Raw genomic sequence first — 186,134 nt, 5'->3', positions numbered from 1 at the left:
TACGTGAAGGACATATAGGAACGACTTAATGCAAACCGGTACCTGAGGCCTTGAACTCCTCAGAACCGGGCGCCGTCGCCCACATGTCCCTTCATCTTAAATCACAATGTCAAAGAGCCGCAACCGAAGTCACCACCGACAAAAGTAGCGGACAACCAGTGTGCCCCGATCTTCGAACCGGGGGACTTGGTGTCCGTCTATGTTGGCGACCGGCGAAAGTGCGATGCGTTGGCGCCGCGTCCCGTCCGGTGAAGGGGCATATATGGAGCACTCCGATTCGGGTCAAACCCTTTTTTTCAGATTCTGCCGATTTGTCATTTTTTGATCGGGTTACCGCGGCAAACCGGGCGTTGCCGCCATTCAGTGCGGGCGTTCAGTGCGTGCCGCGTTCGTCTGCACGCTCGCGCTGGACAATCGCGACATCGAACAGCTTCTGCGCCACCAGCACGGCAGCCGGCGCGTTCGACGCCGTTTCGTCTGCCCCCACCTCCAGCGCCACCGCCGGATTCGCCGTGAACAAAGGTCCGCCCACCATGATACCGATCCGCGGGTTGGCAGAGGTCTGCCGGATCAGCCTGATCGTTGCGGCCAGCGGCTCCATCATTTCGGTAGAACCCGCGGTCAGCCCCGCCACCGCAAACCAGCGCCCCTGGGCCGCATTGGCAATCTCCTGCATGGTCGCTGACGTTTCCGTCTGAACCTTCCAGCCCGATGCGAGCAGGAACCGTTCGACCATGGTCACACCGAAAAAGTGCTGGTCTCCTGGCGTCATCGCCATCAGCACGGCCCGCCGGCTGTCCAGCGCGGGCTCGGTATGCGAATTGTTGAACGCGGCGAGCAGCTTCTGCAGCCGGGCCACGCCGAGGGTCACATCGACGAAATCACATTCGTCATGATCCCACATCTCCCCCAGATGGCGTGCGGTGGGTTCGAGCAGTTCGATGAACAGGCTGTCCATCGACAGTCCGCGTTCGCGCAATACGGTCACATAGCTGACGGCGGCCTCAAGATCGCTTCCCAGGATGATGTCGGCGAGACCGGTGATATCGGCGCTGTCGGGTGCGAGTGCCTCTACCAGCACTTCCACCGATGGCGCATCCGGCAGCACGTCGCCATGCAGGCGCAGCAGCTGGGGAATGACTCGGCTGGAGATCAGCTGGGCAAGCCTGCCCTGCCGCACCGCAAGATCGTCGCGCCGGTAGATCTCGGGCGCAATGAAATGGGTTTCCAGCTGCTGGAGGCTCTGACGATCAATCGCAGGGATCGCGGCTGCTGCGGCTCTTCCCATAGGATTCTCCCGTGTCTTCGATGCGCCGCAATCAGTGCGGGGAAAACATCATAAAGCGCCAGCTGTGTCGAGCCTTTAATGGCCACGCCACGGCTTTTGCGATCAACCGTCACGCATCCCGGCAGTTGTCGCTGCCGATGCCTGTCCCCGCCGAAAAACGCGACTCGTTCGGGTACGCCGGTCGCTGTTTTTCGGCCCCCGAAATAAAGCGCAGACAAACCCATCGAGCGGACGCTACCAAGGGTCCTGAAGACAATGGCCATTCTCGACTTTCGGAACCACCCGTGACCGCTTTCACTCTCTACAAATTCGCGCACATCCTGGGCATCATCCTGTTGCTGGGCAACATCACCGCGACCGCGGTGTGGAAGGTGTTTGCCGACCGCACCCGCAATGCCTCGATCGTGTCGTTCGGCCAACGCATGGTCACCGGCACCGATTTCGGGCTGACCGTGCCCGGGATCGTCCTGACGATCGTCGGCGGCTATGGCGCGATGTACGAGGCGCGCTATGACTTCCCCGGTCCTGCCTGGCTGTTGTGGAGCCAGCTGTCGTTCATTGCCGCCGGGATCATCTGGCTGGGGCTGCTGATCCCGATCCAGGTCAAGCAGGCGCGTATGGCGCATGCCTTTGCCGGCGCGGCGGAAGTCCCCGAAGAGTATCGCCGCCTGGCGCGGCTGTGGCTGATCTGGGGCCTCATCGCGACGGTGCCGCTCATTTCGGCACTGTATTTCATGATCGAGAAGCCGGGCTGACCCCCGCATCGGCTTGATGCCTGCCCCCGGCCCCATCGGGACCGGAGGCCGGACGAAGCGCTTAGGGCCAGTATTTTTCGCTCGCCAGGCGGGCACCTTCCGACAGCGCCGCCAGCTTGGCCCAGACGATCTCGGGGTCGAGGCTGTTGCTGCCCGCATGCACGGAGAAGCCGCAGTCGACGCCCGCCATCACGCGTTCGCGCCCCAGCAGATCGGCATAACGGCCGATGCGCTGCGCGATCAGTTCGGGATGCTCGATATAGGGGCTCTGTGGTTCGATCATGCCGGGGCACAGGATCTTGCCTTCGGGCAGCGGGTTCTTCTCGAAGAACGCGAACTCATGCGCATGGCGCGGGTTGGCGCCTTCAAGCAGCACGGTCTGCGGCTTGGCAGTCCAGATGATGTCGGCGATCTCGTCGAGCGCGACATCGCAGTGGTGCGGGCCGGGATAGTTGCCCCAGCACAGGTGCATGCGCAGCTGTTCGGAAGGGATATTCTGCAGCGCATGGTTGAGCGCGGCGACGTTCATCCCGATGCGCTTGCGGAAATCCTCGAGGCTGAGATCGGTAAACTGCACGTGGCGGCCCATGGCGAGATCCGGGCAATCGACCTGCAGGGTGATTCCGGCAGCCGCGATCGTCTCGTATTCGTGGCGCAGCCCCTCGGCGAGCGCGAAGACATAGTCCTCGTCGCTGGCATAAAACTGGTTGGGGAAGAACAGCGCGGTGACGCCCGGCGATGCCGCCGACATGAAGGTGGCATGGCCATTGGCGAGCCGCTGCAAGCGTTCGGCATCGATCCGCGGCGCTTCCATGTCGACCACGGTGATCGGCGCGGTGCAGGCAGGCGCCGTGCGTCGGGCGCGGCCCTTGTTGCCGAACACCTGCGCCTTGGCGCCGGGGAAGGCCTCGAGATCGGCAAATTCATACTGGCCCGCCTCGCCGCCGAAGCCGGAGAGGCGATGCTTGATGTAGGTGGCATAGCTGGGCTTGGACTGCTCGCCATCGTTGACGACGCTGACTCCCGCCTCGATCTGCCGCCGGATGACATAGGCGGTCGCGGCCTCGACAGCGGCATCAAACGCCTCTTCGGAAACCTGCTCGCCGCCTTCGCGCGCGAAGACGAGGTCCAGCAGGGCTTCAGGGCGCGGCAGGCTGCCGACATGGGTGGTCAGAAAACGGTCAGGCGCGGCCATCGGTGGGATACTCCATTGCAAGGTCAATCATTCACGGCATCGGGGACCGGCAGCAACGGCCGGCTGAGAAATGCCGAGAGAACGGCGTTGAATTCGATCGGATGCGACAGGTTGCACAGGTGCCCACCTTCGCGCACGAACCGCGCCTGGCCGAGCGGCGCGCTGCGCGCCACGGCCTGGGTGACGCTGCGGCGCCAGGAGGTATCGGCATCGCCAGTGATCGCGAGCACCGGCATCATCAAGGCGGCGACATGATCGAGCCTCGCCGAGGGGCCGGCAGGTCCATCCAGCAGATCGCTGCCATCATAGTCGGCCAGCATGGCAGCGCCTATCGTGGCCCCCTCGCCCGACAGGCCCGCCATCAGCGCGTGCCCTGCCCAGTGGCGCTTCATCTCGTCAAGCCGACCACCCCGCACCATCGCCGCATAATCATCCAGAGGTATGCGATCGGATGCGTTCGAATGATCGGCGATCCCAGCGATGGAGATGCCCTGCAGCACCAGCGTCGCCACACGGTCGCGGTGCTGCTGCGCAAAGGCGATCGCGGTCGCTCCGGCCTGCGACATGCTGACCAGATGGAAGCTCGCAAGCTCCAGGCGATCCGCAAGGCTGGCAAGGTCGTCAACCTCGCGCGCGCGATCGGCTGGCGCAGTGGACTGGCCAAAGCCGCGCCGGTCGAGCGCGATGAAGGTAAACCGGTCGGCCAGAGCGCGCGTTTGCAGCGCCCACATCCGCCGGTCCAGCGTCCAGCCGTGCAGCAGCACGACCGCAGGCCCCCGCCCGAGCTTTTCGACCGCGATCAGGCCATCGCCGACATCAAGCCAGAATGCCTCGCCGCCCAGTACGGCAGCGGGCGGCGTCCTTTCCTGTGCGTCGCCCAGCCTGCCAACCGGGCCCGCCATGAATCAAGCCGCTTCCGCGCTGCGGAAGGTGTTGTTGTTGCTGTGATCGCCGGCCAACCAGCGCGCGAGTTCGGTGCGGGCCTTGGCGCGCACTTCGCCCTCGATCGCCAGCGCTTCGGGGGCATCGCAGGTGAACTCGATGATCATGCCATTGGGGTCCTTCACATAGACCGACCGGCAATAGCCATGCTCGAGAATATAGGTCTGCGGCTCGGTGATCCCGGCAGCCGCGATCCGGCGCTCGAGCTCTTCCTGCGCCGACTGGTCGACATGCAGCGCGATGTGGTGGAACGGTGATTCCGGGATCGGCGGGCTGAATTCGGCCTGGTCGTCTTCGTTGGCGAACTGGAAGAAGGCCAGCGCGCTGCCGTCCTTCATCGCGAAGAAGCAGTGGCAATAGGTGCGCTCCTTGCCGAACAGCTCGTCCTTCTCGCAATAGGTCGCGACCAGCGGGAAGCCGAGCACGTCTTCGTAAAAGGCGCGGGTCGCCTCCAGGTCGCGGGTGGTATAGGCAGTGTGGTGCAAACGGTTGACAAGTGCGGTCATCGCATCCTCCTCGATATCTCTCACGCAGCCGATAAAACCTGCCGTCAGGCGGCGAGCTTCAGCGTGATGCGTGCCACATGCTCGCCCTGGAAACGGGCGCCTGCAAGCTCATTTTCCGACGGCATACGCGATCCGTCGCCACCTGCGATCGTGCTCGCGCCATAAGGCGTGCCGCCGCTGATTTCGGACATGATGGTGTTGCCGGCAAAGCTGTACGGCAGGCCGATGACGATCATGCCATGGTGCAGCAAGCTAGTGTGGAACGAGGTGATCGTCGTTTCCTGCCCGCCATGCTGGCTGGCGGTGGAAACGAACACGCTGCCCGGCTTGCCGATCAGCGCGCCCCTGGCCCACAGACCGCCGGTCTGATCGAGAAAGTTGCGCATCTGCGCGGCCATGTTGCCGAACCGGGTGGGCGTGCCGAAGATGATGCCATCATAATCGGCGAGTTCCTCGGGGCTGGCAAAGGGCGCGTCCTGATCGAGCTTCATGTGCGCGGCGGCAGCAACCTCATCCGATACTAGTTCGGGCACGCGCTTGACCACCGCTTCGCAGCCATCGACCGCGTTGACGCCATCGGCCACGGCCTTGGACATCACCTCGGTGTGACCATAGCCCGAATAATAGAGGATGAGGATGCGTGCCACTGTGGGTTTCCCGTTATGCGAGGATCAAAACTTGTAGAGCACCTCGAGACCGAAGACGCGCGGGCGGCCCTTGAACACGAAGCCGCCGGGCGAAAACTCGGCATTGTAGCGCTTGTTGAACAGGTTGTCGGCAAAGCCGGTCAGCGACCATGCGCCGCCATCGAGCGTCAGACGCGCGTTGACGAGGTCCACCGGACGCCGGACAGTCGAGTTGGGGACATCGAACCAGGTCTTGCCGGTACGGTTATAGTCAACGCGGATGCGGCCCTTGAGGTCGCTGTTGCCCAGGTTGCTTTCGTACTGGGTGCCCAGGTTGATCGTGTAGCGCGAGATGAACGGCGCTTCATTGCCGATCACGGTGGGGTCGGGGAACTCCTTGATCTCGCTATAGGTCACGCCGAGGCCGAAGTTGATGTCCCAGCCCTGGGTCGGACGCAGCGTGCCGTCGATCTCGAAGCCCTGCAGCCGAACCTCGGGCACATTGCCCAGGTTCTGCGTCGAGTTTGCGGCGAGGAAGACGAAGAAATAGCCGTTTTCCGACTTGGTGGTGTAGGCGCTGGCATTCAGCGTCAGCATCCGGTCGAACAAGGTGGTCTTGACGCCCAGTTCGAACGTGTCGGCGACCTCGGCCTCATAGATATCCGCAACGCCGACCACGCCGGTGCCGGCAGCGACTGTGCCGACGCCCGTCTGGTTGAACCCGCCCGAACGGAAGCCACGGCTGTAACCGCCGTAGATCGTGACATTGTCGACCGGCTTGTAGGTCAAGGTGACCTTGGGCTGCCATTCGTCAAACGTCTCGCGGCGCACTTCGCCAGTGCGGCCGGTGGGGAAGCCCGGGACAACGGGGATGAAGGCGGTCGGGGTCAGCGTGCGGTTGCGGCGGCGATCCTTGTCGTAGCGCAGCGAGGCATCGACGCGGAACGCTTCGGAGAACTCGTAACCCAGGTTGATATAGCCGGCCCAGGCGAAGTTGCTTTGCGAATCCGCGAGGAACGTCGCCTGCGGGTTGAGCGCATTGGTGCTGGGGGTGCGGAACACCGGGAACACGCCGTTGCCGGTATCGACCATGTTGCCGGTCGAGATATAGCGGTTGGTGTCGATGAAATAGCCGCCGACCGACCAGTTGAACTTTTCGCCATCGGCCGACTGGATGCGCAGATCCTGGCTGATCGCCTCGACGTCGAGGAACTGGCTCTGATTGAGGTCAAAGCCGAGGATCGCGAAGAACAAGGATTCCCGGATCGGCAGGAAGTTGAACGCGTCACCGGTCAGGATTTCCGACAGCGTATCGTACGAGGTGACAGAGGTGATCGAGCCCCAGTCCGCCTTGTAATCGATCTTGGCAGAGACGTTGTAGATGTCGCGGTCGTTCTGACCGGCATTGTTGACGCGCACCGGCAGGCTGGTGTCGTTCACATCGGCGACGATGTTGTAATAGAGCGCCTGAGTGCGCAGCAGCGACATCGACGCGCGCAGATCGACGGTCAGTTCGTCGGTCGGGGTCCACAGCAGCTTGCCGCGCAGCGAGATATCCTCGAGCGGATCGGCGTCCTCGCCCAGGAAGGTGTTGGGGATATAGCCTTCGGTGTCGCGGTACGAACCCGAAATGCGGAACTTGAGCGTGTCGCTGATCGGCCCGGAAATGCCGGCACGCAGCGTGTAGCCGAAGCCGTTGTCGATCCCGGCGAACACCCTGCCCTCGAGCGTGTCCGACGGCTGCTTGGTATTGATGATGATAGCGCCGCCGATGGCATTGCGTCCGTACAGACCGCCCTGCGGGCCCTTGAGGATTTCGATCTGCTCGATATCGAACAGTTCCTGGCTGAACTGGGCCGCGTTGACCTGCTGCACGCCATCCACCACCACGGCGACCGAAGGCTCGGAATTGCGGTTCTGGGTGATGCCGCGGATGATGACGAAGGCGTTGCCCGCGTTCTGCGTCTCGATGAGCTGCACGTTCGAGGTCAGACCGATGAAATCGGCCGCCTTGTCGATCCCGGCATTCTCGATCGATTCCGCGTTGAACGCGGTGATCGCGGCGGGCGTATCCTGCAAATTGGTATCGCGGCGGAGCGCCGTCACGACGATTTCGCCGGGCGCTGCACCGTCTGCTGCCTGATCCTGCGCAAATGCCGGCGCAGTGCTGATCAGCGCGAGCGCCGATGCCGAACCTGCCAGAAGCACCTTGTTCCAAATAGCGGCCATATGAACCTGCTCCCCCTCATCCTGTGACGTCCCGCCGCATATGAACCAAGCCGGGTCAGGCTTCGCGGGCAGGTTATGAAGGAGAGGTAAATTTTTCGAATTACGAAGTCAAGTTCGATATGCGAAGTTTTGATACACTTTGCGAAGGCGCACACCCGGCGCAGGCGCGCGGCCTGGCAGGCTAGCCTCTGCACAGAGGACACGCCCTGCGGCGCGCGGGGTCAGTTCTGCTGGAGCGAATGCAGCAGCGTGGGCCAACGCTGCAGCGAATTGCCGATTTCGGCTGCGGCTTCGCGCAGCATCGGCAGACGGGTGCGGACGAGTTCGTCCTGCGAAATACGGGTGGTCGAGGTCGAGCAGTTGATCGACGCGATCGCATTGCGATTGGCATCGAACACCGGAACAGCGACCGACACGATGCCGTAATCGAGCTCGTCGAGCGCCGAATCATAGCCTGTCTCGCGCGCACTCTGAAGCCGCTGCTCCAACGCATCGGCGCTGGTCAGCGTGCGTTCGGTAAAGCGTTGCAACGTGACGCTCGCCATATACTGCGCGATCACCGGTGCAGGCTGGAACGCCAGCAGCACCTTGCCCAGCGAAGTTGCATGCACCGGAAAGCGCGTGCCGACATTCGCGCCCAGCCGGATCCGCCGATTGGTCGAGACATGCGCGACATAGAGGATATCGGTTCCCGAAAGCACCGCCATCGAAGAGCTGTCGCCGGTATCGTCGCGCAATTTCTGCAGCGGCGGCAGGATCACCTGCTCGACATTCATCGACGACAGATAGGCGGTGCCGAACGACAGCACCTCGGGGCGCAGCAGGAACTTGCGGCCGAACTGCGCGACATAGCCCAGCTGCACCAGGGTATTGAGACAGCGCCGCGCCACCGCCGGGCTCAGTCCCGTCACCTGCGCAACCTCGCTCAGCTGCATCTCGGGATGCGTCGCGTCGAACGCGCGCAATACCTTGAGGCCGCGTTCGAGGGTCGACAGGTACTCGCTGTCCTTGCCGGGCTTGGGCGCTTCTTCCATGGGTTCTGCGCTAGCCCCTTGGACCGGCGCAGGCAAGGTGATGGTCACAGGTACCGACAGCGTGCTCACTCCGCCGCCGCAGATGCGTCGGGCACGCCCAGGATCTCGTCATTGTGTTGCCCCAGCACCGGAGGCGCGGTCACGGTGGTGGCGCGTTGGCCGTCGAAGCTGACCGGCGAACGAATGGTGCGGAACAGCCCATGCGGCCCGGCGGGGTCTTCGACCGTCAGGCCGAGATGTTGCGCCTGAGGCGTCGCGACCACCTCGGGCGCGCTGTAGACAGGCGAGTGCGGCACTTCCAGTTGCTCCAGCGTTGCGCACCAATCAGCACGCGAGCGGGTCGCGAAGATCGGTCCGAGAAAGCTTGCCACCTTTTCGTAATTTGCAATGCGCGCGTCACGGCTGGCGAACTCAGGGCGCTCCAGCATATCCGGCTGGCCGACCGCAGTCGCCAGGTTTTCCCAGAACTTGGGCGGCGAGGACATATGCAGCGCTAGCCAATCTCCGCCCTGGCACTGGAAGACGTAGGATTGCGAGACATTGGGCCGACTATAGGGACCCATCACCTGATTATCGGAGAAATAGTGCGTGAAATCGTCGAGGTTGAAATGCGCCATTGCCTCGAACATCGAGACTTCGACCAGCCGCCCCTTGCCGGTGCTGGCACGCTCGTGCAGCGCAGCCAGGATGCCATAGGCACCATAGAAACCGGTCACCGCATCGGCCAGCGCGGGGCCGACCACGCGCGGATTGGCCGGGTTGACTAGCAGACGCAGAAAACCACTGGCGGCCTGCGCCACGGTGTCGAACGCGGGGCGATCGCGATCGGGGCCCGTCGCTCCGAAGCCCGAAATCGACAGATAGATCAGCCGCGGATTGATCGCGCGCAGCCGCTCGGGATCGACATTGAGCTTGTCCGCCACGCCGGGCCGGAAATTCTGGATGAACACATCGGCCTTGGCGACCATCGCGTCGAACGCGTCAAGATTGGGCCCGCCGCGCGTATCGAGCGTGATCGAGCGCTTGTTGCGGTTGTAGGTCTGGAAATGCGGGCTGTAGAGGCCGCCACGAAACGCCCGGAACGGATCGCCGCCATCGGGCCGTTCGACCTTGATGACATCGGCGCCCAGATCGGCAAGCATCATTCCTGCGGCAGGCCCGGTGATGAACGTGCCCATCTCGAGCACGGTGACGTTTGCGAGCGGCTTGGCCATATTGACATCTCCCTGATGTCCACCCATAGAAAATTCGATATACGAAATCAACTTCGTAAATCGAAATATTGGCGCGGGGCGGGTGACCGTCACCCTGCGCGAGCGAGAGGAGCCAATTCATGCGCATCGGCAAACAGGACGCCCCCTTCACCTCGATCTGCACGTCCGATGCGGACAGCATCACGGTGCGCGGCAAGGACCTGTGCGGTGACATCATCGGCAAGATGGACTTCACCAGCTATTTCTGGCTGCTCGTCACCGGGAGCGAGCCCACCGACGTGCAGAAGTTCTTCGCCAATGCCGTGCTCGCCGCGATTGCCGAACATGGCCTGGTGCCCAGCGTTGTCGCTGCGCGGATGACCTATGCTGCAGCGCCCGAAGCGTTCCATGGCGCGGTGGCCGCAGGGCTGCTGGGTTGCGGATCAGTGGTGCTGGGAAGCGCCGAAGTGGCAGGCCGCTTCTATGCCGATCTGGTCGATCAGGTCGAGAACAGCGGCAGGTCGGCCGCCGACATTGCTGCCGAAGGCGTCCGGACGCTGCGCGCAACCAAGCAGGCCATCCCCGGCTTTGGCCATCCGCAGCATTCGGCGGGCGATCCGCGCGCGCTGCTGCTGCTCGACATGGCGCAGCAGCACGGCATCGTCGGCAAGCATATCGGCATGCTTTATGCCCTGCGCGATTGCCTGCCCGAGACGATCGGCCGCCCGCTGCCGATCAACGTCAATGGCGCGATCCCGGCGGTGATGCTGGACGTCGGCTTCCCGGTCGGCGCGCTCAAGGGTATTTCGCTGCTGGCCCGCACCGCCAGCCTGATCGGCCATTTGCAGGAAGAGCGCGATCGGCCGATCGGCTTCATCCTCTCGGGCGCGGCCGCTGCAGCCATCGAATATGATGGAGAGACCGCGGCCTGATGCTGCAGGCCTGTATCAGCGTCGCGCCGGTTGCCGTTCAGTAATTCCACTGCGCCTGTACGCGCAGCAACTCACCCTCGGCCTGGCCGAAGCGCCGCTCGTCGGCCTCGCGGCGCGACGCCCAGCCATAGGTGACGGTGAGCTCCAACGCGGGCGTAGGCAGGAACTCGAACCCCAGTTCGAGTTCTTCGGTCTCCAGCCGCGGCGCGTTGATCGCGCCCTTGAAGCCACCGCGATAATATTGCCAGCGGGCAAAGGGATAGAACGGCCCGATTGGGGACTGACGCACGCGGGCCATCGCCTCGACATAGCCGCCGCGGAGCGGTCGCTCAACGATCTGGCGGGACACGGGATCGAATTCGGGGCCCCTGCCCCAGTTCCACTCGGCCTGCAGACCGAACGGCTGGGGATAGAGAATGGCGTGGACGCCGATGCGATTGTCCTTGAACCCGACCGGGCTGATCCCGCCGGTGCGCAGTTCCGGGCTGATCCGGTTGCGCATGAACGAGCCGCCCAGTTCCAGCACCTGACCATCCAGACCCAGCGCGTCGAGTTCGAACGGCCAGGTGGCAAGTCCCACGGTCATGACGCTGCCATTCGCCTCGGTGCGATTCAGCCCCTGCCCGTTGAACACGCCCAGACCAAAGGCGCCATAATTGCCGAACAGCTTCTGGCCGTCGGCCGCCAGCCGGTCCCAGACCTTCTGCACCTGCGTCGGCGTGTAATAGGCGACGATGCCCAAGTCGCGTTCCCCCGGGGCCGCGCTGTTGATGCCGTCGGTACGGTCCAGCGCAAGCCGATTGGACGAGGACTGCATGTTCTCCCAGCCATAAGGCACCTTGGACTGGCCCAGCCGGATGCGAAAGCTCTTGTCGCCGGTGGGAAACACATCGGCATAGGCATCGCGCAGCTGGGCAAAGCCCTCGCGCCGCTCACCGGCAGACTGGTTGGACACCGCAACCGCGAAATCCGGCTGGAAGTAAAGCGACAGATAGTCGCTGACATCACCCTGCAGCACCAGACGCACCCGGCGGAAGCTGAACGTTCCGTCATCGCGAACGTCGCCATCGCCAATCGTGCGCAGCCGGGACACACCGGCAGGAGCAGTCGCATCGCCCGACACGATCTGGTTCATCCGCATCTGCGTGTAGCCGCGTAGGCTGAGCTTCTCATACCACGGCATGCCCTTGCGCGCGGCGGTCGTCGGCGGCGCTGCGCCGCTTTGGGAAGCCAGCTGCGGCGCGGCCGGCGTCGGCTGGACCGGGGACACCCGGGGCGGCGATGAAGCCGCGGCGGTTTCCGATGTGACCGCCACCTGCGCGGGGGCCGACGGTGCGACCGGAGGCGCCGTCGCCAACTGCGCAGCCTGGAGATCCTTGACCATCGCCTTCAGCTCATCGATCTGCCGCTGAAGGTCGGCAATGGTGCGCGCCTGCTCGTCCGCGCTCGGTGCTACGGCTGCGGTCGGGTTGCCCATTGCAGGACCGGCTGCACCTGCAATCAGCACCAGTGCAGCGAGAGGGGCCGGGACGATCCCCAGGGCAATCGACATGAAAACAGACGCCTATGGTGGTAGCCCAGCCAATACGGGCGAGCCGAGCCAGGCCTTTATGTCAGTTTCATGTCAGTTATGTGACATCGCGACCGGCATTATCTGACTCTCGCGTGACACCGTTTAAACGCTTCCTGACAGGGCGGCAGAATCTATCCGACCATCGCAAGTCTGCGGCAGGGACGGCGCGACATGCACCTTGCGCATCGGCAAAATGCATTTTCCTCATGGCCGTTAACCACTTGAAGTCACCAAGCAACACTTTGTTAACGGATTGCATGCGGGCCAGAACCCGTACGCTACAGCCCCCAAGATGCCAGAAATCGGCAGAAATCTAAGACTTTGACCTCGTGTTTTCAGGGAGAAAGGCAAGGGGCAACTCTCACCCGCATATCGCTTGGCGCAGCCCTGATGCGGCTGCCCCCCATCCCCCAAATAGGGGGGATCGTTCAGGGGTTGGGTGAATGAATCGACCCTATGGAATTAACGTTCGCTTATTCAATCGCTGTTACGAGCAGTGTCCGGGACAGCACTATCTCGTGCGGGGAGAAGACAATGATCTCACACTTTGCCTTACATGCTCCGATCAGACAGAAGTTCGACATCATCATCGGGGTCCTGGTGGCCGTGGCGCTTGCCCCCCTGGCAATCAGCCTGTTGGGATGGGGTGGTGGCATCGCTGCCATCGTGATCGAAGTGGCTGTTCCCGTCGCCGTGGCCGGTCTTCTGATGGCTGCGAAGAAGCTGATCTGCGATCCCTATGTCAACACCGTGGTCAGGATGGAAGGCCTTGCCACCGGCGACATGACCAGCCCCCTGCCCTACATCGACAACCGCGATTGCGTCGGCCGGATGAGCAAGGCGATGCTGATCTTCAAGGACAATGCAGTGGCTCGCGCCAAGGCGGATATGGCGTTGGAAGACATCATCGCAGGTGTCACGACTGCTCTGAACCGGCTGAAGGATGGCGACCTGACACATGCGATCGTTATCGATGCCGATGTCGACACCAAGGCCAACGCGATCAGCCATGCCTATAACGACGCAACGTCGGAGCTGTCCGGCTTGCTCGGCAAGGTCGCCTCGGCCGCCAACAACGTGCTCACCGGCGCGTCCGAAATCCGCTCTGCCTCGAGCGACCTCGCCCAGCGCACCGAACAGCAGGCCGCCAGCCTGGAAGAAAGCGCCGCTGCGATGCAGGAAGTCACTGCCATGGTGCAGGAAACCGCCAAGAATGCCAGCGAAGTCGGCAAGCAGATGAGCGAAGCGCATGCCGCTGCCACGACCGGTGGTGAGGTCGTCCAGCGCGCGGTGGGTGCCATGGGCGCGATCCAGAAGTCTTCGAGCCAGATCAACAGCATCATCGACGTCATCGACGGCATTGCCTTCCAGACCAACCTGCTCGCGCTCAACGCCGGGGTCGAGGCCGCGCGCGCTGGTGATGCCGGCAAGGGTTTTGCGGTGGTCGCCAACGAAGTGCGCGCGCTCGCGCAGCGTTCGGCCGATGCCGCCAAGAATATCAAGGAACTGATCACCGCATCGACCGCGGGCGTTTCCGATGGCGTGGCGCTGGTCGACGAGACCGGATCGGTGCTGCTGCAGATCAGCGAGCGGGTCGCAGCGATCAACGCGCGGATCACGGAAATCTCTGCCTCCACCCAATCCCAGGCGCTGCGGCTGCAGCAGGTCAATCTGGCCGTGGGCGACATGGACAAGATGACGCAGCAGAACGCCGCGATGGTCGAGGAATCGAACGCCGCCGCGCGCAGCCTGGCGGAAGAGGCGACCGATCTTTCGCAGGTCGTCCAGCGCTTCAGCACCGGCCAGACGGCGCGGCCTGCCCCCTCGCCCACCCGCGCGGTACGCCAGGCTCCAGCAGCGCGCGCGCCGATGGTGTCGGGCAACCTCGCCTTGCGCATGGACGAGCCGCAGGACGATTGGGCCGAATTCTGAACCGCCAACGGCGCACCGGTCCTTGGGCTGCGGTCTCAAAAAAAACTGCAGCCCGTAAACCTTTGCCCCGTTGCCGATCGCCTGGGCCCGGCTTGCAATCCCAAGGCGCTGACGGACCTGCAGAGGCCAGTCGCGTGAGGTTCGCGGCACCTTGCGGGTGCCAAAGCAATCGTTTGAAAATACCAGATTATTTGCGTGCTGCCGCGGCACACGGCGCCGGGACGGATGGTCCTTGGCCCCCAGAAAATGCCTGTCGGAAACAGCCAGATCTTAACCTTGAATGCGCACGGAAAATTAGCGGCCCCGTATGTTTGCGGAGGGCCGACGTTAACCTTCGATTATCGATTCTAATTTAGGCCAATCCATGCCGGTTGGAGCTTTCCAACCTCTAGGGGGCACCATGATCAAAGACTTCTCGACCAACTTTCCCATTCGCAAGAAATTCGATGCCATTCTGCTTGTCGTGCTGACGATCACGGCCATTCCCGTGATTGCGGGTGTCACCGGTCTGACGGGCGGCAATGGCATTCACTGGGGACAGCTGGTCGCAGAACTGGTTGCCATGGCTGGCGTCGGAGCGGTCGTGCTCTTTGCCAAGAGCGCCATCACCAAGCCCTATGTGTCCACGGTCGAACGCATGGAAGGGCTCGCCGCCGGCGACCTGACCAGCCCGATCGCCTACACCGATCACCGCGACTGCGTGGGTCGGATGACCAAGGCGATGCTGGCGTTCAAGGACAACTCTGCGGAACGCACCACCACCGATGCGGCGCTGGTCCAGGTGGTGTCCGAAGTGACCACCGGGCTGCAGCACATGAAGGCCGGCAATCTCACCTATGCGATCGAAAAGTCGTTTGGGGCCGAGTACGATTCGCTGCGCCACAATTTCAACGACACGATGGGGCAGCTGCACCAGCTGCTCACCCAGACCTCGACCGCAGCCAACAACGTGCTGACCGGCGCGTCTGAGATCCGCTCTGCCTCGGGTGACTTGGCACAGCGTACCGAACAGCAGGCCGCCAGCCTGGAGGAAAGCGCTGCAGCGATGCGCGAGGTTACCGGCATGGTGCAGCAGACCGCGCAGAACGCATCCGAAGTCGGCAAGCAGGTCGCCGAGGCGCACACCGCCGCCACCGACGGTGGAGAGGTCGTTCGCCGCGCGGTCGACGCGATGGGTGCGATCCAGAAATCCTCGGGCCAGATCACCAACATCATCGATGTCATCGACGGCATCGCCTTCCAGACCAACTTGCTGGCGCTCAACGCCGGGGTCGAGGCTGCACGCGCTGGCGATGCTGGCAAGGGCTTTGCCGTGGTCGCCAACGAGGTGCGTGCACTCGCCCAGCGTTCGGCCGATGCGGCCAAGGATATCAAGGAACTGATCACCGCATCGACCGCGGGCGTTTCTGATGGCGTTGCGCTGGTCGACGAGACCGGATCGGTGCTGCTGCAGATCAGCGACCGCGTCGCCGCGATCAATGTCCGGATCACCGAGATTTCCTCGTCCACCCAGACCCAGGCGCTGCGCCTGCAGCAGGTCAATCTGGCGGTGAACGAGATGGACAAGATGACCCAGCAGAACGCGGCGATGGTCGAGGAATCGAACGCCGCTGCGCGCAGCCTGGCTGAGGAAGCGACCGATCTTTCGCAGGTCGTCCAGCGCTTCAGCGCTGGTCAGACGAGCAAGGCTGCCCCGGCGCCTGCCCGTGCCGCACGCCGTGCGCCCCCGGCCCGTATGCCGATGGTGTCCGGCAACCTCGCCCTGAAGGCCGAAGAGCCGCAGGACGATTGGTCCGAATTCTGAGCTTAGGAGACAGGTTGATGCGTCACATGTCACTGCCCACCCGCTGCGATCGCGCTGCCGCGATCGCATTCCACCCCGAATTGCGCACCCATTTGCTCAAGGGGCCGGTGGAAATCGACGGACGAGACGTGGCCCAGATTGGCCAGGCGATGCTGCAGCTGCTGCTGAGCGCGCGCCAGACCGCGACCAAGACCGGACATTCGCTCAACATCATCATGTCAGAAAAAATGTGCGCAACGCTCTCCAATGCCGGGGCTGACCCGGACATGGTCGGCGGAAATGGGATGCCGTCATGACGAACGAGGAAATTCGCACCATCTTCTTCGCGGAATGCGAGGAGGCCCTGGCCTCTGCCGAACGGGCACTGACCGTTTGCCAGACATCGCCGGACAACATGGACGCGGTGAACGACGTGTTCCGATCGGTCCACTCGATCAAGGGTGGGGCCGGCGCGTTCGGTTACACCGCACTGCAGGTCTATACCCACGGCTTCGAGACGCTGCTTTCGGACGTTCGCGATGGCATCCTGCCGATGACCGAGGACCTGCTGTCGCTGCTGCTGCGCGCGCTCGACCTGCTGGGCGATCACGTCGGCCGGGCGCTGAATGGCGAACCTGCCCCCGATGACGCGGCGATGATCGCGCAACTGGCCGCCGCGCAGGCGGGCAACGCCGCGCCCGCCGAAGCGGCCGGTGCCCCTGCCCCCATCGAGGCAGCGCCGGTCGAGGTCGCGCCTGTTGAAGCCAGCGCCCCCGAGGTTGACGCTGCGCCTGACGCACAAAGCGACAGCTTCGACGACCTGGCCTTCGACCTGGATGCGATGCTGAACGATATCGCGACCGATATCGCCCCGGCCAAGCCGGCCTGGCGGATCGGTGTCACGCCCCAGCCGGCAGCGATGCTGAACGGCGGCGAACCCTTGCTGCTGCTGCGCGAACTGCGCGCGCTGGGCGAGAGCACCGTGCGTCTGGACACCAGCGCCCTGCCCGATCTCGACAGCTTCGATCCGCAGGCCGCCTATCTGAGCTGGGAAGTTACGCTGCCCGGTGAGGTCGATCGCGATGCTATCGAGGACGTGTTCGGCTTTTCGGGTGACGATCTGTTCGTCAACATCGATAGCGGCGCTGCCGTGCCCGCAGCCGCTCCCAGCGAGCCCGAAGCGCAGCCCGTGGCAGAGCAGGCGCCTGTCGCCGCTCCGGAACCTGTTGCGGCACCCGCGCCTGTTGCAGACCCCGCTCCGGTGGCTGCAGCGGCACCGGTTGCAGCGCCTGCACCTGTGCCTGCCCCGGCCGCAGTTGCTCCGCCTGCCGCACCTGCTGGCGATGCAGAAGGCGCAAAGCCCGTGCTGGTCTCCAACCAGGCCGCACCCGCCGCGCCCGCAGCCCCTGCTGCGCCCGTGTCGCAGTCGGTCCGCATCGATCTGCGCAAGCTCGATCAGCTGATCGACACCGTGGGCGAAATGATGATCGCGCAGGCGATGCTGGGCCAGCACCTTGCGATGCACCATCTGCGCAACAGCAGCGAACTGGCGATGCTCGAATCGCTGACCCGCGATGTGCAGGAACGCGCGATGGCGATCCGCGCCCAGCCGATCAGCACCGTGTTCAGCCGCATTCCGCGCCTGCTGCGGGATCTGCAGTCGAGCACCGGCAAGAACATCCGCCTTGAGGTTTCGGGCGAATCGACCGAAATCGACAAGACGATCATCGAACGCCTGGGCGATCCGCTCACCCACCTGATCCGCAACGCCGCCGACCACGGCATCGAGGACGCCGAGACGCGCATCGCCGCGGGCAAGGACCCCGAAGGCACGCTGCGGATTTCCGCCGAACAGCGTTCGGGCCGCATCCTCATCCGCATCGATGACGATGGCCGCGGCATCGATCAGGCCAAGGTCCTCAAGAAGGCTGTCGAAAAGGGTCTGGTCGCGCCGGACGCCAACCTGTCGCCCGACGAGATCAACAATCTGATCTTTGCCCCGGGCTTCTCGACTGCCGAGACGGTGTCGAGCATTTCGGGCCGCGGGGTCGGCATGGACGTGGTCCGCCAGAACGTGAAGGATCTGGGCGGCCGCATCACCGTCAAGACCGAGCCGGGCGCCGGCACCAGCTTCATCCTGACGCTGCCGCTGACGCTGGCCATTGCCGACGGCATGACCGTGACCGTGGGCTCGCAGACCCTGGTGCTGCCGCTGTCGCACATTGTCGAGAACCTGCGTCCCGGTGCATCCGACATCCAGCGGCTGGGCAACGGCCGCCTGATGCTCAAGGCCCGCGACCGGTTCATCCCGGTGGTCGATATCGGCCGCGCGCTGGGCCTCGACGGACAGGTCAGCGATCCTACCCAGGCGGTGCTGATCATCGTCGATACCGAGCTGGCAGGGCAAGCCGCGCTGCTGGTGGATTCGATTGTCGACCAGCGCCAGATCGTCATCAAGAGCCTCAACGCCAACTACCGCTCGGTCGAGTGCGTGGCAGGCGCTACGATCCTGGGCGACGGCCGTGTGGCCCTGATCGTTGACATTGATGGACTGGTTGCTGCCGAGGCAGGAACCCAGAGCTACCGGGAAGTTGCGTGAACGCCCAGTCGCTCTCCTTTGAAACGCTGCCCGGCATCAGCCGCGCGGTCTACTCGCCCGAGGATTTTGCCGCGGTGCAGCGGATCGCGCACGAGACCGCCGGCATCGTGCTGGTTCCGGCCAAGTCGATGCTCGTCTATTCGCGCCTGGCCCCGCTGGTGCGCGAATCGCGCTTCACGACCTTTGCTGATTACCTCGCAGGGCTGAAAGGCAACGAGGAAGAGCTGCGCCGGGTGATCTGCGCGCTGACGACCAACCACACCTATTTCTTCCGCGAAGAACATCATTTCGACCATCTGGGTGAGACCGTCGCACCGGCTCTCATCAACAAGGCGCGCCACGGCCACCCGGTGCGCATCTGGTCGGCGGGCTGTTCGAGCGGCGAGGAAACCTGGTCGATCGTCACCACCCTGCTGGGCGAGGATTCGCGCATGGCCGCGATGCTGGCAGAGACCGACCTGCGGATCCTGGCCACCGATCTTGACGACAACGTACTGAACGCCGCACGGGCAGCCACCTACCCCACCGACGGCATCTCCGCGATGCCCCAGGAACTGCGGCGGCTGTGGACCCAGACCCAGGGCGCGACCACCACGATCAGTCCTCAGGTCCGCCAACTGGTCAGTTTCAACCGGCTCAACCTGTTGCATGCCTGGCCGATGAAGCGGCAGTTCGATGTCATCTTCTGCCGTAACGTCATGATTTACTTCGACCAGCCCACAAAGGAACGGCTGGTGTCGCGCTTTGCCGAGCATCTGTTGCCCGGCGGGCATCTTTACATTGGTCACAGCGAGCGCGTTGTTGGTCCTGCGGCGGCCAGCCTTACGCAAATCGGTAAGACTATCTACGTTAAGGAGGGCGCATGACTATTCGTGTCCTGATCGTCGACGATTCGCCCACCATGCGTGCGCTGCTTGCCGAGGCCCTGCGCCCGGAAGCGGACATTCAGGTCGTGGGCACGGCGGTCGATGCGCGCGAGGCGCGCACCAAGATCAAGGAACTCAACCCCGACGTTGTCACGCTCGACATCGAGATGCCGGGGATGAGCGGCCTCGAGTTTCTCGAAAAGCTGATGACCCTGCGCCCGACGCCGGTGGTGATCGTCTCTGGCCTCGCCGAAAGCGGTTCCGCGATGACGGTCCGCGCGCTCGAGATCGGTGCGGTCGAATGCTATGCCAAGCCCAGCGGCGCAGCCGGCAATCTGCTGGCATCCGACCAGGGCCGCCTGGCAGAGATGATCCGCAACGCAGCGCAGGCCAAGGTGCAGGCGCACGAACGCACGCGCTCTGCGCCTGCCCCGCGCCAGACAATGGGTTCGGCCCGCACCCGGCTGATCGCCATCGGCGCATCGACCGGGGGAGTGGAGGCGCTCCACGTCCTGCTCAGCCAGTTCCCCGCCGATTGTCCGCCGACGATGATCGTGCAGCATATCAACGGCGCCTTTGCCGAAGCGGTCGCCCGGCGGCTCGACACGGTCTGCGCGCCCAAGGTGATGATCGCCGAGCCGGACCTGCCGGTCAAAGCCGGCCATGTCTATATCGCGCCGGGCACCGAACGGCACCTGGAAGTGCGCGGCAATGCCAGCAACGGCATCTATGTCCGCGCCCGGCCGGGCCCGAAGGTCAGCGGCCATCGGCCCAGCGTCGACATGCTGTTCCACTCGGTCGCAGAGAACCTGGGGCGCGATGCCATCGGCATCCAGCTGACCGGCATGGGCAGCGATGGCGCACAGGGTCTGCTGGCGATGGCCGAGGCTGGTGCCATGACCATCGCGCAGGATGAATCGACCTCGGTGGTGTTCGGCATGCCCGGCGCCGCGATCGCTTTGGGTGCCGCCAGCATGGTCGCGCCGATCCACCGCATCGCTCAGCATGCCTTTGCAGGAAACGCGCTATGCTGATGGAAACCATCGACTTTTCGAAGCACAAGCGCGTCCGGCTGATGGTCATGCAGGGCCAGGCCCGTGTGAGCGGCGATCCGCGGCTCGAGCTGACCACGGTGCTGGGAAGCTGCATCGCCTGCTGCCTGTTCGACTCATCGAACAATGTCGGCGGCATGAACCACTTTCTGCTCGCCAGCCCCGGCAACGATTCCGGCCTGGACGAGCATTATGGCGTTTACCTGATGGAAGTGCTGATCAACGAGATGCTGGCTTATGGCGCAGACCGCCGGATGTTGCGCGCGCATCTCTATGGCGGTGCCAACATGTCGACGGGGATGAGCTGGATCGGGACGGCCAATGCCGAATTCGCCCACTCCTTCCTCAAGGCAGAAGGCATTCCGCTGGTCAGCCAGTCTTTAGGCGGTTCGTCGGCTCGGCGCGTCGACTTCCGCCCGTACCAAGGCATGGCACGATGCAAGATCGTCGACAACGCCATGGCGCCAAAAGACCTGCCCACACCTAAAGTCCGTGAAGATCACGGCGATATTGAGCTGTTCTGAGAAGAGGACCGATAAGATGACCTGCGCTCCGGAAAAGACCCGCATTCTGACGGTGGATGACAGCCCCAGCATGCGCGCACTGCTGATGCACGCCCTGACTGCCGAAGGTTTCCACGTCGACCAGGCCGATGACGGCGTTTCGGCGCTGGACTGGCTGAAGGAAAACGAATGCGACGTGGTGATCACCGACATCAACATGCCCCGCATGGATGGTTTCGGCCTGATCGAGAACCTGCGTCGCGATGCGATCCACGATGGCCGCCCGATCCTGGTGCTGACCACCGAGGCATCGGAAGAGAAAAAGGCCCAGGCCCGCATGGCCGGCGCCACCGGATGGATCGTCAAGCCGTTCGACGCTGCCAAGCTGGCCGCGGCGGTCCGCCGGGTCACACACTGAATCCACGCTACCGTATTCTTGGGGAAGACACATGAACCGTCAGCTTATTACGTTTGAAGTCGAAGGCCAGACCTTCGGTATCGACATCATGGGCATCCGTGAAATCCGTGCCTGGTCGCCGACGACCCGCCTGCCACGCGTGCCGGATTTCGTGGCGGGTGTTGTCAACCTGCGCGGCATCGTGCTGCCGGTGATCGACCTGGCTGCGCGCCTGGGCTGGAACAAGTCCAAGCCCGGCGAGCGTCATGTGATCATCGTCACCGAGGTGAACGGCCAGCTCAAGGGCATGATCGTCGATGCGGTGCGCGATATCGTGACCTTCGACCAGGCATCGCTGCAGCCGCCGCCGACCACCGGCGACGAAGTCCTGCCGTTCCTTGAAGGGCTGGCCTCGCTCGATGACCGCATGGTCATGGTGCTGGATCTGGCCGCCCTGACGCATGAACTCGAATATCGCGACGCCGCCTGACGCCTTTAACCAATCATAATTTCAATTGAAGGGTTGTTACCATGACTACTGCCCGTGTCCTGATCGTCGATGATTCGATCACCATGCGCGCGCTTTTCTCCAGCGCACTGGAAAAAGACAAGAATATCCAGGTGCTGGGGGCAGCGCGGGATGTCATCGAGGCACGTGAGATGATGGCCGAGCTGCGGCCCAATGTGCTGACCCTGGACGTCGAAATGCCTGGCATGAACGGCATCGACTTCCTGGCCGAGCTGATGGCCGAACGGCCGATCCCCGTGGTCATGCTGTCCACGCTGACCCAGAAGGGTGCCGACGTCTCGCTGCGCGCGATCGAACTCGGCGCGGTCGACTGCTTCCCCAAGCCGCAGAAGGCAACGGCCGAGGAATTCGCCAAGATTTCGGGCAAGCTGTGCAAGACGGTGCTCACCGCTGCGCGCACCAACCTGGACGCGCGCCGCAAGTCCAAGGACGCGGTCGATATCAGCGCGTCGTACAACTATCGCTGGAACGGCCAGGTGCTGGCCATCGCCGGCGGCATGGGCTCGATCGACCCTGCCACCATGGCGGTCACCAGCCTGCCGACCAACTGCCCGCCGACGATCCTGTCGCTCGCCATCGACGAGGCCATTTCGACCTCGCTGGTCGGCAACCTGAACCGCGATTGCCGCGCCAAGATCAAGATCGCAGAAGACGGCGCGCTGCTGGAACCGGGCGTTGTCCATGTCGCCATCGACCCGTTCTACCATGTCGTGGTGGACAGCTGGCCCAACGGCCGCATCCGCCTGGTGGGCCGCGACCCGGTGAACGGCGCGCGTCCGTCCGCCGACCTGCTGCTGGCATCGCTTGCCAAGACCGTGGGTTCCAAGGGCATCGGCCTGCTGCTCTCGGGCGGCGGCGAAGATGGCGCAGCCGGCATGGCAGCGCTGCGCGGTGCCGAGGGCAAGTGCCTGCTGCAGTCACCCGAAACCGCCATCATCCCCGAAATGATCGGTGCGGCCATCGCCAAGGGCATCATGAATTTCGTGCAGCCCAATGCTTTCGGCAATGCCCTTTGCCCCGTGGATGAGGCGACACAGAATGCTGCATGACCGCATGGCCCTTCGCGTCATTGCGGACCTGCTGCGGTCGACCGGGGGGCTGACCGAGCGCGTGGGGTCCGCCCTGTGCGCCGATGCCGAGGTGATGTCCCGCAACATTACGCTGTTGCAGGACATCGACCTGCTGTCGCAACGGCAGATCGCGCTGGCCGACATCCTCGATTCGGACGATCTGGCGCACTCGCTGGCCACCTGCCGGCTGGAGTGGATCGCGAGCGCCTATCGCCCGGCCAATGATGCGTTCGGCGTGCCGGACGATGACGAGGATGACGTGCTCTTCAGCAACGCCTGACAGACCACGGACACCCATCGCGGGTGCGTTCGCCGCGCCGACCGGCGACCTATCGGGTCGGATAACCCCGCCATCGCTTGATCGTGCGGATGGCAAAGCTCGATCGCATCGAACTCACCCCCGGCAGGCGGGAGAGGCAATCGCGATGGATGCGGTCAAACTGCTCGAGGTCGTGCGCCGCGATCCTCAGGATATAGTCGGCGCTGCCCGCCATCAGATGGCATTCCAGAATATCGTCGAAATCCTCGACCGCCTGCTCGAACCGGTCCATCGCCTCTCGGCTCTGGCTGTTGAGCGTGATCTCGACAAATGCCTGCAGCTTGAGCCCCAGCCGCTGCGGATCGAGCCTCGCCGAAAATCCCATGATCAGTCCAGCCGCCTCGAGCGACTTGATGCGGCGCTGACAGCCGGATGTCGACGTGCCGACCTCCTCGGCCAGATCGGCCAGAGACCGCGATGAGTCGATTTGCAGAGCACTCAACAGGTGCCGGTCGATGCGATCCACAATACATCCCAAACTGAGCGCGATTCCTGGGAAAATTTATCACTTTTGCCGCACAAGTCCATCATCTTTGGTAAGATTGCTCTGGCTTCTTGAGATATTATCGAGCTCTATAAAAGTTTAGGAGGCTTCGATGCGTGTTGGCACTGTCAAGGAAATCAAGAACCACGAATACCGGGTCGGACTGACGCCCGAAAGCGCGCGCGAACTGGTCGCGCACGGGCACGAGGTCTGGGTCGAAGCAGGCGCCGGCAACGGCATCGGCGCTTCGGACGAGGACTATCAGGGCGCTGGCGCGATCATCAAGCCGACCGCGGCCGAGATCTTTGCCGAATGCGAAATGGTGGTGAAGGTCAAGGAGCCGCAGGCGGTAGAGCGCGCACAGCTGCGCAAGGGCCAGATCCTCTATACCTATCTGCATCTGGCTCCGGACCCGGAACAGACCGCCGATCTGGTGCAGTCGGGCGTCACCGCGATCGCCTATGAGACCGTGACCGGCGCGGACAATTCGCTGCCGCTGCTCAAGCCGATGAGCCAGGTCGCCGGGCGCATGTCGATCCAGGCAGGGGCCACCGCGCTCGAAAAGGCCAATGGCGGCCGCGGCGTGCTGCTGGGCGGCGTGCCGGGCGTGCTTCCGGCCAAGGTCGTCGTCATCGGCGGCGGCGTGGTCGGCTTCAATGCCGCGCAGATGGCAGTGGGCCTGGGCGCAAACGTCACCATCCTCGATCGGGACAATCTGGTGCTCGAACGTCTCGACAGCCATTTCGAGGGCCGCAGCCGCACGCTCTATTCGGGCAGCGCGGCGCTGGCCGCCGAGATTGCCGAGGCCGATCTGGTCATCGGTGCAGTGCTCGTTCCCGGTGCAGCCGCCCCCAAGCTGGTGACGCGCGAGATGCTCAAGACCATGAAGCCCGGCGCGGTGCTGGTCGATGTCGCGATCGACCAGGGCGGCTGCTTCGAGACCAGCAAGGCGACCACACATGCCGACCCGACCTATGTCGTTGATGGCGTCGTGCATTATTGCGTCGCCAACATGCCGGGGGCCGTGGCCCGCACCAGCACCTATGCGCTCAACAACGTCACCCTGCCGCACGCGCTGCGGATCGCCGACCTCGGCTGGAAGGGCGCGATGAAGGCCAACCCGCATCTTGCAGCAGGTCTCAACGTGCACGAAGGCCAGATCACCTATGAGGCGGTCGCCCGCGACCTGGGCTATGACTATGTCCCGGTCGCCTCGCTGCTGGATTGACGGAAACGGCCCCCGGGCACCGATCCTGTGCCGGGGACTCAGCGCATTTTTTCAGCGCGATATTGGAAAAGTTTGGGAGCGCGGGGGGTGTACCGCGCTCCCGGCTGATCGCACTGGTACGGGTCGCAAAGACCAGTGCAATCAACATCCTGTTGCTGTTTAGCGAGGCAGTGGGCCGGCGTCGCTGCGTGTGTGTAAGGCTCGCCCTGCGGGGTCAGCCGATCAGGGCTTCTTGGTCGAGCACCACAGGCGATAGACTTCGTGATAGCCGTCCGCGCAGGTTTCCTTTTCCTTCTTCGCGTAGATCTTGGGCGCAAGCGTGCCCATCGGCTCGCACAGCGAGGTATCGCCATCGGGCGTACGCCAGCCCGAGGGGCAGGCAACGGCGCGGTTGGGCTTGACGATGGTCTCGCGGTTCTGGCCCTGCGCAGCGGCGGGCACGTTCATGCTGGCGATCGCCATGCCCCCGATCAGCGCCAGATTGGCGAGCGACAGGCCGGCGCCGATCAACAGCTTGCGGGCATTCTGCGGGTTGGTCATCTTCGTCTCCTGTGTCGTGCAATTCACTGACACCAGGATTAGCCGCGGGATGCTCCTGCCCCCATCCCATGGTTTATGGCTCCCATGTCATGGGATATGCGCCAGATCACAGCCTGGCCGGGGATCACTGGCCGCCTTCGGATGGCAGCAGCGCGACGAACAGCAGATCGAGATCGCGGTCCGGCTCGTAATCGGTCTTGACCACCTCGAACCGGGTCGGGCTCACCTTGGTGAGGCCATCCATGCACAGGCTGACCAGCCGGTCGGGATAGCCCTTGTCCACGCTCAGGCGGAACCGGCCGATCCTGCCCTTCCAGTTGGCGCCGGGAGAGAGCTTGTAGCCGATCCAGTTTTCGAGCGGGATAACGCGGTCGTCGATCCTGCCCGAGGGCAGGTAGCGCTTGCGGTCGTAGCCGCGCAAAAAGGCCTGATCGACGCAATAGCGCGTCGCATATTCGCCAGAGGGGTCCAGCGTGTCGCCGCGGAATTCGCGGTCGAGCCCGCTGGCCACCGACCCGCCCTGGAACGGTCTGTAGCTGTGCTCGACGGTGATCGGCGCGCCCGGCTGAAAGGTCTGGGTGCGAACGAAACTGGTCGAGATCGTCCAGCCCGGACGGACATCGCCATCGCTCACACCATCGGTGGTGAGCAGACCTTCGGCGACGAGGGCGGACTTTTCATCGGCAGACAGCGCCTTCAATCGGTCGGCAAAGCCAGGATCCTTCCAGAACACGCTAGGCCAGCCCAGTTGCTTCAGGCGCGTGCCGACATCCACGCCCCTCACTTTGGCGATGTCGATCCGCATCAGGCCCGCAGCCTTGCCATCGACCAGAGTCTTCATCTCGATCGCATCCCAATCGGGATAGGCGGCCTCGATCCACTCGGGGTCGCGGTCCTCCAGCGGCACATCGGGCAGCGGAAAGGCGACCAGCAGCGTGATCGGGCGGTCGCTGTGATTGGTATAGCTGTAGCGCACGCGGACCGTGTCGAGCGACAGATACAGGTCCTCGCTGTCCATGCTGATCTGGTCGTTCTGCTCGAAGATCAATCCGCCCATCGCGATATGGGCTTCGGTATCGTTGGCCGAGACCGACAGCGGAGCGAGCGCCACCAGCGCCAGCGGCCAGAACAGCATGCGTGTCATCGAAATCCCCCTCATCGCTTATCCCGGCATCGCAATGGTCGAGCCTGGATGTCAACGCCATGCTCTCGTGCTGCGGGCATGAATGCTGCCCTGCAGAAGCTTAGCGCCGCGCGCCGTGCTGCTGAAGGCGCCATGGTGTGGCTCCCATGAAATCGGGACAGCGCCCAGAGTTTTGCCCTCTTTTCAAGCGCGTGCATTTCTTGCATCACACCCCCAATTCGGGGGGATGACGTGAACTGGGCTTGGGCGAGGGTAAACTGGCGCCAGCTGGGAAAGCTGGTGCTGATGATGGCGGTGGTACAGGCGGTCTACTGGCTGGCGATCGACAGGCCCCTGTTTCGCGCCGACCCCGGCGAGGCGCCGCCGATGGCGGATATCGGCGATGTCGAGGTGGCGCGCCTGGCCACACCCACGTTTGCCGCGGCGCGGACCGCACACTATGATCCGGTAGACCTGCCCTGGACCCATTGCTGCGACACTGCCGTTTTCGCGGTGCGCATGACCTTCACGATCGCGGACGTACCGCCGAACGGGCTCGGTATCGTCTCCTATCTGGAGGCGGACAACTACATGCTGGCAGTCAACGGCACGCCCATCGTGGCGCGCGGCGGAATGACGCCGGGCCGCGGCAGCTTCCACGGCCAGGTCCGGACGCTGACCAGAATTCCGTCCGGGCTGCTCAAGTCCGGTGCCAACAGACTGACCTATGTCACGCTGCGCGACGGATTTCCCTATACCGACCTGCTCGCCCCCAAGATTGCCGATTATGCCGCGCTTGAACGCTACACGGCGCGCAGCCTGTTCCTGGCGTCCAACTACCAGCTGCTATCGGGCGCTCTGCTCGGGCTGCTGGGGGTGATCGCGACGATCATGGTGTTCCGATCCGACGACTGGCGCTTTGCCGCCTGGCTCAGCCTGCTGTGCGGATCGTTCGTGGCCTTTTCGATGTATTTCCTCTGGCTCGATCCGCCGTTCGATGGCTGGACCAGGATGTTCGCGTTCTTCGCCATCTCGCAGATGATATCGGCCGCGATGCTGTGCTTCATCGACAGCTGGACCGGCCGCCCCATCCCCTGGCTGCAGCCGGTCACGATGCTGGTGTATCTCGCTGCCGTGGGTGTGATCGGCTGGTATATCTACCGCGTGCCGATGCCCGAAGGGTTCGATGTGCCGACGATGATCTGGATCTGGCACCTGATGGCCTCGGCGGTCGCGGTCATCGCACGGCTGCTGTGGCATTTCGCCACAACGGCCGAGGACCGGTTGCTGGAGAGCGCGCTGATCACGGTCATGGCAGCGTCGCTGATGATCGATGCCAGCGCCGCCTGGTTCCCCGAACAGCATCTGCCTGCGGGCAATGTGCGCAACTCGTCGGTCTTTCTGCTGCTGGCGATGACCACCGCGTTCCTGGCGCGCAACTTCCGGCTGTTCCAGTCGCAGGGGGCCTTGAACGCCATGCTGCAGGCCAAGGTCGAGCAGCGCGAGGCGGAGCTCGCCGAAGCGGCGCAGCGCGAACAGGCGCTGATCCGCCAACAGGCCTTCGACGAGGAACGCCGCCGGATCATGCGCGACCTGCACGATGGCCTGGGCAGCCAGCTGATGTCGATCATGCTGTCCGCACGGGTGGGCGTTGCAGAACCTGCGGTGGTGGCCGAAGGGCTGCAATCGGTGATCGACGAGATGCGGCTGATGGTGGATTCGATGGACTCGGTTGGCGAATCGCTCGGTTCTGCGCTCGCGACATTCCGTGCGCGCGTGCAGCCGCGCGTCCAGGCGGTGGGCATCGCATTCGATTGGAGCGAGGACGACAGCATCGGCGCGATCAGCGCTTATGGTCCGCGCGATGTGCTGCAGATCTTCCGGGTGCTGCAGGAGGCGGTGACCAACGCGCTCAAGCATGCCGGATGCAGCCGCATCGCGGTGTCGGCCGCACGCACCGGTGACGTTTTGGTGCTGGAGGTGGCAGACGATGGCAAGGGCATGGCCTCGCCGTCCGCAGCCGGGCGCGGCCTCGGCAACATGCAGGCGCGGGCGCAATCGGTGAACGGCACGGTGGGCATCCTTCCCGGCGCCGAGGGCCGCGGTACGCGGATCGTGCTGACGCTGCCGCTGGATCAGGCGGCAGCGGTGGCGGCGTGACATCCCATATCATGGTATCTTCGCGCCGCGCGCAATCCGTCCGATACTGAGCCGATGAGCGAGTCGCACCCTCCCGTCCCCCCTGCCCCTGTCCCTGCCAGTGCCCCTGCCAGTGCCAGTGCCAGCGTCCCTGTCCGCATTGCCGTTGTCGAAGACGACCCGATGGTGCGCCAGTATTTCCAGAGCATCATCGCGATGCAGCCCGGGTACGAGATCATCGGCATGGCACCCGATCTGGCCAGCGCCGACGCGCTACTGGACCAGTCGCCCGACCTGTTCCTGCTCGATATCGGCCTGCCCGATGGCGTCGGCTACACGCTCGTCCCGAAGATCAAGGCCCGCTGTGGCGCTCGGGCGCTGATCATCAGCACCTTCGGCGATCGTGACACCGTGGTGAAGGCGATCCAGGCGGGTGCGGATGGCTATCTGCTCAAGGACAGCAGCCCGGCGGTGATCCTCGACGGCATTGCCGCGACGCTCGATGGCGGGGCGCCGGTCAGCCCCTCGGCGGCGATCTACTTGCTGGGCTTCCTGCGCGGCGGCCCAGAGCCAGCGAGCCCAGGCCCGGCCTCGCCCGAACACCGGCTCTCCGCGCGCGAGACCGAACTGCTGCAGGCCTTCGCCAAGGGACAAAGCTACAAGGAGGCCGCGCGCACGCTGGCCATCTCGCCACACACGGTCGGCACGCACGTCAAGTCGATCTACCGCAAGCTGGAGGTCAATTCGCGCAGCGACGCCATTCGCGAAGCGCAGCGCACCGGGCAGGCGTGAGCGAGCGATGGCGATCCATCCCCAGCTGCCGTTCGATGATGCCCCCACGCCGCAGGACCCGCTGACCGCGCTCGTCGAACGCTACCGGCATCTCACCCAAGCCGTCATGCCCCTGCTGGCGCGGGGCGAGCGCAGCGATTGGCCGGTGCGCAACGACCATTGCTTTCAGCGGATCGTGCTGGACACCGTGTGCGGCGGGGTGTGGTACGACCATCTCGCTCGCCCGGCGCACAGCCACCTCAACGCCGATGAGGCGCAGCGTGCGGTCGAGCTGTGCGAAGCCATCATCGCCGGCGATGTCGATCTGGCGCAGTTGAACCGGCAGTCGCTGGTGTGGCGCGGCAAGGTGCGCAATCCTGGGGCGAGGTGACGCAGAAGAAGCGTCCGCCCGGCGCGGATTACTTGTACACCTCGCGGCGGTCCGAAAACGCGCGCACGCGCTTGCGCCAGGCGCGATAGCTGCCCGGTTTCAGCGTCCGGCGCATCAGGGCCTTGACCTCGTCCGGCCCCAGCCCGTGCAGCGCCTTGATGCTGTCGAAGCTGGTGAAATCGCTGAGCGCCATCTCCACGATCTCGCCAATCATCGGGGGGGTCAGATCGGGTTTGGGCATGGTGTCTCCGAATGGAACCGGTCCGGCTGCACCCCAAGCAGGGCAGAAGACCAGTGCCAGACTCCGCCGCCCGGGCAAAGCCCCGCTGAGCGGCGCCGACCTCTCGCCCTGCAACGAGCGATCGGCATGATTGGCTCATCTAGGGTTCACCAGCCGCGCCGCGGCGCGCCCGGCAAGCTTGCCCAGCGTGGTTGCGGCCAACAGGCCATTGCCGGCGAGATAGCCATCGGCTCCGTCGCCGGAAATCCCGCGGGCCGCTCCGCCGCCGGCAAACAGATTGGGAAACGGCGCGCCGGTCTTCGCAACGACGCGTGCATCGCGATCGACCACCAGGCCACCCTGGCTATGAAACAACGCCCCCGTCACCTTGGCGCCATAAAACGGTCCGGTCAGCACGGGCTTTCCAGTAAAGTCGCGGCCGAACGGGTCGGTCGCCCGGCCCTCGACCATGGCCGCCACCTGATTGACCGTCCGGCCGAGAGCATCGGCGGGTAGCTTCAACCGCGTAGCGAGTTCGGCCACGCTGGCTGCACTGACAACCGCACCGGCCGCCAGGGCATCGCGATAATCGTCGAAATCACACATCAGACGGTGCAGCCGTTCATCGAAGATCGACCAGGCGACATGGCCCGGTTGCGCGTTGACCTTCGCCGCCTGCTCGGAATAGCCCAGGGCCTCGTTCGAAAAACGCAGGCCATCGCCGTTGACCTGAAATCCGCCTTCCATGATCAGTGGCCACAGGATCGGCACGCCATGGCCTGCCGCCAGCCCACCATGCCCCTGATACGCGCCAAGATCCGCCGTCTGCGCGCCGATCTGATCGGCCCAGCGCAACGCATCGCCCTTGTTGCCCGGGTGACCGTGAAAGACCGCGTTGGCCATTTCGGGGATCAGCCGGGCCACCAGATCGGCCGCGCCGGCATAACCCGAACAGGCGAGGATCAGGGCCTCGCACCCCACCCATTCCACACTCCCATCGGGACGTTCGAACGAGACGGCGGTGGCCCTGTCGCCATCGAACCGCAGATCGCGCACCGTCGAATCGGTCAGGATGGTGACCCCCGCATCGGCGCAGGCCGATTCGAGTGCCGCCATCAGTTCACCTCCGGTCCGGTTCGGGGTCCCATACATCCGCCGGGCGCTGTGGCCGGGATAGGTAAAGCCATCGACCAGCGCGAGCGGCACGGCATGGCGATCGCGCAACCAGGCGATGGTATCGTGCGATTCAGTCGCAAGATGCAGCGCCAGATCCAGATCCGTACGGCTTTTGGTCTTTTTTGCAATGTCGGCGGTGAACTGTTCTGGCGAATCGACGATGCCGCGGGCCGCCTGTTCGGGCGTGCCCGATGCAGGGATCAGTCCGGTCGACATCGCGGTCGATCCGAGGGGGGTCGAATCGCGTTCAAGCACGAGCACGTCCACCCCCGCGTCGGCGGCCGCCAGCGCCGCGCACAGACCGGTCCCGCCAGCACCGATCACGACGATGGGAAAAGTTTCTTCAGACATCCGTTTAAACCCTCATTGCGGCCTGCAGTCAGTCGGATCTCCGCCCGACATAGGCCCAGCCTCGTGTCGCGCGGTCTCGTTGTTCGAAGGCATCGATAGCATCGGCTTCGAGCAGCGTCAGCGCGATCGGATCGAGCCCCTCGATGAGCATCCGGCGCGCCTCGGCATCAATTTCGAAAGGCCAGACCTGGCCGCCGCCCGATACGGTGCAGGTCTGGATATCGACGGTGATCGGAGCGTCGATCCGCGCGATCGGCCGCGCATCCAGCGCCACCGGCACGATGCCGTTGCGCAGGCAATTGCCCCGGAAAATGGGATTGAACTTGGCAGCGATCACCGCCCGAAAGCCATAGTCTTCCAGCGCCCATGCGGCGTGCTCGCGGCTCGACCCACAGCCGAAATTGTCGCCGCCCAGCAAGATGCATGCGTCGGCATAGAGCGGATCGTTCAGCACGAAATCGGCGTTGGGTGTTCGCGAATCGACGTCATCATAGCGCCAATTGGCAAACAGCCCCGCCGCAAGCCCCTGCTTGGACACGCTGCGCATCTCGCGCGAAGGAATGATCGCATCGGTATCGATATTGTCGCGGATCAGCGGAACCGCGCGCGAGGTCACCGAGGTGAAGGCTCTCATGCCAGGGCCTCCGCACGCAGGGGGGGCAGGTCGCGCGGCAGCGCGATCCGCCCCAGCACCGCAGACGCCGCCACGGTCGCGGGCGATGCGATGTGCGTACGTGTACGCTGCCCCTGGCGGTTTTCGAAATTGCGGTTGGTCGAACTGATAACCCTCTGCCCGGCGCCGAAGCTTTCGCCGCCGGCAAAAAAGCACATCGAGCATCCCGGCTCGCGCCATTCGAAGCCGGCACCGATCAGGATCGTGTCGATCCCCTCGGCCTCGGCGGCCCGCTTGACCTCGCCCGATCCCGGCACGCAGATCGCACGCACCCCCGGCGCCACCTGGCGCCCACTGAGCACGGCTGCTGCTATGCGCAGATCGGACAGGCGAGCATTGGTACAGGACCCGATAAAGGCCGCATCAATCGGCAAGCCGGCAATCTCTGCCCCCGATCCGATGTCCATATAGTCGCGTGCTCGCGCATCGCTGTCATCCCCGGTCACAGGTACCGCGCGCCCCACCGCAAGCGATTGGCTCGGGCTGGTGCCCCAGCTCACCATCGGGGCGACCGCGGACGCATCCAGTCGCAACTCCCTGGCAAAATGTGCATCGGGGTCCGAATGCAGGTGCTGCCAGCTTTCCATCGCGTCGACCCATCTAGCCCCTTCGGGCGCATAGCTGCGCCCCTGCAGATAGGCATAGACCTTGTCATCGGGTGCGATGATCGCCGAGAATGCGCCCAGTTCGGTCGCCATGTTGCACAAGGTCATGCGCGCCTCGACATCGAGATCGCGAACCGCTTCTCCGGCATATTCAAGCATGTACCCGCGAGCACCTGCCGATCCGATCGTCGCCACGATATGCAGCGCCAGATCCTTGGCGCTGACGCCGTCGCCGAGGGCGCCGTCGATGACGATGCGCATGTTGGCCGGGCGTGATACGCGCAGCGTGTTGGTTGCCAGCGCATGTTCCGCTTCGCTGGACCCGATCCCCCAGGCGAGCGCACCCAGCGCCCCTTGCGTGCAGGTGTGGCTGTCGGGACAGACCAGCGTCAGCCCCGGCAGCACGATGGCCTGTTCGGGCGAGATCACGTGGACAATCCCCTGTCGCGGGTCGCCCAGGTCGAACAGGGTCACGCCCGCTGCGTGCGCGGCCGCCCGTGTTTCCACGATGAATTGCTTTCCTGTCGGCATGATCGTGTCATCGCCGCGCCCCGGCAGGGTATCGACGACATGATCCATGGTCACGAACACCCGCGAAGGATCGCGAACCGCGTGGCCGGCCTCGGCCAGACTCTTGAGCGCAATCCCACCGGTGCGTTCGTGCAGCAGGATGCGGTCGATGGCGATCAGCCCGGTCGTCTCGTCGAGATCGCGGACAAGATGGCTTGCCCACAGCTTGTCGAACAGCGTCAATCCGGCCACGGCCTTACCGCCGCGTCTGGAGAAGCTGGGCATTATGCTCACCCGGCCTGGGCAAGTCATAGGCAATGCCGGCGCGCTGACCGTCGATTTCCAGCGGCAGCGCTGGCAGGCGCGTGATCGTGCCGTCCGCGAGCGTCAGGCTGACAAGACTGCCGTGCGCGTTGAGATGCACATCGTCCACCAGCTCGTCAGGACGCACGATCGGCGCGAAAGGCAGGCCGATGCGCTCCAGCCGCTCGACCAATGTCGCCCGGTCCATCCCGGCAAACAATGCCCGCACCACGGGCAGCAAGGCATCGCGCGCCTCGACCCTCTGGTTGTTGGTCGCATAGCCCGGATCGGAAGCAAGGTCCGCCAGATCGAACGCCTGGCAGAACTTGATCCATTGTCCATCGCTGACAACCCCGACGAACAGCTGCTCGTCAGGGTGCCGAGTATCGAACACATCATAGATGGCCCAGGCGGAAATCCGCACCGGCATCGGCTGGGCTGCCTGACCTGTCACGTCCTTCTGCGCCATGTGCTGGCCCACCAGAAAGGCGGTCGTCTCGAACAGGCCGCAGCTGATCTGCGCGCCCTTGCCGGTGCGATGACGCTGCTCAAGCGCTGCAAGAATGCCGATCACGCCAAACATCCCGCCGGTGATATCCACCACCGACGAGCCCGCGCGCAGCGGCCGTCCTGGTGGTCCGGTCATATAGGCGAGCCCGCCCATCATCTGGGTAACTTCGTCGAGCGCCGTGCGATCCTCATAAGGCCCCGAAAGAAAGCCCTTGGCCGAACAGTAGATCAGCCGCGGATTGAGCGCCGACAGCGCCGCATAGCCCAGCCCCAGTCGGTCGAGCGTGCCGGGTCGGAAGTTCTCGACCACGATGTCGGCATCGCGGCACAAATCGAGCGCAGCAGCGAGATCCAGATCATTCTTGAGGTCCAGGCACACGCTGCGCTTGTTGCGATTGAACATCGGGAAATAGCCCGCGCCCGACCCGAGCAAGCTGCGGGTGCGATCGCCGCCAGGGGGTTCGATCTTCACCACGTCAGCACCCAGATCGGCGAGAATCACGCCGACCGAAGGCCCCATGACCATGTGTGTGAATTCGACGACGCGTAGACCGTTGAGCTGGCCCAGGGTGCTGCCCTGCGCGTGGTCCGGTCCATTTTGCCCATCCATATCTGCCGTCTGTCCCCAGTTTTATTTGATATAATCATATTACAATTTGACGCGGCTTGGCAACCCCCATCGCACGACACACAACAGCCGGGCCCGTTCTGATGCTCGCTGCTGGTGCCTCGGCGTCTTATTGGCTAACGTTCCAGGCAGATCGGAGGGGCAATCTCTTGAGAAGACCGCAATCATTGAAAAAGCCGCGCGCGCCGGTGACGGGCGGGTCGGTGAACCGCGAAACTGCCATTCCGCTTTATCATCAGATCTATCTCACTCTGAGAGACGAGATTACCCGTGGCGAACGCGCGTTCCATTCCGCGATGCCCACCGAAATGCAGCTCAGTGCGCGCTATAACGTGTCGCGGATCACCGCGCGCCGCGCGCTCGATGAGCTGGCGAGCGGCGGCTATGTCGAGCGCAGGCGGCGCACCGGTACACGGGTGGTCTATCGCCGCCCCGACCAGCAGATCGAAGGCAATATCGATCAGGCGGTCGAATCGCTGATCGCCTTCGGCCAGAATACCGAGGTCAACGTGGTGGAGATTGCCGAGGAACAGGCATCGCCCGCCATCGCCGAAAAGCTCAGGCTCAATCCGGGTGATCACGTCATCCGCGCGGTCAGGCTGCGTTCGCTCAAGGGACAGCCGCTGGGGCTGATCATCAGCCACCTGCCCGCCGACATGGGCATCGAGGCAACGCCTGAACGGCTGACTGGCTCGCCAATGCTGTCCCTCCTGCGCGAGGCGGCAATCACCATTGGCGGCGCCGTGCAGACCATCGAAGCAATCGTCGCCGACCCCGACCTGGCCTCGGCGCTCTCGATCGAACCCCGGTCGGCGGTGCTGCATGTCGAACGCCAGGTGGAGGATTCGAGCGGCCGCATCGTGCTGATCACCAGCGCCTATTACCGCGCCGATCGCTACCGGATCACGCTCGACATGCACGAGAAGGGACTGTTCTCTCCAACATACAGTTGATCCGCCATCCAGCGCGACGGGCCATGCAATGCCCCGCGTATCTCTTCGCAAGACTTGCAACCGGCTATAATTGATATATAGCTAGGACAATTAAACCGCGGACCGAGATGAGGCATATGGCAACCGAAGGGATCGATATCCTGGTAAGCGAGGTGGGTCCGCGCGATGGCCTGCAGAACGTCCACCAGGTGATGCCGACCGCAGCCAAGACGCGCTGGATCGACGCGCTGGTCGCGGCCGGCGTGCGTGAGATCGAGGTCGGCAGTTTCGTGCCTGCCCGGCTGCTGCCCCAGCTTGCCGATACGGCCGCGGTCGTTGCCCATGCGCTCACGCACCCCGGGCTCGCCGTCGCGGTCTTGGTGCCCAATGTGCGCGGCGCAGCCGATGCGATCGCGGCCGGCGCGCACAAGCTGACGCTGCCATTGTCGGTGTCCGAAACACACAGCCTCGCCAACCTGCGGCAAACTCACGAGCAAGTGCTGGCAGCGGCACGCACCATTGCGGCAATGTGTGCCGATGCACCCGGGCCATTGCGCCCGCATTTCGAAGTAAGCCTGTCGACCGTGTTCGGCTGCACACTCGAAGGACCGATCGCAGACGACACCATCCGGCGACTGTCGGCGGCGCTGATGGATGCAGGCTGCGACGAAATCGGACTTTCGGACACCACCGGCTATGCCACGCCCGACGCCGTGGTTCGCATCGTCGAACTCGTGCGTGCGGTTGCGGGGCGCGATGCCGTCCACGGCCTGCACCTCCACAATACCCGCGGCCTGGGCCTGGCCAATGTGATGGCCGGCCTCTCGGTGGGAATCACCACGTTCGATGCATCGTCCGGCGGGCTGGGCGGGTGCCCGTTTGCGCCGGGCGCCAGCGGTAACATCGTCACCGAGGACCTTGTTTTCATGCTGGAAGCGATGGGCAAACGCACCGGGATCAACCTGGCAGCGTTGCTCGCCAGCCGAGAACATCTCACCGCCGCCCTGCCCGGCGAACCCGTTTACGGCTTTATCGCCGATGCAGGCGTGCCCAAGGGGTTCGTGCCCGCGACCACAGATCAGATCAGGAGCGTCGGATGACAATTCCCGGAACCCGCATGGTCAGCGATGGCCGCACCGCCCGGCAGATTTTCGAGGAGGTGATGGCCAATCCCGCACGCGCGCGGTTCGGCTTCGGGGCCAAGCTGGCCATCGTCAACGTGGATTTCCAGAACGCCTATACCCGGATCGACGAGTTCAAGACCGCCTATGAAACCGACCCGCGCCAGATCGAGCATACCAACACGATCTCGCGGCTCGCCAGGGCCGCCGGAATGCCCGTGGTCTGGACCCATGTGGGTTATATGGACAGCGCGGCGGACGCGGGTGTGTGGGGGACGCGTACCGACACGCCCGACAGCTTGCAGAACATCAAATACGACAGCCGTCGGCACGCCTTCGACGATCGCTGCGAGATCGATCACGCCGTCGATGCGATCTACACCAAGCGGATGCCCAGCGCGTTCTTCGAGACCCCACTGCAAAGCCTGCTGGTATGGCACAAGGTCGATACCGTCGTCGTCACCGGCGGCTCGACATCGGGCTGCGTCCGCGCAACGGCAGTCGATTCGCTCAGCCGGGGCTATCGCACGATCGTCCCGATCGAAACCTGCGCTGACAAGCACGAAAGCTTTCACTTCGCCAACCTGACCGACCTGCAGCTGAAATACGCTGATGTCGTTCCCGTGCAGGACGTCGTCGATTGGCTGGAGGCGCGCTGATGCAAGACCAGCAAAAGGACCCCGGGCTTTACGATTTCCGCCCCTATCGCGGCAGGCCCCCGATCGCATGGCCCGACGCCAAAAAGGTCGCCGTCTGGGTGTCGCCCAATCTGGAGTTCTATGAGCTCGACCCGCCAGCCAACCCTCACCGCAAGAGCTGGGCGCGGCCGCATCCCGATGTCGTGGGCTATGGCCACCGTGACTATGGCAACCGGGTCGCCCATTGGCGCATGGCGGACATGATGACCAAGCACGGGTTTCCCGGATCGGTCTCGCTGTCGGTCGCGCTTTGCCAGCATATCCCGGAGATCGTGGCCGATGCCGATGCGCGCGGCTGGGAGTTCTTCAGCCACGGCATCTACAACACCCGCTACAGCTACGGCATGGACGAAGCGCAAGAGCGCGCGATGATCGAGGATGCGATCGCCACGGTGCGCGAGGCGACCGGCCAGACCATCAAGGGATGGCTGGCTCCGGCGCTTACGCATACGCCGCGCACGCTCGACCTCATTGCAGAATACGGGCTGAGCTATACCTGCGACCTGTATCACGATGACCAGCCAGCGCCCGTCCATGTGAAGACCGGCACGCTGATCTCGATGCCCTACAGCCTCGAGGTCAACGATCATTACGGCTTCTTCGTCTACAATATGAGCCCGCGCGACTATGCTGATACGCTGATCCGCCAGTATGACCGGCTCGCCGACGAGGGCGGTACGGTGATGTGCATTCCGCTGCATGCCTATCTGATCGGCCAGCCGCACCGCATTGGCCCGTTCGAGGACGTGCTGCGCCATATCGCGGCCGATGGCCGTGCATGGATCACCCGCTCCGGCGACATTGCCGAGCATTTCATCGGCCAGAACTATCCGCAGGCGGTGACCCGTGACGCCGCACGCTATGCCACCGGAGAACCCCGCCGATGACGCTCGATCCCGCCTGCATGGCCTATCCCATGCGCCGCAGGGGCATGGACCATGACCTCTATGCCTGGTCGAACATTCACACCCGACCTGCTCTGGCATGGCCAGGCGGTTGCCGGATCGCGGTTGCCATCATGATCAGCCTGGAATGGTTTCCGATCCTTCCGGCTGCCGATGCCGCGTTCAAGGCCCCCGGCCACATGCAGACCGCGTACCCCGATTTTCGTCATTATACTTCGCGCGAATACGGCACCCGGATCGGGCTCTATCGGATGCTCGATGCCTGCGCACAGGTGGGCGCTCGGGTCTCGGTCGCCACCAATGCCGCGATCGCGCAGCGCTATCCCTCGATCATCACCGATATCGTCAGCGCCGGGCACGAGATCGTCGCGCATTCGACCGAGATGGACGGGACGATCGACAGTTCGCTCCCCGAGGCGCGGGAATGCGCCCTTATCACGCAGTCGCTCGACATTCTGGAGGTCGCAACCGGACAGCGGCCCCGCGGATGGATGTCGATCGCGCGGTCGCAATCGTTCAACACCCCGCGCCTGCTAAAGCAAGCGGGGCTCGCCTATATGTGTGATTGGCCCAATGACGACCTGCCCTATCGCTTCGAGACGCCCGCCGGGCCGATCACCAATGTGCCGCTGAACCATGAACTGTCCGACCGCCAGATCATTACGGTCCAGCAGCATTCCGCCGACAGCTATGTGCAGCAGATCCAGGATGCGCATGCCTGGCTGGCCAGCGAGGCTGCGCCGCGGATGCTGCCGCTGCATGTCACCCCTTATATCCTCGGCCTGCCCTATCGCATCGGTGCGTTCGAACGGCTGCTGCGCTGGCTCGCTCAATCCGAGGCCACAGACTTTCTGACCACCGGCGAGATCGCCAGCGCCCTGTCCCCCAGCCTTGTTCCGGAGCACAGACCATGATGACCAGATTCTCTTCGCTTGCGCTCGCCATCGTCAGCCTCACCGTTTCCGGGATGGCGTCCATCGGCGACGCCCGCGCGCAATCGGTGCCAGCAGGTGAGACCGAGAGGTTCGAGGCCGTGCAGAAAGAGCTCTGGGCCAAGGAGCTGGCCATCTACGAGGGGCGAAGTCGCGGTGACCTTTCGCTGTACCTCGCATCGATTGCCGACAACTACATCGCCTGGCCGCCGTTCAACGACGTCCCGAAAGGCGAGGACGGCCTGAAGGATACCGGTCGCAAGATGCAGGGAAAGACGCAGGAGGTCCTCAAGATGACCTATCTCGACCTTGCCCTCAACGGCGATACCGCCGTGATCTATTACAAGACCCACCGCACCCGTATGGCCGATGGGACACCTGCCGACCAGCATTACGAAGTCACCCATACCTGGGTCCGCCAGAACGGAACCTGGAAGGTCTTGGGGGGAATGGCGCGCCAGCGGCCCGCGCGTGACTGACCCGTCGATGACGCGACGGGCTGCGGTTCAGCCCGCCGCCTGCTCGCGCGGCTCTGTGGCCCAGGCCGCCAGCGCCAACAGCGCGAAACCGGCACCGGCCGCGGCACACGCCGTCCAGCCTGCATAGGCATACAGCAGTGGCGCGATTGCCGACCCTGCGGCGCCGCCGACGAACATCAGGGAAATATAGACCGCATTGATCCGGCCCCGATATTCCGGCGCCAGGCTATAGACCCGCGCCTGCCCTAACACCTGGTTGGCCTGCGTTGCCGCGTCGATGGCGATCGCCAGCGCGACCAGCGCCAGCGCCGATCCCCAGACAACCACCGGGACCGAGGCGGCAAAGCACACGGCCATTCCCAGCATCGCTGCGGCCGACGCGATCTGTGTCTTTCCGGCATCGGCCAACCTTCCGGCCAATGGTGCGGCCAGCGCGCCCCCTGCGCCGGCCAGCGCGAACAGCGCAATCTTGCCCTGGTCGAACCCGAACCGATCTTCCAGCACGAGCGGCGCTGCGGTCCAGAACACGTTGAAGCTGCCAAACAAACACGCCTGATAGAAGGCACGGCGGCGAAGCTGCGAGAACCGGCCCAGCAGCTGCGCCATCGACCGCCAGATGAGATGCAAGGCGTCCCGGCCCTCTGGCTGGCGGCGCGGCATAGTCAGCCAAAGCACGGCAGCCAGGCCGATCATCAACACGGACGGCACCGCAAAGGCGACTCGCCATCCGAACGACTGCGTGAGGGCGCTGGACAAAGGCCGTGCCAGCATGATCCCCGCCAGCAAACCGGCCATGATATAGCCGATCACCCTGCCCTGACGGCTGGGTTCAGACAGGTGGGCAGCCAGCGGGACCAGCACCTGCGCACCGACCGAACAGATGCCGGCAATGCAGGTCGCGACCAGAAACATTGCGGCGTTCTGCGCGCTGGCTGCAGCTGCCAGACCCACGGCCGCGGCCAGCGTGAGCGCAAGCACGAGGCGCCGGTTCTCGAGCCGGTCGGCCAGCGGCACGATGAACAGCAGGCCGGCGCAATAGCCCAGCTGGGTCAACGTCACGATGAAGCCGAGCTGCGACACCGATATTCCCAGATCGCTTCCGATCACCGCGATCAGCGGCTGCGCATAATAGAGATTCGCAGCCATAAGCCCGCACGCCAACGCAAAAATGGCCGTCAGCGAAGGTGACATAAAGACCACCTGATCGGCTGATCCAGACTGAGTGCCGATTTTTTTATCGTTGATTCTCAATGTTTTACCCTTCCGAATTTGCGGGGCACTGCGGTCGGCCAACCCGCCAACAACTATGACTTTGACGTCGATTTAATTGTAGTATAGTTATATCAACATGACAATTGGACGGCACCAGTTTGACACCCAAAGCGGCACCGCCGGCACAGGCGGTGCGCCCGGGTGCAATGCCGTTGCCATTGTCACCGGGGGCGCAGGCGGAATCGGGTCGGCGGCATGCCGCGCGCTGGCCAGCCAGGGTTTTGCCGTGGTCATAGTCTTCAACAGTTCCCAAGCCGCAGCAGAGGCGCTGGAGGGGGAAATCACTGCCGAGGGCGGGGTTGCACTCGCGCTGCGCGGCGACGTGTCGCACGGTCCCGATGTCGCGATGATCATCGATACGGTGATCGCGCGCTTCGGTCGGATCGATGCGCTGGTCAACAATGCCGGCATCTCGTCTCATCACCCCTTTGGCAGCATGACCGAAGCCGATGTCGATCGCGCCTTCGCGGTGAACGTCAAAAGCATCGTGCTGATGACCCAGGCCTGCGCCGTGCACATGTGCAGCGGCAGTGCCATCGTCAACCTCGGTTCGAACCTGGCGCACGATCCGTTGCCCGGGCTCACGGTGTACGGCGCCACCAAGGCGGCGGTGGCAGCGCTTACCAAAGGCCTTGCCCGCGAGCTGGGCGAACGCGGCATTCGCGTCAACGCCGTCGCGCCTGGAGCCACACGAACCGCGATGACCGCATGGATCGATGCGCCGACGATGGCTGGCATCGCCAGCAGCACGCCGCTGGGCCGCGTGGGTGACCCCGCCGACATCGCCGGCACCATTGCCTTTCTTGTGTCGGCCCAGTCCGGCTGGACCACCGGCCAGACGATCACCGTGGATGGAGGCCTGACCTGACTGGCCGCTGACCCGGCCCCTGCATCGAGACACATCCATCATCCGGGAGCAGAGTTTTGACCGACCCAAAGGCGCCTCAGGCCATATGGCCCGACATACCCCAGCCATTGATGCCCTATTCCCCCGCCGTGAAAGCTGCGGATTGGGTGTTCGTCTCCGGTCAACTTGCCAGCGACTTTGTCACCGGTATCGCTCCGCAAGCCATTCCTGCCAATGCCAATCTGCACGACGCACAGGCGCTGCAATCGCGCTTCGTGATGGAGACCCTCAAGCGCACCCTCGCCGCTGCGGGAGCAGACCTTGCCACCGATGTCGCCCGGATCTGGCAATGGCTGCCCTGGGATCGGCCGACATTGGCCGAATTCGCCGATGGGACATGCTTTCCCGAAGGTTTGAGCATATCGCCCTATCTCGATGTGCGGAACGCGTACATCACCGAACCTCGCCCGGCATCCACCGCGGTTGGCATTCGTGCGCTTCCGGTCAAGGATGCGCTGATCGAGATCGACGTGATCGCGATCGTCGATGGCAGCGCGGTGCAGGGTTGCCCTGCAGGTGATGGCGTGCCTGCGCCGCTTGCCGGCTACTCGCCGGCCCTGCGCCGAGGCGACTGGATCTTCCTGGCGGGCGAAGTACCCACCGATTGGCAGGGAGACTATGGCGAACATCTGTCGATGGGCACGCCAAGCGCGCTCGCCCGCGAGGCGCGGACCAATCCCCATGTCTGGTACGGTTCCGACATCGAAGCCCAGACCGATTACACGCTTTCCAAGCTCGAGCGCCATGCCGAGGCTGCCGGCGGGTCGCTGCGCAACGTCGTCAAGGCCGATGTCTATATCGGCGACCCTTCGGATTATGCCGGAATGGACCGCGCCTGGCGACGCTGGTTCCCTGACAATCCACCCGCCCGCTGCGTGATACCCTATATGGCGCTGGGCACGCGCGGCAGCCGTGTCGAGATTGCCCTGACGCTGCTGGCCGACGATGCCACTGTGACCATCGAGCGGATCGAGACGTCGGATGCGCCCGAGCCGTTCAGCCACGAACCGCAGGCGGTCCGGGTGGGCAACTTCCTGTTCCTGAGCCAGCAGATGGCGTGCGACTCACGCGGCGTGTTGGCCGAGGGCATGCTGCGCCGCGAGAATTTTCCCTGGTACGGCCTGCCCGGCAAGAATCAGATGCGCTTCATGCTGACGAACGTCGCAGCCATCTGTGAAGCGGGCGGAACGACGGTCGAGAATATCGTTCGCCGCGCCTGCTTCCATGACGAGGGAACCCATTTCGCCGATTCCATCGAAGAATGGTCTTCGTGGTTCCCCGGCGTGAAGCCCGCATCGACCACCATGAAGGTCGGCGGCCCACTGGTCGTGCCGGGTGCCAACGCCCTGCTCGATCTGATCGCATATGTTCCAGATAAATAACGATTTCCATTCGGGAGGATGGCTGGACTTTGCCTAACCACAACCATGAGGGGGTCGCCCGTGACCGACAGTTACCGCATTTTGAAATCCGCGAGCGCGATGGCGCTTTTTTCCGGCGCCGCGCTGGGTGCCTTGGCCACGCCGGCCACGGCGCAGGACACTGGGTCGGCTGCAACGGCTCCGGCCGCCGCTTCGGACCCGCTCGATATGTCGAAGGTGATCGTGGTCACGTCGCGCCGACGCGAGGAGCGGCTGCAGGACGTTCCGCTGGCCATCACGGCGCTGTCGGGCGAGGAACTTGAAGCCAAGGGGATCGAATCGCTTGCCGACCTGGCGGCGTTCACTCCGGGCCTTGCGTTCCAGGACGTCAATGGCGCCTATGCCGCCCCGGTACTGCGCGGGATAGCGCAGATCGACCAGACCGGACCGCAAGGCAATGTCGGCGTGTTCATCGACGGGGTCTATCTCAACAACCGCTCGGCTCTGGCTTTCGACCAGTATGACCTGCAGCGGATCGAGGTGGTCAAGGGTCCGCAAAGCGCGCTGTATGGCCGCAACACCTTCGCTGGCGTGATCAACTATGTCACCGCGCCCGCGCAGGCCGGGGAATTTGGTGGCAACCTTCAGCTCAGCCTGGGCAACTACGGCCGCTATGAAGGCCGGGGCGCGATCAACCTGCCGCTGGGCGACGCCATCGCGGTGCGCATATTCGGCGGATATTCGAAATTCGACGGCACGATCCGCAACGATCGGTCGGGCAAGCTGCTCGACGGCTGGGATGACCGCTGGAGCGCGGGTGCCAAGCTCACCGCGAATATCACCGACCGGCTCACGCTTGACCTGTTTGGCGTGCATTCCGAAACCAAGAACGACCAGCCGGCGCTTTTTTCGGTCCCGACAGCGCTCAACAATTGCGGCAGCACCACCATCGGCGGCGGGCGCGCGCTCAGCACGTTTCTGTGCGGCAAGCTCGACTATCCGACAAACTACAGTCTCGACGATGAAACCGGCTATGGCCTGACGGGCGACAGCAACCTGTATTACGGACGGGTGAGCTTCGAAGGCGATATCGTCGATGTGACCGCGCTGGTCAGCTATTCCGAAGCGCAGTTCGATCTGCTGATCGACACGACCGGCGACCCCGCTGCCATCAACACGCCGCTGTTCGGCGGGTTGTCGCGACAGCTGTTCACCAATGCGCAGACCGACGACAGCACCGACTGGAACTACGACCTGCGCTTTTCGTCCAAGCAGGACGGTCCGTTCACCTGGATGGCCGGGTTCAACTATTACAGTTCGCTGGTGTCCGACGTTCTGGCGCTGAACTTCCAGCGGCTCGGCACCACCGGAACCCGCCCTCCGGTCTTTTCGAGCCGCGGCGGCATCCTGAGGACCAAGGGCCACGCCATTTATGGCATGATCGGATACGAGCTCTCTCCCACGCTCAGCGCGCAGGGCGAGATTCGCTACACGATCGATGACCAGACATTCGATGGCACGGGCAGCTCGCTAGGCGTGCTGGGCAAGCAATCGTTCAAATACGCCACGCCGCGCGTGTCCTTGAACTGGAAGGCCGATCCAAACCTGCTGGTCTATGCCACCGCTGCGCGGGGCGTGAAGACCGGCGGCTTCAATGCCAATGCGGCCAACACCGGGTTCTTCGCCTTCAGCGAGGAAACCAACTGGACCTACGAGTTCGGTGTCAAGTCGACCCTGTTCGATGGGGCGCTGATCGCCAATGCCAATGTGTTCTATGTCGACTGGCAAAACATCCAGGCGCAAACGCAAATCCCCGGTGGCACGCTTTCGGTGGTGGACAACAATGGCGATGCCGAGGTCAAGGGCATCGAAGCGCAACTCGTCTACAACTTCACGCCGAACCTGCAGCTGTCGGCCAGCGGCGCCTTGCTCGATCCGAAGTACAAGGGCGGCGTTCTGGATGGAGAGGTCGCCTACATCTGCGGCGAAATCGCCGGCAGCACGGTCCTGACCAGCAATTGCACCGCATCGGTGGATGGCAACCAGATCGCTCGCACCACCGACACGCAGTTCGCGCTCGCCGGTAGCTGGACCATCCCCGACATCGCCGATGGCGTCGATGGCTATATCCGCGCGGACTACAGCTGGCAGGCCGGCAAATATTCGACCAGCCTCAACCTGCAGGACCAGGGCGAAATCTCGCTGCTCAACGCCCGTGCCGGTCTCAAGTTCGGCACGTTCGAAGCCGCGATCTGGGCGAAGAACCTGCTGCAGGACGAATATATCGCGCGTGCCACGGTGGTCGCTTCGACCGCCGACGCCGGCCCGACGTCCGGCGTCAGCTACACGCGCATCTATCCAGGCCAGCGCCGGACCTTCGGCATCGATCTGACTGCCCGGTTCTGAGCCGACCGACAAATTGGAGTAAGCCAACGTGACCTTCCTTACCCGTCTTGACGACAGCAGCCTGGCTGCAGGCTCGATCCCCACCTTCTCGCTTTCGCAGCGAGGGCGTTCGGGGCTGGAGCTGCTGGGATCGATCCAGAAATTCTCGTCCGGAACACTCCGCCCGATCGCGGCGGAGCGGTTTGCCAACGATGCGGAAGGTCACGCGCTTGCCCAGGATCACGCGTCCAGCTCCCCCGATCTCACCACCCGAGAGCGAATCCAGCGCGCCAAGACCTTGTGCGAACGCGACAATGTGTACCGGCTCGAACGCTTCCTGCAGCGCTATGTCGCCGAGGAGAATTTCAACCGCGGCATTCCCGCCATCGAGGAGCGCCGCGCGCAGTTCGAGGCCTTCGATGCTAAGCAGGGTCAGGCCGATGCTCTGGGGTCGCTCGACCTGCCCGATCGCATCGATATCCCCAAATATTACGACCGGATCGAATGGCATCTCGAGCCTGGTGGCTGGGACGGCTACGATCTTTATGGCGCATTGTTCGCCTTTGGCGTGGGGCCGATGGTCTTTCGCCACGGCGGCTATGCCGCCGTCGGCGTGGGTGACGACATCACCCAGCAGCGGCTCAAGACCGTCGCACAGTTTCCCAAGAGCCATTACGGCAAGATCTACGAACCGGGATGCGGCGGGGTTTCGACGCTCAAGGCATTGCACACCGTGTTCCCCGATGCCGAACTGCATGGCTCGGACCTTTCGGTGCTGCTGCTGAAGAACGGGCGAAAGATGGCATCGCGTCAGGGCTTTGCCGTGCACCTGCGCCAGGCCGACGCCGCGCATGACACCCGCGAGCCCGATGACAGCTTTGACGGCGTGATCACCTACGCTCTGCATCACGAGCTCCCGCCCAAGGCCAACCGCAAGCTGCTCGCCGAGATGTTCCGCATCATGAAGCCGGGTGCGGATATCGTCATCTCCGATCCACCCCCCTTCCGCGCGGTCGACCTGTTCCATGCGGTCATTCTCGACTGGGACACCGATCACCGTGAAGAACCATTCTTCTCGGCCGTGCTGCATGACAGCATCGACGACATGCTCGCCGAAACCGGCTTCGAGGCGATCGAGTCCTACGGCCTGGGTCAGGGCCAGTACCCCTGGATCACCCGCGCCCGCAAACCCCTGACGGAGGCAGTACGATGAGCAGCACCGGACACGACTATCTGGGTCCGCAAAGCGTGACGGACGTCGCCCGCATGGTGATGGCGCTGACATCAGAGGTCTGGATCATGCGCGATCGCCAGATCGTCACCGAATATCTGCTCGCGACCAAAGGGTCGATCACGAGTGAGGATATCGACAATTTCACGCCGCCTGCAGAACTGGCCGCCGCGATCACCGCAGAACGCGACCGGTTTGCCAGTCTCGTGACCGGCGCCCCGATCGCGGGCGTTCGCCGCAGCGTGGCAGACATCCTGCAGCGTGCCGGGCTGGCCGTCCCCGCGCATCTAGATGCAGACGCTTGACGAGCGGGATGACCACCGCATCGTCCGCCGCAACGGCGAAGCTGCCGCTTCGCACATGCCTTGCCTGGGGTGTAGGCACCATCGCCGTTGCGGCGCTGTTCAATTCCGTGAACGTCTTGCTGCTGCGCTATGTGGTCGATTACGGCGGCATCAGTGCCGCATTGGCGGGGACCCTCATCGCCGGTTCAAAGGTCTATGATGCTGTCATCGACCCGGTCATTGGCGGCGCGAGCGACAGGCTGCGGTCCAGGCATGGCAGGCGTCGACCGTTCCTGCTGGCTGGTGGACTGCTGCTCGCGCTGGCGGCGCTGATGCTGTTCAACCTGCCGGTGTTCGACAATCCGGTGCTGACGGTGGTCTTCTTCACCGCAGCGTTGCTGCTGTACGCGACCGGCTATGCGACGTTCTCAGTGCCCTATATGGCGATGCCAGCCGAGATGACGTCTTCGTACCACGAGCGCTCGCGGCTGATCTCGTTCCGTGTCGCAGCGGTCGCGGTGGCCTCGATGCTGGCCGTCTTTGTCGGCCCGGTGCTGATGGAGGCCGCAGGCGGCGGGCAAGCCGGGCACACTGCGCTGTCCATCTTCCTCGCCGCAGTCGTGCTCGCCGCCACGCTCTACAGCTTTTACGGAACGCGCGATGCGGCCTTTCACGATGCCGATGACACGCCGCAACCGGGCTGGGGCGCGAAGCTCCGGTCGATGGCGACCAACCGGCCGTTCGTGATCCTGATCATCGTCAAGCTGCTGCAATTGCTGGCTCTGGCGGTCACCCAGGCGTCGATGCCGTTCCTGTTCCGCCGCGTGCTCAGGCTCGATGACAATGCACTCGGTCTGTATTTCCTCGTGTTCTACGGGGTCATGATCGCGGTACAGCCCTTCTGGGTCCGCATCGCGCGTTCGCGCGGCAAGCGCGACAGCTTCATCGCCGCCACGCTGATCTATGGCCTGATCTACATGAGCTGGTTCTTCGTCACCGAAAGCGAGCCGGTGGCGCTGGTCTATCTGCGGGCCGCAGCGCTCGGCGCGTTCGGCGGAGCGGTGCTGCTGCTGGGCCAATCGCTGCTGCCCGATACAATGGAATGGGATTATCGCTGCACCGGCTTGCGACGCGAAGGCATGCTGTCAGCGGTCTATACCATCGTCGAGAAAGTCGCCTTTGCGCTCGGCGCGGCACTCACCGGACTGCTCCTGGGCTGGTCGGGCTATATCCAGGGTGCAGGCGGTGCGGCGATCGAACAGCCCGCATCGGCAATCGCCGCGATCTACTGGCTGGCCTCGTTCATCCCGTTGGGTCTGCTGCTGGTCAGCGTCGTCGCCCTGTTCTTCTACGATCTTTCCCCGGACAAGCTGGGGGAAGCTGAGGCATGACCCCGCCCGCCCTTGTCGATACGCTGGTGTTGAACGCCTATGTCGTGACGATGGATGCGGAACGGACAGTCTTCACCCAAGGCTATGTCGCGATCGACCAGGGCCGTATCACGGCCACCGGACCGATGCACGCCCTGGCGCATGCCGGCCAAACCACGATCGACGCTTGCGGCGCCATCGTGATGCCGGGGATGGCAAACGGCCACAACCATCTCATCCAGAACATCTTTCGCGGCTATAACGACCAGCGCTGGCCGGTGCTGGATATCCCGGCCGCAGTGCGCAGCCTGATCACCGAACTGTTTGCCCTGGGCGCGGTCATGGATGCCGAGCGCAGCTATGCCATCGTCCGGCTGCACGCGCTGGACATGCTCAAATCGGGCTATACCGCCACCCATGACGAGCATTTCACCAATGTCCGCGCGGACAGCGTCGATGGCAGCTGGCAGGCCATAGCCGACAGCGGCATGCGCGGCTTTCTGTGCCGTTGCATCGTCAACTCCGACAAGGTGCCGCAGGCCGGTCACGAAACCGTCGATCGGGGCCTCGCGGAGTTGGAGCGGCTGATGGCTTACGAAAGTGCGCGCATCCGGGTCGCGGCCTCGTTCGTCAATTACAGCTTTGTCGAGGACCCCGAAGACATGCGGCAGATCTGCCGGGGTGCACGAGCGATCGGCGCGGGTTTCGGGGTCGACATGACCGACAACAGCAGGGGAGCAGGCCTGGCCGCGCGCGGTTTCGATGGCGGCCAGGTCGCTTATTACGCGCAATTCGGCTTGCTCGACGAACCGATCTATGCCGGCAAGGGCGTGCACCTTTACCCACACGAGTTAGACCTGCTGGCTGAGGCCGATGCGCGGCTGGCGCTGGTGCCGATGCTCCGTTTCTTCGACGGATCCGGCCTGCCGCTGCACGACCATTTCGCCCGCAACAGTATTCCCGGTCTTGGCACGGACGCGCCGCTGGTCACCGATTGCCAGGACCCGTTCGAGGTAATGCGCATGGCGATCCTGGCGCAGAACATGGCAGTCAAGGCGCACGTCGCCCAAGGCGGCCAGAGGCCACCGCGCGAACATTGGGCGACGGCTGAGCGCGTCCTCGAGATGGCGACACTGGGAAGCGCTGCGGCGCTGTGCATCGACGACGTGTCGGGATCGATCGAGCCCGGCAAGGCTGCGGACATCATCGTCGTCGATTGCGGCATGCCTGAGTTCGCGCACGCTGCAGACCGCCGGATCGGGGCGCTGGTCTGGGCCGGTCGCGCCAGTCAGGTGCGCCATGTCTTTGTCGCGGGCGACCATCTGATCGCCGATGGGCGGTCGACTCGCTGGAACGAGATGGAGGTCGTCCGCGAAGGCGAGGCCGCGATCGCCGCCATGATCCGCGATGCCGGGCTCGACGGCGCCCTGCCCTTGCGGCGCGCCGGACAGACCTTCCGCGGCTGGACCTATCGCTGATCCCCCCTTCAAGCTCGACAGGATGTTGATGGCTCACCACCTTCCCCAAACCGCCGTTGTGACGGGCGCAGGCCGTGGCCTCGGCGCTGCGATCACCCACGCACTGGCCGCATCGAACATTCAGGTTCTGGGCGGAACGCCCGACGGACCAGCGAAGCCGCACCCGCTGCGCGAGGACGACGCGCGATCCGCGTCCATCCGCGCCATGCACTGTGACATCCGCAATCCCGACGCGGTCGAAAAGTTGTGGCACGCGGGCATCGCGCTGATGGGGCGGATCGACCTGTGGATCAACAATGCCGGGCTCGCGCTCACCGGGGCGGATCTGGTCGACCTGCCGCCTGACGCCTTCTCGACGATGATCGACATCAACCTAGTGGGGACGATGAACGCCTGCCGTGTCGCGGCGAAGGGGATGCAGCGCCAGGGATCAGGCGCAATCTGGAACATGCTGGGAGCCGGTTGGGACGGCAAGCCGGTGCACGGGATGAACGGCTATGCCACCAGCAAGGCTGCACTCACCTTTCTCACCGCCGCGCTTGCCAGCGAGGCGGAAGGCAAGGACTACAGCATTGGCGCAATCAGCCCGGGCCTGGTGATGACCGAAGGTTTCTTCCGCGAACACGCTGGGGTTCCAGCCGATCGACGCGCGGCACGCGATGCCGTGGTCAACGTGATCGGCGATCATCCCGAAACGATTGCCGACTGGATCGCGACCGAAATGATGCGCCCGCCGCGCAACGGCGAAACACTGGTCTGGCTGACACCGGACAAGATCGCCGCGCGGCAAGCCGAGCACCCGCCACGCGACATTCTGTCCCGCTATCTTGGCAGGGATCGTCCCGCCTGACCCTTCATTCGATCGCGGCGGCCTGATCCAGGCTCTCATACATCGCCTGGCGCAGCAGATAGGCCCGGCGCAGAGCAGGATCGGCCGCCACCTTGCGCAGCGCGTCGCGGCGGCGCTCATGCGCCTCGCTCTGGCCACCCCGCATCAGTTCCATGTTCTCGATCGTCTGGCTCTGGGTGAAGTCATAGGTGACCGTGCGGCGCTGGCGATCGTAACGCGCAAGCTGTTCGTCGGCAGCAGCGTCCTGGCCGCCGAGCACAACGGTCAGTTTCTGGCACAGGTTGACCGCATCGTGGATACCGCTGTTCATCCCGAAGCCGCCCAAGGGGTTGTTGAGATGCGCCGCATCGCCGACCAGCATCACCCGCCCATCGCGGAATTTCTTGGCGACGCGCTGGTGCACCCGGTAGATCGTCCGGTGCTCGGTCCTGACCTGTGCGCCATCGCCCATGATCCGGTCGAACACCGCGTTCTTGGTGGCATCGGACAGCAATGTCTGTGGATCGCTCTCCTGCGCCGGCACCAGCACGCGCCACAGCTTGGGAACGCGCAGCAGCACCAGCCATTCATCGGGATCCGAGACATAATTGACATAGGCCACGCCCTGCATCGCCTGTTCTATCGGATAATCGGTGCTCAGCGTGAGGAATCGTTCGGGATAGGTGAAACCATCGAACTCGATATTCAGCCACTTGCGCGCGATCGAACTCGCCCCGTCGGCACCGATCAGATAGTCGGCGCGCACCTTCTCGATTCCCATCGGACTTTCAAGGAACACATCGACACCGGTGTCGTCCTGTTCGAAATAGGCAAGGCGGTGATCGAACAGCACCTCGCCGGTGCGCATATTGGCCAGCCCGTCGGACAGCATGCGGGCGAGATGATATTGCTCGCACTGCAGCCGATAGGGAAATTGCGTGATGTCGGACAGTTCGGTCAGGTCGAAGGCAATCGTTTCGCCACTGGCACGGTCGCGCCAGTGATAGACCGGTGCCTTGAGGCCGATCTCGACAAGGCGGTCGGTGATGCCCAGTTCGCTCAACATCTCGAGCGTCGGCGGGTGAAAGGTGGATGCGCGCAAATCCTGCGCCGCATCCGCGCCCGCTTCGGCCAGGATCACGTCGATCCCCTGCTTGGCCAGCCACGTCGCCGCGACGGCCCCTACAGGACCGGCACCCGCCACCACGACCTGCGTTCTGCGTGTAGTCTCAACCATTGATATGCCCCAAAATGATATCCATGCGCCGGCTGCCCGGCGGGAAATTTGTCAAAAGTCTGAAAGCAGGCGGCCGAAGCCGGGCATCCGGTCGTCGATGCGATTGGCGCGCAGGGCATGCCAATAGGTCGCGGTGTTGATCGCGATCACCGGCTTGCCGAGCCAAAGCTCTGCCGCTGCGGCAAAGCGCACTGCTGACAGGTTTGTACCCACCTGAATGATGGCATCGACATCATCGCCATCGAGCGCGTGAAATGCCGCGCGCAGCCGCTGCTCGGTCACCTGCGCGATCGCGGTCCAGCTGGCGCACTGCAGCGGAATGTCGCGCACGGTCTCGTAGCCGTGATCGGCGAGATAGCGGACCACCTCGATATTGGCGGCGGGCCAATAGGGCGACACCACCGCAACGCGGCGGGGCTTGCCATAGGCCGCGAGCGCCGCCACCACGGCCTCCGCGCCCGTCGACACACCGACCCCAGAGAGGGATTCGATCTGCTCACGCCAGCGCCGTCCGCCTTCCGCGCCGCCATAGAAGGTCACCGCCGACATGCCCATCACCAGATAGTCCGGACGGCACGTCATCACCCCGCGAACCGCATCTGCGGTGTTGCGGCTGATTTCCATCGTGCCCGCCATGAAGCTTTCGTTGGAAACGGCCTGTGCGTCATCCACCACGATCCGGCTGTAATGGTTGGTAACACCATAAGGCCGCATGTCGTCGAAGTCGGGCTGGACGATGGTGTTGGTCGACGGGCCCAGCACGCCGAACAGTTTGCGATAGCCCAGATTGTTGGGGCCATGGCCGTTGCGTTGAGACGCGATCATCTGCAACACTCTCCTTTTCTGATAGCCGACGATTAGCTGCGCCAGCCTTGGCAGCGCGAGCGCGTTGGCGGCCGGTTTTCGCCTGGCGATAAAATGGCTAGAGCTTGGCGTTGATCAGCATCGCGCGCGAATGTTCGGCGACCCCGAAATGCGCATAATCCATGCCGATCCCCGACTGACCGGCGAACGGCATCGGCAAGGCGGCAGAAAACGCTCCGTGCTGGTTGATCCACGCGGTGCCGGCCCGCAACTTTTCGGCAAGTGCGATCGCGCGGTCGACGTCGCGGCTCCAGACCGATCCGCCGAGGCCGTATTGGTTGGCATTGGCGGCACTCAGAACTTCGGCCTCATCATCGAACGGCATGATCGGCAACGCCGGTCCGAACTGTTCCTCCGCAACGATCGGGAAATCGCTGCGGCAATTCTCGATCAGCATCGGCGGCAGGAAAAAGCCTTCACCCCCGCCCGTCAACGCTGGGCCCTGTGCGGTGGCACCACGAGCGATGGCATCGTCGACAAAGCCCTGAACGCGCGCGCGCTGCGCTGCACTCTGCAAGGGTGCCAGCGTGCTTGCCGGGTGGAACGCAGCGCCCGCAACCGCCGTTTGTGCCATCGCGCTGATCCGGTCGCGGATCTCGGCATAGAGGCTGTCATGCACATACAACCGCTTGATCGCCGCACAGAACTGGCCCGCATTCTCCAGCGAGATCCGATAGACCGTGTTCGCCACAGCCTCGGGGTCGGCATCCGCGAGCACGATGGCCGCATCGTTGCCGCCCAGTTCCAGCGTCAACCGCTTCAGCCCGGGCGCAGCGGCGGCAGCGATTTTCCGGCCCGTCTCGGTCGATCCGGTGAACGAGATCTTGGCCACATCTGGATGCTCGACCAGCGCGGCCCCCACCGAAGCATCGCCAGTAACAACATTGAGCACGCCGGGTGGAAAGATGTCACGCCCCAGCATGCCCAGATACAGGGCCGACAAGGGCGTCTGGGGTGCCGGGCGCAGCACCAGCGTATCGCCTGCGAGCAAAGCGTTGGCGAGCTTTGCCACCGCGAGGATGACCGGGCCGTTCCAGGGCGCGATCGCCACGGCGACGCCCAGGGGCCGATGGACGAGCCGCGCGCGAAGCCCCGTCCGGCTGTAATCGATCTCTGCCAGGCGCTGCGCTGCGATCGTGCGGACATAATCGACCGAGAAGAAGATTTCGCTGTATGCACGGCGCAGCGGACGCCCCGTCTCTGCGGCGACGAGATAGGTCAGCGTCTGCCGCGCACCCCATATCGCATCGGCAAAGCGTTCCAGCAACGCGCTGCGGTGATCCCAGCTGGTTTGCGACCATGACGCGAATGCGCGCGCAGCAGCGGCCACGGCGTCCGCCGCATGGCCGGAAGTGGCATCGGGATAGGCAAGCTGCGACAGGCCATCGGCAGGATGGACGATCAGGGCCGGTTCCGCATGTGCATCCTGGCCGGCGATCGTCTGTTCAAGCCCCAGGCCCGCAACCCATGAAGCCAGCGGCCCGGGGGCGCTATCGTAGAAAGTTTCGGCTTCTTCAAACACGTCGCAACTCCTGATTCCGGAAGAGACGGCACGGTACCACCGCTTGACGCGCGTGCGGTGACCACGGGCCAGGTTAGTCGCGGTGCGAACAAACCGATGTCCGCGCGCGCCTGCAACGTCAGCGTCGCCTAGACCGTTAGCCGGTCGCACGATGCTGACGCCCAAGGAATCCCAACATGAGCAAAGCCTTTGTCCTGACCATTGCCGCGATCCGTGATGGCGATGCCTTTGCCCGCTATCGCGAGGCGGTGGCAGAGGTGAATGCGGCGATCGGCGGCGAGACCGTCATGCGGGGCAAGACACTGGCCATGCTGGCGGGCCAGGGAGCTACGCACGAATCTGCCATCGTCATTGCCTTTCCGAATGCGGACGCGGCCCGCGCCTATATCGAATCGGCACGCTATCGCGCGCTGGAACCGCTGCGCGCGCAGGCAGGCGATTTCACCATCCGCATCATCGGCTGAGCCTCTCAGCCGCGCCCGGGCCAGGCCAACGCTGGACAATCGGATTGCACAGGTCTGCCTGCCATCGCGGCATCGGCAAAATCCAGCCCTGCCCGCCCAAGCTCGGCGCGCGCATCGGCATGGCTGCCGCGGTCGACATAGCGCACGGTAACCGCACTCCCCCGGCGACACGCCGCCCTAGCCATGTTGAACGACAACTCGGGCGCGGTCAGCGCATCGTGGCGCGCGATGATCACCAGCACCGGCATCGAAAAATGCGGCGCGGGATAGCGCCGATAACGCGCCGCCCCCCGTTCGAGGACCGAAAGGTCCCGTTTCATCAGATCCGACACCGGCCGCCGGGAAGCCATAAACGCGGCCAATGTCTGCGAGGCGCACGAACTCGACAGCTCATCGGTCGCCTTGAGGCCTTCGGTGGTGAGCCATTGGTCCGCCTGGAATCCGGGAAAGGCCAATGCATAGGAGGAAACATAATTGAGATAGACCGCAATCCAGGGATCGAACGCTCCGGTTCGCAGGCTGCGCACGGAATCGCGCGGCGTACCCGGATCGAGCGGAGCGGCCCAAGGCGAACCCGATTGATCGGATGCGGGGTCTGCGTGCGCCAGCCCGGCCTCGCCCGGCAGGCCCGCCGCCAACACGGCGCGAACCCGGACTTCGGGCGCATAGCTCGGATGGAGCAGGCCCGCTCCGAATGCGGCATGCGCACCTTGCGAATGGCCGGCAACGACCAGGTCGCGTGACAGACGCGGGTCCGACGCAAAAGCACGGGCAGCATCGAGCATCGATCGTGCAGCAGACCCAAGCCCCATATAGGGGTGCGGACCAGGCGTCCCTAAGCCTTCGTAATCGGGCGCGATCACCGCATAGCCGCGCGCGAGCCAGCGACCGACAAATTCGGACTCCGCGGCATCAAGCCCGGCAAAGGACGGCGCGCAGCGATCGGCCACGCCCTTGGTGCCATGCGCCCACAGCATCACCCGCCAGCCATCGGAGGGAGGCTTCCCCTCGGGGAAATAGACCGCCCCCGACGCAACAATGGCGCGTTCGCTGCCGAAATCGCTGATCGAGCTGTACAAGACCCGCAAGCCCGATCCGGCAATCGCCGGAAGCTCGCGACGCAAAAGTGGTTCGGAGCGCAGCAATCGGCCCGCTGCGGGAATTGCGGCCTGCCAGCGATAAAAGGGGGACGCTCCGCGATCATCAGGCAACGACTGGGCGGTGCCCCCTGACGGAAGCACCAGCGCCGACATCAGCAACGCCGTCGTCAGTAGCGACAGGGCCGCGGATTTCACTTGAGTGCCGACATCACCGACCATGACCGGAAAACGCCCTTGGATTGTGCACCAAAGCCGTTGTTGCCGGGTTCGGCATGGTCGGTGGCATCCTGATAGCCGGTGACAACATCGCGAAAGCCGGCAGCGTGCAGCAACGGGGCATAATCCGCGCTCGTGGCGGCGACCCAATTGGGCTCGTTGTTGTAGTGTGCCTCGATCTCGGCGCGAATCTTGGTCCACAGCCCGAGTTCGTCGTAGCGCTGCGGTACCTCGAGATGCAGCACGACCCCGCCTGGGCGCAGCAGCCGGTAGCATTCGGCGAGCAGGGCGGGGATACTGCCCGGCGCCAGTTCGTGGATCACGACGCACGAGAAGAGCAGATCGAAGCTCTCGTCCGGATAGCTGGTCGCGGTAGCATCGTCGCATCGCAGGTCCAGCGCGACGCCAAGGCCCGCAGCGCGGGCGCGGGCATAATCCAGCACGCCGCGGCCGACGTCGACGCCATGCGCCTGAGCGCGCGGGAAATAGCCCGCCATCGGAACGAGACTGGAACCGATCCCGCATCCCAGTTCCAGCAGGTTGCTCGGCGCGAAGTCCGGAAACCGGTGCAGCAGATGCGCGGCCGCGGTATGCCCGCGGCGATCGTTCAGAAAGCCGCCATTGCGCCCGAGCATATACACCGCGCCGCCACGATCCATCAGCGCACCCTGACGTACGCTGCCGTCGTCCTCGTCATAACCGCCGGGCATCAGATGAACGTCGCTTTCGGCGAGGTGGCGGGGGGTGCGGTATTGTGGATCGACATGGACGCTGCCTGTGCCGCGCAGCCGTTCCGCCATCTCGTCCAGATGGGGAAGCTGCCGGTCGACACACGCCGCGACCACATCCCAGAGCAGGGTCTGCGTGTGCCGTCGCGCCGCCAGCCAGTGGCGAAACCCGGGAATCTCGCCCAAATGCGCCAGTGCCTCTGCCGCCGCATCGTTTGTGCCCGGCGAGGAGTCGCGCGCTTCGGCAGCGCGAGCGATCAGCCGCTCACAGTCCCCCGAAACGAACCCCTTGAGATCGCGCACGAACAGCTGTTCGGCCTGTTCATCATGACTGGCCTGCGCCAGCATGGCATGCCCCTGGATGCTCATTGCTCGGGTGACTCCTTGCCTGCAAACCCGCTTTCCACCGACTGCAGCAACGGGTTGAAAACACGCGCGATCATCCTCTGGCGCAGCGCGTCGCGCGAACGCTCGGCATCGGCATCGGGCACGAAAGCCTCGATCTCTTCGGTTCCGGGCAGCCCATGCCGGGCCAGCACCCGTTCCAGCGTGTCCAGACGCTCACGGGTGGCGGCAAGCTGCGCTGCCAACGCCGTGACCATGCCTAGCAGCATGTCCTCGCCTGCGCTCAGACCTTCGACCGGCCGCAGCGGAAAGGGCGTTCGCTGGCTCATGAAAGGCCTTCCAGAAACGCCAGCATTGCCGCTGCCGTCTCCGCCGGCTTTTCCTGATGAACGAACGATCCAGCATCGGCCAGCTGGACGATCGTCGCATCGGGGCGAGCTGCGCGCCCGATCTTGATATACTTGGTGTAATAGCCTCGGTCGGCGTAGATCAGCTGAACTGGAAGCCGAGTCAATCCGAGCAGGGCCGCGGTATCGGTGAGCGCCACGCCACGCTCGGATGGGCGAACCCAACGGTCTGCCCGGGCGCGGCTGGCATTCTGTTCGGTCTCTATCGCGGGGTTCACCGTCCCGAACCGGGCAACCTGCTCCATCGTCCGGGGCAATGGCCGCCAGTCCTCGGTCCACACCGCCGGATCACGGTCCTGCTCGACCTTGTCGAGCTCCGCCCGGGTCTGGCCTTCATAAAGGCTGACGCTCGCCAGCATCAGGGCCCGCACGCGCTCTGGCCAGCGCGCCGCCATCTGCACCGCGATCACCCCGCCGAGCGAGTTGCCCGCTACGGCAAACCGTTCGATCTGCAATTCGGACAGCACGGCAAGCACCACCGCGGCGGATTCCGAAACCGTCTGCACGTGCGGAGGCGCGCCAAGCATCACCGATTCGCCATGGCCCGGCAGGTCAATCGCGATCACACGATAGCGTGCAGCGAGCAGGGGTGCGACGTCGCGCCAGTCGGCCAGCCACCCGCCCACCTTGTGCAGCAGCACCACCGGTTCGGCGCTTGCCGCCCCGATCGTGCGATAGGAGATGACGCCGCCGGCGCGGGCCACGGTCCCACCGCCGGTCCAGGGTGGCTCCACCGCAGACGGTGCCGCCATGGCGAGCACTTCGCTTGAGCGTACGTCGCCTGCTTGGGCCGCGATCAGCAAGGATCCGCCGATAAAAGTGCGCCGAGCGATACCGGGGTTGAAGGTCATTTGCGGCTCCTCATCCACGCCGCAACCCGCAGCGAAGCGTTGCTGGATATGTCGGCCCAGAACATGGCGATGTCTGCCATGTGCAGGACGCCGCCTGGCAGCCGGTCGACCTTGAGCGACGGGTCGGGGCTGACCATCAGCACACCATCGCGGCAGGCGGCGGCAACCTTGCCGGATTCCAGCGCCGGCACGGGGCCTGGCTGCGGCGATCCGGGTCGCGCACCGCGAGCAGCATCGGCTGGCGCTGCAGGGATATCGGTGTCGAAGGTCAGCGGATTACTACAGATCAAGCGCGTGTCGCCCCCGGGGGTGCCATTGTCCGCAACCGATCGCGCGACATAGGCGGCGACGTCGCTGCCATCGGCAAAGCTGTTCCAGCTCGCCACGCAGCCCGTACTGTCAGGATGCGCACACGACGGGATGCCGGGTGGCAGGCTTCCAGCAGGGATGCCCAATCCTGGCAGATAAGCCGCGACCAGCAATCGCTCGGTTGGCGTGCCGGCAATCTCGGATCTGAGCAACTTGAGACCATGCAGCGCGCCTTGGCTGTGGCCCGCCAGAATGAACGGGCGGCCTTTGTTGTCGTGCGCCAGATAATGCAGAAAGGCTCGCCGAACATCGGCATAGGCAAAGGCATAGGCCTTGGCGCCTTCACCGGCTCGCTCGACAAAGGCCCGGCTCGATGCCTGACGATAATGGGGCATGAAGCGCGCGCAACAGGCGGCGAAGGCGTCGAGCTGCCGGTCACGGACGCTCAGATCGGTCCATGCCCGCGCGGTCTGGTTGTCCATCTGCTGGTTCCAGTCCTCTGACCGGAATGTCGTCGGATGGATGTAGAACACATCGACCGGTTTTGCCGACCCACTTTCGCGCGCGGACCAGTTTGCAGGATCGGCATAATCAGGCGCAACAGGCCCCGGTCCTGGCTCCATCGCTGCGCAGGCCAATGCCCATAGCGACAGGAGCAGGGCCACGGCAGCTGGCCTCACGCAGGTGCCCCCTGCCCGTCGATATTGGCCTTGCCGAGCGGGTAGAACAGCATGATCAAAAAGCTCGCAGCCAGCAGCAGCGCAGGCGCAATGGCATTGCCGAAATACAGCGCATCGATGGCAGATTGGCTTTGCTGGACCAATGCACCGCCGGTGGTCGCCTGATAGCCGGCGAGCGAGAGATAGCTGCCGATCAACGCCGCGCCGAGCGCGAAGCCGGTCTTTTCGAACACCGCATAGACGCTGGAATACACGCCGTCGCGGCGCACGCCGTTGACCTTCATGTCGTGCTGCATCACGTCGGGAAGCATGGCCAGGCTCATCAGGATCATTCCTCCCGCGCCGATACCCTGCAGCACGCCACGCGAAAGCAGTCCGAATGTGGTGATACTGCTGTCCTCAAGCAGCCAGCTGAGCATGACGATGCCATACAGCGCAATGGATGCCAGATAGCAGTTCTTCTTACCGAAGCGCTTGCCCGCCATCAGCCACAATGGCGTGCACACGCCCATCGCGATATTCTGTGCGATGGAGAGCTGCGCCTGACCGTCATAGCCGATCTGCAGCACATTGAGCTTGAACAGCAGCCCCGAGCTGATGTTCACCGCCAGCGAAATATACTGCAGCAGCTTTGCGCTGAGCAGCATGACGGCGGGGCGATTGCGCAGCAGCTGACGCGCCGTCGCAGCAAATCCGATGCGTTCCGATGGCGGATGCGGAACAGGCTCGGGAACGACACGGGTCCCAGCCCATGCCGAAAGCTGGGTGGCGAAGATCACGACGGCAAGCACCGCCCCCATCAGGCGATAGCCCTCGAGCCCGCCATCGCCCATCTCGACCAGCCACGCCGCTCCGGCCAGCGCGCCCATCTGCCCGATCGCACTGAAAAAAGTGCGAAAGGCCATCAGCCGCGTACGTCCATCATAGCTGCGCGCGATATCCGGCCCCATCGCGACATAAGGCACCGCAAACAGCGAATAGCCGGTCGAATACAGCAGCAACGTCGCCGAAAGGATGATGATCAGCCAGGGACCATCGATATCCGGCGGGCTGAACAGCAGGAAAAAGCTGACTGCGCCCAGCACCGAGCCTGCGAGCATCGTCCGGCGTCGGGTCTTCATCCGCGCCTCGGTCCGATCGATGCGGTTGCCAACGAACAGGTCGACCACGATATCGTAGAGCTTGGACAGCGTCAGCAAAAGCCCGGCGAGCGCCGGCGACTGCCCCAGCACCGTGGTCATCAGTGCCGGGAAGAACGTCGTGACCGTGTGGAGCAGCACCGCGATCGCGATGGTGCCCAGGCCGTAGGAGATGCACAACCCGAAACCCGGGCTATGGGGATCGAATGCGGTCGTCTTGCTGGCTGCTGCGATCGCCGTGCTGTCCATGAGCTCTATGACCTTGTCAAGAATGGAGGTTCCGCCACGACATGCGACGGCATCAGGCCTTAGTGCAATCAGTAACGCCCCTCGAGGCTGATACCAATGATCCGTCCGTTGCCAACAAAGCCTGTCGTGAACGTCGTTGAGGGAAAGAATTCAGGCTCGTTGATCGATGAGAGGATGTACTTCTTGTCGAACAGGTTGCGCGCAAAGACCGAGACTTCGAACTTCTCGCTAAGCCATCCAATCCGTGCGTTGACCAGCGTCTGGGCGGGCACCTCCTGCAACGCGATGGCGTTGGTCGGTTGTTCCGACCGATACGAAACATCGGCGCGCAGATAGATCGAGGAATCGTCCTGCAGCGGGATCGTGTAGGTGGTGGAGCCCGCCAGCTGATGACGCGAGGTCCGCGGAATCTGGAACCCGCCAATATCGATTCCGCCATTCAGCGCGACCAAGTTGCAGTCCGCTGCGGTCGGGCAGATGCGCGACGAACTGAAATCGACAGTGCCCTCATCCCATTTGGGATCGGTGTAGCTATAACCGAAATCGAGATCCCAGACCGAGGACGGCTTGAGCGCCATCGACACTTCGAAGCCCTTGACCGATGCCGAGCCAATATTGGTCACAGGATTGGTCTGCCCTGCGACCGACGACGGCACCGAGAGCTGCAATTCGGTCCAGTCGATGTAATAGGCGCTGGCGTTGATCGACACCCGGCCGTCCAGGAACGAATTCTTGCTGCCGATCTCGAAGGTGGTGTTCTTTTCGGGTCCGAACGACTGCTCTGTCAGGACCGAAGTGTTGTTGAAGCCACCCGATTTTGTGCCGCTGGCCAGGACGCCATAGAGCAACTTGTCGGTCGCCCATTTCCAGTTCGCGGTGACCCTGTACGTGCCATAGGAAAAGCTGGCTTCCGGCGCGCGTACCAGCCCCGTCAGGTTGTTGACCAGGATCGAATCCTTGTCTTCCCAGGTATAGCGGCCCTGGCCCTCGATCTCGAGATCGGGCGTGAGCTTCACGGTCGCCAGCGCGAACACCGATTTCATCACTGTGTTCTCGTTATTGTCGAGATCGAGCGAACGGGCAGTCTGCGTCGGACCGAGGCCCACCACGGTGATCTGGCTGGCATCGCGGTCATAATAATAGCCGCCGAAGGCCCAGTCGAACACGCTGTTGCCATAGGATTCGAGCCGCAGTTCGCCCGACCACTCGCGAACCGGGCCGACGAACGGACGTGTGAAACGCCGCGCGGCGGTGGCAACATTGCCCCCTTGGCTGTTGAGCACCTGGTCCTGCAGCACGAACGTATCGTATTTGGCGTAGGAGCCGGTTCCGCGCAGCGTGACATTGCCGAGCTCGAGCGCCATCTTGCCGATCGCGATGTCCGACTGGCGCTCGGAGAACGAAGCCGCATCGACATTCACCGCCCCCGGAGACTGGAGCGTCCCGCAAGCAAAGCGCCGGTTGCTGCCGCCCCGGTTGTTGGCGATGATGGGTGCGATCGTGCCACCGCAATTGTTGGTGAAGATGAAGTTAGCGCCGCCATCGAGCCGGTCTTCATAGTGATAATAGAACAGCGACGCGCTAAACGCGCCTTCGGGATGGAAGTCGAGCATGCCCGACCCCGACCATTTGTGATCCCATCCACCCAGCGTCGGGCCGTTCACATTCGCGATCGTGCCGCCGAAATGCGAATAGGTGCCCACCGCCATCATGCTGAGCCAATCCGTGATCGGCAGCGCGATCTTGCCCGAAATCTCGCGCAGACCATCGGTGCCCACCGTCGCACGCGCACGTCCGCTGAGATAGGTCGTCGGAGTATCGAGCACATAGTTCACGGCGCCGGCAAAGGCGTTGTTGCCATACAGCGCGCTTTGCGGCCCCTTGATCACCTCGACCCGCGCCAGGTTGAACAGATCGATATCGAGGTTCGACTTGGCGGACAAATAGACGCCATCCAGGAACACGCCGACATTGTTGTCGAAGGTCGTGATCGTGATATTGGTGACGCCGCGCAGCGTCGGTGCGGCAAGACCACCGCCATTGCCTGCATTGAACGTGAGGCCAGGGGTGAGACGCGCGACGTCTGCCAGATCGCTCGCACCGGCACGGGTGAGCGTTTCCTGCGTGACGGCGCTGACGGCAGCGGGAATTTCCTGCAGCGACTCAGAGCGCTTGCGGGCCGTCACGATGATTTCATTGCCGTTCGGCGCGCTCGCCGTTGCATCGTCCTGAGCATTGTCTGCTGGCTGCGCGACCGCGGTCTGCGCAAACGCCGGCCCGGCCAGAATAACGCCACTGGCCAGTGCAGTTGTAAACAGGAATGTCTTCATGAATCTGTCCGCCCTATCTCGTCGCATCGGCGTTTGCCGATACTGCTCCCTTGACCATCGCCCTTGGTCGATCACAAAACTGTCACAGCGTCGCGCTGCACAGAATGCCAATGCACTGCCCTGATCGCAGTGCGAGAAAATTCACCGCGATGATTTGTCGCAATAGCATTTGGGAGCATCTTCCCGCTGGAAAGGACGTTCATCCATGCAATTCGAACTGAAGCAAAGGGGCAGGTCCCTGATGGATTTCGAGGTGTCTGCGCGACAGACCGCCTCCCGTCTGCAGCAGCAGATCGAGCTCGACCTTGCAGCGGCGGGTATCGACAGAGCCACCCTGCCCGACGACATGGACGAACGCCACCGGGTGATCGACACCGCCTTAGCCGGCTCGCCGGTCTTCCAGGCACGGGCCCTGCTGGGCGAATGGTGCGCCAAGCAGCACGGACGCGCCGCAGAGCAAGCGTTCGAGGAAATTCGCCCCGATCTGACACCGTTGCTCGAACGGCTGCGCGAGGGTGCCACGCGGCTCACCGTGCATGCTTTCGATCCGCCGAAATACTGGTCGGAAATCTGGTTCCACCGCACGCGCGGCGGCTGGGATGCAAGTGATTACAACGGCTTCATACATGGAGAGCTGGTCCACAAGAAATATGTCTCGCAGATATTCCCCGGCGATATCTACGGCAACCGTCGGCTCATCCTGCGCGACCTGCCACGCGACGACTATGCGCGCATCCTGGAGATCGGGACCTCATCGGGGCACCATACCTCTGCCATTGCAGAGGTGTTTCCCAACGCCACAATCAGTGGGGTCGACCCGTCGCTGCGGATGCTCGAACAGGCACAGCGGGTGGGCAACGAGGGCGGCCATGCCTGGGATCTGCATGTCGGGATCGGCGAGGACATGCCGATGTTTGCCGATGGCAGCTTCGATCTTGTCACGGCCTACGCCATTCACCACGAGATGCCTCCCAAGGCCATCGCCGCCATTTTCGCGGAAGCCTATCGGGTGCTCGCGCCGGGCGGCGACATGGTGATGGCCGACGTTGCCCGCACCGGCAGCCTCGACAGGTTGACCGCATGGCGGTTCGACTGGACCGCAAAATGGGGCGGCGAACCCTTCTGGCGCGCCACTGCCAAGCTCGACCTCGAACCCCTGGCCCGCGCGGCCGGATTCGTCGACGTGCGCGGCTATCAGCCGCATCCCGGGCGCGATCCTTACATCATCTACGGAAGGAAGCCGGCATGACCGGTGGGCGCGACACCACGGCCGAACGACGCATTTTGACCGATGACAGGATTGATGACCTCGGAGAGGCGATCCTGGCGCTGACGCGCGAGCTGTGGGTGCTCACCGACCGGCAGGCCGTGCTCGAGGCGGTGCTTGCCGAAGCGGGCATCGATACCGCCAGGATCGACAGTTACACCCCGAATGACGCTTTGCGCGCGCAACTGGCTGAGCGGCGTCAGCTGTTGATCGACAATGTCCTGACCGCCTTGCGCGCGGGGTGACGGCTGCGGTGCCAGGCGATCACCGCAAGCCCGCGAGTTCACTTGCAGGACAGATCTTCGCGCCGTGCCATGAAGTCCCGGCCGCGCTGCGGCGACAGCGCGGAATCGAGAAATTCGACCACCGTACCAAAGAGCGCCGCCCGCCGACCGGCGCTCGCATCGCCGAAGGGTGGGCGCAGGAAGCTGTCGATGCCGCCAAGATAATGGCCCGCACCCTCGACCGTCATCAGGCACATGGCCCCGCCGGACGACGACCCCCGCCAGACATCGTTGTGCCAGTCCGCGCCCTGTTCGGTCAGCGGGGTCATGTCCATGCTGCCGTTGACCGTCAGGACCGGACCTCGCATCGTGCTCCAGTCCATCGCGAGATACGGCGCGCGGAGCTTCCAGGCTTGGGTCAGTCCGTCGAAATTGCCCGGCGGAGCCAGCAGGACCGCAGCGCGATAGCCGGGCACGTCGAACGACCGATCCTGGCCGCCGGACCGCGCCCCCATCACCAGTGCGGCGCTATGCCCGCCAAAGCTGTGGCCGATTACCGCGATGCGTGCCGGATCAACCCTGCCCTTCAGAAGTGGAACCGCATCGACGATGGCACGGATGTTCTGCCCGAGCCAGGCGAGCTGGCGGACGCGGACCAGCCAGCTATCGGCCGGCTGCTCACCCGCGGGCATCAGTCCGTCGACCGAAGCGTCGGGATGATCGGGCTGCAGCACGACATAGCCGTGCGCAGCCAGATGGCGCACCAGGGGGCCGTAATCGGATCGCGACAGCTGATTGCCGTGCGACAGCACGATCACGCCCAGGTTTCCGCCCTGCTGGGGGGCGGTGATGCGCAGATTCATCGGCTGGCCATCGCCCTGCCCCACCCCGACTGGATCGATGGTGATCAGCGTCGGTCCAGCGTCCTGGGGCTGGCTGGAGGCCGGCGCGCTCGCCTCCGCGCCAGCCTTGGAAGCCGCAGCAGGCAGAACCAGCGCCACGGCGACGAGCAAGGTCTGAAGCCAGCGATATTGTATCAACATTGAACCCATTCCCGCTTGCGCTAATGTATCTTGCTAGCTTCAAGGAATCGCACATGGCCGCAACCACCATCATCCCATTGACCGACAGGCGATCGAAACCCGGCTTGGCCGAGTCGGATGCTTCCTTCCTCATGGCAGATGGCGCGGAGGCCTTCGACAAGGCCGATCCGCTCGATCGCGGCATCCCGATCCGCTCGATCAGCCGGGCGATCGCGGTGCTGCAGGCGATCAACCGCGGCGGGTCGCTCAACATGATGGAAATCGCCCAGGCTTCGAAGGTGCCATATCCTACCGCCTGCCGGATCGTGCAGACGCTGGTGTTCGAACAGCTCGTGGAACGCGAACGGGGCCGCAAGCGCTATCGGCCCACGGCGATGGTCCAGAGCCTGTCGCATGGCTTTACCGGGCACAGCGTCCTGCTGCAGCTTGCACGGCCTCATATCGCGCAACTTACGCGCGACATCGGCTGGCCGGTCACCATCTCCACCCATGTCGGCAGCACGATGGTGTTGCGCGATTCGACGCATTCGCTGACATCGCTGACTTTCAACGAATATCATCCCGGGTTTGCGATGCCGATCCTGGAATGCGCCTCGGGGATCGTCTATCTCGCCTTTTGCGAAGAGAGCGAGCGTCAGACCATCCTCAGCCACATCGCTCCGACTGCCGATGATGACACGCACCATATGCTGCAATTGCTGACCAGCGGCGGTCTGCTGTCGACGGTCAGGAAAGACGGCTATTCGGCACGCAGCTACAACCAGTTCACGCGCAATCCCGGCAAGACCTCGTCAATTGCCGTGCCGCTGATGCGCAATGGCAGGATCGAGGCGACGTTGAGCGTGGCGTTTTTCGCCGCGGCGGTGGCTGTCACCAATGCGACCAAGGACCTGCTTCCTCCGCTACAGAGATGCGCCAAAAGCATCGAGGCGGACCTCGACGCGCGGGCTGACGGTTGACCGCCTGGCGAACAAACAGCGGCTTGAGGTTTGCCCCACGCGCCGCTTCAGGGGGACATGCTCCGAAATCCGCATCACCGGAGACCATCCATGGACTATGATTATGTGCCGCTGCCCGATCGCAAGCCGCTGCGCTGGCCCAACGGCGCACGCGTCGCGCTTATCCTGACATTCAACCTGGAAACCTGGGATCTCACCAAGGACACCGACAAGCCCTATTATGCGGGCGGGCCGGCGATCCTACCGGACATCCTGCCGGGCAACACCCCCGATTTTCCGAACTATACCTGGCGCGAATATGGCCAGCGAGTCGGCATCTGGCGCCTGTTCGACCTTTTCGATCAGCTCGGCGTACCTGCCAGTTGCACCACCAATGCGGTCACGTTCGAACGTCGCAAGGCCATGACCGATGCGGTGATCGAGCGCGGTTGGGAATTGCTGGCGCACAATTGGGAACAGGGCGAGCTGCTGACCAATTTCGCACACGAACCGGCCAAGGAGCGCGACGTGATCCTTCGCTCGCTGGAGCAGTATGAGAAGTTTACCGGCCGCAAGGCCAAGGGATGGCTGAGTTCGTCGCTGCGCGGCACGCTGCAGACGGCTGATATTCTCGCCGAATATGGCTGCACCTTTTACTGCGACATCATGAACGACGATCAGCCCTTTCTGCTCAGGACGCCGCATGGCCCGATCGTCTCCACCCCCTATTCGAACGAGATCAACGACTTCACGTTCATCACCCGCAAGAACTTCACCACCGACCAGTTCCGGGACGCGCTGATCGAAGAGCTTGACGTGCTGTACGAGGAAGGTGCGGCGACCGGACGGATCATGAATGTTGGGTTGCACCCGCATGTCTCCGGGCGCGCGCACCGGGTCCGGGCGCTGCGGGAATTCATCACCCATGCCAAGTCGCTCCCGGGGGTCTGGTGGGCAACGCGCGAAGAGATTGCCGACTGGTATCTCGCCAACCATGAATCGCACATTCCCGGCCAGCTGGGATGACGGCAGGCCATATCGCAGCACTCTGCGGGCTGCTGTCGCCGAATCGGGACGGACCGCGAGCGCTGATCAGCGTTCCGGGTTGCTGGGACGGGCTGAGCGCGCTGCTCGTCGAGCAGGCGGGCTTCGAGGCGGCCTTTCTGACTGGCGGCGGCCTCGCGATGGCCCGGCTGGGCCGGCCCGATATGGGGCTGATTACCGCCAGCGAGGCCACCGATGCGGTGATGCAGATCCGCGACCGCATTGAGCTGCCGCTGATCGTCGATGGCGACACCGGATTCGGCAATGCCATCAACCTGCAGCGCACCGTACGCGGCTTCGAGCGCGCCGGTGCCAGCGCCATCCAGATCGAGGACCAGGGATTCCCCAAGCGCTGCGGCCATATGGCCGGCAAGACGGTGGTGCCTTTGACAGAGGCCGTCGGCAGGGTGAAGGCAGCGCTTGATGCGCGCGAGGACATGCTGGTCTTTGCGCGCACAGACGCGGTGGCATGTGAGGGCATCGACGCTGCGCTCGATCGCGCCGAGGCGTTTCTCGAAGCCGGCGCAGATGCGATCTTTGTGGAAGGCCCGCGCAGTTCCGAAGAGTTGGTACGCGTGGCGGACCGGTTTTCGGCGCGCGTTCCGCTGATCCACAATCTGGTCGAAGGCGGGGTCACCCCCACCGACGACGGCGCGGAACTCGAGCGGCTGGGCTTTGCGATCGCGCTTCATCCGCTGCTGCTGATGCACGGCTTCGTCCACCACGCGCCCGGCTGGCTGGCGACGCTGCGTGCAGACCGCTCGACGCGCGCAATGTCCGATCGGCTGGCGAGGCTTGACGACATGAACCGCCTGACCGGTGCCGCAGCGCTGATCGAACTGGGAGCCCGATACGATGCCTGAGCAACACCGCCGCGAAGACGACTATGCAGCCGCGGGTTTCGGCGGATCGCTGGCGTTTGGATCGCGTCCGGCCCTGCTGATCGTCGATGTGGTAATGGCCTATCTCGCCAAGGATTCGCCGCTGTATGCTGGTGTAGAAGCCGAATTGGCGGCCAACGAGCGGCTGCTGGCCGCGGCCCGCGCCGCGTCCGTTCCCGTCATCTTCACCAATGTCGTCTACGAACCGGGCGGCTTCAGCGGCGGCATGTTCTATCGCAAGGTGCCCGCGCTCCAGGCCTTCGAACAGGGTTCACCGCTGGGCGCGTTTCCCGACACGTTGCAGCCGCTGCCGAGCGAGATCGTCGTCTCGAAGCAATATCCGTCGGCCTTCTTCGGCACCCCACTTGCCGGGATGCTGGTGGCTGCCGGGGTCGATACGCTGCTGATCACCGGCTATTCGACGTCTGGCTGTGTTCGCGCGACCGCGCTCGACGCCCTGTGCCACGGCTTTGCACCATTCGTTGTCAGAGAGGCGAGCGGCGACCGCGATAGCGCGGTCCAGCAGGCCAACCTGTTCGATATCCAGGCAAAGATCGGCGAAGTCATCGGGTGCGACGACGCGCTGGCGCACTTGCGCGCCATTCAATCCCAACATGAGGAGACACGCTGATGGCCATCTGGCTCAAGCGCAGCACGGCCCAGGCGGACCGGGCATCGAACGACCGCAACGTCCGCGACGTTGTCGAAGCGGCCTTGGCCGATATCGAAAGCCGCGGCGATGCTGCAGTGCGCGAGATGTCGATCAGGTTCGACGGCTGGGACCGTGACGACTATCGCCTGAGCCAGGCCGAAATCGACGCCTGCGTCGACAGCCTGAGCCCGCAGGAGCGCAAGGACATCGAGTTTGCGCAGACGCAGGTCCGCAATTTCGCGCGGATTCAGCGCGCCAGCATGACCGACGTCGAGGTGGAAACGATGCCCGGCGTGGTACTGGGCCACAAGAACATCCCGCTCAATTCGGCCGGCTGTTACGTGCCTGGCGGCAAATATCCGCTGCTCGCCTCGGCGCATATGTCGGTGATCACCGCCAAGGTTGCCGGCGTCGCCCGGGTCGTCACCTGCGCGCCGCCGTTCCAGGGCAAGCCTGCGCGCGCGATCGTCGCTGCGCAGGCCATGGCAGGCGCGGATGCCATCTATGCACTGGGCGGCATCCAGGCGATTGGCGCAATGGCCATCGGCACGCAGACGATCGACCGGGTGGACATGCTGGTGGGGCCAGGCAACGCCTTTGTCGCCGAAGCCAAGCGCCAGCTGTTTGGCAGGGTCGGCATCGATCTGTTTGCTGGCCCCACCGAAACGCTCATCATCGCCGACGAAATGGGCTGCGACCCTGAAATGGCGGCCACCGATATCTTGGGTCAGGTCGAGCACGGCCCGGACAGCCCCGGCATATTGCTGACCACCAACGAAGCCTTCGCGCGCGCCACGATGGCCGAGATCGAGCGCCTGCTGCATATCCTGCCCACTGCTGAGCACGCGCGAAAGGCCTGGGAAAGCCATGGCGAGGTCATCGTGGCCGAAAGCAATGACGAAATGGTCGCGATCGCTGACGAGATCGCATCCGAGCATGTGCAGGTGATGACTGCCGATCCCGAATTTTTCCTGGCCCATATGACCAATTATGGCGCGCTGTTCCTTGGTGCGCGCACCAATGTCAGCTTTGGCGACAAGGTCATCGGCACCAACCATACTTTGCCCACCCGCCAGGCGGCGCGCTATACGGGCGGGCTGTGGGTGGGCAAGTTCCTCAAAACCTGCACCTATCAGCGCGTGACCACCGATTGCGCATCGGCCCTGATCGGCGAGTATTGCAGCAGGCTGTGCGCACTCGAAGGCTTTGCAGGCCACGGCGAGCAGGCCAATCTGCGGGTGCGCCGCTATGGTCAGCGCGATGTCGCCTATGCCGGCTCGGCATCGCCAACCCCCGAGACCGCCGCTTGAACAGCATTACGCCAGAGCCGCTGCCCGTGACACCCAGCCTGCGCCTCGACGGGCGCCGGGCCATCGTCACGGGTGCCGGGCGCGGTATCGGGCTCGGTTGCGCGGCGGCCTTTGCCGCAGCCGGCGCCGAGGTCACATTGGTGGCGCGGTCGGCCCTCGAGATCGAGGCTGCCGCCGAACAGATCGGCGCAAATGCGCGCGCGGTCACGCTCGACGTTTCCGATCTGGCCGGTGTCCGCGCATTTTTCAAGGAGCAGGCACCGTTCCACATCCTGCTCAACAATGCCGGGACAAACCGCCCGATGCCGCCGTGGGACGTGGAGGAAGCCGATTACGACGCGGTGCTCGACCTTAACTTGAAGGCCGCGTTTTTCGTGGCGCAGGCCTGCACGCGGCGCATGATCGAGACTGGCACGAAGGGCAGCCTGATCCACCTGTCGAGCCAGATGGGCCATGTCGGCGGGCCCGACCGGTCGCTGTACTGCGCGTCGAAATGGGGGCTGGAAGGCATGAGCAAGGCGATGGCGCTAGATCTCGCGCGCCACGGCATCCGTTCGAACACCTTGTGTCCGACCTTCATCGAAACCGCGCTGACCCGGCCGTTCTTCGAGGATCAGGCATTCCTGTCTACCGTTCTGTCCAAGATCCAGCTGGGCCGTCTGGGCCAGGTCAGCGACCTCATGGGCGCGGCGGTGTTCCTGGCGTCCGATGCATCGGCGATGATGACCGGAACGCATCTGATCATCGATGGCGGATGGACGGCAGCATGACGGGCGAGGCCCTCGATTTTCACCATCATGCGCTGTCGGTCCCCGATATCGACGCGGCAGCCCGCTGGTATGCCGATCTGCTCGACTTCCACCTGGAAAGCCGGTTTGCGCTTCCGGGCAACATCCAGGCCGCGTTTCTCAAGCGCGGCGCGATGCGCATAGAGCTGTTCCAGGTGCCCTCGCCGCAGCCGATGGCGGAGGAGCGGCGCGATCCGCGGCGCGATCTGCACACGCTGGGGCACAAGCACATCTGCTTCCAGACGCGGGACTATGACCAGATGCGCCGCCGCCTGGCAAAGGCCGGGATCGCCATCATCCTCGAGGTCGGCAAGGACCGCAACCAGGGTTTCTTCTTCAACGATATGGCTGGCAACGTGATCGAGATCTTGCGCCGGGCGGAGGATGATGACGACCCGGCATCCGGGGAGGCCGGCTGAGACGGCGAGCACCGTCCAGGCGCGTGGCAGGTCGTGCCGGTCTTGCGAGGTGAGCAACGCACATCACAGCGAAAGCCTGTGCGGTCGGTGGACCGCCCACGGACCACGACCCCCGGGCGGGCAGCGGCAATGCCACCGAAACATCCGGCATCGGGTGGAAAGCCCTGATTGGCAAACTTACCTGAAAGACAGCACGCTTCTTGTCCTTCAGGCCGGAACGGCTACCACCGACAGGCGCCGTTGCGCGATCATGGGAGAGTTTCGGTGTCGAAAATTGTCAACGGCGCCAGCCTGCAGCCGCGAACCGGCGAAAAGCCGAGGAAGATCATCGTGCTGCTGCACGGTTTCGGGTCCAGCGGCACCGACATGATCGCGCTCGCGCCGCAATGGCAGGAGGCGCTTCCAGACACGTTGTTCCTCGCGCCGCATGCGCCTCAGCGCTGTGGGATGATGGGTGCAGGGTATCAGTGGTGGGGACTGACCGGCTTCGCCCCATCGGCACTGGCCGCAGGTGCAGCGTCAGCCGCGCCTGCGATCGACGCCTTTATCGACCGCAAGCTGGACCAATATGGGCTGACCGAAAGCGATCTTGCCCTGGTCGGGTTCAGCCAGGGCACGATGATGGCGCTTCATGTCGGGTTGCGCCGACCACGACCGGTCGCCGCGGTGGTGGGCTATTCGGGCATGCTCACCGAAACCACTGGCCTTGCCCATGCCGACCTTGCAAAGCCGCCGGTGCTGCTGGTGCATGGCACGGCCGATCCCGTCGTGCCGGTCGCAGCGCTGCACGTGGCGGAAAGCGAACTCAGGCGGCTGGGTGTCGACGTCACGACGCATGTTTCCTATGGCGTCGCGCACAGCGTCGACCCCGTCGGCCTGCGACTGGGTCGCGATTTCGTGGCCGAGGCGTTCGACCGCGCATCTTGACGGTATTGGCCGGACGGTTGGCAGATTGCCGCAGGACGAAAGGCGGATCTTCGCCTTCGCCCGGTAGCACGCGTAGCATCGCTAGAGACGAATAATGCCCGGCCGGCCATGTTCGACGCCAAAGCGGGCGTAGCTGGTCAGGATACCGTCGGGTTCGGTCACCTTGTCGAGAATCTTGAGATCCGCATGCCACAGATCGCGGCCGACCTCGCACAGCAGATAGCCGCGTTTGTCAGTGATCGCCTTCAGCTCGGGATTGCCCGCCAGCGCACTCTTCACACGAGGGTTTTCATCGCCCGTCCCGTCGGCACCCGATGTGATCGAAGTCGCGCTGAACTCGGCGGAGATCACCCGTCCATCGCCATTGTCCTGGATCAAGTCCCCGGCGAAGTGCAGATGGGCATCGCCACTGACCGTGACGACATTGCCAGGCCGATGCTTGTCGATATGATCGAGCAGCCGGCGCCGGCTGTGCATATAGCCCGACCATGTATCCATGCCGGTGAGCCGTTCGGAACTGCCTTCCCTTTCGCGGAGCAAATTCATCAGCAGCACCTGCTGTCCGATCAGGTTCCAGCGGATGGTGGAGCGCGCCAGCTGGTCGAACAGCCATGCTTCCTGCCGGTCACCCAGCATGCTGTGATCGGCCGCAAAGCCCTCTGGCCCTTGCGGTGAGGCAAAGTCGAAATTGGCTTGTTGCTGCGATCAAGTATCTCAAATGTCTTGATCGCTTCCCCGAGAGCTGTCGAAGCCGCGGGGAAAATGGTGCCAGAAGAGGACGGCAAAGTAAAAGATAAGTATTTGATATGTTTAACGAATATACATTTCGAAGATTGAAATGCCACTTTCCATGCACCCAAGTCTAGATTGCTTAAAAGATTGGGGTCTATAAGTGATGTTTCAGGCACTTTCACTATGTAGCACAGCGTATCATCCCAATGCAAGTTTTTTGGTTCGATTTATTAGCGTCATTTGGTTTCAATACGTAACAAATTGGTGTCCCCGGAACTCGATTACGGTCATCTCATGGCGCTTTCGGTTATGCGGCACCGGCCATGCCCTCCGGTCGGGGATCTGATGTCGGGAGGGTGGACGGCAGAGTGGTGTCGACTTGCCTGGCCAGCTTCCGCCATTCCGCCTCAACGCAATATCCGATAAATCCCACGAGATGCTCTTGAAGAGGCGCGCGCGCGAGCATCGTGCCGTTTGCGGAACTTCTCGCAGAGCGCATTCTCAATCCGATCAGGTGGGTACACCCGAGGGCATCGCCGGACCCGATGTTGGTTTGAGAGCGTGGAGAAATACTAAGCTCGGCTACGCGTTTTGGAGGGAAACTAAACCGGCAGCAGCAAAAACCATCGTTCAGTAGCGTGCACTTCCTTTCCTGGAGCCCATTGCGTCAGGCGACATGCCTATGATATGTTTCCTCGGACAATATTTCACCTTGTCCGATGTAAAGTATCCGAATGACCGAGCTGCAGACCCAAAGAGACAGAGCCGTAGCGCTGCTGACGCAGCGAACCATGATGCGCGCCCACGAACTCAAAGCGGAAGGCGTGACCGCCGCGACAATAGCCAGAGCGGTGCGCAATGGTGAGATAACAAGGGCAGGTCGAGGCCTTTATCAGCTCCCGGATGGCGGCGACAGCGCGCACATGGCCCTTGCCGAAGTCAGCAAGCGTATCCCGGATGGGGTTATCTGTCTGGTGTCGGCGCTGGCCTACCACGACCTTACGGATCAGATGCCACGCCAGGCCTGGGTTGCCATCGGCGCGAAGGATTGGGCCCCGAAGGTCGATTATCCGAAGGTGCGCATCGTCCGCCTCCGCGAGCCCTATCTCGGGTATGGTGTCGAGCACCACACCATCGCCGGGGTCGGGGTGGCGATCTACTCTGTCACCAAGTCGCTGGCAGACGCATTTCGGAACGCACGGCTTGTTGACCGCTCCGTAGCCATTGAAAGCCTGCGCAACGCGATCGATCAGCGCAAGGCAACGCCTGCCGAGATTGCGCAGGCAGCGAAGGACTGCGGAGCATGGAAGATCATGCGCCCCTATCTCGAGGCTCTGGTGCAGAATGGCTAAGGACATCACCAATCTGGCCGCATCAGTGCGCCAGCGGCTGCGCAATCTCTCGCTCGAAAAGCAGCGAGACTTTGGCCTTGTGCTGGTCAACTATGGACTGGAACGGCTGATCTACCGCCTCGTGCAATCGCGGCACCGCGATCAGTTCGTGCTGAAGGGCGGCATGCTCGTGACAGTGTGGACCGGCGACGATCATCGCACCACGCGCGATGCAGACTTCCTCGGCTTTGGCGAACTGGACGAAGAACGCCTGCGCGAAATCTTCGCCGACATCATGGCCATCGATGGCAAGGATGGATTGATATTCGACATTGAGCAGCTGACGGCTGCGGCAATCCGGGAAGACAACATCTACGGCGGCGTCCGGCTCAAGACTGTCGCCATGCTCGATGGTGCACGCATCCCGATCACCATTGATGTGGGCCTCGGCGATGCCCTGACCCGGCCCGAGCACGTCATCGACTATCCCTCACTGCTCGGGACACCGATCCCGAATATCCGCGCCTATCCGCCCGAAACGGTCATCGCCGAAAAGTTTCAGGCGATTGTTGCGCTGGGCGTCGTGAACGGGCGAATGAAGGATTACTATGACCTCTGGACCATCCCGGCAGCGCTCGACCTCGACGAAGCTTCCTTGACGCAGGCCATCGCCGCGACCTTCGCGCGCCGCGCAACGGCAGTGCCGGTAGATGCTCCAGCGGGCCTAACAGACGCCTTTGCCAAAGATCCGCTCAAAGTCAGGCAGTGGCAGGCCTATACCGACTCCATCGGTATCGACAGCGTATCGCTGAGCGAAGTGACTGAGCAGATCTGGTCTTCCTTGCGACCCTGCTGCGAGCGCCTGACCTGAAGGTCGAAGCTTGCCACCCGCCCTGTTGTTTCAGTGGAATTGAGTTTTCAACGGCCCGTTGAAATCCGGCTATTGTTGCCCCTCCAAGCTGCTGCTGTTCCTCACGATCGAAAAGCACGCTCAAGGCGTCTGAGATCGTCAGTGGTCGCCCATCCATGATACTTGCCCGCCACATACATCGCAGTAATATTGGGACTTGATGACTTTCAGGATGTCACTCCAGGTGTGGACGTAGCCATGCACCAGCTTGTCAGACTGCCGAACCCACTCAGTGCTGTTATTCAGAATGAGCGCACACGGCAGCGATGACAATCGGGGCTGACGAAAACCTTCCCACGCTTTGGCAGCACTTCATGATCCGTCATGGCGAACTGCCAGACCGCCATCCTGTCGAACTGTTTGGCGAAGCTGTCGTCAATCGCATCTTCGCGGGAGCCGAGGACTGGCACTGGCGCAGGCTGGCCCGGCCAGCTCTCGTTGGACTAGCCTGCTGCATGGCGGCTTTGGGGTGGTTCTCATCGCGAACACCGGATGGGATGTTGCTGACCAACTTTTCCGGCGCAATTGCCTTGCTTGCGGTCATGGGGGCAATTCACCTTGCGCGCGATCACCGTGAGCTATCGGCTCTGACGCTGCAGTTCTGCGCGAAAACCGAACAAGAGCACCGGTGGCTGGACCGGCTTGATGACTACCTTCGCGACCTGCGCAACGGTACGTTTCTGACGCTGGCCTTGGATGCCCAAACAGGGGTGCGACATTCCATTCCTCCCTCGGTCTTTGCAGGAAACAATGGACGCATCCTCTTGCTCGACAGCCGTTTCGACGAGACCAGGCGGGCCTATCGCAAGCCGCCCAAGGGCAGCATTATCGTGAGCGTACCCGGCACGGAAGCAACGAACAGCTCGATACCGCTCGCCGGATCGCCATCGCTGCCATTGGAAACGTCGCCGCCAGAAACCGATTCGGCGGCACCAGAAACCGAAACAGCCGCACCAGCAATTGTGCCGGACATATCCGGCATGGCAGCCGGATTGACATTGCCCGCTGCGAAACCGAGCAGTCCTGCCCGCGAGGCGCACCACTTGTATAGCTTGGCGGACGACAAGTTCGAGAAATTGCTCGAAGCCTACTTGGCGAGCAAAAATAGGGATGAGACCTGGAACGAAGAGTTTCGCGTAATCCAGCGGGTGACCCATGAGCTGGTGAAGAAAAACCCATTCATGGACGTGGGCGACATCATGCAGAAGCTGCCGAAGCTCATGTTCGAGAAGTATGGGCAGAAACTGACCTTCAAGGACGAGTCAGTCAGCAAGATGATCGGATATTCCAACACCCACCGATACAGTGAATTCAGGAATTTCGTGCGCGGCCGGATTGATCCGACCCAACGCAAATAGCCTGCTGTCAATCCGACCTCGGCGAGTGGCCGCAGATTACTCGGTAATTACCGGGTAACAACGTGCAATGCCCTGCGCTTTCAACATCCTTCCTGCTTCCACACGAAGCCAAAGGATGCACGATGGAACAACAACCCTTCCCGGGCCTGCTGACCACGCAGGATCTGATTCCGCTGCTGCGGCTCAGCCGCACCTCCATTTACCGCATGACTAGACAAGGCCGGTTTCCGTCGCCGTGCGGGCTCGGAAATGGCCAGATCCGCTGGCGCGAGGCCGATGTCCGCGCCTGGATGACCGGGCTGCCGTCGCAGACCTATCTGGGTGATGACCGCACCGAGGGTACCGATCCGGGCGGACGGGGCAGGCCGTCATGAGCGGCGAGCCTCTGCACCGCCCCCGCGCCATCGCCGAGCTTGCGCCCAGCCTTGAACGTATCGCGGGCCACGCGGTCGCTATCGAATTGCTGAACTGGCCGGTCGGCGGTCCGCAAGGGACCTGCTGCGGCGGTTATCTCTCGGTCGGTACCACCCGCCTGTGGCTCAATGCCGAGCATGCCAGCAACCTCGCGGACCGGGTCCGCTCAGCTATCGACGAGGCCGTGATCAGCGCCTCGCCTCATCCCCATACCATTCGGAGATTGTCATGACCTACCGCCGCGACCTGTTTTGCGAGATCGTCGCCTCCGCTGATTTTCAGGCCGCAATGGTCGGTCCGATGATCGATGATTTCGTCCAGAAGATGAAGCGGCCTGGGGCCGATGGCGCGACCTATCGCGGCTTCATCGAGGACTGGCTTTACCTACAGCGCCCGCTGTTCGACCGGTTCAAGGGGGTGCGCTACAACGTTCAGTTCGAAGGCCCGCCGCTGATCATCGACCAGCGCGAATACCCCCTGGGCGGGTATATCGAGCGCCAGCTTGAATGGGCCAAACTCGACCCCATCGACGCTCGCGAATTGCGTCAGCGCCTGCGCGGGGCCGTTGACGGCATCGTGGACGATTGGATCGGCGGACGACCCATGCAGTACCTGCCCTCGATTGCCCAGAAGCCCTTCAAGGATCGTGCTGCGGTGGACGCGGCGGATCACGCAGTGATCCGCGACTTCGTCGCCTCCCGGAAGTCCAAGCCGGGAGGCGATCAATGAGCAAAGCAGGCTTCAAGCTGGAACCGGAGAAAGGCTGCGATGCTACGCATCGAGCCAAGTATTTTCGACCACACCTTTCTGACTCGTCGATGGCGGCCAACCGCCGTTTTCGTGGGGGGCGATGCGCGCGCTCTTTCGGCAGCGTGCTGGAAACCCGCGCATTTGCGCCATTTCGGGAGCGCGCGCATGGCGCGCTCCGGGTGGTGCGGCCATGAACCGGGTCAAGCTCTCGGTACGGGTGCCGATGGGGCAGGAAGTGATGATCCGGCGGTATGCCGAGGCGCGCGGATTGACCCGCTATCAGGCCCTGTCGCGGGTGATCGAGGCCGGGCTTAGCGCTGTCATCGATGCCCCAATGGCGGCCGGCAGCAACGCTGGCGATGACGTCATGGCGGCATTCGATGCGCGGCTTGGCGTGATCGAGGCGCTGCTAGATCGCAGCCTGTTCACGGCCAGCGCGGCCTATGCCTATGCCCGCCGCGCGGCCTTGCGTGGCGACGGCGATGCCGACCGCACCGACAGCGTAACCGGCGAAGCGGCGCAGGCGGCCTATCGCCGCCAGCGGGCACTGGCAGCGGAGGCGCTGTCATGAGCCGCGACCGCGACAACCTCCTGCGGGGGCAGGGTAAGTTCAAGCAGGGCATCGCAGGCCTTGCGGCCCGGTGGCGCGCCTATGCCTGGACCATTGCCGGTAGCGCAGGATTTGGGGCATTCCTGCTCGCCAGCCATGATCCGGCGCCGGGCCAATTCGCTTGCGCCTACCAGCACGCACAGGGTGTGGCGGTCAGCTGGTTCGCGAGCGGGCGCAGCGATCCTGAGATCATGGTGCAGTTCATGAACAGAACCGCGCACGTTCCTGCCAGCGTGCTTGCCAATGACCGAATATGGCTGTGGTGCTGGGATGACCTTTTCGGAAAGGCCATTCTTGGCGGCACCCTTGGCGCGTTGATCGGCATGCTGCTGTGCTTCGGCGTTGCCATCTGGATACGCAGCGAGGGCAAGGAAGCCGCGCGCGACCGGATCATTGCCGGTACGCGGATCGTTTCGGAGCGCGCGCTTGCCAAGCTGACCCGCAAGGCGACCAATGCGCGTTCGATCCGCATTGCTTCGGTCGGCATTCCGTCATGGCTGGAGTGCCGTCATTTCGCCCTGCTCGGCACCACCGGGGCGGGCAAGACCACCGTCATGCGCCAGATGCTCGACCAGGTCGAAGCGCGCGGCGAACCTGCCTTGGTCTATGACACCTCAGGCGAGTTCATCACCCACTACTACTGCCCCGAGCGTGGGGACATCATCCTCAATCCCTTTGACGAACGCTCGTCGTTCTGGTCGCCATTCTCCGAGATTGCCCATCCGGCAGACGCCGATCGCATCGCCCGCCAGCTGGTCTCCGAGACAGGCGAGCGCGATGACGATGTGTGGCTGGAGACCAGTCGCATTCTTGTCGCCAATATCCTGCGGGTATTGAGCGCAGAGGGGCGAACCACGCTGCCCGACCTGCTCGACGCTCTTCAGGTCAAGGGCAAGGAGGAGATGAAGGTCTGGCTGGCAGGCACCTCATCGGCGCGTACCTTTGCCGACGACGCAGACCGGGCTACGGGGAGCGTGCTGTTCATGCTCGCCAAGGCCGCGACGCTGCTGCAGTTCCTGTGGCGCGAGCCGGGGGATCGCGGCAGCTTTGCGTTTAGGGAATTCATTGCCGGGCTGGACGCGCATCAGGGGCCCAAACCCTGGCTCTTCGTGCCGCGCAAGGAAGACTATTTCGAGGCGATGAAGCCGCTGCTGGCCTGCTGGCTGGAATGTGCCGCCAGTGCGATGCTGGGGCTCACGCCATCCTCGCAGCGGCGCATGTGGTTCTTCCTTGATGAGCTGGCCGATCTTCCCCGCGTCGATAATCTCACCCGGCTCTTGCCCGAGGGTCGCAAGTTCGGGGCCAGCGTGGTGCTGACCTTTCAGGCTATCGGCCAGATGCACCGCCGCTATGGCCGCGACAGCGCCGAGGCACTGCTCGGTTGCTGCAATTCCAAGCTCTACCTTCAGCTGATCGACCGTGACACGCGGCAATGGGCCTCGCAGAATATCGGCGATGTCGAGGTGGAAGTGCGCAGCGCGTCGGACAGCTTCGAGACCGGGCCGCATAGCGGGCGCACGTCTGTCGGCAGCACCCGCGTCGTGCGGCCCGCTGTGATCGAGAGCGATCTCCGTCTCGAACCGCATCACGGCTTTCTGCAGTTGCCGGATGCCTTGCCAGTGGGGCGAATTCGCCTGACGCGGGAGCACATCGATGCGCGGGGGCCTGCCCGCCATCCGGCCTTTGTCCCAGCTCATATCAGCCGGATGCTGTGGAACCGCATGCCGAAGAAGGCTGACAGCGGCAGGGCCAAGGATGATCCCGCCACGACCCTGAAGGGGCCGGTCTGATGGTTGCCACCATTGGCGCGGTCGGCAGTTCGGCGGCCGCTTCCAGCTATTATGAGGCTGACGACTACTACGCCGATGGTGGCATCTCGCCCAGCGAATGGCAGGGCGAGGGCGCCAAGGCGCTGGGTCTATCCGGCGAAGTCAATCGGGAGACCTTCCGCGCCATCCTTGATGGCGCGCTGCCCCATGGCCAGCAGCTTGGCACCATGCGCGAGGGCAAGCTTCAACATCGGCCAGGTTGGGACGTAACCATGAGCGCGCCCAAGTCGGTCTCGATCATGGCCGAGGTGGCGGGGGATCGGAGGTTGGTCGCTGCGCATGCCAATGCCGTCAAGGCAGCGCTCGCCTATGTCGAGCGCCATGCCGCCGCCACCCTCATACGCACTCCGGGCGCGGTTGAGCGGCACACCACCGACAATCTTGTCATTGCAAGTTTCCGACATGACACGAGCCGGGCACAGGACCCGCAGCTCCACACCCACAATGTCATCATGAACATGACGCAGGACGCCAATGGGAACTGGCGCAGCCTGGAGCCGCGCGCGCTCTACCAGCTGCAGAAAGCCATCGGCGCGGTTTACCGCCAAGAGCTGGCGGTGGGCGTGCGCGCGCTTGGCTACGGTATCGAGCAGGGCAAGGACTCCCTGTTCGAGATCAAGGGCGTCCCCGCCGCCGTGATCCGCGCCTTCAGCGAACGTGCCGCCCAGGTCGAAGCCCGGCTCGCCGAGCGCGGCCAGACCCGAGCGACCGCATCCGCTGAGGAAAAGCAGATCGCCGCGCTCGATACCCGCGAGGCGAAGCAGAGTCCGGAGCGGGGCGAATTGGTGAACACCTGGCGCGCTGAGGCCGATGCGGCAGGGTTCGGAAAGAGCGCGCGGGAGGGTCTGGTCGCAGCCAGCAAGGAAGCGGCGGCCAGCAGTGAGCATGGCAGCGCGCTGGCCGCGCGGGGCCAGATCGCTGCGCATCAGGCGGTTGCGCTTGCCGCCGCCAATCTTAGCGAGCGCCAGTCGGTGTTCGCTGCTGCCGAGTTGGAGAAGGAGGCCGGGCGCTATGGCTTGGGCCGCGTGACCGCTGCGCAGATCAGCGCGGCTGTCACCCGCGCGCAGGGCGACGGCGCGCTGGTGCCGCGCACCTTCCTCGACAAGCGCGGCGCAGAATTTGCAGGGTTCACCACCGCCGAGAACATTGCTCATGAGCGACAGTTGCTGCGTCTGGAGGCTGATGGGCGCGGGGCAGGGGCTCCGATCCTGTCGGCGAAGCAGGCAGCCAGCGCCGTCGCGCGCGCCGAGCTTCGATCCGATCACCCCTGGAATGAAGGCCAGCGAGCGGCCACCCGCGCGCTGCTGACCAGCCCACACCGCGTCACTGGCGTTCAGGGCTATGCCGGGACCGCCAAGACCACGACCGTTCTGGCGACCTTTGCCCGCGAGGCGCAGGCGCGCGGGGTGGCCGTGACCGCGCTTGCGCCAACCGCGTCCGCTGCGCAGACCTTGGGCGATGCCCTCGGCCAGCACGGCGAGACCGTGGCCCGTCAGTTGGCGCGCAACAGCGCTTCGCTGTCGGGCGGGGTCTGGATTGTCGATGAAGCATCGCTGCTTTCGGCCCGTGATATGGCTGCGCTGATCGGCCTCGCTGCTGACAGCAAGGCACGCGTCGTTCTGGTGGGCGATGTGAAACAGCTCGGCTCCGTCGGCGCAGGCGCAGCCTTTGCCCAGCTGCAATCCGCCGGCATGGCGACGGCGCGGCTCGATAATGTTGTGCGCCAGACCAATACCGCCACCCGCGAGGCGGTGTTGGCATCGATCGAAGGCGATGCGCGCAAGGCACTGGACGCTCTGGAGCGCGGCGGCGGGAAGATCATTGCCCATGGCAGTCAGGGCGAGCGCTTTGCTGCCATGGCCAAGGCCTATGCTGCACTGGACGCCAGCGAGCGGGCGCGCACCCTTGTGATTGAGCCTTCCCGCGATGGCCGCGATACGCTAACCGCTGATATCCGCCGCGAGCTTGCCGCCAGCGGGGTCCTGTCCGGCCCTGCCGTCACCATGGAAAGCCTGGTCGCCAAGAACCTGTCACGCATCGAGGCCCGCGATCCGGCGAACTATGCGCCGGGCGATACTGTCCGGTTCCTGCGTGACTATGCCGACAAGGGCGTGACGCGCGGGGCCGCCTACCGGGTCGAGCGCGTCGATCCGGACAAGGCCGCAATATCGCTCAAGTCGACCGACGGTTCAGCCATTGACTGGCGGCTGCGCCAGTGGGGTGCGGGCAAGGTGGAGGTCTTTGAGCTGAAGGCGATGGAGCTGCAGACGGGCGACCGCGTGCAGTTCACCCGCAACGACCGCGAGGCCGGGCGCATCAACGGGTTGCGTGGCACCGTAACCGGCATCGATCCCGAGCGTCAGCAGGCGACCATCGCGCTGGCTAAGGGCCGTGAGCAGCGTCTCGATTTGACCAACCCGCGCGACGCCCATTTGCGCCATGCCTATGTCCAGACCGCCCACGCCGCGCAGGGCCAGACCGCCGAGCGGGTCCTGATCCACGCCGACAGCCGCTCCGCCAATCTGGTCGATCAGAAGATGCTCTACGTCGCGCTTTCGCGCGCAAAGTCCGAGGCCATTGTCACGACCGACGACAAGGCGCGGCTGATCCGCGCCATCCACGAGCGCGCGGGCGAAAAGCAGACCGCCATGGAAGTGAGTGCGCCGGAGGCCGCGAAGACGAAATCTCTGGGGGCTGGTCTCGGCTGATCGCGCGCTGCGTGAACGCAGGGCCATGGCATTCTTCGCCCTGCCATTGGAATGAACTGCTCCCTGTAGAACAGGCCGTGCCAGGCGGGATCAACAGCCTGCCCGCTCCATTCGGGCTTTGCCCTCCCGTGTTGGCTGTTTCGCGCCTTGCGCTGACCCGCCCGGCCATCCGGCCCGTTCCTTCATCCGCGTTCCCAACGACAGGACGAAGGATTTACCACCATGGCCACCACTGCAACCGCCAGCATCTACGATACCATCACCAACCAGATCATCGCCGCACTGGAGCGCGGCACGGGCGACTACACCCTTCCCTGGCACCGCAGCAGCGCCCCGCTGACCCGGCCCATCAATGCGGTCACCCGCAAGGCCTATCGCGGGGTCAATGTCCTCGCCCTCTGGGCCAGCGCCGAGGCGCAGGAGTTCGGGCACGGTCTCTGGGCGACCTATCGCCAGTGGCATTCGCTGGGCGCTCAGGTCCGCAAGGGTGAGAAGGCCTCACCGATCGTGTTCTACAAGGTGCTGGACAAGCCCGAAGGCATCGAAGAGGAAGCGCGCGAGGGCGCGGGCCGGATCTTCGCGCAAGGCTCGCATGTGTTCAACATCGCGCAGGTCGAGGGCTATGCCTTGCCCGAAGTGCCGGAGGCCGAGGCGTTCGATCCCATCGCTGATGTCGACGCCTTCATCAGCGCAACGGGTGCTGCCATCCGCATTCAGGGCGACAGCGCACACTACACCCCTTCCACCGACACGATCACCATGCCCGACCGCGAGCGGTTCTTTGCCACGGACACCGCCAGCCCGGCGCAGAACTGGTATGCCATCCTGCTCCACGAGCTCGTGCACTGGACCGGGGCCGACCACCGTCTCGCCCGCACCTTCGGCAAGCGCTTCGGTGACGAGGCCTATGCCATGGAAGAGCTGGTCGCCGAGCTCGGCTCAGCCTTCCTGTGCGGCGACCTCGGGCTGTCGGTTACGCCGCGTCCGGACCATGGCTGCTACCTCGCCAGCTGGCTGAAGGCGCTCAAGGGCGACAACCGGGCGATCTTCACCACCGCCAGCGCGGCGGCGAAGGCAGCGGAGTGGTTGGGGGATGTTTCACAGCCCTTAAAGACCTAACGAAGAAAGAAATTTCCCCAACCAAACTGTGCAGATGACGCCCGTATCGGACTTGCGCGGACACGTTTAATTTGAACTGCGCTTCCCTTGTGCCATCAGTTCAAAAAATGGCAGTCCTCGAACGACCTCCCCTGGAACATCAAACGACTTGTATAAGCACTGGTGCACCTGAAGTGATTTTACACGTTCGGCCAACTCAGCTGCGCTTCCCGTCAGGCCAAGGGCGGAGAGTTCTGCCGGGGTAACGTTGGGCACTTTGTGTAAGAACCAGCTCAAGAGCGGCTCGCGATAATCGGTCGCATTCACTTTGAAGTGACGCAGGTATTGTGAGGCAAGGATGACGCCGACCCCGAACTCGCGACCCTGCAGCAGCAGTTTTCTCAGCACGTCGAATTCATATCGCATGATGTTGTCTGCTTCATCGACCAATAGGTAGGAATCAACTGCGCGAAGCTGCGGATCCGAGCCGATGAATGGCTGCTTGGGGGTGCGGAGCATATTTTCATAGAACATGTTCAACATCACGGCGACGAGCATGTTTTTGCTGCGGTCGTCCTGACCGAGAGCATCCAAGGAGATTACGACCACTCCGTCAAGAAACTCGTCGAACGGCTGGGTATCGCTCGTCTTCGCAGCAAATACCTCCATGTCTACCAGATCGTCGATGATCGCCATTGGCGAATCCGATTTGCCATCGAGCAGCTCGGCGTAGGCCGAATGCACATCATACAATGTTGGCTGCTCGCCCGGGAGGCAGGATTCGTAGGCAGCGCGCACAGCCTTCTTGAGCTTGTCTCGCTGCACGGGACCGATCCCGCTGTATATCTTGTCCAAAACGTCGGCAAAGAAGCGGAACCTATCAAGCCACGGAGCTGCAGCGTCGCCCAGCGTACTGGTATCAAAGAGATTTAGTGGAAGGCGATAGGGTTTGACAACGCGCGCGCCAGTCGCCTCGACAAAATCCGGGCTGCTGTAATCTCGCTTGTAATCGAAGATCAGGAACCTAGGTCGAATGCCCCGGTTGGCAGCCGCAGCATCGGAAATCTGAAGAATTAACGACTTAAGCAGCTGCGTCTTGCCAGTTCCCAAATCACCAACGACTCCCATGTTCAGTTGGTTCAGCCGTGTGTCGGAGATGTTCAGTACGATTTCACTCGGCTTGAAGCTGTCTACGGTGGAGCCAATAGAAAGAGCGATCCCTGACGAAGCGTCTGCCTCAACATGGCGCTCCGGATCGGCGGGACCAGCCGCATCACCGGAGGGCGGTGCAGGTCGTTCGGCACCGTCGTCTAGGAAAACCGCATCTCCAGAAACGTTCTCAGCTGAATCGGTTGCCGGGGGTACCGCTTCACTGATGGGTTGGGCCGCTCCATCCGGGAAAAAGCCCCACGAGCCAACTTTAGCTCGAACGCTATCGTAAAATGTAAGAGGGTCGCCAGCCACGACACCACCAGCATCGGCGCTGCCTATCGTAATGGTTTCGTCGAAGCCGTCCTCATCGCGGTCCCGAACCCCACTGCGCGGATTGTCGTCGACGATAATGAGGCGACCGCGTTGGTCAATCGAGACACAGGGATCGGGACCAAGGATGGCTGATGCAAGGCGTTCGTGCAGTAAGGACCATTGCCCCTCACGTCCCTTTACGTCGGGATGTTGGCTATAAACTCTCATTCCGAAGCCAATAATTGACAGCAACAGATGCTGGAAACCGAGCGACCAGGCGACTGGCTGCTTGTCGTGGGGTAGCATGCTTGTCAGGAGTCTTGAGAAGGTTCTGGCCTGCTCTAGCGCATCGTCAACTTCAGAGGCCGGGAAAATTGATCCCGGTCGACACTTCACTTCAACGGGTGTCAAATGGATCCGGACGCCGCTCTGCCCCACCTTCGCGCCTACAACCAACAGGTCAGGGCGCGACAGGGAGGTGTCCTTTCGATCCTTTCCAAGTGATTTTGCGAGATCGGAAAAATAGCCTCGAAAAGGATCCACAGGCACGATGATGCAAACAGAAAGTTCGTCACCGCTTCCCTCGATCACGGGGACCAGACTTTCCCCAATGTTCGAGAGCCGAAACCGATCCTGCAACATCCGGACTGCTACAAAGAGCCCAAGATCACCTGTAGCTCCGGCATTGTCGCCCGCTAGGCCCCGGATCGTGGGAATCCCTCGACGAGCGATTTCAAGCAGCACATCCTGAACTTGGTTGGGGTCGATCGCGGCACAGCCCGGCAACTGCGCTAGTGCTTTCGAAAGCGCCTCTCGATCCGCCTGCTTGACGCGAGACAGAAGGTAGTAGCCATTCGTATCACCCGCCCGGTGTGAATAGGACGGCATGTCGTAATCCCAGAGGTATGCTTCCTCCAGCCAACCACCAAGGAAGCACGCGGGATCAATCGCAGACGATGATGCCGCGACAAAATCGGTCCGGCGAGTCTCGAGCATGTCGCGAACAGCATTCACATTTGGGGCAAAGCGCAGCCCGGTGCGGCGCTCGCCAAGGCTTTCCAACGTACCGATACAATTCGCTACCTTGTCGGCCAGAACATCTCCCGATGCAGCTGAAGGCAGTGCTTGCCTGGTCTCGCTTAGGAAAGCCCCCGGACGCTGGCGGCGGATTCGATGCCGGAGCAGTCCGCCTCGCCCCAAAGGCGAGCGGCCCTCCACCTGCGCAGCTCTCGGTTCAGACATGTCGAGTTGGGCTATGATGCCTAGATCTGGCTGCGCGCTGGCTGGCTGACCGACAAACCAGCGCACGCCGTTGCGCGTGTCTTCTGCCAAATTGGCGATAGTAGCGTCGTCTGGCTTGGCTTCGCCGTCGCGGTGGTCATAAATTTCAATGAACCGAGGACCTGCAGCCTGACGCAGCGTACGGGTGTCTTCATCGCGATACTTGCTAGAACACCATTCAATGAGGCCTTCATTGCAGGCATCCGTTGTCCCGCCTGCACTGGCTACAACAACGCCCACGACGGGCTTAGCGGCCAAGAGTCCCGAGACGTCCTCAAGGGCCCTGCCGACTTGGGCCGCGCTGAAACCGACAGAAATACCACCGACCGAGATGCCGAACCCGTCACCAAACGGCGCAAGCCTGGAACGACTGGGAAGTCGACCAAGCCGGTCGCCGTTCCACAAGACTGACCAATAGTCCGTGCCATTCTCAACCGCTAGGAAGTCGACCTTCTCGATTCCGCCCGGCGAACGCAACGAAAGGGTTATGAGATCTGGCACACAATCTGGGTCGAGGACGCTAACTGCGGGACAGGGATTGCCGCCCGCCTCAGCTTCGACAAGAACCTCTTGCGCAACCGAGTGCCAGGCAATCCGGGCAGGATGTAGCGGTGAAAGTAGTATGGCGTCAGGAACACGCGATATGGTTCTGCGATCGTCCTCAAGTGACGTCACAACCGCTACGTCAACCCAGCACGCAACATCTGGCTCGGCAGCGAGCCATGCCTGATAGGAATCCAGATATTGCTCGACGAGGCCGCGAAAATCTTGGTCGGTCGCTAGCCATTTCCCGAGCTCAGCGGACTCGACGAGGCCGCTTTGATCGCCGCTACCCCGGACGCGGGCTGCCAATTTCTGACGCGCCTCAACAAACCCTGTTGGCGGGATAAACTCAGAAGCAAGCGGACGGGGATCCTGCAGAAACCGTCCTCGAGAAAAGATAGGACCGTTGTCCTGACTCCAATTCGGCTGCACCCACGCATCGACATAATCGTCAGCCAGCACGATCGGAAGATAGGATTGGCCAACGGACTCCTCCGATAGCATCCAATCCTGAAGGCTAGAGGATCGGGCACTACGGTTGAGCTGCACGACAGGCTTGGCTTCCGAGGGCTCAATCACACGGCGATTTGCCCGAATGAGGCGCTCGAACTCGCTTCGGCAGCCCTGCTCCACCACGTCTTCAACAGTGACAAGGACTCGGCAGGTCCCGTGTGTTTCAGAACCGTCCGGGGCAGTTCGCCTGAAACTGATATCGGCTTGATAGTTTGTCTCGGCTTCGATCTCTAGCTGATGGAAGCCATCCCGTACGGGTCGGACCGGGAGCATTTGGCGAGCATCTGCGCGGTCTTGCCCGTCTTCCAAGGTGCCTATGGCCGTTTCGTCCAGTTCGACTCCTGGAGAAGTGAAGATCAGCAGCTCGTATCGGCCACTCCCCGGGACGTTCAAAGTCGTAACGAGGTCTGGTCCACCTCTAACGCGACCAGTCGGCTTCTTGGGCGGCGTTAGTTTCTTAGCTAGTCGGCAGGTGACAAAGATTCCAGCGTGCCAGCTAGCTAGCGAAATGACCTTGATCGCTCCCGGCTTGAAGCCATCCGCCGTAGCGCAATAGCGAATCGGTGCTTTGTGGGTGGGTGGAGTACCATCTAGGAAAATGGTCTCTTCTTCGCCGACAGTTACTTCGCCGAGTCTATTGTTCTTGCCACGATCGATGCAGACCACTGTGCCTGTGGCGTCTGGTCCTACTGTTTCGAATGAAAGAGCGACTTTGCTTTCGACAAGCACCGGCATTCCCTTCCCAGGAGGGATGAGGGCGTTTGTGCAACTCATACGAATGTCGCCTTGGGCGACCGTATCCTCGGTAAGGAGCTCGGACCACTTCTCGGTGGTCAGTCCGCGCCACCAATCAGGTGGAGGCGGCATCGTCGATCCATTTTCGGGCGCATAAAAGGCACTGGTCGCTCTTTCGAACGCGGTCGGAAGATCACATGCTTCCTTAAGATGCGCCAGAAACGCTTCGAGGTGGCGAATGTCTTCCTCGTCGGCATTGTCTTGGGCACGACGGATGCCGGGGCCAAAGCCATCGGACATTGCGTCAGCAATTTTCTCCAGAATGGCCATCTGCTCGCGCGATGAAATCGAGCCATCGCGCGTAGGTGGCACCCCGCAAGCCAGACTAATCAAGCTGCCAAAACCAAGGCCGTGCAGCCCTAGTTCGATCGAGAACAAGCGTGCGAGCAGTCGCCAGCAGGCCGAACGCTCATGCTTTCGCTGGTCCATCTGATCCGCGGCTGCCGCCGCCTTGCCTATCAGGGAGCGAGCCTCGTCTTGCTGTTGGAGAGAAATACCTGCTTGGCGGATGGCAAGGCTAACCAAATGTTGGACGAACTCATCTGCCCACCAATCCTCGAAGGGTACGTTGCCGCCATTGTTCACGGCGGAGACTCCAAATTCGTCGGTGGTAGACGTAACGGAGCGCATGCTGTGCTGGCCCGGAGGGACTAGCGCCAAGAATGTCGGCTGTGCAGGTGAATTTCGAAGGGTGAGCAGGTGTGTATCGTCGCAAAGGCCGGAGACACCAATCGCCGGATTTTCCTGGCCAGCTGGCAAGCTCGGCAGCTGCAACAAAACCGGCACGCTAAGATGATCAGTGGAGGCCGTAGTCAGTTCGAGAAAAACCTGATCCAAGATTTCTCGCTGAGGACCATGGAAGATCAATCGGATTTCGCCGCGTGCCTCGCCAGGTGCCTGCGCGAGTTTTTCTCGAACGATTTCGGCAATGGTTGTCGCCAACCGGCTCATGCCGCTTCCTCCTGAGCGTTAGGAAAGGGTGGCACGAGTAGCATTCCGCTTTCAGCGTCGGGGCTATCCAGCACTAGTCCCAACATCCTCAGCTGGTGACCGAGATCGTTTGTTGGGATGTCCTGATAGTCCACAATTACCCCATAGCCACCAAGATGCTGGGTAAGCCGCCGGACCGACCTCGGTCCCGTAGTTCCTGCAAGCGCGCAATGAACAAATGCGAGAACGCTGACCGGGCCGAGGCCCACCACCCAGGGACTTGAATTGTGTGTGCCACGCTTACGGAGCACAAAGCCTTGATCGTAGCCACGCAGCACAGGGTTCGCAGCCTGGCGCTGCCCTAAGACATGACGTGCAAATTCCATGATGTTTGACCCGATGCCCTTCTTGCAAAGCAAGGCTCGGGTTTCTCGTTCGTCCACTTCACTCATGGTGTGGCTAATTTTCAGGGAAACGAGCGCGTCAGAATTCTCTCTCAATTGATCGCAAACTTTGGCGATGGCTGTAGACGATGAGATCGAATTGGGTTCAACGCCAATTGCCTCTAGCGCCCACAAGGCTGCATTAATGCCAAGGCGTGCTTGGAGGAAAGCCGAAGCGCGGTCCTTGATCCCAGGCAATGCTCGATCTCCATAGGATAGGAAGTCGAATGACCTTGGGAAGATTGTTGCCCTGACTTCGTCTTCGTCCGCAGGCCCGGCCCCTTTCATTGCTGCGCGGATGCATTCCCACGATTTGGCGTGGACATCGCAGAGCCATGCGACGTGTGCCACGGAAGCAAGCCTGATTATGGCTTCCAGCAGGCTCGTCCACTGTCGCCGCGTCATTGATCCCTTGGCAGCGATAACGGCATCTAGATCGCGAACGAAGCGCTTTGCCGGATAATTCAGCCCTCTCGCGTCCAATGGATCGAGCAGTGGTGGTTCTTCGGGATCGACAGGTGCCCATTTGATAGTGGGAGACCACGCTTCGATTTCAGATTGGAGAAAACGAGCAAAAACATCATCGTTTTCGGTGACGGTCAAGGCATCGAACAGCCTTTGCCACATTGCGACCGCCGACTGGCTATCTGGCGATCCCAACCAAACCATGCGTCGGATCAATGATCCTGCTGGCCAGGAATTGCTGCTTAGCCGGGCCGAACCCGAGAAGGTTGCGGCTTGTGGTACCAAGGGTGTCACTTGCAAGAAGCGCTTTGATGACTGGTTCGGGAGTTTGGGACTCTCCAGCACTGCATGCAGCATCATATGGAATGTGTCGGCATCCAAGGCAGCAGCGTCGGGCTTCCTTGAGCGGTCGCGACTTTTCTGCACCGTTCTGTCCAGCTCGCGTCCACTTTGCGGCACCGTTCGCTCGGACGCTCCTTCAAGTCCAATGTGCCGGTATAGCGACGAAAGAATGACCTCCGAGCTCGCATATTCAGGAGCAGGGGACATCGCGAGAGCCGAGATTTGATACGCGCAGTGCGAATTTCGCCAAGGATCGTCTCGGAATTTTTCGAGTGTCATCGGCCTGTGCCTTCCTTGCGAGAAGCAAATCCCGCACGTCGCTGAACAACTTCCTGCCCGCTTGTGCCGATCCGGATCCTTGCCTGATCGAGGACGAGCCGGTCTCTAACTATTGGACCTGACAAACGTGCTCGTGTCGTATCGAGCAGCGCGAGCACAGACCGAGGCAGGGATGCCACGGACATTCCCTTTTCGAGCTCTTTCACAGCCTTGAAGAGGTCATAGGTTAGCGCAATTGGCTGGCTCGATTTGCTGTCCCCCACTCGCAGGAAGCAAATCGGCGAAGCAGGTCGGCCGTCCTTATCCCCCTCTAGCGGCTGCACGGGGCGAGATGGCACGACAAGTGTCGCACGACGGATCGAAGGAGGCAGTGGTTGGCCGAATGTCGTGGTGAGCGAAATCTCGAAATCTTGGTTGTGATTGAGCAACTGCCGGACTTCCTGGGCGACGTCGTATAGATCGTCCCCCGCAGCATCCTCAATGACCCGCTGGAAGTCTGCAAGGATCGCTGCGTCAAGCACTGCAGCCGTCTTGGTGCCGAGCGCACGCCTAGTCAGGCGGCCCGCAAAGTCTCGTATAAAGCGTTGGACATTTGAAGCGGATGTAGGACGTCTCCTGCGTATCGCGCCAATAGACAGGTCTGCGTCAAGTTTGGCCAATCTCTCAATCAATTCGACTTCTATCTTCGATAGAATTCGATATTTTCGAATATAGTCAAGGCCCTCAGTAACCGACCGGCTGAAACGAACGTCGAGCTCGCGTAGTGCGAAGCTGTTGTTGGTGGTGGCTTGAACTTCGATATTTGGGTCTGTAAGGGCTGGGTCCAGGAGTTCCGCGATACCTTCAAGCGAACTGCTTATCATGGCCGGTAAGTAAGAAGTTCTCCGCGATGAAAGAAACCACTGCAATCCCATTGCAGTGTTGTCGTCATCTAACCCAAGCTCCTTGATCTCGCGCAGCAGTGAAGGGCCCGCATCTCGATCCCACTTGTGGAAAAGCGCATGCTGATAATGTGAAGCAACCAATTCAAATATGGCTGTTGAATGGTCCTTTGAAGGTTTGCCGCCGCGCTGGGCAATCGCGTCCTTTTGGACCAGCATTGCGGCCCATTCGCATGGATCTAGGGACGCCTCTCTTGAGGAAACTCTGTGTCCCGCCAAAAGGTAGGACATTAGTGAGAAAAGATCGCGGAAGCTCCAGCGTTTGCCACTTGCTACCTCAAACCACCGCAAAATTTGCAGGAACGATGTCTGCTCGCGGTCCCGTGAAAGGCGTTCCCGACTCCCGCAGAAGGGACATGCGGGGCCGGCTGCGCATGAGCCCGCCTTCGGCCATTGCTGCTCATCAAGCGCCGTTTGCAATAGCGCTCTGGCAGGCACCTCTCCGCCGGCTGCCGGAGCGCGCAGTAGCGACTCCGAATCCATTGGCCAGACGGCAACTTCGGGATGACCTGCCAACGGCCAGCATGACGGCGCGTCGGGAGCTAAGCTGACCGCTCGCGTGACAGCCTCAAGCAAACGCCGGGCGCTGGTTCGATCAGTGTCGATGGCCTCGATCAAGGCGTCGTCAAGTATTCCGCGGTTCACACAGCACAGGTATGCCTCTTTCGATCCCTTACTCTGAATTGCATCTAGCTCGTCCAGCAATAGCTGTGATGCCAGTTTTCCGCTTGAGCCAACTACTGCTGACGCATCCTGAACAAGGGACAATGTCAGCGGTCTTGAAGACAGCCCTTCAGCATGGGCATCGACACGAACCAGTCTCGGCACAGCTGCGCCGTCGCTCGGCAAAAATGACTTTCGCAACGCATCGTTTAGCGCGCCTTGAGCGCTAAGGGCCTTATCGATCCAGCCGACGGTTGACTCAATCGCTTCAGTCTTTCCGTTTCCGGGGCCTCCTACCAGCAGAAGTATGCGCGGAACGTCGTCCCCTCCTGCAGCGATAGATTCAGCCCAAGACCTAAGGCGGTGTAGGAGGTTCGTCTGAAACACCGCCCCACCTGGGCGCCCGCTTGTACTATCAAAGAGACGGCGGACGCCGCCAGAACGGTTGCCCGCCCAATTCAACAGCTGCGCTGGGTATGGCGCTGCGATGGTTTCCTCCGTCACGACGTCCTCCTAACGCTTTCTCGCTGATGCCTGTTTTCTTATGTCCTCATCGAAAAAAGATCGCGCTACGGCGACCTCATCCAAAAGTTGGCGAATAGCCATGCCGATCGCACGCGCCAGAAAGGGGGGCACAGCATTTCCAACCTGTGTGTATCGGGGACATTCTTTTGTTCGGCGCTCTCCTCCAGTCGTAAACTTCCCTTTAAACTTAAACCAATCGGGAAATGACTGGAGGCGAGCGGTTTCGCGCACCGTCAGAATTCGCGGCTCGGAGTAGTGCAAGATGTCGTCAGGCAAGGTCGTTACCGTTGGAGCAGGCTCATCACTAGCCATGGGGTAGATCCGATGCTTTTTGAGCCCATAAGTCTTCCGGCTCTCGTCATCCATCCGAACACCCTTGCGGCACTCTACCAATATGCGCGCAAATCGATCGCGCACATCGTCGCGATGTCGAGCGAGTCGCATGCTATCCATCCGCCCGACATGACCTGCATGCATCAACTTTTGATAAGCCGTTCTGGGGCGGCGATAACTTACTTCTTGAAAGGGCCTCGACAGGTCGGGGTCGGTGCTTGCGATTAGCTCATGGCCAGCAATTTCGAGATCAGAGATAGCGGACTTAGCGCTCACTGAATCGGAAAGTCCGAGTTCTGCCAGCTGGGCAACACGAGCTTGTTCAAGAAGTTCGAAAACACGTGATATACCGCCCTCAACCCATGGGGAGAGGTCTTTCCGAATACCAATAGCAATCAATCGCGATCGCCGCTGAGGTACGCCGAACCTCGAACAATCGACCAGCATCGCGTCAATCTGATAGCCATGCATATCTAAACTTGCGACAAGTTTATCGTAGTAGGAAAGAGGTCTAGAACTATTTTTCTTGGATTCTTCTAGTTCACCGGAACTTTTTTTGGAATGTGCCACACGCATTCCTGGAACGTTTTCTAGAATTAGCGCTTGGGGCTGCAGCACGCTTACTACTTCGACGTACCTTTCGAAAAGGGAATTTCTGGGGTCGGCCTCAACACGTCGCCCTGCAAAGCTAAAGCCTTGGCAGGGTGGGCCGCCAGCCAAAACATCGACCTGACCTTGCAAACTCAATAGGTCTTCCTTGTGCTGATCTAGCAGAATTTCGATGTCCCAGGCTTTCGCCGCAAGCCAGTTCGGCCATTTGAAGCCGATGGAAGATGGCGGGTTGTCCAAAAAATTCATTCGGAACGTTTCAAATGCCATGGCATCATGACGTGACCCCCTGATTTTCCTCCACGAACGATTAGAGTCTGGCCTGAAGGAAGGACAGACGATGAAGCGTGCAAGGTTTTCAGAAGAGCAGATCATTGGGGTGCTGAAGGAGGCAGAAGCGGGCGCGAAGACCGCTGATCTGGCCCGGCGGCACGGTGTGTCAGAAGCGACGATCTATAACTGGAAGGCCAAGTATGGAGGCCTGGAGGTATCCGAGGCCCGGCGCCTGCGAGAGCTCGAGAGCGAGAACGCCAGGCTCAAGCGGCTTCTGGCCGATGCGATGCTGGACCAGGCTGCGTTGAAGGATCTTCTGGCAAAAAAGTTTTGACGCCCGCCGCGAAGCGGGAAGCTGTCGCTCATCTCCAAGCGTGCCACGGGATGAGCGAACGGCGGGCGTGCCGTGTCATCGATGCCGATCGCAAGAGCGTGCGCTATCGTTCCACCCGGGACGATGACACTGCTCTGCGCGAGAAGCTGCGCGGGCTGGCCAACCAGCGTCGCCGGTTCGGCTATCGCCGTTTGCATATCCTGCTGCGCCGGGAGGGCGTGATGATCAACCGGAAGAAGACCCAGCGGCTCTACAAGGAGGAAGGTCTGGCGGTGAGGCGGCGACGCAGCCGCAAGCGTGCTGTCGGCACCCGGGCACCTGCTCCGGTGCTGGCACTGGCGAACCAGCGCTGGAGCCTGGACTTCGTTCATGACCAGATGGCTTCTGGCAGGCGGTTCCGGGTGCTCAATGTGGTCGATGACGTCACCAAGGAGTGCCTGGCGGCGGTGCCGGACACCTCGATCTCGGGGCATCGTGTCGTGCGCGAGCTGACCCAGCTGATCGCACAGCGGGGCAAGCCGGGGATGATCGTCAGCGATAATGGCACCGAGCTCACCAGCAATGCCGTGCTCGCATGGTGCGGCCAGAGCGGCGTGGAGTGGCATTACATCGCCCCGGGCAAGCCGATGCAGAACGGCTACGTCGAGAGCTTTAACGGTCGCATGCGCGACGAGCTGCTTAATGAGACCCTGTTCATGAGCCTTGCCCATGCCCGGGTCGAGATCGCTGCCTGGGTCGAGGATTACAACCGGGAGAGACCGCACTCATCCCTCGGTTACGCGACCCCGGCGGCGTTCGCCGCCGAATTGAATAAGCAATGGCCTGCTTCGCTACGCCCTACGGGCTCCGCTACGCAGCCCATTGCTTCAACCGCGCTGATGCGCAAAACAACCGCCCGGCTCTAATCTCAGCTGGAGGAAAGCTTGGGGTCACGTCAATCACGCTCAATTGCGAAGCGACCTGTTAAGCCAGCATAAGAAAGACCGAGCGACAAACCGCCGCATCCTGCAAACAAATCAACAAAATTATATGCTCTCACGGGCGCCTTGCTTCCTGACTGCATTACAAAACTCTTTACTGCGGTCCTGCTGTCGCTTCGCGATTTGCGCAGGGTACTCCGCAGAGACGACACTGCATCAGGCAATAAGAGGGTCCATGCAAGGTCGAGTCGATTTGCTCATATTTTTTACGCGGTATGTCGTTGGTTGGGTGTCGGGAAAGGTGCGAAATTCATGGGCCCTTAGATTGTCCGGATTTGGTCTTGGCACCTCCTCATGTGCACCATTGGTGTCCGCACGTCAAAGCCGCTTGACGGTCGATAACTTCAAGCAGTTCAGAGCGCTACCCTGCCGGGCAACCTGCTCTATCCGCTCGCGCGTACCGGGCCTGTAGTCCCGGCCCATCCGGGTGACGATCAGGAGCGGTTGGATGCGGAGCGGGAATTTCTGGATGACGCGCTCTGTCCCGCATGGCCTTTGGCCATGCTCCTGAGGGCGCGGTTTCTTTGAACTAACCCGCAGGCGCTCTTGCCTCTCTCATTGCAGGACGCCCGCTGGCCCACTTGGCCCGCGCGCAGGGCGTCCGGCGGCTTCGCGCCGTGCAAGGGCGCCGTGTTTGTGCGGATCGCTGCTGCGATCCTTGTCGGGAAACGCCAAGGGCTTTGCCCTCTCGTTCCCAAACCCCAATCGACACCCCCGTGTGGCGGGCTTCCCCCGCTGGCCCGCGCCAGGGCATCGATTGGGGTTTTCCCTCCCCCTCCCATCCTCGCCGGAAGGCAGAGCCGCATGCCGCGTGACGGATGCGGCTTTGCCGGATGGGGAATGGACCATGGGTGACCTGATCTTGAATTACCGGGCTTGCGGGGCCGAGTGCCGGGAAGACTGGCTGCGCATGCTGGCGCATGACAATGGCTTGCCGCTGGTGGCGGTGCAGCAGCTGGCGGACGAGCTCGGCGAGCGCGAGGATTTTGGCGAGCTGGTGCGGCTGTGCGAGTGCGGCGGGAGCCTTCCGTCATGAGCGGCGCGGTGCTGACCCGGGCCGAGCGGATTGCACGGCTCAATGATCTGGCGCGCCGTGCCATGGGCATTGCCTGCGTCGTGGTAGCGACCGAGGGCATTCGGGCCTTGGCCGAGTCCGACCAGTCGCGGCTGCGTGAGCTGATCGAGGCCTTTGACGTCTTCACGCCCGACAATGATCCCTATGGCGAGCGCGACTTCGGGGCGATCTATCAGGGGGTGGACGGTTTCTGGTCCACTTCGCGCCCTGTTGATGTTGCCGGGACTGTGTTCTGGAAGATCGATGCCTATGACCGCGAATTGCGGTTCGGCAGCGAAGACCCCGCCGATTCCGCCATGACCCGACGGGTTCTAACCATCATGTTGGCGAGCGAGTATTGATGGAAAGCTATAATCCGCAGGGAAGCGTGATATCGAAAAATGTAAATTATCAGCTCAAAAAACCATCCTTATCGGAGAGTGAAGTGTCTCTTTTTACGAGAATGTTCTTCAATTCATTTAGGCGATCGAATACCATCTGAACACGTTTATTGTCAGGTTCCACGCTTTTCCAATAGGCAAAGCGTCCAAGATGGCGCTCCAGAGCAATGGGGTCTGCATCAACAGCATCGGCTAGATTCTTCAGTGCTAGAAAAGCCTGATTCCGAAAGCGGCGCCGTAGCTCACGCGGCAGTAGCATTCGGCCAGAGCCAATTGAGATGCCGGTGACAATTTTCTTGCGACCACGCTGGAAACGGATCTTGTGCGGATTTAGCGTGAGACCGGTTTCTTCGAGTGCCTCCTCCACAGCTTGAATGTCTTGATCGCTTACCCGGTCGCCAGACAATGCAATGTCGTCGACATATCGTGAAAAACGCAAGCCGCGTTTCTCCGCAAAGGTTTGCATCGTTGCGTCGAAATCCCGCATGACAATATTGCTCAGTTGTGGACTGGAGGCGCCACCTTGCGGCAAATGCCCCATGTAGCTGCACAGCCTAGCCAACAAAAAGGCCACGTTGGGAGGATACCCAGCCTCGTAAAATATCTCAGTTATCTTTTTGACACCTACGCTCTCGAAGAAGTTTGCAATATCAAGGCATAGGATCTGGGCGTTTCCAATGTGAACCCGCGCATTGGTTATGTTAGACCGGCCGACCACATATCCATGTGCCGCTGAATGCGTCGGAAACTTCCGAAGGATGAACGCGTCGACCCATCGCTGACAGTGCAACAGCAAGGGAGTTGGCGCAAGGATCGTCCGCTCGTCCCCGCTTCGTTTCGGAATAGTAAAGGACCGATAATGATGCTCGGGAGCGCTCGTCAATCTACCAAATTCTACGGGCGTTGTTCCGAGTAACTTGCCAAGATGCGAGCCTTCGAAGATCGGAGGCAATCCACGGCTTGCCATCTCTTCAATAAAATGGAGGTAACCCGCAATTAAGCGCTTCCGACGACTGCCGTTCTCCTCAAAGAAGGATTGCCACTGCCGGACATCGACTTGAAAGTTCGACGCGATGGTGCGGATACTATCCGTCATGATAATTTGCTAGAACTACTATATTATGTAGTTCTATGAGCGCCGTAGGTGCTCATCGGTGATCGAATGATCGCCGAGCATCTAACGGAACCCTTAGCAACCGAGGCGAACCCACCTCTAAGTCTAACCGCACCATCGCTATTCATCCGATAACCGCTCCCTCAGGTCCGCGCAACTTCCGATAGAAAAACTGGCGATCAACCCTCCCCACATCCGGCAGATAGGGCTGTGAAGGATCAAGGCCCAAGCGCTCTTCGATGCTCCATGGCCGCTCCTCTTCGAGGAAAAAGCGATGGCGTCGCTTGAACAACCATTCTCGCGCGCCTCTGTGTAGTACGAAATGGACACCGTCGAAATCCGCAAGCCCCACCTTCGCGAAAAAGCGCGCTGCGTACAGAATCTCGGCTGGAGACAGCCTGTAACTAATATGCAGACTGTAGAGGTCAACTTCACCTTCGCTAAAATATATAGCTCTTGCCAGCTCTCTGATGGAGGAACGCATTTTTATGTCCTATGCATCACTGGATTACGGATTCCGTTTTTTAGCTTCCTCCACCAAAATACCGGAAAGACATTATTTGGTGTATTTCCGCCATGTCGAACGTAAACTGCTTGCTGCTGCCTCCATCCAAGACGGAAATCTCCAAAGTTTACCTTTTTATCAATTTCCTTTTCAAGGATATCTTCGAGTTCATTCATTCGACTTAGGGCGTCGACAAGCGCCTGACCTGTAAGATAATCGGACAAGCCTTTTTTGACAGGTACCATGCATTGAACGGCATATCCTGCGGCCTGAATGTTGGAGATGCCTTCCTCGCAACCGGCAGCAGTCAGCACACGCAAATCAACGGAGATCCCTGCATGCCCTGCAGCATCAGCAAACCATTTCAGCGCCTTCAACATGCTTTCACCAGAGCCGACAAAATCGTCTGCAATAACAAGTGTATATCCATCTTTTGCCGCTTGAATCGCAGGACGGAACGCAACATAGAATTGCTGCTTCTTCCAAGCTAGGTCAGCCCATTGACTCGACTTAAGCTGATTGAGAACTTCTTTTGAAATATCGATATGATCTTTGTTGTTTGAGCTGACGAATAAAGTAGTCTTTGGGTCAAGCTCCCACACTGTCTCGACATATTCCCTCATTGCGTTGATTACATCGACATATTCGCTTGCAGAAACGTAGGTTGTGCGGCCAAGAAGGTCGATAAGCATCTGACGATGCAGATCGCTTGGGCAAGCCTCAAGAAGCTCGGTGAACTCACGATCCTTCGTGCCCAACCACCGCTGTGCGCAAATCAGGCGCAAGGCGGATTGAAAAATGGCACGTGGAAACGTTGAGGACGTTTGGGCTGGATTGGTCATCTTACCAGCGTCGCCTTTCCCTATCCGGCATTTTCAATCCTCTAATCGACCTCACGAATCCCGTATAATCCACGCTAGCCTCGGGCCGTCAATGGAACAACGGCAGTGTCGGTTTGTGCGTTCCGTTTCTAGGGCCCGCTAGATTGCCGTTTGGCTTGGTATGGGCTGGGGCAAAACCTTCCGGTCGACCACTGCTCAATTACGGTGGGAGCGACGCGCCTAGCATCTCGGTTACAAAGAGGCGCTTGTGCACCGCTCCCAATGCTCGCCTAATCAAAGCCCTGAACTGCCTTAAGGCCATCGAGATAGTCGCTCCACCACTGCGCCATCTTTACACGCTCGTCCCAGTACTGGCCGCGGTTGTACGTGCCGCGAATAGCGTTGCTGTCGCCGTGGGCTAGCGCGCGTTCGATGGCGTCGGGATGCCACAAGCCACTTTCATTAAGCAGGGTCGATGCCGTCGACCTGAAACCGTGCGCCGTCATCTCATCTTTGCTGTAGCCCATACGGCGAAACGACGAGTTGATGGTATTCTCGCTCATTGGGCGCAGCCGAGTGTGGAAGGCTGGGAAGATGTAGCCTTGCCCCCCGGTGATCGCCTTCAGCTCTCTGAGCAGATCAAGCACCTGACGTGAAAGGGACACGGCGTGGGTGCGCCGCGCCTTCATCTTGCCTGCGGGGATGGTCCAGATCGCCTTCTCGAAGTCGATTTCCTGCCACTCGCCGTGGCGCATCTCGCCCGGTCGGACGAAAATGTGCGGAGCCACTTTGAGCGCGAGCTTTGTGATCGGGTAGCATTCAAACGCGTCGATGGCGCGCAGCAGCTCGCCCAGCTTTTCCGGTTCGAGGATTGCTGCATAGTGCCGCGCTTGCGGGGTCAGCAGCGCCCCCTTGAGGATGGCCGTCGGGTCCGTGGTGCAGCGCCCGGTCGCAGCGCCATAGCGGAACACCCGGCTTGCGAAGGAGCGGCACTTCTTGGCGGTCTCGCGGTTGCCGCGCGCTTCCAGCTTCTTGAGCGGGGCGAGCATCATCTGCGGGTCGACATCCGAAATCGGCATGTGGCCGATCGCAGGCTTGAGCAGATCGAGGAACCAGCGGGCCTTGAGCAGGGTGGCCTCGGCGCGGCCTTCGCCGACCATTTTGGTATCGATGTACTCGCGCGCGACCGACTCGAACGTGTTGGCGGCGCTGATCTTGGCCGTTGCCTTGTTCTTCTTTCGCGTCAAAGCAGGGTCTTCGCCTTTTGCAATACGCAGCCTGAGTTCGTCCCGCTCCATGCGGGCCGACTGAAGACTAACTTCAGGCCAGGCACCAAGAGCGATCCTCTTTTCTTTGCCGCCTACATAATACTTCAGCCGCCAGAGCTTCGAGCCGTTGGGGAAGATTTCCAGGTAGAGGCCGCGCTCATCGGCGCGCTTGTAGGCGGTATCACCGGGCGAAAAAGCTCGGATTTGCAAGGCTGTCAGTGACATTTGGGGGCATGACCTTTCGCCAGAAAGGGGCATGAGGGGGCATATGCCCCGCTCCATGCCCCTGATTGTGGGGGCACGGCCTGAAACAGCGTGAAACACGCGGCATCAAAATCCTCCAGAAAATGGCAGATTTCTGCGGTTTTTTCAAGGTTTTTGATGCCACTCCCGCAGGAGTTTTGGTGCCCAGAAGAGGCAGGTTCGAGTCCCTCATAGGAACTCATACTGACCGCCAAGCTGCTGAAAGGACTCAGCTTTCCCCACATGGTGCCACATAGGGCGTCAGGAAAGCGCAGAGGAAAAGGGTGACTGGAAGGGTGACTGTGATTGTGCGTTGGCAACTGGGTAGGTGGTCGGTTTAGAGCGTTTCGGCGGTTAGCGATGCACGCTCTCGGTCGAGAAGTTTTTGATTGAACTCAGCTTGAGTGAACTCCTTGAAGACAGGGGTTTGAAGCTTCTTTTGAAGCTCTCCACTGACAAGCTGGTTAGTGGTATCGAGGGCACCTTCAAGCTTGGCTATCTCCTCCCTCTTCTCTGCAATCTTTTTCTCGATGCTTTTTGCGCATGAAGCGAACTCCTCCTGAATCTCCTCCAGAGTGGCGGGGAAGATTGAAACGTCGTTATCGCCTCTCATAACGTAGATTGAAGCTTCCATCTCCGAGTACGACTTTTTATACTCAACAGCCTCTATATATGTCTTTTCGCCATCGTTGTAGATAGCTTTAACGATACCGAAGAAAGTAGACCTGCTGTATGAACTATCATCAAAGCGCTTGTATATGTCACCTTGAGCTAGATTTGTAATTCGTATAACGTTGGCTGAAGCCTGAACGATACTTTTTGTTTGCATATTTTGTGTGAATTTTAATTCCTACTCCATGCGCTAAGGAGTACACCATAACGCAAGGAGTAGGGTACTCCTTATAATTCCTACCCAGTTGTCAAAGTGCAATCTATCTAAATACCATTGAACCACAAAGTAGTAATGATGCAATTGGAGGATGTGTATATGTTGAAAAGCAAAAAAGGGCACCCCATTGCTGAGGTGCCCTTTTTCTAAAGCAGCCTGGTGATGGAGGCTAACCACGAAGCCAGCAGGAGCACATTGCACCCGATGGCCAGACGGTAGACTTCACCGTTCGGCTTGCTGGCTTCGATAGCGAGGAACACCATGGTGTTCTCCTTCTATCTCGCACCCGGACCCATGCCGTAGCCGACGGGGTGCGCAAGGCCAGCGTTGTGGAGCTTTTACCGATATCAGTCTTAGGAGGTGGCTCCACACACGCTTCGACTATCTCGTGCGAATAACATGGGGAAGCGGTGGGGCTTTTCAAGGGCTTTTTGAAAAGGGTGACTGGAAGGGTGACTGGCGCTTTCTATCTCGCTTAAAAACCTAAGTATCTCAGATACTTAGGTGAGTAGTGGTGCCCAGAAGAGGCAGGCTCGAGTCCCTCATAGGAACTCATACTGACCGTCAAGCTGCTGATCTGGCTCAGCTTTTTACTCATGCTGCCACATGGGGTGTCAGGAAAGCGCAGAGGAAAAGGGTGACTGAAAGGGTGACTGGAAAGGAGGTTTCTCAGTCGATTTTGATGCCATCTAAGACTACGCGAGCATTTGCCATCGCCCTGCGACTCATAGTCCGTTCAAAGGCACGCTGCTGTCGTTCGACATCTATCATGACTGCAAGGAGGCGCAGCACTCCAGCCAACGATGTTGGGGTCCCGTCCTTCTCCTTGTCGACACCTTTTGGTAGAGAGGAGCGGAGTTTCGTCTCGTCCTCGAGCTTCACGACGTAATCAAGTTGATGCGCTATTTTGTTGCGAATTGCGTTGACGACCTTGATTGGCGGAATGTGTCGAGGATGCAGGAGACCCATCGCAGCTACCAGCTGCAACTTCTGTGAGAAACCTGTTCGGTCAAGCTGGAGGTGCCGTGGGAACGGGACATGTTCGCCGAGTAGCCGAGTGACGACATGATCGAGATAGAGGTGCGCCTGGATGAAGGCCTGGGCTGGGTCATCATCCCGCACACGCTTCTTAAGCAGACCGATATCGAACGAGAAGACAGAAACCTCAGCTTTGATTTCGTCTTCGGTTTTTTTGACCAGTGCGATGTCCTCTGGAGTGGCTCTGTGAGATTTATCAGTAGCCATCAACCATAATCCTCGCAATGTCCGTCGTTGATGCGCTCGTGCTCCTACACCAAGCGAAACGGCATCGTCGGTCTTAGCACTTTTGGCAAAACCTAAGGCTAAAATTCTTCCCGCCAGTTATCTCCGACATGGACGTTCACCATGCTTGTACTTGGGCTAGGACACCAACACACCAACTATGTTGCTTTGATGATTGGCTCGCGCCAGTTGGCTAGTTTCGTGCGTAGGTCGCGGATACCCGACTTATACCCTCACTTACTAGCAATTCCAACTGGAGCGAACCGACCATCATTCCGAAGTTAAGGATAGCAACGAACAGAACATTTGTCGAACATGGACTAGGGATAATGGGCACCAAAAACTTGGTCCCGAAAGGGTCACCAAAAGGGTGACCGGCGCTTTCTATCTCGCCTAAAAACCTAAGTATCTCAGATACTTAGGTTAAGTAGTGGTGCCCAGAAGAGGACTCGAACCTCCACGCCCTTGCGAGCGCCAGCACCTGAAGCTGGTGCGTCTACCAATTCCGCCATCTGGGCACGGGGTAGGAGCGCGCCACTAGCCTGCCTGTTTGCAGGCGTCAACAGCCTCGTGCATCAATCGTCAAAGAAATTGTAGCGGCAGGGCTTTTGCGGGGGCGAAAGGGCAACTGCGGCGTTGCGCGGCGCGTTTGGCTGTTGCAAAGGCGTGAGGCGAGACGCAGTGCGTCGGCGCGCGAGCCCGATCCGGCGGCGCGGCGCGGACGCGGCAACATCACGGGACGGATAGCATGCGCGACAGTTTGATCACGATTTTTGGCGGCGGCGGGTTTCTGGGTCGGCACATCACCCAGCAGCTGACGGCGGCAGGCGCGCGGGTGCGGATCGCGCAGCGCAACATCCGCACCGCGCAGGACGTCAAGCCGCTGGGCAATCTGGGCCAGACCCAGCTGATCGCCGCTGACATCCTGAAGCCCGAATCCGTGGCGCGCGCGGTGCATGGCGCCGATGCGGTGATCAACCTGGTCGGGATCCTCAAGGGCGATTTCGACGCCTTTCATCATCGCGGCGCGGCCCATGTCGCGCAGGCAGCCGCAGCAGCCGGCGTACCGGCGCTGGTGCACGTGTCCGCCATCGGTGCCGATCCGCAATCCAAGAGCGGCTATGGCCGCAGCAAGGCCGAAGGCGAGGCCGCAGTGCGCGCCGCCTTCCCGCAGGCGACGATCCTGCGCCCATCGATCGTGTTCGGCCGCGAGGATCAGTTCGTCAATCGCTTCGCCGGTTTGATCGCCGCGCTGCCGATCGTGCCGATCATCGGTGGCAAGGCGCGGTTCCAGCCGGTCTATGTCGAGGACGTCGCCGATGCCGTGGTCAAGAGCCTGGCCGATCCGGCGCGATTTGGTGGCCGCACCTTCGAGCTGGGTGGCCCGGAAACGGTCAGCATGGCCGATCTCAACAAGCGCATTGCACGCGAGATCGGCGTCGATGCGACGTTCATCGACATGCCCGATTCGCTCTCCGGGCTGATGGCGGGCATGACCGGCTGGCTGCCCGGTGCACCGATCACCAGCGACCAGTGGGCGATGCTGCAAACCGACAATGTGGTGGCAGACGGCGCCGAAGGGCTCGAAGCGTTCGGCATCACCCCCACCCCAATGGCAGCGGTGATCGGCGACTATCTGGTGCGCTTCCGCAAGCACGGGCGCTTCGGCGTGCGCGCCAAGGGCAAGATCGACTGAGCCGGATCAGGCGGACAGCTCTGTCCGCCATTGCTCCAGCGACGCGCTGAGCTGCTTTTCGGCCAGCGCCCGGCCGGTATCCCGTGCGAGCCCCAGCGCGCCTGCCAGTTGCGCCCCCATCAAGGCATCGCCCAGCGCCATGGTGCACAAGGTCAATGTGTCCTCGTGCAGCGTCCGGCCTTCGGGCGCGTGTTCGGCGAGTTCATCGACCAGCTGATGGATCGCCTCGACAATGGGGTCGAGCGCATCCTCATTGCCCGACAGCAGCATCCAGCAGGCCAGCGCCCCTGCCCCCTCCCGGTCGAACGCATCGAACGCCATGTCGACGATATCGCGCGGCGTGCCATCGCCATTGCGCAGGCGGATCACCGCCGCGCCGATCATCTGGCAGATCGATTGCGCCAGATATTCTGCCAGCGCCTTCTGCAAACCCGATGCGGACCCGAAATGGTGGAGCAGATTGGCATGCGTGCGACCGATTCGCCCGCTCACCGCTTTGAGCGTCACCGCCTGCGGACCGGTTTCGATCAGCAATTCGCGCGCAGCGGTCAGCGCCGCAGTGCGGCTTTGCTCGGGACTCAGCCGTCTTTTGGCTATTGACATCTATGTAAGTAACCTTATTGTCATCAGTGTAAGCAACACCCCAGCATTATGGACCCCGCCATGAACGCTCCGCAATCCTTTTCAACGCCTGACGCTGCAACCCTGGCCTCGCATGGTCGTCAGCACACGCCGGCCGATCTGGAGCTGGTCATCCGCGATCGTCGCTTCGGCCGCGACAGCAAGATGCGCCGCTGGTGGATGGGGGGCGATCCCATCGGCACCGCGTTCTACAACGCGCTGTCGGTCACCTTCCCCAAGGGCGAAGCGTTCTTTGTCGAGAGCGTCAAGGCGTTCCGCGAAGGCACGCCCGAGCGGCTCGCCAACGAGATTCGCGCCTTCGTGAAGCAGGAAATCAACCACACCCGCGAGCATGTCGCGTTCAACCGCCGCGTGGTTGAGGCCGGCTATGACGTCAAGCTGCTCGAAGAGCATGTCGATCAGGCCTTGGCGCTGACCAAGGGCCGCCCTCAGATCGCCAACCTCGCCTCGACCATGGCGCTCGAGCATTTTACCGCGATCCTCGCGCAGCAGCTGCTCGCCAACCCGAAGCACCTGAACACCGCCGACGCCGAATCGCGCGATCTGTGGCGCTGGCACGCGATGGAAGAGATCGAGCACAAGGGCGTTGCCTTCGACACCTGGAACCATGCCACCAAGGACTGGAGCCGCTGGCAGCGCTGGAAGGTCAAGTCGCTGGTGATGCTGGTGGTCACCAAGAACTTCCTGCATCACCGCGCGATCGGCATGCTCGAACTGCTGCGGCAGGATGGCCTGACTGGTCCCAAGGTCTGGGCACAGCTGTTCTGGTACGCCTTCGGCAACCCCGGCATGGCGCGCAAGATCATCCTGCCCTGGATGAGCTATTTCCTGCCCGGCTTCCACCCGTGGAAGCACGACGACCGCCATCTGATCCAGCTCGCCGAAAGCGACTATCAGGATGCGGTGATGGCCAAGGCCGAACCGGCGCTGGTTCCGGCCGAGTAACACTCCTTACCCAATTCCGCTTGTCCCGAGCGTGTCGCGGGACGTGATCGGAAACGGTCGCGCGTGCGTCCCTCGACATGCTCGGGACAAACGGGGGAAGGCGCTATGCGCAGACCCTACACCATCGGCTTGCGCGCGCGCAGCGCCTGCGCCAGCGTGCCCTCGTCGAGATAGTCGAGCTCGCCGCCCATCGGCAGGCCCTGCGCCAGCTGCGTCAGACGCACCGGATAGCCCTCGAGCCGCTCGGCGAGATAATGCGCGGTGGTCTGCCCCTCCAGCGTCGCGTTCATCGCCAGCACGACCTCGTCGATGCCTCCCGCCGCGACGCGGGCGACCAGCGAGGCAACGCCCAGATCCTCAGGGCCGATGCCATCGAGCGCAGACAATCGTCCGCCCAGCACATGATAGCGCCCGACGAACAGCCGCGATCGATCGAGCGCCCACAGGTCCGACACCTCCTCGACCACGCACAGGCTGCGCGGGTCGCGGCGCGGATCGGTGCAGATACCGCAGGGGTTCTGCGTATCGACATTGCCGCACAATTCGCAGGTCGAAAGGTTGGCGCGCACCCGCTCCATCGCATCGACCAGCGGCGTGAACGCGGTTTCGCGCTTCTTGAGCAGATACAGCACCGCGCGGCGCGCCGAACGCGGCCCCAGGCCCGGCAAACGGGCGAGCGCGGTGGCCAGGTCCTCAATCTCTTGCGATGCCATGGTCTGAGCTTTAGGGGCGACGTGAACCGCCTGCAAAAGAAAAGTCACCCCGCCACATGCGCATCGCCTTTATGGGAACTCCCGATTTCGCCGTGCCGACGCTGCAGGCGTTGGTCGATGCCGGGCACGAGATCGCAGCGGTCTACAGCCAGCCGCCGCGCCCGGCGCATCGCGGCAAGAAGCTGACCCCCTCGCCCGTCCACCAGCTGGCGGAATCGCTGGGGCTTGAGGTGCGCACCCCGGTGTCGCTGAAAGGCGAGGATGAGAAGGCCGCGTTCGCCGCGCTGGACCTCGATGCCTGCGTGGTCGCGGCCTATGGCCTGATCCTGCCGCGTGCGGTGCTCGACGCGCCGCGCCACGGCTGCCTCAACGTCCACGGGTCGCTGCTGCCGCGCTGGCGCGGGGCGGCGCCAGTGCAACGCGCGATCCTTGCAGGCGATACGGCAACCGGCGTCACGATCATGCAGATGGAAGCGGGGCTCGATACCGGGCCGATGCTGCTCAAAGGCAAGACCCCGGTAGACAGCAAGACCGCGGGCGAACTGACCACAGAAATCGCCGAATTGGGCGCGCAGCTGATGGTGCAGGTGCTGGCGGACCTTTCCGCATATCCGCCAGTGGGGCAGCCGGAGGATGGCGTCACCTATGCGGCCAAGATCGACAAGGCCGAGGCACGGCTCGATTTCACCCGCAGCGCGGACGATGTCGAACGCCAGGTGCGCGCGTTCAATCCGATGCCGGGCGGGTTCTTCGAGCTGAACGGCGAACGGCTGCGGGTGCATGCAGCGGAGATCGTTGCCGGCAGCGCAGAGCCAGGCACCATCCTCGACGACCGCCTGACCATCGCCTGTGCAGACGGCGCGATCCGCCCGCGCATAATCCAGCGCGCAGGTCGCCCGGCTATGCCGCTCGATGACTTCCTGCGCGGCTTTGCCGTCGCTTCGGGCACCACGATCGCATGACCCGTTTCGCGCTGACGCTGGAATTTGATGGCGGTCCATTCATGGGGCTGCAGCGGCAGGCGCATGGCCCGAGCATCCAGCAGCATGTCGAGGAAGCAGCGGCCGCGATCACGGGCGAAACCGTGATATTGCATGCCGCCGGCCGCACCGATGCAGGCGTGCATGCGCTGGCGATGCGTGCGCATCTGGACATCGAAAAAGCCATCGACCCATTCCGGCTGATGGAAGCACTGAATGCGAAATTGCGGCCGCAGCCGATCGCGGTGCTGGCCTGCGAGATCGTCCCCGACGACTGGCATGCGCGGTTTTCGTGCACCGGGCGGTCCTATATCTACCGCATCACCAACCGCCGCGCGCCGCTGACGCTGGAGCGGGGCAAGGCGTGGCAGGTCTCTGCCCCGCTGGATGCCGATGCGATGCACGCCGCCGCGCAGCATCTGGTCGGCCATCATGATTTCACCACCTTCCGCTCGGTCCACTGCCAGGCGGCCAGCCCGATCAAGACATTGGACCGGCTCGATGTCGTGCGCGATGGCGAGGAGATCGACATCCACGCTGCGGCCCGCTCGTTCCTGCACCATCAGGTGCGATCTATGGTGGGGTGCCTGGTGCTGGTCGGGCGTGGCAAATGGTCGAGTGCTGATCTGAAAGCCGCGCTCGACGCGCGCGATCGCGCGGCCCTGGGCTTCAACGCGCCGCCCGACGGACTGTATTTCGCCGGGGCGACCTACGAATAGCCTTCGCTAGAGCGCGCGCGGCAGGCGCAGTCGCACCAGCAGGCCGCCCAGGTCCTCGCTCTCGTCCAATTCGACCAGCCCGCCATAGATCTCGGCGACATCGCGCACGATGGCGAGGCCAAGCCCCGTCCCCGGCTTGCCGGTATCGAGCCGCGCGCCGCGATCGAAGATGCGCACGCGTTCGGCCTCGGGAATGCCGGTGCCATCATCCTCGATCCAGATGTCGACCAGCTTGGGGTCGGCGGCATCCTTGGGGTCGACGGTGACGAACACGCTGCCGCCGCCATATTTGCCGGCATTCTCGACCAGATTGCCCAGCATCTCTTCCAGATCCTGGCGCTCGATCGCGACCGAGGCGGTCTTGCTCCCATCGAGGTCGCAGCGGACATGGGGATAGAGCCGCACCACCGCCCGTTCGACCGCCTGAGCGCTTTCCCACACGTTCGCGCGTGCCAGCGCCTGGCCGCGCCGGCCGACGGCACGGGCGCGGGCGAGGTGATGATCGACCTGGCGGCGCATCACCGCCGCCTCGCGGATGACCGTATCGGCCAGATCATCGGCGCGCGCGGTGGCGCTGTTCATCACCACGGTAAGCGGCGTCTTGAGCGCATGCGCCAGGTTGCCCGCGTGCCGCCGCGCCTCTTCGGCCTGCTTCTCGTTATGCTCGAGCAGCGCGTTCAGCTCCTCGACCATCGGCATCACCTCGATCGGCATGGGGTCGCGCACCCGGTCCATCCGGCCGGTGCGCATCGCCTGGATCGCCTCGCGCACCTTGCGCAGCGGCCACAGACCATAAAGCGTCTGCAGCCCTGCCAGGATGATCAGCCCCAGCGCCAGCAATGCAAAGCTGTAGCCCAAAGTCTGGCGCAGCTGGCGGATCTGCAGGTCCATCGCATCGCGCGACTGGGCGACCATGAACCGCCAGCGCACCTTGGATCCGGGCAGATAGATCGACTGTTCGATGATCCGCAGTTCGTCATCGGCAAACTGGTCGCTGTTGTAGACATGCGGCTGCGCGTCGCTGTGCGGCGTCTCGACTCTCAGGGCTCGGTCCCAGAGCGAACGCGAGGTGAAGTCCGAATGCCCGTTGCCGCTGATCTGCCAGTAGAGGCCGCTGTTGGGTTCCAGAAAGCGCTGGTCGCCGAGCGGCCGGTTGAAGAACACCTCGCCATCGGGCCCGATCTCCGCCGAGGAGATCATCGCGGTCAGCACATATTCAAGCTGATCGTCGAAGCTGGTGGTGATGGTGTTGGTAAGAATGCGGTCGAGCGCCAGCCCGCCACCCAGCAGCAGCACGAAGATCCATGCAGCCGCGATGCCGATCATGCGGCGGCTGAGCGACCCGGTATTGGGCAGCGGCGCAGGCGGCGGAGTGGCCGCCTCGCCGTGCGCCTGCAGGGTGTCAGCTGCCGGCACGCTCGACAGGGTCTTCAAGGCTGTAGCCCAGGCCGCGGATCGTGGTGATCACATCGGGGCCGAGCTTCTTGCGAATGCGCGTAACAAACACCTCGATCGTGTTGGAATCGCGGTCGAAATCCTGGTCGTAGATATGCTCGATCAGCTCGGTGCGGCTGATCACCTTGCCCTTGTGGTGCAGCAGATACGACAGCAACTTGTATTCCTGCGCGGTCAGCTTCACCGGCTCACCATTCAGCGAGACCTTGCCCGAGCGCGTATCCAGCCGGACATCGCCCGCGGTCAGCTCGCTCGATGCATTGCCCGAGGCGCGGCGGATCAGGGCGCGCAGCCGTGCAATCAGCTCTTCGGTCTGGAAAGGCTTGGCGAGATAATCGTCCGCCCCGGCATCGAGCCCGGCGACCTTGTCCGACCAGCTGTCGCGCGCGGTCAGCACCAGCACCGGGAAGGTGCGGCCTTCCTTGCGCCACATGCCCAGCACGGTCAGGCCGTCGATCTCGGGCAGGCCGAGGTCGAGGATTACCGCATCATAATCTTCGGTCGAGCCCATGAAGTGACCATCCTCGCCATCGACCGACAGATCGACCGCATAGCCAGTGGCCTCGAGCGTGGACTTGAGCTGTTTGCCGAGAGTGGGTTCATCCTCGACGATCAGAATACGCATGGGCAACTCCTGCGATATGGGTGCTGGGGCTTCAGAGCCAAAGGCTGCGTAAGCCGGAAAGGACCCCATATCGGGGAAAAGGGCGAGGGTTACAAGTTCGGGGGCTCAACGGCGGATGACGGCGGCGCTCTCAGCCCGCCTGGCGCAGGATCGCGCCGGTACGGGCATCGACATCGACAAAGATGACCCTGCCAGCATCGAGGAACTTCAGCCGGTAAACCTGTGATCCGGCGTCGTATTCGGGACCCAGATACTGCATGCCGCGCATCTTGGGGAGAATGCGGCCCTCGATCTCGCGCAGGGATTTCACCTGGCCTGCCATGAACTGCTCGCGCGCTTCGCTCTGCTCGCCGCGCCGCTTGCCGTCGATCGCATCGGCCGTCGGCGCGCTGGCGACCAGCGTGGCTGCGAATGCTGCAGCAGACACAAGGGTGGAGAACGATGTCATGGCTTACCAATATCCCCCGATCATTGAATAGCGCCTGAATACCCCGCTAACGCCTTTGTCAGCCTTTGGCCAGTGGCTGGTCGGCCCCTGGCCAAAGGTTGAGCGGCAGGCTTACCGCGTCATCTGATAGGTGACGTTGACCGTCACGCTGGTGCCCACCTGGCCACCCTCGACCGGCGGCGCGGCGGCCACCATGTCGCGTGACGCCATCACCTTCATTTCGCCACCGCCAAATGGCGAGGCGTTGTAGGTGGCCTCCGACACGGCGAGCACCTGCACGCCGGTAAAGCCGACCCGGCGCGCATAATCCATCGCCTGGGCCTCGGCGCGCTTCATCGCCTTGTCGCGCGCCTCGCGCTGAGCGGCGCTGTCATCGTCAATGCTGAAGCTGGGCCCCGACAGGTTGTTGGCCCCCTGCGATACCACCGAATCCAGGATCGCGCCGAGCTTGTCGATCTGGCGCACCTTGACCGATACGGTGTTGCTGACCTGATAGCCGATGAAGCGTGGCTGGCGGCCATCGGTGCCATACTCGTAATCCATGGCGAGGTTGATGCCCGATGTCTGGATGTCCTCGCGCTTGATGCCCAGGGCCACGATCTGCTTGATCACCTTGTCCATGTCCGCCGAGTTCTGGCGCAGCGCGGCCGATGCGGTCGGGGCCTTGCTGGTGACGCCGGTGCTGAAGGTCGCCGTATCGGGCGCGCCAAGCACGGTTTCGGTCACACTCAGTTCGACCACGGGCGCGCCGGCGCTGGGGGTCACCTCTACCGCCGCCATGGCAGGCGTGGCAGCGGCTGCCAGAATGGCGAGCGGCAGGGCGCGGACGAAAATAGCGGTCATTCGTTGGTCTCCGGACTGATGCATCGCGCTATGGCGAATGAAAGGGCTATGCAGGATCGGGGGTGTCGCATGGCTGAACGAGGGTGTCAGACGCGCGACAGCCTTGTAAACATTTGGCTTACCCCGCCGCGCGGGCCTGATCGATATAGGCCTTGCGCAGCGCCATCGTCTCCATGCCCGGGCGGCCATCGCCCACGCTCAGCCCGTCGATCTCGACCACGGGCATCACGAACAGCGATGCCGAGGTGACGAAGGCTTCGGCCGCGCCCTGCGCCTCGGCGATGGTAAACGGCCGCTCTTCCACGGTGATGCCGCTGGCGCGCGCGATATCGATCAGGCTGAGACGCGTGACGCCAGGCAGGATGTGATGGCCGAGGTCACGCGTCACCAGATGCCCGTTCGGGGTGATGATGCACGCGTTCTGTGACGTGCCTTCGGTGATCACGTCGCCCTCGACCAGCCAGACATCATCGACCCCGGCCGATTTCGCCTCCATCTTCATCATGCTGGCATAGAGCAGTTGCACCGTCTTGATGTCGCGCCGCCCCCAGCGCCGGTCGGGCCGGGTGATGATGCGCATGCCGCGCTCGGCCATCGGATTGGCGACCAGCTTGCGCGCCTGGGTGAACGCGAACACCGTGGGCGGCGTGCCTGCAGCCGGGAAGAGAAAGTCGCGATCGGCAGCCCCGCGGCTGACCTGCAGATAGATCGTCCCTTCGTCGAGCGCATTGCGATCGGTCAGCGTCGCCAGAATGCCGGGCCAGTCGGCCGCGGCGACATCATGCGCGATCCCCATCTCCGCCAGCGACCGCTCCAGCCGCGCCATATGCGCCGCCTTGTCGATGATGCGGCCGCCGAGAACCGAGAATACCTCGTACACCGCATCGGCGAACAGCAATCCGCGATCGAAGATCGAGACATGCGCCGCATCTTCGGCGACATATTGCCCGTTGAGATAGACTGTGCGCATGGCCGACCCTTTCTTGTTGAACGCGTGCGGTCTTGCGACGGGGGCGGGCGGCGGGTCAAGCCGGTTGTCGGCACCGGTGCAGGGATTGCGCCGCGCAGCGCCCGCGCCTAAGTGCGCCAACATGTCTACACCCCCCGTCCTTTCATACGAAGACCTTGGCCTGATCCAGGGCACCGGCTGGCTGTTCCGCGATATCAACCTGCATGTCGGCCCGCGCGACCGGCTGGCGCTGATCGGCCGCAACGGCGCGGGCAAGACCACGATGCTGCGGCTGATCGCCGGCGATATCGAGGCCGATCGCGGACGGCGCACCATTCAGCCGGGCATTCGCTGCGTGATGCTGGCGCAGGATCCCGACTTCAAGGGCTTCGAGACCTTGGGCGACTGGGCGCTGGCAGGCGAAGACGCGCCGCCTGCGCACGAAGTCGCTGCGATCGCCGACCAGATCGGGATCGACCTGTCGCGCGAGGCCGCTACCGCCAGCGGCGGCGAACGCAGGCGCGCCGCAATCTGCCGTGCGCTCGCCAGCGATCCCGATGTGCTGCTGCTCGACGAGCCGACCAACCATCTCGATCTTGCCGCGATCGACTGGCTGGAAAGCTGGCTCGGCCGGTTTACCGGCGCATTCGTGGTGATCAGCCATGACCGCACCTTTCTGGAGCGATTGACGAAGCAGACGCTGTGGCTCGACCGCGGCAATCTGCGCCGTCAGGAAATCGGATTCGGCGGCTATGAGGCGTGGATGGAGCAGGTCTATGCCGAAGAAGCCCGCGCCGCCGACAAGCTCGACGCCAAGCTGAAGATCGAGGCACACTGGCTGGAGCGCGGCGTCACCGCGCGGCGCAAGCGCAACCAGGGCCGCCTTTCGAAGCTGTGGGAAATGCGGGCCCAGCGCGCCGCGATGCTGGGGCCGCAGGGCACCGCGCAATTGAAGGCGGTGAGCGACGACAGCAAGACCAAGTCGGTGATCGTCGCCGACCGCGTGTTCAAGACCTTCGGCGAAGGCGAGGCCGCGCGGACAATCATCAAGGACTTCTCCCTGCGCGTCCAGCGCGGCGACCGCATCGGCATCGTCGGCGCGAACGGTGCGGGCAAGACGACGCTGATCCGCCTGCTCACCGGCGAACTGCAGCCCGACAGCGGCACGATCACGCTCGCCAAGACACTCGACGGCGTGATCATCGACCAGCAGCGCAAGTTGATGTCACCCGAAAAGCGCGTGCGCGACGTGCTTGCCGAGGGTGGCGACTGGATCGACGTGCGCGGTGTGCGCAAGCACATCCAGGGCTATCTCAAGGACTTCCTGTTCGATCCCGGGCTGGTCGAGGCACGCGTCGGCACGCTTTCGGGCGGTGAACGCTCGCGGCTGCTGCTGGCGCGCGAATTCGCCCGCGCGTCGAACCTGCTGGTGCTCGACGAACCGACCAACGATCTCGATCTCGAAACGCTCGACCTGTTGCAGGAGGTGATCTCTGATTACGACGGCACCGTGCTGATCGTCAGCCACGACCGCGATTTTCTCGATCGCACGGTGACTGTGACGCTCGGGCTCGATGGATCGGGCGTCGTCGATGTCGTTGCGGGCGGCTATGCCGACTGGGAGGCCAAGCGCAAGCAGCGCACGGCCGATTGGGTGAAATCGAACCGCAGCAAGGCCGATGCCGCCGCAGCCGCCGCCGCCGCGATCCCCAAGCCGGTCACGCAAAAGGTCAAGCTGAGCTACAAGGACCAGCGCGATTACGACACATTGCCCGAGCGGATCGAAGCGATAGAAGCCGCAATTGCGCGCGACGAGGCGGCTTTGTCGGACCCCGGTCTCTACACCCGCGATCCCGCAAAATTCGCCGCGCTGACCAAGGCGATCGATAAGGCCCGCGAGGAAAAGGACACCGCAGAAATGCGCTGGCTGGATCTGGCCGAGCAGGTCGAGGCGATGGGGTGACAGACTCTCCCGTCCCGCTGGCGGGAGGGGTGGCTGAGCCGTAGGCGAAGACGGGGTGGGCTGGTGCTACTGACCGCGCTGGCAGCCCACCCCGGTCCGGCAAGCCGGACCTGCCCCTCCCGCAAGCGGGAGGGGAAAGCCAAAGATGGCTCCCCCTCCCCCCTCACGGCAGCCGATAGAAATCCGCCAGCCGGTCGAGCGCCAGCCGCAGCACCAGCCGCCCGGAGCGTACTGGCCAGCCCAGTGCTTTTTCGGCGAGCGGCATCGCCTCGCCCGAACAGATCACCCGCCAGGCGATGTCGTTGAGGTCGCGCCCCAGGGCGGTCATCGCAGCATCAAAGCGCTGACGCGCCGCAGCCTGGCGTTCGGACGGTTCGAGATGATCGCTGCTGCCGCGCGCGCCGCGCGATAGCGGCGCTGCGTCCCAGCGCATGGTAATCGACGGGGAAAGGCTCGCCCGCTCCCAATCGGTGCGCAGCTTTTCGCCCGCGTCGAACTGCCGCTGGTCGATCAGGCCGCGTGCCAGCAGCCAGCCCAGCGGGGATTCGGCCAGATTGACCGTCACCGATCGCGCCGGTCGCTGCCCGCCGCGCACCCTCGCGCCGACCGTGTCGCCTTCGATCACCCGCTCGGCAAGCAGCCTGCCCTGCTCTGCCCGCACTGCACCCGCTTCATGCCTGTTGCCCATGTCATCACCCCGTCTGGTTGGTCTGATGGAAAAACCATTGCCATGCAGGTTGGAATGTAGGAAAGATATTTCTCCAAATAGGTTAGGATCGCATGCCATGATCAACCGTATCCGTGATGTCCGCCGCGCCCGCAACATGACGCTCGACGATGTTGCCCGCCGATGCGACCCGCCGACCACCGCGCAGACGATCGGGCGGCTGGAAACCGGCACGCGAACGCTGTCGATCGACTGGCTCAACCGGATCGCTGCGGCGCTCGAGGTTGAAAGCAGAGCGCTGGTCAGCACCACCGCGGCGGCAGATCTGCCGGTCGTCGCGCTGCTCGCCGCCGACGGTGCTCGCGCGCTCACTTCGGCGGAGCGCGTGCTGCCGCCCGCGCCGAGCGGCCATCTCGTGGCGTTGCGCGTGACCGCCAGCGTCGGGGAATACCGCAGCGGCGACATCCTGTGGTTGCGGCGGGTCGAGCAGGCGGATCTCGCGAGCGCGCTCAATCGCGATGTGCTGGTGCCGCGCCCGGCGGGGCGGTTCGTGTTCGGGCGGCTGATTGCGCGTGATGGCGGGCGGATGCAGATATTGCCGCCCGGCGCCGGCACCCGCCAGCAGGTGGTGAGCGATCCTGCCTGGCTCGCGATGGCAGAAACGTTAATCCGCACGCTGTAAGACCAGCCGCGACATGCGCATCCTGACCCTCGCCACGCTGTTTCCCCACGCAGCCCGTCCCAATTTCGGCATCTTCGTCGAACGGCAGACTGCCACTCTGGCGGAACGTGACGGGATGGATGTCACCGTTATCAGCCCGCAGGCGATACCACCCTGGCCACTGTCGCGGCACGCGCGCTATCGGGCGCTGACCGCCTTGCCACTACAGGAAGACTGGCGCGGGCTGAACGTGTACCGCCCGCGCTTCCTGCACCTGCCCGGCATAGGCGCGCATTGGCAACCCTTGCTGATGGTCCGCGCGATCTGGCCTCTGGTGCAGCGGCTCCATGCCCTGCAACCGTTCGACCTGATCGACGCCGAGTTCTTCTTTCCCGATGGTCCGGCTGCGCGCATCCTGGCGCAGCGGCTGGGCATTCCCTATTCGGTCAAGGCGCGCGGCGCAGACATCCATTACTGGGGCCATGCGCCCAAGACCCGCGACATGGTGCGGCAAGCCGGGCGGGATGCGTCCGGCCTGCTCGCGGTATCGGCCGCCATGCGGCAGGACATGGTTGACCTTGGCATGCCGGCCGACAGGATCACGGTGCATTACACCGGCTGTGATCAGCAAAGATTCCTGCCCCAGGATGGTGCAGCGCTGCGCGCCGAGCTGGGCATCAGCGGGTCCATGCTGATCAGCGTCGGCGCGCTGATCGCCCGCAAGCGGCAGGACCTGGTGATCCAGACGCTGACAGAGCTTCCCGGCGTCACCCTGGTGCTGGCAGGTGCGGGCGAAGAAGAGCGCCGATATCGCGAGCTTGCCGCCCAGTTGGGCGTCGCCGACCGCGTCATCCTGGCAGGCGCGCTGCCGCATGCCGATCTTCCGCACTGGCTGGCTGCGGCCGATGCCATGGTACTGCCATCGAAATCCGAAGGGCTGGCTAATGCCTGGGTGGAATCGCTCGCGTGCGGGACGCCGATCGTGATCAGCGATGCGGGCGGCGCAGCGGAACTGCTGACCGATCCGGCAGCGGGCCGTATCACCGAAGCGCAGCCCGCAGCCCTAGCAACGGCCATCCGTGACGTGCTCGCGCAGAACCCGGATCCGTCACGGGTGCGTGCGACGGTCGCGAACTTCACCTGGCAGCGCAATGCAGACGAGCTGCAGCGGCATTTTTCAGCTATTCTTGGGCGGTGACTGGCGCTCGCGCAAGGTGCGGATGATGCGGTTGCAGATCGTCGGGCTCAAGGCCTCGGCAAAATGGCAGCCGATCAGACGCCCTTTCACCCAGGCGACCTGGCCGACGATCGGATCGATCCCGTCGATCAGCAGCGAGATCGGCGCTCCCATCCCGAGCGCGAGGTCGCTTTCGAAACGGCAGCCGGTGATCGACAGGTTGGTTAGCGTGACCGTGCAGCGACGACGGCCCTGGTCGACCAGTTCGGCTTCGATATGGACATTGATGCGGATCGCAAAGCGGCGGTCGGTCGCCTGCTGGCGCCCCGTTTCCCGCTTTGCTTGCGTCGCTGTCATCCGTTGTCTCCGAAAAACCCTGGCCACAGCCCGCGCAATTGCACCGCACCGTGGCTGAGGCCCGCATGACATAGCGGCAAGACGCTAACCGGTCGTAAACGTACGTTAAAAAAAGTGGCCAGCGATTGGACGACCGACCTCCCGGGTGGCCGGACCGTACCCCACGGGGTAGCCGGACAATAAAAAACGCCCGGCAGCCTTCAGGGCCGCCGGGCGTCTTTCAAAACTTTGCCTTGTTCAGGCGAAGCTTGGCAGAAGCTTACTTGGCTTCTTCAGCCGGAGCAGCCGGAGCGGCTTCAGCAGCAGCGTCTGCACCAGCAGCGGCGCCAGCTTCAGCACCGGCTTCGGCGCCGGCTTCCATGCCAGCTTCCATGCCAGCTTCGGCGCCTTCAGCGGCCGGAGCTTCCATGGCTTCTTCAGCAGGAGCTTCAGTGGTTTCTTCGGCAGGAGCTTCAGCAGCTTCTTCCGGAGTGCATGCTGCGAGAGCAAGGAGGCTAGCGGCGGCGAAAACCGGGCTCAGCTTAAGAATGGACTTCATGGTACTTTTCCCCTTCGTTGCGGAAACAAGAGCCCGCGTTTTATCGACACCCTAGGGACTCTGGCAAGACATATTTCTTGCGCTGGCGCAGGAAGGACACGCCGAAAGGCCCGACCCCTATCCCCCGCACCCTTGGGAACCGTGCATATAGCCGGTTTGATAGGGGCCGAAAAGAGGATAAAATACTGACAACGCATGTGTCTTTTCCGCAGATGCGAATGCGTCCGAATACGGCCGAAGCGGGAAGCGAGCAGCACCGCAAACGCACCACGGCGAGTGTCATTCTCGGCCATTTTACCATATCATATCAGCGGCTTGGTAAAGGCTGACGGCAGCAGGGCGACGCTGCTGCCTGACCGCCCATCAGGGCCGATGTCGCCCAGCAGCCCAACGTTCTGCCCCCAATGCTGCAATGCGGCAAGGATGGGCCGCCCTTCCCCGAATCATCGGCTTGACCCGCTCGCCCGATCTGTGCGAGCGCCGCAGCGATCCTGATCGCCACCGCTCATCCAGTAGGAAGACGCCCCGTGACCACCCGATACATCAACGCAACACCCGTCAACGCCATCGGCCTCGGCTGCATGTCGCTCAGCTGGGGCTATGGCACATTGCCCCCGCGCGAGATGGCCACAGCGCTGCTCAATCGCGCCCTGGATCTTGGCTACGACCATCTCGATACCGCCAATATCTATGGCTTGGGCCATAACGAGACACTGATCGGCGAGGCGCTCAAAGGCCGGCGGGGCGAGTTCTTTCTCGCCACCAAGATGGGAATCGTGATCGAAGGCGAAAAGCGCGGCATCAACTGCCGCCCGGAGGCGATCCGCCGCTGCATCGATGAATCGCTGACCCGGCTTCAGACCGACCATGTCGACCTGTACTACATGCATCGCCGCGACCGCGACGTGCCGATCGAGGAATCGGTCGGCGCGATGGCGGACCTGATCAAGGCGGGCAAGATCGGCAGCATCGGCCTGTCCGAAATGTCCGCCGAAACCCTGCGCCGGGCATCGGCCGAGCATCCGATCGCCGCGATGCAGACCGAATATTCGCCCTGGACACGCGAACCCGAGATCGCCGTGCTGGAAGCGTGCCGCGCGCTCGGCACCACCTTTGTCGCCTTTTCGCCGGTGGCGCGCGGCGTGCTGGCCAATGGCATTCAGGACATCGCCGCGCTGGAGGAAAAGGACCTGCGGCGCGGCATGCCGCGCTTCAATGCGGACAACTGGCCCGCCAACCGTGCGCTGGTCGATGCGCTCTGCGCGATCGCCGCCGAATTCGAGGTGACCCCCGCCCAGCTGTCGCTGGCCTGGGTGCTGTCGCGCGGCGAGCACATCGTCGCGATCCCCGGAACCGCGTCGATCGCGCATTTGGAAGAGAATTTCGCGCGCGCCGACTGGACCATCCCGGCAGAGGCGGCGGCCCGCATCGACGCGCTGATCAACGAGCGCACCGTCGCAGGCCCGCGCTATGGCGAGGCCATGCAGAAGACGATCGATACGGAAATGTTCTGATAAACGGGCCTACCTTGCGATTAATTTGAACGGCTAGTAGTTACGAGTCAATCAGCGGCAAATAGTATGGCTGCCAATCCAGAAACTTATGCTTGCCTATGATGGATTGCCAAGCATAGCTTTCCGCTCAGGAGGCAGGCATGGATCACGCAGATAGGGACTATCGAGAACGATACGTAGCGTTCATGGATGTGTTAGGCTTCAGCCAGTTAGTTTCCGACGCAGACAGCGAACCATACAAGAGAGAGGTTATTTTAGCAATTATCAAGTCGTTAAGAAATACAATTTCTGAGATCCCACCGACAAATTTTCGTTTTACACAATTTTCTGACTGCATCGCTGTTTCGGCTGATCGAACACCAGAAGGCTTGGTTTCTATTTTTAGTGGTTGCGCAGCATTGGTAAGCGAACTTTTGCAATTGGGCGTTATGCTTAGAGGCGGAATTGCGGTGGGTAACTTAGTTCACACCTCTGATGTGCTGTTTGGAACAGGCCTACTAAAGGCGCTAAAACATGACCGTACCGGTGGCAACCCGCGCATAGCGCTTCAGCCAGAAGTGGTTTCAGATGCGAAGCGGTGGGGTTATGGAGATTTAACGCGAACAGACCATACGGATCACTTCCCGATGCTTCATGTACTTTGGGAATTCGAAAACATTGGGCACGAAACCCCAATGCAACCTTTAGTTAAAACGGCAGCGCGAAAGATTATACGCCAGATGGACGCCAATCTCTCACGCGATGATTATCCAGCCGATGTTAAATCGAAATGGCTTTGGATGGCCAAGTACTGGAATTCAGTCACTGCCTGAGCATAGCAATTAAGTGTTCCGGAAAATGAGCGTTAAAACAATGTTTTAACGGACCGCTTCTAGACCGACACTACAAATTGGTCGGGACGAGAGGATTCGAACCTCCGACCCCCACACCCCCAGTGTGATGCGCTACCAGGCTGCGCTACGTCCCGACCGGCCATCGCCGCGCTGCGGCAGATGGGAAGCGCGCCTATATGGGCATGAAACGCGATTGGCAAGCCCGTCCTGCACCCGATGTGCCGTGGCCAAGATCAATTGCCTTGCGCGGCCGATGGTGATAGGCGCGCCCATCGCTGCGACGGGCGGATCGATTGCCATCGCGACCTCATAGCCTTTCAGACATTCGGACGACATGCCCATGGACTCGACACTATTGCTTGCACTCGCCGCTGCCGCACCCGGCGCTGCTCCGGCCTGGACCCAGCTTTTGATGTTCGTGCCGCTGCTGCTGATCTTCTACTTCCTGATCATCCGTCCGCAGCAGCGCCAGATGAAGGCGCACAAGGCCAAGATCGAAGCGGTGAAGCGCGGCGATCAGGTGATCACCGGTGGCGGCCTGATCGGCAAGGTGACCAAGGTGGACGACGCCTATCTCGAGATCGATCTGGGCGGCGCCAAGGTGCGCGCGGTCAAGGCCACGATCAGCGATGTCATCCAGCCCGGCGGCGCTCCCGCCAACGATTGAGCTATCGCCTTGCCGCCTGATGCACCCATGAATATATGGCGCGCACATCCGGCCCGTGTCCGATTGGCCCGCCAACTGGCGGTGCCCGGACGCGCACTGCCAAGGAAGCCTTGAGAATGCTAGATTTTCCGCGCTGGAAAACGATCTCCACCGCCCTGGTGCTCGCCTTTGGCGTGCTGCTGGCGATCCCCAGCCTGCTGCCTGCAAATGTGGCGACCTATTATCCGTCGTTCCTGCCGCAGGCCAAGATCAACCTGGGGCTCGATCTTCAGGGCGGAAGCCATATCCTGCTGGAAGGCGACCCCAAGGATGTCGCAGCGCAGCGGCTGCAGAACATGGAAGAGACCGTGCGCGCCGCGATGCGCAGCGCCAAGCCGCGCATCGGCATCGGCGACATCTCGCGCGAAGGCGGCAAGCTCTCCTTCCTGGTGCGTGATGTCTCGCAGGTCGATGCCGCACGTGAAGCGATCCTGCCGCTGACCACCGGCGCGGGCCTGACCGGTCAGCGCGACTGGGACATCGAGGTGCGCGACACCAGCCGCATCGTGCTGACCCCCACCGAGGCGGGCCTGACCCAGGCGCTCGACCAGGCGATGGAAACCGCAACCGAAGTCGTGCGCAAGCGCATCGACGAGCTGGGCACGCGCGAACCGACGATCATCCGCCAGGGCGACAACCGCATCGTGGTGCAGGTTCCGGGCCTTGACGATCCCGAAGCGCTGAAGGAACTGCTTGGCCAGACCGCCGAGCTCGAATTCAAGCTGGTCGATTTGAACGCCAGCCCCGAAGACATTGCCGCCGGCCGTGCGCCGGTGGGCAGCGAAATCATTCCCTATCCCAGCAATCCTGCAGGCGGCACGCCGATCGCGGTTCGCCGTCTGGGCGGCATCCGCGGCGACAAGCTGACCAACGCCCAGCAGAGCTTTGACCAACAGACCAACGAGCCGGTGGTGTCGATCACCTTCGACCGCGATGGCGGGGCACGCTTTGCACGGCTGACGCAGGAAAATGTCAACAAGCCGTTCGCGATCATTCTCGACGGCGAAGTGCTCTCCGCCCCCAATATCAACGAGCCCATCCTGGGTGGTTCGGCCCAGATTTCGGGCAGCTTCACCACAGAAAGCGCCAACCAGCTCGCCATCGCGCTGCGCTCCGGCGCGCTGCCTGTCGAACTGAAGGTGGTCGAGGAACGCTCGGTCGGGCCGGATCTGGGTACCGAATCGATTCAGGCGGGCCTGCTGGCAGGCGCGGTCGGCACCATTGCCGTTCTGACCTTCATGATCGTGACCTACGGCCGCTTCGGGGTGTACGCCAACATTGCGCTGATCCTCAACATCCTGCTGATCCTGGGCATCATGGCGCTGATGAACGCCACGCTGACGCTTCCCGGCATTGCAGGTTTCGTGCTGACGATCGGCGCGGCGGTGGACGCCAACGTGCTGATCAACGAGCGTATTCGAGAGGAGCGCAAGAGCGGCCGCCGCATCATCCAGGCGATCGAGGTCGGCTATACCGAAGCCTCGCGCGCGATCTTCGATGCCAATATCACCAATGTCATCGCAGCGGTGCTGCTGTTCCTGTTCGGATCGGGCCCGGTTCGCGGCTTTGCCGTCGTGCTGATGATCGGCATCGTCACCTCGGTCTGGACGGCGGTCTATGTCACTCGCATGTTCGTCGCCCTCTGGCTCAAGCGCGCACGCCCGCGCGAGCTGAACATTTAAAGGAAGGCTTGATCCGATGAAGCTCCTCAAGCTCGTTCCCGACGATACCAACTTCCGCTTCCTGCGCTGGCGCAAGATCGCGATGACGATCAGCCTGCTGTCGATCATCGCCTCGTTCGTCCTCGTCGGCGTCCGCGGTCTCAACCTGGGCGTCGATTTTGTCGGCGGCCAGATGATCCAGGTGACCTTCGACAAGGCGGCAGAAGCTCCGGTGGCCGAACTGCGCGAGGATATCGATGCGCTGAACCTCGGCGAATCGACCATCCAGCGTTTCGGTCAGCCTAACCAGGTTTCGGTGCGCATGCGTCTGGCCGGCGACAATGTCGACGAAGTCAACGCCGTGACCAGCCGCGTCACGCAGATGATCACCAAGGAATATGCCGCGCAGGGCGCGCGCATCGACGGGGTGGATTCGGTCTCCGGCAAGGTTTCCGGCGAGCTTTTGACCACCGGCGTCTATTCTCTGGTGTTCGCAATGCTCGCGATCGCGATCTACATCTGGTTCCGCTTCGAATGGCAGTTCGGTGTCGCCGCGCTGTTCGCACTGTTCCATGACGTTGCGCTGACCTTCGGCTTTTTCGCGCTGACCCAGCTCGAGTTCAATCTCAACATCGTCGCCGCGCTGCTGACCATCATCGGCTATTCGCTCAACGACACGATCGTGGTGTTCGACCGCGTGCGCGAGAACCTGCGCAAGTACCGCAAGATGGACATGATCTCGCTGCTCGACCTGTCGACTAACGAGACCCTGTCGCGCACGGTGATGACCACGCTGACCATGCTGATCGCGCTCACCGCGCTGCTGCTGATCGGCCCCGGGGTGATCTTCGGCTTCACTGCGGCAATGACGCTGGGTTTGTTCGTCGGGTCGTATTCGTCGATCTACATGGCCAACCCGATCCTCGTCTGGCTGGGCGTGGGACCGCACAGCTTTGTGCCCCAGCAGACCGACGCCGAAAAGGCCGAAGCCAAGCTGAAGGAAGGCATCGGCGGCGCCCAGCCCTGATGACATCACTGATGGCAGGCTTGATCGATGGCTGAGTTCAACCAGGATCCGCGCGCATCCGGGCCGGTGATCACGGGCTTTACCGCCCATGGCTTCAAGCTGGACGGCGACAATCTGGGGCCGCGCCGGGTCGAATCGAGCCTGGTGCTGACTCCTGTGTCCGCGATGCCATGGGATGCGCCCGCGCTGGAGGCGCTGGGTATCGACGCCATGGCGCAGGTGCTGGATCTTTCCCCTGCCCCCGAGTTCATGCTGCTCGGCACCGGCGCTGCGCTCGCGCATCCGCCCCGCGCCTTCATCCAGGTGATGGAAGAGCGCGGCATCGGCGTCGAGGTGATGGACAGCCGCGCCGCAGCCCGTGCCTGGGGCATCCTGCGATCGGAAGACCGCTGGATCGCCGCGGCCATCATGGGGCTCTGATCAGCCTCGCGGGCGCTCGTTCAAGGTGGTGATCATCTGAGCCATCGCGCGGAACTGCTCGATCGTCCGCGCCAGCAGCTCGCGGTCGCGCTGGGAATCGAGCGAGCCGCTTTCAAACAGGTTCTCGCTGTCGACGGTCACGATGACGTCGCCCTTGTGGAAGACGGCCTTGAGCTTCTTGCCATCGAAAGTCTCCTCCAGCGCGATCAGCCGTTCGCAATAGGCCGGGTGGACCAGATAGCGGGCCTCGACCTGATCGGTGCTGTAGACATCGAACGCCTTTTCGAAGCGCGGATCGACCATCTTGACCCGTTCCAGCTTGATGCCGTTCTTGGTCTGGCTGTCGCCGAACAGGGTCAGTCGCATGCGCTGCCGCTCGATCAACGTCACCCCGTGGAAGTCCCGGGCGAAATGCATCTTGAGGATGACACCGCTGAACACGGTGACATCGCGCGCGTCCTTGCCCGATCCCTGTCGCTGGATGAGCCGCGCTTCGTAGAGGCGGAAGCGGGTGCCGGCGAGGTCGCCCTCCCACAGATCCTCGCAGGTCTTGCGGGTGTAGCCGGGCAGCAGATCGAAATCGCTGGCGAGCTCGAACTCGTCCCCGAAGGTTGCGGCAGCGCAATAGGATATGCCCAGCGCACCCGCGAGCGATGCGTTCATCTGTGTCTTCAGGCTGTTCACCACGGCCTGGCGAATCAGCACCGCCTTGCCGCCGCCGATCGCCATGATGGCCATGCCGACCAGCGCGATCAGCTGGCCCACAACGCCCTCGATCCCCAAGCCCAGCAGGAATGGCAGGCCGACGACCACACCGCCAATAGCCCATTTGATCGACCGGCTCTTGGCATCCTTGCGCACCTGATCCTGCCCGGCCAGCCAGGTGCCCAGATCGCCTGCCATCAAGGTATCGACATCGGGTAGTGTGATCATCGGCATTCCCCCCGGCTCGCGCGCATGTTAGCTCTACGGCTCGGATTGGGGGACTGTCTATGGAATGGATCATACTTGTTGTCGTCATCGTCGTTCTGCTGGCGGTGATCCTGATCTACAACCGGCTGGTCGCGCTGCGCGCCAACTGCCGCCAGGGCTGGGCGGATATCGATGCCGGGCTGCGCCAGCGGCACGACCTGATTCCCAATCTGGTGAGCACCGTGCAGGGCTATGCTGCGCACGAAAAGAGCGCGCTCGAAGCGGTGATCGCCGCCCGCGGCAATGCGCTGGCAGCGCGCGGCCCCGGCGAGGCGCAGGGGGCAGAGATGGCGCTGGGCGGCGCGCTCAAGAACCTGTTCGCGCTGGCAGAGGCCTATCCCGACCTCAAGGCCAACACCAATTTCCAGACGCTGCAGCACGAGCTTGCCGATATCGAGGACAAGCTGGCGGCGGCACGGCGCGCCTACAATGCTGCCAGCGCGGATTACAATACCGGCATCGAATCCTTCCCGGCCGTGCTGTTCGCTGGCGCTTTGGGCTTCAAGCCGCAGGGTTTCTGGGAGCTGGGCGGCGATGAGCGCGCCACGGTCGGTGCAGCGCCCAAGGTCAGCTTCTGATCATCCGCCACGGCCTGCCACAGGCCCTGCGCAACAATCCTCGCAGGCGCGCGTTTCCCCCACCAGTGCATTCAACGGGGGGCAGACAATGGCAAGAGGTCGCAGAAGCAAAGCGCAGGAGCCTGCGCTGGACGAGCTCGCGGATGTCACCACCGCCCTGATCTACCGCGCCATCAGCCGGTCGGGGCGGCACGAGCTGGCCCGCCCGTTTTCAGCGCTCTGGTGGTCGGGCGTCGGTGCGGGTCTGGCGATCAGCCTGTCGATCCTGTGCAAGGGGCTGTTGACCGCGCTGTTGCCGGATACCGCATGGGCACTTGCGGTCACCAACCTTGGCTATTCGGTCGGCTTTCTGGTCGTGATCATGGGCCGGATGCAGCTGTTCACCGAAAACACGGTCACGCCCATCCTGCCGCTGCTTGCCTATCCGTCGATAGGCAGGCTGGCGCAGACCGCCCGGCTCTGGTCGATCGTCTTCCTCGCCAACATGACCGGTTGCCTGCTGGCGGCGATCCTGATGGTGTATGCCGGGATCATTCCGCCCCTGCAGATGCAGGGCGTGATGGAGGTATCGCGCCATTATGCGGAGGTCGCGCCGCTGGACCATCTGATGTGGGGCATGCCCGCCGGGTTCATGATCGCATCGCTGGTGTGGATGCTGCCGCGAATCGAGAGCGCCGGCGAGGTGCTGATGATCATGCTGGTCACCTACATGATCGGCCTGGGTGGATTTTCGCATGTGGTTGCCGGATCGACCGAGCTGTTCATCGTCATGCTGAGCGGCGAGATCAGCCCGGTTGCGGCCGTGTTCGGCGGCATCGTCCCGGCATTGGTGGGCAATGTCATCGGCGGCACGGTGATCTTCGCCGCGCTCGCCTATGCCCAGGTCCGCGAGGAAATCTGACCTTCGCCCGTCAGCTCAGCGCCTTGTAGATGCTGAACAGGCTGGTGATCGTCAGCACGCTGCCGACCATGAACAGCAACAGGCGCGGCCGGACGTTCTTGGCCAGTACCGCGCCAAAGGGCGCGGCCACCACGCCGCCCACCAGCAGGCCGATGGTGGCGTGGGTAAAGGCCTCGAACCCGAGCGTGAGGATGAACGTCAGCGAGATCGACACGGTCAGGAAGAATTCGGACGCGCTGACGGTGCCGATGGTCTTGCGCGGTTCGCTGCCCTGGATCAGCAGATTGGAGGTGACCACCGGTCCCCAGCCGCCGCCGCCTGCGGCATCCAGAAACCCGCCCGCAGCCCCCAGCGGCGCAACGATGCGGGGATCCTCGAACCGTGGCGTCGGAAAGCGCCACGCGCGATACAAGAGCACCAGTCCCACGGCCGCGAGATAGACCATCACGATCGGGCGCGCGACCCCGGCGTCTATATTGGCCAGCACATAGGCGCCCAGCACCCCGCCTGCGACGCCCGGCAGCACCAGCCGTGCGAACAGCGGCCAGTCTATGTTGCGGTGCCAAGCATGGCTGAGGCCCGACGCGCCGGTGGTGAACACCTCGGCCAGATGGACCCCGGCAGAAGCCTGCGCAGGCGGCACGCCCAGTACCGAGACCAGCAGCGTGCTCGATATGACGCCAAAGGCCATGCCGAGTGCGCCGTCGACCATCTGGGCAGCGAAACCGACCAGAATATAGGGCCAGATATCGGCTAGATTCAGAATTCCAAGGTCCGGCACGTGCGGTCCCTTTCAAGGCAGGAGGGGACAGAAACTGGAGGCAAGGGTCAGGCCGAAGGTACGCGGGTCGCCGGGTTGTCCGGCAATCAGGCCGGTGTTGCCACCGGTGTTGGCGGCCAGCTGTTCGAAATAGTCGATATCAAAGGCGTTGCGCACCCAGGCGAAGACGTTGAGCCCATCATCGGTGCGATAGCCCAGCCGGAAGTTGCTGAGCGCATAGCCATCGATGTCGGTATAGATCGAGCGCGAGGGGTTGGACGAGAATTTCGATCGGTAGTTGCCGTCGAACCCGACATAGGCAAACCCGTCGAGCCCGAAGATCGCCACCGGTTCGTTATACTCGAAGCCATAGGAAAATGCCCAGTTCGAAATGCCGGGCAACCACTGACCCGAAATGTCGCAGTTCGCCGGGCTCAGCGCGCCTGGAACGCCGGGGGCTCCAGGGACCTGCGTTCCGGTCACCGTTGTGCCTCCGGCCAGTTCCGGCGGGCACGGCGCATCGACGAAGCGGACATATTCATGGTCGGTATAGGCACTGCTGACATAGGCATTGAACCGTTCCGAGGGCCGAACGCTGACATCCGCTTCGATCCCGCGGACCCTGACCTTCCCCGCATTGGCAAGATAGCCGCGCAGCACGCCCAGCTGGCCGTTGTTCACCGTCGCCTGATAGTCGCGGATCTCGGTCCAGAAGCCGGCCAGGTTGAGCGTTGCGCGGCGGTCCCAGAACTGGGTCTTCAGTCCCACCTCGAAATGGTCGACCTTCTCGGGCTTCACGGAGCCTGCCGCGAGCAGCGGATTGCCCGCGGCATCATTGGGCACGCCCGACAGGTTGATGCCGCCTGTCTTGAAGGTCTTGGCATAGGTCGCGTAGCTGCGGATATCCGGCGCGATCTGATAGGCCAACGTCAGGTCGTACGACAGGTTCCAGTCGCTGAACGCGGGCTCGAAGAACTGCGGGGCCAGCACCCCGCGCTGCGCGGCGATCCACGGATCGTTGGCGAACGGCCCGCTGAAGATCACAAGTTGGCGCGTGCCGTTCGATGCGGTGCCGGTCACCACCGAATCGTACGATCCGGTTTTCCTGTCGTAGTTGATGCGAATGCCGGGCTGGATGGTCAGGGCATCGGTGACCTTCCAGCTGGCCTGCCCGAAAGCCGCAACGCTGGTGTTCTTGAAACCGATGGTGTTGTTGGCGACCAGGCCGTTCAGCACCGCCGGGTTGCTGGCGAGTGGGCTGGTCGGCGCAAGCAGCCAGCGGCTGGCGGCAGGCCCCTGCTCCTGGATGCCCTGCGTATCGATGGTCTGATAGAAACCGAAGACCCCCGCCACGAAATCCACGCGATCCCCCAGTTTGCCAGCATAGCGCACCTCCTGCGTGAACTGCTCCTGCTGCGAGGGGTTGTTGACCTTGGGCGTGATCGGAAGGCCGGTAAAGTCGCGGTCGTTCGACGGGGTCCAGTCCCAGAAGCGCCAGGCACTGACAGAGGTCAGCGTGCCGGGGCCGACATCCCATTCCACCTTGAGCGATGCGCCGCCCAGAATGCTCCTGGCAGCAAGCTCTGCATCGACATCGGTGACCCGGTCAAAGGCGTCGAGGCTGGGCGGGGAATAGCCGAACGCCGCCGAGAGTGCGGGGAACTGGCGGTTGGCCGGGCGCTGGGTGCTGCCGTAGCGGGCATAGATCTGCGCGCAGCATTCAGGGTTCTGGCGGTTGTAATCGCCAGCCAGCGTGACCTTGATCGCATCGCTCGGCTTCCACAGCAGCGATCCGCGAAGTCCAAGATTGTTGAGTTCGTTGACGTTCGTGCCGGTGGCGACGTTGAAGATCGTGCCGCGCCGGTCGGTGGTCGCGACCCCGAACCGCACGGCGACAGTGTCCGATAGTGGCCCGGAAACCGATGCCTTGGCCTGACGGAATTCGAGGTTCCCCGCCGTCACCTCGGCCCGGCCCTCGAAATCGAAGCTCGGTTCCTTGGAGGTTATGTTGATCGCGCCGGCGGTGGTGTTCTTGCCGTAAAGCGTGCCCTGCGGCCCGCGCAGCGTTTCGACCTGCGCGATATCGAGGAAATCGAGCGTCGCCACGGCAACGCGGCCGACGAAGACATCGTCGATATAGATCCCCACGCCCTGTTCGATGCCGTCATTGGTGAGGCCGAACGGCGCGCCGAGCCCGCGGATATTGATCGCCGAGTTCCGCGGATTGGACGAATAGAATTGCAAGGTCGGTTGCAGCTGGGTCAGCCGGCTGACGTTGAAGCTGCCGGTGTTGTCGAGTGTTGCCACATCGACCACGGAAAGCGCGATCGGCACATCCTGCGACGATTCGTCACGGCGGCGGGCGGAAACGATGATCACATTGTCACCGGATGGCGCGGCTTGCGCTGCCACAGGCCGGTCCTCATCAGACGCAGCGCCATCCTGAGCCTGTGCGGGCGAAGTAAAGGCCAGCGCGACAGCCAGAGCGGCCGCCAAGGCATGCGCGGAAACGGAAATGGACATTTGGAAGAACCCCCGGGAAAGGAAGTGCTTCCGGCTGTCCGGTCGGCACGCTGTATGGTCTGGTGCATGAAGGAACGCTCAAAAAAGCCGGTCCGGTGTCCCGGTCCCGGCAGTCGAGGGATTTGAAGATCAGGAAAATCGCTGGCGTTCGGTGACATCCATCTGCACCAGCCTGCCGTCGTGCACGGTGAGCACCACCGCCCCGAAGCGCAGCTTGGCAATGGCCTCGGAGATCGTGGAAAGCGGAATGGTTGTCGGCGGCGCGGGTTCGCTGCTGGCAGGCTTTGAAGGAGGCATCGGCTAAACTCCTGTGAAATCTGGTGCGGACCGGCTGCATGCAGCATGGCCCGCAATTCGAAAGCTAATCTCTACCTTTTTAGTTGGCAAGATAGTTTTTCTTGGCCCCCGGGCAAAGCACGTCATTGCGATGCTGGTCAGCGACAAGCTGCCTTGCGTGGCCGAAAAGGTCTCGCAAATGGCCGCAGATGCGGCTTGCCCTTGCCGCCGCGAGCAAGGGCTTTTAGAAAGCGGTCAGGCGATACGGGGCATCGTCGCATTGTTACCCCCTCAGCCTGTTTCCTGCCCGACGAGAATGACATGGATCGATTGTTGAGTGCAGGGACGGTGTTCCGACGGGACAAATGGCTGGGCTACGGCCTGGCGCTCTTCTCGTTTGCGCTCGCGCTGTTTCTGCGTTTCGAATTGCAGGGCACCTTGCCACCGGGGTTCCCCTATCTGACCTTCTTTCCTGCCGTCATCCTGACGACCTTTCTGGCGGGTCTGTGGCCGGGCGTGGTGTGCGCGATCCTGTCCGGCCTGGCTTCGCTGTATTTCTTCATCCCCCCGTTTGACAGCTTTGCGCTGCACGCATCGAGCCTGATTGCGATCGGCTTCTACGTGTTCATCGTCACCGTCGACATCGCGCTGATCCACTTCATGCATCGCGCCGCCGACCGGCTGCTGGCGAAGAAGCAGCTGATGGAAGATCTCTATGACCAGCAGCGCACGATGTTCCAGGAACTGCAGCATCGCGTCGCCAACAACATGACTTTTGTTGCCGCTCTGCTGCAGCTGCAGAAGCGCAACATCACCGCCGATCCGGCATCGGCCAGCAGCGCACTCGACGAGGCGCAAAGCCGGATCGAGACGATGTCGCGCATCCACCGCCGGCTGTACGACCCCGCCTCGGTCGATCTGCCGGTGGCCGATTATTTCCAGGAAATCTGCTCGGACCTGCTGCAGGCGACCGGTGCGCGCAACATCGTGTGCATGGTGGATATGCCGGCGGTCCGCCTGGATATCGCACGGCTCACCACCTTGTCGCTGCTGGTGACGGAGCTGGTCACCAACAGCCTGAAGCATGCGTTTGCCGAAGACGGCGGCACGATTGCGCTCAAGCTCGAGCAGCTCGATCCCCATCGGCTGTCGCTGACCGTCAGCGACAATGGCCGCGGCATGCCCGAGACGATCAGCGACACGGCGAGCAAGGGACTGGGCACGCGCATTGTGCATTCGCTGGCGGCGCAGCTCGGCGGCGAGGTCAAGGCTCTGGCCGGACAGCGCCGGGGTACTGCATGGCAGGTGGTGTTCGCCGCCTGAACCCGGCGGCTCAATCGTCAGCCGTTGGCGGGCTGTTCGAACACAGCGGCCGGCTCGATCGGATCGGCGAGTGTGATCTGGTCCAGCACCACCGCCGTTTCGTCGCGCACCTTGAGCATCAGGGCGCGCAGGCGGCATTCGTCTTCCGCCAGGCAATTCTTGCACTTTTCATAGGCATAGCGGCTGGCGCACGGCACCAGGGCCAGCGAGCCGCTGGTGATGCGAACGATATCGCCGTAGCGGATGTCGATCGGCGGCAAGCCGAGCTGGTACCCGCCATCCTTGCCGCGCTGCGAATGGACCAATCCCGCGCGCGCCATTTCCGACAGGATCACGGTCAGGAACTTGGGCGGGATGTTCTGCGCTTCGGCGATCTCGTCCAGATGCACCAGCCCCTCGCCGTAACGGTCGGCCAGGTGCTGCAGGGCACGAATGGTGTATCGGACTTTCTGGCTGAGCATGTTCTGCTCGCCCTTACGCCCGGCAGCCCGATTTATCAATGGAATTGGTAGAGTGACGGCCGAGCGACACCTGCCCGGCCCCCTGCCCAATGCTGATCAGTAGATGCCGCCCTGCTGCTGCAGGAATTCGCTGTCGCTCTTGGCGCGCGCGGCAGGTCCGACCCGCTTCTGCACCGCCTTGGCAGCGGCCATTTCTTCCTGACGGATGGTGCGGCGCGGTTCGGTTTCGGGCTTGAACGCCTCCCAGATTACTGCGGCCTTGGCCTCGTCCCCGGGCCATGCGCCATAGACGCGGCGGCCCGAGCGGCGGTCAATCCGCACCAGACGCGTGCCGGCGGGCGCGCGGAATTCGGTGATCGGCATCGAGGGCAGGATTTCCTTGGCGAACTGCTTGAACACCGGTGCGGCCAGTCGTCCGCCCTGGGCATAGCCGCCCATGCTGCGCGGCTGGTCAAAGCCGAGGTAGATGCCGGCGACCATGTCGGGCGTACCGCCGACGAACCACACATTGGTGGGTCCGCTCGACGTCCCGGTCTTGCCGAACATCGGACGCTTGAGATCGGCCAGGTTGGTCGCGGTCCCGCGGGTGATCACGCCTTCGAGCATGTGCACGACCTGATACGAAGTGATCGGATCCAGGATCTGGCGCCCGCGCGGGGTGAACCGCGGCATCGGCTTGCCGTCCCACTTGGCCATGTTGCACCCTTCGCAGGTGCGCGGATCAGAGCGGAAGATCACCTTGCCGCGGCGGTCCTGGACATAGTCGATCAGCGTCGGCTTGAGCTCGCGGCCATGGTTGACCAGCATCGAATAGGCGTTGGTGATCTTCATCACCGTGGTGTCGCCAGCGCCAAGCGCGATCGAGAGATACGGCTTGTAGTCGCCGATGCCGACCGCCTTGATGGTCTTGACGACATTGGTCATGCCCGCATCGTTGGCCGCGCGCACCGTCATCAGGTTACGCGACTGTTCGAGTCCCCAGCGCATCGTCTGCGGGCCCGCACCCCGCGAGCCGCCAAAGTTGCGGAAGCATTTGCTGCCGAGGCTCGCCGACTGGTAGACGCAGAAAGTGCCATCGACGATCTGCGTCGCGGGCGTCATGCCGTTGTCGAGCGCGGTCGCATAAACGAACGGCTTGATCGTCGAGCCCGGCTGGCGATCGGCCTGGGTGGCGCGGTTGAACGGGCTGATCTGCGAATCGAACCCGCCCTGCATTGCATAGACCCGCCCCGAGCGCGGGTTCTGCACCACCATGCCGCCCGAAATCTCGGGCACATTGCGCAGCGCATAGGTGTCGCCCGACATCGGCGCGACCGCGATGATGTCGCCCGGCTTCATCGAATCGTAAGCCGTGCCGCCGACTCGCTTGCGCGGCATGGTCGCGGTCGAGCGCGGCAGAACGCCCTTGTCGCCATTGGCAAAGCCGATTTCGGCGGCGCTGGCTGCCTTGTCGATCACCACCGCCACGCGCCAGTTTTCATAGTCGATGTCGATATAGGTCGATGCCAGGCGCGAGGCCCATTGATCGTCCATCTCGATTGTGTTGAGCGGGCCGCTCCAGCCGCTGCCGCGGTCATAGCGCAGCAGCGCATCGCGCAGCGCCTCGGTCGTGGCGCGCTGCATCGCCGGGTTGAGCGACGTGCGCACCCACAGGCCGCCTGCATAGACGCTGTTCTTGCCGTCCTCGGCCTTCTCGCCGAACTTCTCGACCAGCTGGCGGCGGACCTCCTCGACGAAATAGCCGCCGACCTTGTCGAAATTGTCGCCGGTGCGCGGGATCGCGCCCAGCGGCTCAGCCTGCGCGGCGAGCATCTGGTTGCGGGTGATCCAGCCGTTCGACTGCATTGCGCCCAGCGCCCAGTTGCGGCGCTCCAGCGCGCGCTCCATATGCACTTCGGGGCGATAGTTGGACGGCGCCTTGGGCAGGATGGCGAGATACGCCGCCTCGTGCAGCTTCAGCTCGGCAACGTCCTTGCCGAAATAGGCCTGGGCTGCGGCCTGCACGCCATAGGCATTGCGGCCAAGATAGATCTCGTTGAAATAGAGCTCGAGGATCTCCTGCTTGGTCAGCACGTCCTCGATGCGATAGGCGAGGATCGCTTCCTTGATCTTGCGCGTGATCGAATATTCATCGCCCAGCAGCAGGTTCTTGGCGACCTGCTGGGTGATCGTCGATCCCCCGCGCGCGCGGCGGCCCGAGCCGATCTTGGTCACATAGTCGAACACCGCAGAGGCAAGCCCAGGGTAATCGAGGCCGTTGTGCGAGAAGAAATTCTTGTCTTCGGCAGACAGGAACGCCCGGATCAGCGGAAGCGGATAATCCTTGTACTGCAACTGCACGCGGCGTTCGCGGGCATAGCTGTTGATGATCTCGCCATCGACGCCGCGCACCATGGTGGGAAGGTCGGGCTCGTAATCGACCAAAGTCTCGGCAGATGGCAGATCGCGCGCGAAGATCACCCAGATCAATGCCATGCCCAGCAGCGCCAGACCCAGCAGATAGGCCGCCCAGCGGACCCAGCGCTTTTCCCACGCTCCGCTCATGGACGCAAACGCCCCATCGCCACCCCGCCGCACGCTATAGGCGATATTGCCGCTTTCACCCTCGCTCATGCCGGGGCGGTTAGCACATCATTCCTGAACATTGCCAGAGCGGATTGGTGTCAGAGCGGTCAGCGCGACGCCAGTTTACGTGCAAAGAACACGGTGACCGCCTGGCTGACCGATTCTGCGATCTTTCGGCGATAGGCGGCAGTGTTGAGCAGCGCGACGTCATCGACATTGCTGACATAGCCGGTTTCCAGCAAGACCGAAGGAACATCGGGCGCCTTCAGCACCATCAGCGAGGCAAAGCGGTGGGAATCGGTGCGGAAGTTCATCTTCGCATCCCCCTCGCGCCGCAACAGCCGCGCGAAATCCGCCGACAGGTTCATCGTTTCGCGCTGGGTGAGGTCGATCAGGATCGACGACACATCGGATGGTGCGTCGGACAGGTTCACGCCATTGAGGATATCCGCCTTGTTCTCGCGCGCCGCAAGCCTTGCCGCCTCACGGTCGGATGCGACCTCTGACAACGTATAGATGGTCGCGCCGCGCGCGGTCTGCGATGCGGCGGCATCGGCGTGGACCGAGATGAACAGGTCTGCACCCAGCCGGCGCGCAATCCCGTAGCGCTCCTGCAGCACCAGGAACGTGTCGGTATCGCGGGTCAGCGCAACCCGGAAACGGCCGGTCTTGAGCAGCTCGTCGCGGATGGCGCGCGCGATCTGCAGCGTCACCTTGCTTTCATGCGTACCGTCGTGCGGGCTGATCGCTCCGGGATCGTGCCCGCCATGCCCGGCATCGATGACGACCAGCGGACGCGACCGGTCATTCGGCCCTTCGACCGGCGGCAGGGGCGGCCCCTTGCTGGCCTTCGGCAGCGGAATGCGCACGCTGTAGCGCCGCTTGGGCGGCTCTGCCCGGAACTGTGCGGGCGGCACGAACGACTGGCGCGGCGCGGCGAGCACGCCTTGCAACTGCGACGAGCCCAGTTCGGTCACCGACAGGGTCAGGCTGCGGCCATCGTCGGAAAACGTGCCTGCGCTCACCACGGCGGGACGATCGAGATCGAGCACGACGCGCGCGGTTTCGGTATCGAACTGCGCCATGCGCACGGTGCGGAACAGGCCGCTCTGATTCAGGGCATTGGAGCGCGCAGTCGCACCCTTGATGTCGATGGCGATGCGATCGGGACCGCTGAGGACGAAGCTGCTCGCGCTTTCGATAGGATCGTTGAAATGCAGCACGATCTGGTTGGCGCGCACCTCCACATTGGAGACTTCGCCTGCCTGGACGGGCGCTGTGCATGCCAGGCACGCGCAGATGGAAGACAGCCAGAGCATGTCGACCTTATGCCTCCGGCGCGATTGCCCGGTCCAGTGCAATTTCGTCATCCCTGGAATCCTGCCTCTTCTCTTGATAAAGGCATGATTAGGGTTAAGCCGAAAAAACCTTGTGAAACGATCTGGTTACCGGAAATTTTACCACGAAGGCCTTTAGGAACGCCGACGGGTGCCGTCTTATGGCGGTTGAGGCATCTTCATTGCGGGCCCCTGCGACGAAACGAGCTTTTTGTTGCTGTATGATGCAAGCGATGCTAGCAAAGCTATGCGGGCCATTGGCTTAACCGGCCATCCCTCGCATCCAATGACAGCATCGTGGCCCTATCTGCCGCGCATGCCGTATCACCAGGTTGACGCTTTATGGGTTTGAATACCGCCTTTTCCGCCACCCCGCTTTCGGGCGGTTGGCTGCGGAAAAGCGACGCGGCCAGTGCGCTTGACGCCCTGCGAACCTGTGCAGCAGACACAATCCCTATCGTACACACCCGTATGCGCAACGCTCCCACTTTCGGGAGCGCAAGCGCCTTAGCAAACAGAAGCGCAGCGACCCGGCCGGTTCCGCCCGGTGCGCGCGCACGGAGAATATTGAATGACAACGCGCATGTTGATCGATGCGCGCCACCAGGAAGAAACCCGGGTGGCGGTGCTCAAAGGAAATCGGATTGAGGAATTCGACTTTGAATCTGCAGAACACAAGCAGATCAAGGGCAACATCTATCTCGCCAAGGTTACCAGGGTAGAACCCTCGCTGCAGGCGGCTTTCGTCGATTACGGCGGCAACCGTCACGGCTTCCTCGCCTTTTCCGAAATCCATCCCGATTACTACCAGATTCCGCGCGAGGACAAGATCGCGCTGCTTGCCGAAGAGGCCCGGCACGCCAAGGAAGAAGCCGATGCGCTGGCAGCCGAGGAAGAGGAAGACGATGCCGCCGGCCGCGGGGGCGAAGAAGGCAGCTATGACGACGGTCTGTCCGATGAAGGCCTGATCGAAACTGACGACGAGCCGATCGTCGCCGAAACGCTGTCGAGCGACGAAAGCGAATCCGAAGGCGATTCCGAGAGCGAAGAGTCCGACGACACGCGCGAAGCCAATGGCGATGCCAATGGTGGCGGCCGCAATTCGGGCCGTCGCAAGCGTCGCGATGGACGCGGCGGCAAGGCCAAGGCCAGCGACGAAGCACGCACCAGCCGCATGGCGCTGCGTCGCCGCTACAAGATCCAGGACGTCATCCAGCGCCGCCAGGTGATGCTGGTGCAGGTCGTCAAGGAAGAACGCGGCAACAAGGGTGCGGCGCTCACCACCTATCTCTCGCTCGCGGGCCGCTATTGCGTGCTCATGCCCAACAGCGCGCATGGCGGCGGCATCAGCCGCAAGATCAGCAACGCGTCTGACCGCAAGCGTCTGAAGACCATCATCGCCGAAATGAAGCTGCCCGCCACCATGGGCTGCATCGTGCGGACGGCAGGCCTTTCGCGCACCAAGCCCGAGATCAAGCGCGATTTCGATTATCTCGCCCGACTGTGGGACGAGATCCGCGAAAAGACGCTGCGCGCGTCCGCGCCCGAGATCATCCATTCGGACAGCGACCTCATCAAGCGGGCGATCCGCGATATCTACAACCGTGATATCGAGGAAGTGCTGGTCGAGGGCGAAGCGGGCTACCGCGCTGCCAAGGACTTCATGAAGCTGCTCATGCCCAGCCACGCTCGGCGGGTGAAGAGCTATTCGGACCCCGTGCCGCTGTTCCAGCGCTATGGCACCGAGGACCAGCTCTCGGCGATGTACGAACCTGTCGTGCAGCTGAAATCGGGTGGCTATCTGGTCATCAACCCGACCGAAGCTTTGGTATCGATCGACATCAACTCGGGCCGCTCCACCAAGGAGCATGGCATCGAGGCGACCGCGCTCAACACCAACCTGGAAGCGGCGCGCGAAATCGCCCGCCAGTTGCGCCTGCGCGACATGGCAGGCCTCGTCGTCATCGACTTTATCGACATGGAATATGGCAACAACGTCCGCAAGGTCGAGAAGGCCATGCGCGACGCGCTGAAGAGCGATCGTGCGCGCATCCAGGTGGGCCGCATCTCGGGCTTTGGCCTCATGGAAATGAGCCGCCAGCGTCTGCGCACCGGCGTGCTCGAGGCATCGACCCGCACCTGCCCGCATTGCGACGGAACGGGGCTTGTCCGCACCGCATCGTCAGCGGGCCTGTCGGCGCTGCGTCTGCTGGAAGAAGAGGCCGCGCGCGGCCATGGCAGCATCATCACGCTGCGCACCAGCCAGGAAGCGTCGATCTACGTCCTCAACAACAAGCGTCGCGACATCGCCGAGATCGAAGAGCGCTTCGGCGTCCGCATCGAAATTCTGCCCAATGGCGAGAATGAAGGCGCGAAGATGGAGGTGACCGCCAGCGGCCCGCGTCCGGAAAAGACCGTCACCTTCCAGCCGATCATCGACGATGACGATGACGACATCGAAGAGGAAATCGACGAGGTCGAGGAAGAGGAAGAGGTCACCGAAAAGCGCGGCAATCGTGGCGACCGCGGTGAACGCCGCGAGCGTGGCGAACGTCCCGAGCGTCAGGAAGCCCCGCGCAGCGGCGAGGAAGGCGAAGGCGGTCGTGCCAAGCGTCGTCGTCGTCGCCGTGGCAAGCGTACGCGCCGCGATGGCGAGGGTCCGCAGGGCGAGGCCGAGGGCAATCTCGACAACACCGTGGTGGCTCAGGACGATGCCGACGCATCGACCGACGAAGCCGACGTCGCGACCGAAGCTACTGAAGCCGGCGAGCCGGTTGCACAGGGCGAGGACAGCGGCGAGGCCAAACCGCGGCGGGCGCGTCGTGGTCGCAGGGGCGGTCGTGGTCGCAAGACCGGCGAAGGCAGTGATGCCGAGGCCAGCGAGTCAACCGGCGACGCCGGCGACAGCGATGCCGAAGCAGCCAGCAGCAGCGTGACCGCCGAACCCGAGGCAGCCGCCCCCGTGGCAGTTGCCGAGGAGCCGGTCGCTACAACCGAAGCCGATGCCGAACCTGAAGCGGCGGCCGAAAAGCCCAAGCCGAAGCGCAAGTCGCGCGCCAAGAAGCCGGTGGCCGAGGCCGAACCGGCAGCCGAAGCACCGGCGGCTGAGGCTGAAGCTGACGTCGCGGCAGAAGCGCCCGCCGCAGAAGCGGACGTCGTCGCCAAGCCCAAGCCCAAGCGCGCACCGCGCAAGAAGGCAGCGCCCAAGGCGGATACCGACGCCGCCGATGAGGTCGTCGCCCCCTCTGCACCCGCTGCCCCGGCACCGGTTGCCGATGCAGCGCCGGTGGCTGAAGCGGCGCCTGCCGCAGCGGCAGAGACGCCGGATCAGGCCGCAGAAGCCCAGGACACGGGACCTGCGCGTCGCGGCTGGTGGCAGCGCACGTTCGGCAACTAAGGGCTTCGGCCCGCAGCCCATGTGAATGAAAAAGGGGTGTCCCGCCAATCCGGCAGGACACCCCTTTTTGCATACGTTTCAATGCTGTCGGTGCCGCGCGGACGCGCGGGCCGAGGATGGGATTAGATCGCGGCGGGCGGCAGTGCGGCTTCGAAGGCATCGCCGATCGCCGCCATGTCGCCCGCCAGGCTGGCTTCGGCATCGGCCGGGCTCTTCTGCGCCAGATCGACGAGCTGCGGCATCGAAACACCGATGCGCAATGTCCCGCGCACCTTGCCCGCCATGTCGGGGCCCTGGAAGCGCGCGCACTTGACCGGCTGGCCCAGCCGCACACCCGATTGCATCATCGCCAGCTGGATGGCGGTCGCGCCGTCGAAATCGATCTGCCGCCCCTCGCCGCTCAGATCCACCGTGGTCAGCGTGCGCATCTCGATCGGGTGCGAGCCCGCCTGTTCGCGGTCGGAAAAGGGATAGGGCACCACGCGCAGTCCGCCGATGCGATCGACCAGCGCCAGCGAAGCGCTGCGGAACAGCTCTACGACACGCGCAATGTCATGGAAGTCGAGCGCCTGGAACCGCTCGAGTTCGAACAGCGCCGCTTCCAGCCTGACGCTCAGCCCGGCATTGCCGCCATCGGGCAGCGCTTCGACACCCGCCCAGCCTGCAGGCATCTCGGCGCGGCGGAAGATCGTTGCCATCCCTTCGCCCAGCGGTGCCACCCGCGCTGCGATCTGGCGCGGCACGAGCGCGAAGCCCGAAAACGGCGGCCCTCCCATGAACTTCGATCCGGTCAGCAGCACCACCGCGCCGCGGATCAGATAGGCGCTGACCGCCGGACTGGTGATCCGTGCCTGGCAGGCGTCGACGACAAATCCGATGGAATCGCCATAGCGCGTGATCAGCGCGTCGATGTCGTCGAGATGCGGCAGGATCAGCCCGGTCTTGGAGCCGTGCACCACATGCAGCAGCGGGAACTTGCCCGCCTTGAGCGCCCGTTCGATCTCGCTGTGCATGCCGGCGACGATCACCGCGCTGTCGAACGCATCGCCAAAGCCATTGCGCACCGAAATCTCGCTGAGCGACACCGGCTCGAGCGCGGGTACCGGCGTGCCCTTGGCGGTGGGGATTCCCAGCGCCGTCTGCGCGGCGAAATACTGGCCGTGCGCGCTCAGGATGCAGCCGCTGCCGACCTCGTCCGCGCCCAGCAGCACATTGTGAATGCCTTTCGGCGCGCGCCCCGCAAAGGCCTGCAGCGCGATATACTCAAGGTCCGTGCCCGATGCCGAAAACGCGATATCGGTTCCCTGCGGCAGGCCATAGGCGGCGCTGATCCGGGCGCGCATCGCACTGAGCTGCCCGGCATAGTCGGTACCTGCCATATCCTCGGTGATGCCATGGCAGGCCACGAACTCGCAGAGGTGATCGAAGGCCGGCTGCGAGATGTCGTTCGCGGTCGATGACGCATAGGTCACCGTCTGCCGGGGAAAAGGCGAACTGAAATATTTGTTGGTGCCCACCGCGTGCGCGGGGACGATACGCTCGTCTCCGCCGATGGTGAGAAGATGGCTGACGGCCTTGCCGATATCGTGTTGCATCAAACGGTACTTTCGCTGCGCCCCCGAAGCGGATATGGGCGCGCGTATAGGGGTGTTGGCCAGTATGGCAAGTTGTCTTGGGCCATTCGCCTCGTCCGAACGAACCCCGGCCCCGGCTGAAAGCCTCGGTACGAACAACGAAAGTGTGCCTTTCCAGTGACCTCATACCCTGCCCCGCTGACCATCGACACCAAAACGCGCGAGACGCTGAAGGTGCTTTTCCTTGCCAAGCATGCGCTGGGCGACGGATCGCTTCATCCCGAAGACGGCAACCATGCGGTCTATCACAACGAGGTGCGCACCATCCTGGAAGGGCTGTTCGACAATCTGCTGGTCGGCAACCAGTATGCGATGCTGTTCGATCCGCCGGAGGTCGATTTCGTGTTCTCGCTGCTCAACCGCGGCGGCTTCGTGAATTCCGAAATGCTGGTGCCGTTGCTGTGCAACCGCAAGGGCCTGCCCTATCTCGGCGGCAGCCCGATCCTGCGCGGCCTGTCGGACGACAAGCACCTGTCCAAGCTGGTGGCGCGTGCGCGCGGTATCCCCACCGCCGATTGGGCGATCTATCGCAAGGGTGGCCCGGTCGATGAGACGCTCTGCCCGATGGCCGAGCGTATGGTGATCAAGCCCAATGCCTCGTCGGCCAGCTGGGGTGTGCGCGATGCGGGCGACTGGGCGGGCGTCAAGGACGCGGTCGCCGCGATCCATGAAGAAGGCCATGACGCGATTGTCGAGCCCTTCCTCACCGGCAGCGATGTCGAAGTGCCCGTGGTCACGATCCATGGTCGCCCGGTGATCCTGCCGATGATGCTGTTCGAACAGGCCGACCCGACGCACCTGCGCACCTATTGGGAAAAGCGCGATCTGGTCGAGCGTGCCAGCAAGTACGAGCTCGTCGATTTCGAAGGATCACCCTTCGAGTCGGTGATTGCCGAGCACACCGCCAATCTGGCCCAGGAATTCGTGCCGTTCGATTATGGCCGCTACGAGTTCCGGCTCGATGCCGACAAGGGCGAGCTCAACTTCCTCGAGGTCAACCTCAACTGCAACCTGTGGTCGCAGAAGGTCTTTGGCCGCTCGGCCGTGCGCGCCGGATGGACGCAGGAACAGCTGATCGAGACGATCGTCGCAGAGAGCCTGCGCAGCCACGGGCTGATGGGCTGAAGCTGCTCGGCCCGCCCGCAGCGGCGGGCCGCAGTTGCACCAGCTTTTTAACCCCCATCATCTTATGCAATTGAGCCTGCGCACCAAAGTGTCTATCTAGGCACCGGACGCACAGAATGACGAGGGATTTCCATGGCTACCTTTACGCTTCCGGCAAACAGCAAGATCACTGGCAGGGGCCAGGCGTTTCAAGCGATGACCGGCGGCCGGACCAAACGGTTCAAGGTGTACCGCTATGATCCCGACAGCGGCGAAAACCCGCGCTACGACACGTTCGACATCGATCTGGACGATTGCGGCCCGATGGTGCTCGACGCGCTGATCAAGATGAAGTCGGAGCAGGATTCGACGCTGACCTTCCGCCGGTCGTGCCGCGAAGGCATCTGCGGATCGTGCTCGATGAACATCAATGGCCGCAACGGCCTTGCCTGCACCACCGCGATCGAGGATTGCAAGGGCGAGGTGCGCATCACTCCGCTGCCGCACATGGACGTGATCAAGGACCTGGTCCCCGATTTCAGCCATTTCTACGCGCAATATGCTTCGATCCGCCCGTGGCTGCAGACTGTGACCCCCGTGCCTTCGGGCAAGGAGCGCCTGCAGTCGCCCGCCGATCGCGCCAAGCTGGACGGCCTGTACGAGTGCATCCTGTGCGCGTGCTGCTCGACCAGCTGCCCCAGCTACTGGTGGAACTCGGACAAGTTCCTGGGCCCCGCCATCCTGCTGCAGGCCTATCGCTGGCTGGCAGACAGCCGCGACGAGCTGACCGGCGAGCGGCTCGACGAGCTGGAAGATCCGTTCCGTCTCTATCGCTGCCACACCATCATGAACTGCGCCAATGTCTGCCCCAAGGGGCTGAACCCGGCGCGCGCGATTGCCGAGATCAAGAAGATGGAGGTCGAACGGCACGTCTGATCGGCCGCAAGGCTGACGGACCCGTTCGATAACCATCCCGCCGGTGGACGCGCAAACTCTTCAACTGCCCGATGATTTCGCTTTTGGCCCGGACCCCGATCGTCCGGGCTGGATGCGCTGGGCCTTGCGCGAGGACAATCGCTACAACAGCACCTTGGGCCCGATGTGGGTGATGAAGCGCGCCGACGGCACCGTCGTCGTTCGCACCGAACCGGGGCATCTGCAGGGCAATCTGGCCAACAACGTTCATGGCGGCGCGATCCTGACCCAGGTCGATATTGCGCTCTTCGTCTGCGCACGGCTCAACGGGTCGCTGCGCCACGGCCCGGCGGTCACGTTGGAGCTGGGAAGCCATTTCGTCGGGGCGGGCAAGGTCGGCATTCCGCTGGATGCCGAGGTCGAGATCATCCGCGAAACCGGACGCCTGCTGTTCCTGCGGGGGCTGGTCAAGCAGCAGGGCGAGACGGTGTGCGCCTTTACCGGAACGATCCGCAAGACGCCTGCGCCGAGGAGCCCCAAGGCTTGACCGGGACGCTCGCCCGCTACGAGGCGCTGGTCAGCGCCGGAGAGCTGCGAGCCGATGCCGATCAGCGCGCCGCCGCAGTCCGGCTGCAGGCGATGCAGGACGCGCTCGAGGCCGTCCCTCCGCGCGGAAGCCTGTTGTGGCGGCTGATGGCGATGCAGCCCCAGCCGCAACCGGTGCGCGGGCTCTACATGTTCGGCGGGGTCGGCCGCGGCAAGTCGATGCTGATGGACCTGTTCTATGAATCGGTCGGCATCAACCGCAAGGTCCGTGTCCATTTCCACGAGTTCATGCAGGACATCCATGCCCGGCTGCGCATCGAGCGCGACAAGATGCAGGGTGACCCGATCCCCCCGGTTGCGCGCCAGTTCAGCGACAATTACCGTCTGATCGCGTTCGACGAGATGGTCGTCAACAACAGCGCCGATGCGATGATCATGTCGCGCCTGTTCACCGCGATCATCGAGGCGGGCGTGACGATCGTCACGACGTCCAACCGCCCGCCCGACGATCTGTACAAGGACGGCCTCAATCGCGAGCATTTCCTGCCGTTCATCGCGCTGATCAAGCAGCGGCTCGACGTCCTGTCGCTCAACGGTCCGGTCGATTACCGGCTGGAGCGCCTGTCGGGCACCGATACCTGGCACGTGCCCAACGGTCCGGCGGCCACCGCCGCGTTGCGCGAGGCGTTCTTCCGGATGACCGATTATTCGCCGGACGATGCCGCGCATGTGCCATCGGCGGATATCCCGGTCAGCGGCGGGCGGTCGGTTCATGCCCCCAAGTCGCTGAAGGGCGTGGCCGTCTTCTCGTTCAAGAAACTGTGCACCGAGGCGCGCGGCGCGCCCGATTATCTGGCCATCGCACGACGCTATCACACCGTTTTCCTGGTCGGCATTCCGCAGCTGGGGCCGGAAAACCGCAACGAGGCGGCGCGCTTCGTGACATTGATCGATGCGCTGTACGAGATGAAGGTGAAGCTGATCGCGTCTGCCGATGCGGAGCCTGCCGACCTGTATGCGAGTGGCGACGGCCGGTTCGAATTCGACCGCACGATCTCGCGGCTGATGGAAATGCAGTCGGACAGCTATCTGGCGCTGGGCCATGGCGCCCGGTCAGCGCAAGACGAGCATCGCTGAGCGCAAGGCCAAAATCCGCGGAAATGTGGGCTCCATCGCGCAAAGCTTTGCGATCCCAACATAAGTTTGCGTCAGATGATGGAACAGGTTTATCAGGGTCGGGCATTCCGAACGGAAACACCCTCCATGATGAAACGATTGGCCCTCGCTACCGGATGGGCGCGCATGACGCGGCGCTCGCCAGCGATCCGCATCGGCATCGCGATGGGGGCGTGCCTGCTCGGCGTCGGCGGCAGGCTTGCACTGGATCCCTATCTCAGCGGCGTTCCCTTCATCACTCTGTTCGGCGGGATCGTGATCACCGCCTTTTTTGCCGGCTTCTGGCCCGCCATGCTGACCACTGCGCTGGGCGCTATCGCGCTGGAATTGCTGATCATGCCCAGCGTGGCGATGGCGCGCCCGAACGACATGGATTGGTTGCCCACCACCTTCTTCCTGCTGACCAGCCTGATGATCGCGCTGATCATCGAAAGCGTCTTCCGCGCGCATGACGACCGCATGGCGGTGGCAGAGCAACTGGCGCGGCTGAATGCCGATCTGGATGATCTTGTTGTCGCCAGGACCCGCCAGCTGCAGGCCGAGGTTGCCGACCGGCAGGCCGCCGAAGCGCGATTGCACCAGGCGGAAAAGCTCGACGCCATCGGCCATCTGACCGGCGGCATCGCGCACGATTTCAACAACATGCTGGCGATCATTACCGGATCACTGGACCTTGCGAAACGCCGTCTGGGGTCAGAGCCCGACACCCGGGTGGTCACGCATATCGACAATGCCGCGACCGCCGCGGAACGCGCCGCCTCGCTTACTCACCGGCTGCTGGCCTATGCCCGCAAGCAGCCGCTGGCGCCGCGCAGGCTGGACGTCAACGCGCTGGTGGGCAACGTCAATGCCCTGCTCGAGCGCACCCTGGGCGAGCAGATCGAGATCAGCATGCAGCTCGATCAGACGGTCTGGCCGTGCCATGCCGATCAGACCCAATTGGAAACTGCGATCATCAACCTCGCCGTCAACGCCCGCGACGCCATGCCCGATGGCGGGCAACTGATGATCGAGACCGCCAATATCGTGCTGGATGCAGGCTATTGCCGCCAGCATGATGATCTGGTGCCCGGCGAATACATCCAGATCGCGATCAGCGACACCGGCATCGGCATGGCACCCGAAGTGCAGGCGCGGGCGCTGGATCCCTTCTTCACCACCAAGGATGTCGGCAAGGGCACCGGGCTGGGACTGAGCCAGGTCTACGGCTTTCTCAAGCAGTCGCACGGGCACCTCAACCTCTATTCCGAACAGGGCAAGGGCACGACGATCAAGCTGTATCTGCCCCGATCGGGCGACGGCGACGATGCCATGGAGGGCGGTTCGCGCGACAGCATCCGCTTTGCCCCGCCCCAGGACCTTGTCGTGCTGGTGGTGGAAGACGATGATGGTGTCCGCGCGATGGCACGCGCCAGCATGGTCGAGCTCGGCTTTACCGTGCACGACGTCGGCAGCCCGGAAAAGGCCCTGCAACTGATCCAGAATGGCCTGGCCATCGACCTGCTGTTCACCGACGTCGTCATGCCGGGCATGAACGGGCGGCAGCTGACCGAAAGGCTGCGCAAGGTCCGCCCCGACCTCAAGGTGCTCTACACCACCGGCTACACCCGCAACGCGATCCTGCACAACGGCGTGATCGACAGCGACGTGGTGCTGCTGGTGAAGCCCTACAGCGTCGACGAACTGGCCAGCAAGGTGCACGTCGCGCTGAACCGCGGAGCGCACTGACGCCGCGTTACAGCTCGAACTTGACCCCCTGCGCCAGCGGCAGCGCGCGCGAATAGTTCACCGTGCTGGTCTGGCGCCGCATATAGGCCTTCCAGCTGTCCGATCCGGACTCGCGGCCACCGCCGGTTTCCTTCTCGCCGCCGAATGCGCCGCCGATTTCCGCACCCGACGTGCCGATGTTGACGTTGGCGATGCCGCAATCGCTGCCTGCCGCCGCCACAAAGGCCTCCGCCTCGCGCAGATCATTGGTGAAGATCGAGGACGACAGGCCCTGCGCAGCAGCGTTGTTGAGCGCGATCGCTTCCTCCAATGTGTCGTAGCGCAGGCAATAGAGGATCGGCGCGAAGGTTTCGCGCAGCATCGGGCCGGTCTGCGAAGGCATCTCGACCACCGCCGGGCGAACATAAACCCCCTGCCCCGGCCCTTCGATCCGCTCACCCCCGTGCACTGTGGCTCCCAGCGCCCGGGCATCCGCCAGGGCCGCCTGCATCGCGGCAAACGCCGCTTCGTCGATCAGCGGACCGGCCAGCGTCGCAGCATCGCGCGGATCGCCGATCGGCAGCCGCGCCGCCGCCGAGATGATCCGGGGCACAAAGCTGTCGTAGATCGAAGCGTGGACGAACAGCCGCCGCAGGGACGTGCACCGCTGACCGGTCGTTCCCATGAAGCCGAAGGCGCAGCCGCTGAGCGCCAGATCCATGTCGGCGCAGGGTGCGACGATCGTCGCGTTGTTGCCGCCGAGTTCGAGCAGGCTGCGCGCAAAGCGCTTCGCCGCCGCCTGGCCGACGATGCGCCCCATCGCGGTGCTTCCGGTCGCGGACACGAGCGCGATGGCGGGATCGCCAACAAGCGCAGCGCCGGTCGCGGCATCGCCCAGCACCAGCTGCGACAGCCCCTCGGGGGCATCGGAGCCGAATTGCGCTGCAACGCGGTCGAACAATGCCTGCACCGCCAGCGCGGTCAGCGGCGTCTTTTCCGATGGCTTCCACACCACGCTGTCGCCGCAGACCAGCGCCAGCGCGGCGTTCCAGGCCCAGACCGCGACGGGGAAGTTGAACGCGGTGATGATCGCCACCGGCCCCAACGGGTGCCAGGTCTCGCTCATCCGGTGGCCCGGGCGTTCGCTGGCGATGGTCAGGCCATGCAGCTGGCGCGACAGGCCCACCGCGAAGTCGCAGATATCGATCATCTCCTGCACCTCGCCCAGCCCTTCGGACAGGGGCTTGCCGCAATCGAGCGTGACCAGCATGCCCAGATCCTGCTTGTGCTCGCGCAGCGCCATGCCGAGCTGGCGGACCAGCTCTCCGCGGCGCGGAGCCGGGACGCAGCGCCACTGGTGGAATGCCTGCGCCGCGCGTGCGGCCACCTGTGCGACCTTGCCATCGTCTGCGGGATCGAACCCTGCGACAGCCATGCCATCGACCGGGCTGGACACGGCAATGGTCCCTTGCGGCAGGGCAAAGCCCAGGTCGGCGCAAAGCTGCTCAAGGTGAATGCTGCTGGAGATCATCGGGTCCTCAATTCAGGGAAAGCGCGCGACTAGCGTATGTCCGACGGGCGGGCAACCGCACCACGATTGCGCCGACTAATGTAAAGCAATGTAAAAACACGTTCAGGGGGACTCGCCAACCACAGCGGAAACAGGCATTTGACTGGTTAACAAGGGTTAAAGCCAACCGGGGCGCAAGTCGGGGGAACTTAATGCGCATCGCGATCGCTGATGATGACAGCACCAGTCTGAACTTTCTTGAAAACGTTGTCATTGGCATGGGGCATATCTGTGCCAAGTTCAACGACGGAGACAGGCTCTCGTCTGCCCTGTTGCGTGACACGTTCGATCTGGTGATGCTCGACTGGAACATGCCCGGCAAGACCGGACTGCAGGTCATCCAGTGGATGCAGACCACCATCGAAACGCCGCCACCGGTCATCATGCTTACCGCGCGCACCGCCAAGCGCGACGTCACCGATGCGCTGAACGCCGGTGCCGACGATTATATCTGCAAGCCCGAAGAGGAAGGCGTGATCGCCGCGCGGATTGCTGCCGTGCTGCGCCGGACCAGCGGCGGCGCAAGCACCGACAAGGTCGCGGAATATGGCGCCTATCGGCTCGACCGCATGGCCCAGACCATCCGGCATCAGGGCGAGGAAATCGTGCTCACCGCCAAGGAATTCGAGCTGGCCGACCTGCTGTTCCGCAACCGCGACCGCACCTTGTCGCGCGCCTATATCATGGAGACGATCTGGCGGACGAGCGCCGATCTTGCGACGCGCACGCTGGACATGCACATCTCGCGCGTCCGCTCCAAGCTCGCGCTGAAGCCCGAGAACGGCTATCGCATCTTCACGGTTTTCGGCTATGGCTATCGCCTGGAAACCATCGATCCGGCCAAGGACCAAGCTGCCACCGAATGACCCTGCGTGCCACGCCGATTTCATGGCTGATGCTGCTGGCGATGGCGTTCGCAGGCATCCTGGCCGTACCCCAATCCGCCCGCGCGCAGGCGGAGCGCACCGATGACGCGATCGTCTATACCGTGCGCAAGGGGGATACGCTGATCAGCCTGGCGCGGGCCTATCTTGTCCGCCAAACCGACTGGAAACAGGTCCAAAGGCTCAACCGTGTCGCCGATCCGCACCGGTTGCCGGTGGCGAGCAGCCTTTCGCTGCCGATCCGGCTGCTGAAATCCCGCCCCGCGACCGCAACCGTCGCCGCTTTTCGCGGCGAAGCACAGGTCGTGCTGCCGGGCCAGGCGGCGCGCGCGGTGACCATGGGCCAGGCCTTGGGCGAAGGCGCCAGGGTCTCGACCGGCCCTGCCTCGTCGCTCTCGCTGGCACTGACCGACGGATCGGTGATCACCCTGCCCTCGAACAGCGCGCTGAGGATTGCACGGCTGCGCAAGCTGCTGATCACCGACAGCATCGACTATGATCTGGCGCTGGAAAGCGGGTCGGTGCGCAGCCGCGTCACCCCGTTTCGCAATCGCGACGACCGCTTTCGCCTGCGCAACCCGATCGCGGTCTCCGCGGTGCGCGGCACCGACTTCCGCAGCCATTATGACGCTGCCACGGCCACCGCGCGCGCCGAGCTGATTGAGGGCGGGATCGGCATCACCGCCGGCGAGGTCGCCAAGGAAACGCGGCTGGCACCCGAGTTCGGCGCCGTGATCGGCCGCACGGGCGGCATCGCGGTGGAACCGTTGCTGCCGGCCCCTGTCGTGACCAGCGGCAGCGGGGTGCAGCGCGCGCCGGCGCTGTCATTCGCCGTCGAGGCCATGCCCGGCGCGGCGCGCTATCGGCTGCTGATCGCGCGCGACAGCGGCTTTGTCGATGTCGTCGAGGATGTGGATGCCAGCGCACCGGACTTCACGCTCGCGGCGCTCCCCAACGGCAACTATTTCGCCCGGTTCACCGCGATTGCCGTCTCCGGTCTTGAGGGCGTGCCCGGCACGGTGGCGTTCCGCCGCCGGCTGGCGACCGCGACCCAGGGCGCGGTGGCGGGCGAAGAGGGCTATGTCTTCCGCTGGACGGGCAGTGGTGAAGGCGTGCGGCGCTACCGGTTCCAGCTGCGCAGTGCCGACAGCGCGGTGTTCATCGTCGACGAGGCCGGGCTATCGGGATCGTCTATCGTGCTGAGCGACCTGCCACCGGGCCGCTATCAGTGGCGGGTGGGCACCACCACGCACAGCGCCGAGGAAATCGACACCGAATGGTCGCAGTTCGAGAGCTTTGCCCTCGATGAATGACCGGAGCGGCGCGGCGGCCCTGCGACGCCGTTTCCGCATCGAATGGGCCTGGGTTGCGGCGCTGGCCACGGCGATCCTGACGGCCGCGGTCCTTGGCCAATGGACCCGGCCCGCCGACGACCTGCTCTATGATGCCGCTATGCGCATTGCGCCTGCGGAAGCCGACTCCGACATTCTGATCATCGCTATCGACGAGCCCAGCCTGGCCGCGCTGGGACGCTGGCCCTGGCCGCGCGGCCTGCATGCGCAGCTGATCGATCGGCTGACAGACGCGCGGGCCGCCTCGGTGACGCTGGACCTCTTGCTGTCGGAGCCGTCGGCCGATGATGCTGCGCTGGCGGCGGCGCTGCAACGATCGGGGCGTGTCCATCTTCCCATGCAGTTCGTGCAGCCGGGCCGCAATGGCAAGGCGTTCGACAGGCTCGACCCGGCACCGCTCCTGGCAAGGGCTGCTGCCGGCACCGGCCATGCCAACACGCCGATCGATGCGGACGGCACCGTCCGTTCTGCCTTGCTGTGTTTCGAACCCGACCCCGCCACGGGACCCGAGCCCCATCTGATGACATTGGGCGCCGACCCAGCCGATGGGCCATCCTGCCTGCAGCCCCAGCGGCTGCGTTTCGTGCCGCCGGAAGGCTTTGCCACCGTGTCGTTCAGCAGCGTGCTGCGCGGTGAGGTGCCCGCGGCGCTGATCACCGGGCGCCGGGTGCTGATCGGCATGACCGCGCAAGGCCTGGGCGATCGCTATCCCGTTCCGGTTGCGGATGGCGGCAACATGCCCGGAGTCGAGATCAATGCCAATATCGCCAATGCGCGCTCCAGCCGGCATTGGGTGCGCCAGCCGCATGCGCTTGCCGCGCTGGCCTTCACCCTCTCCCCGGCGTGGATCCTGCTGATCGCCTTCTGGCGGCTCAGGCCGCGCGCCGTCAATCTTCTGGTGCTGGCGCTCGCGGCGGCCGTGCTGGTGATCAGCATCACCGCGCTGGCCTTTGATCTGTGGATCGCCCCCGGCCCGGCGATGCTCGGCCTTGCCCTTGTCTATCCGCTGTGGGGCTGGCGCAGGCTGCAGGCAACCAGCGACTATATGGCAAGCGAGCTCGCGGCGCTGGAGCGCGAGGAGGCCCTGCCCCTGGGCGGCCCCGGGCCTGCCGATACCGATCATGTCACCCGGCAGGCGGGACAGCTGGCAGGGGCGATCGACCAGCTGCGCGATCTCAAGCGCTTTGTCGGCGACACCCTCGCCGGGCTGCCCGATCCTGCCCTGGTCAGCGACATGAGCGGGCAGATCGTGCTGACCAACGCCGCTGCCGATACAGCCTTCGGCAGCGATCTGGCGGGCAAAGACGCAGCTGCGCTGCTGGCCAGCATGGCCCTGCCGGCGGTATCGTCTGGACTGGCCGCCTATCTCGCCGATCCGGCGCATCGGCATATGGAGTTCGAGACGCGCGACCGGCGCAGCTTCGTGCTGCGGCGTGCGGCGATCGTCAGCGCTGATGGCAGCCTTCGCGGCCATATCGACTATCTGACCGACATCACCGAGATCGCCGAAGCCAGGGCAGAACGCGAGCGGATGCTGCAATTGCTCTCGCACGACATGCGCGCGCCGCAGGCGGCGATTCTGGCGCTGGTCGGGCAGCAGGGCGGTGAGATCGACCGCACACGGATCGCCCGGCATGCGCGCCAGACGCTCACCCTCGCCGACAATTTCGTCGATCTCGCGCGGATGCAGGAACGGCCGTTCGAGCCCGAACCGGTGATCGCCAGCGATCTGGCCAGCGAAGCCGCCGACAGCCTCTGGCCGGTGGCGCAGCAGCGCGGCGTGCAGGTGACGGTGACCGACGAAAGCGACTGCGCCTTTGTCGCGGCCGAACGCGAAAGCCTGTTCCGCGCCTGCGTCAACCTGATCGACAATGCGGTCAAATACAGCCCCGACCGAGGCCAGGTGACGGTGCATGTCGATATCGCAGGCGGAATGGTGCGGATCGCGGTGCGAGACGAGGGCAAGGGCATCGACCCGGCGATCCTGCCGTACCTGTTCCAGCGCTTCGCCAGCGAGCGTGCCGGAACGGCGGTCAAGGGCGTCGGGCTGGGGCTGAACTATGTCGCCGCGGTGGCGGCGCGGCACCAGGGGACGATCGAAGCCATCAACCAGCCCACAGGTGGCGCGCAGTTCATCCTGTCGCTGCCGCTGGACGAATGAGCGCCTGCGGGCAGCTTCAGCGCGGCCCGTCGCGTTCCTGCTGGCGGCTGCCTGAGGGTCGGCCCATCCCGTCGAGCGCGGCGCTGACCAGGTGCGGCAGGCTTTCGGACAAGGCAGCCTTGCAGTGGAATTCGGCCGCAGAGCCCGAATAGGCGATGACGCCGCTGGTCCGCTCGGTCAGCGTGATGCCCAGCCGGTGGTCGCGCCGGGCACAGCCCTTGTTGTTGTCGCGGGTCGCGGCGGGTGCAAGAACAGCGACGGCACGTCCCGCATCATCGCCGGCCTTGAGGTTGGCCGTGGCTGGACGATCCGCCAGTGCAACCGCAAGCAGATAGTCGGCAGCTTCGGCATCACGCCAGCCGCGCTGGCGCAAGCCCGCCACCACCATGTCGCGGGCCTGCACATGTTCGGGCGCAAGATCATCGGGCACCGGGGCCAGCGCAAAACTGGCCGGTGCGGCAACCGCGACAGGGCTGGCTGAATCGATCCGCGTCACCACCGGCGATGCGCATCCGGCCAGCACGGCAGCGGCGGCAGCGATCGGCAGCGCTCGGATCATTTTTTCGACCAGTCCAGATCAGCGACCGCCACCAGCAGCGCGAGGCCCGAAGACAGCCCGCCGACAAAGGCATTGCGTTCGATGTTGACGTATTCGTCGACCGAATGTGCCCGTCCGCCACCGCCGCCGGTGCCGATGGTGATCGCCGGAATGTTGAGGCTCATCGGGATATTGGAATCGGTCGACGATGCCTGCAGCTGGGTCGAATAGCCATGTTCAGCCAGCACCTTGAGGCTGGTGACCACCAGCGGATGGGTATCTGCAGTACTGCCCGCCGGCCGATCGCCGATGCGGGTCTTTTCCGCGCCGACCTCGCCCAGATTGGTCGAGCGGGCAAAGTTTTCCGCCGCGACCGCCTCGTCGACGATGGCGAGGAAGCGCTTTTCCAGCCGGTCCAGCGCCTTGGGATCGGGCGAGCGCATGTCGACCTGAAGCTCGATGCGATCGGGGATCGAATTGACCGAGGTGCCGCCCGAAACGACGCTGGCGGCATAGCTGGTGCGCGGGCTGGCAGGCACATCGGTCTCGTACAGGCGCTTCACTGCATCGGCCATTGCCGCCATCGGGTTGACGATGCCGAACGCGCCATAGCTGTGGCCACCGGGGCCGGTGAACGCGATGTTGTAGCGTTTGGAACCCACCGCCTGGTTGACGATGCGCGCGGGATCGGAACCATCGACCGAGATGAACGCGGCGATCCGGTCCTTGTAGACGTTCTTGGTGAACAGGTGGCGCACCCCGCGCAGGTCGCCCGGGCCCTCCTCGCCCACCGTGGCGACGAACAGGATATCGTGCTTCGTCGGCACCTTGGCAGCATTCAGCGCCCGCACCCAGGCGAGCAGCCCTGCAAGCCCTACGGTATCGTCGCCGACCCCCGGGGCATTGAGCGTATTGCCCTCGCGCCGCACCTTCACATCGGTGCCCTTGGGAAAGACCGTGTCGAGATGGGCGCTGATCACCACCAGCGGGCCACCCGCAGCGCCCGTGCCGCGCCGCAATCCGGTGACATTGCCTTCGGCGTCGGTCGCGACCTCGGTCAGGCCCAGCGCCTTGAACTGCTGTGCGAAATAGACCCCGCGCGCCTGTTCGCCGAACGGCGGCGCGGGAATTTCGGTGATGGTGATCAGTTCCTTGACGATCCGGTCATAATCGCCTGCCAGCGCGGTCTTGGCGGCTGCCGCATCCTGCGCGAAGGCAGGCGCAGCAAGGCTGGCGCCGAGCGCCAGAGCGGCGATGAATGTCCGAAAAGCCATGCGATCCCCTTGTTATGTTTTCTTCGTCAGTCCCGCGTCAGCAGGAAGTAGACGACGTAGAACCACGAGAAGAACCCGTGGATGATCGCCCACAGTACCGATTTGTGCGCGGTATAGCTGATCGCGATGGCCAGCGCGCTGCCGAAGCCGACGCCATTGCGAACGACCTCCTTCTGCACGATGATCCGCCGCTCGCTCATGCTGCGCGCTTGGCCGTCATCGCGACTTCGGCGTTGAGCATCTCGGCCACCTCGAAAGCGACCTCAAGCGACTGCGCCGCGTTGAGGCGCGGGTCGCAATGCGTATGATAGCGGTCGCCCAGCGCCTCGTCGGTGATGGCGATCGCGCCGCCGGTGCATTCGGTGACGTTCTGCCCGGTCATCTCGATGTGGATGCCGCCGGCATGCGTGCCCTCGGCGCGGTGGACCGCGAAGAAGCCGCGCAGCTCCGCCATGATCCGCTCGAACGGCCGTGTCTTGAAGCCGCTCTCGGACTTCACGACATTGCCGTGCATCGGGTCGCACGACCAGATGACCGGATGACCCTCTTGTCTCACCGCGCGCACCAGCGGGGCAAGCCCGGCCTCGACCTTGTCGTGGCCGAAGCGGCTGATCAGCGTCATCCGCCCGGGAATGCGCGCGGGGTTGAGCGTATCGAGCATCGACAGCAACGCGTCGGTCGACAGGCTGGGCCCGCACTTGATGCCGATCGGATTGCCGATGCCGCGCAGGAATTCGACATGCGCCGAACCTTCGAAACGGGTGCGATCGCCGATCCAAAGGAAATGGGCCGAGGTGTCGTACCAGTCGCCGGTCAGCGAATCGCGCCGGGTCATCGCCTCTTCGAACGGCAGCAGCAGCGCCTCATGGCTGGTGTAGAAGCTGGTGCCCTGCAGCTGCGGCACGGTGTCCGGGCTGATGCCGCAGGCGCGCATGAAGTCGAGCGCCTCGCTGATCCGGTCGGCGGTCTGGGCATAGCGGTCCGCCCAGGGGCTGCGGCCCATGAAGTCGTGCATCCACTGCTGCACCTGCTGCAGGCTGGCATAGCCGCCGCTGGCGAAGGCGCGCAGCAGGTTCAGCGTCGCGGCGCTCTGCGAATAGGCGCGCACCATCCGTGCCGGATCGGGCTCGCGCACGGCGGCGTCGAACTCGATGCCGTTGATGTTGTCGCCGAAATAGCTCGGCATTTCGATGTCGCCCTGCCGCTCGGTGGGGGCGGACCGCGGTTTGGCGAACTGCCCGGCCATGCGGCCCAGCTTCACCACCGGGCGCTTCGAGGCGAAGGTCAGCACCACTGCCATCTGCAGCAGCACGCGGAAGGTGTCGCGGATGTTGTTGGGGTGGAACTCGGCAAAGCTCTCGGCGCAATCGCCGCCCTGCAGCAGGAATGCCTCGCCAGCAGCGACGCGCGCCAGTTCCTTTTCCAGGCTGCGCGCCTCGCCGGCAAACACCAGCGGCGGATAATGGCGCAAGGTGGTCTCCGCTTCGGCAAGCGCGGCGGCGTCGCGATACTCCGGAATATGCCGCGCCTCTTGGGTCCGCCAGCTATCAGGTGTCCACTTCACTGCCACGTCATTAACTCCAACACGTCCAACAAGACCAGCCCGGCAATTTACGCCGGGCCGCGCCCCATAGCAATGTCAGGCGGAAAATGCAGCAGCCAAATGGCATTAATGATCACGAGAGCAGCGCAAGCCTTGCCTTTGATGTCGCAAAGACTCTAAGCGATGGCACATGGTCATGATCCCGCCCGACATCATACCGTTCAGCGGCCGGTTTGAAGGCCAGGCGCACTATTTCGCCTGCCGCGTCTATTTCGAGGACACCGATTTTTCCGGCATCGTCTATCATGCCAACTATCTGCGCTATCTGGAGCGCGCCCGGTCCGACATGCTGCGCTGCCTGGGGGTCGAGCAGCGCGCGACGCACGATTCCGGCGGCGGGGTCTATGCCGTGGCCGACATGCGCTTGCGCTTCGTGCGTCCGGCCAAAATGGACGATGACCTGGTTGTGATGAGCCAGATCACACGTTTGCGGGCAGCAGCGTGCATCATTCATCAACGAGTCATCCGACGCGGCCAATCTGTCATCGATTCCTTCGAGACACTGCTGGAGGCAGAGGTTACCGCAGCATTCATCAATCCCGAAGGACGCCCCATCCGCCAGCCCCGCGCCTGGATGGATGCATTCAACGCCATTCTCGATCCCGACCAGAAAGACAGATCCCCGCTATGATCGATACCATGGGCATTACCCCGGATGCCGTCACCCTGTCGCCGCTCAAGCTGTTCATGGAGGCCGATCTCGTCGTCAAGGCGGTGATGATCGGGCTGGCGCTGGCCAGCATCTGGACCTGGACCATCATCATCAGCTTCGGCCTGAAGATCGGCAAGATCGGCCGCGACAATGCCGCCTTCGAGCAGGATTTCTGGAAGGCGGGCGATATCGACGCCTTCTACAAGGCGCGCGGCCATGAAACCCTGCCCAGCGCGCGGGTGCTGGCGGCGGGCGTCGGCGAGTGGCGGCGCACCACCAAGGGCAAGGTGACCGACCGCGACGGCGCACGCCAGCGGCTGGCCACGGCCATGCAGTCGAGCGTCGGGCACGAGATCGACACCTTGTCCGACAGGCTGAACTTCCTCGCCACCGTGGGGTCGGTCGCGCCGTTCGTCGGCCTGTTCGGAACCGTCTGGGGCATCATGCGCAGCTTCACCGCGATCGCCGCCGAGCAGAACAGTTCGCTCGCGGTCGTCGCCCCCGGCATCGCCGAAGCCCTGTTCGCCACCGCGATCGGCCTGTTCGCCGCCATTCCCGCGGTCATCGCCTACAACCGCTTCTCGCACCGGCTGAACAAGCTGGAAGGCAAGCTCTTCCGCTTCTCCGACGCCTTTCATGGCGAGCTCAGCCGCGAGCTGGAAAAGGAAATCTTCTGATGGGCATGTCGGTAGGTCCATCGGGCGGCGGCGGACGGCGCGGCCGATCGCGCGCGCCAATTGCAGAGATAAATGTCACGCCGTTCGTCGACGTGATGCTGGTGCTGCTGATCATCTTCATGGTCACCGCGCCGTTGCTGGTCGCTGGCGTGCCGATTGATCTGCCCGACAGCCGCGCCAACGCGCTGGAGCAGGAAAAGGAACCGATCCAGATCTCGCTCGATGCCGAAGGCCAGCCGTTCATCGATGACACGCCGGTATCGCAGGAAGAGCTGCCCGCTGCGCTGGAAGCGATCCGCAGTGAGCGCGGCGAAGACAATGGCGATGCGCCGCAGGTGATGCTGCGCGCCGACCGCACGCTCGATTACGGCAAGGTCATGCTGGTGATGGGCGAGCTGAACCGCGCGGGTCTCAACCGCGTATCGCTGGTCACGACGGGTTCATCCGACCGCGAATAACCCGATTTTTTGCGACGAAAGGTTCAGGCATACGGGATGGAAAGAAGCGAGCGTCTTGGGCTGTCGGTGGCGGTTGTCGGCCATGTCGCGCTGTTTGCCGCGCTGTCGCTGGGCATCGCCAGCCGCAGCGAGCTGAAGATGCCGACCGAGCCGCTGACGGTGACGCTGACCGACGAGGTCGGGCTGGTGTCGCAATCGCCCTCGCCCAACACCGAGGCGGCGACCGCCACCGCGCCGGAAATCGCGCCCGAGATCGAGAAGGCTGCGCCCGTGCAGGAGCCCGAGCCTGCCCCCACGCCACCGGTCAAGCGGCCCGAACCGCCCGCGCCCAAGGCGATCGAGCGCCCGTCCCCGCCCAAGCCCAAGGCCGCGGAAAAGCCCCGCCCCGCACCGGTGCCCAAGCCCGCGCGCAGCACGCCGCCGCCGCCTGCCAAGCCACAGCCCAAGGCGGCAGAAAAGCCCAAGCCCGCGCCGCCCAGGGACACCTCGGAACGCCGCCGTCCTGACCGGCCCGCCGCCAAGCCGGCCGCCCAGGCGCCGCGCGCGCCGCGCATCGGCAAGGATTTTCTGGAAGGCGTGACCGACAAGGCCTCGACCAGCCGCTCGCAGACCCCGCCCGCAGCGGCGGCCGGCCCCGCCGTCGTTGCCTCGCTGCAGCGCGAGCTGCTGCGCCAGGTCAAGCCGCACTGGGTGCCGCCCACCGGCGCGGATGCGGAACTTTTGCGTACCAGGGTCGTCGTCCGTCTGGATGAGCAGGGCAATATCGTCGGCACGCCCAGCGCGTCCACCACCGGGGTCAACGCCAGCAACCGCGCGCAGGAGGCGCTGCACAAGGAACGCGCCATCGCCGCCGTCCGCCGCGCCGCGCCGTTCAAGTTCCCCGCGCAATATTATTCGGAATGGCAGACCATCGAACCAACTTTCTATCTGGGATTGTAAAACATGCGGAAGACAACGCTCTCCAAAATCGCTCTGATCGCCGCAGCTGGGTGGGCGTTGACCAGCCCCGCCTATGCCCAGCTGGCAGTGGATGTCGACAATGCCGGCAATGCCGATCTGGTGATCGCGGTGCCTGCCCTGCCCACCCCGCAGAGCGAGAGCACGCTGGCGGGCACCACCGAGGACCTGGGCAACCGGATCAGCGACGTCATCGCCTCGGACCTCGACCGATCGGGTCTGTTCAAGCCGATCGGCCGCAATGCGGTCAAGCGCATTACCGTGGACGAGGTCACCGCGCCGACCTTTCCCTATTGGCAGGGCCGCAGCGCCGCCGCGCTGATCCAGGGCTTTGTCCGATCGAACGGTGACGGCAAGATCACCGTCGGCTGCTATCTCTATGATGTGGCGCTGGGCAGCGAGCTGACCCGTCAGGGCTTTGTCGTGGAGCCTGCGGACTGGCGCCGCGCGGCGCACAAATGCGCCGACTCCATCTACTCACGGCTGTCGGGCGAAAGCCCGTTCTTCGACAGCCGGATTGCCTATATCGCCGAAACCGGCCCCAAGGGGAACCGCACCAAGCGCCTCGCCATCATGGATTCGGACGGTGCCAACCACCGCTTCATCACCAACGGCCAGTCGACCGCGCTGACGCCGCGCTTTTCCCCCGACTACAAGCAGATCGCGTATCTGAGCTATCTCGACGGCAACCCGCGCATCTATGTCTATGATGTGGGCACCGGCCGCCAGCGGCTGGTCACGCAGAGCCGCAACCCCACCTTCGCGCCGCGCTGGTCGCCCGATGGCCGCTATCTGCTCTATTCGATGGCGATCGGCGGCAATACCGACATCTACAAGATCCCGGTCGAGGGCGGCACGCCGATCCGGCTGACGGACGGCCCCGGCATCGATGTCGGCGGCAGCTTCTCGCCCGATGGCAACCAGATCGTGTTCGAGAGCGATCGCAGCGGCGGCCAGCAGCTTTATGTGATGAACGCAGACGGCTCAAACCAGCGCAGGATCAGCTTTGGCGGCGGACGCTATGCCACCCCCGAGTGGAGCCCGCGCGGCGACCTGATTGCCTTCACCAAGATGCAGGGCAATTTCCGCATCGGGGTGATGAGCCCCTCGGGTGGCGGCGAGCGGTTGCTGACCAACAGCTGGCAGGATGAGGCGCCGACCTGGGCGCCCAACGGCCGCGTCATCCAGTTCTTCCGCACCGGCCGCGGCGCGGTGAGCTCGACCGTGTGGCAAGTCGATCTGACCGGCTCCAACGAGCGGCGCCTGCCGACGCCGGTCGATGGGTCCGACCCGTCTTGGGGCCCGATCCTGCCATGATCCGTGCAAATCCTGCGCTGCACGACAGATTTTGCGGCAAGGGGGTTTACCTCGGCGGCAAAGCGAGTCACGGTTCGTCGCAGTTACGGGTTGTACTGTCATCACGGGCCGGTTCGCGCCGATCCAGCCTAGCCATTCCCCCATGGAATCCGCGCTGTAACCGGCAGACCCCGGCAGCGTTGGTCCTCCCCTTGAAAGAAGGAGCTGCTCGATGAGAACTGTCCGCAACACGCTGATCCTCGCCACGGCCGTCATTGCGCTGGGCGCATGCGCCAAGAAGGCCCCGCCCGAGCTGCCCCCCGCGCCCGGCCCGGCGGTCGACAATTCGATGGGGCAGGACAATTCGAACGTCGGCAATGTCGCCGTTCCGGGCAGCCAGGCCGATTTCCTTGCCAAGGTCCGCTCCGACCGCATCCTGTTCGACCTCGACCGCTACAATGTCGACAGCGATGACCAGATCACCCTGCAGAGCCAGGCGCAGTGGCTGAGCCAGTATCCCAACAAGCAGGCGATCATCGAAGGCCATGCCGACGAACGCGGCACCCGCGACTACAACCTTGCGCTGGGCGAACGCCGCGCCAATGCCGCGAAGAACTATCTGGTGTCGCTGGGCGTCAGCGAATCGCGTCTGCGCGTCGTCAGCTACGGCAAGGAACGCCCCGCCGCGATGGGATCGGACGAAAGCTCCTGGGCCCAGAACCGCCGCGCAGTGACGGTAACGATCGACTGATTTTTTCCCGAAAGGGCTGAGTTTCAAGAAGGGCTGGCCGCGTCGAGCGGCTGGCCCTTTTTATTTGCAACAAACCCTTCAATATGAACTCATTTTGCCGCAGAAGTCTTGGGCCATTAGTGTTTCATTGAATATTTTACATCAATCAAGCCGCCAACAAATATGTACGAATTTACCCCCATTCTTGTTTCTTTGTCGGGAGACTGAAGCAAGTTATTCATCTCGGAGCACGCATGGACGATTTATTGAAGAATGTGTCGAAAGATCGGTCATTCTACTTTCTGATCAGCGGCTTCATGCTGGTAGCATTCCTGGCGGCGTTGGCGTTGGGCGACCTCAAATGGTTCATCCCCGGCGTGTATTTCTTCCGATGGACGCGGGTCGTTCCCGTGGTGCTATCGGTGATCGTGGTCTATTTTGCGATCCGGTCCCTCGCATCGCCAACACCGATCGAGCACTTGCTCGGTAAGTTGAAGGCGTTCTTTCGCGACCGTGCAGCGGGGCTGGTGCTGTTTTCGTGCATCGCAATTTTCCATGGGACGTTCACGTCGCTGAAATCGATGCTGCCAGAACTCCATCCCTTTGCATTCGACCCGGCGATTGCCGATCTGGATGAACTGTTGCACGCCGGACCGGCCTGGATGCAGGTGCGGTTTCTGGACAGCCTCACCGGGGTGATCCAGTTCCTCTATGGCACAACCTGGTTCATGCTGGTGACCGGCTTCACCTTTGCCATGTGCGTTGCCAATCCCAGCCGGCTACGCAGCCAGTATATCTGGACGTTCCTGTTATGCTGGACCGTGCTGGGGATCGTCATTGCCGGGTGCTTCATGTCCGCTGGCCCTGTGTTCTACGACCGATTGCTGGACGAAGACCGGTTCGTGGGACTGACCGCGCATCTGACATCTACGATGGCGGAAAAGGGCGTTTCCTTGAACTATCCCGAATTGCTGTGGACAGCCTATGCGACCAAGACTGCGGGCCTTGGCACCGGCATCTCGGCTTTTCCCAGCCTGCACCTGGCGATGTCGACGCTGTTCTTCCTCGCCGCCCATCGGTTCAACCGCGTGCTCGGCTGGGTGATGCTGGGCTATCTGGTCATGACCATGCTGGGGTCCATCCATCTGGGCTGGCATTACGCGGTGGACGGCTATTTTTCGATCATCGCCACCACGGCAATTTGGAAAATGGTCGGGGTGCGATTGAAAATCGCGGAACAGCAGACCGATGGACCATTCGGCACATGGGCACCGGCAGCAGGCAACTAAACCATGCGCACGTGGCCCTCGGCGATGGCAAGAACTATCGCAGCCCCGCCCGCAGCTTCGCCACAAAGCTCTTAGTCGACGGTGTCGTGATATCCGCGACATACCAGGTGCCCTTGGCCTGTATCAGGTCAACCGAATAGCGGACCGGGCCGAAGTTGCGCATCTGCACGGTGACGCGCGCGCCGGACTTGCCGGTGGCGACAACATTGGCGCTGACGAGCTTGTAGTCGGTGCCGGTGTCCTGACAGTCGCAAAAGGGAACGGCGTCGATCACGCAGATTCCGCCGCCTGCTTCGGCGCAGGCGTCGTCCTTGGCAATCAGGGCTTTCAGCGCAGGGGCATAGCGGACGGTGCGGTAGTCGAAGTCACCCGGAAGCTTGGCGTAGATGCTTTCGACATAGGCCTTGGCCGCAGACAGATCGCTGGAAGGAGCAGGCTTAGCCGCCATTGCAGGGACAGCGGCCGACATCGCGGCAACGAGGACAACGACGCTTGTCCGGGCGATCAGGTGCTTCATGCTATTCCCCGCTGTTGTGCATGGCCGGGCGGCGATGTCGAATAGCCCAGCGCCGGAGCGCTGCATAGGCCATGACTGGATGGCCAGAGCATGAAACGCAAAACGGGGGCCGACATTGCTGTCGGCCCCCACTGCGCCTGTTGGGATATTCGAGGCTTTGTCCGTAGCCCTGAAGGCGGTGTCCCGCCTCTGTGTGGTCCGTCTGCTGCGCCGCAAGCGGTGGAGCGGACGTGTCCGGATCGGGCTTTCGGTGCGGCATTTGCATTTCTGCGCCTGTCGCTTCGGCCATCGACAAACCTTCCCAGGCGTCCGGCTTCGCGCGAGGCCCGGTTCCCTTTGGTCCGAAGACCGGTGGACCCGGGTCCGCGCTCTGCCTGACACCCCCTCTTCATGAACCCGGTTCAGATCATCCGGCCCGGCAGCACCATCCCGAAAGATCGTGCGCGTTAACCGCCTGTCCTAACCCGCATCGCACGGAGGCGAGGGCATCGCACCGGCTGGCCGCTCCATCCGGGACGTGCGCCCCGCATCTTGCCTGCCTGCCGATCATCATCCGTCCATCCGAACCTTTCAGACCACCTGATCCGCACTTCCGCATCGCTGCTTCCGCGCAGCCGGGCCATCCTTTCCAGCCTGTGCATAACACCGGCTTTCATCCTTCGCCGAAATTGTTGCCAATCTCCGCTCCGGGCGGTCTCTCCGGCCGTTCCAACTTTGTCTTACATCGCTGTAAAAACTCGGTTTTTCCGCCCTTCAGCCCGCTTTCCGTCTGTCCTTCCGACCTGTTCAAGGTCTCACGACACCCGAGTCGCAGCCAGCGAAAATGCATGAGTTATCCACAGACCGCGCAGGTTCGCTGTGGATAAAATGGTGGATAGCAATGGATTAAGCCGTCCCGGATGGATTGTTTCATCGCGGTGTAACAATCGCGTTTCGGGCGGCCCGCCAGCACAGTCGATTCGCGCGCAACGCCAGTCAGCCGATGGCCCCCATGGGCACGACCGCGATCAGGACCAGGCACGCCATCACGAACGCCGTGACTCGTGCCCGCATCGTGCCGTAGGCGGCGTCGGTCGCGCCCGCCTCGACCGCCCGGCGATCCAGCCAGTACAGCACGCCGAAGCCGATCGCGAACAGCAGGGCCGCCTCGTTGAACGGCACGAACCAGAGCGCGGCGCAGGTCGCCAGCACCACGACATTGCTGGCGATGAGCAGATTGGGGCTCACTTTCTGCGGGGCGACGACCTGAATACCCCACAGCGTTCCCGCCATGAACATCAGGATGGTGAACGCCCAGTAGCAGGTCAGGTTGGCGGCGTTGACATCGCCATAGCCGGTGATGTGGCACGAGGCGCCTGCAAGGAACGGCAGCGCGCCTGCATAGGTCAGGCCCTGCATCAGCGTGCGATTGTGACCCGCTGCCCGCTCCATGACGCGCGTCAGGCCCCGCGGCGACCCAGCAGGCGGAGACGCAGCGCGTTGAGCTTGATGAAGCCCTCGGCGTCCTTCTGGTCATAGGCGCCGGCATCGTCCTCGAACGTCACCACCTTCTCGCTGTAGAGCGAGAACGGCGACTTGCGGCCGACGACCCAGGCATTGCCCTTGTACAGTTTCAGCCGCACGGTCCCGGTGACATGGCTCTGGCTGTGATCGATCGCAGCCTGCAGCATCTCGCGCTCGGGGCTGAACCACAGGCCGTTGTAGATCAGCTCGGCATAGCGCGGGGCGAGCTCGTCCTTGAGGTGCGCAGCGCCGCGATCGAGCGTCAGCTGCTCGATGCCGCGATGCGCGATGTGATAGATCGTGCCACCCGGCGTTTCGTACATGCCGCGCGACTTCATGCCGACGAAACGGTTCTCGACCAGATCGAGACGGCCGATGCCGTGGGTCTTGCCCAGCTCGTTGAGCTTTTCGAGCAGCGTCGCCGGGCTCATGCCCTCGCCGTTCAACGCCACGCCGTCACCGCGCTCGAAATCGATGGTGATGTATTCGGGGGTATCGGGCGCGTCCTCGGGATGGTTGGTGCGCGAATAGACATAGTCGGGGACTTCATCCCACGGATCTTCGAGCACCTTGCCCTCGGACGAGGTGTGCAGCATGTTGGCATCGGTCGAGAACGGCGCTTCGCCGCGCTTGTCCTTGCTCACCGGAATCTGGTGCGCCTCGGCAAATTCGATCAGCCGGGTGCGGCTGGTCAGATCCCATTCGCGCCAGGGTGCGATCACCTTCACGTCGGGGTCGAGCGCATAATAGCCGAGCTCGAAGCGCACCTGATCGTTGCCCTTGCCGGTCGCGCCGTGGCTGACCGCGTCGGCCCCTACCATCTTCGCGATCTCGATCTGGCGCTTGGCGATCAGCGGCCGCGCGATCGAGGTACCCAGCAGATAGGTGCCTTCATACACCGCATTGGCGCGCATCATCGGGAACACGTAGTCGCGCACGAACTCTTCGCGCAGATCGTCGATGAAGATATGTTCGGGCTTCACGCCCATCATCTGCGCCTTGGCGCGCGCGGGCTCCAGCTCTTCACCCTGGCCGAGGTCGGCGGTGAAGGTAACCACCTCGCAGTTATAGGTCTGCTGCAGCCACTTGAGGATGACGCTGGTATCCAGCCCGCCCGAAAAGGCCAGAACGACACGGTTTACGGATTGAGTCATGGACGCGGACTTTCTGCAGGAAAGAGTGTTCGCGCGCCGCCTATCAGCGCGGCCCAGCAGGGGCAAGAGGGCTGTGCGCAGCGGGGGCGATGTTGACTTGCCGACACGGCGATTATAGCGTTCGATCCCAAGTCGCGGACCACTCCCAGCCCCAGTGCTGGCGTGCAGGATACCGCGATCATGCCTTCCCGAATCCACCGCCTTTTTGCCGTTTTCGGCCTGTCCGCGATACTGGCCATGCTGCCGGCATCGCTCCATGCCGGGTCCGCGCCCGATCCGCAGCGGCTGCATCAGGCACGCTCGAACTGTCACATCGCCTATGATCTGCTGAGCGAGGCGCTGGAAAAGAACCAGCCGCTGTCCGATACCGACATTGCCTGGGCCAAGGCGCACGAGCTTGCCGCTCTGGCCTACAGCCCCTGCCCGCCCATGCATGCAGACCTTGCACTGCGCGCCACCAACCGCGTCATCGCAACGCCGGACGGACTGGCCGTGGCGCGTTCGTATATCGAGCACCAGAAAGATGCCGGAGCGATGATGGAAGTCGGCCTCTCGATGTATTCGGGCCAGTTCAGCGATCTGACCAAGCAGCAGGGGCTGGATATGATCAAAAGTTCGGCAGATGGAGGCGACCCGATGGGCATGTATTTCTATGGAGCCGAACTGGCGGGTGGGTCCTATGGCGCGCCGGATGTCAAGGGCGGCGTGGCGTGGATGGAAAGGGCCGCAGCCGCCGGGCATGTCGACGCGATGCACCGCGCAGCCATCTATTACTACCAGGGCCTTGGCGTGCAGCAGAGCGACAAAAAGGCTTTCACGCTGTTCCGTCAGGCGGCCGAAAGCGGGCACATCTATGCAACCGTCATGGCGTTCACGATGATCGAGGCCGGGCGTGGCACCAAGAAGGACTTTGACCTGGCCTATCGGCTGGGCCGCAATCTCGCCGAACAGGGTGAAGTCTATGGCGCGGTCATCGCCTCATCCGCGCTGTTGCAGTCCCGGGACGCACCGAAACACGAGACCGAAGTGCTGTACTGGATGGATTATGCCATCGCCAACGGCGACGAGAAGATCCGATCGATCATGACGCCGCTGCGCCCGCAGGTGGCGGCTATCTACAATCGGCCTGCTCCCGTCTCCGCTCCGCGCGACTTCCGCCCGCGTCCGTTCAAGGCATGCCCGATGAAGACCACCTGCGTCGTCAATCATTACAGCGGGCTGAAAAGCTGCACCACCAACAAGGATTACTGGAACGACTGCGACGGATGACCCGCCGCCGCGATCACACCCAGCCCGCGGTCTGCGCCGCGACCCACAGGCCCAGTCCGGCAAACAGCGCGGCCGCGCCGATCTGCAATGCGCGGATCGGCAGGATGCGCTCGATCCTGTGCCCCAGCAGCACCGCAGGCACGTTGGCGACCATCATGCCCAGCGTCGTGCCTGCGGTGACCGCGATCACGTTCTGATAGTGCGCGCCCATCGCCATCGTGGCGATCTGGGTCTTGTCGCCCATTTCGACGAGAAAGAAGGCGACCAGGGTGGTGATGAACACCCCGGCGCTGCGCTCCTTGGGGGCGTCGTCTTCATCGAACGTGTCGGGGATCAACGCCCAAAGGCCCATGCCGATGAACCCGGCAGCGATGGCATAGCGGAAGGCTGCGCTGTCGATCAGCCCGGCGACCTGCTGGCCCAGCAGCGCGGCGAGGAAATGGTTGGCGAGCGTCGCCACCAGAATGCCTGCAATAATGGGGACGGGCTTGCGCAGCCGTGCGGCGAGCAGGATCGCGAGCAGCTGGGTCTTGTCGCCCATTTCGGCGAGCGCGACGAGCGACAGTGAGGCGAGAAAGGCTTCCATGAAAGGTCACTTCCGGGGCCGGGCAGCAGGTTCAGCAAAACGCAACAACACGCATCACCCCCGCCCGGCCAGGCAAAAGGGTTATGGTGTCGTCGGTCTTGCCGGAAGCCGGATCCCAAGATCCGGAAACCCGCGCACCATGGCCTCTCGGCCAAGTGTGTTGACGCGCGGCCCGGTGCACCGCACCGGTTGGCTACTCCCCATCAGACGTGCTAGCCTTTAGGCCTCGATCACGGGGGATGCAAGATGGCGGATGCTGGCAACAAGACAACGGCTACCGATGCCAGCGTCGACGGGTTCATCGCAGGCCTTGAGCCTGACCAGCGCCAGGATGATGCACGGACGCTGCTGGCGCTGTACCAGCGTATCACCGGGATGCCGGCGAAGATGTGGGGCCCCAGCATGATCGGCTTTGGCGAATATACCTATGCCTATCCCAGCGGGCGCACCGGCACCTGGGCGCGGTCCAGCTTTTCGCCGCGCAAGGGCAAGCACAGCATCTATCTGATGGCGGGCTATGACGACGAGGCGGTCGCCGCGCGGCGCGATGCGCTGCTGGCCAGGTTGGGCAAGCACAAGATGGAAAAGACCTGCCTGTATGTCGCGAAACTGGCCCAGATCGACATCAACGTGCTGGAAGAGTTGATCGCTCACGATCTGGCCGAAATGAACCGGATTTATCCGCCTGTATGACCCTTGCCACCGATGACCTCTACCGCGGCCCGGTCAAGCGCAGCATCCAGATTGCAGGGCATCTGACCTCGATCAGCCTGGAACCTTTGTTCTGGGATCTGCTCAAGTCCGCCGCCGAGGCGCGCGCGCTGCCGCTCAACGCTCTGGTCGCGCGGATCGATGTCGAGCGGATCGAGGCGGAAGACCCGCCCAATCTGGCGAGCGCGATCCGGCTTTGGCTGGTGCGCGATATGGCGCAATCTCTCTCCCACCCCGCTGGCGGGAGCGGTGGCTGAGGCATAGCCGAAGCCGTGGTGAGCCCGAATTCGGGTCGCGCTCCAGCCCCACCCCGGCCTGGCATGTCAGGCCTGCCCCTCCCGCAAGCGGGAGGGGAGAAATTTCAGCTTATCAATCGCCGCCGACGCGCTCGATATCCGCGCCCACCGCCTGCAGCTTTTCCTCGAGCCGCTCATAGCCGCGATCGAGATGATAGACGCGGTTGACCTCGGTCTCGCCTTCGGCGGCAAGGCCAGCGATGATCAGGCTCATTGATGCGCGCAGATCGGTCGCCATCACCGGCGCGCCGACCATCCGATCGACGCCATGGACCACCGCCGTGCGGCCCTTGACCTCGATATGCGCGCCCATGCGGTTGAGTTCGGGCACGTGCATGTAGCGGTTCTCGAAGATCGTCTCGGTCAGCACGCTCGCGCCCTGCGCCATGCACAGCATCGCCATGAACTGCGCCTGCATGTCGGTGGCAAAGCCCGGGAACGGCGCGGTCGACAGGGTCAGCGCCTGCAGCTTGCCATTGGGGCGCACCGCGATGCCATCGGCAATCTCCTCGCAATGCACGCCCGCCTGGCGCAGCGCGGCGATGGTCGCTTCCATCTCGTCGAGCCTGGCACCGATCAGGTCCAGGGCGCTGCCGGTGATCGCCGCGGCGCAGGCATAGCTGCCGGCCTCGATCCGGTCGGCCATCACGCGATAGGTCGCGCCGTGCAGGCGGTCCTTGCCGTTGATCACCAACGTCGATCCGCCGATCCCCTCGATTACCGCGCCCATCGCCACCAGCAGGTTGCACAGATCGACGATCTCGGGCTCGCGCGCCGCGTTGCGCAGCGTCGAGGTGCCCTTGGCGAGCACGGCGGCCATCAGCGCGTTCTCGGTCGCACCGACCGACACCACGGGGAAGCCGAAGTCACCACCGGGCAGACCGCCCTTGGGCGCGCGTGCGGTGACATAGCCTGCGGTGATCTCGATCTCTGCACCCAGCGCTTCGAGCGCCTTCAGGTGCAGGTCGATCGGGCGGTTGCCGATCGCACAGCCGCCGGGCAGCGACACCGTCGCCTCGCCCGCGCGCGCCAGCAGCGGGCCCAGCACCAGGATCGAGGCGCGCATTTTGCGCACGATGTCATAGGGCGCGACGGTCGCGGTAACGCGGCCCGCGCGCAGCGTCATCACCCGTCCGAAATCCTCGGGCCGAGCGCCCTCGATCATCGTCGAGACGCCCAGCTGGTTGAGCAGATGACCGAAGCTGTCGACATCGGCCAGGCGCGGCAGGTTGCGCAGCGTCAGCGGCTCATCGGTGAGCAGCGCACACGGCAGCAGCGTCAGCGCGCTGTTCTTGGCACCGGAAATGGGAATACGGCCGGAAAGCGACTTGCCGCCGCGAATGATGATCTTGTCCATCGCCGCTGTTTAACGCCTGCGGCAGGCCTTGCAAGAGGGGGGTGCAAGAGGGCGGCGACGCTCGAAGGGTCAGACCTTCTCGAGCGTGCACTGCAGCGGATGCTGGTTCTCGCGGGCGAAGTCCATGACCTGGTTCACCTTGGTCTCTGCAACCTCGTAGGTGAAGATGCCGCACACGCCGACGCCCTTCTGGTGGACATGGAGCATGACACGGGTCGCCTCGTCCATGTTCATGCTGAAGAAGCGCTTGAGCACCAGCACGACGAATTCCATCGGCGTGTAATCGTCGTTCAGCATCAGCACCTTGTATTGACTGGGCTTTTTCGACTTGGCGCGGGTCTTGACCGCGATCCCGATATCGGGCGGGCCCTCGTCCTCGCGATCCGGCCCGGCATGGACGGGCACGAGCGCGCGTCCTGTCGCAGCGACATGGAGACGCCGTGACGGCGCGGAGGCTGGGTTCGCAGTGTTCATAGATGCACCGGAATATCGTATTTCGCGGGGCGCAGGCAAGGGGTCGCGCGTAATTTGCGCCGCCGCGCTGTACCGCCCTGACGCAGGCAATGTGGCGCATCGCTCGCTGGCACTGGTGTTTGCCGCCGCTTTCCGTTAGGGGCGCGGCCATGCATTTTCTCGATCAAGCCAAGATTTTCATACGCTCCGGTACGGGCGGACAGGGCGCGGTGTCCTTCCGCCGCGAAAAATATGTCGAATATGGCGGCCCTGACGGCGGCAATGGCGGCAAGGGCGGCGATATCATCTTCGAAGCGATCAGCGGCCTCAACACGCTGATCGACTTTCGCTACACCCAGCATTTCAAGGCCAAGCGCGGCAATGGCGGCATGGGCCGCAACCGCACCGGCGCGGGCGGCGACGATCTGGTGATCAAGGTGCCGGTGGGCACGCAGATCCTCAGCGAGGACAAGGAAGAGGTGCTCGCCGACTTCACCCATGCCGGCCAGCGGATCACCTTTTTGCGCGGCGGCGATGGCGGTCGCGGCAACCTCAGCTATTCCAGCAGCACCAACCGCACCCCGCGCCAGCATGGCCCCGGCTATCCCGGCCGCGAAATGTATGTCTGGCTGCGGCTGAAGCTGATGGCCGATGCCGGGCTGGTGGGCCTGCCCAACGCTGGTAAATCGACCTTCATCAACCAGGTGACCAACACCCAGGCGAAGGTCGGCGACTATCCGTTCACCACCTTGCGCCCGCAATTGGGCGTGGTGCAGCACCGCAACCGCGAATTCGTGCTGGCCGACATTCCCGGTCTGATCGAAGGCGCGGCCGACGGCGCCGGCATCGGCGACCGGTTCCTGGGCCATATCGAGCGCTGCCGGGTGCTGATCCATCTGATCGACGCGCATGGCGACGATCCGGTCGAAGCGATGCGCGTGGTCGATGGCGAGCTGGAAAACTATGGGGCCGGGCTCGACGAGAAGCCCAAGCTGGTCGCACTCAACAAGGGCGACCTGCTCGACGACGAGCTGATGAAACACTTTTCCGCCGAACTCATGGCTGCCGGAGCCGACCGAGTGTTCCCCGTCTCTGGCGCGACCGGTGCGGGGATTTCGGACCTGTTCGACGCCCTGCTCGAATATCTGCCGCACGATACCGCGACCGAAAAGCCGGAGGGCGTCGATCCGAATGCGGACAACGAACCGGGGACATGGTCGCCGGTTTGAGTGCACCCATTCGCATCGCCTGTCTCGCCTGTCACCCCCGCGAAGGCGGGGGTCCCGCTCTTCAGCCGTTCGTGGAAGAGAAAGCGGGATTCCCGCTTTCCCGGGAATGACGGAGAAGTATGAAGTAGAACGATGACCGCAGCCGCCGCCTCCCCCTCTCCCCCCGCTCCGCTCTCCCCCGCCGCCTGCCCGGTGCTGGTGGTGAAGGTCGGCTCGGCGCTGCTGGTGGCGCCCGATGGCACGGTGCGGCGCGACTGGCTGGCCTCGCTGGTGGCGGATATCGCCGCACGCATTGCAGACGGCCAACGGGTTGTGATCGTCTCTTCCGGTGCGATCGCGCTGGGCGCGCGGCGGCTGGGCCTGCCCAAGGGCGGCCGCGCCAGCCTCGAGGACGCCCAGGCGGCGGCCGCCACCGGCCAGATCGCACTCAGCCAGTGCTGGGCCGAACTGCTCGGCGCGCACACGATCACCGCAGCACAGATGCTGGTGACGCTCGACGATCTGGAAGACCGCAGGCGCTTCCTCAATGCCTCGGCCACGCTGCGCCGGCTGATCGCGCTTGGCGTCGTGCCGGTGATCAACGAGAATGATTCGGTCGCGACCGAGGAAATCCGCTTCGGCGACAATGACCGGCTGGCCGCGCGGATCGCGCAGGCCGCAGGCGCCGGCGGCGTGGTGCTGCTGTCCGATGTCGACGGGCTCTACACCACCAATCCGAAGAACGACCCCGACGCCCGCCTGGTCGAGAGCGTGGCGCGGATCGATGCCCGCATCCGCGCGATGGCCGATGGCGGCTCGGCTTCGGGAATGGGGTCGGGCGGCATGCTGTCCAAGCTCGAGGCCGCGCGGATCGCGACCAGCGCGGGCGCGCATCTCGCCATCGCCAACGGCACCCACGACCACCCGCTCGACCGGCTGGCGCAAGGCGGGCGCTGCACCGTGTTTACCGCGGGCAAGCTGGGCAAGGGCCGCAAATTGTGGCTGGCAGGCCGCATGACCGCGCGCGGGCGCATCGTGGTGGACGCAGGCGCAGCCGCCGCACTTGCCAAGGGCTCCAGCCTGCTGGCCGCAGGCGCCACCGCTGTTGAAGGCCGCTTTGCGCGCGGCGATGTCGTCGAGATCGCCACGATCAACGGCGAGACGATCGCGCGGGGCCTCAGCGAATATGACGCCACCGATGCGGCGCGGATCACCGGGCTGCGCAGCGATGCGATTGCCGAAATACTGGGCCATGCCCCGCGCAGCGCGCTGGTCCACCGCGACCAGATGGTGCTGCTGTGAGCGTGATTGCGATGACCGGCGGCACCGGCTTTGTCGGCGGTGCGACGATCGATGTGGCGCTGGGGCTTGGCCACCAGGTCCGCGCGCTCACCCGCAGGCCGCAGCCGGCGCGCGAAGGCGTGACCTGGATCGAAGGGACGCTGGACGATGTCGCAGGCCTGACGCGGCTGTGCGAAGGCGCGGATTGCGTGCTGCACATCGCCGGCGTGGTCAACGCGCCCGATCGCGCAGGCTTTGTCGCGGGCAACATCACCGGCACCGAAAACATGCTGGCGGCGGCGAAAGCGGCGGGCGTCGCGCGCTTTGTGCACGTCTCTTCGCTCGCTGCGCGCGAGCCTGCGCTGTCGAATTACTGCTGGTCCAAGGCCGAAGCCGAGACGCGGGTGACTGCGTCCGGGCTCGACTGGCTGATGGTGCGCCCCCCCGCGGTCTATGGCCCTGGAGATACCGAGATGCTCGACCTGTTCCGCATGGCTGCGCGCGGCGTGGTGATGCTGCCGCCAGGTGGGCGGATGTCGGTCGTGCATGTCGCCGATCTGGCCAGGCTTCTGGTGCGACTGGCCGCAGGGTCGGGCGACCCGCAGGCGATCTACGAGGTTGATGATGGCATGGCGAGCGGATGGAGTCATGCCGCCTTTGCCGATGCTCTGGGGGACGCTGTGGGCCGCAAGGTGCGCTCGTTCAGCACGCCCAAGTTCGCGCTGCATCTCGCCGCCAGGGGCGACCGGCTGCTGCGCGGCAAGACCGCCAAGCTGACCCCCGATCGCGCCCGCTATATCGCCCACAGCGACTGGACCGCCGATCCGCACAAGCAACCCTCCACCCAGCTGTGGCAGGCCGAAATTCCGACGCGTCAGGGGCTGGCGGAGACGGCGCGCTGGTACCGCGCCCAGGGCTGGCTCAAAGCGTAAGCAGCGAGCGTCCCAGCGCCATCTCGACAAGAAACAGCGCGAAGGTCAGCGTCAGTCCGATCAGGAAGATGCGGTACGCATGGCCCAGATAGCGGTATTTCTTGTGCTGCAGCACCATGCCGTTCTGATGGACATCGCGCAGCATCGTGCGGAAGATCGTCTCGTCAGCATGCAGCTGATCGATCACCAGATCGGCAAAGTCATCCTCTGCCATGGCCGAGAAATTGCCGAAGAACATGAAGTTGGTCGATCCGCTGGGTACCTGCCCGCTTGGTTTGGGTGCCCCGCGCACCGACGGCAGGATGGCGAACACCGCACACATCGCCGAGAGGAAGGCGAACATCGCCAGCACAATCAGCGGCAAGGTGAAGTTGCCGGTGCGCGCCTGCCCGACCGAAATGGTGAACACCACGAAGGTCGCGCCCATCAGGATGCTGGCCTTCTGATCGGCCATCTGGCTCAATGCGAGATTGGTCTGCACCGAGGTGCGGATCAGGTGGATGGCGTGCGGCGAAAAGGTGTGCGGCGTTTGCGGCCAAGGGCTGGGGATCGCCTTACGCGGCGATTCGACTCGGTTTTCAGTGACACCCTCTCTCATGACAGATTGATGACACAGCAGCACTGCGCTTGACAAGCGACACCGCACTGCCCTTCTGGCTGCAACAAGCTGCCGCGATGTTGCCGCATTCCCCCGGCATGGCGGAGCCCAGATACGAACGAAAGAGACGCATGACCGACACCGCCATCTACGACCGCATTGCTGCGCAGATCGAACCCTTCAACAAAAAGGGTGTCGCGCTGACCGAAAGCACCACCTTTGCGTCAGATCTCGAATGGGACAGCCTGACGGTGATGGATTTCGTCGCGGCGATCGAGGATGAGTTCGACATCATCATCACCATGAACATGCAGGCCGAGATCGAAACCGTCGGCCAGCTCGTGGCTGCGGTGGAAAAGCTCACCGCCTGACCCCATCTGCAAGCCTGCCAGTTCCTATCCCGGCTTTCCCCATCAGAGAATGACCCCATGACCGACCTGTTTTCCAAGTTCGACGCCCTGATTGGCGAGCGCGAAGCCCTGCTCTCGCATGGCGTGCGCGATCCCTATGCCTTGGTCATGGAATCGGTCAAATCGCCCACGGTTGCGATGTGCAACGGCAAGGAAACGATCCTGCTGGGCACCTACAACTACATGGGCATGACCTTCGATCCCGACGTGCTCGATGCAGGCAAGGCCGCGCTCGACAATTTCGGATCGGGTACCACCGGTAGCCGCGTGCTCAACGGCACCTATGCCGGGCACCGCGATTGCGAGGAAGCGCTGAAGGAATTCTACGGGATGGACCATGCGATGGTCTTTTCCACCGGATACCAGGCGAACCTCGGCATCATCTCGACGATGGCGGGCAAGGACGATTACATCATCCTCGACATCGACAGCCATGCCTCGATCTATGACGGCTGTGCGCTGGGCAATGCGCAGATCGTCGCCTTCCGCCATAATGACGTCGAGGCGCTGGAAAAGCGGCTGAAGCGCCTTCCTGCTGAAGCGGGCAAGCTGGTTGTGCTCGAAGGCGTCTATTCGATGCTCGGCGATATCGCGCCGCTCAAGGAAATGGTCGCCATCTCCAAGGCGGCTGGCGCGATGGTGCTGGTTGATGAGGCGCATTCGATGGGCTTTATCGGCGAGAACGGCCGCGGCGTGGCGGAGGCTGCCGGCGTGATGGACGATGTCGATTTCATCATCGGCACGTTCAGCAAGTCGGTCGGCACCGTCGGCGGCTTCTGCGTCTCCAACCATCCCAAGTTCGAGGTGCTGCGCCTCGTCTGCCGCCCCTATGTGTTCACCGCCAGCCTGCCGCCGTCGGTGGTCGCCACCGCCGCAACCAGCATCCGCAAGCTGATGCACGCCGGCAACAAGCGCGCGCACCTGTGGGAGAATTCCAAGCGGCTGCATCAGGGGCTGCGCGATCTCGGCTTCCAGCTCGGTACGCCCGAAGCACAGAGCGGCATCATCGCGGTGATCATGACCGATATGCTCAAAGGCGCGCAGATGTGGGAAGCGCTGCTCGACCGCGGCCTCTACGTCAATCTCGCCCGCCCGCCCGCAACCCCTGCCGGCATGACGCTGCTGCGCTGCTCGCTGTGCGCGGAGCACTCGGCTGAACAGGTCACGCAGATCCTCGGCATCTTCGAGGCGGCTGGAAAGGACGTCGGCGTCATCTGATCGACGCCGTCGGCGCTCAACCCCAGATCGTCGTCAACCAGTAGAACAAGGCGCCGACCGCCGCCGAGGCGGGGATGGTGATCAGCCAGGCGATCACCACCCGGCCGGCCACGCCCCAGCGCACCGCCGATGCACGACGCGCCGCGCCGACGCCGACGACGCAGCCGGTGATCGTGTGCGTGGTCGATACGGGGATGCCAAGGCCCGTGGCGGCAAACAGCATCACCGAGCCCCCGGCAGACGCGCAGAAGCCCTGGTGATGCGACAGCTTGGTGATCCGCGTGCCCATCGTCTCGATGATCTTCCACCCGCCGGACAACGTGCCCAGCGCGATCGCGACATAGCAGCTCAGCACCACCCATTGCGGCACCGCGAACTCGCCATCGAGCATGCCCTGCGAATAGAGCAGCACCGTGATCAGCCCCATCGTCTTCTGGGCATCATTGGCACCATGGCCCAGCGAATAGGCGGCCGACGAGATCAGGTGCAGCGTCTTGAATGCGCCTTCGGCCCGCCTGGCGGTGGCGCGCAGGAAGAACCACGACGTCACCACCACCAGCAGGATCGACAGGATCATCCCCATCGTCGGCGACAGAACGATCGCCGATGCGGTCTTGAGCACGCCCGACCAGACGATGCCGTCCAGTCCGGCACGCGTCACTCCCGCGCCGATCAGCCCGCCGATCAGCGCATGGCTCGAGGACGATGGTATGCCCTTCCACCAGGTCACGACATTCCAGAACATCGCACCGACCAGCGCCCCGAAGATCACCTGCGGGTTGACGATATCGACATCGATGATGCCCTTGCCGATCGTCTCGGCCACCTTGAGCCCGAACACCCAGTACGCAGCGAAATTGAAGAAGGCGGCAAACAGCACCGCGTGGACCGGCTTGAGCAGCCGCGTCGAGACCACGGTGGCGATCGAGTTCGCCGCGTCATGCAGTCCGTTGAGAAAGTCGAACGCCAGCGCAAGCGCGATCAACGCGATCAGCAGCGGCATGGCAATGATGGTGGTTTCCATGAGGGCAGCGCCGACCGATCAGGCGTGGTCGATCACGAGGCCGTCGATCTCGTTGGCGACATCCTCGAACCGGTCGACCACACGCTCGAGATGCGTGAACAGCTCGCGTTCGACGATGAACCGGAGCGGGCTGGTCTCGCCATGCTGCTTGTAGAGCGCCTTCAACCCGCGCGCATGAATCTCGTCGGCATGGCCTTCCATCGTCACCAGCCGCTCGGTCAGTTCGTGCAGCCGATGCGCGTTGCGGTTGACCTGGCGCAGCAGCGGCAACGCCTCGACCGTGATCCGCGCGCAATCGACGATGATCGCCGCGATATCCTTCATTTCCTGCTTGAACTCGGTGACCTCGTACAGATCGATCGCGCCTGCGGTCTTCTGCATCTCGTCGATCGCATCGTCCATCGCGGCGATCAGGCTGGTAATGGCGCTGCGATCGAACGGCGTCAGAAAGGTGCGGCGCACGGTCTGCAGCACTTCGCGGGTGATCTGGTCTGCCTCGTGCTCGCGCTCGACCAGTTCCTGGATATGGTCGCGCATGCCGGGTCCGCCGTTCAGCAGCCGCGCCAGGGCGTTCGAACCCGAAAGCAGGGTCAGCGCGTGCGCCTCGAACAGTTCGAAGAAGTTGCCCTGCTTGGGCAGCAGTGCCTGAACCCACTGGAATACGGCCATTTTCGGAGAGGCTTTCTGCGTATCGAGGACAAATCCACTCTTGGCGATGCGCCTGTCGGATTCGCTGGCGCGGAAACGACGGATCAGCTCGGACAGCTCAGGCTCGTCGACCAGTTGCGCTGCCTCTTCCAGCGAGAACCATTGTCGGTCGCGCTGGTCCTGCTCTTCCCATTCGTCGAGCACATCGGTGACCGAGAACGGAAACACCTCGACATCGACATTGAGCATCGCGCCGTTCTTGCGCTTCTTGCGATAGCGATAGCTGCCCAGCGGGGTCGGGCAGGCCGCGCCCTTGACGCCAGCCTCTTCCTCGGCCTCGTGCGCCGCAGCGGCATGCGGTTGCAGCCCTTCAATCATGTTGCCCTTGGGCAGCACCCAGCGGCGCGTCTCGCGCGAGGTCACCAGCAGGATGGTCACCGGCGCGTTCACATCGTCGCGCGCGGTGCGGTAAGGCAAGGCGGCTATCTGGCGAATGACATGTTCCCCGTCATGAAACGGTCGCATATCTGTAACATTTGGCCGTGCATAGCGATTTTTGCGGTTTTCGAGGCGGTTTGAGACGGCAACCCACCGCTTTGTTGCCGCAGCCCCGTTGCAAGGCTTCAAATGCCTGCAAATATCTGTAAGGGCACCGCCATGGTCCTCCCCGGAAAAGGCCGCAACCCATGACCCAATTGCTTGCGCTGCGCGATGCCGTGCGCGCCCATCACCGTGCCGATGAAGGCGCGGTGCTCGATTATCTGATGGCGCATTACGCCCCCTCGCCCGAATTGCGCGCTCGTATCCGCGCGCGCGCGGTCCGCGTGGTCGAGGATGTCCGCGCTGCCTCCGGCCCCACGCTGATGGAAAGCTTCCTCGGCCAGTACGGCCTGTCTTCGGACGAGGGGCTGGCGCTGATGACGCTGGCAGAAGCGCTGCTGCGCGTGCCCGATGCCGAAACGATCGATGATCTGATCGAGGACAAGATCAGCCCGGCGAACTGGCGCGAGCACTTCGGCAAGTCGGAACACACTCTGGTCAACGCCAGCACCTTCGCGCTGTCGATGACGCAATCGGTGCTCGAAGGATCGGTCAGCAAGGGGCCGCTCGATGCGTTGCGCGGCGCCATCAAGCGGCTGGGCGAGCCGGTGATCCGCGCCGCCGTGCGCCGGGCGATGAAAGAGCTCGGCAACCAGTTCGTGCTGGGCGAGGACATGGACGAGGCGCTCAAGCGCTCGCGCAAATGGGCGGCGGAAGGCGCGACCTTCAGCTACGACATGCTGGGCGAAGCGGCCCTTACCTTCCCCGACGCCGACCGCTATTTCGCAGCCTATATGAATGCCATCCGCGCAATCGCGGATGCTGCCAAGACCGACGACATGCGCACCAACCCGGGCCTGTCGATCAAGCTCTCTGCGCTGTATCCGCGCTACGAGATGAGCAAGGCTGACGAGTGCGTGCCAGCGCTCGCCGACCGGGTGCTCGAACTCGCCCGCGCTGCGCGCGATGCGCGCATCGGACTCAATATCGATGCCGAAGAGGCTTATCGCCTCGGCATGTCGCTCGACATCATCAAGATGGTGCTGAACGATCCCACGCTTGCCGGCTGGGATGGCCTGGGCGTCGTGGTGCAGGCCTTCGGCAAGCGCGCCAGCTTCGTCATCGACTGGCTCTATGGGCTTGCGGAATCGCTCGACCGCAAGATCATGGTCCGGCTGGTCAAGGGCGCCTATTGGGACAGCGAGATCAAGCGCGCGCAGGTCGATGGCGTGCCCGATTTCCCGGTATTCACCAGCAAGGCCGCCACCGACATCTCGTATATCTGTTGCGCGGCGCAGCTGCTCAAGCTCACCGACCGCATCTATCCGCAGTTCGCCACGCACAATGCGCACAGTGTCGCTGCGATCCTCGAGATGGCAGGCAACCGCGATGACTTCGAATTCCAGCGGCTCCACGGCATGGGCGAACCGCTGCACAACGCACTGCTGCGCAACGAGAAGGTCCGCTCGCGCATTTACGCGCCGGTCGGGCGGCACAAGGAACTGCTCGCCTATCTGGTGCGCCGCCTGCTCGAGAACGGCGCCAACTCCTCGTTCGTCAACCAGCTCGCCAACCACGCCGTGCCCGCCGAGGCGATTGCGGCCGACCCGTTCGAGCAGCTCGAAGCGGCGCGCGCAGAAGCGGACGCCAAGATTATCCGCCCGGCAGCGCTCTACGCCCCGGCTCGGGTCAACTCGCACGGCTGGGATCTTGCCAATCGTGCCGATCTCAACGCCTTTCTCGAAGCGCGATCGGCCTTTGCCGATCATCAGTGGCACGCTGCGCCGATCATCGTCGGCACACCCAGCGCGGCCGCGCAGGAACGTGCGCTGTTCAGCCCGGCCAACCCGGACCGGCAGATCGGCATGATCCGCGATGCCAGCGCCGAACAGGCTGCAAGCGCGATCGCCGCAGCACGGCCATGGGATGCGCCGGTGACGGAGCGTGCCGCCACGCTGGGCCGTGCGGCCGACCTGATGGAAGCGCGCCACGGCGAGATCTTCGCGCTGCTCGCGCACGAAGCCGGAAAGTGCGCGCCCGATGCGATCGCAGAACTGCGCGAGGCGGTCGATTTCCTGCGCTATTATGCGGCAGAGGCCTTGGCCAATCCGGCTGACGCCCCGCGCGGCATCATCACCTGCATCTCGCCCTGGAACTTCCCGCTGGCGATCTTCACCGGCCAGATCGCCGCTGCGCTGGCGGCGGGCAACGCGGTGCTCGCCAAGCCAGCGGAGCAGACACCGCTGATCGCGCATCTCGCGACACAGCTGCTGCATCAGGCCGGCGTGCCGGCGCATGCGCTGCAGCTGATGCCGGGGCCAGGCCGAGTCATCGGCACCGCGCTGACCAGCAATCCCGCGATCGCCGGCACCTGCTTTACCGGGTCGACCGCGACCGCGCAGGCGATCCACCGCGCGATGGCCGACCATTGCGACCCTCAGGCGATGCTCATTGCCGAAACCGGCGGCCTCAACGCGATGATCGTCGATTCGACTGCGCTGCCCGAGCAGGCGGTGCGCGATATCGTTGCCTCGGCCTTCCAGTCGGCGGGCCAGCGCTGCTCGGCGCTGCGCATGCTCTACGTCCAGCGTGACATTGCCGATTCGCTCAAGGAGATGCTGTTCGGTGCGATGGATGCGCTGACATTGGGCGATCCGTGGTGGCTGGCCAATGATGTCGGTCCGGTGATCGATCCGGCCGCGCGCGAGAAAATCGCAGCGCATATCGAAGCCGCCCGGCGCGAGGGGCGGCTGCTCAAGCAGCTCGAAGCGCCCGAGACCGGCTGGTTCGTTGGCCCGGCGGCCATTGCGGTGGGCGGCATCGAGGATCTGGCCGAAGAGATTTTCGGCCCGGTACTGCACATTGCCACGTTCGAGGCTGGAGAGATCGACGCCTTGGTCGATCGCATCAATGCGCGCGGCTATGGCCTGACCTTCGGATTGCAGACACGCATCGACAGCCGGGTCGAGCAGGTGACGGCGCGAGTCCATGCAGGCAACATGTACATCAACCGCAACCAGATCGGCGCGGTTGTCGGCGCGCAGCCCTTCGGCGGCGAAGGCCTGTCCGGCACCGGTCCCAAGGCAGGCGGCCCGCGCTATCTGCCGCGCTTCGCCGCCGCACCCGGCCCGCAGCTCGATCTGCCCCCGCTCACCCGCATCGCGGCGCGCGGCGAGGTCGAAGCCGCGCTCGCTGCCTTGCCGCGCGTCACCGAACTGCCGCTCGATACGCTGACGATGCCGGGGCCGACCGGCGAATCGAACGTGCTGTCCACCTATGCGCGCGGCCGTGTGCTGTGCCTGGGCCCCACGGTGGAGGCCGCGATCGCGCAGGCGCAGGCGGCGCAGTCCGAAGGCTGCGCATCCTTGATCGTCGTTCCCGGAGCCAAGGGCCCGCACGCCATCGATGGCTTTATCGAACGCGCCGATCTGGCCCAGATCGCCGGGTTCGATGCAGTCGCAGCCTGGAGCACCAGCGACGACCAGCGCGCCATCCGCAAGGCGCTGGCCGCGCGCGACGGCGCCATCCTGCCGCTGTTCACCGAAGAGCATTTCGCCCAGCGCTGCGTGCACGAGCGGCACGTGTGCATCGACACGACAGCCGCCGGCGGGAACGTATCGTTGCTGGCCTGAGGCCTCGGGCACTTTACCTTGCCTATCCCTTAATGGGAGAGGCAGCTCCCATTTGCCTCTCCCTTGATGGGAGAGGCAGCGAGACTTGGTGGCTGTGCCACCTAGTCGCAGCGGTGAGGGTGACGGTGCGGCTGGATAAAGTTGGCTCGATGTCGCGGGCTTGCACAACCCGGTGAGATCACCCCCACCCAACCCTCCCCCATCAAGGGGGAGGGCTTTTGATGGCATTCTTCAAAGCCGCTCGATCTTCTGTGCGGCTTCGTCGAGAATTTCCGCGACGCGGTGCTTGAACTCCGCATCGGTCTCGCCGCTGGCGAGGCGGTGGGCCATCGCAGCCATCAGATTGCCGACCGCACGGCCGATCTGCGGGCCGCCGGCGCGCTGTTCGCGCTCTTCGCCGGCTTCGGACAGACGCGCCAGCAGCGCATCCGCCTCGCCCCGCTTTTCGGTCAGTTCGGCCACGCCAGCATCAGTGATGCGGAAGGCCTTGCGCGCGCCTTCGGTTTCGACCGAGGCAATCAGGCCGGTGTCTTCCAGCAGGCTGAGCGTCGGATAGACCACGCCGGGGCTGGGGGCATAATCGCCGCCCGTCATTTCCTCGATCGCCTTGATCAGGTCATAACCGTGGCGCGGCTCCTTCTCGATCAGCGCCAGCAGCACGATGCGCAGCTCGCCGCTGTCGAACATCCGGCGCCGGCCGCGACCTCCTCGGCCGCCACCGCCGCCGCCGCGTCCACCGCGACCGCCATCGAAGCTCCAGTTGCCAAAGTCCCAGTCGCCGCCCCAGCCACGACCACCGCCCCGGCCAAAGCTCATGGCGATGAACGGATTGCCTTCGCCGCGCGGGCCACCGCCCATTTTGAAACGCATGCTCATATCGATTCTATCTCCTGTGTATCTCGATACACACAAGATATATCTTAGATAGAGTTTGACAAGGCTCCATTGTGCGATGGATGCATTTTTCATCCCCTTCCCCCGGCTTGCGCCAGCCGCTAGCGTGACGGCGATGAGCGACCTGTTCCAAACCTTGTCTCCCGATACCAGCCGTCACCAGCCCGCAGCCGATGCGCCGCTGGCCGATCGGCTGCGCCCGGCAAACCTGGGCGAGATCATCGGCCAGGACCATCTGACCGGACCCGATGGCGCGATCGGGCGGATGGTCGCTGCGGGCAAGCTATCCTCGATGATCCTGTGGGGGCCGCCCGGCACCGGCAAGACCAGCATGGCACAGTTGCTCGGCGAGGCAACGGGCATGCGTTTCGTGGCCATCTCGGCGGTGTTCTCGGGCGTAGCGGACCTCAAGAAAGCCTTTGCCGAGGCCGAGAAGATGGCGGGTGCCGGGCAACGCACCTTGTTGTTCGTGGACGAGATCCACCGCTTCAACCGCGCGCAGCAGGATGGCTTCTTGCCCTTTGTCGAGCGCGGCACGGTGGTGCTGGTGGGGGCTACGACCGAAAACCCCTCGTTCGAACTCAACGCAGCCTTGCTCAGCCGCAGCCAGGTGCTGATCCTGCGGCGGCTCGACGAGGCGGCGCTGGGGACGCTGATCGCGCGGGCAGAAACGCTGACCGGGCGAAGCTTGCCGCTGACCAACGATGCGCGCGCGGCGCTGATCGCATCGGCCGATGGCGATGGCCGCTTCCTGCTCAACCAGGTCGAGACCTTGCTGTCGGTGCGGATCGATGCGCCGCTCGATCCTGCGGGGCTCGCCGCGTTGCTGCACCGCCGGATGCCGGTCTATGACAAGGACCGCGAGGGGCATTACAACCTCATTTCCGCGCTGCACAAGGCGATGCGCGGGTCCGATCCGCAGGCTTCGCTCTATTATCTCGCGCGGATGCTGGTGGCGGGCGAAGAGCCGCTCTACGTGCTGCGCCGGATCACCCGCTTTGCCAGCGAAGACATCGGCATGGCCGACCCGCAGGCCTTGGTGCAGTGCCTTGCCGCCAAGGATGCCTACGCGTTTCTCGGCTCCCCCGAGGGCGAGCTGGCGATCGTGCAGGCCTGCCTCTATTGCGCCACCGCGCCCAAATCGAACGCCGCCTATGCCGCGCAGAAAGCCGCGTGGAAAAGTGCCCGCGCTACAGGGTCGCTGATGCCGCCGTCCAACATTCTCAACGCGCCGACCAAGCTGATGAAGGACATCGGCTATGGCAAGGGCTATGCCTATGATCACGATCAGGCAGAGGGCTTTTCGGGCGCGAACTACTGGCCCGAAGACATGGACCCGCAGCGTTTCTACCAACCGGTCGAACGCGGATATGAAGCGCGCATCGCCGAACGCATGCGCACATGGGAGAAGATGCGTGAAGACAATCGCCGTTAGTCTTGCCCTCGCGCTGGCGCTGGCGGCGCCCGCCATGGCCCAGCCGACCACGCCGGCGCCCGCAGAACCCTCCCGCATGGATCGCGCGGAGGCGGCCGGCTACAAGGCGCAGTTCGTGTGTTCGGGGCTGTGGAACGGCAACAAGACACTCGCCGATATCGAGGCGGATGAGCTCACCGGAATCTATGCGCATATCGCGCCGATCGTGCCGACGCTGAAGGCCGAGATCGACGAGGCCGCGCATCAGGTCAGCGTCACCTTTGCCGATGACATGCCGCCGCGCATCGCCCGGCACAATCCGGTGACGGGATGCACATCGATGCCGATCGGCTGGACCAATGACGGCCGCCGCCTGCCTGCCGAAACGCTGGAACGCGCGCAGCCCGGCAGTGCCGATTCCCTCGCCTGGCCTAAGGGCGATGCCGATGCCAGCGACCCGCGGATCATGATGATCACCCCGTTCGACCAGCTGGTGGAAAGCGCGTTCGATGCAAAGGCGTTCGGCGGCAAGACCAGCGGCGTGGTGATCGTCCACAAGGGCCGGATCGTGCAGGAGCGCTACAAGCCCGGCCACGACATGCACACCGCGCAGCGCACCTGGTCGGTCGCCAAGTCGATGGCGGGAACCTACGTGGGGTTCGTCCGGCAGAAGGGCTTTGCCATCCCCGACACCCCGGTGCGCGAATGGACTGTCGATGGCGATCCGCGCAAGGCAATCACGGTCGATCACCTGCTGCGCATGGGCAGCGGCCTCGTCAGCGACACGGCCGGCAACCGCACCGATGCGGTGTACATGGCGGCTGGCGACGTGCGGCAATGGACCACGCTTTGGCCGATGCTCCACCAGCCCGGCAGCAGCTTTCGCTATGCCAACAACGACATCCTGCTGGCGACGCTCGCCGCGCGCGATGCCGCGCCCGATCTGCACCCCCACCAGATGTTCGATGCCCTGGGCATGACCCGCACCTGGGCGGAGACCGACTGGCAGGGCAATTACATTCTTTCCAGCCAGGTCTGGACCACCGCGCGCGACATGGCGCGAATGGGCCTGCTGTATCTCAATGACGGCCTGTGGGACGGCAAGCGCGTGCTGCCCGAAGGCTGGCGCGACTATGTCACGCGGCCAAGCGGTCCGCAGCCTGCGGGCAATCCGTTCGGCTATGGCGCCAGCTTCTGGCTGATGAACAAGAGCGAGGGCGTGCCGTCCGA

172 protein-coding genes, 2 tRNA genes, 1 pseudogene and 1 riboswitch (1 of these 176 cut by a window edge) are annotated in these 186,134 nt (G+C 63.4%); of the genes and pseudogenes, 99 read left to right on the top strand and 76 right to left on the bottom strand.

The window, feature by feature from the left end:
- Nucleotides 1-373 precede the first annotated feature (373 nt).
- On the bottom strand, nucleotides 374-1,288 hold the full coding sequence (locus tag LI72_RS13030; RefSeq protein WP_033926179.1) for a cobalamin B12-binding domain-containing protein: 915 nt from the start codon (nucleotides 1,286-1,288) through the stop codon (nucleotides 374-376).
- A gap of 284 nt (nucleotides 1,289-1,572) precedes the next feature.
- Between LI72_RS13030 and LI72_RS13025 the strand changes: the two genes are divergently transcribed.
- Nucleotides 1,573-2,043, top strand: a complete 471-nt coding sequence (locus LI72_RS13025; RefSeq protein WP_033926178.1) for a DUF2269 family protein — start codon at nucleotides 1,573-1,575, stop codon at nucleotides 2,041-2,043.
- A gap of 61 nt (nucleotides 2,044-2,104) precedes the next feature.
- On the opposite strand, the gene LI72_RS13020 is transcribed toward LI72_RS13025, so the two are convergent.
- The 7 genes from LI72_RS13020 to LI72_RS12990 form a co-directional block, all read right to left on the bottom strand.
- A complete protein-coding gene (locus tag LI72_RS13020) occupies nucleotides 2,105-3,238 on the bottom strand; it encodes a cobalamin-independent methionine synthase II family protein (RefSeq protein ID WP_033926177.1) in 1,134 nt (377 codons plus the stop codon).
- 23 nt (nucleotides 3,239-3,261) lie between these two features.
- Nucleotides 3,262-4,140, bottom strand: coding sequence for an alpha/beta fold hydrolase (locus LI72_RS19100; RefSeq protein WP_052129797.1), 879 nt, complete (start codon nucleotides 4,138-4,140; stop codon nucleotides 3,262-3,264).
- A 3-nt stretch (nucleotides 4,141-4,143) separates the two neighbouring features.
- Complete coding sequence (locus tag LI72_RS13010; protein WP_033926176.1) at nucleotides 4,144-4,686, bottom strand: VOC family protein; 543 nt, start codon at nucleotides 4,684-4,686, stop codon at nucleotides 4,144-4,146.
- A 44-nt stretch (nucleotides 4,687-4,730) separates the two neighbouring features.
- Nucleotides 4,731-5,333 (bottom strand): NAD(P)H:quinone oxidoreductase, encoded by a 603-nt coding sequence (wrbA, locus tag LI72_RS13005; protein ID WP_033926175.1) that lies wholly within the window; start codon nucleotides 5,331-5,333, stop codon nucleotides 4,731-4,733.
- 24 nt (nucleotides 5,334-5,357) lie between these two features.
- Nucleotides 5,358-7,541: a TonB-dependent receptor gene (locus tag LI72_RS13000; RefSeq protein WP_033926174.1), complete on the bottom strand. Its 2,184-nt coding sequence runs from the start codon at nucleotides 7,539-7,541 to the stop codon at nucleotides 5,358-5,360.
- A 221-nt stretch (nucleotides 7,542-7,762) separates the two neighbouring features.
- Nucleotides 7,763-8,575, bottom strand: coding sequence for an IclR family transcriptional regulator (locus LI72_RS12995; protein ID WP_033926173.1), 813 nt, complete (start codon nucleotides 8,573-8,575; stop codon nucleotides 7,763-7,765).
- Nucleotides 8,576-8,640: 65 nt separating this feature from the next.
- On the bottom strand, nucleotides 8,641-9,789 hold the full coding sequence (locus LI72_RS12990; RefSeq protein ID WP_033926404.1) for a CaiB/BaiF CoA transferase family protein: 1,149 nt from the start codon (nucleotides 9,787-9,789) through the stop codon (nucleotides 8,641-8,643).
- A 119-nt stretch (nucleotides 9,790-9,908) separates the two neighbouring features.
- Here LI72_RS12990 and LI72_RS12985 point away from each other — a divergent pair, with 119 nt between their 5' ends.
- On the top strand, nucleotides 9,909-10,700 hold the full coding sequence (locus LI72_RS12985) for a citryl-CoA lyase (protein ID WP_033926172.1): 792 nt from the start codon (nucleotides 9,909-9,911) through the stop codon (nucleotides 10,698-10,700).
- 37 nt (nucleotides 10,701-10,737) lie between these two features.
- Here the strand turns inward: LI72_RS12985 and LI72_RS12980 are convergent, their stop codons facing one another.
- Nucleotides 10,738-12,177 (bottom strand): porin, encoded by a 1,440-nt coding sequence (locus tag LI72_RS12980; protein WP_052129831.1) that lies wholly within the window; start codon nucleotides 12,175-12,177, stop codon nucleotides 10,738-10,740.
- 630 nt (nucleotides 12,178-12,807) lie between these two features.
- Here LI72_RS12980 and LI72_RS12975 point away from each other — a divergent pair.
- From LI72_RS12975 to LI72_RS12925, 11 genes are all read left to right on the top strand, one after another.
- On the top strand, nucleotides 12,808-14,205 hold the full coding sequence (locus LI72_RS12975) for a methyl-accepting chemotaxis protein (protein WP_033926171.1): 1,398 nt from the start codon (nucleotides 12,808-12,810) through the stop codon (nucleotides 14,203-14,205).
- Nucleotides 14,206-14,605: 400 nt separating this feature from the next.
- A complete protein-coding gene (locus LI72_RS12970; protein WP_033926170.1) occupies nucleotides 14,606-16,009 on the top strand; it encodes a methyl-accepting chemotaxis protein in 1,404 nt (467 codons plus the stop codon).
- Nucleotides 16,010-16,035: 26 nt separating this feature from the next.
- Entirely contained in the window at nucleotides 16,036-16,305 is a 270-nt protein-coding gene (locus tag LI72_RS12965) for an STAS domain-containing protein (protein ID WP_052129796.1), read from the top strand.
- Nucleotides 16,302-18,587, top strand: coding sequence for a chemotaxis protein CheA (locus LI72_RS20645; RefSeq protein ID WP_033926169.1), 2,286 nt, complete (start codon nucleotides 16,302-16,304; stop codon nucleotides 18,585-18,587). The genes LI72_RS12965 and LI72_RS20645 overlap by 4 nt, the downstream gene beginning before the upstream one ends.
- Complete coding sequence (locus tag LI72_RS12955; protein WP_033926168.1) at nucleotides 18,584-19,453, top strand: CheR family methyltransferase; 870 nt, start codon at nucleotides 18,584-18,586, stop codon at nucleotides 19,451-19,453. The genes LI72_RS20645 and LI72_RS12955 overlap by 4 nt, the downstream gene beginning before the upstream one ends.
- Nucleotides 19,450-20,487: a protein-glutamate methylesterase/protein-glutamine glutaminase gene (locus tag LI72_RS12950; protein ID WP_033926167.1), complete on the top strand. Its 1,038-nt coding sequence runs from the start codon at nucleotides 19,450-19,452 to the stop codon at nucleotides 20,485-20,487. Before LI72_RS12955 ends, LI72_RS12950 begins: the two co-directional genes overlap by 4 nt.
- The gene (locus LI72_RS12945) at nucleotides 20,487-21,029 is read left to right on the top strand and encodes a chemotaxis protein CheD (protein ID WP_033926401.1); all 543 of its coding nucleotides are present in this window, start codon (nucleotides 20,487-20,489) and stop codon (nucleotides 21,027-21,029) included. Before LI72_RS12950 ends, LI72_RS12945 begins: the two co-directional genes overlap by 1 nt.
- A gap of 16 nt (nucleotides 21,030-21,045) precedes the next feature.
- Entirely contained in the window at nucleotides 21,046-21,426 is a 381-nt protein-coding gene (locus LI72_RS12940) for a response regulator (protein ID WP_081984911.1), read from the top strand.
- A 31-nt stretch (nucleotides 21,427-21,457) separates the two neighbouring features.
- Nucleotides 21,458-21,895 carry a chemotaxis protein CheW gene (locus tag LI72_RS12935; protein ID WP_033926166.1) on the top strand — a complete coding sequence of 146 codons (438 nt, stop codon included), beginning with the start codon at nucleotides 21,458-21,460 and terminating at the stop codon, nucleotides 21,893-21,895.
- A 41-nt stretch (nucleotides 21,896-21,936) separates the two neighbouring features.
- Nucleotides 21,937-22,983, top strand: a complete 1,047-nt coding sequence (locus LI72_RS12930) for a chemotaxis protein CheB (RefSeq protein WP_052129795.1) — start codon at nucleotides 21,937-21,939, stop codon at nucleotides 22,981-22,983.
- Nucleotides 22,973-23,284: a hypothetical protein gene (locus LI72_RS12925; RefSeq protein ID WP_033926165.1), complete on the top strand. Its 312-nt coding sequence runs from the start codon at nucleotides 22,973-22,975 to the stop codon at nucleotides 23,282-23,284. Before LI72_RS12930 ends, LI72_RS12925 begins: the two co-directional genes overlap by 11 nt.
- Before the next feature lie 49 nt (nucleotides 23,285-23,333).
- Here LI72_RS12925 and LI72_RS12920 read toward each other — a convergent pair whose 3' ends face one another.
- On the bottom strand, nucleotides 23,334-23,789 hold the full coding sequence (locus LI72_RS12920; RefSeq protein WP_033926164.1) for an Lrp/AsnC family transcriptional regulator: 456 nt from the start codon (nucleotides 23,787-23,789) through the stop codon (nucleotides 23,334-23,336).
- 130 nt (nucleotides 23,790-23,919) lie between these two features.
- On the opposite strand from LI72_RS12920, the gene ald reads away from it, so the two are divergent.
- Nucleotides 23,920-25,035: an alanine dehydrogenase gene (gene ald, locus LI72_RS12915; RefSeq protein ID WP_033926163.1), complete on the top strand. Its 1,116-nt coding sequence runs from the start codon at nucleotides 23,920-23,922 to the stop codon at nucleotides 25,033-25,035.
- Nucleotides 25,036-25,257: 222 nt separating this feature from the next.
- On the opposite strand, the gene LI72_RS12910 is transcribed toward ald, so the two are convergent.
- Together LI72_RS12910 and LI72_RS12905 are read right to left on the bottom strand one after the other, a co-directional pair.
- A complete protein-coding gene (locus tag LI72_RS12910; RefSeq protein WP_033926162.1) occupies nucleotides 25,258-25,575 on the bottom strand; it encodes a hypothetical protein in 318 nt (105 codons plus the stop codon).
- A gap of 124 nt (nucleotides 25,576-25,699) precedes the next feature.
- Nucleotides 25,700-26,719: a DUF4424 family protein gene (locus LI72_RS12905; RefSeq protein WP_033926161.1), complete on the bottom strand. Its 1,020-nt coding sequence runs from the start codon at nucleotides 26,717-26,719 to the stop codon at nucleotides 25,700-25,702.
- A gap of 231 nt (nucleotides 26,720-26,950) precedes the next feature.
- Here LI72_RS12905 and LI72_RS19095 point away from each other — a divergent pair, with 231 nt between their 5' ends.
- The 3 genes from LI72_RS19095 to LI72_RS12890 are packed head-to-tail and all read left to right on the top strand — an operon-like array spanning nucleotide 26,951 to nucleotide 29,999.
- Nucleotides 26,951-28,858 (top strand): sensor histidine kinase, encoded by a 1,908-nt coding sequence (locus tag LI72_RS19095; RefSeq protein ID WP_052129794.1) that lies wholly within the window; start codon nucleotides 26,951-26,953, stop codon nucleotides 28,856-28,858.
- 54 nt (nucleotides 28,859-28,912) lie between these two features.
- The gene (locus LI72_RS12895; RefSeq protein ID WP_081984907.1) at nucleotides 28,913-29,629 is read left to right on the top strand and encodes a response regulator; all 717 of its coding nucleotides are present in this window, start codon (nucleotides 28,913-28,915) and stop codon (nucleotides 29,627-29,629) included.
- Between the two features lie 7 nt (nucleotides 29,630-29,636).
- Complete coding sequence (locus tag LI72_RS12890) at nucleotides 29,637-29,999, top strand: GCN5-related N-acetyltransferase (RefSeq protein WP_231562468.1); 363 nt, start codon at nucleotides 29,637-29,639, stop codon at nucleotides 29,997-29,999.
- A gap of 28 nt (nucleotides 30,000-30,027) precedes the next feature.
- On the opposite strand, the gene LI72_RS12885 is transcribed toward LI72_RS12890, so the two are convergent.
- The 5 genes from LI72_RS12885 to LI72_RS12865 all read right to left on the bottom strand — a co-directional run bounded on the left by LI72_RS12885 (nucleotide 30,028) and on the right by LI72_RS12865 (nucleotide 34,957).
- The gene (locus LI72_RS12885) at nucleotides 30,028-30,240 is read right to left on the bottom strand and encodes a DUF2805 domain-containing protein (protein ID WP_033926159.1); all 213 of its coding nucleotides are present in this window, start codon (nucleotides 30,238-30,240) and stop codon (nucleotides 30,028-30,030) included.
- Nucleotides 30,241-30,375: 135 nt separating this feature from the next.
- Nucleotides 30,376-31,746 (bottom strand): FAD-dependent oxidoreductase, encoded by a 1,371-nt coding sequence (locus tag LI72_RS12880; RefSeq protein ID WP_033926158.1) that lies wholly within the window; start codon nucleotides 31,744-31,746, stop codon nucleotides 30,376-30,378.
- Between the two features lie 28 nt (nucleotides 31,747-31,774).
- Nucleotides 31,775-32,380 carry a 3-isopropylmalate dehydratase small subunit gene (gene leuD, locus LI72_RS12875; protein ID WP_033926157.1) on the bottom strand — a complete coding sequence of 202 codons (606 nt, stop codon included), beginning with the start codon at nucleotides 32,378-32,380 and terminating at the stop codon, nucleotides 31,775-31,777.
- Complete coding sequence (locus LI72_RS12870) at nucleotides 32,377-33,819, bottom strand: 3-isopropylmalate dehydratase large subunit (RefSeq protein WP_052129793.1); 1,443 nt, start codon at nucleotides 33,817-33,819, stop codon at nucleotides 32,377-32,379. The genes leuD and LI72_RS12870 overlap by 4 nt, the downstream gene beginning before the upstream one ends.
- Nucleotides 33,791-34,957, bottom strand: a complete 1,167-nt coding sequence (locus LI72_RS12865) for a CaiB/BaiF CoA transferase family protein (RefSeq protein ID WP_052129792.1) — start codon at nucleotides 34,955-34,957, stop codon at nucleotides 33,791-33,793. The genes LI72_RS12870 and LI72_RS12865 overlap by 29 nt, the downstream gene beginning before the upstream one ends.
- 221 nt (nucleotides 34,958-35,178) lie before the next feature.
- Here LI72_RS12865 and LI72_RS12860 point away from each other — a divergent pair, with 221 nt between their 5' ends.
- From LI72_RS12860 to LI72_RS12835, 6 genes are all read left to right on the top strand, one after another.
- Nucleotides 35,179-35,928, top strand: a complete 750-nt coding sequence (locus tag LI72_RS12860) for a GntR family transcriptional regulator (protein WP_197051900.1) — start codon at nucleotides 35,179-35,181, stop codon at nucleotides 35,926-35,928.
- 107 nt (nucleotides 35,929-36,035) lie between these two features.
- Nucleotides 36,036-37,007, top strand: a complete 972-nt coding sequence (locus LI72_RS12855; RefSeq protein WP_231562467.1) for a hydroxymethylglutaryl-CoA lyase — start codon at nucleotides 36,036-36,038, stop codon at nucleotides 37,005-37,007.
- Nucleotides 37,004-37,687, top strand: a complete 684-nt coding sequence (locus LI72_RS12850; protein ID WP_197051899.1) for an isochorismatase family protein — start codon at nucleotides 37,004-37,006, stop codon at nucleotides 37,685-37,687. Before LI72_RS12855 ends, LI72_RS12850 begins: the two co-directional genes overlap by 4 nt.
- Nucleotides 37,687-38,613 carry a polysaccharide deacetylase family protein gene (locus LI72_RS12845; protein WP_033926154.1) on the top strand — a complete coding sequence of 309 codons (927 nt, stop codon included), beginning with the start codon at nucleotides 37,687-37,689 and terminating at the stop codon, nucleotides 38,611-38,613. The genes LI72_RS12850 and LI72_RS12845 overlap by 1 nt, the downstream gene beginning before the upstream one ends.
- Entirely contained in the window at nucleotides 38,610-39,545 is a 936-nt protein-coding gene (locus LI72_RS12840; protein WP_033926153.1) for a polysaccharide deacetylase family protein, read from the top strand. Before LI72_RS12845 ends, LI72_RS12840 begins: the two co-directional genes overlap by 4 nt.
- Nucleotides 39,542-40,042, top strand: a complete 501-nt coding sequence (locus tag LI72_RS12835) for a nuclear transport factor 2 family protein (RefSeq protein ID WP_033926152.1) — start codon at nucleotides 39,542-39,544, stop codon at nucleotides 40,040-40,042. Before LI72_RS12840 ends, LI72_RS12835 begins: the two co-directional genes overlap by 4 nt.
- Nucleotides 40,043-40,069: 27 nt before the next feature.
- Here LI72_RS12835 and LI72_RS12830 read toward each other — a convergent pair whose 3' ends face one another.
- On the bottom strand, nucleotides 40,070-41,335 hold the full coding sequence (locus LI72_RS12830; RefSeq protein ID WP_156139591.1) for an MFS transporter: 1,266 nt from the start codon (nucleotides 41,333-41,335) through the stop codon (nucleotides 40,070-40,072).
- A 55-nt stretch (nucleotides 41,336-41,390) separates the two neighbouring features.
- Between LI72_RS12830 and LI72_RS12825 the strand changes: the two genes are divergently transcribed.
- From LI72_RS12825 to LI72_RS12790, 8 genes are all read left to right on the top strand, one after another.
- Entirely contained in the window at nucleotides 41,391-42,182 is a 792-nt protein-coding gene (locus LI72_RS12825; protein ID WP_052129790.1) for an SDR family NAD(P)-dependent oxidoreductase, read from the top strand.
- A gap of 110 nt (nucleotides 42,183-42,292) precedes the next feature.
- On the top strand, nucleotides 42,293-43,603 hold the full coding sequence (locus LI72_RS12820) for a RidA family protein (protein WP_269429438.1): 1,311 nt from the start codon (nucleotides 42,293-42,295) through the stop codon (nucleotides 43,601-43,603).
- 99 nt (nucleotides 43,604-43,702) lie between these two features.
- On the top strand, nucleotides 43,703-45,988 hold the full coding sequence (locus LI72_RS12815) for a TonB-dependent receptor (protein ID WP_033926149.1): 2,286 nt from the start codon (nucleotides 43,703-43,705) through the stop codon (nucleotides 45,986-45,988).
- A gap of 28 nt (nucleotides 45,989-46,016) precedes the next feature.
- Nucleotides 46,017-47,180, top strand: a complete 1,164-nt coding sequence (locus LI72_RS12810) for a class I SAM-dependent methyltransferase (protein WP_033926148.1) — start codon at nucleotides 46,017-46,019, stop codon at nucleotides 47,178-47,180.
- Nucleotides 47,177-47,503, top strand: coding sequence for a hypothetical protein (locus LI72_RS12805; RefSeq protein ID WP_033926147.1), 327 nt, complete (start codon nucleotides 47,177-47,179; stop codon nucleotides 47,501-47,503). Before LI72_RS12810 ends, LI72_RS12805 begins: the two co-directional genes overlap by 4 nt.
- 8 nt (nucleotides 47,504-47,511) lie before the next feature.
- Nucleotides 47,512-48,873 carry an MFS transporter gene (locus LI72_RS12800; RefSeq protein ID WP_033926146.1) on the top strand — a complete coding sequence of 454 codons (1,362 nt, stop codon included), beginning with the start codon at nucleotides 47,512-47,514 and terminating at the stop codon, nucleotides 48,871-48,873.
- Entirely contained in the window at nucleotides 48,870-50,330 is a 1,461-nt protein-coding gene (locus LI72_RS12795) for an amidohydrolase family protein (RefSeq protein ID WP_033926145.1), read from the top strand. Before LI72_RS12800 ends, LI72_RS12795 begins: the two co-directional genes overlap by 4 nt.
- A gap of 28 nt (nucleotides 50,331-50,358) precedes the next feature.
- Entirely contained in the window at nucleotides 50,359-51,180 is an 822-nt protein-coding gene (locus LI72_RS12790; RefSeq protein WP_197051898.1) for an SDR family oxidoreductase, read from the top strand.
- Nucleotides 51,181-51,184: 4 nt separating this feature from the next.
- Here the strand turns inward: LI72_RS12790 and LI72_RS12785 are convergent, their stop codons facing one another.
- The 3 genes from LI72_RS12785 to LI72_RS12775 all read right to left on the bottom strand — a co-directional run bounded on the left by LI72_RS12785 (nucleotide 51,185) and on the right by LI72_RS12775 (nucleotide 54,782).
- Complete coding sequence (locus LI72_RS12785) at nucleotides 51,185-52,396, bottom strand: FAD-dependent oxidoreductase (RefSeq protein WP_033926143.1); 1,212 nt, start codon at nucleotides 52,394-52,396, stop codon at nucleotides 51,185-51,187.
- 51 nt (nucleotides 52,397-52,447) lie between these two features.
- Nucleotides 52,448-53,221 carry a maleate cis-trans isomerase family protein gene (locus LI72_RS12780; RefSeq protein WP_033926142.1) on the bottom strand — a complete coding sequence of 258 codons (774 nt, stop codon included), beginning with the start codon at nucleotides 53,219-53,221 and terminating at the stop codon, nucleotides 52,448-52,450.
- A gap of 97 nt (nucleotides 53,222-53,318) precedes the next feature.
- Nucleotides 53,319-54,782, bottom strand: a complete 1,464-nt coding sequence (locus LI72_RS12775; RefSeq protein WP_052129789.1) for an aldehyde dehydrogenase family protein — start codon at nucleotides 54,780-54,782, stop codon at nucleotides 53,319-53,321.
- A 176-nt stretch (nucleotides 54,783-54,958) separates the two neighbouring features.
- On the opposite strand from LI72_RS12775, the gene LI72_RS12770 reads away from it, so the two are divergent.
- Nucleotides 54,959-55,246, top strand: a complete 288-nt coding sequence (locus LI72_RS12770; protein WP_052129788.1) for a DUF1330 domain-containing protein — start codon at nucleotides 54,959-54,961, stop codon at nucleotides 55,244-55,246.
- Nucleotides 55,247-55,251: 5 nt separating this feature from the next.
- On the opposite strand, the gene LI72_RS19090 is transcribed toward LI72_RS12770, so the two are convergent.
- From LI72_RS19090 to LI72_RS12735, 7 genes are all read right to left on the bottom strand, one after another.
- On the bottom strand, nucleotides 55,252-56,370 hold the full coding sequence (locus tag LI72_RS19090) for a lipase family protein (protein ID WP_231562465.1): 1,119 nt from the start codon (nucleotides 56,368-56,370) through the stop codon (nucleotides 55,252-55,254).
- Between the two features lie 167 nt (nucleotides 56,371-56,537).
- Complete coding sequence (locus LI72_RS12760) at nucleotides 56,538-57,659, bottom strand: class I SAM-dependent methyltransferase (protein WP_033926141.1); 1,122 nt, start codon at nucleotides 57,657-57,659, stop codon at nucleotides 56,538-56,540.
- Nucleotides 57,656-57,964, bottom strand: a complete 309-nt coding sequence (locus tag LI72_RS12755) for a hypothetical protein (protein WP_052129786.1) — start codon at nucleotides 57,962-57,964, stop codon at nucleotides 57,656-57,658. The genes LI72_RS12760 and LI72_RS12755 overlap by 4 nt, the downstream gene beginning before the upstream one ends.
- Nucleotides 57,961-58,893 (bottom strand): alpha/beta fold hydrolase, encoded by a 933-nt coding sequence (locus tag LI72_RS19085; RefSeq protein ID WP_052129785.1) that lies wholly within the window; start codon nucleotides 58,891-58,893, stop codon nucleotides 57,961-57,963. Before LI72_RS19085 ends, LI72_RS12755 begins: the two co-directional genes overlap by 4 nt.
- Complete coding sequence (locus LI72_RS12745; protein ID WP_156139589.1) at nucleotides 58,890-59,882, bottom strand: DUF3089 domain-containing protein; 993 nt, start codon at nucleotides 59,880-59,882, stop codon at nucleotides 58,890-58,892. Before LI72_RS12745 ends, LI72_RS19085 begins: the two co-directional genes overlap by 4 nt.
- Complete coding sequence (locus LI72_RS12740) at nucleotides 59,879-61,270, bottom strand: MFS transporter (protein WP_052129783.1); 1,392 nt, start codon at nucleotides 61,268-61,270, stop codon at nucleotides 59,879-59,881. The genes LI72_RS12745 and LI72_RS12740 overlap by 4 nt, the downstream gene beginning before the upstream one ends.
- 68 nt (nucleotides 61,271-61,338) lie before the next feature.
- Complete coding sequence (locus LI72_RS12735) at nucleotides 61,339-63,600, bottom strand: TonB-dependent receptor (RefSeq protein ID WP_033926140.1); 2,262 nt, start codon at nucleotides 63,598-63,600, stop codon at nucleotides 61,339-61,341.
- Between the two features lie 241 nt (nucleotides 63,601-63,841).
- Here LI72_RS12735 and LI72_RS12730 point away from each other — a divergent pair, with 241 nt between their 5' ends.
- On the top strand, nucleotides 63,842-64,849 hold the full coding sequence (locus LI72_RS12730) for a class I SAM-dependent methyltransferase (protein WP_033926139.1): 1,008 nt from the start codon (nucleotides 63,842-63,844) through the stop codon (nucleotides 64,847-64,849).
- On the top strand, nucleotides 64,846-65,112 hold the full coding sequence (locus LI72_RS12725) for a hypothetical protein (RefSeq protein ID WP_033926138.1): 267 nt from the start codon (nucleotides 64,846-64,848) through the stop codon (nucleotides 65,110-65,112). Before LI72_RS12730 ends, LI72_RS12725 begins: the two co-directional genes overlap by 4 nt.
- A 38-nt stretch (nucleotides 65,113-65,150) precedes the next feature.
- On the opposite strand, the gene LI72_RS12720 is transcribed toward LI72_RS12725, so the two are convergent.
- The gene (locus LI72_RS12720; RefSeq protein ID WP_197051897.1) at nucleotides 65,151-66,134 is read right to left on the bottom strand and encodes an alpha/beta hydrolase family protein; all 984 of its coding nucleotides are present in this window, start codon (nucleotides 66,132-66,134) and stop codon (nucleotides 65,151-65,153) included.
- Nucleotides 66,135-66,187: 53 nt separating this feature from the next.
- Here LI72_RS12720 and LI72_RS12715 point away from each other — a divergent pair, with 53 nt between their 5' ends.
- The 8 genes from LI72_RS12715 to LI72_RS12680 all read left to right on the top strand — a co-directional run bounded on the left by LI72_RS12715 (nucleotide 66,188) and on the right by LI72_RS12680 (nucleotide 73,093).
- The gene (locus LI72_RS12715) at nucleotides 66,188-67,093 is read left to right on the top strand and encodes a helix-turn-helix domain-containing protein (RefSeq protein ID WP_081984968.1); all 906 of its coding nucleotides are present in this window, start codon (nucleotides 66,188-66,190) and stop codon (nucleotides 67,091-67,093) included.
- A 90-nt stretch (nucleotides 67,094-67,183) separates the two neighbouring features.
- Nucleotides 67,184-68,098, top strand: a complete 915-nt coding sequence (locus LI72_RS12710) for a polysaccharide deacetylase family protein (RefSeq protein ID WP_033926136.1) — start codon at nucleotides 67,184-67,186, stop codon at nucleotides 68,096-68,098.
- Nucleotides 68,095-68,979, top strand: coding sequence for an isocitrate lyase/PEP mutase family protein (locus tag LI72_RS12705; protein ID WP_081984891.1), 885 nt, complete (start codon nucleotides 68,095-68,097; stop codon nucleotides 68,977-68,979). Before LI72_RS12710 ends, LI72_RS12705 begins: the two co-directional genes overlap by 4 nt.
- Complete coding sequence (locus tag LI72_RS12700) at nucleotides 68,972-69,628, top strand: isochorismatase family protein (RefSeq protein ID WP_033926135.1); 657 nt, start codon at nucleotides 68,972-68,974, stop codon at nucleotides 69,626-69,628. Before LI72_RS12705 ends, LI72_RS12700 begins: the two co-directional genes overlap by 8 nt.
- Nucleotides 69,628-70,959, top strand: a complete 1,332-nt coding sequence (hisD, locus tag LI72_RS12695; RefSeq protein WP_033926134.1) for a histidinol dehydrogenase — start codon at nucleotides 69,628-69,630, stop codon at nucleotides 70,957-70,959. The genes LI72_RS12700 and hisD overlap by 1 nt, the downstream gene beginning before the upstream one ends.
- Nucleotides 70,956-71,729, top strand: coding sequence for an SDR family NAD(P)-dependent oxidoreductase (locus LI72_RS12690; RefSeq protein ID WP_231562464.1), 774 nt, complete (start codon nucleotides 70,956-70,958; stop codon nucleotides 71,727-71,729). The genes hisD and LI72_RS12690 overlap by 4 nt, the downstream gene beginning before the upstream one ends.
- Nucleotides 71,726-72,166: a VOC family protein gene (locus LI72_RS19080; protein WP_197051896.1), complete on the top strand. Its 441-nt coding sequence runs from the start codon at nucleotides 71,726-71,728 to the stop codon at nucleotides 72,164-72,166. The genes LI72_RS12690 and LI72_RS19080 overlap by 4 nt, the downstream gene beginning before the upstream one ends.
- Nucleotides 72,167-72,430: 264 nt before the next feature.
- On the top strand, nucleotides 72,431-73,093 hold the full coding sequence (locus tag LI72_RS12680) for an alpha/beta hydrolase (RefSeq protein ID WP_052129781.1): 663 nt from the start codon (nucleotides 72,431-72,433) through the stop codon (nucleotides 73,091-73,093).
- An 81-nt stretch (nucleotides 73,094-73,174) separates the two neighbouring features.
- Here the strand turns inward: LI72_RS12680 and LI72_RS12675 are convergent.
- Nucleotides 73,175-73,753: pseudogene (locus tag LI72_RS12675) on the bottom strand (alkaline phosphatase D family protein); the annotation flags it as partial.
- A gap of 806 nt (nucleotides 73,754-74,559) precedes the next feature.
- On the opposite strand from LI72_RS12675, the gene LI72_RS12670 reads away from it, so the two are divergent.
- From LI72_RS12670 to LI72_RS12625, 11 genes are all read left to right on the top strand, one after another.
- Nucleotides 74,560-75,177 (top strand): type IV toxin-antitoxin system AbiEi family antitoxin domain-containing protein, encoded by a 618-nt coding sequence (locus tag LI72_RS12670; RefSeq protein ID WP_033926133.1) that lies wholly within the window; start codon nucleotides 74,560-74,562, stop codon nucleotides 75,175-75,177.
- The gene (locus tag LI72_RS12665; RefSeq protein WP_033926132.1) at nucleotides 75,170-76,027 is read left to right on the top strand and encodes a nucleotidyl transferase AbiEii/AbiGii toxin family protein; all 858 of its coding nucleotides are present in this window, start codon (nucleotides 75,170-75,172) and stop codon (nucleotides 76,025-76,027) included. Before LI72_RS12670 ends, LI72_RS12665 begins: the two co-directional genes overlap by 8 nt.
- 353 nt (nucleotides 76,028-76,380) lie before the next feature.
- Entirely contained in the window at nucleotides 76,381-77,424 is a 1,044-nt protein-coding gene (locus LI72_RS12660) for a hypothetical protein (RefSeq protein WP_197051895.1), read from the top strand.
- Nucleotides 77,425-77,546: 122 nt separating this feature from the next.
- Entirely contained in the window at nucleotides 77,547-77,798 is a 252-nt protein-coding gene (locus tag LI72_RS12655) for a helix-turn-helix transcriptional regulator (RefSeq protein ID WP_052129779.1), read from the top strand.
- The gene (locus LI72_RS12650; protein ID WP_033926130.1) at nucleotides 77,795-78,070 is read left to right on the top strand and encodes a hypothetical protein; all 276 of its coding nucleotides are present in this window, start codon (nucleotides 77,795-77,797) and stop codon (nucleotides 78,068-78,070) included. Before LI72_RS12655 ends, LI72_RS12650 begins: the two co-directional genes overlap by 4 nt.
- Nucleotides 78,067-78,567, top strand: coding sequence for a hypothetical protein (locus LI72_RS12645; protein WP_033926129.1), 501 nt, complete (start codon nucleotides 78,067-78,069; stop codon nucleotides 78,565-78,567). Before LI72_RS12650 ends, LI72_RS12645 begins: the two co-directional genes overlap by 4 nt.
- Nucleotides 78,564-78,782, top strand: coding sequence for a hypothetical protein (locus LI72_RS20495; protein WP_231562463.1), 219 nt, complete (start codon nucleotides 78,564-78,566; stop codon nucleotides 78,780-78,782). The genes LI72_RS12645 and LI72_RS20495 overlap by 4 nt, the downstream gene beginning before the upstream one ends.
- The gene (locus tag LI72_RS12640) at nucleotides 78,779-79,159 is read left to right on the top strand and encodes a hypothetical protein (RefSeq protein WP_033926128.1); all 381 of its coding nucleotides are present in this window, start codon (nucleotides 78,779-78,781) and stop codon (nucleotides 79,157-79,159) included. Before LI72_RS20495 ends, LI72_RS12640 begins: the two co-directional genes overlap by 4 nt.
- A complete protein-coding gene (locus LI72_RS12635) occupies nucleotides 79,156-80,988 on the top strand; it encodes a type IV secretion system DNA-binding domain-containing protein (RefSeq protein ID WP_052129778.1) in 1,833 nt (610 codons plus the stop codon). The genes LI72_RS12640 and LI72_RS12635 overlap by 4 nt, the downstream gene beginning before the upstream one ends.
- Nucleotides 80,988-83,735: a MobF family relaxase gene (mobF, locus tag LI72_RS12630; RefSeq protein ID WP_033926127.1), complete on the top strand. Its 2,748-nt coding sequence runs from the start codon at nucleotides 80,988-80,990 to the stop codon at nucleotides 83,733-83,735. Before LI72_RS12635 ends, mobF begins: the two co-directional genes overlap by 1 nt.
- Before the next feature lie 222 nt (nucleotides 83,736-83,957).
- Complete coding sequence (locus tag LI72_RS12625) at nucleotides 83,958-84,854, top strand: ArdC family protein (protein WP_033926126.1); 897 nt, start codon at nucleotides 83,958-83,960, stop codon at nucleotides 84,852-84,854.
- Nucleotides 84,855-84,920: 66 nt separating this feature from the next.
- Here LI72_RS12625 and LI72_RS12620 read toward each other — a convergent pair whose 3' ends face one another.
- The 4 genes from LI72_RS12620 to LI72_RS19650 all read right to left on the bottom strand — a co-directional run bounded on the left by LI72_RS12620 (nucleotide 84,921) and on the right by LI72_RS19650 (nucleotide 95,229).
- Entirely contained in the window at nucleotides 84,921-90,380 is a 5,460-nt protein-coding gene (locus LI72_RS12620) for an ATP-binding protein (RefSeq protein WP_033926125.1), read from the bottom strand.
- The gene (locus tag LI72_RS12615; protein ID WP_033926124.1) at nucleotides 90,377-91,888 is read right to left on the bottom strand and encodes a hypothetical protein; all 1,512 of its coding nucleotides are present in this window, start codon (nucleotides 91,886-91,888) and stop codon (nucleotides 90,377-90,379) included. Before LI72_RS12615 ends, LI72_RS12620 begins: the two co-directional genes overlap by 4 nt.
- On the bottom strand, nucleotides 91,885-93,657 hold the full coding sequence (locus tag LI72_RS12610; protein ID WP_197051894.1) for a hypothetical protein: 1,773 nt from the start codon (nucleotides 93,655-93,657) through the stop codon (nucleotides 91,885-91,887). The genes LI72_RS12615 and LI72_RS12610 overlap by 4 nt, the downstream gene beginning before the upstream one ends.
- A gap of 348 nt (nucleotides 93,658-94,005) precedes the next feature.
- Nucleotides 94,006-95,229: a DNA cytosine methyltransferase gene (locus LI72_RS19650; protein WP_231562462.1), complete on the bottom strand. Its 1,224-nt coding sequence runs from the start codon at nucleotides 95,227-95,229 to the stop codon at nucleotides 94,006-94,008.
- A gap of 70 nt (nucleotides 95,230-95,299) precedes the next feature.
- On the opposite strand from LI72_RS19650, the gene LI72_RS12600 reads away from it, so the two are divergent.
- A protein-coding gene (locus LI72_RS12600) for an IS3 family transposase (RefSeq protein ID WP_156139588.1) occupies nucleotides 95,300-96,471 on the top strand; the annotation gives its coding sequence in 2 pieces (ribosomal slippage) (nucleotides 95,300-95,552 and nucleotides 95,552-96,471; 1,173 coding nt in all).
- Between the two features lie 29 nt (nucleotides 96,472-96,500).
- On the opposite strand, the gene LI72_RS20725 is transcribed toward LI72_RS12600, so the two are convergent.
- On the bottom strand, nucleotides 96,501-96,629 hold the full coding sequence (locus tag LI72_RS20725; RefSeq protein ID WP_443018118.1) for a DNA cytosine methyltransferase: 129 nt from the start codon (nucleotides 96,627-96,629) through the stop codon (nucleotides 96,501-96,503).
- Nucleotides 96,630-97,393: 764 nt separating this feature from the next.
- Here LI72_RS20725 and LI72_RS20050 point away from each other — a divergent pair.
- Both LI72_RS20050 and LI72_RS12595 read left to right on the top strand, forming a co-directional pair.
- On the top strand, nucleotides 97,394-97,582 hold the full coding sequence (locus LI72_RS20050; protein WP_156139587.1) for a hypothetical protein: 189 nt from the start codon (nucleotides 97,394-97,396) through the stop codon (nucleotides 97,580-97,582).
- Nucleotides 97,579-97,962, top strand: coding sequence for a DUF3768 domain-containing protein (locus LI72_RS12595; protein ID WP_033926120.1), 384 nt, complete (start codon nucleotides 97,579-97,581; stop codon nucleotides 97,960-97,962). The genes LI72_RS20050 and LI72_RS12595 overlap by 4 nt, the downstream gene beginning before the upstream one ends.
- A gap of 49 nt (nucleotides 97,963-98,011) precedes the next feature.
- On the opposite strand, the gene LI72_RS12590 is transcribed toward LI72_RS12595, so the two are convergent.
- The 7 genes from LI72_RS12590 to LI72_RS12565 all read right to left on the bottom strand — a co-directional run bounded on the left by LI72_RS12590 (nucleotide 98,012) and on the right by LI72_RS12565 (nucleotide 104,622).
- Nucleotides 98,012-99,097 (bottom strand): reverse transcriptase family protein, encoded by a 1,086-nt coding sequence (locus tag LI72_RS12590; RefSeq protein WP_033926119.1) that lies wholly within the window; start codon nucleotides 99,095-99,097, stop codon nucleotides 98,012-98,014.
- 142 nt (nucleotides 99,098-99,239) lie between these two features.
- Nucleotides 99,240-99,599: a hypothetical protein gene (locus LI72_RS12585; protein ID WP_033926118.1), complete on the bottom strand. Its 360-nt coding sequence runs from the start codon at nucleotides 99,597-99,599 to the stop codon at nucleotides 99,240-99,242.
- Nucleotides 99,600-99,601: 2 nt separating this feature from the next.
- Nucleotides 99,602-100,462, bottom strand: a complete 861-nt coding sequence (locus LI72_RS20045) for a phosphoribosyltransferase-like protein (protein WP_156139586.1) — start codon at nucleotides 100,460-100,462, stop codon at nucleotides 99,602-99,604.
- A 269-nt stretch (nucleotides 100,463-100,731) separates the two neighbouring features.
- Entirely contained in the window at nucleotides 100,732-101,934 is a 1,203-nt protein-coding gene (locus LI72_RS12580; protein ID WP_033926117.1) for a tyrosine-type recombinase/integrase, read from the bottom strand.
- A 355-nt stretch (nucleotides 101,935-102,289) separates the two neighbouring features.
- The gene (locus tag LI72_RS12575; protein ID WP_033926116.1) at nucleotides 102,290-102,781 is read right to left on the bottom strand and encodes a hypothetical protein; all 492 of its coding nucleotides are present in this window, start codon (nucleotides 102,779-102,781) and stop codon (nucleotides 102,290-102,292) included.
- Between the two features lie 729 nt (nucleotides 102,782-103,510).
- Nucleotides 103,511-104,086: a hypothetical protein gene (locus LI72_RS12570; RefSeq protein WP_033926115.1), complete on the bottom strand. Its 576-nt coding sequence runs from the start codon at nucleotides 104,084-104,086 to the stop codon at nucleotides 103,511-103,513.
- Between the two features lie 449 nt (nucleotides 104,087-104,535).
- Nucleotides 104,536-104,622, bottom strand: a tRNA-Leu gene (locus LI72_RS12565).
- Nucleotides 104,623-104,852: 230 nt separating this feature from the next.
- On the opposite strand from LI72_RS12565, the gene LI72_RS12560 reads away from it, so the two are divergent.
- Nucleotides 104,853-105,800 carry a complex I NDUFA9 subunit family protein gene (locus tag LI72_RS12560; RefSeq protein ID WP_033926114.1) on the top strand — a complete coding sequence of 316 codons (948 nt, stop codon included), beginning with the start codon at nucleotides 104,853-104,855 and terminating at the stop codon, nucleotides 105,798-105,800.
- Between the two features lie 6 nt (nucleotides 105,801-105,806).
- On the opposite strand, the gene LI72_RS12555 is transcribed toward LI72_RS12560, so the two are convergent.
- The gene (locus LI72_RS12555; protein WP_033926113.1) at nucleotides 105,807-106,403 is read right to left on the bottom strand and encodes a TetR/AcrR family transcriptional regulator; all 597 of its coding nucleotides are present in this window, start codon (nucleotides 106,401-106,403) and stop codon (nucleotides 105,807-105,809) included.
- 60 nt (nucleotides 106,404-106,463) lie between these two features.
- Between LI72_RS12555 and LI72_RS12550 the strand changes: the two genes are divergently transcribed.
- Nucleotides 106,464-107,387, top strand: a complete 924-nt coding sequence (locus LI72_RS12550; protein ID WP_231562461.1) for a metal-dependent hydrolase — start codon at nucleotides 106,464-106,466, stop codon at nucleotides 107,385-107,387.
- A gap of 116 nt (nucleotides 107,388-107,503) precedes the next feature.
- Here the strand turns inward: LI72_RS12550 and recR are convergent, their stop codons facing one another.
- Nucleotides 107,504-108,100 carry a recombination mediator RecR gene (gene recR, locus LI72_RS12545; protein WP_033926112.1) on the bottom strand — a complete coding sequence of 199 codons (597 nt, stop codon included), beginning with the start codon at nucleotides 108,098-108,100 and terminating at the stop codon, nucleotides 107,504-107,506.
- A gap of 56 nt (nucleotides 108,101-108,156) precedes the next feature.
- Between recR and fmt the strand changes: the two genes are divergently transcribed.
- Nucleotides 108,157-109,062 carry a methionyl-tRNA formyltransferase gene (gene fmt / locus LI72_RS12540; RefSeq protein ID WP_033926111.1) on the top strand — a complete coding sequence of 302 codons (906 nt, stop codon included), beginning with the start codon at nucleotides 108,157-108,159 and terminating at the stop codon, nucleotides 109,060-109,062.
- Complete coding sequence (truA, locus tag LI72_RS12535) at nucleotides 109,059-109,799, top strand: tRNA pseudouridine(38-40) synthase TruA (RefSeq protein ID WP_033926110.1); 741 nt, start codon at nucleotides 109,059-109,061, stop codon at nucleotides 109,797-109,799. The genes fmt and truA overlap by 4 nt, the downstream gene beginning before the upstream one ends.
- A gap of 6 nt (nucleotides 109,800-109,805) precedes the next feature.
- On the opposite strand, the gene LI72_RS12530 is transcribed toward truA, so the two are convergent.
- The 5 genes from LI72_RS12530 to LI72_RS12510 all read right to left on the bottom strand — a co-directional run bounded on the left by LI72_RS12530 (nucleotide 109,806) and on the right by LI72_RS12510 (nucleotide 114,140).
- Entirely contained in the window at nucleotides 109,806-111,125 is a 1,320-nt protein-coding gene (locus tag LI72_RS12530) for a sensor histidine kinase (protein ID WP_033926376.1), read from the bottom strand.
- Between the two features lie 76 nt (nucleotides 111,126-111,201).
- Nucleotides 111,202-111,879, bottom strand: coding sequence for a response regulator transcription factor (locus LI72_RS12525; RefSeq protein WP_017670654.1), 678 nt, complete (start codon nucleotides 111,877-111,879; stop codon nucleotides 111,202-111,204).
- 130 nt (nucleotides 111,880-112,009) lie between these two features.
- The gene (locus LI72_RS12520) at nucleotides 112,010-112,327 is read right to left on the bottom strand and encodes a PepSY domain-containing protein (RefSeq protein WP_033926109.1); all 318 of its coding nucleotides are present in this window, start codon (nucleotides 112,325-112,327) and stop codon (nucleotides 112,010-112,012) included.
- A gap of 111 nt (nucleotides 112,328-112,438) precedes the next feature.
- Entirely contained in the window at nucleotides 112,439-113,170 is a 732-nt protein-coding gene (locus tag LI72_RS12515) for an SIMPL domain-containing protein (protein WP_033926108.1), read from the bottom strand.
- A gap of 118 nt (nucleotides 113,171-113,288) precedes the next feature.
- Entirely contained in the window at nucleotides 113,289-114,140 is an 852-nt protein-coding gene (locus LI72_RS12510; protein ID WP_033926375.1) for a D-amino-acid transaminase, read from the bottom strand.
- A 121-nt stretch (nucleotides 114,141-114,261) separates the two neighbouring features.
- On the opposite strand from LI72_RS12510, the gene LI72_RS12505 reads away from it, so the two are divergent.
- Nucleotides 114,262-116,082 carry an ABC-F family ATP-binding cassette domain-containing protein gene (locus LI72_RS12505; protein WP_033926107.1) on the top strand — a complete coding sequence of 607 codons (1,821 nt, stop codon included), beginning with the start codon at nucleotides 114,262-114,264 and terminating at the stop codon, nucleotides 116,080-116,082.
- Between the two features lie 163 nt (nucleotides 116,083-116,245).
- Here the strand turns inward: LI72_RS12505 and LI72_RS12500 are convergent, their stop codons facing one another.
- The gene (locus LI72_RS12500) at nucleotides 116,246-116,770 is read right to left on the bottom strand and encodes a DUF6456 domain-containing protein (protein WP_197051891.1); all 525 of its coding nucleotides are present in this window, start codon (nucleotides 116,768-116,770) and stop codon (nucleotides 116,246-116,248) included.
- 97 nt (nucleotides 116,771-116,867) lie between these two features.
- Between LI72_RS12500 and LI72_RS12495 the strand changes: the two genes are divergently transcribed.
- The gene (locus LI72_RS12495) at nucleotides 116,868-117,431 is read left to right on the top strand and encodes a helix-turn-helix domain-containing protein (RefSeq protein ID WP_033926106.1); all 564 of its coding nucleotides are present in this window, start codon (nucleotides 116,868-116,870) and stop codon (nucleotides 117,429-117,431) included.
- 13 nt (nucleotides 117,432-117,444) lie between these two features.
- Nucleotides 117,445-118,608 carry a glycosyltransferase gene (locus tag LI72_RS12490; RefSeq protein ID WP_033926105.1) on the top strand — a complete coding sequence of 388 codons (1,164 nt, stop codon included), beginning with the start codon at nucleotides 117,445-117,447 and terminating at the stop codon, nucleotides 118,606-118,608.
- Here the strand turns inward: LI72_RS12490 and LI72_RS12485 are convergent.
- Nucleotides 118,588-118,944, bottom strand: a complete 357-nt coding sequence (locus tag LI72_RS12485) for a PilZ domain-containing protein (protein WP_033926104.1) — start codon at nucleotides 118,942-118,944, stop codon at nucleotides 118,588-118,590. The two genes, LI72_RS12490 and LI72_RS12485, sit on opposite strands and share 21 nt — an antisense overlap.
- Before the next feature lie 237 nt (nucleotides 118,945-119,181).
- Nucleotides 119,182-119,433, bottom strand: a complete 252-nt coding sequence (locus LI72_RS12480) for a hypothetical protein (protein WP_033926103.1) — start codon at nucleotides 119,431-119,433, stop codon at nucleotides 119,182-119,184.
- 576 nt (nucleotides 119,434-120,009) lie between these two features.
- Between LI72_RS12480 and LI72_RS12475 the strand changes: the two genes are divergently transcribed.
- Together LI72_RS12475 and LI72_RS20040 are read left to right on the top strand one after the other, a co-directional pair.
- Entirely contained in the window at nucleotides 120,010-120,996 is a 987-nt protein-coding gene (locus tag LI72_RS12475; protein WP_033926102.1) for an aldo/keto reductase, read from the top strand.
- A 140-nt stretch (nucleotides 120,997-121,136) separates the two neighbouring features.
- Nucleotides 121,137-121,808: a hypothetical protein gene (locus LI72_RS20040; protein WP_156139585.1), complete on the top strand. Its 672-nt coding sequence runs from the start codon at nucleotides 121,137-121,139 to the stop codon at nucleotides 121,806-121,808.
- Nucleotides 121,809-121,886: 78 nt separating this feature from the next.
- Here LI72_RS20040 and LI72_RS12470 read toward each other — a convergent pair.
- Nucleotides 121,887-121,963 (bottom strand) — tRNA-Pro (locus LI72_RS12470).
- Between the two features lie 206 nt (nucleotides 121,964-122,169).
- Between LI72_RS12470 and yajC the strand changes: the two genes are divergently transcribed.
- From yajC to LI72_RS12450, 4 genes are all read left to right on the top strand, one after another.
- Nucleotides 122,170-122,496, top strand: a complete 327-nt coding sequence (gene yajC, locus LI72_RS12465; protein ID WP_033926101.1) for a preprotein translocase subunit YajC — start codon at nucleotides 122,170-122,172, stop codon at nucleotides 122,494-122,496.
- Between the two features lie 116 nt (nucleotides 122,497-122,612).
- Nucleotides 122,613-124,217 (top strand): protein translocase subunit SecD, encoded by a 1,605-nt coding sequence (gene secD, locus LI72_RS12460; protein WP_033926100.1) that lies wholly within the window; start codon nucleotides 122,613-122,615, stop codon nucleotides 124,215-124,217.
- 16 nt (nucleotides 124,218-124,233) lie between these two features.
- Nucleotides 124,234-125,223 (top strand): protein translocase subunit SecF, encoded by a 990-nt coding sequence (secF, locus tag LI72_RS12455; RefSeq protein WP_033926099.1) that lies wholly within the window; start codon nucleotides 124,234-124,236, stop codon nucleotides 125,221-125,223.
- Nucleotides 125,224-125,250: 27 nt separating this feature from the next.
- Nucleotides 125,251-125,643: an Mth938-like domain-containing protein gene (locus LI72_RS12450; protein WP_033926098.1), complete on the top strand. Its 393-nt coding sequence runs from the start codon at nucleotides 125,251-125,253 to the stop codon at nucleotides 125,641-125,643.
- Here LI72_RS12450 and LI72_RS12445 read toward each other — a convergent pair whose 3' ends face one another.
- Nucleotides 125,644-126,576 (bottom strand): DUF3137 domain-containing protein, encoded by a 933-nt coding sequence (locus LI72_RS12445; protein WP_197051890.1) that lies wholly within the window; start codon nucleotides 126,574-126,576, stop codon nucleotides 125,644-125,646. It lies immediately after the preceding gene.
- Nucleotides 126,577-126,635: 59 nt separating this feature from the next.
- On the opposite strand from LI72_RS12445, the gene LI72_RS12440 reads away from it, so the two are divergent.
- Both LI72_RS12440 and LI72_RS12435 read left to right on the top strand, forming a co-directional pair.
- Nucleotides 126,636-127,193: a LemA family protein gene (locus LI72_RS12440; protein WP_033926096.1), complete on the top strand. Its 558-nt coding sequence runs from the start codon at nucleotides 126,636-126,638 to the stop codon at nucleotides 127,191-127,193.
- Between the two features lie 88 nt (nucleotides 127,194-127,281).
- Nucleotides 127,282-128,094 (top strand): formate/nitrite transporter family protein, encoded by an 813-nt coding sequence (locus tag LI72_RS12435; protein ID WP_033926095.1) that lies wholly within the window; start codon nucleotides 127,282-127,284, stop codon nucleotides 128,092-128,094.
- 10 nt (nucleotides 128,095-128,104) lie between these two features.
- Here LI72_RS12435 and LI72_RS12430 read toward each other — a convergent pair whose 3' ends face one another.
- The 3 genes from LI72_RS12430 to LI72_RS19645 form a co-directional block, all read right to left on the bottom strand.
- Entirely contained in the window at nucleotides 128,105-128,875 is a 771-nt protein-coding gene (locus LI72_RS12430; protein WP_033926094.1) for a sulfite exporter TauE/SafE family protein, read from the bottom strand.
- A 12-nt stretch (nucleotides 128,876-128,887) separates the two neighbouring features.
- Nucleotides 128,888-131,377, bottom strand: a complete 2,490-nt coding sequence (locus tag LI72_RS12425) for a TonB-dependent receptor (RefSeq protein WP_033926093.1) — start codon at nucleotides 131,375-131,377, stop codon at nucleotides 128,888-128,890.
- 129 nt (nucleotides 131,378-131,506) lie between these two features.
- The gene (locus LI72_RS19645) at nucleotides 131,507-131,674 is read right to left on the bottom strand and encodes a YezD family protein (protein WP_081984879.1); all 168 of its coding nucleotides are present in this window, start codon (nucleotides 131,672-131,674) and stop codon (nucleotides 131,507-131,509) included.
- Between the two features lie 300 nt (nucleotides 131,675-131,974).
- Between LI72_RS19645 and LI72_RS12420 the strand changes: the two genes are divergently transcribed.
- Nucleotides 131,975-132,976 (top strand): sensor histidine kinase, encoded by a 1,002-nt coding sequence (locus LI72_RS12420; protein ID WP_033926092.1) that lies wholly within the window; start codon nucleotides 131,975-131,977, stop codon nucleotides 132,974-132,976.
- Between the two features lie 17 nt (nucleotides 132,977-132,993).
- On the opposite strand, the gene LI72_RS12415 is transcribed toward LI72_RS12420, so the two are convergent.
- The 3 genes from LI72_RS12415 to LI72_RS12405 all read right to left on the bottom strand — a co-directional run bounded on the left by LI72_RS12415 (nucleotide 132,994) and on the right by LI72_RS12405 (nucleotide 137,372).
- Complete coding sequence (locus LI72_RS12415) at nucleotides 132,994-133,437, bottom strand: RrF2 family transcriptional regulator (RefSeq protein WP_033926091.1); 444 nt, start codon at nucleotides 133,435-133,437, stop codon at nucleotides 132,994-132,996.
- Between the two features lie 96 nt (nucleotides 133,438-133,533).
- Nucleotides 133,534-136,050, bottom strand: a complete 2,517-nt coding sequence (locus LI72_RS12410; RefSeq protein ID WP_033926090.1) for a PBP1A family penicillin-binding protein — start codon at nucleotides 136,048-136,050, stop codon at nucleotides 133,534-133,536.
- Between the two features lie 59 nt (nucleotides 136,051-136,109).
- Nucleotides 136,110-137,372: an N-acetylmuramoyl-L-alanine amidase gene (locus tag LI72_RS12405; protein WP_033926089.1), complete on the bottom strand. Its 1,263-nt coding sequence runs from the start codon at nucleotides 137,370-137,372 to the stop codon at nucleotides 136,110-136,112.
- A 538-nt stretch (nucleotides 137,373-137,910) separates the two neighbouring features.
- Here LI72_RS12405 and LI72_RS12400 point away from each other — a divergent pair.
- Entirely contained in the window at nucleotides 137,911-140,736 is a 2,826-nt protein-coding gene (locus LI72_RS12400) for an Rne/Rng family ribonuclease (protein WP_052129776.1), read from the top strand.
- Nucleotides 140,737-140,858: 122 nt separating this feature from the next.
- Here the strand turns inward: LI72_RS12400 and LI72_RS12395 are convergent, their stop codons facing one another.
- A complete protein-coding gene (locus LI72_RS12395; RefSeq protein WP_033926087.1) occupies nucleotides 140,859-142,331 on the bottom strand; it encodes a hypothetical protein in 1,473 nt (490 codons plus the stop codon).
- Nucleotides 142,332-142,487: 156 nt separating this feature from the next.
- On the opposite strand from LI72_RS12395, the gene LI72_RS12390 reads away from it, so the two are divergent.
- The 5 genes from LI72_RS12390 (at nucleotide 142,488) to LI72_RS12370 (ending at nucleotide 147,839) form a co-directional block, all read left to right on the top strand.
- Entirely contained in the window at nucleotides 142,488-143,495 is a 1,008-nt protein-coding gene (locus LI72_RS12390; RefSeq protein ID WP_052129775.1) for a phosphoribosylglycinamide synthetase, read from the top strand.
- Nucleotides 143,496-143,627: 132 nt separating this feature from the next.
- The gene (locus LI72_RS12385) at nucleotides 143,628-144,410 is read left to right on the top strand and encodes a succinate dehydrogenase iron-sulfur subunit (protein WP_033926086.1); all 783 of its coding nucleotides are present in this window, start codon (nucleotides 143,628-143,630) and stop codon (nucleotides 144,408-144,410) included.
- Nucleotides 144,411-144,453: 43 nt separating this feature from the next.
- Nucleotides 144,454-144,936 (top strand): PaaI family thioesterase, encoded by a 483-nt coding sequence (locus tag LI72_RS12380; RefSeq protein WP_231562460.1) that lies wholly within the window; start codon nucleotides 144,454-144,456, stop codon nucleotides 144,934-144,936.
- Nucleotides 144,933-146,072 carry a cell division protein ZapE gene (zapE, locus tag LI72_RS12375; protein ID WP_033926085.1) on the top strand — a complete coding sequence of 380 codons (1,140 nt, stop codon included), beginning with the start codon at nucleotides 144,933-144,935 and terminating at the stop codon, nucleotides 146,070-146,072. Before LI72_RS12380 ends, zapE begins: the two co-directional genes overlap by 4 nt.
- Nucleotides 146,073-146,198: 126 nt before the next feature.
- Entirely contained in the window at nucleotides 146,199-147,839 is a 1,641-nt protein-coding gene (locus LI72_RS12370) for an ATP-binding protein (protein WP_197051889.1), read from the top strand.
- A 7-nt stretch (nucleotides 147,840-147,846) separates the two neighbouring features.
- On the opposite strand, the gene amaB is transcribed toward LI72_RS12370, so the two are convergent.
- Nucleotides 147,847-149,349 carry an L-piperidine-6-carboxylate dehydrogenase gene (gene amaB, locus LI72_RS12365; protein WP_033926083.1) on the bottom strand — a complete coding sequence of 501 codons (1,503 nt, stop codon included), beginning with the start codon at nucleotides 149,347-149,349 and terminating at the stop codon, nucleotides 147,847-147,849.
- Between the two features lie 191 nt (nucleotides 149,350-149,540).
- Here amaB and LI72_RS12360 point away from each other — a divergent pair, with 191 nt between their 5' ends.
- Genes LI72_RS12360 through LI72_RS12350 form a run of 3 tightly spaced genes read left to right on the top strand, consistent with a single transcriptional unit; the run spans nucleotide 149,541 to nucleotide 153,785 of the window.
- Nucleotides 149,541-150,254, top strand: a complete 714-nt coding sequence (locus tag LI72_RS12360) for a response regulator transcription factor (RefSeq protein WP_033926082.1) — start codon at nucleotides 149,541-149,543, stop codon at nucleotides 150,252-150,254.
- Nucleotides 150,251-151,585, top strand: a complete 1,335-nt coding sequence (locus LI72_RS12355; protein ID WP_033926081.1) for a FecR family protein — start codon at nucleotides 150,251-150,253, stop codon at nucleotides 151,583-151,585. The genes LI72_RS12360 and LI72_RS12355 overlap by 4 nt, the downstream gene beginning before the upstream one ends.
- Entirely contained in the window at nucleotides 151,578-153,785 is a 2,208-nt protein-coding gene (locus LI72_RS12350) for a CHASE2 domain-containing protein (protein WP_033926080.1), read from the top strand. Before LI72_RS12355 ends, LI72_RS12350 begins: the two co-directional genes overlap by 8 nt.
- A 16-nt stretch (nucleotides 153,786-153,801) precedes the next feature.
- On the opposite strand, the gene LI72_RS12345 is transcribed toward LI72_RS12350, so the two are convergent.
- Genes LI72_RS12345 through LI72_RS12335 form a run of 4 tightly spaced genes read right to left on the bottom strand, consistent with a single transcriptional unit; the run spans nucleotide 153,802 to nucleotide 157,167 of the window.
- A complete protein-coding gene (locus LI72_RS12345; protein WP_033926079.1) occupies nucleotides 153,802-154,344 on the bottom strand; it encodes a hypothetical protein in 543 nt (180 codons plus the stop codon).
- Nucleotides 154,341-155,597 (bottom strand): M20/M25/M40 family metallo-hydrolase, encoded by a 1,257-nt coding sequence (locus LI72_RS12340; protein WP_033926078.1) that lies wholly within the window; start codon nucleotides 155,595-155,597, stop codon nucleotides 154,341-154,343. Before LI72_RS12340 ends, LI72_RS12345 begins: the two co-directional genes overlap by 4 nt.
- A gap of 26 nt (nucleotides 155,598-155,623) precedes the next feature.
- Complete coding sequence (locus tag LI72_RS20330) at nucleotides 155,624-155,797, bottom strand: hypothetical protein (RefSeq protein ID WP_023837985.1); 174 nt, start codon at nucleotides 155,795-155,797, stop codon at nucleotides 155,624-155,626.
- Entirely contained in the window at nucleotides 155,794-157,167 is a 1,374-nt protein-coding gene (locus tag LI72_RS12335; protein WP_033926077.1) for a class II 3-deoxy-7-phosphoheptulonate synthase, read from the bottom strand. Before LI72_RS12335 ends, LI72_RS20330 begins: the two co-directional genes overlap by 4 nt.
- Before the next feature lie 163 nt (nucleotides 157,168-157,330).
- Here LI72_RS12335 and LI72_RS12330 point away from each other — a divergent pair, with 163 nt between their 5' ends.
- From LI72_RS12330 to LI72_RS12300, 7 genes are all read left to right on the top strand, one after another.
- The gene (locus LI72_RS12330; RefSeq protein ID WP_033926076.1) at nucleotides 157,331-157,831 is read left to right on the top strand and encodes a YbgC/FadM family acyl-CoA thioesterase; all 501 of its coding nucleotides are present in this window, start codon (nucleotides 157,331-157,333) and stop codon (nucleotides 157,829-157,831) included.
- Complete coding sequence (gene tolQ / locus LI72_RS12325) at nucleotides 157,828-158,529, top strand: protein TolQ (protein WP_033926075.1); 702 nt, start codon at nucleotides 157,828-157,830, stop codon at nucleotides 158,527-158,529. Before LI72_RS12330 ends, tolQ begins: the two co-directional genes overlap by 4 nt.
- Nucleotides 158,529-158,987, top strand: a complete 459-nt coding sequence (tolR, locus tag LI72_RS12320; RefSeq protein ID WP_033926074.1) for a protein TolR — start codon at nucleotides 158,529-158,531, stop codon at nucleotides 158,985-158,987. The genes tolQ and tolR overlap by 1 nt, the downstream gene beginning before the upstream one ends.
- Before the next feature lie 36 nt (nucleotides 158,988-159,023).
- Nucleotides 159,024-159,926, top strand: coding sequence for a hypothetical protein (locus tag LI72_RS12315; protein WP_033926073.1), 903 nt, complete (start codon nucleotides 159,024-159,026; stop codon nucleotides 159,924-159,926).
- Nucleotides 159,927-159,929: 3 nt separating this feature from the next.
- Nucleotides 159,930-161,261 (top strand): Tol-Pal system beta propeller repeat protein TolB, encoded by a 1,332-nt coding sequence (tolB, locus tag LI72_RS12310; protein ID WP_033926072.1) that lies wholly within the window; start codon nucleotides 159,930-159,932, stop codon nucleotides 161,259-161,261.
- 211 nt (nucleotides 161,262-161,472) lie between these two features.
- Nucleotides 161,473-161,991, top strand: coding sequence for a peptidoglycan-associated lipoprotein Pal (pal, locus tag LI72_RS12305; protein WP_033926071.1), 519 nt, complete (start codon nucleotides 161,473-161,475; stop codon nucleotides 161,989-161,991).
- 233 nt (nucleotides 161,992-162,224) lie between these two features.
- Complete coding sequence (locus LI72_RS12300) at nucleotides 162,225-163,259, top strand: phosphatase PAP2 family protein (protein ID WP_081984875.1); 1,035 nt, start codon at nucleotides 162,225-162,227, stop codon at nucleotides 163,257-163,259.
- Between the two features lie 34 nt (nucleotides 163,260-163,293).
- Here LI72_RS12300 and LI72_RS12295 read toward each other — a convergent pair whose 3' ends face one another.
- The 3 genes from LI72_RS12295 to LI72_RS12285 form a co-directional block, all read right to left on the bottom strand.
- On the bottom strand, nucleotides 163,294-163,776 hold the full coding sequence (locus LI72_RS12295; protein ID WP_033926069.1) for a DUF3828 domain-containing protein: 483 nt from the start codon (nucleotides 163,774-163,776) through the stop codon (nucleotides 163,294-163,296).
- A 975-nt stretch (nucleotides 163,777-164,751) separates the two neighbouring features.
- Nucleotides 164,752-165,207: a DUF3429 domain-containing protein gene (locus LI72_RS12290; protein WP_033926068.1), complete on the bottom strand. Its 456-nt coding sequence runs from the start codon at nucleotides 165,205-165,207 to the stop codon at nucleotides 164,752-164,754.
- A gap of 8 nt (nucleotides 165,208-165,215) precedes the next feature.
- Complete coding sequence (locus tag LI72_RS12285) at nucleotides 165,216-166,433, bottom strand: argininosuccinate synthase (RefSeq protein WP_033926067.1); 1,218 nt, start codon at nucleotides 166,431-166,433, stop codon at nucleotides 165,216-165,218.
- A gap of 180 nt (nucleotides 166,434-166,613) precedes the next feature.
- On the opposite strand from LI72_RS12285, the gene LI72_RS12280 reads away from it, so the two are divergent.
- Nucleotides 166,614-167,702, top strand: a complete 1,089-nt coding sequence (locus LI72_RS12280) for a tetratricopeptide repeat protein (RefSeq protein WP_156139584.1) — start codon at nucleotides 166,614-166,616, stop codon at nucleotides 167,700-167,702.
- A gap of 13 nt (nucleotides 167,703-167,715) precedes the next feature.
- Here the strand turns inward: LI72_RS12280 and LI72_RS12275 are convergent, their stop codons facing one another.
- Nucleotides 167,716-168,288, bottom strand: coding sequence for a TMEM165/GDT1 family protein (locus tag LI72_RS12275; RefSeq protein WP_033926065.1), 573 nt, complete (start codon nucleotides 168,286-168,288; stop codon nucleotides 167,716-167,718).
- Between the two features lie 28 nt (nucleotides 168,289-168,316).
- A riboswitch (yybP-ykoY riboswitch) is annotated at nucleotides 168,317-168,496 on the bottom strand.
- Between the two features lie 38 nt (nucleotides 168,497-168,534).
- Between LI72_RS12275 and LI72_RS12270 the strand changes: the two genes are divergently transcribed.
- Together LI72_RS12270 and LI72_RS12265 are read left to right on the top strand one after the other, a co-directional pair.
- Complete coding sequence (locus LI72_RS12270; RefSeq protein ID WP_033926064.1) at nucleotides 168,535-168,981, top strand: DUF1801 domain-containing protein; 447 nt, start codon at nucleotides 168,535-168,537, stop codon at nucleotides 168,979-168,981.
- The gene (locus tag LI72_RS12265; protein ID WP_033926063.1) at nucleotides 168,978-169,256 is read left to right on the top strand and encodes a ribbon-helix-helix domain-containing protein; all 279 of its coding nucleotides are present in this window, start codon (nucleotides 168,978-168,980) and stop codon (nucleotides 169,254-169,256) included. Before LI72_RS12270 ends, LI72_RS12265 begins: the two co-directional genes overlap by 4 nt.
- A 112-nt stretch (nucleotides 169,257-169,368) precedes the next feature.
- Here LI72_RS12265 and murA read toward each other — a convergent pair whose 3' ends face one another.
- Together murA and clpS are read right to left on the bottom strand one after the other, a co-directional pair.
- Complete coding sequence (gene murA / locus LI72_RS12260; protein ID WP_033926062.1) at nucleotides 169,369-170,652, bottom strand: UDP-N-acetylglucosamine 1-carboxyvinyltransferase; 1,284 nt, start codon at nucleotides 170,650-170,652, stop codon at nucleotides 169,369-169,371.
- A 69-nt stretch (nucleotides 170,653-170,721) separates the two neighbouring features.
- Complete coding sequence (gene clpS / locus LI72_RS12255; protein WP_231562458.1) at nucleotides 170,722-171,126, bottom strand: ATP-dependent Clp protease adapter ClpS; 405 nt, start codon at nucleotides 171,124-171,126, stop codon at nucleotides 170,722-170,724.
- Nucleotides 171,127-171,275: 149 nt separating this feature from the next.
- Between clpS and obgE the strand changes: the two genes are divergently transcribed.
- The 3 genes from obgE to LI72_RS12240 all read left to right on the top strand — a co-directional run bounded on the left by obgE (nucleotide 171,276) and on the right by LI72_RS12240 (nucleotide 174,526).
- On the top strand, nucleotides 171,276-172,334 hold the full coding sequence (gene obgE / locus LI72_RS12250; RefSeq protein ID WP_033926060.1) for a GTPase ObgE: 1,059 nt from the start codon (nucleotides 171,276-171,278) through the stop codon (nucleotides 172,332-172,334).
- Between the two features lie 132 nt (nucleotides 172,335-172,466).
- Nucleotides 172,467-173,615, top strand: a complete 1,149-nt coding sequence (proB, locus tag LI72_RS12245; protein ID WP_033926059.1) for a glutamate 5-kinase — start codon at nucleotides 172,467-172,469, stop codon at nucleotides 173,613-173,615.
- Nucleotides 173,612-174,526: an NAD-dependent epimerase/dehydratase family protein gene (locus LI72_RS12240; RefSeq protein ID WP_081984871.1), complete on the top strand. Its 915-nt coding sequence runs from the start codon at nucleotides 173,612-173,614 to the stop codon at nucleotides 174,524-174,526. The genes proB and LI72_RS12240 overlap by 4 nt, the downstream gene beginning before the upstream one ends.
- Here the strand turns inward: LI72_RS12240 and LI72_RS12235 are convergent.
- Entirely contained in the window at nucleotides 174,516-175,124 is a 609-nt protein-coding gene (locus tag LI72_RS12235) for a Pycsar system effector family protein (protein WP_052129773.1), read from the bottom strand. The two genes, LI72_RS12240 and LI72_RS12235, sit on opposite strands and share 11 nt — an antisense overlap.
- Nucleotides 175,125-175,255: 131 nt before the next feature.
- On the opposite strand from LI72_RS12235, the gene LI72_RS12230 reads away from it, so the two are divergent.
- Both LI72_RS12230 and spt read left to right on the top strand, forming a co-directional pair.
- On the top strand, nucleotides 175,256-175,495 hold the full coding sequence (locus LI72_RS12230) for an acyl carrier protein (protein WP_023836291.1): 240 nt from the start codon (nucleotides 175,256-175,258) through the stop codon (nucleotides 175,493-175,495).
- A gap of 57 nt (nucleotides 175,496-175,552) precedes the next feature.
- Nucleotides 175,553-176,752, top strand: coding sequence for a serine palmitoyltransferase (gene spt / locus LI72_RS12225; protein WP_033926057.1), 1,200 nt, complete (start codon nucleotides 175,553-175,555; stop codon nucleotides 176,750-176,752).
- 16 nt (nucleotides 176,753-176,768) lie between these two features.
- Here the strand turns inward: spt and LI72_RS12220 are convergent, their stop codons facing one another.
- Both LI72_RS12220 and LI72_RS12215 read right to left on the bottom strand, forming a co-directional pair.
- On the bottom strand, nucleotides 176,769-177,776 hold the full coding sequence (locus LI72_RS12220; protein WP_033926056.1) for an inorganic phosphate transporter: 1,008 nt from the start codon (nucleotides 177,774-177,776) through the stop codon (nucleotides 176,769-176,771).
- Nucleotides 177,777-177,794: 18 nt separating this feature from the next.
- Nucleotides 177,795-178,949: a DUF47 family protein gene (locus tag LI72_RS12215; protein WP_197051888.1), complete on the bottom strand. Its 1,155-nt coding sequence runs from the start codon at nucleotides 178,947-178,949 to the stop codon at nucleotides 177,795-177,797.
- Between the two features lie 161 nt (nucleotides 178,950-179,110).
- On the opposite strand from LI72_RS12215, the gene putA reads away from it, so the two are divergent.
- Complete coding sequence (putA, locus tag LI72_RS12210) at nucleotides 179,111-182,596, top strand: bifunctional proline dehydrogenase/L-glutamate gamma-semialdehyde dehydrogenase PutA (protein WP_033926055.1); 3,486 nt, start codon at nucleotides 179,111-179,113, stop codon at nucleotides 182,594-182,596.
- A 231-nt stretch (nucleotides 182,597-182,827) separates the two neighbouring features.
- On the opposite strand, the gene LI72_RS12205 is transcribed toward putA, so the two are convergent.
- A complete protein-coding gene (locus LI72_RS12205; protein WP_331378448.1) occupies nucleotides 182,828-183,472 on the bottom strand; it encodes a PadR family transcriptional regulator in 645 nt (214 codons plus the stop codon).
- Nucleotides 183,473-183,605: 133 nt separating this feature from the next.
- On the opposite strand from LI72_RS12205, the gene LI72_RS12200 reads away from it, so the two are divergent.
- Both LI72_RS12200 and LI72_RS12195 read left to right on the top strand, forming a co-directional pair.
- Complete coding sequence (locus tag LI72_RS12200; protein ID WP_033926054.1) at nucleotides 183,606-184,925, top strand: replication-associated recombination protein A; 1,320 nt, start codon at nucleotides 183,606-183,608, stop codon at nucleotides 184,923-184,925.
- Nucleotides 184,906-186,134: the 5' portion of a serine hydrolase domain-containing protein gene (locus LI72_RS12195; RefSeq protein ID WP_033926053.1), read on the top strand. Its footprint extends 148 nt past the window's final position; only the first 1,229 of its 1,377 coding nucleotides appear in the window; its start codon is at nucleotides 184,906-184,908; its stop codon lies off the right edge, out of view. The genes LI72_RS12200 and LI72_RS12195 overlap by 20 nt, the downstream gene beginning before the upstream one ends.

This window comes from Sphingomonas sp. 35-24ZXX (genome assembly GCF_000786215.1).
In the GTDB taxonomy this organism is placed as follows: Bacteria; Pseudomonadota; Alphaproteobacteria; order Sphingomonadales; family Sphingomonadaceae; genus Blastomonas.
This window is presented reverse-complemented; position numbering and strand designations above follow the sequence as displayed.

Excerpts from the sequence above, each read along its gene's own strand:
- ald (WP_033926163.1), top strand. The coding sequence starts at position 23,920 with ATGCGTGTTGGCACTGTCAAGGAAATCAAGAACCACGAATACCGGGTC.
- LI72_RS12505 (WP_033926107.1), top strand. The coding sequence starts at position 114,262 with ATGTCTACACCCCCCGTCCTTTCATACGAAGACCTTGGCCTGATCCAG.
- LI72_RS12345 (WP_033926079.1), bottom strand. The coding sequence starts at position 154,344 with ATGATCCGAGCGCTGCCGATCGCTGCCGCCGCTGCCGTGCTGGCCGGA.
- LI72_RS12620 (WP_033926125.1), bottom strand. The coding sequence starts at position 90,380 with ATGAGCCGGTTGGCGACAACCATTGCCGAAATCGTTCGAGAAAAACTC.
- LI72_RS20045 (WP_156139586.1), bottom strand. The coding sequence starts at position 100,462 with ATGACCAATCCAGCCCAAACGTCCTCAACGTTTCCACGTGCCATTTTT.
- LI72_RS12965 (WP_052129796.1), top strand. The coding sequence starts at position 16,036 with ATGTCACTGCCCACCCGCTGCGATCGCGCTGCCGCGATCGCATTCCAC.
- LI72_RS20050 (WP_156139587.1), top strand. The coding sequence starts at position 97,394 with ATGGGTGACCTGATCTTGAATTACCGGGCTTGCGGGGCCGAGTGCCGG.
- LI72_RS12755 (WP_052129786.1), bottom strand. The coding sequence starts at position 57,964 with ATGAGCCAGCGAACGCCCTTTCCGCTGCGGCCGGTCGAAGGTCTGAGC.
- LI72_RS12415 (WP_033926091.1), bottom strand. The coding sequence starts at position 133,437 with ATGCTCAGCCAGAAAGTCCGATACACCATTCGTGCCCTGCAGCACCTG.
- LI72_RS13010 (WP_033926176.1), bottom strand. The coding sequence starts at position 4,686 with ATGACCGCACTTGTCAACCGTTTGCACCACACTGCCTATACCACCCGC.
- LI72_RS12655 (WP_052129779.1), top strand. The coding sequence starts at position 77,547 with ATGGAACAACAACCCTTCCCGGGCCTGCTGACCACGCAGGATCTGATT.
- LI72_RS12500 (WP_197051891.1), bottom strand. The coding sequence starts at position 116,770 with ATGGGCAACAGGCATGAAGCGGGTGCAGTGCGGGCAGAGCAGGGCAGG.
- proB (WP_033926059.1), top strand. The coding sequence starts at position 172,467 with ATGACCGCAGCCGCCGCCTCCCCCTCTCCCCCCGCTCCGCTCTCCCCC.
- LI72_RS12700 (WP_033926135.1), top strand. The coding sequence starts at position 68,972 with ATGCCTGAGCAACACCGCCGCGAAGACGACTATGCAGCCGCGGGTTTC.
- yajC (WP_033926101.1), top strand. The coding sequence starts at position 122,170 with ATGGACTCGACACTATTGCTTGCACTCGCCGCTGCCGCACCCGGCGCT.
- LI72_RS12885 (WP_033926159.1), bottom strand. The coding sequence starts at position 30,240 with ATGCCCAAACCCGATCTGACCCCCCCGATGATTGGCGAGATCGTGGAG.
- obgE (WP_033926060.1), top strand. The coding sequence starts at position 171,276 with ATGCATTTTCTCGATCAAGCCAAGATTTTCATACGCTCCGGTACGGGC.
- LI72_RS12625 (WP_033926126.1), top strand. The coding sequence starts at position 83,958 with ATGGCCACCACTGCAACCGCCAGCATCTACGATACCATCACCAACCAG.
- LI72_RS12405 (WP_033926089.1), bottom strand. The coding sequence starts at position 137,372 with ATGACGAAATTGCACTGGACCGGGCAATCGCGCCGGAGGCATAAGGTC.
- LI72_RS12370 (WP_197051889.1), top strand. The coding sequence starts at position 146,199 with ATGATGAAACGATTGGCCCTCGCTACCGGATGGGCGCGCATGACGCGG.
- LI72_RS12835 (WP_033926152.1), top strand. The coding sequence starts at position 39,542 with ATGATGACCAGATTCTCTTCGCTTGCGCTCGCCATCGTCAGCCTCACC.
- LI72_RS12205 (WP_331378448.1), bottom strand. The coding sequence starts at position 183,472 with ATGAGCATGCGTTTCAAAATGGGCGGTGGCCCGCGCGGCGAAGGCAAT.
- pal (WP_033926071.1), top strand. The coding sequence starts at position 161,473 with ATGAGAACTGTCCGCAACACGCTGATCCTCGCCACGGCCGTCATTGCG.
- LI72_RS12400 (WP_052129776.1), top strand. The coding sequence starts at position 137,911 with ATGACAACGCGCATGTTGATCGATGCGCGCCACCAGGAAGAAACCCGG.
- secD (WP_033926100.1), top strand. The coding sequence starts at position 122,613 with ATGCTAGATTTTCCGCGCTGGAAAACGATCTCCACCGCCCTGGTGCTC.
- LI72_RS12585 (WP_033926118.1), bottom strand. The coding sequence starts at position 99,599 with ATGCGTTCCTCCATCAGAGAGCTGGCAAGAGCTATATATTTTAGCGAA.
- LI72_RS12270 (WP_033926064.1), top strand. The coding sequence starts at position 168,535 with ATGGCGGATGCTGGCAACAAGACAACGGCTACCGATGCCAGCGTCGAC.
- LI72_RS12360 (WP_033926082.1), top strand. The coding sequence starts at position 149,541 with ATGCGCATCGCGATCGCTGATGATGACAGCACCAGTCTGAACTTTCTT.
- LI72_RS19645 (WP_081984879.1), bottom strand. The coding sequence starts at position 131,674 with ATGCCTCCTTCAAAGCCTGCCAGCAGCGAACCCGCGCCGCCGACAACC.
- LI72_RS12650 (WP_033926130.1), top strand. The coding sequence starts at position 77,795 with ATGAGCGGCGAGCCTCTGCACCGCCCCCGCGCCATCGCCGAGCTTGCG.
- LI72_RS12735 (WP_033926140.1), bottom strand. The coding sequence starts at position 63,600 with ATGAAGACATTCCTGTTTACAACTGCACTGGCCAGTGGCGTTATTCTG.
- LI72_RS12840 (WP_033926153.1), top strand. The coding sequence starts at position 38,610 with ATGACGCTCGATCCCGCCTGCATGGCCTATCCCATGCGCCGCAGGGGC.
- fmt (WP_033926111.1), top strand. The coding sequence starts at position 108,157 with ATGCGCATCGCCTTTATGGGAACTCCCGATTTCGCCGTGCCGACGCTG.
- LI72_RS12740 (WP_052129783.1), bottom strand. The coding sequence starts at position 61,270 with ATGGACAGCACGGCGATCGCAGCAGCCAGCAAGACGACCGCATTCGAT.
- LI72_RS12420 (WP_033926092.1), top strand. The coding sequence starts at position 131,975 with ATGGATCGATTGTTGAGTGCAGGGACGGTGTTCCGACGGGACAAATGG.
- LI72_RS12880 (WP_033926158.1), bottom strand. The coding sequence starts at position 31,746 with ATGTCTGAAGAAACTTTTCCCATCGTCGTGATCGGTGCTGGCGGGACC.
- LI72_RS12945 (WP_033926401.1), top strand. The coding sequence starts at position 20,487 with ATGGAAACCATCGACTTTTCGAAGCACAAGCGCGTCCGGCTGATGGTC.
- LI72_RS12340 (WP_033926078.1), bottom strand. The coding sequence starts at position 155,597 with ATGGCTTTTCGGACATTCATCGCCGCTCTGGCGCTCGGCGCCAGCCTT.
- LI72_RS12825 (WP_052129790.1), top strand. The coding sequence starts at position 41,391 with ATGACAATTGGACGGCACCAGTTTGACACCCAAAGCGGCACCGCCGGC.
- LI72_RS12760 (WP_033926141.1), bottom strand. The coding sequence starts at position 57,659 with ATGAGCATCCAGGGGCATGCCATGCTGGCGCAGGCCAGTCATGATGAA.
- LI72_RS12440 (WP_033926096.1), top strand. The coding sequence starts at position 126,636 with ATGGAATGGATCATACTTGTTGTCGTCATCGTCGTTCTGCTGGCGGTG.
- LI72_RS20495 (WP_231562463.1), top strand. The coding sequence starts at position 78,564 with ATGAGCAAAGCAGGCTTCAAGCTGGAACCGGAGAAAGGCTGCGATGCT.
- LI72_RS12850 (WP_197051899.1), top strand. The coding sequence starts at position 37,004 with ATGACAATTCCCGGAACCCGCATGGTCAGCGATGGCCGCACCGCCCGG.
- LI72_RS12515 (WP_033926108.1), bottom strand. The coding sequence starts at position 113,170 with ATGACCGCTATTTTCGTCCGCGCCCTGCCGCTCGCCATTCTGGCAGCC.
- LI72_RS12615 (WP_033926124.1), bottom strand. The coding sequence starts at position 91,888 with ATGACACTCGAAAAATTCCGAGACGATCCTTGGCGAAATTCGCACTGC.
- LI72_RS12435 (WP_033926095.1), top strand. The coding sequence starts at position 127,282 with ATGGCAAGAGGTCGCAGAAGCAAAGCGCAGGAGCCTGCGCTGGACGAG.
- LI72_RS12580 (WP_033926117.1), bottom strand. The coding sequence starts at position 101,934 with ATGTCACTGACAGCCTTGCAAATCCGAGCTTTTTCGCCCGGTGATACC.
- LI72_RS13020 (WP_033926177.1), bottom strand. The coding sequence starts at position 3,238 with ATGGCCGCGCCTGACCGTTTTCTGACCACCCATGTCGGCAGCCTGCCG.
- LI72_RS12800 (WP_033926146.1), top strand. The coding sequence starts at position 47,512 with ATGACCACCGCATCGTCCGCCGCAACGGCGAAGCTGCCGCTTCGCACA.
- LI72_RS20725 (WP_443018118.1), bottom strand. The coding sequence starts at position 96,629 with ATGCAGTCAGGAAGCAAGGCGCCCGTGAGAGCATATAATTTTGTTGAT.
- LI72_RS12985 (WP_033926172.1), top strand. The coding sequence starts at position 9,909 with ATGCGCATCGGCAAACAGGACGCCCCCTTCACCTCGATCTGCACGTCC.
- LI72_RS19085 (WP_052129785.1), bottom strand. The coding sequence starts at position 58,893 with ATGACCTTCAACCCCGGTATCGCTCGGCGCACTTTTATCGGCGGATCC.
- LI72_RS12215 (WP_197051888.1), bottom strand. The coding sequence starts at position 178,949 with ATGCGACCGTTTCATGACGGGGAACATGTCATTCGCCAGATAGCCGCC.
- LI72_RS12940 (WP_081984911.1), top strand. The coding sequence starts at position 21,046 with ATGACCTGCGCTCCGGAAAAGACCCGCATTCTGACGGTGGATGACAGC.
- LI72_RS12555 (WP_033926113.1), bottom strand. The coding sequence starts at position 106,403 with ATGTCAATAGCCAAAAGACGGCTGAGTCCCGAGCAAAGCCGCACTGCG.
- LI72_RS12265 (WP_033926063.1), top strand. The coding sequence starts at position 168,978 with ATGACCCTTGCCACCGATGACCTCTACCGCGGCCCGGTCAAGCGCAGC.
- LI72_RS13030 (WP_033926179.1), bottom strand. The coding sequence starts at position 1,288 with ATGGGAAGAGCCGCAGCAGCCGCGATCCCTGCGATTGATCGTCAGAGC.
- LI72_RS12910 (WP_033926162.1), bottom strand. The coding sequence starts at position 25,575 with ATGACCAACCCGCAGAATGCCCGCAAGCTGTTGATCGGCGCCGGCCTG.
- amaB (WP_033926083.1), bottom strand. The coding sequence starts at position 149,349 with ATGATCTCCAGCAGCATTCACCTTGAGCAGCTTTGCGCCGACCTGGGC.
- LI72_RS12235 (WP_052129773.1), bottom strand. The coding sequence starts at position 175,124 with ATGAGAGAGGGTGTCACTGAAAACCGAGTCGAATCGCCGCGTAAGGCG.
- LI72_RS12890 (WP_231562468.1), top strand. The coding sequence starts at position 29,637 with ATGGCGATCCATCCCCAGCTGCCGTTCGATGATGCCCCCACGCCGCAG.
- LI72_RS12785 (WP_033926143.1), bottom strand. The coding sequence starts at position 52,396 with ATGGTTGAGACTACACGCAGAACGCAGGTCGTGGTGGCGGGTGCCGGT.
- LI72_RS12280 (WP_156139584.1), top strand. The coding sequence starts at position 166,614 with ATGCCTTCCCGAATCCACCGCCTTTTTGCCGTTTTCGGCCTGTCCGCG.
- LI72_RS19100 (WP_052129797.1), bottom strand. The coding sequence starts at position 4,140 with ATGGCGGGCCCGGTTGGCAGGCTGGGCGACGCACAGGAAAGGACGCCG.
- LI72_RS12410 (WP_033926090.1), bottom strand. The coding sequence starts at position 136,050 with ATGAGCGAGGGTGAAAGCGGCAATATCGCCTATAGCGTGCGGCGGGGT.
- putA (WP_033926055.1), top strand. The coding sequence starts at position 179,111 with ATGACCCAATTGCTTGCGCTGCGCGATGCCGTGCGCGCCCATCACCGT.
- LI72_RS12935 (WP_033926166.1), top strand. The coding sequence starts at position 21,458 with ATGAACCGTCAGCTTATTACGTTTGAAGTCGAAGGCCAGACCTTCGGT.
- LI72_RS12705 (WP_081984891.1), top strand. The coding sequence starts at position 68,095 with ATGACGGCAGGCCATATCGCAGCACTCTGCGGGCTGCTGTCGCCGAAT.
- LI72_RS12590 (WP_033926119.1), bottom strand. The coding sequence starts at position 99,097 with ATGACGGATAGTATCCGCACCATCGCGTCGAACTTTCAAGTCGATGTC.
- LI72_RS12640 (WP_033926128.1), top strand. The coding sequence starts at position 78,779 with ATGAACCGGGTCAAGCTCTCGGTACGGGTGCCGATGGGGCAGGAAGTG.
- LI72_RS12425 (WP_033926093.1), bottom strand. The coding sequence starts at position 131,377 with ATGTCCATTTCCGTTTCCGCGCATGCCTTGGCGGCCGCTCTGGCTGTC.
- LI72_RS12820 (WP_269429438.1), top strand. The coding sequence starts at position 42,293 with ATGCCCTATTCCCCCGCCGTGAAAGCTGCGGATTGGGTGTTCGTCTCC.
- LI72_RS12670 (WP_033926133.1), top strand. The coding sequence starts at position 74,560 with ATGACCGAGCTGCAGACCCAAAGAGACAGAGCCGTAGCGCTGCTGACG.
- LI72_RS12350 (WP_033926080.1), top strand. The coding sequence starts at position 151,578 with ATGAATGACCGGAGCGGCGCGGCGGCCCTGCGACGCCGTTTCCGCATC.
- LI72_RS12770 (WP_052129788.1), top strand. The coding sequence starts at position 54,959 with ATGAGCAAAGCCTTTGTCCTGACCATTGCCGCGATCCGTGATGGCGAT.
- mobF (WP_033926127.1), top strand. The coding sequence starts at position 80,988 with ATGGTTGCCACCATTGGCGCGGTCGGCAGTTCGGCGGCCGCTTCCAGC.
- LI72_RS12385 (WP_033926086.1), top strand. The coding sequence starts at position 143,628 with ATGGCTACCTTTACGCTTCCGGCAAACAGCAAGATCACTGGCAGGGGC.
- LI72_RS12730 (WP_033926139.1), top strand. The coding sequence starts at position 63,842 with ATGGATTTCGAGGTGTCTGCGCGACAGACCGCCTCCCGTCTGCAGCAG.
- tolR (WP_033926074.1), top strand. The coding sequence starts at position 158,529 with ATGGGCATGTCGGTAGGTCCATCGGGCGGCGGCGGACGGCGCGGCCGA.
- LI72_RS12275 (WP_033926065.1), bottom strand. The coding sequence starts at position 168,288 with ATGGAAGCCTTTCTCGCCTCACTGTCGCTCGTCGCGCTCGCCGAAATG.
- LI72_RS12795 (WP_033926145.1), top strand. The coding sequence starts at position 48,870 with ATGACCCCGCCCGCCCTTGTCGATACGCTGGTGTTGAACGCCTATGTC.
- hisD (WP_033926134.1), top strand. The coding sequence starts at position 69,628 with ATGGCCATCTGGCTCAAGCGCAGCACGGCCCAGGCGGACCGGGCATCG.
- LI72_RS12905 (WP_033926161.1), bottom strand. The coding sequence starts at position 26,719 with ATGACACGCATGCTGTTCTGGCCGCTGGCGCTGGTGGCGCTCGCTCCG.
- LI72_RS12510 (WP_033926375.1), bottom strand. The coding sequence starts at position 114,140 with ATGCGCACAGTCTATCTCAACGGGCAATATGTCGCCGAAGATGCGGCG.
- LI72_RS12975 (WP_033926171.1), top strand. The coding sequence starts at position 12,808 with ATGATCTCACACTTTGCCTTACATGCTCCGATCAGACAGAAGTTCGAC.
- LI72_RS12330 (WP_033926076.1), top strand. The coding sequence starts at position 157,331 with ATGGTCATGATCCCGCCCGACATCATACCGTTCAGCGGCCGGTTTGAA.
- secF (WP_033926099.1), top strand. The coding sequence starts at position 124,234 with ATGAAGCTCCTCAAGCTCGTTCCCGACGATACCAACTTCCGCTTCCTG.
- LI72_RS12290 (WP_033926068.1), bottom strand. The coding sequence starts at position 165,207 with ATGGAGCGGGCAGCGGGTCACAATCGCACGCTGATGCAGGGCCTGACC.
- LI72_RS12790 (WP_197051898.1), top strand. The coding sequence starts at position 50,359 with ATGGCTCACCACCTTCCCCAAACCGCCGTTGTGACGGGCGCAGGCCGT.
- LI72_RS12560 (WP_033926114.1), top strand. The coding sequence starts at position 104,853 with ATGCGCGACAGTTTGATCACGATTTTTGGCGGCGGCGGGTTTCTGGGT.
- LI72_RS12485 (WP_033926104.1), bottom strand. The coding sequence starts at position 118,944 with ATGACAGCGACGCAAGCAAAGCGGGAAACGGGGCGCCAGCAGGCGACC.
- truA (WP_033926110.1), top strand. The coding sequence starts at position 109,059 with ATGACCCGTTTCGCGCTGACGCTGGAATTTGATGGCGGTCCATTCATG.
- LI72_RS12530 (WP_033926376.1), bottom strand. The coding sequence starts at position 111,125 with ATGATCGGCATCGCGGCTGCATGGATCTTCGTGCTGCTGCTGGGTGGC.
- LI72_RS12720 (WP_197051897.1), bottom strand. The coding sequence starts at position 66,134 with ATGTTGATACAATATCGCTGGCTTCAGACCTTGCTCGTCGCCGTGGCG.
- LI72_RS12925 (WP_033926165.1), top strand. The coding sequence starts at position 22,973 with ATGCTGCATGACCGCATGGCCCTTCGCGTCATTGCGGACCTGCTGCGG.
- LI72_RS12845 (WP_033926154.1), top strand. The coding sequence starts at position 37,687 with ATGCAAGACCAGCAAAAGGACCCCGGGCTTTACGATTTCCGCCCCTAT.
- spt (WP_033926057.1), top strand. The coding sequence starts at position 175,553 with ATGACCGACCTGTTTTCCAAGTTCGACGCCCTGATTGGCGAGCGCGAA.
- LI72_RS12645 (WP_033926129.1), top strand. The coding sequence starts at position 78,067 with ATGACCTACCGCCGCGACCTGTTTTGCGAGATCGTCGCCTCCGCTGAT.
- LI72_RS12520 (WP_033926109.1), bottom strand. The coding sequence starts at position 112,327 with ATGACATCGTTCTCCACCCTTGTGTCTGCTGCAGCATTCGCAGCCACG.
- LI72_RS12930 (WP_052129795.1), top strand. The coding sequence starts at position 21,937 with ATGACTACTGCCCGTGTCCTGATCGTCGATGATTCGATCACCATGCGC.
- LI72_RS12805 (WP_033926147.1), top strand. The coding sequence starts at position 47,177 with ATGAGCAGCACCGGACACGACTATCTGGGTCCGCAAAGCGTGACGGAC.
- LI72_RS12575 (WP_033926116.1), bottom strand. The coding sequence starts at position 102,781 with ATGCAAACAAAAAGTATCGTTCAGGCTTCAGCCAACGTTATACGAATT.
- LI72_RS20330 (WP_023837985.1), bottom strand. The coding sequence starts at position 155,797 with ATGAGCGAGCGGCGGATCATCGTGCAGAAGGAGGTCGTTCGCAATGGC.
- LI72_RS12895 (WP_081984907.1), top strand. The coding sequence starts at position 28,913 with ATGAGCGAGTCGCACCCTCCCGTCCCCCCTGCCCCTGTCCCTGCCAGT.
- LI72_RS12220 (WP_033926056.1), bottom strand. The coding sequence starts at position 177,776 with ATGGAAACCACCATCATTGCCATGCCGCTGCTGATCGCGTTGATCGCG.
- clpS (WP_231562458.1), bottom strand. The coding sequence starts at position 171,126 with ATGAACACTGCGAACCCAGCCTCCGCGCCGTCACGGCGTCTCCATGTC.
- recR (WP_033926112.1), bottom strand. The coding sequence starts at position 108,100 with ATGGCATCGCAAGAGATTGAGGACCTGGCCACCGCGCTCGCCCGTTTG.
- LI72_RS12495 (WP_033926106.1), top strand. The coding sequence starts at position 116,868 with ATGATCAACCGTATCCGTGATGTCCGCCGCGCCCGCAACATGACGCTC.
- LI72_RS12980 (WP_052129831.1), bottom strand. The coding sequence starts at position 12,177 with ATGGGCAACCCGACCGCAGCCGTAGCACCGAGCGCGGACGAGCAGGCG.
- LI72_RS12395 (WP_033926087.1), bottom strand. The coding sequence starts at position 142,331 with ATGCAACACGATATCGGCAAGGCCGTCAGCCATCTTCTCACCATCGGC.
- LI72_RS12490 (WP_033926105.1), top strand. The coding sequence starts at position 117,445 with ATGCGCATCCTGACCCTCGCCACGCTGTTTCCCCACGCAGCCCGTCCC.
- LI72_RS12570 (WP_033926115.1), bottom strand. The coding sequence starts at position 104,086 with ATGGCTACTGATAAATCTCACAGAGCCACTCCAGAGGACATCGCACTG.
- tolQ (WP_033926075.1), top strand. The coding sequence starts at position 157,828 with ATGATCGATACCATGGGCATTACCCCGGATGCCGTCACCCTGTCGCCG.
- LI72_RS12525 (WP_017670654.1), bottom strand. The coding sequence starts at position 111,879 with ATGCGTATTCTGATCGTCGAGGATGAACCCACTCTCGGCAAACAGCTC.
- LI72_RS19080 (WP_197051896.1), top strand. The coding sequence starts at position 71,726 with ATGACGGGCGAGGCCCTCGATTTTCACCATCATGCGCTGTCGGTCCCC.
- LI72_RS12550 (WP_231562461.1), top strand. The coding sequence starts at position 106,464 with ATGAACGCTCCGCAATCCTTTTCAACGCCTGACGCTGCAACCCTGGCC.
- LI72_RS12995 (WP_033926173.1), bottom strand. The coding sequence starts at position 8,575 with ATGGAAGAAGCGCCCAAGCCCGGCAAGGACAGCGAGTACCTGTCGACC.
- LI72_RS12595 (WP_033926120.1), top strand. The coding sequence starts at position 97,579 with ATGAGCGGCGCGGTGCTGACCCGGGCCGAGCGGATTGCACGGCTCAAT.
- LI72_RS12355 (WP_033926081.1), top strand. The coding sequence starts at position 150,251 with ATGACCCTGCGTGCCACGCCGATTTCATGGCTGATGCTGCTGGCGATG.
- LI72_RS12295 (WP_033926069.1), bottom strand. The coding sequence starts at position 163,776 with ATGAAGCACCTGATCGCCCGGACAAGCGTCGTTGTCCTCGTTGCCGCG.
- LI72_RS12660 (WP_197051895.1), top strand. The coding sequence starts at position 76,381 with ATGATCCGTCATGGCGAACTGCCAGACCGCCATCCTGTCGAACTGTTT.
- tolB (WP_033926072.1), top strand. The coding sequence starts at position 159,930 with ATGCGGAAGACAACGCTCTCCAAAATCGCTCTGATCGCCGCAGCTGGG.
- LI72_RS12200 (WP_033926054.1), top strand. The coding sequence starts at position 183,606 with ATGAGCGACCTGTTCCAAACCTTGTCTCCCGATACCAGCCGTCACCAG.
- LI72_RS20040 (WP_156139585.1), top strand. The coding sequence starts at position 121,137 with ATGGATCACGCAGATAGGGACTATCGAGAACGATACGTAGCGTTCATG.
- LI72_RS19650 (WP_231562462.1), bottom strand. The coding sequence starts at position 95,229 with ATGGCATTTGAAACGTTCCGAATGAATTTTTTGGACAACCCGCCATCT.
- leuD (WP_033926157.1), bottom strand. The coding sequence starts at position 32,380 with ATGAGAGCCTTCACCTCGGTGACCTCGCGCGCGGTTCCGCTGATCCGC.
- LI72_RS12285 (WP_033926067.1), bottom strand. The coding sequence starts at position 166,433 with ATGACTCAATCCGTAAACCGTGTCGTTCTGGCCTTTTCGGGCGGGCTG.
- LI72_RS12990 (WP_033926404.1), bottom strand. The coding sequence starts at position 9,789 with ATGGCCAAGCCGCTCGCAAACGTCACCGTGCTCGAGATGGGCACGTTC.
- LI72_RS12725 (WP_033926138.1), top strand. The coding sequence starts at position 64,846 with ATGACCGGTGGGCGCGACACCACGGCCGAACGACGCATTTTGACCGAT.
- LI72_RS12865 (WP_052129792.1), bottom strand. The coding sequence starts at position 34,957 with ATGGATGGGCAAAATGGACCGGACCACGCGCAGGGCAGCACCCTGGGC.
- LI72_RS12715 (WP_081984968.1), top strand. The coding sequence starts at position 66,188 with ATGGCCGCAACCACCATCATCCCATTGACCGACAGGCGATCGAAACCC.
- LI72_RS12450 (WP_033926098.1), top strand. The coding sequence starts at position 125,251 with ATGGCTGAGTTCAACCAGGATCCGCGCGCATCCGGGCCGGTGATCACG.
- LI72_RS12665 (WP_033926132.1), top strand. The coding sequence starts at position 75,170 with ATGGCTAAGGACATCACCAATCTGGCCGCATCAGTGCGCCAGCGGCTG.
- LI72_RS12635 (WP_052129778.1), top strand. The coding sequence starts at position 79,156 with ATGAGCCGCGACCGCGACAACCTCCTGCGGGGGCAGGGTAAGTTCAAG.
- LI72_RS20645 (WP_033926169.1), top strand. The coding sequence starts at position 16,302 with ATGACGAACGAGGAAATTCGCACCATCTTCTTCGCGGAATGCGAGGAG.
- LI72_RS12970 (WP_033926170.1), top strand. The coding sequence starts at position 14,606 with ATGATCAAAGACTTCTCGACCAACTTTCCCATTCGCAAGAAATTCGAT.
- LI72_RS12230 (WP_023836291.1), top strand. The coding sequence starts at position 175,256 with ATGACCGACACCGCCATCTACGACCGCATTGCTGCGCAGATCGAACCC.
- LI72_RS12780 (WP_033926142.1), bottom strand. The coding sequence starts at position 53,221 with ATGATCGCGTCTCAACGCAACGGCCATGGCCCCAACAATCTGGGCTAT.
- LI72_RS13000 (WP_033926174.1), bottom strand. The coding sequence starts at position 7,541 with ATGGCCGCTATTTGGAACAAGGTGCTTCTGGCAGGTTCGGCATCGGCG.
- LI72_RS12315 (WP_033926073.1), top strand. The coding sequence starts at position 159,024 with ATGGAAAGAAGCGAGCGTCTTGGGCTGTCGGTGGCGGTTGTCGGCCAT.
- LI72_RS12855 (WP_231562467.1), top strand. The coding sequence starts at position 36,036 with ATGAGGCATATGGCAACCGAAGGGATCGATATCCTGGTAAGCGAGGTG.
- LI72_RS12710 (WP_033926136.1), top strand. The coding sequence starts at position 67,184 with ATGGACTATGATTATGTGCCGCTGCCCGATCGCAAGCCGCTGCGCTGG.
- LI72_RS12815 (WP_033926149.1), top strand. The coding sequence starts at position 43,703 with ATGGCGCTTTTTTCCGGCGCCGCGCTGGGTGCCTTGGCCACGCCGGCC.
- murA (WP_033926062.1), bottom strand. The coding sequence starts at position 170,652 with ATGGACAAGATCATCATTCGCGGCGGCAAGTCGCTTTCCGGCCGTATT.
- LI72_RS12870 (WP_052129793.1), bottom strand. The coding sequence starts at position 33,819 with ATGCCCAGCTTCTCCAGACGCGGCGGTAAGGCCGTGGCCGGATTGACG.
- LI72_RS12300 (WP_081984875.1), top strand. The coding sequence starts at position 162,225 with ATGGACGATTTATTGAAGAATGTGTCGAAAGATCGGTCATTCTACTTT.
- LI72_RS12950 (WP_033926167.1), top strand. The coding sequence starts at position 19,450 with ATGACTATTCGTGTCCTGATCGTCGACGATTCGCCCACCATGCGTGCG.
- LI72_RS12445 (WP_197051890.1), bottom strand. The coding sequence starts at position 126,576 with ATGATCACACTACCCGATGTCGATACCTTGATGGCAGGCGATCTGGGC.